This window comes from Chryseobacterium sp. 2P, from assembly GCF_059579425.1.
The window spans coordinates 2,018,043-2,248,728 of sequence record NZ_CM184194.1; the positions used below are offsets into that span (position 1 = coordinate 2,018,043).

The 230,686-nt window shown below is 35.9% G+C and carries 214 protein-coding genes, 1 tRNA gene, 1 other RNA gene and 1 pseudogene (2 of these 217 only partly in view); 131 read left to right on the forward strand and 86 right to left on the reverse strand.

The window, feature by feature from the left end:
- From AC52CF_RS09220 to AC52CF_RS09230, 3 genes are all read left to right on the forward strand, one after another.
- On the forward strand, positions 1-1,390 hold the 3' portion of the coding sequence (locus tag AC52CF_RS09220; protein ID WP_116099189.1) for an APC family permease. It extends 26 nt beyond the left edge of the window; the window shows 1,390 of its 1,416 coding nt (coding positions 27-1,416); its start codon lies beyond the left edge, outside the window; its stop codon occupies positions 1,388-1,390.
- 1,230 nt (positions 1,391-2,620) lie between these two features.
- Positions 2,621-3,061 (forward strand): GPW/gp25 family protein, encoded by a 441-nt coding sequence (locus tag AC52CF_RS09225; RefSeq protein ID WP_496518082.1) that lies wholly within the window; start codon positions 2,621-2,623, stop codon positions 3,059-3,061.
- Between the two features lie 24 nt (positions 3,062-3,085).
- Positions 3,086-4,963, forward strand: a complete 1,878-nt coding sequence (locus tag AC52CF_RS09230; protein ID WP_496518083.1) for a type VI secretion system baseplate subunit TssF — start codon at positions 3,086-3,088, stop codon at positions 4,961-4,963.
- 476 nt (positions 4,964-5,439) lie between these two features.
- On the opposite strand, the gene AC52CF_RS09235 is transcribed toward AC52CF_RS09230, so the two are convergent.
- The 3 genes from AC52CF_RS09235 to AC52CF_RS09245 form a co-directional block, all read right to left on the reverse strand.
- A complete protein-coding gene (locus tag AC52CF_RS09235) occupies positions 5,440-5,739 on the reverse strand; it encodes a putative quinol monooxygenase (protein ID WP_336688877.1) in 300 nt (99 codons plus the stop codon).
- Positions 5,740-6,386: 647 nt separating this feature from the next.
- On the reverse strand, positions 6,387-7,067 hold the full coding sequence (locus AC52CF_RS09240; RefSeq protein WP_496518084.1) for a type 1 glutamine amidotransferase domain-containing protein: 681 nt from the start codon (positions 7,065-7,067) through the stop codon (positions 6,387-6,389).
- 940 nt (positions 7,068-8,007) lie between these two features.
- A complete protein-coding gene (locus AC52CF_RS09245; RefSeq protein WP_496518085.1) occupies positions 8,008-8,640 on the reverse strand; it encodes a Crp/Fnr family transcriptional regulator in 633 nt (210 codons plus the stop codon).
- A gap of 252 nt (positions 8,641-8,892) precedes the next feature.
- Here AC52CF_RS09245 and uvrA point away from each other — a divergent pair, with 252 nt between their 5' ends.
- From uvrA to AC52CF_RS09280, 7 genes are all read left to right on the forward strand, one after another.
- Positions 8,893-11,724: an excinuclease ABC subunit UvrA gene (gene uvrA / locus AC52CF_RS09250; RefSeq protein ID WP_496518086.1), complete on the forward strand. Its 2,832-nt coding sequence runs from the start codon at positions 8,893-8,895 to the stop codon at positions 11,722-11,724.
- A 68-nt stretch (positions 11,725-11,792) separates the two neighbouring features.
- Positions 11,793-12,614, forward strand: a complete 822-nt coding sequence (locus tag AC52CF_RS09255) for a hypothetical protein (RefSeq protein ID WP_496518087.1) — start codon at positions 11,793-11,795, stop codon at positions 12,612-12,614.
- A gap of 201 nt (positions 12,615-12,815) precedes the next feature.
- Positions 12,816-13,220 carry a hypothetical protein gene (locus AC52CF_RS09260; protein ID WP_496518088.1) on the forward strand — a complete coding sequence of 135 codons (405 nt, stop codon included), beginning with the start codon at positions 12,816-12,818 and terminating at the stop codon, positions 13,218-13,220.
- Between the two features lie 144 nt (positions 13,221-13,364).
- On the forward strand, positions 13,365-13,499 hold the full coding sequence (locus AC52CF_RS09265; protein ID WP_214589847.1) for a bacteriocin-like protein: 135 nt from the start codon (positions 13,365-13,367) through the stop codon (positions 13,497-13,499).
- Between the two features lie 238 nt (positions 13,500-13,737).
- Positions 13,738-14,250 (forward strand): DUF421 domain-containing protein, encoded by a 513-nt coding sequence (locus tag AC52CF_RS09270; RefSeq protein ID WP_496518089.1) that lies wholly within the window; start codon positions 13,738-13,740, stop codon positions 14,248-14,250.
- 2 nt (positions 14,251-14,252) lie between these two features.
- Complete coding sequence (locus AC52CF_RS09275) at positions 14,253-14,747, forward strand: GNAT family N-acetyltransferase (protein ID WP_496518090.1); 495 nt, start codon at positions 14,253-14,255, stop codon at positions 14,745-14,747.
- Between the two features lie 107 nt (positions 14,748-14,854).
- The gene (locus tag AC52CF_RS09280; protein WP_214589844.1) at positions 14,855-15,151 is read left to right on the forward strand and encodes a hypothetical protein; all 297 of its coding nucleotides are present in this window, start codon (positions 14,855-14,857) and stop codon (positions 15,149-15,151) included.
- A gap of 183 nt (positions 15,152-15,334) precedes the next feature.
- On the opposite strand, the gene AC52CF_RS09285 is transcribed toward AC52CF_RS09280, so the two are convergent.
- The gene (locus tag AC52CF_RS09285) at positions 15,335-15,649 is read right to left on the reverse strand and encodes a DUF4286 family protein (protein ID WP_214589843.1); all 315 of its coding nucleotides are present in this window, start codon (positions 15,647-15,649) and stop codon (positions 15,335-15,337) included.
- A 147-nt stretch (positions 15,650-15,796) separates the two neighbouring features.
- On the opposite strand from AC52CF_RS09285, the gene gyrA reads away from it, so the two are divergent.
- A complete protein-coding gene (gene gyrA, locus AC52CF_RS09290) occupies positions 15,797-18,388 on the forward strand; it encodes a DNA gyrase subunit A (protein WP_235130705.1) in 2,592 nt (863 codons plus the stop codon).
- A gap of 28 nt (positions 18,389-18,416) precedes the next feature.
- Positions 18,417-19,454, forward strand: a complete 1,038-nt coding sequence (locus AC52CF_RS09295) for a tetratricopeptide repeat protein (protein ID WP_214589841.1) — start codon at positions 18,417-18,419, stop codon at positions 19,452-19,454.
- A gap of 273 nt (positions 19,455-19,727) precedes the next feature.
- On the opposite strand, the gene AC52CF_RS09300 is transcribed toward AC52CF_RS09295, so the two are convergent.
- Positions 19,728-20,690, reverse strand: a complete 963-nt coding sequence (locus tag AC52CF_RS09300) for an IS256 family transposase, variant Zn-binding type (protein WP_250902065.1) — start codon at positions 20,688-20,690, stop codon at positions 19,728-19,730.
- 777 nt (positions 20,691-21,467) lie between these two features.
- Here AC52CF_RS09300 and AC52CF_RS09305 point away from each other — a divergent pair.
- The 4 genes from AC52CF_RS09305 (at position 21,468) to AC52CF_RS09320 (ending at position 24,312) form a co-directional block, all read left to right on the forward strand.
- Positions 21,468-22,304, forward strand: coding sequence for a 1,4-dihydroxy-2-naphthoyl-CoA synthase (locus tag AC52CF_RS09305; RefSeq protein ID WP_076390536.1), 837 nt, complete (start codon positions 21,468-21,470; stop codon positions 22,302-22,304).
- A gap of 74 nt (positions 22,305-22,378) precedes the next feature.
- The gene (gene menA / locus AC52CF_RS09310) at positions 22,379-23,308 is read left to right on the forward strand and encodes a 1,4-dihydroxy-2-naphthoate octaprenyltransferase (RefSeq protein WP_214589840.1); all 930 of its coding nucleotides are present in this window, start codon (positions 22,379-22,381) and stop codon (positions 23,306-23,308) included.
- Between the two features lie 6 nt (positions 23,309-23,314).
- Positions 23,315-23,596 carry a hypothetical protein gene (locus tag AC52CF_RS09315; RefSeq protein WP_336688891.1) on the forward strand — a complete coding sequence of 94 codons (282 nt, stop codon included), beginning with the start codon at positions 23,315-23,317 and terminating at the stop codon, positions 23,594-23,596.
- A gap of 29 nt (positions 23,597-23,625) precedes the next feature.
- Entirely contained in the window at positions 23,626-24,312 is a 687-nt protein-coding gene (locus AC52CF_RS09320; RefSeq protein WP_496518091.1) for a metal-dependent hydrolase, read from the forward strand.
- Positions 24,313-24,417: 105 nt separating this feature from the next.
- Here AC52CF_RS09320 and ffs read toward each other — a convergent pair.
- Positions 24,418-24,515, reverse strand: an RNA gene (gene ffs / locus AC52CF_RS09325) — signal recognition particle sRNA small type.
- Positions 24,516-24,646: 131 nt separating this feature from the next.
- On the opposite strand from ffs, the gene AC52CF_RS09330 reads away from it, so the two are divergent.
- From AC52CF_RS09330 to AC52CF_RS09385, 12 genes are all read left to right on the forward strand, one after another.
- Positions 24,647-25,246 (forward strand): DUF4199 domain-containing protein, encoded by a 600-nt coding sequence (locus AC52CF_RS09330; RefSeq protein ID WP_336688893.1) that lies wholly within the window; start codon positions 24,647-24,649, stop codon positions 25,244-25,246.
- Positions 25,247-25,263: 17 nt separating this feature from the next.
- Complete coding sequence (locus AC52CF_RS09335; RefSeq protein WP_214589837.1) at positions 25,264-26,214, forward strand: glycosyltransferase family 2 protein; 951 nt, start codon at positions 25,264-25,266, stop codon at positions 26,212-26,214.
- 11 nt (positions 26,215-26,225) lie between these two features.
- A complete protein-coding gene (locus tag AC52CF_RS09340; protein WP_214589836.1) occupies positions 26,226-26,984 on the forward strand; it encodes a hypothetical protein in 759 nt (252 codons plus the stop codon).
- Positions 26,985-27,030: 46 nt separating this feature from the next.
- Positions 27,031-27,738, forward strand: a complete 708-nt coding sequence (locus AC52CF_RS09345) for a GIN domain-containing protein (RefSeq protein WP_496518092.1) — start codon at positions 27,031-27,033, stop codon at positions 27,736-27,738.
- A gap of 8 nt (positions 27,739-27,746) precedes the next feature.
- Positions 27,747-28,346 (forward strand): hypothetical protein, encoded by a 600-nt coding sequence (locus tag AC52CF_RS09350; RefSeq protein WP_496518093.1) that lies wholly within the window; start codon positions 27,747-27,749, stop codon positions 28,344-28,346.
- A gap of 133 nt (positions 28,347-28,479) precedes the next feature.
- Positions 28,480-30,195 (forward strand): phospho-sugar mutase, encoded by a 1,716-nt coding sequence (locus AC52CF_RS09355; protein ID WP_496518094.1) that lies wholly within the window; start codon positions 28,480-28,482, stop codon positions 30,193-30,195.
- 15 nt (positions 30,196-30,210) lie between these two features.
- Complete coding sequence (locus AC52CF_RS09360; protein ID WP_496518095.1) at positions 30,211-31,119, forward strand: hypothetical protein; 909 nt, start codon at positions 30,211-30,213, stop codon at positions 31,117-31,119.
- Positions 31,120-31,139: 20 nt separating this feature from the next.
- Positions 31,140-32,393, forward strand: a complete 1,254-nt coding sequence (locus tag AC52CF_RS09365) for a pyridoxal phosphate-dependent aminotransferase (protein ID WP_496518096.1) — start codon at positions 31,140-31,142, stop codon at positions 32,391-32,393.
- 85 nt (positions 32,394-32,478) lie between these two features.
- Complete coding sequence (gene kdsB, locus AC52CF_RS09370) at positions 32,479-33,201, forward strand: 3-deoxy-manno-octulosonate cytidylyltransferase (protein WP_496518097.1); 723 nt, start codon at positions 32,479-32,481, stop codon at positions 33,199-33,201.
- A 90-nt stretch (positions 33,202-33,291) separates the two neighbouring features.
- Entirely contained in the window at positions 33,292-33,954 is a 663-nt protein-coding gene (locus AC52CF_RS09375; protein ID WP_496518098.1) for a histidine kinase, read from the forward strand.
- A gap of 21 nt (positions 33,955-33,975) precedes the next feature.
- Positions 33,976-34,554, forward strand: coding sequence for a glutathione peroxidase (locus tag AC52CF_RS09380; protein WP_496518099.1), 579 nt, complete (start codon positions 33,976-33,978; stop codon positions 34,552-34,554).
- A gap of 61 nt (positions 34,555-34,615) precedes the next feature.
- On the forward strand, positions 34,616-35,410 hold the full coding sequence (locus AC52CF_RS09385; RefSeq protein WP_336688902.1) for a tetratricopeptide repeat protein: 795 nt from the start codon (positions 34,616-34,618) through the stop codon (positions 35,408-35,410).
- A 76-nt stretch (positions 35,411-35,486) separates the two neighbouring features.
- On the opposite strand, the gene AC52CF_RS09390 is transcribed toward AC52CF_RS09385, so the two are convergent.
- Positions 35,487-36,143 (reverse strand): NAD(P)H-binding protein, encoded by a 657-nt coding sequence (locus tag AC52CF_RS09390; protein WP_496518100.1) that lies wholly within the window; start codon positions 36,141-36,143, stop codon positions 35,487-35,489.
- A 93-nt stretch (positions 36,144-36,236) separates the two neighbouring features.
- Between AC52CF_RS09390 and AC52CF_RS09395 the strand changes: the two genes are divergently transcribed.
- Positions 36,237-36,590 (forward strand): MmcQ/YjbR family DNA-binding protein, encoded by a 354-nt coding sequence (locus AC52CF_RS09395; protein ID WP_496518101.1) that lies wholly within the window; start codon positions 36,237-36,239, stop codon positions 36,588-36,590.
- On the opposite strand, the gene AC52CF_RS09400 is transcribed toward AC52CF_RS09395, so the two are convergent.
- Complete coding sequence (locus tag AC52CF_RS09400) at positions 36,587-37,507, reverse strand: bifunctional riboflavin kinase/FAD synthetase (protein ID WP_496518102.1); 921 nt, start codon at positions 37,505-37,507, stop codon at positions 36,587-36,589. The two genes, AC52CF_RS09395 and AC52CF_RS09400, sit on opposite strands and share 4 nt — an antisense overlap.
- Before the next feature lie 205 nt (positions 37,508-37,712).
- On the opposite strand from AC52CF_RS09400, the gene atpD reads away from it, so the two are divergent.
- The 3 genes from atpD to AC52CF_RS09415 all read left to right on the forward strand — a co-directional run bounded on the left by atpD (position 37,713) and on the right by AC52CF_RS09415 (position 40,489).
- Complete coding sequence (gene atpD / locus AC52CF_RS09405) at positions 37,713-39,221, forward strand: F0F1 ATP synthase subunit beta (RefSeq protein WP_116099167.1); 1,509 nt, start codon at positions 37,713-37,715, stop codon at positions 39,219-39,221.
- Between the two features lie 84 nt (positions 39,222-39,305).
- Entirely contained in the window at positions 39,306-39,587 is a 282-nt protein-coding gene (locus tag AC52CF_RS09410) for a FoF1 ATP synthase subunit delta/epsilon (RefSeq protein ID WP_214589827.1), read from the forward strand.
- A gap of 80 nt (positions 39,588-39,667) precedes the next feature.
- Positions 39,668-40,489, forward strand: a complete 822-nt coding sequence (locus AC52CF_RS09415) for a hypothetical protein (RefSeq protein WP_214589826.1) — start codon at positions 39,668-39,670, stop codon at positions 40,487-40,489.
- 155 nt (positions 40,490-40,644) lie between these two features.
- Here the strand turns inward: AC52CF_RS09415 and AC52CF_RS09420 are convergent, their stop codons facing one another.
- The 3 genes from AC52CF_RS09420 to AC52CF_RS09430 form a co-directional block, all read right to left on the reverse strand.
- Positions 40,645-42,837 (reverse strand): B12-binding domain-containing radical SAM protein, encoded by a 2,193-nt coding sequence (locus AC52CF_RS09420; protein WP_496518103.1) that lies wholly within the window; start codon positions 42,835-42,837, stop codon positions 40,645-40,647.
- A gap of 113 nt (positions 42,838-42,950) precedes the next feature.
- Positions 42,951-44,222, reverse strand: coding sequence for an aminotransferase class I/II-fold pyridoxal phosphate-dependent enzyme (locus AC52CF_RS09425; RefSeq protein WP_214591091.1), 1,272 nt, complete (start codon positions 44,220-44,222; stop codon positions 42,951-42,953).
- A 75-nt stretch (positions 44,223-44,297) separates the two neighbouring features.
- The gene (locus AC52CF_RS09430) at positions 44,298-45,335 is read right to left on the reverse strand and encodes a PLP-dependent cysteine synthase family protein (RefSeq protein WP_214589824.1); all 1,038 of its coding nucleotides are present in this window, start codon (positions 45,333-45,335) and stop codon (positions 44,298-44,300) included.
- Between the two features lie 222 nt (positions 45,336-45,557).
- Here AC52CF_RS09430 and AC52CF_RS09435 point away from each other — a divergent pair, with 222 nt between their 5' ends.
- The 19 genes from AC52CF_RS09435 (at position 45,558) to AC52CF_RS09525 (ending at position 63,668) form a co-directional block, all read left to right on the forward strand.
- Positions 45,558-49,043 carry a protein O-mannosyl-transferase family gene (locus AC52CF_RS09435; RefSeq protein ID WP_375191006.1) on the forward strand — a complete coding sequence of 1,162 codons (3,486 nt, stop codon included), beginning with the start codon at positions 45,558-45,560 and terminating at the stop codon, positions 49,041-49,043.
- 93 nt (positions 49,044-49,136) lie between these two features.
- Positions 49,137-50,624 (forward strand): DUF8728 domain-containing protein, encoded by a 1,488-nt coding sequence (locus AC52CF_RS09440; RefSeq protein WP_496518104.1) that lies wholly within the window; start codon positions 49,137-49,139, stop codon positions 50,622-50,624.
- Between the two features lie 57 nt (positions 50,625-50,681).
- Positions 50,682-51,293: a hypothetical protein gene (locus AC52CF_RS09445; RefSeq protein WP_375181840.1), complete on the forward strand. Its 612-nt coding sequence runs from the start codon at positions 50,682-50,684 to the stop codon at positions 51,291-51,293.
- 247 nt (positions 51,294-51,540) lie between these two features.
- Entirely contained in the window at positions 51,541-52,065 is a 525-nt protein-coding gene (locus AC52CF_RS09450) for a DUF1697 domain-containing protein (RefSeq protein WP_375181839.1), read from the forward strand.
- A 486-nt stretch (positions 52,066-52,551) separates the two neighbouring features.
- A complete protein-coding gene (locus tag AC52CF_RS09455) occupies positions 52,552-53,184 on the forward strand; it encodes a hypothetical protein (protein WP_375181838.1) in 633 nt (210 codons plus the stop codon).
- Positions 53,132-53,668 carry a YfiT family bacillithiol transferase gene (locus AC52CF_RS09460; protein WP_214589817.1) on the forward strand — a complete coding sequence of 179 codons (537 nt, stop codon included), beginning with the start codon at positions 53,132-53,134 and terminating at the stop codon, positions 53,666-53,668. The genes AC52CF_RS09455 and AC52CF_RS09460 overlap by 53 nt, the downstream gene beginning before the upstream one ends.
- A complete protein-coding gene (locus tag AC52CF_RS09465) occupies positions 53,662-54,123 on the forward strand; it encodes a DUF1569 domain-containing protein (RefSeq protein ID WP_375181837.1) in 462 nt (153 codons plus the stop codon). Before AC52CF_RS09460 ends, AC52CF_RS09465 begins: the two co-directional genes overlap by 7 nt.
- A complete protein-coding gene (gene ytxJ, locus AC52CF_RS09470; protein WP_214589815.1) occupies positions 54,120-54,497 on the forward strand; it encodes a bacillithiol system redox-active protein YtxJ in 378 nt (125 codons plus the stop codon). Before AC52CF_RS09465 ends, ytxJ begins: the two co-directional genes overlap by 4 nt.
- Positions 54,497-55,093: a Crp/Fnr family transcriptional regulator gene (locus AC52CF_RS09475; protein WP_214589814.1), complete on the forward strand. Its 597-nt coding sequence runs from the start codon at positions 54,497-54,499 to the stop codon at positions 55,091-55,093. Before ytxJ ends, AC52CF_RS09475 begins: the two co-directional genes overlap by 1 nt.
- 242 nt (positions 55,094-55,335) lie before the next feature.
- The gene (locus tag AC52CF_RS09480) at positions 55,336-55,572 is read left to right on the forward strand and encodes a hypothetical protein (RefSeq protein ID WP_214589813.1); all 237 of its coding nucleotides are present in this window, start codon (positions 55,336-55,338) and stop codon (positions 55,570-55,572) included.
- Positions 55,573-55,802: 230 nt separating this feature from the next.
- A complete protein-coding gene (locus tag AC52CF_RS09485; RefSeq protein WP_214589812.1) occupies positions 55,803-56,399 on the forward strand; it encodes a Crp/Fnr family transcriptional regulator in 597 nt (198 codons plus the stop codon).
- A gap of 52 nt (positions 56,400-56,451) precedes the next feature.
- Positions 56,452-57,066, forward strand: a complete 615-nt coding sequence (locus AC52CF_RS09490; RefSeq protein WP_235130737.1) for a Crp/Fnr family transcriptional regulator — start codon at positions 56,452-56,454, stop codon at positions 57,064-57,066.
- Positions 57,067-57,285: 219 nt separating this feature from the next.
- Entirely contained in the window at positions 57,286-58,101 is an 816-nt protein-coding gene (locus AC52CF_RS09495) for a KGG domain-containing protein (protein ID WP_214589811.1), read from the forward strand.
- Between the two features lie 80 nt (positions 58,102-58,181).
- The gene (locus AC52CF_RS09500) at positions 58,182-58,811 is read left to right on the forward strand and encodes a ferritin-like domain-containing protein (RefSeq protein WP_214589810.1); all 630 of its coding nucleotides are present in this window, start codon (positions 58,182-58,184) and stop codon (positions 58,809-58,811) included.
- 57 nt (positions 58,812-58,868) lie between these two features.
- The gene (locus tag AC52CF_RS09505; RefSeq protein ID WP_214589809.1) at positions 58,869-59,189 is read left to right on the forward strand and encodes a hypothetical protein; all 321 of its coding nucleotides are present in this window, start codon (positions 58,869-58,871) and stop codon (positions 59,187-59,189) included.
- 57 nt (positions 59,190-59,246) lie between these two features.
- The gene (locus AC52CF_RS09510; protein ID WP_496518105.1) at positions 59,247-61,382 is read left to right on the forward strand and encodes a catalase; all 2,136 of its coding nucleotides are present in this window, start codon (positions 59,247-59,249) and stop codon (positions 61,380-61,382) included.
- A 64-nt stretch (positions 61,383-61,446) separates the two neighbouring features.
- Complete coding sequence (locus tag AC52CF_RS09515) at positions 61,447-61,947, forward strand: CinA family protein (protein WP_214589807.1); 501 nt, start codon at positions 61,447-61,449, stop codon at positions 61,945-61,947.
- Complete coding sequence (locus AC52CF_RS09520; protein ID WP_250902151.1) at positions 61,947-62,699, forward strand: SDR family oxidoreductase; 753 nt, start codon at positions 61,947-61,949, stop codon at positions 62,697-62,699. Before AC52CF_RS09515 ends, AC52CF_RS09520 begins: the two co-directional genes overlap by 1 nt.
- Before the next feature lie 177 nt (positions 62,700-62,876).
- Positions 62,877-63,668 (forward strand): phosphatase PAP2 family protein, encoded by a 792-nt coding sequence (locus AC52CF_RS09525; RefSeq protein ID WP_214589806.1) that lies wholly within the window; start codon positions 62,877-62,879, stop codon positions 63,666-63,668.
- Between the two features lie 106 nt (positions 63,669-63,774).
- Here AC52CF_RS09525 and AC52CF_RS09530 read toward each other — a convergent pair whose 3' ends face one another.
- Both AC52CF_RS09530 and AC52CF_RS09535 read right to left on the reverse strand, forming a co-directional pair.
- Positions 63,775-64,284 carry a pyridoxamine 5'-phosphate oxidase family protein gene (locus AC52CF_RS09530; RefSeq protein ID WP_375181587.1) on the reverse strand — a complete coding sequence of 170 codons (510 nt, stop codon included), beginning with the start codon at positions 64,282-64,284 and terminating at the stop codon, positions 63,775-63,777.
- Positions 64,285-64,422: 138 nt separating this feature from the next.
- On the reverse strand, positions 64,423-65,265 hold the full coding sequence (locus tag AC52CF_RS09535) for an NAD(P)-dependent oxidoreductase (protein WP_214589804.1): 843 nt from the start codon (positions 65,263-65,265) through the stop codon (positions 64,423-64,425).
- Positions 65,266-65,614: 349 nt separating this feature from the next.
- Here AC52CF_RS09535 and AC52CF_RS09540 point away from each other — a divergent pair, with 349 nt between their 5' ends.
- The gene (locus AC52CF_RS09540) at positions 65,615-66,241 is read left to right on the forward strand and encodes a CatA-like O-acetyltransferase (RefSeq protein ID WP_496518106.1); all 627 of its coding nucleotides are present in this window, start codon (positions 65,615-65,617) and stop codon (positions 66,239-66,241) included.
- A gap of 560 nt (positions 66,242-66,801) precedes the next feature.
- A complete protein-coding gene (locus tag AC52CF_RS09545; RefSeq protein WP_214589802.1) occupies positions 66,802-67,143 on the forward strand; it encodes a helix-turn-helix transcriptional regulator in 342 nt (113 codons plus the stop codon).
- Between the two features lie 14 nt (positions 67,144-67,157).
- Here the strand turns inward: AC52CF_RS09545 and AC52CF_RS09550 are convergent, their stop codons facing one another.
- Entirely contained in the window at positions 67,158-67,889 is a 732-nt protein-coding gene (locus AC52CF_RS09550) for an MBL fold metallo-hydrolase (RefSeq protein WP_336732573.1), read from the reverse strand.
- Between the two features lie 291 nt (positions 67,890-68,180).
- On the opposite strand from AC52CF_RS09550, the gene AC52CF_RS09555 reads away from it, so the two are divergent.
- From AC52CF_RS09555 to AC52CF_RS09565, 3 genes are read left to right on the forward strand one after another with little or no spacing between them, the layout of a single operon-like run.
- Positions 68,181-68,879, forward strand: coding sequence for a DsbA family oxidoreductase (locus AC52CF_RS09555; RefSeq protein WP_336732574.1), 699 nt, complete (start codon positions 68,181-68,183; stop codon positions 68,877-68,879).
- Between the two features lie 10 nt (positions 68,880-68,889).
- Positions 68,890-69,471 (forward strand): 5'-methylthioadenosine/S-adenosylhomocysteine nucleosidase family protein, encoded by a 582-nt coding sequence (locus AC52CF_RS09560; protein WP_336732575.1) that lies wholly within the window; start codon positions 68,890-68,892, stop codon positions 69,469-69,471.
- A 2-nt stretch (positions 69,472-69,473) separates the two neighbouring features.
- A complete protein-coding gene (locus tag AC52CF_RS09565; RefSeq protein WP_496518107.1) occupies positions 69,474-69,995 on the forward strand; it encodes a GNAT family N-acetyltransferase in 522 nt (173 codons plus the stop codon).
- 18 nt (positions 69,996-70,013) lie between these two features.
- Here the strand turns inward: AC52CF_RS09565 and pdeM are convergent, their stop codons facing one another.
- The 5 genes from pdeM to AC52CF_RS09590 form a co-directional block, all read right to left on the reverse strand.
- On the reverse strand, positions 70,014-70,658 hold the full coding sequence (gene pdeM / locus AC52CF_RS09570) for a ligase-associated DNA damage response endonuclease PdeM (protein WP_214589798.1): 645 nt from the start codon (positions 70,656-70,658) through the stop codon (positions 70,014-70,016).
- Positions 70,659-70,793: 135 nt separating this feature from the next.
- Positions 70,794-73,193 carry a ligase-associated DNA damage response DEXH box helicase gene (locus AC52CF_RS09575; protein ID WP_496518213.1) on the reverse strand — a complete coding sequence of 800 codons (2,400 nt, stop codon included), beginning with the start codon at positions 73,191-73,193 and terminating at the stop codon, positions 70,794-70,796.
- Positions 73,194-73,424: 231 nt separating this feature from the next.
- Positions 73,425-75,005, reverse strand: a complete 1,581-nt coding sequence (locus AC52CF_RS09580) for an ATP-dependent DNA ligase (protein ID WP_496518108.1) — start codon at positions 75,003-75,005, stop codon at positions 73,425-73,427.
- 247 nt (positions 75,006-75,252) lie between these two features.
- Positions 75,253-76,269, reverse strand: coding sequence for a ligase-associated DNA damage response exonuclease (locus AC52CF_RS09585; protein ID WP_235130755.1), 1,017 nt, complete (start codon positions 76,267-76,269; stop codon positions 75,253-75,255).
- A gap of 57 nt (positions 76,270-76,326) precedes the next feature.
- Positions 76,327-77,811 carry an aminotransferase-like domain-containing protein gene (locus AC52CF_RS09590; protein WP_235130756.1) on the reverse strand — a complete coding sequence of 495 codons (1,485 nt, stop codon included), beginning with the start codon at positions 77,809-77,811 and terminating at the stop codon, positions 76,327-76,329.
- A gap of 65 nt (positions 77,812-77,876) precedes the next feature.
- Between AC52CF_RS09590 and AC52CF_RS09595 the strand changes: the two genes are divergently transcribed.
- From AC52CF_RS09595 to bioA, 5 genes are all read left to right on the forward strand, one after another.
- Positions 77,877-78,503 carry a hypothetical protein gene (locus AC52CF_RS09595; RefSeq protein WP_431306815.1) on the forward strand — a complete coding sequence of 209 codons (627 nt, stop codon included), beginning with the start codon at positions 77,877-77,879 and terminating at the stop codon, positions 78,501-78,503.
- Positions 78,493-79,602, forward strand: coding sequence for an aminotransferase class I/II-fold pyridoxal phosphate-dependent enzyme (locus tag AC52CF_RS09600; protein ID WP_496518109.1), 1,110 nt, complete (start codon positions 78,493-78,495; stop codon positions 79,600-79,602). The genes AC52CF_RS09595 and AC52CF_RS09600 overlap by 11 nt, the downstream gene beginning before the upstream one ends.
- A 311-nt stretch (positions 79,603-79,913) precedes the next feature.
- Positions 79,914-80,564 carry a dethiobiotin synthase gene (bioD, locus tag AC52CF_RS09605; protein WP_496518110.1) on the forward strand — a complete coding sequence of 217 codons (651 nt, stop codon included), beginning with the start codon at positions 79,914-79,916 and terminating at the stop codon, positions 80,562-80,564.
- Positions 80,561-81,541, forward strand: a complete 981-nt coding sequence (gene bioB / locus AC52CF_RS09610) for a biotin synthase BioB (protein ID WP_235130759.1) — start codon at positions 80,561-80,563, stop codon at positions 81,539-81,541. The genes bioD and bioB overlap by 4 nt, the downstream gene beginning before the upstream one ends.
- A 547-nt stretch (positions 81,542-82,088) precedes the next feature.
- Positions 82,089-83,360: an adenosylmethionine--8-amino-7-oxononanoate transaminase gene (gene bioA, locus AC52CF_RS09615; RefSeq protein ID WP_496518111.1), complete on the forward strand. Its 1,272-nt coding sequence runs from the start codon at positions 82,089-82,091 to the stop codon at positions 83,358-83,360.
- Between the two features lie 6 nt (positions 83,361-83,366).
- On the opposite strand, the gene AC52CF_RS09620 is transcribed toward bioA, so the two are convergent.
- Entirely contained in the window at positions 83,367-83,687 is a 321-nt protein-coding gene (locus AC52CF_RS09620; RefSeq protein WP_496518112.1) for a winged helix-turn-helix transcriptional regulator, read from the reverse strand.
- Between the two features lie 93 nt (positions 83,688-83,780).
- Here AC52CF_RS09620 and AC52CF_RS09625 point away from each other — a divergent pair, with 93 nt between their 5' ends.
- From AC52CF_RS09625 to AC52CF_RS09635, 3 genes are all read left to right on the forward strand, one after another.
- Positions 83,781-84,548, forward strand: coding sequence for an MBL fold metallo-hydrolase (locus tag AC52CF_RS09625; protein WP_496518113.1), 768 nt, complete (start codon positions 83,781-83,783; stop codon positions 84,546-84,548).
- A 58-nt stretch (positions 84,549-84,606) separates the two neighbouring features.
- The gene (locus tag AC52CF_RS09630) at positions 84,607-85,143 is read left to right on the forward strand and encodes a GNAT family N-acetyltransferase (protein ID WP_496518114.1); all 537 of its coding nucleotides are present in this window, start codon (positions 84,607-84,609) and stop codon (positions 85,141-85,143) included.
- Positions 85,144-85,252: 109 nt separating this feature from the next.
- On the forward strand, positions 85,253-85,960 hold the full coding sequence (locus tag AC52CF_RS09635) for a DUF421 domain-containing protein (protein WP_496518115.1): 708 nt from the start codon (positions 85,253-85,255) through the stop codon (positions 85,958-85,960).
- 180 nt (positions 85,961-86,140) lie between these two features.
- On the opposite strand, the gene AC52CF_RS09640 is transcribed toward AC52CF_RS09635, so the two are convergent.
- Entirely contained in the window at positions 86,141-86,992 is an 852-nt protein-coding gene (locus AC52CF_RS09640) for a helix-turn-helix domain-containing protein (protein WP_496518116.1), read from the reverse strand.
- Positions 86,993-87,506: 514 nt separating this feature from the next.
- Here AC52CF_RS09640 and AC52CF_RS09645 point away from each other — a divergent pair.
- On the forward strand, positions 87,507-88,040 hold the full coding sequence (locus AC52CF_RS09645) for a carboxymuconolactone decarboxylase family protein (protein ID WP_375181707.1): 534 nt from the start codon (positions 87,507-87,509) through the stop codon (positions 88,038-88,040).
- Between the two features lie 150 nt (positions 88,041-88,190).
- Positions 88,191-89,111, forward strand: coding sequence for a DUF3078 domain-containing protein (locus AC52CF_RS09650; protein ID WP_336688939.1), 921 nt, complete (start codon positions 88,191-88,193; stop codon positions 89,109-89,111).
- An 87-nt stretch (positions 89,112-89,198) separates the two neighbouring features.
- Here AC52CF_RS09650 and AC52CF_RS09655 read toward each other — a convergent pair whose 3' ends face one another.
- From AC52CF_RS09655 to AC52CF_RS09665, 3 genes are all read right to left on the reverse strand, one after another.
- Positions 89,199-90,014 carry a ferritin-like domain-containing protein gene (locus tag AC52CF_RS09655; protein ID WP_375181708.1) on the reverse strand — a complete coding sequence of 272 codons (816 nt, stop codon included), beginning with the start codon at positions 90,012-90,014 and terminating at the stop codon, positions 89,199-89,201.
- Between the two features lie 24 nt (positions 90,015-90,038).
- Positions 90,039-90,746: a ferritin-like domain-containing protein gene (locus AC52CF_RS09660; protein ID WP_076390204.1), complete on the reverse strand. Its 708-nt coding sequence runs from the start codon at positions 90,744-90,746 to the stop codon at positions 90,039-90,041.
- Positions 90,747-90,851: 105 nt separating this feature from the next.
- Positions 90,852-91,421, reverse strand: coding sequence for a fasciclin domain-containing protein (locus AC52CF_RS09665; RefSeq protein WP_375181709.1), 570 nt, complete (start codon positions 91,419-91,421; stop codon positions 90,852-90,854).
- Positions 91,422-91,783: 362 nt separating this feature from the next.
- On the opposite strand from AC52CF_RS09665, the gene AC52CF_RS09670 reads away from it, so the two are divergent.
- Together AC52CF_RS09670 and AC52CF_RS09675 are read left to right on the forward strand one after the other, a co-directional pair.
- Positions 91,784-92,236 (forward strand): RNA polymerase sigma factor, encoded by a 453-nt coding sequence (locus AC52CF_RS09670; RefSeq protein ID WP_250902148.1) that lies wholly within the window; start codon positions 91,784-91,786, stop codon positions 92,234-92,236.
- Position 92,237: 1 nt separating this feature from the next.
- Entirely contained in the window at positions 92,238-93,050 is an 813-nt protein-coding gene (locus tag AC52CF_RS09675; RefSeq protein ID WP_214589783.1) for an anti-sigma factor, read from the forward strand.
- A gap of 77 nt (positions 93,051-93,127) precedes the next feature.
- On the opposite strand, the gene AC52CF_RS09680 is transcribed toward AC52CF_RS09675, so the two are convergent.
- Entirely contained in the window at positions 93,128-94,972 is a 1,845-nt protein-coding gene (locus AC52CF_RS09680; protein ID WP_496518117.1) for a chloride channel protein, read from the reverse strand.
- Between the two features lie 67 nt (positions 94,973-95,039).
- Positions 95,040-96,317 (reverse strand): NAD(P)/FAD-dependent oxidoreductase, encoded by a 1,278-nt coding sequence (locus tag AC52CF_RS09685; RefSeq protein ID WP_214589781.1) that lies wholly within the window; start codon positions 96,315-96,317, stop codon positions 95,040-95,042.
- 141 nt (positions 96,318-96,458) lie between these two features.
- Between AC52CF_RS09685 and AC52CF_RS09690 the strand changes: the two genes are divergently transcribed.
- The 3 genes from AC52CF_RS09690 (at position 96,459) to AC52CF_RS09700 (ending at position 101,650) form a co-directional block, all read left to right on the forward strand.
- The gene (locus tag AC52CF_RS09690; RefSeq protein ID WP_214589780.1) at positions 96,459-97,448 is read left to right on the forward strand and encodes an aldo/keto reductase; all 990 of its coding nucleotides are present in this window, start codon (positions 96,459-96,461) and stop codon (positions 97,446-97,448) included.
- Between the two features lie 282 nt (positions 97,449-97,730).
- A complete protein-coding gene (locus AC52CF_RS09695) occupies positions 97,731-100,916 on the forward strand; it encodes a TonB-dependent receptor (RefSeq protein WP_375181712.1) in 3,186 nt (1,061 codons plus the stop codon).
- A gap of 161 nt (positions 100,917-101,077) precedes the next feature.
- Complete coding sequence (locus AC52CF_RS09700) at positions 101,078-101,650, forward strand: OmpH/Skp family outer membrane protein (protein WP_235130776.1); 573 nt, start codon at positions 101,078-101,080, stop codon at positions 101,648-101,650.
- A gap of 92 nt (positions 101,651-101,742) precedes the next feature.
- Here AC52CF_RS09700 and AC52CF_RS09705 read toward each other — a convergent pair whose 3' ends face one another.
- Together AC52CF_RS09705 and AC52CF_RS09710 are read right to left on the reverse strand one after the other, a co-directional pair.
- Positions 101,743-101,913, reverse strand: coding sequence for a lmo0937 family membrane protein (locus AC52CF_RS09705; RefSeq protein WP_214589777.1), 171 nt, complete (start codon positions 101,911-101,913; stop codon positions 101,743-101,745).
- A 133-nt stretch (positions 101,914-102,046) separates the two neighbouring features.
- Entirely contained in the window at positions 102,047-102,844 is a 798-nt protein-coding gene (locus AC52CF_RS09710) for a Cof-type HAD-IIB family hydrolase (RefSeq protein WP_375181713.1), read from the reverse strand.
- Between the two features lie 154 nt (positions 102,845-102,998).
- On the opposite strand from AC52CF_RS09710, the gene AC52CF_RS09715 reads away from it, so the two are divergent.
- Positions 102,999-103,454 (forward strand): PA2169 family four-helix-bundle protein, encoded by a 456-nt coding sequence (locus AC52CF_RS09715; protein WP_214589775.1) that lies wholly within the window; start codon positions 102,999-103,001, stop codon positions 103,452-103,454.
- 586 nt (positions 103,455-104,040) lie between these two features.
- Here the strand turns inward: AC52CF_RS09715 and AC52CF_RS09720 are convergent.
- Complete coding sequence (locus AC52CF_RS09720) at positions 104,041-105,672, reverse strand: response regulator transcription factor (protein WP_214589774.1); 1,632 nt, start codon at positions 105,670-105,672, stop codon at positions 104,041-104,043.
- A gap of 379 nt (positions 105,673-106,051) precedes the next feature.
- Here AC52CF_RS09720 and AC52CF_RS09725 point away from each other — a divergent pair, with 379 nt between their 5' ends.
- From AC52CF_RS09725 to AC52CF_RS09745, 5 genes are all read left to right on the forward strand, one after another.
- The gene (locus AC52CF_RS09725; RefSeq protein ID WP_214589773.1) at positions 106,052-106,516 is read left to right on the forward strand and encodes a transposase; all 465 of its coding nucleotides are present in this window, start codon (positions 106,052-106,054) and stop codon (positions 106,514-106,516) included.
- Positions 106,517-106,526: 10 nt separating this feature from the next.
- The gene (locus tag AC52CF_RS09730) at positions 106,527-106,811 is read left to right on the forward strand and encodes a helix-turn-helix domain-containing protein (RefSeq protein ID WP_250902147.1); all 285 of its coding nucleotides are present in this window, start codon (positions 106,527-106,529) and stop codon (positions 106,809-106,811) included.
- A gap of 65 nt (positions 106,812-106,876) precedes the next feature.
- On the forward strand, positions 106,877-108,025 hold the full coding sequence (locus AC52CF_RS09735; protein ID WP_214589771.1) for a phage tail-like protein: 1,149 nt from the start codon (positions 106,877-106,879) through the stop codon (positions 108,023-108,025).
- Positions 108,026-108,183: 158 nt separating this feature from the next.
- Entirely contained in the window at positions 108,184-109,374 is a 1,191-nt protein-coding gene (locus AC52CF_RS09740) for a phage tail-like protein (protein WP_214589770.1), read from the forward strand.
- Between the two features lie 67 nt (positions 109,375-109,441).
- Positions 109,442-110,290, forward strand: a complete 849-nt coding sequence (locus AC52CF_RS09745) for a phage tail-like protein (RefSeq protein ID WP_214589769.1) — start codon at positions 109,442-109,444, stop codon at positions 110,288-110,290.
- A 315-nt stretch (positions 110,291-110,605) separates the two neighbouring features.
- Here the strand turns inward: AC52CF_RS09745 and AC52CF_RS09750 are convergent, their stop codons facing one another.
- Positions 110,606-111,286 carry an XRE family transcriptional regulator gene (locus AC52CF_RS09750; protein ID WP_214589768.1) on the reverse strand — a complete coding sequence of 227 codons (681 nt, stop codon included), beginning with the start codon at positions 111,284-111,286 and terminating at the stop codon, positions 110,606-110,608.
- Between the two features lie 585 nt (positions 111,287-111,871).
- Here AC52CF_RS09750 and AC52CF_RS09755 point away from each other — a divergent pair.
- Complete coding sequence (locus tag AC52CF_RS09755) at positions 111,872-112,450, forward strand: YdeI/OmpD-associated family protein (protein WP_214589767.1); 579 nt, start codon at positions 111,872-111,874, stop codon at positions 112,448-112,450.
- Between the two features lie 151 nt (positions 112,451-112,601).
- Positions 112,602-113,105, forward strand: a complete 504-nt coding sequence (locus tag AC52CF_RS09760; protein WP_214589766.1) for a hypothetical protein — start codon at positions 112,602-112,604, stop codon at positions 113,103-113,105.
- A gap of 46 nt (positions 113,106-113,151) precedes the next feature.
- Here AC52CF_RS09760 and AC52CF_RS09765 read toward each other — a convergent pair whose 3' ends face one another.
- Positions 113,152-114,183, reverse strand: coding sequence for a threonine aldolase family protein (locus AC52CF_RS09765; RefSeq protein ID WP_214589765.1), 1,032 nt, complete (start codon positions 114,181-114,183; stop codon positions 113,152-113,154).
- Positions 114,184-114,267: 84 nt separating this feature from the next.
- Between AC52CF_RS09765 and AC52CF_RS09770 the strand changes: the two genes are divergently transcribed.
- Positions 114,268-114,921 (forward strand): metal-dependent transcriptional regulator, encoded by a 654-nt coding sequence (locus tag AC52CF_RS09770; RefSeq protein WP_214589764.1) that lies wholly within the window; start codon positions 114,268-114,270, stop codon positions 114,919-114,921.
- Between the two features lie 418 nt (positions 114,922-115,339).
- Here AC52CF_RS09770 and AC52CF_RS09775 read toward each other — a convergent pair whose 3' ends face one another.
- The 5 genes from AC52CF_RS09775 to AC52CF_RS09795 all read right to left on the reverse strand — a co-directional run bounded on the left by AC52CF_RS09775 (position 115,340) and on the right by AC52CF_RS09795 (position 121,014).
- On the reverse strand, positions 115,340-116,302 hold the full coding sequence (locus AC52CF_RS09775) for an IS256 family transposase, variant Zn-binding type (RefSeq protein ID WP_496517329.1): 963 nt from the start codon (positions 116,300-116,302) through the stop codon (positions 115,340-115,342).
- 253 nt (positions 116,303-116,555) lie between these two features.
- Entirely contained in the window at positions 116,556-117,734 is a 1,179-nt protein-coding gene (locus AC52CF_RS09780) for an aminotransferase class V-fold PLP-dependent enzyme (protein WP_214589763.1), read from the reverse strand.
- A 142-nt stretch (positions 117,735-117,876) separates the two neighbouring features.
- Positions 117,877-119,016, reverse strand: coding sequence for a hypothetical protein (locus AC52CF_RS09785; RefSeq protein WP_214589762.1), 1,140 nt, complete (start codon positions 119,014-119,016; stop codon positions 117,877-117,879).
- A gap of 10 nt (positions 119,017-119,026) precedes the next feature.
- Positions 119,027-119,941: a TssN family type VI secretion system protein gene (locus AC52CF_RS09790; protein ID WP_214589761.1), complete on the reverse strand. Its 915-nt coding sequence runs from the start codon at positions 119,939-119,941 to the stop codon at positions 119,027-119,029.
- 56 nt (positions 119,942-119,997) lie between these two features.
- Positions 119,998-121,014, reverse strand: coding sequence for a type VI secretion system baseplate subunit TssG (locus AC52CF_RS09795; protein ID WP_250902146.1), 1,017 nt, complete (start codon positions 121,012-121,014; stop codon positions 119,998-120,000).
- Between the two features lie 211 nt (positions 121,015-121,225).
- Here AC52CF_RS09795 and AC52CF_RS09800 point away from each other — a divergent pair, with 211 nt between their 5' ends.
- The 8 genes from AC52CF_RS09800 to AC52CF_RS09835 all read left to right on the forward strand — a co-directional run bounded on the left by AC52CF_RS09800 (position 121,226) and on the right by AC52CF_RS09835 (position 129,477).
- The gene (locus AC52CF_RS09800) at positions 121,226-122,017 is read left to right on the forward strand and encodes a S1/P1 nuclease (RefSeq protein WP_214589760.1); all 792 of its coding nucleotides are present in this window, start codon (positions 121,226-121,228) and stop codon (positions 122,015-122,017) included.
- 391 nt (positions 122,018-122,408) lie between these two features.
- A complete protein-coding gene (locus AC52CF_RS09805) occupies positions 122,409-123,275 on the forward strand; it encodes a sigma-70 family RNA polymerase sigma factor (protein ID WP_027385416.1) in 867 nt (288 codons plus the stop codon).
- 164 nt (positions 123,276-123,439) lie between these two features.
- Positions 123,440-123,787: a hypothetical protein gene (locus tag AC52CF_RS09810; protein ID WP_214589759.1), complete on the forward strand. Its 348-nt coding sequence runs from the start codon at positions 123,440-123,442 to the stop codon at positions 123,785-123,787.
- A 111-nt stretch (positions 123,788-123,898) separates the two neighbouring features.
- Entirely contained in the window at positions 123,899-125,146 is a 1,248-nt protein-coding gene (locus AC52CF_RS09815) for a hypothetical protein (protein ID WP_290263095.1), read from the forward strand.
- A gap of 313 nt (positions 125,147-125,459) precedes the next feature.
- The gene (locus AC52CF_RS09820) at positions 125,460-126,683 is read left to right on the forward strand and encodes a hypothetical protein (RefSeq protein ID WP_214589757.1); all 1,224 of its coding nucleotides are present in this window, start codon (positions 125,460-125,462) and stop codon (positions 126,681-126,683) included.
- Positions 126,683-127,477 (forward strand): alpha-ketoglutarate-dependent dioxygenase AlkB, encoded by a 795-nt coding sequence (locus tag AC52CF_RS09825; RefSeq protein ID WP_375181565.1) that lies wholly within the window; start codon positions 126,683-126,685, stop codon positions 127,475-127,477. Before AC52CF_RS09820 ends, AC52CF_RS09825 begins: the two co-directional genes overlap by 1 nt.
- A 273-nt stretch (positions 127,478-127,750) precedes the next feature.
- The gene (locus AC52CF_RS09830; RefSeq protein ID WP_214589755.1) at positions 127,751-128,359 is read left to right on the forward strand and encodes a hypothetical protein; all 609 of its coding nucleotides are present in this window, start codon (positions 127,751-127,753) and stop codon (positions 128,357-128,359) included.
- Positions 128,359-129,477: an FAD-dependent monooxygenase gene (locus AC52CF_RS09835; RefSeq protein ID WP_375191010.1), complete on the forward strand. Its 1,119-nt coding sequence runs from the start codon at positions 128,359-128,361 to the stop codon at positions 129,475-129,477. The genes AC52CF_RS09830 and AC52CF_RS09835 overlap by 1 nt, the downstream gene beginning before the upstream one ends.
- Before the next feature lie 585 nt (positions 129,478-130,062).
- Here AC52CF_RS09835 and AC52CF_RS09840 read toward each other — a convergent pair.
- The 6 genes from AC52CF_RS09840 to kdsA form a co-directional block, all read right to left on the reverse strand.
- Positions 130,063-132,852, reverse strand: a complete 2,790-nt coding sequence (locus tag AC52CF_RS09840; protein ID WP_496518118.1) for a multicopper oxidase domain-containing protein — start codon at positions 132,850-132,852, stop codon at positions 130,063-130,065.
- Between the two features lie 275 nt (positions 132,853-133,127).
- Positions 133,128-133,601 carry a DUF3347 domain-containing protein gene (locus AC52CF_RS09845; RefSeq protein WP_496518119.1) on the reverse strand — a complete coding sequence of 158 codons (474 nt, stop codon included), beginning with the start codon at positions 133,599-133,601 and terminating at the stop codon, positions 133,128-133,130.
- A gap of 109 nt (positions 133,602-133,710) precedes the next feature.
- On the reverse strand, positions 133,711-134,088 hold the full coding sequence (locus AC52CF_RS09850; protein WP_496518120.1) for an HYC_CC_PP family protein: 378 nt from the start codon (positions 134,086-134,088) through the stop codon (positions 133,711-133,713).
- A gap of 107 nt (positions 134,089-134,195) precedes the next feature.
- Positions 134,196-136,442, reverse strand: a complete 2,247-nt coding sequence (locus AC52CF_RS09855) for a TonB-dependent receptor plug domain-containing protein (protein WP_496518121.1) — start codon at positions 136,440-136,442, stop codon at positions 134,196-134,198.
- Positions 136,443-136,482: 40 nt separating this feature from the next.
- Entirely contained in the window at positions 136,483-136,998 is a 516-nt protein-coding gene (locus AC52CF_RS09860; protein WP_375191012.1) for a hypothetical protein, read from the reverse strand.
- Entirely contained in the window at positions 136,998-137,807 is an 810-nt protein-coding gene (kdsA, locus tag AC52CF_RS09865) for a 3-deoxy-8-phosphooctulonate synthase (RefSeq protein ID WP_496518122.1), read from the reverse strand. Before kdsA ends, AC52CF_RS09860 begins: the two co-directional genes overlap by 1 nt.
- Before the next feature lie 194 nt (positions 137,808-138,001).
- Here kdsA and pncA point away from each other — a divergent pair, with 194 nt between their 5' ends.
- Positions 138,002-138,607 carry a bifunctional nicotinamidase/pyrazinamidase gene (pncA, locus tag AC52CF_RS09870; RefSeq protein ID WP_108410940.1) on the forward strand — a complete coding sequence of 202 codons (606 nt, stop codon included), beginning with the start codon at positions 138,002-138,004 and terminating at the stop codon, positions 138,605-138,607.
- A 597-nt stretch (positions 138,608-139,204) separates the two neighbouring features.
- Here pncA and AC52CF_RS09875 read toward each other — a convergent pair.
- The gene (locus AC52CF_RS09875; protein WP_228457585.1) at positions 139,205-140,350 is read right to left on the reverse strand and encodes a pseudouridine synthase; all 1,146 of its coding nucleotides are present in this window, start codon (positions 140,348-140,350) and stop codon (positions 139,205-139,207) included.
- Between the two features lie 103 nt (positions 140,351-140,453).
- Here AC52CF_RS09875 and aroB point away from each other — a divergent pair, with 103 nt between their 5' ends.
- The 4 genes from aroB to AC52CF_RS09895 all read left to right on the forward strand — a co-directional run bounded on the left by aroB (position 140,454) and on the right by AC52CF_RS09895 (position 144,123).
- Positions 140,454-141,506, forward strand: coding sequence for a 3-dehydroquinate synthase (aroB, locus tag AC52CF_RS09880; RefSeq protein ID WP_496518123.1), 1,053 nt, complete (start codon positions 140,454-140,456; stop codon positions 141,504-141,506).
- A gap of 271 nt (positions 141,507-141,777) precedes the next feature.
- Positions 141,778-142,461 (forward strand): porin family protein, encoded by a 684-nt coding sequence (locus AC52CF_RS09885; protein ID WP_496518124.1) that lies wholly within the window; start codon positions 141,778-141,780, stop codon positions 142,459-142,461.
- Positions 142,462-142,708: 247 nt separating this feature from the next.
- Positions 142,709-143,425, forward strand: coding sequence for a porin family protein (locus AC52CF_RS09890; protein WP_496518125.1), 717 nt, complete (start codon positions 142,709-142,711; stop codon positions 143,423-143,425).
- Between the two features lie 119 nt (positions 143,426-143,544).
- Positions 143,545-144,123: a porin family protein gene (locus AC52CF_RS09895; RefSeq protein ID WP_076390240.1), complete on the forward strand. Its 579-nt coding sequence runs from the start codon at positions 143,545-143,547 to the stop codon at positions 144,121-144,123.
- 75 nt (positions 144,124-144,198) lie between these two features.
- Here the strand turns inward: AC52CF_RS09895 and purF are convergent, their stop codons facing one another.
- From purF to AC52CF_RS09920, 5 genes are all read right to left on the reverse strand, one after another.
- Positions 144,199-145,698: an amidophosphoribosyltransferase gene (gene purF / locus AC52CF_RS09900; RefSeq protein WP_214589745.1), complete on the reverse strand. Its 1,500-nt coding sequence runs from the start codon at positions 145,696-145,698 to the stop codon at positions 144,199-144,201.
- Positions 145,699-145,819: 121 nt separating this feature from the next.
- On the reverse strand, positions 145,820-146,539 hold the full coding sequence (gene purC / locus AC52CF_RS09905; protein WP_214589744.1) for a phosphoribosylaminoimidazolesuccinocarboxamide synthase: 720 nt from the start codon (positions 146,537-146,539) through the stop codon (positions 145,820-145,822).
- A 32-nt stretch (positions 146,540-146,571) separates the two neighbouring features.
- On the reverse strand, positions 146,572-147,267 hold the full coding sequence (locus AC52CF_RS09910) for a DUF3307 domain-containing protein (protein ID WP_214589743.1): 696 nt from the start codon (positions 147,265-147,267) through the stop codon (positions 146,572-146,574).
- 2 nt (positions 147,268-147,269) lie between these two features.
- Positions 147,270-147,875 (reverse strand): SatD family protein, encoded by a 606-nt coding sequence (locus AC52CF_RS09915; RefSeq protein WP_214589742.1) that lies wholly within the window; start codon positions 147,873-147,875, stop codon positions 147,270-147,272.
- Between the two features lie 126 nt (positions 147,876-148,001).
- Entirely contained in the window at positions 148,002-149,867 is a 1,866-nt protein-coding gene (locus AC52CF_RS09920) for an endonuclease (protein WP_214589741.1), read from the reverse strand.
- Positions 149,868-150,058: 191 nt separating this feature from the next.
- On the opposite strand from AC52CF_RS09920, the gene AC52CF_RS09925 reads away from it, so the two are divergent.
- From AC52CF_RS09925 to AC52CF_RS09955, 7 genes are all read left to right on the forward strand, one after another.
- Positions 150,059-151,198, forward strand: a complete 1,140-nt coding sequence (locus AC52CF_RS09925; RefSeq protein WP_076390246.1) for an acyl-CoA dehydrogenase family protein — start codon at positions 150,059-150,061, stop codon at positions 151,196-151,198.
- Between the two features lie 34 nt (positions 151,199-151,232).
- A complete protein-coding gene (locus AC52CF_RS09930) occupies positions 151,233-151,730 on the forward strand; it encodes a DinB family protein (RefSeq protein WP_214589740.1) in 498 nt (165 codons plus the stop codon).
- A 205-nt stretch (positions 151,731-151,935) separates the two neighbouring features.
- Positions 151,936-154,866 (forward strand): reprolysin-like metallopeptidase, encoded by a 2,931-nt coding sequence (locus tag AC52CF_RS09935; protein WP_496518126.1) that lies wholly within the window; start codon positions 151,936-151,938, stop codon positions 154,864-154,866.
- Between the two features lie 370 nt (positions 154,867-155,236).
- Positions 155,237-155,704: a pyrophosphohydrolase domain-containing protein gene (locus AC52CF_RS09940; RefSeq protein ID WP_087710124.1), complete on the forward strand. Its 468-nt coding sequence runs from the start codon at positions 155,237-155,239 to the stop codon at positions 155,702-155,704.
- 1 nt (position 155,705) lies between these two features.
- Positions 155,706-156,272, forward strand: coding sequence for a TlpA family protein disulfide reductase (locus AC52CF_RS09945; RefSeq protein ID WP_336734116.1), 567 nt, complete (start codon positions 155,706-155,708; stop codon positions 156,270-156,272).
- 3 nt (positions 156,273-156,275) lie between these two features.
- On the forward strand, positions 156,276-156,881 hold the full coding sequence (locus tag AC52CF_RS09950; RefSeq protein WP_496518127.1) for a DUF4230 domain-containing protein: 606 nt from the start codon (positions 156,276-156,278) through the stop codon (positions 156,879-156,881).
- A gap of 12 nt (positions 156,882-156,893) precedes the next feature.
- Complete coding sequence (locus AC52CF_RS09955) at positions 156,894-157,082, forward strand: hypothetical protein (RefSeq protein ID WP_496518128.1); 189 nt, start codon at positions 156,894-156,896, stop codon at positions 157,080-157,082.
- Positions 157,083-157,521: 439 nt separating this feature from the next.
- Here the strand turns inward: AC52CF_RS09955 and leuB are convergent, their stop codons facing one another.
- The 4 genes from leuB to AC52CF_RS09975 form a co-directional block, all read right to left on the reverse strand.
- Positions 157,522-158,643 carry a 3-isopropylmalate dehydrogenase gene (leuB, locus tag AC52CF_RS09960; RefSeq protein ID WP_496518129.1) on the reverse strand — a complete coding sequence of 374 codons (1,122 nt, stop codon included), beginning with the start codon at positions 158,641-158,643 and terminating at the stop codon, positions 157,522-157,524.
- Positions 158,633-159,232 carry a 3-isopropylmalate dehydratase small subunit gene (leuD, locus tag AC52CF_RS09965; protein WP_496518130.1) on the reverse strand — a complete coding sequence of 200 codons (600 nt, stop codon included), beginning with the start codon at positions 159,230-159,232 and terminating at the stop codon, positions 158,633-158,635. Before leuD ends, leuB begins: the two co-directional genes overlap by 11 nt.
- A 331-nt stretch (positions 159,233-159,563) precedes the next feature.
- A complete protein-coding gene (leuC, locus tag AC52CF_RS09970) occupies positions 159,564-160,943 on the reverse strand; it encodes a 3-isopropylmalate dehydratase large subunit (RefSeq protein ID WP_496518131.1) in 1,380 nt (459 codons plus the stop codon).
- 30 nt (positions 160,944-160,973) lie between these two features.
- On the reverse strand, positions 160,974-162,137 hold the full coding sequence (locus AC52CF_RS09975; protein WP_496518132.1) for a 2-isopropylmalate synthase: 1,164 nt from the start codon (positions 162,135-162,137) through the stop codon (positions 160,974-160,976).
- A 147-nt stretch (positions 162,138-162,284) separates the two neighbouring features.
- Here AC52CF_RS09975 and AC52CF_RS09980 point away from each other — a divergent pair, with 147 nt between their 5' ends.
- From AC52CF_RS09980 to AC52CF_RS10025, 10 genes are all read left to right on the forward strand, one after another.
- Positions 162,285-163,835 carry a hypothetical protein gene (locus tag AC52CF_RS09980; RefSeq protein WP_496518133.1) on the forward strand — a complete coding sequence of 517 codons (1,551 nt, stop codon included), beginning with the start codon at positions 162,285-162,287 and terminating at the stop codon, positions 163,833-163,835.
- 155 nt (positions 163,836-163,990) lie between these two features.
- Positions 163,991-165,928, forward strand: a complete 1,938-nt coding sequence (gene thrS / locus AC52CF_RS09985) for a threonine--tRNA ligase (protein WP_496518134.1) — start codon at positions 163,991-163,993, stop codon at positions 165,926-165,928.
- A gap of 152 nt (positions 165,929-166,080) precedes the next feature.
- Entirely contained in the window at positions 166,081-166,581 is a 501-nt protein-coding gene (infC, locus tag AC52CF_RS09990) for a translation initiation factor IF-3 (RefSeq protein WP_175608770.1), read from the forward strand.
- Positions 166,582-166,827: 246 nt separating this feature from the next.
- Complete coding sequence (locus tag AC52CF_RS09995; protein ID WP_116099998.1) at positions 166,828-167,649, forward strand: alpha/beta fold hydrolase; 822 nt, start codon at positions 166,828-166,830, stop codon at positions 167,647-167,649.
- A 708-nt stretch (positions 167,650-168,357) separates the two neighbouring features.
- Positions 168,358-168,981, forward strand: a complete 624-nt coding sequence (locus AC52CF_RS10000; RefSeq protein WP_375181491.1) for a hypothetical protein — start codon at positions 168,358-168,360, stop codon at positions 168,979-168,981.
- A 33-nt stretch (positions 168,982-169,014) separates the two neighbouring features.
- Positions 169,015-169,212: a 50S ribosomal protein L35 gene (rpmI, locus tag AC52CF_RS10005; RefSeq protein WP_076390550.1), complete on the forward strand. Its 198-nt coding sequence runs from the start codon at positions 169,015-169,017 to the stop codon at positions 169,210-169,212.
- Positions 169,213-169,332: 120 nt separating this feature from the next.
- Positions 169,333-169,677, forward strand: a complete 345-nt coding sequence (gene rplT / locus AC52CF_RS10010; RefSeq protein ID WP_029293267.1) for a 50S ribosomal protein L20 — start codon at positions 169,333-169,335, stop codon at positions 169,675-169,677.
- 104 nt (positions 169,678-169,781) lie between these two features.
- On the forward strand, positions 169,782-170,954 hold the full coding sequence (locus AC52CF_RS10015; RefSeq protein ID WP_496518135.1) for a M28 family peptidase: 1,173 nt from the start codon (positions 169,782-169,784) through the stop codon (positions 170,952-170,954).
- Positions 170,955-171,053: 99 nt separating this feature from the next.
- A complete protein-coding gene (locus AC52CF_RS10020) occupies positions 171,054-172,229 on the forward strand; it encodes a M28 family peptidase (RefSeq protein WP_496518136.1) in 1,176 nt (391 codons plus the stop codon).
- A gap of 81 nt (positions 172,230-172,310) precedes the next feature.
- On the forward strand, positions 172,311-173,228 hold the full coding sequence (locus AC52CF_RS10025; RefSeq protein WP_496518137.1) for a M28 family metallopeptidase: 918 nt from the start codon (positions 172,311-172,313) through the stop codon (positions 173,226-173,228).
- Between the two features lie 54 nt (positions 173,229-173,282).
- On the opposite strand, the gene AC52CF_RS10030 is transcribed toward AC52CF_RS10025, so the two are convergent.
- From AC52CF_RS10030 to amaB, 26 genes are all read right to left on the reverse strand, one after another.
- Complete coding sequence (locus AC52CF_RS10030; protein ID WP_165762986.1) at positions 173,283-173,423, reverse strand: hypothetical protein; 141 nt, start codon at positions 173,421-173,423, stop codon at positions 173,283-173,285.
- A gap of 193 nt (positions 173,424-173,616) precedes the next feature.
- Entirely contained in the window at positions 173,617-174,204 is a 588-nt protein-coding gene (gene hisIE, locus AC52CF_RS10035; RefSeq protein ID WP_496518138.1) for a bifunctional phosphoribosyl-AMP cyclohydrolase/phosphoribosyl-ATP diphosphatase HisIE, read from the reverse strand.
- Positions 174,201-174,953, reverse strand: a complete 753-nt coding sequence (gene hisF, locus AC52CF_RS10040; RefSeq protein WP_496518139.1) for an imidazole glycerol phosphate synthase subunit HisF — start codon at positions 174,951-174,953, stop codon at positions 174,201-174,203. Before hisF ends, hisIE begins: the two co-directional genes overlap by 4 nt.
- Positions 174,946-175,668, reverse strand: a complete 723-nt coding sequence (gene hisA / locus AC52CF_RS10045; protein WP_496518140.1) for a 1-(5-phosphoribosyl)-5-[(5-phosphoribosylamino)methylideneamino]imidazole-4-carboxamide isomerase — start codon at positions 175,666-175,668, stop codon at positions 174,946-174,948. The genes hisF and hisA overlap by 8 nt, the downstream gene beginning before the upstream one ends.
- A 9-nt stretch (positions 175,669-175,677) precedes the next feature.
- On the reverse strand, positions 175,678-176,256 hold the full coding sequence (hisH, locus tag AC52CF_RS10050) for an imidazole glycerol phosphate synthase subunit HisH (protein WP_496518141.1): 579 nt from the start codon (positions 176,254-176,256) through the stop codon (positions 175,678-175,680).
- Positions 176,256-177,350, reverse strand: coding sequence for a bifunctional histidinol-phosphatase/imidazoleglycerol-phosphate dehydratase HisB (hisB, locus tag AC52CF_RS10055; protein ID WP_496518142.1), 1,095 nt, complete (start codon positions 177,348-177,350; stop codon positions 176,256-176,258). The genes hisH and hisB overlap by 1 nt, the downstream gene beginning before the upstream one ends.
- Before the next feature lie 65 nt (positions 177,351-177,415).
- Complete coding sequence (gene hisC, locus AC52CF_RS10060; RefSeq protein ID WP_496518143.1) at positions 177,416-178,441, reverse strand: histidinol-phosphate transaminase; 1,026 nt, start codon at positions 178,439-178,441, stop codon at positions 177,416-177,418.
- A complete protein-coding gene (hisD, locus tag AC52CF_RS10065) occupies positions 178,428-179,720 on the reverse strand; it encodes a histidinol dehydrogenase (protein ID WP_496518144.1) in 1,293 nt (430 codons plus the stop codon). The genes hisC and hisD overlap by 14 nt, the downstream gene beginning before the upstream one ends.
- 1 nt (position 179,721) lies before the next feature.
- Positions 179,722-180,579: an ATP phosphoribosyltransferase gene (gene hisG, locus AC52CF_RS10070; RefSeq protein ID WP_375181885.1), complete on the reverse strand. Its 858-nt coding sequence runs from the start codon at positions 180,577-180,579 to the stop codon at positions 179,722-179,724.
- 247 nt (positions 180,580-180,826) lie between these two features.
- Complete coding sequence (locus AC52CF_RS10075) at positions 180,827-181,921, reverse strand: glycosyltransferase family 4 protein (protein WP_375181884.1); 1,095 nt, start codon at positions 181,919-181,921, stop codon at positions 180,827-180,829.
- Positions 181,918-182,694 (reverse strand): polysaccharide deacetylase family protein, encoded by a 777-nt coding sequence (locus AC52CF_RS10080; protein ID WP_214589716.1) that lies wholly within the window; start codon positions 182,692-182,694, stop codon positions 181,918-181,920. The genes AC52CF_RS10075 and AC52CF_RS10080 overlap by 4 nt, the downstream gene beginning before the upstream one ends.
- Positions 182,695-183,624, reverse strand: a complete 930-nt coding sequence (locus AC52CF_RS10085; protein ID WP_214589715.1) for a glycosyltransferase family 2 protein — start codon at positions 183,622-183,624, stop codon at positions 182,695-182,697. It lies immediately after the preceding gene.
- 2 nt (positions 183,625-183,626) lie between these two features.
- Positions 183,627-184,796 (reverse strand): glycosyltransferase family 87 protein, encoded by a 1,170-nt coding sequence (locus AC52CF_RS10090; RefSeq protein ID WP_214589714.1) that lies wholly within the window; start codon positions 184,794-184,796, stop codon positions 183,627-183,629.
- 31 nt (positions 184,797-184,827) lie between these two features.
- Positions 184,828-185,640, reverse strand: coding sequence for a 2,3,4,5-tetrahydropyridine-2,6-dicarboxylate N-succinyltransferase (locus AC52CF_RS10095; RefSeq protein ID WP_076390279.1), 813 nt, complete (start codon positions 185,638-185,640; stop codon positions 184,828-184,830).
- Between the two features lie 726 nt (positions 185,641-186,366).
- On the reverse strand, positions 186,367-186,933 hold the full coding sequence (locus AC52CF_RS10100) for a C40 family peptidase (protein WP_214591082.1): 567 nt from the start codon (positions 186,931-186,933) through the stop codon (positions 186,367-186,369).
- Between the two features lie 418 nt (positions 186,934-187,351).
- A complete protein-coding gene (locus AC52CF_RS10105) occupies positions 187,352-187,729 on the reverse strand; it encodes a hypothetical protein (RefSeq protein WP_214589713.1) in 378 nt (125 codons plus the stop codon).
- Positions 187,730-187,756: 27 nt separating this feature from the next.
- Positions 187,757-187,830, reverse strand: a tRNA-Ala gene (locus AC52CF_RS10110).
- Positions 187,831-188,029: 199 nt separating this feature from the next.
- Complete coding sequence (locus AC52CF_RS10115; protein WP_214589712.1) at positions 188,030-189,445, reverse strand: efflux transporter outer membrane subunit; 1,416 nt, start codon at positions 189,443-189,445, stop codon at positions 188,030-188,032.
- Between the two features lie 87 nt (positions 189,446-189,532).
- Entirely contained in the window at positions 189,533-192,679 is a 3,147-nt protein-coding gene (locus AC52CF_RS10120) for an efflux RND transporter permease subunit (protein WP_214589711.1), read from the reverse strand.
- Positions 192,679-193,863, reverse strand: a complete 1,185-nt coding sequence (locus tag AC52CF_RS10125) for an efflux RND transporter periplasmic adaptor subunit (RefSeq protein WP_214589710.1) — start codon at positions 193,861-193,863, stop codon at positions 192,679-192,681. Before AC52CF_RS10125 ends, AC52CF_RS10120 begins: the two co-directional genes overlap by 1 nt.
- Before the next feature lie 2 nt (positions 193,864-193,865).
- The gene (locus tag AC52CF_RS10130) at positions 193,866-194,318 is read right to left on the reverse strand and encodes a transcriptional regulator (RefSeq protein ID WP_214589709.1); all 453 of its coding nucleotides are present in this window, start codon (positions 194,316-194,318) and stop codon (positions 193,866-193,868) included.
- Positions 194,319-194,435: 117 nt separating this feature from the next.
- On the reverse strand, positions 194,436-194,948 hold the full coding sequence (locus AC52CF_RS10135; protein ID WP_214589708.1) for a GNAT family N-acetyltransferase: 513 nt from the start codon (positions 194,946-194,948) through the stop codon (positions 194,436-194,438).
- Between the two features lie 37 nt (positions 194,949-194,985).
- Positions 194,986-195,261 carry a SemiSWEET family sugar transporter gene (locus AC52CF_RS10140; RefSeq protein ID WP_214589707.1) on the reverse strand — a complete coding sequence of 92 codons (276 nt, stop codon included), beginning with the start codon at positions 195,259-195,261 and terminating at the stop codon, positions 194,986-194,988.
- A 210-nt stretch (positions 195,262-195,471) separates the two neighbouring features.
- Positions 195,472-195,699 (reverse strand): DUF2007 domain-containing protein, encoded by a 228-nt coding sequence (locus AC52CF_RS10145; RefSeq protein WP_076390287.1) that lies wholly within the window; start codon positions 195,697-195,699, stop codon positions 195,472-195,474.
- A 62-nt stretch (positions 195,700-195,761) separates the two neighbouring features.
- Positions 195,762-197,087 (reverse strand): L-lysine 6-transaminase, encoded by a 1,326-nt coding sequence (gene lat, locus AC52CF_RS10150; protein ID WP_214589706.1) that lies wholly within the window; start codon positions 197,085-197,087, stop codon positions 195,762-195,764.
- 95 nt (positions 197,088-197,182) lie between these two features.
- Positions 197,183-198,733 (reverse strand): L-piperidine-6-carboxylate dehydrogenase, encoded by a 1,551-nt coding sequence (gene amaB / locus AC52CF_RS10155; protein WP_214589705.1) that lies wholly within the window; start codon positions 198,731-198,733, stop codon positions 197,183-197,185.
- 113 nt (positions 198,734-198,846) lie between these two features.
- On the opposite strand from amaB, the gene AC52CF_RS10160 reads away from it, so the two are divergent.
- Complete coding sequence (locus tag AC52CF_RS10160; protein WP_214589704.1) at positions 198,847-199,068, forward strand: hypothetical protein; 222 nt, start codon at positions 198,847-198,849, stop codon at positions 199,066-199,068.
- An 81-nt stretch (positions 199,069-199,149) separates the two neighbouring features.
- On the opposite strand, the gene AC52CF_RS10165 is transcribed toward AC52CF_RS10160, so the two are convergent.
- The 3 genes and pseudogenes from AC52CF_RS10165 to AC52CF_RS10175 form a co-directional block, all read right to left on the reverse strand.
- Positions 199,150-199,338 (reverse strand): type II toxin-antitoxin system antitoxin, encoded by a 189-nt coding sequence (locus tag AC52CF_RS10165; RefSeq protein WP_076390291.1) that lies wholly within the window; start codon positions 199,336-199,338, stop codon positions 199,150-199,152.
- 259 nt (positions 199,339-199,597) lie between these two features.
- Positions 199,598-200,464: pseudogene (locus AC52CF_RS10170) on the reverse strand (SPFH domain-containing protein).
- Between the two features lie 319 nt (positions 200,465-200,783).
- Complete coding sequence (locus tag AC52CF_RS10175; protein ID WP_214589703.1) at positions 200,784-204,029, reverse strand: cytochrome c biogenesis protein; 3,246 nt, start codon at positions 204,027-204,029, stop codon at positions 200,784-200,786.
- A 416-nt stretch (positions 204,030-204,445) separates the two neighbouring features.
- On the opposite strand from AC52CF_RS10175, the gene AC52CF_RS10180 reads away from it, so the two are divergent.
- From AC52CF_RS10180 to AC52CF_RS10200, 5 genes are all read left to right on the forward strand, one after another.
- Positions 204,446-207,019, forward strand: coding sequence for an FtsK/SpoIIIE family DNA translocase (locus AC52CF_RS10180; RefSeq protein WP_496518145.1), 2,574 nt, complete (start codon positions 204,446-204,448; stop codon positions 207,017-207,019).
- Positions 207,020-207,082: 63 nt separating this feature from the next.
- Positions 207,083-207,730, forward strand: a complete 648-nt coding sequence (gene lolA1, locus AC52CF_RS10185) for an outer membrane lipoprotein periplasmic chaperone LolA1 (protein WP_087710051.1) — start codon at positions 207,083-207,085, stop codon at positions 207,728-207,730.
- Positions 207,731-207,839: 109 nt separating this feature from the next.
- Positions 207,840-209,300 carry an LptF/LptG family permease gene (locus tag AC52CF_RS10190; RefSeq protein ID WP_496518146.1) on the forward strand — a complete coding sequence of 487 codons (1,461 nt, stop codon included), beginning with the start codon at positions 207,840-207,842 and terminating at the stop codon, positions 209,298-209,300.
- Positions 209,301-209,428: 128 nt separating this feature from the next.
- The gene (locus AC52CF_RS10195) at positions 209,429-210,217 is read left to right on the forward strand and encodes a hypothetical protein (protein ID WP_235130847.1); all 789 of its coding nucleotides are present in this window, start codon (positions 209,429-209,431) and stop codon (positions 210,215-210,217) included.
- A 273-nt stretch (positions 210,218-210,490) separates the two neighbouring features.
- Entirely contained in the window at positions 210,491-211,129 is a 639-nt protein-coding gene (locus AC52CF_RS10200; protein WP_375181282.1) for a hypothetical protein, read from the forward strand.
- A gap of 64 nt (positions 211,130-211,193) precedes the next feature.
- Here the strand turns inward: AC52CF_RS10200 and frr are convergent, their stop codons facing one another.
- Together frr and pyrH are read right to left on the reverse strand one after the other, a co-directional pair.
- Positions 211,194-211,748: a ribosome recycling factor gene (frr, locus tag AC52CF_RS10205; RefSeq protein ID WP_214589699.1), complete on the reverse strand. Its 555-nt coding sequence runs from the start codon at positions 211,746-211,748 to the stop codon at positions 211,194-211,196.
- A gap of 111 nt (positions 211,749-211,859) precedes the next feature.
- On the reverse strand, positions 211,860-212,567 hold the full coding sequence (gene pyrH, locus AC52CF_RS10210; RefSeq protein ID WP_040999212.1) for a UMP kinase: 708 nt from the start codon (positions 212,565-212,567) through the stop codon (positions 211,860-211,862).
- Positions 212,568-212,830: 263 nt separating this feature from the next.
- On the opposite strand from pyrH, the gene porQ reads away from it, so the two are divergent.
- The 5 genes from porQ (at position 212,831) to AC52CF_RS10235 (ending at position 215,927) form a co-directional block, all read left to right on the forward strand.
- A complete protein-coding gene (gene porQ, locus AC52CF_RS10215; protein WP_336689006.1) occupies positions 212,831-213,823 on the forward strand; it encodes a type IX secretion system protein PorQ in 993 nt (330 codons plus the stop codon).
- 96 nt (positions 213,824-213,919) lie between these two features.
- On the forward strand, positions 213,920-214,594 hold the full coding sequence (gene cmk, locus AC52CF_RS10220) for a (d)CMP kinase (protein ID WP_375181281.1): 675 nt from the start codon (positions 213,920-213,922) through the stop codon (positions 214,592-214,594).
- Between the two features lie 95 nt (positions 214,595-214,689).
- Positions 214,690-215,034 (forward strand): YtxH domain-containing protein, encoded by a 345-nt coding sequence (locus tag AC52CF_RS10225; protein WP_375181280.1) that lies wholly within the window; start codon positions 214,690-214,692, stop codon positions 215,032-215,034.
- Positions 215,035-215,117: 83 nt separating this feature from the next.
- Positions 215,118-215,426 carry a phage holin family protein gene (locus tag AC52CF_RS10230; protein WP_214589696.1) on the forward strand — a complete coding sequence of 103 codons (309 nt, stop codon included), beginning with the start codon at positions 215,118-215,120 and terminating at the stop codon, positions 215,424-215,426.
- Positions 215,427-215,429: 3 nt separating this feature from the next.
- Positions 215,430-215,927, forward strand: a complete 498-nt coding sequence (locus tag AC52CF_RS10235) for a phosphoribosyl-ATP pyrophosphatase (protein WP_214589695.1) — start codon at positions 215,430-215,432, stop codon at positions 215,925-215,927.
- Between the two features lie 91 nt (positions 215,928-216,018).
- Here AC52CF_RS10235 and AC52CF_RS10240 read toward each other — a convergent pair whose 3' ends face one another.
- Complete coding sequence (locus AC52CF_RS10240; RefSeq protein ID WP_375181279.1) at positions 216,019-216,750, reverse strand: TrmH family RNA methyltransferase; 732 nt, start codon at positions 216,748-216,750, stop codon at positions 216,019-216,021.
- Here AC52CF_RS10240 and tamL point away from each other — a divergent pair.
- The gene (tamL, locus tag AC52CF_RS10245; protein WP_496518147.1) at positions 216,736-219,333 is read left to right on the forward strand and encodes a translocation and assembly module lipoprotein TamL; all 2,598 of its coding nucleotides are present in this window, start codon (positions 216,736-216,738) and stop codon (positions 219,331-219,333) included. The two genes, AC52CF_RS10240 and tamL, sit on opposite strands and share 15 nt — an antisense overlap.
- A gap of 47 nt (positions 219,334-219,380) precedes the next feature.
- Here the strand turns inward: tamL and AC52CF_RS10250 are convergent, their stop codons facing one another.
- Positions 219,381-219,998, reverse strand: a complete 618-nt coding sequence (locus AC52CF_RS10250; protein WP_214589692.1) for a SanA/YdcF family protein — start codon at positions 219,996-219,998, stop codon at positions 219,381-219,383.
- Entirely contained in the window at positions 219,995-221,119 is a 1,125-nt protein-coding gene (locus AC52CF_RS10255; RefSeq protein ID WP_496518148.1) for a 2Fe-2S iron-sulfur cluster-binding protein, read from the reverse strand. Before AC52CF_RS10255 ends, AC52CF_RS10250 begins: the two co-directional genes overlap by 4 nt.
- Positions 221,120-221,152: 33 nt before the next feature.
- On the opposite strand from AC52CF_RS10255, the gene AC52CF_RS10260 reads away from it, so the two are divergent.
- The 9 genes from AC52CF_RS10260 to AC52CF_RS10300 all read left to right on the forward strand — a co-directional run.
- Positions 221,153-221,707 (forward strand): TlpA family protein disulfide reductase, encoded by a 555-nt coding sequence (locus tag AC52CF_RS10260; protein ID WP_214589690.1) that lies wholly within the window; start codon positions 221,153-221,155, stop codon positions 221,705-221,707.
- Between the two features lie 12 nt (positions 221,708-221,719).
- Positions 221,720-222,691 carry an iron chelate uptake ABC transporter family permease subunit gene (locus AC52CF_RS10265; protein WP_290263251.1) on the forward strand — a complete coding sequence of 324 codons (972 nt, stop codon included), beginning with the start codon at positions 221,720-221,722 and terminating at the stop codon, positions 222,689-222,691.
- A gap of 215 nt (positions 222,692-222,906) precedes the next feature.
- Positions 222,907-223,284 (forward strand): GxxExxY protein, encoded by a 378-nt coding sequence (locus AC52CF_RS10270; RefSeq protein ID WP_214589688.1) that lies wholly within the window; start codon positions 222,907-222,909, stop codon positions 223,282-223,284.
- Between the two features lie 96 nt (positions 223,285-223,380).
- The gene (locus tag AC52CF_RS10275; RefSeq protein ID WP_496518149.1) at positions 223,381-224,304 is read left to right on the forward strand and encodes an ABC transporter ATP-binding protein; all 924 of its coding nucleotides are present in this window, start codon (positions 223,381-223,383) and stop codon (positions 224,302-224,304) included.
- Positions 224,305-224,469: 165 nt separating this feature from the next.
- A complete protein-coding gene (locus AC52CF_RS10280) occupies positions 224,470-224,919 on the forward strand; it encodes a MarR family winged helix-turn-helix transcriptional regulator (RefSeq protein ID WP_076390553.1) in 450 nt (149 codons plus the stop codon).
- A 128-nt stretch (positions 224,920-225,047) separates the two neighbouring features.
- Complete coding sequence (locus tag AC52CF_RS10285; RefSeq protein ID WP_375181921.1) at positions 225,048-227,441, forward strand: 3-hydroxyacyl-CoA dehydrogenase/enoyl-CoA hydratase family protein; 2,394 nt, start codon at positions 225,048-225,050, stop codon at positions 227,439-227,441.
- 5 nt (positions 227,442-227,446) lie between these two features.
- Entirely contained in the window at positions 227,447-227,866 is a 420-nt protein-coding gene (locus tag AC52CF_RS10290; RefSeq protein WP_235130858.1) for a hypothetical protein, read from the forward strand.
- Positions 227,867-227,870: 4 nt separating this feature from the next.
- A complete protein-coding gene (locus tag AC52CF_RS10295) occupies positions 227,871-229,052 on the forward strand; it encodes an acetyl-CoA C-acyltransferase (RefSeq protein WP_496518150.1) in 1,182 nt (393 codons plus the stop codon).
- 27 nt (positions 229,053-229,079) lie between these two features.
- Positions 229,080-230,686: the 5' portion of an acyl-CoA dehydrogenase FadE gene (locus tag AC52CF_RS10300; protein ID WP_375181923.1), read on the forward strand. 172 nt of this gene lie beyond the right edge of the window; only the first 1,607 of its 1,779 coding nucleotides appear in the window; it begins with the start codon at positions 229,080-229,082; its stop codon lies beyond the right edge, outside the window.

The window sequence follows — 230,686 nt, forward strand, 5'->3', positions numbered from 1 at the left end:
TGCCATTATGCTGGTAATGGGATCTATGATCGGAAGCGGAATTTTTATTGTTGCCGCAGATATGATGCGGAACCTTGGCTCAGGATTCTGGGTAATCGTGGTTTGGATTATCACGGGAGTCATGACTGTCGCAGCAGCCATCAGTTACGGAGAACTTTCGGCAATGTTTCCAAAAGCGGGAGGACAATATACTTATCTTAAAGAAATTTTCGGAAGAAAAATGGGCTTTTTGTACGGTTGGGGATTGTTTACGGTCATTCAGACAGGAACAATTGCTGCCGTTGCCATGGCTTTCGGGAAATTTACAGCCTATCTCGTTCCCGCTTTAAATGATGCAGCTCCGATTTTCCAGAGTGGCGAATTTAAAATTACATGGATCCAGATTTTAGCAATTGCTACTATCATTTTATTAACCCAGCTCAACACAAGAGGCGTTGAAAGCGGAAAATTATTACAGAATATCTTTACAGGCTCCAAAATCATAGCATTACTGGGACTTATTGCTACAGGATTTATTCTGGTGGATATTTCGCATTTAGCGGATAACTTTAGCTTTGGATATGATGCTTTCAGCAATCTTAAAAAAGACATTTCAGGAAATTTCCTGAAAGAAGGCTGGGAACCCATCGGCGGAATGACTTTACTGGGCGGAATTGCCGCAGCAATGGTAGGTTCCGTTTTCAGTTCGGTAGCGTGGGAAAGTGTAACCTTCGTTTCCGGAGAAATTGAAAATCCAAAGAAGAATGTTGTAAAATCTATGATCTACGGAACAACTGCGGTCATGATTTTATATATCGCCGTCAATTACGTTTACCTGAACGCTTTAGACAGAGATTCCATTGCTTTTGCGGAAAACGACAGGGTAGCGGTGGCTGCTTCACACTTCATTTTCGGAAATGCAGGAACGGCAATTATTGCGGTTTTGGTCATGATCTCAACGTTCGGATGCAATAACGGACTGATCTTAGCCGGTGCAAGAGTGTTTCAGACGATGGCAAAAGACGGAATGTTTTTCAGACAGGCAGAGCAGAACAACAAAAACAATGTGCCCGCAAATGCACTCTGGATGCAGGGAATCTGGGCTTCCATTTTATGTCTGAGCGGACAGTACGGAAATTTACTGGATATGATTTCTTTCGTCATTGTTTTATTTTACATGATTACCGTTTTCGGCGTTATTTACCTGAGAATAAAACAGCCGGATCTGGAAAGACCTTACAAAACATGGCTGTATCCGGTGACTCCGATTATTTATTTATTGATCGGAACAGGCTTCTGCATCTTATTGCTCATCTACAAGCAGCAATATACATGGCCCGGTTTTCTCATGGTTTTACTCGGACTTCCCGTGTATTATCTCATTAATATGAATAAAAAAACTGAAAAATAAATTAAAAAGCTGTCCGTCAATCTGGGCAGCTTTTATTTTTTGTCAACCCCAAATCAAAAATAACCCCTAAAGTCAAAAATTCCCCTCTCTTGGAGGGGTGGCAAAAATTTAATTAAATTTTTGACGGGGTGGTTTTAAAGTTCGAATAATTCAAAAGTATTCAAATCCAAAGAACTCCTCCTTTCTAATATATCCGTCTTGCCAAAAAGAAATAATCATATAAAGCTGTTCGCAAAGTCGGGCAGCTTTTTTTTGGAGCTTTTTCCAGCTTTCCATTACAATCTTTTTTTCAAAAAGGATTTTCATTGCAATCTGGGCTAGGATTTTTCTGTATAATTTCAATTTTTGTCCACTACATCCATCAAAAACAGAAAAGATTAAATCAGAAGTCCCGAAAAATTCCCCTCCTCTGGAGGGGTGGCAAAAATTTTATTAAAATTTTTGACGGGGTGGTTTAGAAAAACCAAATCATTTAAAAACATTCAAAATCACAGAACTTCTCCGTTAATTACAAACAACTCTGTTTTAAATCTCAGGAGTTCTCCGGAAGTCTTCTACAGTTTGCAGGAAACCACAGAACTTCTCCGTTGATTACAAACAACCCTGTTTTAAATCTCCGGAGTTCTCCGCAAGTCTCCCGCAGTTTGCAGGAAATCACAGAACTTCTCCGTTATTTACAAACAACCCTGTTTTAAATCTCCGGAGTTCTCCGGAAGTCTCCCGCAGTTTGCAGGAAACCACAGAACTTCTCCGTTGATTACAAACAACCCTGTTTTAAATCTCCGGAGTTCTCCGGAAGTCTCCCGCAGTTTGCAGGAAACCACAGAACTTCTCCGTTAATTACAAACAAACCTGTTTTAAATCCCAGAAGTTCTCCGGAAGTCCCTCAGTTTATTGGAATCCATCGTACATGAATATTGTAGACAACTGATCCTTAAATTCTAAGGCTCTAAAAATTCCCCTTCTTTGGAGGGGTGGCAAAAATTTCAACAAAATTTTTGACGGGGTGGTTTTAAAATCAAAAATCTGTTTAAACTTTTTAGAGTTTTATGATTATTTACAATAAACTTTTATTAATTCATGTAATTTCAAGCCCAAGCCTATTTAAAAAAGAAAAATTTAAACAATAATCAATCATATTATCTCATTTTTTTCCTTAAAAATGATTAATTTGGTAGTATCTTTCAAAGAATTGAGTTCGATGAAGTAAAAAATTAAGAAGGAGAAATCATGGACACACCAAATTACAGAATGCCTTTTGTTCCGTCGACTTTAATGACGGAAGAGGGAAGCATAGAAACCTGCGATATGGGAGAAAGCATCGCGCACAATATTATGCTGCTCATCACCACCAAAAAAGGCGAAAACAGATACGACGAAAATTACGGAAACGATGTCTGGAACCTTGAATTCGATAACGGAATTACAAGCGCAGTCTGGGAAGCTGTTTTCATTAAAAGCCTCAAAAGGCAGATTCAGGAATACGAACCCAGAATCGTTCAGCCGCAAATCGATGCACACATCCAGATCGTAGAACACAGCTACGACACAAAAGAACATACCGAAATCAAAAAAAAGGTAAAAATCGCCATCAATGCCAAAATGGAGCATTCCGGAGAACGTTTCAGCTTTTCTACAGAACTTTTCCTGAGTCCGATGTCGATTGATTAAATTCTATAACCACCACCAAATCCTATGAATTTAGAACAGAATATTTATTCCAAAGAATCCGTAAAAGCGAGGATGCTTCAGAATGCCACAAAAGTCTGGGGATTGAAAAGCCCGCAATCTCTTGATCCGTTCGTTAAATTATTAATTGATGCATTCAGCACGGAAGTTTTCAAAGCGAATAACGAAATACAGACCGTAAACGCCAGAATTTTAGAAAAACTGGCAAAATTATTAACGCCTTCTATTTATACACATCCTATTCCTTCTCATGCGATTGCGTTTACACAACCTTATGAACCGTCTGAAATTTTATTGGAGCATACCGAGTTTTTCTTTAAAAAACAGATGACTTCCACCATAAAATCAGAATCGGATAAGCAGATCAACATTCCTTTTACGCCAATTGGAAATATCAGAATCAACAAAATACAGACCGCCATCATGTTTGTAGGAAATACCTGCTACGGAATCGATGACCGCCTGAATAAAATTCCCATTGCAAGATTTCAGGGAAGACCGGAAGATTACCGTAAAGTGACCATCGGAATTGATGTTTCAAAATACTCAAACGAAACTTTTCCTAAAAATGTGAGCATTTACTGCTCAAATCCTGCTTTCGAACATCTTGATTTTACCTATAAATTATTGCCTTACATTACGGTTTCGTCCAACGGAAATCCATTATTTGTAAAAGAAGGTTTAACTTATTATAAAAACAATCAGGCAGAAGGATATGAGCAGATGTTCCGCGAACAGTCTATTCAGAATAAAATTATTGAAGACATCAAAAGTGTGTATCATCATAAATTCATTGAGATATCCGGACTTTCAGCCTCATTATTTTCAGAACCGGGACAGCTTCCCGAAAATCTCAGCTATGTAGATTATAAAGAAGAAATTACAAAATACATCGACGGAAAACGGTATTTATGGCTTACTTTCGAGTTTCCGCCGCAATTTTCCGCCGAAATTCTGGATAATTTTTCCTTTGTTTTGAATGCTTTCCCCATCTATAACCGCGGCTGGAAAAAAACGGAATACAGCTTAGACATCATGGGAAACAATATTCCTCTGATAACGGATGAAGGCGAACATTTTCTGTATGTAGATGAGGTTCAGGACGGTGACGGAAGAAAATACACCGAAATTCCTTTTACTCCCAATGATGATCTCCGAAAAGGTTTATACACCGTAAGAAAGGGCGGAATGGAGCGTTTTACCAACAGGAATGCCGTTGATATGATTGCCAATGTTCTGGAACTCACACGGGACGAAATTGCAGCCTTCTCTTTACTGAACCGTGATAACGTGAAAGGCGTTCTCAGTGAAATGTCCGACAAAATGAAATCCATGGTCCAGAAAGTAAACAATGCCAAACGAAGCATTAAACAGGAGCTGAACTATGTGATTATGGAACCGGTTGATAAAACAGATCACACCTATGCTTCATTCTGGATCACGCATTCTACATTAGCCAATCATATGCGCCCCGGAACGGAACTTTCGAATCAGTTGAAATCGCAGACGCTGGTTCTTTTAACGGAAACGATCGGCGGAGCGGAAGAACAGAAGGGAACCGACAGTATTCAGGCTTATAAATATGCTTTAACCACAAGAGACAAGATTATTTCTCTGGAAGACGTGAAAAACTATTGCCGAATGGTTTTGAAAGACGAACTGAAAGAGGTGAAAGTGACGCGAGGAACGATGATCAGCAATAAACCGAAAGAAGGTTTTATCCGAACGGTTGAGGTAGAAATTATTCCGCAGAATTATTCTTTCTACGGAAGAGCTTACTGGGAAAATATGGCGAATGTTTTAAGGAATCAGATTATTTCCAAAGCCATCGACGGAATCGAATATCTGGTAAAAGTAACGAACGAAGATTTGGATTTTTCGTGATTGTTTAGGATATTCTCAATAAAAATGGATGAATTCTCAGACGATCTTAGGATGACTTAGCGAAATCTTCAGAATATTTATTTGAAGGAATATAAAAGCAGTTAGTATTAGAATCCTGTCATCCTGAACTTGTCGAAGGATCTCCAGCTAAATAACCTCAGTTCGGGATAAGAAATAAATTTAAATAATTGATTTATAATGTTGTATTATTTTATCGCAAAGAAAAACAAAAGATTTTTTTTACTTATTGAAAGTTGGTAAGCTAAACAAAGGCACTTCGTTTATTTAAAAAAGACAAAAATGGTATTACTTTGATCAATTTTACGCCTTTGTATATATTAAAAGCTGAACTCTTGATAATTGAATCGCTTTTTTTAACCTTGCGTTTAAAAAGACTTATCCCGAACTCAGGTTAAATAATAAAAATTTCGGGCAAACCAAAGGTTTGCCCGAAATTCATTAAAAAAAACTACTATTTAAAATAACTGATCCATAAGAATCACCTCTCTGTTTTCCAGTAAAGGAACAATCTGTTCGGCTACAACTTTCTGGTAATGTTCAGAATTTTTATGGAATTCCACTGCATCGGCATTTTTATACCCTTCAAACAATACCAAAGTATGATCGTCTGATCTACTTTGATGTACTTTATAGAAAAGATTTCCTTCTTCCTGTGAACTTTTTTCTGCTGCCTGTTGTACCAACTGCAGAACGGCATCCAGTTTTCCTTCTTTTACCTGCCATTTGGCACAGATATATACTGCTTTCTGATCCATTTTCTTATATTTTTTAATTATTTATTTGAATCCCTGTATTTCTAAAATAAGTGCAATGCTGTTGTTGATCTTATTTTCAAATTGTTACAATTATTTGTGTCTCTCCTTGCGATTCATTTATCGCGAAATTACATTAAGAGCCAGCCTGAATATTAAGTCTGTTTAACTTTTATTTAACCGCAAAAGCTACAAAAGATAAACTAAACTATTATTTAAAGTTGATCATTATAAATGAAAAAGCTCACCATAGTTTTAAAAATCTTTGATTTTTATTCTTTGGGCGCTTTGGTTATTATTAGAAATTCGATTTAACATTATCTTTTGTCCCTTTTGCGGTTAATTCTGAAATTAGTTAAACAAGCTTAATAAATATATTCTTGTTGTAAGACGCAAGATTTTTATTAATTTAAATCTTTAAGGCGCAGGAAAATCAAAGATTTTCAATAAGGATTGATGCTTAATTTTATCGCAGATAAAATCTTTGCGCCTTAAGACAAGATTGTATTAATGAATATTTTGCGCCTTTGCGATGCTTATAACGATTAAGTTTTTTAAGCTAATTCTTTATTAAACAGGCTCTAAATCTTACAATAAAAAGATTTCACATAAAGATAAGCAAAAGCATTCCCAAATGCACAACAGACTGCTTAAGCTTTTTTCGCTTCCAAAAGAGCCACTATTTTTTCTCCTACACCTTTTGCAGAAGCAGGATTTTGTCCGGTAACGATATTTCCGTCGGCAATACTGTTTGCAGACCACGGTTCTGCTGCATGGAAAATCGCACCCTGCTCCGTTAAAGCAGTCTGAAGATCAAAAGGAACATCCGCTTTTGCATAGCTGTCTTCTTCCGCAGTGGTAAATGCAGCAATATTCTTACCATTTACCAGATAACTTCCGTCGCTTAATTTTACATTCAGAAGTGAAACGGGACCATGACAAACCGCTGCTACAACACGGTTGCTTTCATAAAAATCGGCAAGTACTTTTTTAAGTTCCGGCGCTTCTGCCATATCCACCATCGGAGCCAGACCTCCCGGAACAAAAACAGCATCGTAATTAGAAGTATTTACCTCAGAAAGTTTTTTTGCATTGTGCATATCTTCCCAGCCTTTTCCGGTTAAAAATTTTAAGTTCTCCGGATCATCTGCTAAATTTAATCCGTCCAGAAACGGAGACTCACCGGTTAAGCTGGCAAAATCGATCTGGTAACCTGCATTTTCAAATTCTGCATAAGGATGCGCTACTTCAGGCAGGAAAGTTCCTGTTCTTTTATTGTTTGGACCGATAGAATTCGCGTTGGATACAACGATTAATACTTTTGGATTCATGATATTCAATTTTGTTTGTTAAAAATATTTTGTTTGATCTTTTTTGAAATTACCTGAATTTCTACAGCAAATGTATGCCTATCCAATGCTTCGTTCGAAGGACTGAAGTCACAAAAAAAGTGTGATCCAAATCACACTTCTGCATTTTATCCTATGGGTTTAGGATTTTATTTGGAGCTTTTTCCCGCTTTCCGTTACAATTCCTCATTGCGCGGCTCCGCTTCGCTCCGCCGCTCCATTGCGGGATTTTCTCTACAATCGGGGCTATGGCGGAAGTTATTCTTTTCAATATCTGAAACAATATGCATAAAGTCTGTCTTTAATCTAGTCTTTAATTTATTTGTGTTCTTTGTGCAAAAAGATTAGTGTCATTGGTGTTTAAAAAGATTCTTCATTTGTCTTTCATTTCGTATTCTCAGTATCACTCTGAGCCTGTCGAAGAGTCTCTTATTCCCAGTATTGTTAAGATCCTTTACAGAATGACAAAAATACTGTCAATGCATTTGAGAAAAGATAAACAATTTTACATTGAAAAAAAATCTGCGTAATCTGCACAACCTGCGGGAGACTATCAAAAAGATTCTTCATTTCATAATGCTTCGCAAAATTTCAATCAGAATGACATGACTCGTTAAAGATTTCGCTAAGTGAAAAGAGCTTTTAACAATCATTAATTGTTTTGTCTTTTGTTTCGTATTCGCGGTGTCACTCTGAGCCTGAGAGCCTTTTATAACCATTATTGTTAAGATCCTTTCAGGATGACAAAAATGCTGCAAATGCATTCGAGAAAGTGTAAACAATTTCACATTGAAAAAAATCCGCGTAATCTGCACAATCTGCGGGAGATTATTCAAAAGATTCTTCCTTCCATAATGCTTCGCAAAATTTCAATCAGAATGACATGACTCGTTAAAGATTTTCTGAATAAAAAATTTAAAAACTATTTATTGGTATTAGAATACAGCCTGCTTAAAGTTTCCCTGCTTACGCCAAGATATTCTGCAACATATTTTTTAGGAACTTCCGAAATCAGATCGGGATATAATCTTACAAATTCTTCGTAACGCTGTTGTGGTGTTCCCGACAAAAGCATCATAATTCTCTGCTGAAGCGCAATATAACCGTTCGTTAATTTAATCCTGAAAAAATGATCCATCTTGTGAAGATCGGCTGCGAGTTTATTTCTTCCTTCGAGAGTAAGACTTACCACTTCGCCTTCTTTCAGGCATTCAATGAACATTTTGGAATTTTGCTGTTTAAAAAATCCGATATAATCGGACATCCACCAGTCTTTTTTGGCAAACTGAAGAATATGTTCTTTGCCGTTTTCATCAATATAATAGACTTTATAAATTCCATCAAGAACAAGGAATTCATATTTCACTTCGTCTCCGTCGTGGATCAGGAACTGATTTTTACGGACTTTTCTTAAAGTGAAAAAAGTTTTGACATATTCAAACTCTTCGTCTGTAAGCGGTGTAATGGCTTCGATATGTTCTCGCAGTCGGTTCATGATAATGCTTTGTCCGGTGTAAAAGTAATTAAATTCTGAAGAATCTGCTTGATTTTCCAATACAGAAACTGCTTTAAAAAGACTGATCTTTTATTTTGAAAAAAAACAATAAGTAATCAAAGATTCATGAAAAGCAAATTTTGTGTGGTACAATTATCATAATAATTTTCCAAAATCATTAAAAAAACAAATAGCTTCCGAATAATTTCGCATCATTTTTGTAAGGATAAACTAACACTTTTTAACACTGAAAATTGCCAAAATTTCCGTAATTTTGCACATCGTGATTTTCAGGTAAAATCACCCCGAATTATGAGTAAATCAACAGAATATATAGAAGTTTACGGCGCACGCGAACATAATCTTAAAAACATCAATGTAAAAATTCCACGCAACGAGCTGGTCGTGATTACGGGACTTTCGGGAAGCGGAAAATCTTCATTGGCTTTTGATACGATTTTTGCGGAAGGACAGCGTCGATATATCGAAACGTTTTCTGCGTACGCAAGACAGTTTCTGGGAGGTCTCGAGCGTCCCGATGTCGATAAAATTGAAGGATTATCTCCTGTAATTGCCATCGAACAGAAAACCACCAACAAAAACCCGCGTTCTACGGTAGGAACCGTAACGGAACTGTACGATTTTCTTCGTCTTTTATTTGCCAGAGTTTCCGATGCCTATTCTCAAACGACAGGAAAAAAACTGGTAAGCTATACGGAAGAACAAATCTTAGAAACCATCAAAGAAAATTACAAAGGCGAAAAAATCATGCTGATGGCGCCTGTGGTAAGATCCAGAAAAGGACATTACCACGAACTTTTTGTGCAGATGGCAAAAAAAGGATACGGACAGGCAAGAATTGACGGTGAACTGCAGGACATTGAATATGATTTAAAACTCGACCGTTATAAAACCCACGATATCGACATCGTCATCGACCGCTGGATTATCGGGGAATCTGCTTCCGAAGCGAGAATGGAAAAATCTCTTCGCACGGCGATGGAAATGGGAGAGGGACTGATCGGAATTCAGAAACTGGGAACGAAGGACATCGAATATTTTTCTAAAAATTTAATGGATGCCGAAACCGGTCATTCACTGGCTTTGCCGGAACCGAATACGTTTTCTTTCAACTCTCCGAAAGGAAGCTGCCCGAGCTGTAAAGGTTTGGGAACCATCAAGAAGATCAATACAGATTATTTTGTTGAAAATCCGAAATTATCTATTAATCAGGGAGGTTTATTGCCATTGGAAGATTTAAAGTCTAATAAATGGGTGCTTTCTCAGATCAAAAATATCTTGGAAATTTTCGGATTGGGAATGGCAACTCCGATTCAGGATATTCCGGAAGAGGCTTTAGACTATATTTATAACGGCTGTCATAAAGAATTTAACAAAGATTTAAAATACGCCGGAATTACCAAGAAAATCAAAATCAGCTTTGATGGTCTGATTCCTTTTATGGAAGAAATTATCGAAGAAAGGGAATCTTATGAAGCGATTCTGCTGGAAAGACATTTTACTACGGAAGAAACCTGTCCGGAATGTAAGGGAACCCGTCTTCAGCCTTCCAGTTTAAGCTTTAAAATCGACGGAAAGAATATTGCTGAGGTAAATGCTTTAAGCTTGATTGATTTAAAAGACTGGCTTGCTGATGTTAAGGATAAATTTTCTGAGAAAAATGCCATCATTGCGCATGAAATCTTAAAGGAAATTGAAACCAGGCTGCAATTCTTATTAGATGTCGGTTTGGATTATTTGAGTCTGAGCAGAAGTTCAAAAACACTTTCGGGTGGAGAATCTCAGAGAATTCGTCTGGCTACACAGATCGGCTCTCAATTGGTGAATGTTCTCTATATTTTAGATGAGCCTTCCATTGGGTTGCACCAGAGAGACAATGAAAGATTGATTAATTCTTTAAAGAATCTTCGGGATATCGGAAATTCTGTTTTGGTGGTAGAGCATGATAAAGACATGATTCTGGAAGCCGATGAGGTTTTGGACATCGGTCCTAGAGCCGGAAAATTCGGCGGAGAAATTTTGTGGCAGGGAAAGCCGAAAGATCTGGTAAAAGCAGATACGATTACGGCACAATATATTAACGGAAAAAGAAAGATCGAAGTTCCTACGGAAAGACGTAAAGGAAACGGAAAAAATATCGTTTTAAAAGGAGCAAGCGGAAATAACCTGAAAAACGTTACACTGGATATTCCTCTGGGAAAACTGGTCGTAGTTTCGGGGATTTCGGGAAGCGGAAAATCGTCGCTTATCAACGGAACATTGTATCCGATTTTAAACAAACATTTTTACAGGGCGGTTCAGGAACCTTTGCCGTACAAAAAAATCGAAGGTCTTGAACACATCGATAAAATTGTAGATGTAGACCAGACTCCGATCGGAAGAACCCCGCGCTCGAATCCTGCAACCTACACCGGAATGTTTACCGACATCCGAAATCTTTTTGCCGAACTGCCGGAAAGTAAGATCCGTGGTTATAAACCGGGAAGATTTTCTTTCAATGTAAAAGGCGGAAGATGCGAAACTTGTCAGGGAGGCGGTTTAAAAGTAATTGAAATGAACTTTTTGCCGGATGTGTATGTTCACTGTGAAACCTGCAACGGAAAACGTTTTAACAGGGAAACTCTTGAAGTGCGCTACAAAGGAAAATCGATTTCCGATGTGTTGGATATGACGATTGATGAAGCGGTGGAATTTTTCCAGCCGATTCCGAAGATCTTTGCGAAGGTGAAAACGTTGCAGGATGTCGGTTTGGGTTATATTACGTTGGGACAGCAGTCGACCACACTTTCTGGAGGAGAAGCACAACGCATTAAATTAGCCACAGAACTGGCAAAAAGACAGACCGGAAACACGTTATATATTCTCGACGAACCCACAACAGGACTGCATTTTGAAGATGTGAAAATCTTAATGGATGCGATTAACCAGTTGGTGGAATTGGGAAATTCTTTCATCATCATCGAACATAATATGGATGTGATCAAGTTAGCCGATCATATCATCGACGTTGGTCCTGAAGGCGGAAAACACGGCGGACAAATCGTTGCGCAGGGAACGCCCGAGGAAATTGTGAAGTCGAAGAAAAGTCTGACGGGGAAGTTTTTGAAGAGGGAACTGGAGTAGTAGAATAGTAACTTAATAATATAAAGGAATTTGTGAATGCGGATTCCTTTTTTATGTTTGATAAAATTATGATGAGAAATTATTTAATTATTTTAGGGATTATCTTCATGTTATTTTCTTGTAAGAAGGAAAAACCTGTCGCAAAATTAACTTTAGACAATTCAAAAGCTGCCTTTAAAAAAACAGAAAATTATACTTTTGATAAGAATTCGGTTTTTGGGGTTTATCAGTTAACAGATAAAGATTTTGCAATCTGTATTCCTGTTCAGATTGATAATGAAGAACTTCCATTATCAAAAGAATACCAGAATTTTATAGTAAAAGACTCTTTTCCCTGGATTTATGGAAAAGATATGAGAGATTATAAATATTATGATACTCTATATATTGATAAACTGATCTACAATAAAAGATTTGAAGAAGTTTTTAAAAAGAAGATGAAAGAAAGTATCTTTGTTTTCGGAACAAAATCATCTCAAAAATGTAAAGTCGAAAAAGTCGTTTTTCATTCTAATGAATGCGGAAGTGATTACATCGCTTATATTCTTAATGTGAACAAAAGTTTGATTGGACATCCATTGATTGCATCCGAAAAAGATATTCCTTTACAATATGGCAATAACTATATTGAAGTTAATAAAAAATTAAAAACCTTTGCATCAAAGGAAAGTGATGAAGTAATATATGGTATGGGAAAATACAATCCTATAGTATTTTCTAATCATAAGAATTTATATTTTACTTATTATGACGACTTTAAATGGTATAATAAAAATTCAGACTCTCATTGCCAGTTTCCTGATCGAGGAATTTTTCAGATAGATTCAAAAGGAAATATTAAATTTTTATGGAGTTCAGAAATGGATCTTTTAGGACTGCCATGTTTATAGTTGAGCTAATTTTTATATATAAACAACGCTCCAATATTAAATTTTTAAAAATTTTAAAATTTTATTCAACTGAAAATCAGCAGTTTAAATTCCAATGTTAACTCAATGTTAACTCAATGTGAAATTATTGTAAATTATTTTATATATCTTTGGTAAAGAAACAGTAGATAAGTTTAATATAATATTTAAAACCAAAGAGTTATGAAAAATAAAATACAGATATTAATCGCTTCATTTTTTGTTTGTGGATTTATCGGACTAATCAATACAGCAAAAGCACAAACATCTGCCAATAATACAATTGAAGAAATTCAGTTAAGCAGAAGTGAAACTTTTAACGATATAAGAACCCGTTTAATGGAAAATTTTGATCTTTCGAATACGGATTACAAACAGGGAACTGTAAACTCTGTTGTAAAATTCGATATTTCCAAGAACGGTAAAATCGTTAATGTTCATTCGAATGGTGACTGTAAAAGTGTAAGCAAAGAAATTGAAACAGTTTTAAGCGAACTGGATTATAAAGTTGACCGTAAAAAGTTAAATGAAAGTATGGTTGCCTACACTTATGTAATGCCAGTAACGGTAGAAATCAACAACAGATAATATTCATAAAATCTTTTATACCAAGCCATGCAAATTCTGTATGGCTTTTTTATTTTAAGTGTAAATAATGAAAATTTTAAACATAAAGTTGTAATAATAATTAAAAATATTCGTTTTATATTTGAATCACAAAATTAAAACAATATGAAAAATTTAAAGAAGCTAAGCAAAACGGATCTGAAATCAGTATATGGCGGACAGCCGAAACAATACTGTGTATACTGTGAAAGACTCAATAAAGTTGTTTGCAGTGAAGTTCCGATTGCTCAATGTCCTTAACAAATTCAGACCGCTTTATTAAGGCGGTTTTTTTATGCTTCAAATATTTTTAATACAAAGTTCGCAACAGTTGTTTTGAAATTTTTGAAAATATTTTTTGTTCACAAAGGTACTTCGAAAAGCTCGGCATAAATAATTCACTCAGCAAATAATAGTTGAGTTTATCTAAACTTTTTATTTCCAACTTCTCCAACAGACCGTAAAAATTTATACATTTGACAGTATAATAGAAACTGTTGTGAATCCCATTTTAGATGTCGTTCTGCGCTCTCTCTGTGTTTATCTTTTCATGGTGATCGGAATCCGTGTTTTCGGGAAAAATCAGCTTTCGCAGCTTAATGCGGGAGATGTGGTCTTACTGCTTTTAATTTCCAATGCTGTGCAGAATGCCATGGTAGGACAGGATACTTCGCTTCAGGGAGGACTGATTGCCGCTCTGGTTCTTTTTGCGGCTAATTTCACCTTAAAAAGAATCATGTTCAGAAATCCTTCTTTTAAAAGTTTTATGGAAGAAGATCCCGTTATACTTATCAAAGATGGTGTTGTTGACGAAAAAGCTTTAAATAAAGTAAAAATAACTTCGGATGAACTGGAAGAAGCCGTAAGAGAACATGGTGTCGGAGGTTTCGATGAGGTAAGACTTGCTGTACTGGAAGTGGATGGAAACATCAGTGTGGTTTCCGAGGATAATAAAAGCAAACAGACGCATTATTCAAGAATTAAAAGAAAAAACAAACGAAAATATCATTAGCCATGAACTACGAGCTTAGAGAAATGCTTCCGAAAGACGAGACCAGAGTGTTAGAAATTTTCAGACAGGGAATTGAAGGCGGAAAATCAACCTTCGAAACAACCGTTCCGACTGCCGAAGCATGGAATATGGATTATTATAATGACTGCCGATGGGTTTTGGAAAATGAAAGAAATGAAGTTGTTGGCTGGTGTGCGCTGAAGCCTGTAAGCAAAAGAGAAAGTTATAAAGGGGTTGCAGAAGTAAGTGTTTATTTTGATAATGAGTATCAGGGAAAAGGTTTAGGATCTGTTTTGCTGAAAAAGATGATTCTGGACAGTGAAGATCATGGGTTCTGGACTCTGCAGGTGAATATATTTCCGGAAAATGAAGGTGCGCTGAAAGCACATCAGAAAAATGGTTTCAGAACCGTAGGAACAAGAAAGAAAATAGGAAAGCTGAATGGCGGGTGGAAAGATGTAATTATGCTTGAAAGAAGAAGCGAGGTAATATTTTAACATAAAAAGTAATAAACTTTCTTAAATATTTACATAAAAATAATAAAAACCGATTATTGGCATCCGGATTGTAATTTTTCATGATGTAATTTGAAAAATATATATTTATGAAGATGCTGACTAAAATTTTGGGAGTATTCCTGATCGTTTTTTCCTTTGTTTTGTACAGCGCCGCACCTTTGCAGAGAGGTCACGGTCACGGAAGAGGACATGGTTATGGACACGGTCCTAAAAAACATTATTACAAAGGTCCACACAGAACCTATTACAGAACCGTAGTGTACCAAAGACCTCCAAAACGTTATTATAAAAAGCATTATTACAGACCTGTAAGAAGGGTATATTATGCTCCAACACCGCAAAGAGTATATCCGGCAAGACCTGTAGTAATTGTTAATTTATAAATAGAATATAAGCATTGAAGAAATTCAGTGCTTTTTTTGTTAGCTATCATGCAGATTTGGTTTCTGAATATCGATTTATAAATAAGGAATTTTAATAATTTATTTACATACAAAAGGCTGTACCGATAGTGATACAGCCTTTTTATTTTATTAAATCTCAATCTCAACCTTAATCTCAATAATTTAAAGCCTCGATTTCTTAGGATTCAGAAAAGTATTGAAAATCATAACTTCCTGTCCGAATTTTGCTTCAATTCTTTCAGCAATATTTTCCATTTCGCTTTTGATGAAATCTTCTCTCAGCTCGTCATTATCAAAAATAAGCAGAAGATTATAGTTTTTGCCTTCTTCAATATAATCACTGTGTACTTCAGAAAGGATATATTGATTAACGTTCATCAGATTTTCCGTCATTAAAACCAAAGTTTCATCCATGTAATTTTCCCAGGCTTCAAGATTATTTTTTGTGCAGTGGAACGTTATGCTTAATATGCTCATATTTTATGAATTTTTAAGATTCTATAGATAAATTTTACCGCAAAAATCGGCAAATTTTTCGTAAATTAGCCCGTTAATAAAAATACAAAAAAAATAATTTTCAGACGTATAGCTAAGGGTCTGACTATCATTATAATAAAATTGTTTATGCAAAAAGAAGGAGAAAGACTGATTCCTATCAACATTGTTGATGAAATGAAGTCATCTTATATCGATTATTCGATGTCGGTTATCGTTTCCAGAGCGTTGCCGGATGTAAGAGATGGCTTGAAACCCGTTCATAGAAGAGTACTTTACGGTATGTATGGATTAGGGGTTTTTTCTAATCGAAAGTATTTAAAATCTGCGAGAATTGTTGGAGACGTTTTAGGTAAATATCACCCGCACGGAGACTCCTCTGTATACGATGCAATGGTAAGAATGGCTCAGGACTGGAGCTTGCGTTATCCGCAGGTAGACGGACAGGGGAACTTCGGTTCCATGGACGGAGATCCGCCTGCAGCAATGCGTTATACCGAGGCAAGACTGAAAAAAATCTCTGATGAGGTTCTTTCGGATCTGGATAAGGAAACGGTAGATTTTCAGAATAACTTCGACGACAGTTTACAGGAACCGACGGTTTTACCTTCAAAAATTCCGAATCTTTTAGTCAACGGAACTTCCGGTATCGCAGTAGGTATGGCTACGAATATGGCTCCGCACAATTTATCGGAAGCTGTAGACGCAATCTGCGCTTATATCGACAACAGAGAAATCTCAATTGACGAATTAATGCAGCACATTATTGCTCCCGATTTTCCTACAGGGGGAATTATCTACGGATACGACGGCGTAAGAGATGCGTTCCATACTGGTCGCGGAAGAGTAGTTCTGAGAGCAAAAGTAGCTTTTGAAGAAATCGGGAACAGAAATGCAATCATCGTAAACGAAGTGCCTTATCAGGTAAACAAAGCGGAAATGATTGCCAGAACTGCGGAACTGGTAAAAGAAGAAAAAATTCCGGGAATTTACGAAATCAGAGACGAATCGGACAGAAGAGGTCTTCGTATCGTTTATGAACTTAAAAATGATGCAATCCCGAATGTTGTTCTGAACTTACTTTATAAATATACAGCGCTTCAAACCTCTTTCAGTGTAAACAATATTGCATTGGTTCACGGAAGACCGGAGCAGCTTAACTTAAAAGACATTATTCATCATTTCGTAGAGCACAGACATGAAGTTATCGTAAGAAGAACTCAGTTCGAGCTTAGAAAAGCCAAAGAAAGAGCGCACATTCTTGAAGGTTTCATGAAAGTGATCGGTTCTCAGGATTCTTTAGATAAAGCGATTTCAATCATCCGTCATTCTGCCAATCCACAGGCTGCGAAAGAAGGATTGATCGAAGCTTTCGAGCTTTCTGAAATTCAGGCTCAGGCAATTCTTGATTTACGTCTTGCCCGTTTAACAGGAATGGAGCTTGACAAGATCCGTGATGAATATGATGCCATCATGAAAGAAATTGCAGATCTGGAAGATATTCTGGCAAACGAACCAAGAAGATTCCAGATCATCAAAGACGAATTAATTGAAGTTAAAGAAAAATACGGAGACGAAAGAAGAACCGAGATCGATTATTCAGGAGGAGAAATGTCTATCGAAGATATTATTCCGAATGAATCTGTGGTTCTTACCATTTCCCACGCAGGATACATTAAGAGAACTTCTTTGTCTGAATACAAAATCCAGAGCAGAGGAGGTGTAGGAAACAAAGCGGCAACAACAAGAGATGCAGATTTCCTTGAATATATTGTTTCGGCAACCAACCACCAATATATGCTCTTCTTTACCGAAAAAGGAAGATGTTACTGGTTAAGAGTATTTGAAATTCCGGAAGGCTCCAAAACGGCAAAAGGAAGGGCAGTACAAAACCTTATTAACATTGAACCGGACGATAAGATCAAAGCTTACATCAGAACCAACAACTTAAAAGATTCTGAATATGTAAACCAGATGAGCGTTGTGATGGTAACGAAAAACGGAACCATTAAGAAAACTTCGCTGGAAGCTTATTCAAGACCGAGAGTAAACGGGGTAAATGCTATTGAGATCAGAGACAATGACCAGTTGTTAGGCGCTTATTTAACGAATGGAACTTCACAGATCATGATCGCTACCAAAAACGGTAAATGTATCCGTTTTCCTGAAGAAAAGGTAAGAGAAGTAGGAAGAGGATCGATCGGAGTTCGTGGTATTGCTATGGATGAAGACGATGAAGCAATCGGTATGATTGTTGTAAATGATGTGGAAAAAGAAACCGTACTTGTGGTGTCTGAAAAAGGATACGGAAAGAGAACTGCGGTAGAAGATTACAGAATTACCAACAGAGGAGGAAAAGGAGTTATCACACTGAATATTACTGAAAAGACAGGAAATCTTATTGCTATTCAGAATGTAACGGATGAAGACGGATTAATGATCATTAACAAATCGGGAGTTGCCATCAGAATGGGAATGGACGAAATGAGAGTGATGGGTAGAAATACACAGGGCGTAAGACTGATTAATCTTAAAAAGAATGACGAAATTGCTGCTATTGCAAAAGTAGAAATGGATAAAGATGTGGAAGACGATTCTGAAGAAAACGAAGAAGGAGCTGTAGGATCGCTATTTGATAACCAGGAAAACAATACAGAAACACCTCAGGCGGAAAACGAAAATCCGGCAGAAGGAAATGAGAATTCTGAATCTGAAGAATAATATTGTACAATTAATATAAATAGTGATTATGAGAAAACTAATTTTAGGTATAGCTATTGTTGCATCTGCTTTCGTTTTCGGACAAAAAGAAGATGTTAATGCAAAACTGCAGGAAGCCAATAAAGTTGCAATGGACGCTTACAATGCGAAAAATTATGCAGCAGCGGCTCCTAAATTCATGGAAGTTTATAACTTACTGAAAACAAACGGGCAGGACAATAAAGTATATATGTATTACTCAGGATTGAATTATGCTTTGGCAAACGATATCCCTCAGGCTACAAAAATATATACAGACCTTATCAATTCCGGTTATACAGGTGTTGAAACCACCTATACTGCAAAAGATAACAAAACAGGTCAGGTTGCCAGTTATGATAAAAATACCTGGGAATTACTGAAGAAAACATCTTCAAAAGATTATTCAGACTTCAAAACAGAACAGTCTCCAAGTGTTGAACAGGATTTATATGAGACTTTGGCAACTTTATTAATCAATGCAAAGAAAAATGATGAAGCTTTAGCATTAATTGAAAAAGGACTGGCTAAATTTCCAAACAGTGCCAAATTGAAAGAATATCAGGGAAGTGCACTGTATGCATCAGGAAATACAGAAAAATTCATGACAAACCTGAAAGAACAGCTGGCTAAAAATCCTACCGATGCTACCAATTGGTATAATTTAGGAGTTCTTCAGGCAAAAAATCCTGCAACAACTGCAGAAGCAATTGCATCTTTCCAGAAGGCAATCGAATTGAAACCTGATTTTGCCAATGCTTATCAGAACTTAGTGTACACTGTAATCGGAGATGATGAAAAAGCTGTAGCTGAAATCAATGCATTAAGAAAAACAAAACCGGACGATGCTACAAAATTAATTGAAGCAAGAAAAGAAAGGTTTACAAAAGCAATTCCTTACGGGGAAAAATGGCTTCAGGCATTACCAAACGATATTACAGCTGTTCAGGTAATGAAGGATGTGTATAATACATCTAAAAATACAGCCAAGTATAATGAAATGAAAGCTAAAGAAGCTGAATTGGCAGCAAAGCAGCCAGCGAAATAATTTCAGATACTTACAGTTAAATATAAACCGGAACGTTTTTGTTTCGGTTTTTTTTATTTAATAGAAACAAATATTTTGGTAATGTACTGAAAAATAGTTGGTGAAATTCAGGATATATTTTAATAAATTATGGATGTTAATCCGAAGAGGACAAAAGCACTGGTGGAGATCAACTTTTCAGCAATAGGATTAATGTTCAAAACGATAGTTTTAAGGTGAGGTTTCCCTCACCTTTTCGTTTATTATCGGATGAACCTTATGGCTAAAAAAACTCTATTTTTCGTTAGAAAAATAAATATACCATTTGATGAAATTGATTCGGTTTTTCAATGTGAGACCTCTGTGCAGGTCGAGATGATTTTTTAAATGGCTGAAATATCCCTCAATACCATTGGTTGTTTTAGGAATATTGGGATTTTCCAGATAATGAAACATATTGGGCAATGCCCGTTTTATAGTAAAATACGATCGTCTGATAAGCTTGTGGGTATACCAGTATCTTTCGGTTTCAAGATTAATTGTTTTTTCATTAATATAATCCTGATGTCTCAAATACCAGTCGTTGAGTTCATTTTTCCACCAGATTTTATCGTTTTGTGTTTTAATTTTCAGTAATAATAAAACGTGTTTTCGAAGTTCCTGACCGGCAATGTGTTTAGGAAACTTTGTGAGCCAGATCAGGCACATTCTCTGAATATGAACCAGACATCTCTGAGTAATGATGTCTCCATCAGATTTATTTATGGCTTTCAAAACGCTTTTATGTCCATCTGTAGTAATGCTTTCCAGCTTTACGCCCAGCCGTAAAAGATTGTTTAAATCTTCCCTGATTTCTTCATAATGTTCTCCATCGGTAAAACGGATAAGCTGTGTATATCCATCAAAATCATCCTGATAAGCAATTAAACAGAACTGAGCAAAATAAGTTGCATCCATTCTTAAATTCACCTTTTCCCGTTTGATGATCTTTAAGGTAGGAGACTGCTCTAAAATGGTATAAAATGTTTTCTGCAAAGTATCTTTCGAATAACCGCTGTCTCTGCAAAGCGTTTTGTAGGTCTGCCTTTCCAATACCCATTTTTTGAACCAGATAAAACGATTTTTAATTCTCTGCTCCGTTCTGTTTTGAGTAAATAAAATCCCGCAATTTTTACATTTAAATCTTTGCTTTCCCCCTTGTTTTCCCCAACGAATTACCTCCAGGCTTGAACAAGACCAACAACGTTTTTTTGCCATTTTTCAGACAAAGAAAAAGTTTTATGAAACACGTTTCATAAAACTTCCTCCAAGCAGCCTAACAATGAGGTTTTGATAGGATTCTACCAACTATTTTTCAGTATTATGCCAATATTTTCATGCTTTAATAATGTAGTATTAGATATCTGTCATTATGAAAGAAGCGAAGCGTATTGAAGAATCTGTTTCTATTGCCCAAATTTAATCTTCAAAAAAAATTCGGGTTTTGTATTGGAATAAAGTTAGTTTTCAAATATTCAGCATTATTCAATTTTTTGAGCCAAAAGTAACTAAAGTATCAAAATATTTTTCATCTTTTGCGGTAAAAAAGTTTAAACAGGATGTAATTTAAAAACAATGAGCCGTTAAACAAGATGCAGCGAAATTTGTATTAAAATAACCTTAGTTCGGGATAAGAAATAAATTTAAATAATTGATTTATAGTATAGTATTTATTTATCGCAAAGAAAAACAAAAGATTTTTTTACTTATTGAAAGTTGGTAAGCTAAACAAAAGCACTTCGTTTATTTAAAAAAGACAAAAATGGTATTACTTTGATAAGTTTTACGCCTTTGTATATCTTAAAAGCTGAATTACTGATAATTGAATCTCTTTGTTTAACGTTGCGTGTAATAAGACTTATCCCGAACTCAGGTTAAAATAATTTCTAGCATCAAAAACAGCTGATATTCGAACCAAAATTCCAACGATTATCATCAAAAATCAATGTTAAAATTCTCTGCAATTCCGTATCTTTGAGAAAAATTTTTACAAAAATGATTGAGTGGAAAACCGCCAAAGAATACGAAGATATTACGTACAAAAAATGTAATGGGGTAGCGAGAATTGCTTTCAACAGACCGGAAGTCCGTAACGCTTTCAGACCAAAAACAACCTCAGAATTATACGATGCTTTTTATGACGCTTATGAAGATCCGAAAATTGGTGTTGTCCTGCTTTCAGGAGAAGGACCAAGTCCGAAAGACGGAGGCTGGGCATTTTGCAGTGGTGGAGATCAGAAAGCAAGAGGACATCAAGGGTATGTAGGAGAAGACGGAAGACACCGTTTAAATATTCTTGAAGTTCAGCGTCTCATCCGTTTTATGCCAAAAGTGGTGATTGCAGTGGTTCCGGGTTGGGCTGTTGGTGGAGGACACTCTCTTCATGTGGTTTGTGATCTTACTTTAGCAAGTGAAGAACATGCAATTTTCAAGCAAACCGATGCCGATGTTACAAGTTTCGATGGAGGTTACGGATCTGCTTATCTTGCAAAAATGGTAGGCCAGAAAAAAGCCCGCGAAATTTTCTTTTTAGGAAGAAATTATTCCGCTCAGGAAGCTTTCGAAATGGGAATGGTAAATAAAGTGGTTCCTCATGCAGAACTGGAAGATACAGCCTATGAATGGGCTCAGGAAATTTTAGCTAAATCTCCTACTTCCATCAGAATGCTGAAATTTGCCATGAACCTTACAGACGACGGAATGGTTGGGCAGCAGGTTTTCGCAGGTGAAGCAACGCGTCTGGCGTACATGACGGAGGAAGCAAAAGAAGGAAGAAATGCATTCCTTGAAAAAAGAAAACCGAATTTCGGAGACGATCAGTGGATATCTTAACATAAAAGTAATTGGCAATGAGTAATGAGCGATAATAACATTACTTATTACCAATTACTCACTACTTATACATTATGAAAGATTGGATAAAAGCCGCAAGGCTTAGAACGTTGCCGCTGTCGCTCAGCGGAATTATTATGGGAGCTTTCATTGCAAAATGGAGGCTTTATGGTGAAGGTAAAATTTGGGACTGGAGAATTTTTGCTTTGGCATTAGTTGTAACTTTATTATACCAGATCCTTTCAAATTACGCCAATGATTACGGAGACGGAGTAAAAGGAACCGATGCCAAAAGAGCGACAGAAGCAGAAGCAAGAGCAGTAGCCTCAGGAAAAATTACGGCAAAACAGATGAGAAATGCAGTTATTCTTTTCTCCGTTTTATCTTTTATAGCAACAGTAGCTCTTTTATATGTGGCGTTTATTCCCAATTATATGAACGAATTTTACATATTCATCGGTTTGGGAATCTTGAGCATTTTAGCGGCAATTGGTTATACGGTGGGTAAGAAACCTTACGGATACATGGGATTGGGAGATATTTTTGTATTTATCTTCTTCGGTCTTGTTTCTGTCTGCGGAAGTTATTTCCTGTTTACCAAATCGTTCAGCTGGGATATGTTACTGCCCGGAACCGCAATCGGAATGATGAGCATGGCTGTTCTGAATCTTAACAATATGAGAGATATTGAAAGCGATAAATTATCAGGGAAAAACAGTTTTGCACTGAGAATCGGCTTTAAAAATGCAATGATTTATGAAATGATTCTTTTACAGCTTCCTCTGATTTTAATTTTGTTGTTCTTAGGAGTCAATGGTTTTTTCCAGACTCAGAATTACAAAGTGTTTATTGTAATGATCTTAATGATTCCTTTAATGAAAATCAGAAGAAAGATTATGACCGTAAAAAATCCGAGAGAACTGGATCCTTTCCTGAAACAGGTAGGAATCATGACGTTTATGATTGCAGCTCTTACTGCTGCAGGACTTAATCTGTTTGGTTAAAATAATATGACCGCTTTAAAAATTACCTCCTGTTTATCCGTAGCAGCAGCATTCATTATAATTTACAGTTTAATTAATGAAATGCAGGATGGCGCGTCACTCTCAGAGATTGCCTTTCTGCCATTTTTAATCCTGATTGCTGTTTTGGCAAACGCGGTTATGGCGGTGCTTTTTTTAGCAGGAAGAATAAAGCTGATAAAGGAATTCCTTATTATCCAGATTTTTAGCTTGATTCTTACCGGCTTCATGATATTTCAGATTTTATTTAATTCAACAATTTCAGACTAAATCAAAATATAATTTTTAAATAAATCAAAATGAAAATACAATACTTAGGACAAAATTGCTTTTTGTTCACGTACAAAGACAAAACAATATTATCAGATCCATTCTACAACTATAAAAAGGCAGAGTCAGGATTCGATATTTCTGCACAGAAAATCGATTATATTTTATTGACTCACGCTCATGGAGATCACATTGCGGATGTAGAGGAAGTTTTACAGCATCATCCTGAAGCAACACTTATTGCAGTTCCCGAAATCTGCGGATACTTTAAAAATGCAAAAAATACAGACGATGTCAACTTAGGAGGATCAGCAAAAATCGATGATCTTAAAATTTCTATGGTTCCGGCTCATCATACAAGTTCGTTTCCGGACGGAAGTTATGGAGGCGTTCCTGTAGGCTATATTTTCAGGCTTCCTGAAGGTAAAAACCTGTATATGGCAGGAGATACCGGAGTAATGGCAGATATGGAGCTGTTTCCAAGGTTATACGGTAATTTAGACCTTTCCATCCTTCCGATCGGAAGTCACTACACAATGTGCCCTAGAAAGGCAGCATTTGCAGCATCAGAATTATTAAAAACTCCAAAAGTAATCGGATGTCATTTTGATACTTTCCCTGCTATTGAAATTAATCATGAAAGTGCATTAAAGCATTTTGAATGTAAAAATGTAGAACTTGTTTTACCAAAACTGGGAGAGACGTTCGAATTTTAAATAAATGTTGAGAGGTAATTTGAAAACAGGAATTAAAATGTTGAAGTATATAAAAACAAAAAAAGATAATTATCCAATTACCTCTCTTCAACTTAAACCAATAAAAAATGGCAAGCTACCTAAATCACACCGCTACGACCGATTACCTTTGCTGCGTTCCCACCCTGGAGGATTCTCAGGAGCTGGTTGTTTAGGACTTGCCGTTGCAAAGGTAGGAATATTTTGCAAAACTCAAAACTTTATTAAAGAAAATTAATGGAAAAAATTGGCTTACAGAGGTAGTTTGCTGAAATTCAGACCAATAATTTTTCAAAAATTTTCAAAAAAATTAGATATGACGAAGAGCCCTTCCACATTAGGAATTTTACTGTTTGGAGCTACGATGATCGTTTTTTTCGTGGTGTATTACTTCTTTTCAGGAGTTAATTATTTTGATATTTCATTGAAAGCCAATGCTTTCGTTTTACCGATTCTGTATGCCGGAGCTGCGTTCTGGTCGGTGAAATCGTACTGGAGCAGCCACAGAACGGTGAGCTTCAAAGAAGCATTTAAAAGAGCTTTTGTTCCCATGTTTATCGGAGGAATTTTATCCATTTTCAGCATTTATGCTTTCTTAAATTTTGCAGATACAGACGCGAAAAAACTGCTGAATTATCAGTATGTGACAAGACAGAAAGCGGAAATGGATAAAGAATATTATTCTGCAAGAAAAGTTTTAAAGCACCAAAAAGATATTGATGAACTGGATAAAAAGTACAAAGAAAGGCTTCCAAGCTTCTCTCCGGAGGCGGTGAAAGGAAAAGATATGCTTACTGCAAGTCATTTTTCAGGATATTTTGCGGCAATTCTTATATTTTACGTAGTTTTGTCAGTGTTTTTCGGAGCGTTTTTCAGAACAAAAACAATCTATCAGGAAGAACAAAACCAAGAATAATTTTTTATTAAAATTAAATGAATTTATCTATAGTTATTCCGTTACTGAATGAGGAAGCCTCTCTGGAAGAGCTTTTTTCAAGGATTGATAACGTTTGTAAATCAAATAGTTTATCTTATGAAATCTGGTTTGTAGATGATGGAAGTACGGATCTTTCGTGGAGCATTATCGAAAATTTGAAAGTACAGCATCCTCAGATCCACGGAATTAAATTTTCTAAAAATTACGGAAAATCTCAGGCGCTTCATGCTGCGTTTGAAAGAACAAACGGAGATGTCATCATCACCATGGATGCTGATTTACAGGATTTTCCGGAAGAAATCCCTGAATTGTACAACATGGTTGTTCAGGATAATTACGACATTGTTTCCGGCTGGAAAAAAAAGCGTTTTGATAACGTAATGACGAAAAACGTACCGTCGAAATTATTCAATGCCGCAGCCAGAAAAGTCTCCGGTGTTTATCTTCACGATTTCAACTGCGGACTGAAAGCTTACAAAAAGCAGGTCGTAAAATCAATTGATGTTTACGGAGATATGCACCGTTACATTCCTGTTTTGGCGGCAAATGCAGGATTCAGAAGAATTACGGAAAAAGAAGTTCAGCACCAAGCGAGACCTTACGGAACTTCAAAATTCGGAACCGAAAGATTTATCAGAGGATTTCTGGATCTGGTAACACTTTGGTTTGTAAGTCGTTTCGGAGGAAGGCCGATGCATTTCTTCGGAGCGGTAGGAACTTTAATGTTTATCTTTGGTTTTCTCTCTGCACTTTGGTTGGGTGTTTCAAAGTTAATTGATGTGGCAAGAGGAATTTATGGTCATTTAATTACCAATAATCCGTGGTTTTTTATTGCTTTAACCATGATGATTATGGGAACCCTGCTTTTCGTAGCCGGATTTTTAGGAGAAATGATTATCAGAACCAACAGAGAGCATAAGAATTATAATATTGATGAAGTTTTGTAAATAAAATCAGAATGAAATCCCGATTAATTCCGGTTTTTTTGGTGTTCCCTTTTCTGGTTTTTTCGCAAACTAAACATAAGAAAATAAAAAGGGTTTTTACGAATCAGAATATTGCGATTATAGAGAAAAATCATTTACAGCAGGAATCTACTTTTCTGTTTGAGTTTGATGAAGGCAATCAGGCTTTTTCTTTACCTGCCACCAGACTGAGATTAGGCATAAATAAAGATGTTGAAATTTTCACGGATATCAATTTTGGATACACAAAACCTTCAGGATTCGGACTCCAGCCTTTGTCTTTCGGTGCAAAAGCCAATGTGTTTAATGAGGGAAAATATTGTCCCGAGATAAGCATTTTAGGCGAAGTGCAGACAAAAAACTGGGGCTCAAAAAACTACAGGAATGAAAGTTTTCTGGTACCGCTCTTATCATTTATGATTCAGAAAGATTTTAATGATAAATTTTCGGGTGAACTGGATTATAGTGTACAATGGTTTGACGGTAATGCGAAACCCAGTTTCATAAAAGATCTATTCTTTAATTATAATTTTAATCAGATCTATTCTGCAAGCATTGGAATTACCGATTTTTCTACGGAATTACAGAATAATAACTTTCTTTTTTATGGAAGTGTGACAGATACTTTTAAAGACAAAAACTTTACCTTGTCTCTGGAATATGGGAAATATATAGAAAACTCTATTCAGAATTCTTATTTTAGTTTAGGGTTTACAAAAAATTTTAATCTGAAAAATAATGATAAAAATTAAAATCATATCTTATTTTTGTACGAGTATGAAAAAAAAATATAACTGTATGGTATGGAGGAATTTGCTATATGTGGCTTTTTTTTCTGTTCTCTTTTCATGTGGTAAAATATCTCCGAAAGGAAATATCGAAAGAAAAGATGTAGAGGTAGCGGAATTTGTAAATCTAGATTTGCAGGGGAAATTCCGTGTTTTCTACGCAAGGGGAAGCAAAAACTTTATAGAAATCGAAACCTATCCGAATGTCGCCGATAATCTTGATGTGGATGTAAAAGATAAAACCCTGACCATCAGAGAAAAACGAGGAACAAAAGGAGTAGATTTTTATAATGTAACGATCTATTCAAAATACAATCTGGAAAAAGTAACCGCTTCAGATTCTGTAGAAATGAATATTTCGAGCGAAATTAAAACCGATAATTTTAAGCTTAATTTAAAAAATTATGCTACATTTATGGGTTCGGTAAATACGAGAAGGGCAGAAGTAGAAATGATGAACCGAAGCAGAGCCAATTTTCTGGGGCAAACCAAAAATGCTGTGATTAAAGTATCTGATACAGCAAGTTTAATCGCTCCTTACTGGAAAATTGAAAACCTGAATATCAACTCTAAAAACGGAAATTACGCCGAAGTCAATGTAAAAGACTCATTGAAAGGACATATTCAGAATACGGCTAAATTTGTGTATTATAATGATCCGATTAGGGCGTTTAAAATTGATAAAAGTACAAGAGTGGAGAATAAGAAATTGGATTGAGAAGTAAGTTGGAAGAAAAAAAATACACAGCGAATAGTATTCAAAGCTTAGAAAGAATGGAGCATGTAAGACTTCGTCCTAGAATGTATTTTGAAGACTGTTTTAAAGAAAATAATTTAAATGCTCTTGTATTTGGATCTTTGTGTCATGCTATTGATGAAAATTGCAGTGAAATTATAATTAATGCTGTAGGAAAATCATTAAAAATTGAATATAATACAGGAATGTCCTTAGAAAAATCTCGCGATTTAACTAGAGCAGAATGTATTATGACCAAAATTGGCGCATGCAGTAATGAAAAGAAGCATTTGGAAGTAGGTGATGAATTTTGTCGGGTTGGAATGGCAATAATTAATGCTGTCTCTGAAAAATGCGAACTCAAGACAATTTTCAGCAGGCAAGAAGGTCATTTTATTTTTGAAAAAGGAAAAACAGTATCGAAGGAAATTATTAAAACGGATAATTCTGAAGATTTTACAACAATAAGCTTTGAGATCAGCAAAGAGATTTTTGGAAATTCTATTTTTGAATTAAATGATTTGCAATTGAAATTAAATGCTTTGAAAGAAAGACTGCCAAATTTAAAAATTGAGACAAATAATTTATAAATAAGTGCTTGTCATTTTGCATGAAATGAAGAATCTTTTATAAACAGATTTCTCCTTCGTCGAAATGACAAATGCTGAAACGATAAAACAAAGAAATTAAACCGGAACTTTACAAAAATTAGAAAATACAAATATGACAACATTAGAAAAAGCAAAACTTTGGTTGGGCGAAACATTTGATGAGGAAACAAGAAAGGCTGTTCAGGAATTAATCGACAGCAATTCGCCTGATCTGGAAGACTCTTTTTACAGAGAACTGGAGTTCGGAACAGGAGGAATGAGGGGAATTATGGGTGTCGGAACCAACCGTTTAAATAAATATACATTAGGTCAGGCAACACAGGGACTTGCAAATTATATGTTAAAGCAGTTTCAGGGAGAAGAAATTAAAGTGGCAATTGCTTATGACGTAAGAAATAACTCGAAAGAATTCGGAAAACTGGTGGCTGATGTTTTAACGGCAAACGGAATTAAAGTATTGCTTTTCAAGGATCACAGACCGACTCCTGAATTGTCATTTACCGTAAGAAATAAAAAATGTCACGGAGGAATTGTTTTAACGGCTTCCCATAATCCGCCGGAATACAACGGTTACAAAGTATACTGGAACGATGGGGCGCAGATTGTTCCGCCACACGATGAAGCAATCATCAATGAAGTTTATTCTGTAAAATTCGAAGAAATTAAATTCAACGGAAATGATGATTTAATCGAATGGATCGGGGAAGAGCAGGATGATGTGTATATTGATGCATGCATCGAAAACTCTACCTATCAGAATGTTGGAAAAGAAAATTTAAACATCGTTTTCACATCCATTCACGGAACAACTTACACAACCGTTCCGAAAGCTTTGGAAAAAGCAGGTTTCAAAAAAATTGATCTGGTAAGAGAACAAATGATCCCAAGTGGAAATTTCCCGACGGTAGATTCTCCGAATCCTGAAGAACCGGCCGCTTTGGAAATGGCAATGGATCTTGCAAAAATTACCAATGCAGATATTGTGATCGGAACAGATCCGGATGGCGACAGACTGGGAATTGCAGTAAGAAATCTTGACGGTGAAATTGAATTGTTAAATGGAAATCAGACCAATACGATCCTTACGTATTATATTTTAAACGAATGGAGAAAGCAGGACAGAATTACCGGAAAAGAATTCATTGGTTCTACGATCGTAACTTCAGATATTTTCTTCGATATTGCACAGAGATTTGGTGTAGACTGTAAAGTTGGATTAACCGGATTCAAATGGATCGGAAAAATGATCCGTGATTTCGAAGGAAAAGAAAAATTCGTTTGCGGGGGTGAAGAAAGTTTCGGTTTCATGACGGGTGACTTCGTTCGTGATAAAGATTCTTGCGGAAGTATTGTTTTAGCCTGCGAAATTGCTGCATGGTGTAAAGCCAACGGAAGAACGATGTACCAATACATGATCGAAATTTATCAGGAATTGGGAATGTATTATGAAGGACTGGTAAATCTGGTAAGAAAAGGAAGAGACGGAGCGGAAGAAATTCAGAATATGATGAAAAATTTCCGTGAAAATCCTCCAAAGGAATTGGCTGGTTCATTGGTTGAAGAAGTAAAAGACTTTAAAGAACAGACTAATTTTATCGTTTCAAAAAGTGAGAAGCAAGTAATGAACGATATTCCAAAATCGAATGTATTGATTTATTACACTCAGGACGGAACCAAAGTCTGCGTAAGACCTTCCGGAACAGAACCGAAGATTAAATTTTATATTTCTGTAAAAGATTCCGTTACTTCTGAAGCAGATTTCAGAGATAAATTGAAGTCTTTAGAGGCTAAAATAGAAGAAGTAAGAAAGGATTTGAGATTAGATTAATTTCATTCGATCTTCATGATAAAAAGAAGTTTAGCGGCTTTTATTCTGTTGGTTTTTATTTTTTCATGTAAAAAAGAAGCACCAAAAACTTCTGCAGGAAAGATAGAAAAAGACACCGTTTCAAAAGCAGAAACAAAAAAGGATTTGTTTAAGCCTATTGATACTGCCTGTTCTTCCAGAAATAAGACGGAAGATTATATTGCAGCGTTTCAGTGGTATCAGCAGAAAGCAGAAAAAGAAATTACTCAGAATTCACCTGAACAGAATAATAAATTATACGAAGATTATATCAGGATTCGTGAAAAATATACAGCTTGTTTAAGCGAAAGTCTGAATAAGATCCTTGAAGAATATGTGAATTATTATGATTCCGAAAGCAACAGTTACAAGTTTCCTGAAAATATAAAGAAACTAATTGCCGAACTGAAGAAAGCTGATCTTGAATTTACAGAAGTAGGAGAAGGATATACCGAAATACATTCGGTTCCGTATCATTATTTTTCTGTATTTAAAGACAAAGTAACCCCGGATTATAATACGTATATCGGGCAGTTAGCGAAAGAAAGCGAAGGTCTTTATTCGGCGGATGCAGGATTGGTAATTTCATGGAAAGAGTTAGGAGAAAGGACTGTTTTTTGGGAAGATTTTATAAAAAAATATCCTAAAAGTTCATTGATTTCCAGAGTAAAAGAAATATACAATAATTATTTGTATGATTATTTATTCGGTATGGAGAATACACCAACTTACGAGTTTTTGGATGGAACGATATATGACGAAAACAGGAAAGAATTCAATAGGATCATAAAGAAATATCCGAATTCTGCTGTAGCTAAAAAGGCAAAAGAATTAATCAGCCTTCTGGATGCAAAAGTTCCTGAAGAAGAAGTTGTAAGAAAAATAAATATTAGAAGAATATATTAAATAAATTTAAATAAAATAAAGTGAAAGTTTCAAAATTAGCGGCGAACCTGATTGGTTCTGAAATTGTAAAAATTGGTAATGAAGTAAACGATTTAAAGGCAAAAGGAGCGGAGATTGCCAATCTTACGATTGGTGATTTAAATTCTAATATTTATCCGATTCCGGCAAAATTGAAGGAAGAAATTCAGAAAGCTTATCAGAATAACCTGACAAATTATCCGCCTGCAAACGGACTTTTATCTTTAAGAAAAGAAGTTTCCAAAGATTTAAAAACCAGATGGAATTTAGACTACTCACCTAACGATATTTTAATCACTGCTGGTTCAAGACCTTTAATTTATGCGGTGTACAAAACAATCGTGGACGAAGGTGATAAAGTAGTGTATCCGATTCCGTCATGGAACAATAATCATTACGCTTATCTTACTTCAGCCAATGCGGTGGAAGTAAAAACCACTCCGGAAAACAATTTTCTTCCGACTGCGGATGATCTGAGACCTCACTTAGAAGGAGCCGTTTTACTGGCACTTTGTTCTCCGTTAAATCCTACCGGAACCATGTTTACAAAAGATCAGCTTTCTGAAATCTGCGAACTGGTTTTAGCGGAAAATAAAAAAAGAGGGGAAGACGAAAAGCCTTTATATTTAATGTACGACCAGATTTATTCTAACCTTACTTTTGGGGCTGAACACGTAGATCCGGTTTCTCTTTTCCCTGAAATGAAAGAGTTTACGGTGTATATCGACGGTATTTCAAAATGTCTTGCCGCAACAGGAGTTCGTGTAGGATGGGGATTCGGTCCGGTTCATATCATGGACAAAATGAAAGCTCTTTTAACGCACGTTGGAGCTTGGGCACCAAAACCAGAACAGGAAGCAACAGCAAAATATTACGAAAATCCTGAGGACGTAAATGAATTTGTTGAAGATTTTAAAGGTAAACTGAAAGCCAGCTTGAAAGTTCTTCACGGCGGAATTCAGGATTTGAAAGGAAAAGGACTTTCTGTTGACAGCATCGAGCCAATGGGAGCACTTTATCTTACGATTAAATTAGATTATATCGGAAAAGCAAAACCGGACGGAACGGTGATTGAAAACTCTTCTGATCTCGTATTCTATTTAATCAATGAAGCAGGTGTTGCTTTGGTTCCGTTCTCTGCTTTCGGGGAAGAAAAATCAGAACCTTGGTTCAGAGCTTCTGTAGGAGGTTTGGCAATCGACGAAATTGAAGTGATGATGCCAAAACTGGAAAATGCTTTGAACGCTTTAAAATAAAATATTGAAAAAATATACCAATCTAACAGTGTAACAGTTTAATAATTGTTACACTGTTAGATTTTTAAATTGTTATATTGGTAGTATGAAAATTATTGCAGTTATTCCCGCACGATACGAAGCAAGCCGTTTTCCGGCGAAACTGATGCAATTATTGGGTGAAAAAACCGTTATCACAACCACTTATCAGAATGTTGTAGAAACAGGTTTATTTGATGAAGTTTTTGTGGCAACAGATTCTGAAATTATTTTTAATGAAATTACCAAAAATGGTGGAAAAGCCGTAATGACCGGTCAACATGAAACCGGAAGCGACCGTATTGCAGAAGCGGTGCAGAATATCGACTGTGATATCGTGATCAATGTTCAGGGAGATGAACCTTTCCTGAAATTAGAACCTTTGCAACAATTAATTGAAGTTTTTCATCAGGATGAAAATCAGGAGATTTCTTTGGCTTCATTGAAAATAAAACTCACTGAAAAAGAAGAGATTGAGAATCCGAATAACGTGAAAGTAATTACCGACAACAATGGTTTCGCATTGTATTTCAGCCGTTCTGTGATTCCATTTCACCGTGAAATTTCATATGATGTAGACTATTTTAAGCACATTGGAGTTTATGCGTTTAGAAAGAATGCTTTAATTCAGTTTTCAAAGCTCGAAATGAAACCGCTGGAAATTTCAGAAAAGATTGAATGCATCCGTTATCTGGAATACGGAATGAAAATCAGGATGATAGAAACCAATTTTGTTGGCGTAGGAATAGATACGCCGGAAGACCTTGAAAAAGCGAGAAAATTAATTTAAAAACGTGATGTAATTCACATTTTCAAATTGTCTCATTTTTAAATTTTCAAATTAAAAAAGCCTTATATTTGAATTGATAAAATAAAATTAATGAAGAAGTTACTTTTAGTATTCGTCCTGATGATTTCACCATCCTTTTTTGCGCAGACCGCCAAAGAAATTATTGATAAAAATATAGAATTGTCCGGAGGATTAACCAATTGGAAACTATTGAATTCAGTATTGCTGCAGGGAAGAGTTATCCTGGGAATTAAGGATGAATATCCGATTAAAATTTATCAGCAGCGTCCCAATCTTACCAAAACCGTTATCACCATTGGCGGAAAAGAGACCGCAATTGAAGGCTACGACGGATCAAAAGGATATGCCATGAATTATGCAACTAATAAAGTTCAGGAATATTCAGGATATGTTGCGGAAAGTTTTGATAATGATTTTATAGACTGGGAAAATAAAGGATTTGAAGCAAAATATTTAGGCAAAGAAGTTATAGGAAATATCTACTGTCATAAAGTGGAATTAACGAAAAATGTTAACAAAAACATCTATTATTTCGACACAAAAAACTATATGTTGCTGAAAGAAGTAAAAAAAGATGAAACTTTATCGTATTCAGATTATAAAAAAGTCGGAAATTTATCCATGCCTTTCAGAATAGAATCTTCCAGTGCAAAAAAAGACGGAGATTATGTAATGCTCATCAACAGGATTGATGTTAATAAGGTATTTCCTGCCAATACATTTAAATTTTAAATCAGATAATAAAATTGAGTTATGAAAAAGTTATTTTTAATGTTCTTGTCAGTTGTTGCATTTTTCAACAGCTGCGCTCAGAAAAAAAGTGAAGAATCTAAAGCCAAAACAAAAGAACTTATGGGAAAATCAATATACGACTTCAAGGTCGATGCCTTGGAAGAAGGAAAGCAGATTAATTTTGCAGATTTTAAAGGAAAGAAAATCTTAATTGTAAATACTGCTTCAGAATGTGGGTTCACTCCTCAATATGCTGATCTTGAAAAAGTTGCTGAAGAATATAAAGACAAATTGGTCGTGGTAGGATTTCCTGCCAACAATTTCGGAGGTCAGGAACCGGGAAGCAATAAAGAAATCGGAGCTTTCTGCCAGAAAAATTACGGAGTAACATTCCCGATGGCTGCCAAAGTTTCAGTAAAAGGAAGCGACACAGCTCCAATCTTCCAATATTTAACGGAAAAAAACCTGAACGGAGTAAAAAATACAACCATCCTTTGGAATTTTACCAAATTTTTGGTAGATGAAAACGGAAAACTGATCGATTCTTTTGTAAGTACAACAAAACCAACGGACGAAGCGATTACAAAGTATTTGAAATAATATCAAAAAAATATATTTTTGTAAAGTGGATTTTGATCCACTTTTTTTATTTTTAAAATTTATGAAAAAACTACTAACCATTTTTATTTTGATTTTTTCAGTTAAAACATTTTCACAGGATTTTTATTTTTCCGGTAAAATGAATTACTGCACTCCGGAACATGCAGATTCTAAAAAAAACTTTGAGACCGCTTTTTTAGGATTAAAATACCCTCAGTATTATGGAGGAGTCACGGCATTACTTCTGAAAATAATAGAAAAAGATCCTAAATACTGTGATGCTTATTTTATGGCTGGATATTTTTTCAGACTGCAGGAAATGCACAAAGAAGCACTTGCTTTATATTATGTTGCAGATAGCCTCGCTCAAAATAAGGCTCCGATTTTCAAACAGAATTTAGCCATAGAATTTATGAAATTCGGAAAGGTTGACAAGGCTAGACAAAAGTATGAGGAAATGATAAAATATTTCCCCGATAATCCTGAAGGATATTATGGAATTGGCAATACTTCTATTGTTATGGGAGATTATGATAATGGGTTAAAAAATCTGAAGCAAGCCGAAAATTTATATAATACTTCAGGAAAAGTTAAGGATGATGTTATTTATATGTACGGAATGTTGTATACCTTAAAAGAAAACTATGATGTAGCTTTACCATATCTTGAAGACGTTTACTCAACATATAAAAAAGATGATGGATATCTTTCTTTATATGCACTTGCACTGATAAAAGTAGGTAAAAGTAAAAATGATGAAAAACTTATCAAAAAAGCTCAAAAAACTTATGATAAGGTAAAAGATAAAGTTATAGTTCCGGAAATCAGAAAAAAGTTAAATTCAGAGTTTGGTTAATTTGTATAACTGATTTACAAAATGTATTCGACTCTATTTGGTTAAAATTATAGTTAAATAGAGTTGAAATCAAAAGTTAATCATTACTCTTTTCCGCAAAACAGAAAATATTCCCCAGTTTTATACTTGAATAGCCATTGCTTTTAATCTTGGAAGAATTAATCATTGCTTTTGCCAGAACATCTGTCGGTAAAGGTTTCTGACTTTCTAGCAGTCCTAGTTTATTGGCAAATTTAATAATACGGCTTCCCAAAACTTCTCCCGTTCTGTCAGAATCTTTTCTTTCCAGCATTCCCGGTTTGAAAATGGTTATTTTATTGAAATGGAGCCGTTTTACAGCATCTTCCAGTTCGCCCTTCATTTTAGAATAGAAAATTTTAGATTGGGGATTCGCTCCGTAAGCAGAAACCAGAATATAATCGTCTACATTATTTTCTTTGGCAGCTTTTGCAAATTCGTACTGATAATCAAAATCTACTTTTCTTTGTGCTTCCTTGCTTCCGGCTACTTTTAAAGTTGTTCCGAGACATGAAAAAGCTACGTCACCTTTCACTTCATCTTTCCATTCTTCAGGTTTTTCAAAATTAACGATATGCACCTTAAGTTTATCATTTTCAATTTCAAGAGGTTTTCTCACAAAAATATTTACTTCTTCAAAATCTTTATCCTGAAGTAACTGATTCACAAGGTCTTTTCCTGTAGCACCTGTTGCGCCGATAACTAAAGCTTTCATAAAGAATTTGATTTTAATTAATAATTAAAGAATTTCCCTACTAAATTTACAAAATTTTAATAATATTGAACTCTCAATTTTTAAACCAATTTAATGGACGCTAACGAAATTCTGGACTATTGTTTATCGAAAAAAGGAGTAACCGAAAGTTTTCCTTTTGATAATGAAACACTTGTACTAAAAGTAGGAACGAAAGTATTTTTATTGATGGGGCTTGAAAGACAGCCTCTCGGAATCAATGTAAAAACCGATCCGGAATGGAGCGCAGAACTTCGTGAGCAGCATCCTCAGATTACGGGCGCTTATCATATGAACAAAACCCATTGGAACTCTGTGGTTATCAACGGTTTAAGAAAAGATTTAATTCTGAAAATGATCGATCAGTCGTATGAATTGGTCTTTAAATCTTTGACGAAAAAAGTGAAAGAAGAAATTTTAAACAGTTAAAAATTAAACTCTACCGTTAATCTTTTATCATCATCAAGTCTTTCAATTAATTTTTCAAGCCCTTCGAATTTAATTTCATCGTGAAGAAAATCTCTGAATTTTACGGTAATTTCTTCATCATAAATATCACCTTCAAAATCAAGAATATAAACTTCCACAGTCAGTTTTTCCCCATTTACGGTTGGGTTGGTTCCAACGCTCAACATTCCTTTATACTTTTGGTTTTTCACAAAAACTTCAACAATATAAGCTCCTTTTTTAGGCAAAAGTTTAATGGATTCCGATTCGATATTGGCGGTAGGATAACCGATTGTTCTTCCGATCTTCTTCCCGTGAACAACAGTGCCGGAAACAGAGTAGGAGTATCCCAACATTTCATTAGCTTCTTTAATATTTCCTGCTGAAAGTGCATTGCGGATTTTCGTAGAGCTGATGTTATTCTCGTGAATATTAATGGCTTCCATCTGTTCAACTTCAAAATTTAACTCCTTGGAAAGTTTCTGAAGCAGTTCAAAATTGCCACTTTTATTTTTCCCGAATGAATGATCGTAACCGATAATCAGGTATTTTACATTCAGTTTTTCAATTAAAATCTGGCGTACAAATTCTTCTCCGGTTAAATTTCTGAATTCCTCATCAAATTCCTTTAGAAATAAATTCTCAATGTTGTATTTTTCCATCAAAAATTTTTTTTCTTCTAAAGTATTTAAAAGCTTAAGATCTTCATTGGGGTTAAAAACAAATCTCGGATGCGGCCAGAAAGTAAGGACAGCGGTTTCCAGATCGTTCTGTGAACCCACTTTAATTAATTCATCAATAATACTTTTATGCCCAAGATGAACCCCGTCGAACATTCCCAAAGACAGTGCTAATGGCTTCTGAGAGGTGTAATCTTTAAAATTTTTGAAAACTTTCAAACCGGAAAAATTTTGACTGCAAATATAGGAAATAATGTAACAATGTATCAATATAACAGTTTACCAATATTTAATCTCCAATTATTGTTATATTGCTAAACAGATAGATTGTTAAACTAATAAAAAAGATATGATAAAAATCTGTTTTTTACCAATTGCAGGTTTATGAAGAATCATTATATTTGCACCAAGAAAAAATTTAGCAATGGCAAACCAAATTAAAGGTAAAATTTCTCAAATTATTGGTCCGGTAATCGACGTTGTCTTCAGTGATGTGGAAGCAGTTCCAGCGATCTATGATGCGTTAGAAATTACAAAAGAAAACGGTGAAAAAGTAGTTTTAGAGGTAGAACAGCATATTGGCGAAGATACAGTAAGATGTATTGCAATGGATGCTACTGACGGTCTTAAAAGAGGGCAGGATGTAATCGGATACGGAAATCCTATTATGATGCCTATCGGTGAGGCTGTAAACGGAAGACTATTCAACGTTGTTGGTGATGCTATCGACGGACTTCAAAATATATCTAACGAAGGTGGTCTGCCAATTCACAGACCAGCTCCGAAATTTGATCAGCTTTCAACTTCTGCAGAAGTTTTATTTACAGGTATCAAAGTAATCGACCTTATCGAGCCTTACGCAAAAGGAGGTAAAATTGGTTTGTTCGGTGGTGCGGGTGTAGGTAAAACCGTATTGATTCAGGAGTTGATTAATAATATTGCAAAAGGACACGGAGGTCTTTCTGTTTTTGCCGGAGTAGGTGAAAGAACGAGAGAAGGAAATGACCTTTTGAGAGAGATGTTGGAATCAGGAATCATCAAGTATGGTGATGATTTCATGCACTCTATGGAAAACGGAGGTTGGGATCTTTCTAAAGTAGATTTAGAAGCAATGAAAGATTCTAAAGCAGCATTCGTTTTCGGACAGATGAACGAGCCACCTGGTGCAAGAGCGAGAGTAGCACTTTCCGGTCTTACATTAGCTGAGTACTACAGAGACGGTGGAGAAAGCGGACAGGGTAGAGACGTACTTTTCTTCGTAGACAATATCTTCCGTTTTACACAGGCTGGTTCTGAGGTATCTGCACTTTTAGGTCGTATGCCATCTGCAGTAGGTTACCAACCGACACTAGCTTCTGAAATGGGGGCGATGCAGGAAAGAATTACTTCTACTAAAAATGGTTCAATTACTTCAGTACAGGCGGTTTACGTACCTGCGGATGACTTAACTGACCCGGCTCCTGCAACTACGTTTGCTCACTTGGATGCTACAACGGTACTAGATAGAAAAATTGCTTCATTGGGTATTTATCCTGCGGTAGATCCATTGGCTTCTACTTCAAGAATCCTTGCTCCTGAAATTATCGGTGAAGAACATTATAACTGTGCACAGAGAGTAAAAGAAATTCTTCAGAGATATAAAGCACTTCAGGATATCATCGCGATTCTTGGTATGGAAGAACTTTCAGAAGAAGATAAATCAGTTGTTTACCGTGCAAGAAAAGTTCAGAGATTCCTTTCTCAGCCTTTCCACGTAGCAGAACAGTTTACAGGTATTCCAGGATCTTTGGTAGACATCAAAGATACCATTAAAGGATTCAACATGATCATCGATGGTGAATTGGATCACTTACCGGAAGCTGCTTTCAACCTGAAAGGAACTATCGAAGAAGCGATCGAAGCAGGACAAAAAATGTTAGCTGATAACGCTTAAGAAATTTTAAATGTTAAATTTTAGATTTTAGATTGAATTTCAATAATTTATAATTTAAAATCTATAATCTATAATTTCATAAAAATGAATATAAAAATTTTAACACCAGAATACGTAGTTTTTGAAGGAGAAGTAGACTCAGTATTATTGCCTGGGAAAAATGGTGAATTCCACATCATGCATAACCACGCAGGAATTGTTTCTTCTTTAATCGGTGGTAAAGTAAAATTATATGCCAAGTCGATAGATGAAGCCTATTCAAAATACTTTACAAAAGGAACGGACAAAGATTCTTTTTTCTCTTATCCTATCAAAAGCGGTGTTGTAGAATTTAATCATAATAAAGGAATTATCCTTTGTGAATAATTAAATGAAAAGCTAAATATATTTTCAAGAAAGTGTAACGAATTGTTACACTTTTTTTATTTTTGTATGAATTTGGTTTTATGAAGGGATTTTTAATTATTTTACTGTCTGTTTTAGGAGCATTTTTTAATGCGCAAACCGTTAAAATTAAAAGAGGAATTGTTGATCTTGAAGGAGTTCATGTCGCAAAACTGTCTAACAAAGGAAGAGTGTATACTTTTATGGATCTTAAAGAAACCCCGATTTATACGATAGAATTTGTAGATAAAACGGTAGTAGATTCTGTACGGGACAGTTATATTAAGCTTAAAAGAGTTTACAATCAGGATAAAACGCTCGATTTGGACTATATTTCGCCATCTGCATTTTCAGGTGAAGAAAAATCCGCAGCTTACACCTGTGTTAAAAGTCTGAAAATTATTGATGAAAGAGGAATCAATATTAAAAACCTAGATGAGCTTTTTAAAAATTCCCCTAAAAGAAAACTGGATACGAAAACGAAAGATGCTTATACCATCCGAACTAAAATTGATAAATTAAATATTACGGTAAATAATGTAGGTGAAATTTTAAGTAACGGAAAACCAGTGGGTTATTTTACTAATTTACCGGCAAGTTTTGGTTCTGATGATACCATTACGGATAAAACTTTTGTTGATATTGAAGTTTATGATGCGAACAGCAAATACATCGGAAAATATATTACGACAACTAAGCAGATTAAAACTGCCGGAGGGAAAATCTTTACTCTGTACCGCGAAATGTCGGGAAGGGCATCGATTTTAAAATTCCCAACCTACAAAGCTATTGCCGAAAGAATGGCAATTATGGATCCGAATTTTATTAAAATTCAGGAAAAAGTAATTGTGGGTGAAGTCACAAAAGACGGTGTTCAAAAGTAAAAATCATCAATAGGAACGGGCTTTAGCCCGTTTAGTTTAATAAAATTCGATTGGCTTCAGCCAAAACATAAAAAAGCTTCAGATATTTTGAAGCTTTTTTATTTAATTTTTCCTGATTAGAATTTCTAAATAATTTAAGCCTGATATTTTTTAATCTACAAACTCAGAATAACGCCATTTTCTTTCAACTGCTGCATCGGTTTAGAAAACCAGAATAATTCAAAGTCTTCAAAATTTTCTTCGAATTGAGTTTTCAATTGTTGCAAAGTTGGCTTTTTTAAATTTTCTATTGGATATTCACTAAACATTTTCATAAGCCATTTTGCGTGTTCCTGCTCCAAATCTACACTTACGACATTGGTTTTTAAGTGCGCTGTAATTTTTGTGTACGCATAAATATATTTCTTTTTATTTTTTACGCGATTCTCAGCGATTACGTTTTTAGCTAAAAATAGAACTTTAGAATTTCCTTTAAAAACAAAATCATCCTCTTCCAGAAGACAGTCATGAATATAATCCGGATGAATCGTTGTTCTCGGAATTTTAAAATCAAACCATTCTTGAAGCGGAAGTTCGAAATTAATTCCGTGCATATAATTGAATAAAGATTTTTTTAAACCAAAGCTGAATTTTCCATGATCGATTCCTGTTTTGTCTGTAAAATCAACGTCGTTGTTCGCAAACAGAATTTCCTGTTTGATGGGAGTTACTCCAAATTCTTCGGGATTTAATCCCACTGGTGAATGAGCAGTCATCGCAAACTGATGCCAGAATCCACTTTGTAAAATTCCCATCTCAAAAAGCTGACGAACCATTTCCAGAGAATCCACTGTTTCCTGAATAGTTTGAGTAGGATAGCCATACATTAGATAAGCATGAATCATGATTCCGGCTTCTGTAAAATTTCTTGTTACTTTGGCAACCTGTTCTACAGAAATTCCTTTATCGATCAATTTCAAAAGTCGGTCACTCGCAACTTCCAGTCCACCTGAAACGGCAACACAACCGGAAAGTTTTAAAAGAAAACACAAATCTTTGGTGAAACTTTTCTCAAAACGAATATTCGTCCACCACGTTACGACCAGATTCCTTCTTAAGATTTCCAATGCAACTTCACGCATCAATGCCGGAGGAGCCGCTTCATCCACAAAATGAAATCCTGTTTCTCCAGTTGTCCGAATCAATTCTTCCATTCTGTCAACCAGAATTTTAGCTGAAATCGGTTCGTAAATTTTAATATAATCTAAAGAAATATCGCAAAAAGTACATTTTCCCCAATAACAGCCATGCGCCATTGTGAGCTTATTCCATCTTCCGTCACTCCACAAACTGTGCATAGGATTGGCAATTTCAATTACAGAGATGTATTTATCTAATTGTAAATCAGAATAATCGGGAGTTCCGATATCGGCTTGTTTGTAATCGTGTCTTGTGGAATTATTTTTATAGGAAACTTCTCCGTTTTCAATTAAAAAAGTTCTTTTGACTTCGACAGGCTCAGTCACCTTCGAAATTATATTTTGATAAAGTAATTCAATCGGAAGTTCTCCGTCATCCAAAGTAATAAAATCAAAAAACTCAAAAACTCTTTGATCTTTTAATTCTCTAAGTTCTGTATTCGGAAATCCGCCGCCCATTGCAGTTTTAATGTGCGGATAATTTTCTTTGATGTATTTCGCACAACGAAAAGCAGAATATAAATTTCCCGGAAAAGGAATAGAAAAACAAATCAGCTTTGGCTGAACAAACTCTAATTTTTCCTGAAGAATTTTTAAAGTAAAATCATCTATAAAAGTAGGTTCACCGCAAATTTTAGAATAGAGTTCATCAAAAGAATTGGCACTTTTTCCTAATCTTTCCGCATAACGGCTAAATCCAAAATCGGGATCAATATTTTCAACAATATAATCCGAAAGATCTTCTAAATACAAAGTTGCCAAATGTTTGGCTTTATCCTGAAGCCCCATATTTCCGAAAGCAAATTCCATATCATCAAGCTGATTGAATCGGGAGGCTTCCGGAAGAAAGTTCATCGAACAGATTTGTCTTGCCAACGTTGGGGTTTTACCCTGCAGAAAAGCAATAACCTGATCGATCGTTTTGAGATACTCTTCTTTTAAAACATAAATTCTCTGAGCGTTTTCTGAAATATTTTGAAGATCAATTTCTTTGGCAAAAATTTTCTGAAGTCCGTCTTTCGAGAATAGTTTCAAAATGACCTCAATTCCCAAATCTGTCTGAAAGCTGGAAATATTTTTGGTATTCAGAAAACCTTTAATATAAGCTGTTGCCGGATAAGGCGTGTTAAGCTGAGTGAAAGGCGGAGTAATGAGAAGTAGATCTTTCAAAAGAAAATTTTTGCAAAGTTATTTTAAATATTCAGATTCTGAAAATTTATGACCGTTTAAAATAAAACCACTGATCGGATATCAGTGGTTTTTTAATTTATTTTATATTCAGATTAAATTTCTTTGAAACTTAAACCTTGTTCTGCCAACAGTTTTTGTTCCTGATCTTTGTAATAACCACTTACTAATTTATCGTGAATGGCTTCAAACGCTGCAAGGGTTTCATTGATTTCAACATCGGTGTGAGAAGCTGTAGGAATTAATCTTAACAAAATCATTCCTTTCGGAATTACAGGGTATACTACTACCGAAGTAAAGATTCCGTAGATTTCTCTTAAATCTTTTACCAGAAGGGTAGCTTCTACCGGGGTTCCCTGCATCATCACCGGAGTTACACAAGTGTTTGTGTCTCCAATGTTAAAGCCTCTTTCTTTAAGACCATTCTGTAATTTGTAAGTATTTTCCCAAAGTTTTGCTTTGATTTCCGGTCTTGTTCTCAGCAGTTCCAGTCTCTTTAAACCTCCGATTACCATTGGCATCGTTAAAGATTTAGCAAAGATCTGAGATCTTAGATTGAATTTCAGGTATCTGATAATTTCTTTATCACCCGCGATGAATGCTCCAAAACCCGCCATAGATTTGGCAAAAGTAGAGAAGTACACATCAATCTGATCCTGACAACCCTGTTCTTCACCGGCTCCGGCTCCTGTTTTTCCAAGAGTTCCGAATCCGTGAGCGTCATCAACTAAAAGTCTGAATTTATATTTTGATTTTAATTCACAGATTTCTTTTAATTTACCTTGTTGTCCTCTCATTCCGAAAACCCCTTCGGTAATCACTAAAATTCCTCCTCCGGTTTCTTCCGCTACTTTGGTTGCTCTTTCAAGGTTTTTTTCAAGACTGGCAATATCGTTATGTCTGTACGTAAATCTTTTTCCTGCGTGAAGTCTTACACCGTCTACGATACAAGCGTGAGAATCAACATCGTAAACGATTACATCGTTTCTTCCCACCAAAGCATCAATGGTAGAAACCATTCCCTGATAACCGAAATTTAATAAATATGCAGATTCTTTCTGAACAAAATCAGCCAGTTCTTTTTCCAATTGCAAATGCTGCTCAGTTTCTCCCGACATTGCTCTTGCGCCCATCGGATAAAACATTCCGAATTCTGCCGCTGCTTTTGCATCAGCTTCCAGAACTTCAGGATGATTACACATTCCCAAATAATCATTCGCGCTCCAGAAAATAACTTCTCTTCCCTGAAACTGCATTCTCGGTCCGATTGGTCCTTCTAATCTCGGGAAAATAAAATAGCCTTCACCATAATCTGCAAATTGTCCAAGAGGTCCTGGATTTTCTTTTATTCTGTCAAAAATATCCAACATTTTTATTAATATTTTAAGTAAAAAAGCCTTTTGCGATTACAAAAAGGCTTGATTTGTATAAATTTTTCGTCCTTATTTAATGAATTCAGTTTTAAAAACTTCGTCGTAGTTGTGCACGCAGTTGTTTATAAATCCTTGTTCTGCCATCCACTTATCACTGTATACTTTAGTGATATATCTTGAACCGTGATCCGGGTAAATCAATACAACTAAATCATTTTCTGAAAATTCGTGAGATTGGGCATATTGCATTAAAGCCTGTGTAACGGCTCCTGTTGTATAACCTCCCATAATTGCTTCTTTCAAAGCGATTTCACGGGTTCTGTAAGCCGACATTTCGTCATTTACTCTTACAAATTCATCTACTTTATCGAAAAGAAGGGCAGAAGGGATTAAATTTTTTCCCATACCTTCAATCTGATAAGGATGAACATCTTCTTTATGAATTTCTCCGGTTTCGTGGTAGCTTTTCAGGATAGATCCGTCTGCATCCACTCCAATGATTTTAATATCCGGATTTTTCTCTTTTAAGAATTTTGCTGAACCTGACAGAGTTCCTCCGGTTCCTGTACACGCAAAAAGGTGAGTTACTTTTCCCTGAGTCTGTTCCCAGATTTCAGGACCTGTGGTCTGGTAATGCGCATCAATATTCAATTCATTGAAATACTGGTTGATATAAACGGAATTAGGCGTTTCTGAAGCGATTCTTTTGGCAACTTCATAATAGGATCTCGGATCATCTGCGGGAACATTGGCAGGGCAGATATAAACGGTAGCTCCTAAAGCTTTCAGATAGGCAATTTTTTCAGGCTTGGTTTTATCACTTACCGCCAGAATACATTTATATCCCTTGATGATACAAACCATTGCAATTGAGAATCCTGTATTTCCTGAAGTAGTTTCCACCACTACGGAATCTTCTTTTAATAAACCTTTTTTCTCAGCGTTTTCTATAATATGAAGTGCGATTCGATCTTTTGTGGAATGTCCAGGATTATATGATTCTAACTTGGCATAAACGGTTGCAGGAATATCTTTCGTCACAGTGTTAAGCTTCACCATAGGAGTATTTCCTATTAGGCCAAGTATATTATCGTAAACATTACTCATTATTTGTTATTTTTCAATAAAAATCTGTCGGCAAAAATACAAAAAAATAAATTTATTTCTAAACTTTTGTTTGATTTCTAACCTCTAAAATAGATAAAAAATTGTTTTCTGTTGCTATCTAAAGATGAAACTTTTCAAAAAGCGAGCCAAAATCTTTAAATTTTGTTAAAAACCGTCTAAAATCATATAAAAGCCTTATTTTCGCGTAATTGATTTATTACTATGAAAAATTGGACTTTTAAGCAATGGAACACCGTTCTCGGATGGGTCGTTTTCGTCATTGCATTTTTCACGTACTTGTCCACCATAGAACCGAATTTCAGTTTTTGGGATTGTGGCGAGTATATTTCCTCGGCGGTAAAACTTGAAGTAACGCACGCTCCGGGAGCGGCTTTGTTTCAGATTGTGGGTGCTGTGGCAGCCATTTTTGCTTTAGGAAAGGGCGAAAATTATTCTATCGTGATCAACGCGATGTCTGCATTGTTTAGTGCGTTTACGATCTTGTTTTTGTTCTGGACCATTACACATCTCGTAAGAAGGCTTTTAAACAAGGATTTTGATGACATTACAAAACATCAGGAGATTTCTATTCTTTTTGCAGGAGTTGTAGGAGCGTTATGCTTCACCTTTTCAGATACCTTCTGGTTCTCTGCGGTAGAAGGGGAAGTTTACTCGATGGCTTCTATGTTTATTGCACTTTTGGTCTGGTTAATTACCAAATGGGAGAATGAATATCAGGCGAAAGACAGCGAGAGATGGATTATTTTAATTTTCTTCATTCTCGGACTTTCAGTAGGGGTTCACATGATGTGTATGCTGGCGATTCCGGCAATTTGTCTTATCTATTATGCAAGAAATTATACTTTCACCTGGAAGAATTTTATCTGGGCAAATGTAATTACACTGGTAATCTTAGCCATTGTTTTCAAAGGGATTTTCCCATTAATCATGACGATGTTCGGGAAACTTGAAATTTTCTTTGTGAACGGTTTAGGTCTTCCTTTCCACTCAGGAACCATTGCTGCTTTTATTTTAATGGTTGCGATCTGCTATTTCCTGATTTCTTACGCAAGAAAGATGAAGAAAAACCTTTATCAGACGGTTGCCTTATCCATTGTTTTCATGATGATCGGTTTTTCATGCTGGATGGTTATTCCTATCCGGGCAAATGCCAATCCGCCAATGAACCTTAATGATCCGGACAACGCCATCGGAATGCTGGATTATTATAACAGAGAACAATACGGAGACTGGCCTACAATTTACGGTCAGAATTATACGGCTTTTCTGGATGCAAACGGAATTGAGAAAAATGAAGACGGAAGTTTCAAAACTCAGAAAACCGGAGAAATTTACGAAAAAGATGAGAAAACAGGAACGTACAGAAAAACGGGAGACCGATTCAATTATGTTTTCAACAAGGCTCATGTAGGTTTTATGCCAAGAATGTTCAATGAGGACAAAGATGTAATGGCAAACTACATTTCAATGTACGGTGCGCCGGATTTCACCTTTAATTACAGTAATGAAGATGTTGCAGACAGCCCTGAAGCGAAGCAGATTTTCGATGAATTAAGAAAGAAATATGAAGACGGATCTATTACCGCTGCAGATTATTTAAAAGTAAAACCATACAACTTAATCAACGTTCAGAAGCCTTCTCTGGCTCAGAATATGGATTATTTCATCACATTCCAGAACGGATATTACTTTGTAAGATATCTGATGTGGAATTACGTAGGTCGCCAGAATGATCTTGAAGGTAATATGGAAAGCACAAGAGGAAACTGGATCTCAGGAATTTCTTTTATTGATAATGCTTTATGGGGAAATCAGGATAAGATGCCTGCAAAATTCAAAAATGAAAGTACTGTAAAATTTTTCTTTTTACCTTTAATTTTAGGATTAATCGGATTCTTTTTCCAGCTTAACAGAGATTTCGGAAGATTCTATGCAATGCTTTCAATCTTTGTATTGATGAGTGTGGGAATCGTTTTCTATACCGGAGTAAAACCTTTCGAACCGAGAGAGAGAGATTATGCAATGGTAGGTTCGTTCTACGTTTTTGCCATCTGGATCGGATTGGGAGCCGGAGCAATTCTTTGGTTCTTGCAGTCTAAAATAAAATCGAATGCAGCAAATATTGTTGCAGGAGTGGTTCTTCTTGGAGTTCCTTTCATGATGGGCTTCCAGAACTATAATGTACACAACAGACACGACAGATATACTTCTTACGATTACGGATATTCTGTATTGAAATCTCTGCCTAAAAACGATATTGTTTTCGTTTACGGAGATAACGATACGTATCCGGTTTGGGCAATTCAGGAGACTGAAAACTTCAGAGATGATGTAAAAGTAGTTAACTTTACCTTAGCTTCCACACCTTGGAATATCGATCAGATTAAGAGAAGAACGTACAATGCGGCTCCTGTTCCGGGAGTTTTAACGCATGACGATTACAGAGACGGTGTAAACGACCAGATCTATATGATGAAGAAGGAAGACTGGCAGGGACTTTTCTCAATGTTAAAAGAACAGGGAGCTCCGCCAACAGAATTTGCGGAATTCAGAAAATATCTTACTCAGGATTCTATGACGATGAAAGAAGCGATCAGCTTCCTGAAATATACTTCTCCAGCGAAAAACGAACTTCTTAAAATGTATTTCGGAGAAGAAAAATTCGAGAAATATAATATCTTACCTGTCAATAAATTTATTTTACCTGTCAATAAAGAAAATGCAGTAAAATCAGGAATCATTAAAGCGGCAGATCTTCCGGAAACAGTAAATCAGATCATGATTAGTTATAAAGGAAATACGCTGTATAAAAACAATTTAATCTTACTTGATGTTTTAGCGAATTTCGACTGGAAAAGACCAATCAACTTCTCTTCGGGAGGAATTTATGACAGCGAAAATATTTTCTTCTTAGATGAATATCTTCAGTTTGACGGTTTCAGTTACAGATTGGTTCCAATTCATACTCCACCATCACAAGGCGGAGATATGGGAAGAGTAGATGCTAATTCTCTTTACAATGTGGTTAAAAATTTCAGATGGGGTAACTTTAAGAATTTGAATGCCCACTTTGACGAAACTGCAACGTCTAACATTATGAGCTACAGAGCTTCTGCAAGCAGAGCAGCAGCAGCTTTAGCAACGATGGGAGAAAAAGGAAAAGCACTGGAACTATTGGATTTAGCTTCTAAAGAAATCCCTGCTGAAAAATACAACGATCCTCGTTCTCTAAGCTCAATGGTTTACGGATATATTGTTGCAGGACAGGAGAAAAAAGGATTACAGCTTGCTGAAGTTCTGAAAAAAGGAATTTTTGAAGAATACGATTATTACATGAGTCTGAGTAAATCTGACCAGAGTTATCTGAAAAGACAGATCAGAACAAAACCAATGGAATATTCTTTAGTAATCTCTGCCGTTACGGATGCTTATTCGAAGATTGGAAAAAAAGATAAAGCATATGATTATCTGATAAAATCCATCGAGCCGATTGATAAGAAATTCAACACTTTTGTGGAAAACCTTAAAGAAATGGGCAAAGAGAAAGCGATGAAGGAATCTGAACAGGTACAGAAGATCACTCCTTTTTACCAGTATCTCTTCGATGTAATGGAACCTTTTGATTCTACTTACTCCAAAGAAAAAGAGGCGCAGATCACCAATTCGATTATTAAAGCAACGCAATAATAACAAAACTTAAAACGGAACTTTGGTTCCGTTTTTTTTATATATTGGGATTCAGAAATTTTAAGATTATATTTGTGGGATCAAAGAAGCACAATGGTAGAGACGAAAAATAACAAAATCCCGGTGTATGCTGTAATTTTTACAGTCGTTTTTAAACTTTTATTTTTACTTACCCACTACATTCAGGAAGATGCATTCATCACCTGGAGAGTCGCACAAAATCTTCTGGATTACAGAGTAATCGGATTTAACGGAGATACGAAAATATCTGCATCCACAACGCATCTTTATGTTTTTGTATCTTATCTCTTTAATTTAATTTTAGGTAAAGACAATTTCATAGAACCTCTTCTTATATTTAATTCCATACTTTTCACGATAGGAACTTTATTTCTTTCGAATCTGGTTCTGAAAAATGTCTGGCACAAAGCTGTTTTTATCTTTTTAATAGGAATCTTACCGCCATCAATTAAAATTTCCATCCTCGGAATGGAGTACGGAATTCTTTTCTTTTTAGAAATGGCTCTGCTGTATTATGGCTTTCATAAAGGTAAAAAGTGGGCTCTCATTGTATTGCCAATCCTCATTTTGTTTACAAGAATTGATACGGTTATCTTTTTGGGAATTGTTTTTTTTATCGATCTTTTGTGGAATAAAAAGATTTGGTGGACTTATATTTTAGGAGGGATTTTAGGGATTTCAGTTGTTTTGGCTTTCAACTGGTTATACTTTGGTGAATGGGTTAACAATACGATTATCGCCAAAAAACTGGCGTATGACAACCATTTTACCCTGCAACAGGATATTGAATGTTTCAGACTGAATTTCGGAAACTTCTGGGGAATGCTGAAACTTCCCGGAGATTTTAATCCGCTCACTGTTCTATTGCTCGTCTTTGAATTGCTGTGCTTTATTTATTTGGTAAGACAGAGAGACAGAAGAAACATTTTCTTATGGATGATCTTCATTTTCGGATGGGTGAAACAGTTCATTTTCCTTTCTCAGAAAAGTCTTTTCGACTGGTATTACTGGGTTCCGCAGATCTTACTCTTCGTGCCGGTCCTGATTTTTGTGTTGGAGCAGAAAGTAAAAAGAAATCTCTGGTTATCATTATTGGTTATCGTCTATATCATTCCCATGTTAGCTTTTCAGACGGTACATTCAATTGCTACCGGAAACGGGGAATGGAATTACAGAAGAACAATCGGAACATTTTTAAACCAATATGAGAAAGACAAAAACCAATGGATTTTCCTTGAACCTGCAGGTTATGTACCATATTTTTCAGGGTTAAAAACCATCGATGAAGTAGGTTTGGTGGATAAAAAAGTACAGGAAGAAATCAGAAAAGACAAGCCGAATTTCTGGATCAATACCGTGAAAAACAGAAAACCTAAATATCTTCTTTCTTACGACGACCTGTTTACATCTAAAAATGCAGAATATTTAAAACTTCATTATAAACTGATTAAAGAATTCCGTGTAAAGGACCATCTGAAAAGTGATAATAAGATTTTAGAAAAGATTTATATTTTAAAACCTTCCGGAACGGATTATAATTTATACGAAAGAATTGATTAATTTGGCTGGAAATGCTGGAAGCTGAAAGTTATCAGCAATTTTTTAAAGACTGTATCCATGAAAAATATTTGCAAGCTAATTTTAGTATTTATTTTACCAATTTTATTTGGATGTAAAGACGAATTACAAAGAAAAGAATTTCTAAAAACTGCAAAAATTTATCTTAGCGAAGAGTTAAAAAATAATGCAGATTATAAATCCTTAGACTCTTTGAGAATATTAAAAATTGACACCTTGTCTGATAAAGATGAATTATATCTATATATATGTCAATTATATAGATATAAAAACCATTTATTATCACAATCAAAATCGCCGAAAGATTTGTACGAATTAAAATATGGAACTGATGATTTTGATTCGCAAATGTATGAAGACTACGTAAAGTTAGAATATAAGTCTGTAAAAGAAAAAGAAGCAAAATTTAATGTTCTGAGGGATTCTATTGACTTTATTAAAAAACAAATAAAACATTATGAACAAATATTAGTCAAAAAAGATAGTTTAAATTTATGTATGTATGAAGTTGAATATAGTTATCAAATAACAAATAAAAATATGATTACTGAAAAAGGTGAGACATATTTATTATTTACAAAGGATATGAAAATGATTGAAGATAAAAATCTGGAAATAAAAAATCTTCACAAATTTCCATTTATTAAATAGAAAAACTGCAGATAACATCGTATTGCCAAAATGCGGGGTTTTAGTGTTAATTGAACTACTTTACTTTTATTTCCGCTAATATTTTCCAATTCCACATTTTGATTAACTTAGTTTCATTGAAAAAACATTGGCTAAGATTGGACTAAACTTAAACTTTCGTTCAGATTAAGCCCGCACTTCGCCAATACTTTTTCCGTTTAATGAATAACCATTAAAACACAATAACCCTAAAAACTCTCAAACTTAAATGAAATACTGTGCATTTCTCCGCGGCGTCAACGTAAAAGGAACCAATATGAAAATGGCAGAAGTCTGTCAGGTTTTCAAAAATGCAGGAATGAGCGACGTAGTTTCAGTTTTGGCATCGGGAAATATTGTTTTTTCATCCGATAAAAAAAGTGATGAATTAAAGCTGATTCTTGAGAAAGCAATGTCTGAACATTTCTCTTACGAAGCGTATCTGTTTATAAAATCTCAGCAAGAAACAGAACAGTTTTGGAGCGGAAATCCTTTTGAAAAGAATGATGATCTTCATGTGTATGCCTTTGCAGGAAATGATGGCGTGGAAAATATTTTAATGACAGAATTTGAAAATTCTGTGAAATCTGAAAATGAAGACGCAGAAATTGTGAATCATATTTTTTACTGGCAGATTTCCAAAGGAAATACATTAGATTCTGCTTTTGGAAAAATTTTAGGTAAAAAAAGCATGAAAGATCAGTTTACAAGCAGAAATATCAATACTTTCGAGAAAATTTTAAAGAAATTTTAAATCGATATCTCTTACACATGCTTCGAAAGTTTCTGAATGGTTATAAAATTTGTTTGAATTTAATAGCTGTAACCATCACGAAGGCGCCATATTCATTAAATAATATATTGTCATCAATCCTTATTGAAAATCTTTGATCTTCTTAGGTCTTAAAGATTTGAGATTAATAAGAAACTTGCGTCTTTGCATTTTCCAACAAGAATATTTTATTTAAATTTTTAAACAAAAAATAATAAGACATAAAGCTTCAATGTTAAATTGGGGCTTTTTTTTGGAAATTCTTTAATTGTCTCACAAAAATTGCATTTAAAATAAGAATAATTTGGAAAGATTCGGAGTAGTTTTTTTATGACAATCCGACGAATAATACTATTTCTCAAATTATTAAACCTGATCTCAGTTCAGATTCACGAATTTTAAATACATTTACAAAAACTAATATTCAAAAAAATGTCTGGACAATAATTTCAGACAAACCGGAATTTTATGAAAGAATTTACTATTGTTCGCGGATTATTTGATACACGGAAAAGATCATTAATCATTGACGACAATTTTATAAAATTTGAAAATAAAGATCAAAAGAATGATCTTTTTACCATCATCAAAAAGGAGGATATTGCCGGAATTCGTTACGGTATTCACTTCATCGACGGATATAAATTTACTATCGGAAGAGAATATCAGATTTTTATCCGAAATAAATCAGACAAAGAACTCAAAATATTTTTCAAACTTTTTTACAGAAGAAAATTAGACGAAAAACATCAGTTGTATTGTGATATTGTTGATGAATTGTGGGAAAAATTCATTAATGAAATTGTACATAATTATCTTTCAAAATATAGGAATAACGAGAAAATCAATATTTCAGGAATAGAAATTGATGAAGACAGAATCAGATTCAATAAGAAAGAAATATTGTTTGAAGATCTGGAATTGAAACAATATCGCCATCACTTTATGATTTTCTCCAGAGAAGATAATTATAACAACAAAATGTTGTACTACTTAAAAGATAAAGATGCAGTAATTCTGTTTAGTGTATTAAAAACTATAATTAAAGATGAACAACTTAGAACAAAAGAAATTTCCGATAGGAAAGTATCAGGAGCCTGAAAATATTTGTGATGTTACACTTGATGAATATATTAAAGTAATTAAAGACTTTCCCGGAAGGCTGAAAAACCTGATCGAAAACTTTAACGACGAGCAGTTAGATACTCCATACAGAGAAGGCGGATGGACAGTGAGGCAGGTTGTGAATCATCTGGCAGACAGCCATATCAATAGTTTTATGCGTCTGAAACTGGCTCTTACCGAAGATAATCCTACGATAAGACCTTACGACGAAGCAAAATGGGCAGAACTTCAGGACAGTCTCAATATGCCTGTAAAACCTGCCATGAGAATGCTGAAAGGAACGCACCAGAGATGGACAGCTTTACTGAAAAGTATGACCAATAAACAGTTTGAAAGAACTTTTCATCATCCGGAACACAATAAAGACTACAATTTAAGGAGCCATCTTGCGCTTTACGTATGGCATTGCAATCATCATTTTGCGCACATCGAAACTTTGAAGAAAGAAAAAGGTTGGTAAAAAAAAGTCTCCATAATCCTGAAGATTTTAATGAAATTGTACAGAGAATTTCAGGGCTAAAGCAAAATTCACCCAGAAAATGGGGGAAAATGGATGTCTGTCAGATGATGAGGCATTGCAGTTATGTCCTGTTAATTCCGCAGAGAAAATTACAGCTTACGCCCATAAACATTTTTTTCCGCTGGATAGGAATTGTTACAAAATTGGAAATGCAAATTTTTAATAACGGAATTCCCCGAAATATGCCGACTTTTCAAAAACTTATTGTTAATTTTGAATGTGATTTTAATTCAGAAAAAGCGAACCTCCTGAAAACGCTTGAAGACTACAAAGTAACTTTTAAGACAGGAAATTTGCCCCTTCAACACGTGCTTTTTGGACAAATGAAAGAAAAAGACTGGGGATTTTTAGAATATAAACATCTGGATCATCACTTAAAACAGTTTAGTACATGAGTTTTTTTGATAAAATATTTGGCGGAAAAGAAGATACACCGGAGCAGAAATCGTTCTGGAAAAAGATAGAATCTGAAGAAGATCTGGAAAAAGCCATCCAGGATTCTTTTCAGCACAGGATAGCAATATTCAAGCATTCAACAAGTTGCTTTATCAGCAAAACCGTGTTGAGAAATTTTGAGAAAGAAATAGAAAATCTGGATCAGAAAATAGATTTATATTACTTAGATTTGCTGGCTCACAGACCGGTTTCCAATAAGATTGCTGAAGATCTCGGAGTAACGCACCAAAGTCCGCAGCTTATTGTAATAGAAAACGGAAAGGCTGTAAACAACGCTTCTCACCAGAATATATCGGTAGACCAAATTGTATAATGACGAATATAAATAATTATCTAGCAAAAGTTTTGAATGTTCCTTTGGAAAAAGTGAATATGTGCAGCCTGCATTATGAGGTAAAAAAAGTGCAGAAAAACCAGTTTCTTTTACAGTACGGTGAAGTCTGCAGATATATTTATTTCGTGGAAAAAGGACTTCTGAAAATGTACTCCATCGATAAAAACGGCAAAGAACATATCATCCAGTTTGCGCCCGAAAGCTGGCTTACTTCAGACCGGAGCAGTCTTTATTTTAACGAAAAGTCCGTGTATTATATTGAAGCGGTAGAAGATTCCGAAGTACTACTGCTGCATCCGGATTTTATCAATAAACTGATCGGGGAATTTCCCGACAGTCTGGAAAAAAGCGATATACTCCTTCAGAAACACATCAAAAGTCTTCAGGACAGAATCAATTCCCTTTTGGCAGAAACTGCAGAAGAAAGATATATGAAATTCATTAAAATGTATCCGGATCTCCTGCTGAGAGTTCCACAATGGATGATTGCCTCTTATCTTGGGATTACTCCCGAAAGTTTAAGCCGTGTAAGAAAAGAACTTGCAAGGAAAAATTTCGTTCCGGACAGCAAATAATTTTTAAATGAGTCTTTTTAAACTTTTACATAACCACAAAAGATAAACTGAACTTTACGGCTGTAAATGAAAAAAGACCACAATAGCTTAATAAAAAAATGTTTTTTAATTATTAAACAGTTGATTTTCAATTTATTATATTGCTTTTATTTCGTGTGATTTTTTCTTATGACCAAGGTCATAAATACTTAACATAATATTATCCTACTTTTGAAGTATCACACCACTTAAAATATAATATTATGAAATGTATCGCATCGATTGCCCTTTTGGGCATTCTCGTATTGAGCTGTCAGAAAAAAGAAAACTCAACAACCTCTAATTCTGATTCGGGGTATGATTCGACTGTTGTAACAGATCCTTCTGTAAATACTACCACGCCGATGTCTAATGATTCTATTCCAAAGAACGACAGTACAAACACCACAACACCCCGCTCCGGAGGAACAGGATCGGACAGCACACGAACTGTAAAATAATCTCCAACAATTATAACCGAACCCGTTTTATAATTTAAAGCGGGTTTAGATTCTATACATTTAAACTATTCATAAAAAGCAATATCTGCTTAAAAGATTTAACCCATACAATATTCAACTTCTTAATTTTTAACAGATTAAGGTTCGATTTTTGTACTGATTAAATTTATATCCAATTTTATTTCTACTAGGAATGCTTCAGTATTAAGAAATATCAAAAAACAGCTAATATGGTTATTAAAGAAGAAATTTTGCATTCAGTAGGAGCGAGTATTAAAAATTACAAACCCTCGGAAAGCATATTTACAGAAGGAAGCTATCCCGGTTATTACTATCAGATCATTAAAGGAGAGGTAAAGCTTAATAACTTTAACGAAGACGGAAAGGAAAGTATACAGACTATTTTGGAAGACGGACATAGCATCGGAGAGTCTCTTTTATTTATAGATAAACCTTATCCTGTAAATGCTGTTGCCCTTACAAACTGCGAAGTTCTGAAACTTCCGAAATATATATTTTTAGATTTACTAAAATTATATCCGGAAATATCTCAGGATATAAATGTTTTTATGTCTGAAAGATTGTATTATGGCCTGATTATGTCTCAGAATTTAGCCAGTCAGAGTCCTGCCGCAAAATTGAAAACCCTCATGGATTATCTAAAAAGTTTTCAGGAAGAACAGGCTCCGTATTCCTTTATGATCCCCCTTACAAGACAGCAAATGGCTGGTCTTACGGGACTTTGCGTGGAAACAGCCATCAGAGCCATTAAGGTGATGGAGAGAGACAAACTTCTGCAAATCCGGAACAGAAAAATATTGTACTGATTATAAGACATATGGTCTTTTTTTTGCTGGAGAATTGTTAAAATTCTAAGATATGAAAACTATAAGCTGCATGAACATTGATCCGGAATTATTATATGAATTCGGAGCAGAAGATAGATTTTATAAGGCGAAAGAAATAATCTATAAAGAAGGAGATACAGCTTTGTATTACTACCAGATTATCAGCGGTAAAGTGAAGCAAAACAGCTATAATGAAGAGGGAAAAGAATTTATTCATAACATTTTAGGAGAAAAAAACAGCTTTGGAGATCCCATGCTCTTCTTAGAAAAATTTTACGCAATGAATGCCATCTGTATTACAGATACAGAAATTATCAGACTTCCGAAAAACAGTTTTTTGGAACTTCTCGAAAAAAATCCGAAAATTTCTTTAGAAATGAACCACTGTCTTTCTCAAAGACTTTATTTTAAAGCCATTATGCTTCAGAATATGTCTTCCTTAAACCCCGTAACAAGATTAAAAGGCTTACTGGATTATCTGAAAAGCTACCATGAAGGAGATTGCGAACAGTGTTTTCATGTAGACCTTACCAGACAGCAGATTGCCAATCTTACAGGCTTAAGAGTAGAAACAGTCATCAGAACCCTGAAAAAAATGGAAAAAGAAGGCAGTTTAAAAATAGAAAGCCGAAAAATTTTATATTAATCCTGCAATTGTGACCTCAGTCATAAAAATAAGGGACATTTCAGTTGTACATTTGAGTATATAATTCATATTCATTCTTTCAGTTCTCGATAAGAGAAACAGTAAAAGCATTTGCTTTTTTTTAAATCTTTTTATTACTAAAACCAAAACCATTGCTGTCTAAATACTAGTCACGGCCGGCAATACACATCACTAAATATTAACATAAAAAAAACAGTTATGAACACTAGAAATTCAGGAAACCGTAGTTCAAGAGGAAATTCAGACTCATCAAGCAATCTTGAGGAAATCTACCAGTTAGGATACGATCACGGGTATAACGATGCCCAAAATGATGAAGATTATGATGATGACTTCTCAGAGTATGAAGATTACTTTGATGATGAAGACGATGATTATGAAAACAGCTACGACGACTATGATGATGAAGATTACGACGACGATGACTATGATGATGAAGATTACGACGACGATGAAGACGATAACGACAACAGAGGTCGTGGAAGAGGACGAAGCGGAAACGGAAATCAGCAGAGAGACAGCCAGGGAAGATTTACTTCAGGAAGCGGAAGAGGAGGTTCGCGCAGCGGATCGGGAAGATCTTCAGGTTCAAATTCCGGCAGATCAGGATCAGGATCGGGTTCAAGATCCGGCGGAAGAGGAAGGTCGTCTTCCGGCAACTCTAACGACGATAATTATGACCACAGACACGATAATCCGGGAAGACCGAGAGGAAGCAGAAACAGTGGCGGAAGATCTGGTTCGGGTTCCGGCTCAAACTCCGGAAGATCATCGAATTCCAATTCAGGAAGCAGCAGAGGAAACTCAGGTTCAGGTTCAAGATCAGGAAACAGCAGCGGTTCAGGTCGAAGCTCCAGTTCAGGATCTGGTAACGGTACTTCAAGAAGAGGTTTCGCATCAATGAGCAAAGCCGAACGTACGAGAATCGCTCGTATGGGAGGGCAGGCTTCTCACGGAGGCGGAAGATCTTCAGGTTCCGGCAGATCGGGATTCGGAGGCAGACGTAATTCATAATTCTTTTTCAGATTACCTCTTTATTTGTGATTATGTAAAGGGGTAATCTTTTCATAAACTTAAACACCAAAAGCAAAATTATGGCAACCAAAACCACAGAAAATAAAGATAACAGCACGGTTAAAGATTCTTCGGCAACTGCAGAAACAGCAGTTTCTGCATCTAAAAAAAACATACAGGCAGATAATGCTTCCGTAAATGAAAGTGAGATGAAAAATTCTCCGCTTCATAAATTTTTTGTTTCTGCACTTAAAGACATCTATTTCGCGGAAAATGCAATTATTGATGCCTTAGACAAAATGCAGGAAGCTGCTACAACGGAAGAATTAAAGGAAGCTTTCGAAGATCATCAGCTTCAGACGAAAAAGCACGTAAGCCGACTTGAAAAAGTTTTTAAACTGATTGATGAAACTCCCGAAAAAAAAGAATGCAAGGCAATTAAAGGAATCATCGAAGAAGGAGAGGAAATTATAAAATCTACCGAAGAAGGTTCTATGACGCGTGATGCAGCACTTATTATCGCAGCCCAGAAAGTTGAACATTACGAAATCGCCACTTACGGCGGACTTGCTCAGCTTGCCATTACCATGGGACACGACAAAGCCGCAGATCTTCTGGAAAAAACGCTTCAGGAGGAAGAAGACACAGACTATGATCTTACGGAGATCGCCGAAACCTACATCAATTTCGACGCAGAGCAGGAAGAATAATATAAATAAGCCATGTAGATTTTTTCTATATGGCTTTTAACTAAGATAATTAAATAGATGAATTGCAGAAATATTGTAAAAAACTTAGAATCAGATCATTTTACAAAAATTAAAAACAGGGGAAAATGGTTTGAAGAAGGCGCTGAAATCTATGCCAAAGAAATCAGGGAAAATATTTTTCTGCTTTTTATTGTTTTAAAAGATTCTGAAAATGAAGATATAAAGGCATTGATTGCAAAATTTTACGGTGCAGATACTATAGGAATAAGAGAACCGGAACAGATTATGTTTTACCTCTCCGTTAAATGCAAAGAAGACCTTCACTATTTCGAAAAATATATAAAAAATACCGAAAGTGAACCGGCAAAACTGAAATAGAACCGCATCCGTTTTTATTTTGCCACTTACAAAAACAAACCACAAAATATAAGAATTATGAAAGACAAAAAACCGACAAACGATAAGCTGAATCAGCTTGAATCACACAAAACATCCAACGAAGAGACGAAACTTACCACTAATCAGGGTTTAAAGATTAACGACAACCAGAACTCCCTGAAAGCCGGAGAAAGAGGCGCCACTTTACTGGAAGACTTTATTCTGAGAGAAAAAATTACCCACTTTGATCACGAAAGAATTCCCGAAAGAATTGTTCATGCACGCGGATCGGGAGCGCACGGCGTTTTTACATTAAATAAAAGCCTTAAACAATATACAAAAGCTAAATTTTTAACTGAAGTAGGAAAAGAAACTCCTGTTTTCGTTCGGTTTTCTACGGTTGCAGGAAGCAGAGGAAGTACAGATCTGGCAAGAGACGTAAGAGGTTTTGCCGTAAAATTCTACACAGAAGAAGGAAATTATGATCTTGTAGGAAACAATATGCCTGTTTTTTTTATTCAGGATGCCATTAAATTTCCGGATCTTGTACATGCCGTAAAACCGGAACCTCATAACGAAATTCCGCAGGCAGCTTCGGCGCACGATACATTCTGGGATTTTATCTCGCTGATGCCCGAAAGTATGCACATGATTATGTGGCTGATGAGTGACAGAGCCATCCCGAGAAGTTTCAGCAGAATGGAAGGGTTCGGCGTTCATACCTTCAGATTTATTAATGATGAAGGAAAAGCCCATTTTGTAAAATTTCATTTCAAGCCGAAATTGGGAGTACATTCCGTAGCATGGGACGAAGCGCAGAAAATTTCCGGAGTAGATCCGGATTTCCATAAAAGAGATCTTTGGGAATCTATTGAAAGCGGAAATTTTCCGGAATGGGATTTCGGAGTACAATTAATTCCCGAAGAAGATGAAGATAAATTCGATTTTGATCTTCTCGATCCCACCAAAATTATTCCTGAAGAAGAAGTACCGGTAGAAATTTTCGGAACATTAACTTTAAACAGAAATCCTGATAATTTCTTTGCTGAAACAGAGCAGGTGGCTTTTCATCCGGGACATCTTGTTCCCGGAATCGATTTTACCAACGATCCGCTTCTGCAAGGAAGATTATTTTCCTATACAGATACACAGCTTTCAAGACTAGGTTCGCCCAATTTTCATGAAATTCCAATCAACAGATCTGTAAATACCGTTCACAACAATCAGCGTGACGGACACATGAGACAGCAGATCGTGAAAGGAAAAGTAAGCTACGAACCCAATTCCATCGGAGGAGGATGCCCTTTTCAGGCAATGATGTCGGAAGGAGGATTTACTTCACATCAGGAAAGAGTTTCAGGAACAAAAATAAGAGCCAGAAGTGAAAGCTTTGTAGATCATTATTCTCAGGCAAAATTATTTTACAACAGCCAGACCGATCATGAGAAAACCCATCTTCAGAATGCCCTGATTTTTGAATTGTCGAAAGTCACCATTCCGGAAATCAGAGAAAGAATGGTGGGACAGCTTAATTTCATTGATAAATCCTTAGCAAAGACGGTTGCCTTAAATGTAGGCGTTGAAGTAAAAGAGCTGGAATTCCCTAATAAAAGCCTTCCGGCAGACAGCAATCCTACAGATCTGCAAAGTGAAGAAAGAGAAGCACATACGAGAGCTTCTGAAGCTTTAAGCATGGCAAATACCGTAAAAAATACCATTCAGGGAAGAAAAATTGGCTTTATTATCGCTGATGGAGCCAATTTTGGCACTATAAATGATCTAAAAAATAAACTGGAAAGTGAGAATGCAGTTGTTGAAATCATTGCACCCAGTTTAGCTCCGGTAAAGACGGACAGCGGATCTGCCTTAACGCCAAAACACTCCCTCACAAGTACAGCAAGCGTATGTTTTGATGCCCTGTTCATCGGTGCAGGAGAAGATTCCGCAAAAGAGCTTATGAAAGCGGACAACAAGCACAAAGTGTTACATTTCATTAATGAAGCGTACAAACACTGCAAAGCAATTTATTTTGATGAAGGTACAGAAGCACTTTACAAAAACAGCAATGTCGGTTTAAGAAAACATGAAGATTCTGCCATTGTAACCTGGGAAGATCCTGAGCCTGACAGTAAATTTATACAGGCAATTGCCAGCCACAGAGTCTGGGAGTTTGAAGCCGAAAGAAACACGTAATAAATTTTGATCTGAAAAGACAAAAATTAGATATACACCACAACCACATAAAATAGTAAAGATTATGGAATTTCAAAAAAACCTCTTAGATTACATCAGTCAGTCGCTGATTACCGCTGATGAAACAATTTCTGTGGTAGAAAGCGTAACCTCCGGATGTTTACAGCTTGCCTTTTCACAAATGCCCAATGCATCATTGTTTTACAAAGGCGGAATGACAGCCTATACTTTACCCGAAAAAGTGAGACTTCTGAATGTAGATCAGACAGAAGGTGAAGAATGTGACTGCGTTTCGGAAAATATCGCAGAAACTATGGCTCTTAATGTCGCAAAGTTTTTCGAATCCGACTGGTCTATTGCCACAACAGGATATTGTACGCCGATCCGTAATTCTTCGTATAAGATTTTTGCTTACTTTTCTTTTGCCTACAAAGGAGAAATTGTTCTCACTAAAAAACTGGAACTTCATCCGAAAACACAGGCTTTGAACGCTCAGTTGTATTACACCGAATTTATTTTAGGCTGTTTTAAAAGTGAGATCAATCAGCTTTTAATTTTGAAATAATGAGGAAATTGAAATTAGACGGTAAAACCGCTCTTATCACAGGAGCCGACAGTGGAATTGGAAAGGCTGTTGCGCTACTTTTTGCTGAAGAAGGAGCAGATATTGCGATTATCTATCATTCCGATGAAAAAGATGCAGAAAAAGCGAAATCAGAAATTGAAGCTGCAGGAATAAAATGTTCTGTTTACAAAGGAGATATTAATGATTATGAATTTTGTGAAGAGGTAACCTCAAAAGTTATTTCAGAATTCGGAAAGGTTGATATTCTTGTTAATAATGCCGGAACACAGTTTCCTTCAAAAAGTATCGAAGAACTCGAAGAAGAAAATATCCGGACAACATTCAATTCAAATATAATCGGTATGATTTTATTAACGAAGGTTGTTTTTCCGTATCTGAAAGAGGGAAGTTCTATCATCAATACCACTTCCGCAGTGGCTTATCAGGGACATCCTGAACTCCTCGATTATTCAGCAACAAAAGGTGCCATTGTTTCTTTTACAAGATCTCTGGCATTGCAGGCAAGACCTAAAGGAATCCGTGTAAATGCCGTTGCTCCGGGACCTGTAGCAACTCCATTAACCAAAGAAACTTTTGATGAAGAGGAAGAAGATCCGGACAAACCTCCTTTTGAAAGAAATGCTACACCAGAAGAAATTGCCTCCAGTTTCCTTTTTTTGGCAGGCGAAGACGCTGCACAGTTTACCGGACAGGTTCTGCATCCGAACGGAGGAATCGTTGTTAACGGATAAAACTCAGCCTTATTTTATAAATTAGCTTTAGCCCACACATTTTTGTGTGGGTTATTTTATGCAATTCCCGATAAGCATGAAAATTATGTAAAACTGTATTTTAAGATTTCGCTTATATTTGAAAAATAATATTATGTATATTCATACTCTGATCTTTTCATCATTAAATTTTATTATATGAAAAAATTCTTTGCAGGACTATTTTTGATTGTCGGAAGTGTTCAACTGATTTCCGCTCAGGAAGCGGACAGCCTGCAGTTTCAGGATAATGCAGATTCTGCAATGGTTCTTAAAAGTCTTCCTGAAGATAAGACGCATCAGTTCAGCTATAAAAAGCTTATCGTTCCTACCGTACTGATTTCTTACGGAATTGCCAGTCTGAGCATTGATGAACTAAAAAACCTGAATTCTTCTACGCAATACGAAATAAGCGAACATAAACCGGATCATATTAAACTGGATAATTATACACAATTTGCTCCCGCAGTTTTAGTCTATGGTCTGAATGCGCTCGGAGTAAAAGGAAAACATAATTTCCGTGACAGAAGCATTATCTACGGAACTTCCATGATGATAACTTCCGCCATTACTATTCCGCTGAAACACGCTGTAAAAGAAGAAAGACCGGATCATTCCAACAGGCTTTCTTTTCCTTCGGGGCATACGGCAATTGCATTTGCATCGGCGCAGTTTATGTTCAGGGAATATAAAGACCACAATCTTTTGCTGGGAATTTCGGGGTATTCTTTAGCCGTTTTTACAGGAGTGTATCGGATGCTGAATGACAAACACTGGTTCGGAGATGTTATTGGCGGAGCAGGATTCGGGATTTTGTCTACGGAACTTGCGTACTGGCTTTATCCGAAAATCAATAAACTCTTAGGCGGAAAGCCGGAAAAATCTCAGGCAATGATGATGCCTTACTATCAGAAAGGAAATGTAGGAATCGGATTTGTGAAAAATTTTTAACCATCAAACAAAACAAAAGCAGTGAATTTCTCCACTGCTTTTTATTTAACCGAAAAACGAACTGTGCTGATACACAAACCATTTTTCAAATTATTTTAAACAAATCTTAAACCGTTGCTTTTCCTTCCACGCCGTCGGAATTATCCGTTGTATTTCCTGTAATGGCCGAAGTTACAAAATTGAAAAGACTTACTAGTTTTCCGGCTTTTGTATTCCAGTAATAGGTTTCTTTCGGTTCTACACGGATAATTGATACATTCGGATCATCTTTTCCTTCCTCAAACCATGCTTTTGCCATTGGCGACCATTTATCTTCAATTGTCGATCGGTCTTTACAGATGGCAGCTTCTCCATACACTGAAAGATATTCATAATCAGAATTGTTCATGAAAAATAACTGTACTCTTTTATCATCCCTTATCTCAAAGTTTTTGTTGCTCGTATCGCTACTGATGAACCAGAGATTTCCTTCGTCATCGGTTTCCTGAAGAGACATCGGGCGGGAATTGATCGGAAGTTGCTCCAGTTCTGTACAAAACATACAGATTCTTGCATTTTCAGATAATTCCTTAATTTTTTTAATCGCTTCCGTGTGGGTAAGATTTTCTGTAGACATAATATTATATTTTTGTGATTGATTTTCTTTTAAAACTGATTTTAATTACGGTTGTTTATTCAAAAACCCGACCACAATTAAAAAAATCCACAGAAAAATCGGAGAAAACGATATATTTTAAGAAGATTTTTTGGAGCGCTATTTTTTCAGATAATTAATGATTCCGATCACATCCTCTTTTCCAAAACCTTCATCATGAGCAGATTGATACGTTCTGATTAACGTTTCAGACAATGGAAAATCTGCCCCTGCATTCTTTGCCAGTACAATATCTTTCAGCATCAAATCCAAAGCAAAAGCGGGATCATAATTTTCTTCCGTTAAAAGTGGTGTTTTTACTTTGGTAGCACCGCTTCCGCTCGCACTTTCATTAATGATTTCCAGCATATCTTTACGGTCGATTCCCAGTTTATCCGAAAACAGAACCGTTTCCGCAAGTCCCTGATAAATCGCTGAAAGAAAATAGTTCACCGAAAGCTTCGCTGCAATTCCTTTTCCGTTTTCACCCAAATGTTTAATAGTTTTTCCCAGTTTCTGTAAATAAGGTTCCGCTCTTTTGAGATCTTTTTCTTCTCCACCCGCCATAATCAGCAGTGTGCCTTCTGCGGCAGGCTTTGTACTTCCGGCAACCGGAGCGTCAATGAAACCCGCTTCTTTTATTTTTACCGCACTCGAAATTTCTCCCGTCATTTCCGGCGAAATCGTACTCATATCAATAAAAAGTTTTTCTGAGATATCCAGCGAAAGTATTTTCTGATAAACGTCTTTTACTGCTTCGTCATTGGTAAGCATCGTAAAAATAATATCGCTGTTTTTTACGACATCTTCCACCGTATCATAAACAACAGAATTTTCTTTAAAATCTTCTGCCTTTGCCGGAGTTCTGTTGTAAACGGATAACGGAACTCCCGCTTTTTCTAAATTTTTCGCCATAGGATATCCCATATTTCCCAATCCGATAAATCCTGCTTTTTCTTTCATTTCCAATAGTTTTGTTGAAAAATTTGTTTAAACTTTTTTACCGCAAAAGATGCAAAAGATTGTAACACTTTAGTTGTTTAAGTTTAATACCTAAATGAAAAAAGAACACATAAGTTAAAAAAAATCAAAGATTTTTTTCTCTTTGCAGACTTTTGAAACACTTAAAATAAATCCAATAAATTCTTTTGTACCTTTTGCGGTTAAATTTAAAATTAGTTTACACAAACTTTAAATAATAATCTGGAGATTTTACTGCAAATCCTGTACAAAAATACGTTGCCGGATGCATTTATTTCCTGATAATTTTTATAATTGATAAATCTTGCAGACATTTGCAAAAAATAGAATAGTGAAGATTATAGATATTGAGAGCTGGGACAGGAAAGAGCATTTCGAATTTTTTTCTAAAATGAAAAGCCCTTATTTCGGATTTACTTCGGAAGTGGACTGTACCAAAGCTTATGATGAGGCGAAAAAGAATAAACAGTCGTTTTTTGCGGCATATCTTTACAAATCCATGATAGCTGTAAACTCTGTAGATGCCCTGAAACTGAGAATTGTAAATGATGAGGTAATTTTATATGATGAGGTTCATGTGGGAAGTACAATTGGCAGGGAAGACGGAACTTTCGGGTTTTCATTCTTTCACTATTCTGAAAATTTTGAAGTTTTTAATGAAAGACTTCAGGAACAGGTAAAAACCGTACAAAATTCTAAAGGGCTGGGAATCAGTAATGATGGTTTACCGATCAATCATATCAGGCATACTTCTATTCCGTGGACTTCTTTCAGCGCGCTGCTGCATCCTACGAATTTTGATCCTAAAGAATGCATTCCTAAAATCGCCTTCGGAAAATTCAGTATCAGAGAAGGAAAGAAGTTTCTTCCGGTTTCTATAGAAGCGCATCACGGTTTGGCAGACGGTCTCCATCTCGCGCAATATTTTGAAGAATTCCAGAAACAACTGAATCTTTAATTTTTTTAGTCATTTATCCCATATTTCGTTATTAGATTTTAAACAGTCCGGACTAATTTATTTTTCCTGATCACTTTTATGTATCAAAGAGGGTAATTTTTTGATTTTCAAAATACTACAAAGAAAAAAAGTTTTTCAGTTCCGGCTTTAGACTATATTTTCATGTACAATTGATTGTAATCATAAAAAAAGATGACAAAAACTTCTAGTTTTGTTCACAGTTAATTGAAAATATCAAAAAAAATATCCCGAAAAATAAGGCTGCCCGAAGAATAACGTGGTATGTATGTGGTATTTTAATTATATAAAATTTTAATCATTTTTTCTTTCTTTGTCTTTGGCTAAAATCTTAATCGTTGTTTTCACGATATTATTTTAAGCATAAATTCAAAAACAAAGAAAAAATAAGCAAATAAATGGTATTGAAATAGTAAAATATTCAAAACTGAAAAATTACTTCAACCGATAAAAAATTAACTGCGGAACCGAAGTAAAAGAGCGTAGAAATTTATGCTGAAGCTTTTTTGGAAAGCGTCAGAAATTAGTAGAGATGAGAAATTATGAAAAACGAAAAGACTGAATTCAATTTAGAAGATTTAAACCAAAAGATTTTTGTACAGGACGAGATTTTAGCATTAGCGAAAGAAAATTCGCCCCGTCTGCTGAATAAATTCAGATTGGTTGAGCCGGATTTCTTCAGTAAATTATCTGCAATCCAGCCCAATCTTAAAAACTCAGAACTTATTTTTTGTATTTATTTAAAACTGAATTTAACGACTAAAGAGATTGCAACGTACACGTTTGTAACTCCCAAAGCAATACAAAACCGTAAGAACAGGCTTCGTAAAAAGCTTAATATTGCTTCTGAGATGGATATTTATAAATGGTTTAATGATCTTTAAACCATTTTTTTTGTTTAAAATTCCAGAACAGCAGTATCCAGATCGTGGTACAATAAAACTTTCCAATGGTTTTCGATAGCTTCTTTTTCCCATTTCATCCTTAAATTCATTGCCTTTTTTCCGTCGAAATCACTTTTGTAAGCCAGATGATATTTTAAATAAGATTGCTGAGGAAGATTATCTGCTCCGTAAAAAACAGTCTCATTTTCTTCTTTCACCCAAAACACCTGCATAAACGGAGTGTGACCTCCGACAACTTCAAACGAAATTTCGTTCGTAATATTTCCCTTGTCTTCATCCATCCAGACAATATTTTCAAGTTCGATCAGCTTTTCAAGCGTATCAAAATCAAAAGAATAATTTCCTCGGTTTTCCATTGCGAAAGCCAGTTCACGCTTCTGGATGTAGATTTCCGCATTCGGAAAGGTAGGTTGAAATCCGTTTTCGGTTCTGGTAATTGTGGTTTCAATATGGTCTTTGTGAAGATGAGAAAGCAAAACTTTGGTAATCTGATCAGAATGAACATTTTCTCTTTCCAGAATTTTTGAAATCACCGTTTTTCCCTCTTCATTTTTCCATCCGATTCCTGCATCCAGAAGAATAGTATCATTTTCTGTAATGATTAAAAAAGGAGTAACAGACATTCTGATTCCTTTAACCGTATCTTTATTTTCTTCAGTTAAAAGCGTAAAATCTTTTGTCTTACTGGTAGAAAAATTTCCTTCTTTCAGTGGTATGATTTTCATGGAGCAAATTTCCTGAATATTTATAAAACAATGAAATATTTCCGTCAATACCTTTCATCAGCAAAACCAATAAATGCAGTAAACTTTTTAGCAGTAAATTGAGTATTTTTGTACTGCTGTTTAAAAAAAACCGGAAAAAAAGAATTTAAAAATAAAAAAACGCTCTGTGTGCTTATTTAAGTGAAATCTAAGATTCGACGTAGTCAAACGACTCTGTGAACTTAAAAACGAATAGCTATTAAAAAAATCTTCGCGCACTTTGCGTTAAAACAGTATAAAAATATATTGAAAATGAAAGTAGAAATCTGGTCGGATGTGATGTGTCCGTTCTGTTATATAGGAAAAAACAATTTTGAAAAAGCACTGGAAAATCTGCCTTTTAAAGATCAGGTAGAAGTGGAGTGGAAAAGTTTTCAGTTAGATCCTACTTTAGACCCGAAAGAAACAAAGACAACTTCCGAATATTTTAAAGAAAAGAAAGGTTTCCCTGAAGCTCAGGCGCAGCAGATGATCGCGCAGGTAAAACAGATGGGAAGCGGAGCCGGAATTGATTTTAATTTCGAAAAAGCATTGATCACCAATACATTTTCCGCTCATAAAATTTTGCATTTAGCTAAAAAATACAATAAGGCAAACGAAATGGAAGAAGCCCTTTTCATTGCTCATTTTGTAGATGGTAAAAATGTAGGAGATGTGGAAACACTGGTTGATCTTGCCGGTTCTTTGGGGATTGATCGGGAAGAAGCTCAGAAAGTTTTAGCTTCCGAAGAGTATAATACTGAAATCAGCAAAGATATTATGGAAGCGAGAAACAATGGCGTTTCCGGCGTTCCGTTTTTCGTACTGAACGGAAAATATGCGGTTTCCGGAGCGCAGCCTGTAGAACTTTTTGCCAGCGCATTGCAGCAGACTTACGATGAAACGGTAACTCCACTGCAAAATCTTTCGGATAACGGAGCTTCTTGTGATGCAGATGGTTGTGAAATTTAAGCTTAATTAAATGATAAAAATAAACGACGAACTTCAGTTTTTGATTGAAGACACTCTTTTTGTTTTTGCTTTGGATTCTGAAGCAGGAAAAGTATTTAACGATAAAAATAAACTGATTACAGGCATCGGAAAAGTAAATGCAGCAATGGAATTAACGAAAGAAATCTATCGTAAACGTCCAAAACTAATCATTAATCTGGGTTCTGCCGGAAGCAAAAGTTTCCATAAAGGAGATGTTGTATGCTGTACAAAATTCATCCAGCGCGATATGGATGTAAGAGGACTTGGTTTCAGCCTGTACGAAACCCCGCTTTCAGGAATTCCGCCCGTTTTGGAATATGGTTTGAAAAGACAGGATCTTCCGGAAGGAATCTGCGGAAGCGGCGACAGTTTTGAGATGAATCATTCGGAAACGGTTTATAATATTGTGGATATGGAAGCTTATCCTCTGGCTTTGATCGCGATGAAGGAAGAAATTCCTTTCCTGTGCCTGAAATATATTTCCGACGATGCAGGAAGTGATGCTGCGGACGATTGGGCTGTTCAGGTTCATCTGGCTTCGGAAGCGTTTAATAAAATTTTATTTTCGTAAAAATGGAGGCAATTATCATTAAAAAAGCTTCTCTTAGTGATCTTGAAATCATTCAGAAAATAGGAAAAGAGACCTTTTATGAAACTTTTGCACCTCATAACTCAGAAGAGCAGATTCAGAAGTATCTTACCGAAAGTTTTGCGGAAGAAAAACTGACAAAAGAATTAACTAACTCTCATTCTGAGTTTTATATCGCTTGTGATGAAGAAAATGCAGTAGGTTATCTGAAAATTAATTTTGGAAATGCACAAACCGAACTTCAGGACGAATCGTCTGTGGAAATTGAAAGAATTTATGTGAAAAGTTCGCATCACGGTAAAAAAGTAGGGCAGCTTTTGTACAGCAAAGCTTTGGATATTGCCGTTTCACATCACAAAAAATACATTTGGCTGGGAGTTTGGGAAGAAAATAAACGAGCCGTCAATTTTTACAAAAAGAATGGTTTTGAAGAATTTGACAAGCATATTTTCCGTTTGGGAAATGACGAACAGACGGATCTGATGATGAAGAAAATTTTAAACTGATTTTATTTAAATTTTCTTCTAAATCTCATAAATTTCAGCATCCGTAAAAACATAGAATCTTCCTTTTTTAGGGAGATTTTTTGTATCTAAACCTGTGAATTCACTAAAAGCCGGAAGCAACAATTGATTTTCCGTAACAACAAAACACGGAAGTTTGATTTTTTTTACCACAGAATTAATGACAAATCCGGGATGAATATGTCCCGTAATCTGAAATTTTTCATTCTTTTTCTGAAAATCGTGGACGAATAAAAAATCATCAATATTTAGGGTTTCGTCCCTGAAATTAAGACAGAGTTTAGCTTCGAGTTTCTTTGAAATTCTGTCGTGATTGCCTTCTATGAGATGAAATTCAAGATTTGGAAATTCATTTTTCCATTCGCAGAATTTATCTACTCCGGAATTGTCTCCTGCGTGAAGCAGATCGCCGACAACGATAAATTTTTCCGGCTGAAAATATTCAATTAAAACAGATAAACGTTGCAGATCATTTTCAAAAATATGATCGGAAAGTGCAATTCCGTTTTTGCGGAAATGGGCGGTTTTTCCAATGTGAAGATCTGACAGGATCAAGGCTTTTTCTTTTTTCCAGAATAATGCTCTCTGATTGGTTAATGTAAAGACTTCGTCCTGAATATGGATATTTTTTGTTACTATTTTCATAATTGTTTTCTGATTTCCGCTAACTTTTGTTCTGATGACTAAATTCGCAGCCCGACCTGAGTGGAGCTCTTTTTGTGCAGCATCGCGGAACAAAAAAGCGGGAACGGAGGGCGGATTAAGCTGCCCAGATAAAAATTATTTCCCTTTTTTAGCCTGCTGAATCAGTTTCTGAATTCTCACATCCAGTCCTTCGCTGGAAAGCGTCTGTCGCAAACTGTCCACTTTTATCGGGAAACTCAGCGGGGTAAAAGTATTGGCAAATTTCAGGATTATTTTTGATTTTTCAATCCGTTTAAAGGCTTCCACCAGTCGCTGTTCCTGCAATTGTGCATTAAAAACTTCTGTATACGCCTGTCTTACAAGAAAATGATTCGAATCGTAATCTTCGAGAACTTTGAAAATTAATCCTGCCGAACTTTGCAGAGATTTGTTGGAACGCTGTTTTCCTGCATAATTCTGGATCACCATTCCGGAAATGACCGCAATGTCACGGAATTTTCTTCTTGCCATTTCTGCTGAATTGATGCTGGAAATTACATCGGTCATTAGATTTTCCCTGCTCAGAATTTTATGGAGATTTTCATCATTCAGCGGAATTTCTTTGTCGCTGAACAGTTCAAAACCATAATCATTCATCGCCATTGAAAAAGAAATCGGAGCCAGTTTGGAGATTCTGTAGGCAATTAAAGCCGACATCACTTCGTGAACAAGCCGACCTTCAAACGGATACATAAACAGATGATATCCTTCGCGGTTTTTAATGAGTTCCACCAAAAACTCGTCCTCTTTCGGGATGTGAGAACGTTCTTCCTGATTCATCAGCAAAGGATGCAGAAACTTCAGTTCCTTTTCCGAAGCTTTCGGATTAAGCGCTCCGGATAATTTTTCTCTTAAAAACTGTCCCAAATTTGAGCTTAAAGGCAGTCTTCCTCCCAGATAACTCGGCGCAAAAGCTTTTCCTTTGGCAGCGCGGACAAAAACCGTCATATCTTTAATCATCGCGACTTCCAAAACTCTTCCTGCCAAAATAAATTTTTCGTCTTTTTTGAGTTTTGAAATAAAATATTCTTCCACCATTCCGATGTAACCGCCTGAAATGAATTTTACTTTCAGCATCGCATCGCTTACGATAACGCCCATATTCATCCGGTGAAGCATCGCAATTTTTCGGGACGTTACTTTATAAAGACCGTCTTCCTGAATCACGATTTTATGGAATTCTTCATAGCTTTTCAGCACACTTCCGCCGATGGTAAGAAAATCTAGGATGCTTTTCCATTCTTCATCCGTCATTTCCTGAAAAGCATATACTTTTTTAATTCTTTCGTACAATTCCTGCGGATAAAATCCGTCACCAACCGCCAAAGTCATTAAAAACTGAACCAAAACATCAAAACACAGAACCTGAGGATCTCTTGGCTCAATTACTTTCTGTTTTACGGCTTCTTTTAAAGCGGCAACTTCAATCAGTTCCAGTGAATGCGTTGGAACACAGTAAATTTTTGAAGTTTCAAAAGGGGAGTGGCCACTTCGTCCTGCACGCTGCAAAAATCTCGCAACGCCTTTTGCAGAACCAATCTGAATAACGGTGTCGACCGGCTTAAAATCAATTCCCAGATCCAGAGAAGAGGTCGAAACGACGGCTTTTAACTTTCCAGAACTTAGATTTTCTTCAATCCAGATTCTCAAATGAGCATCAATCGAACTGTGATGAATGGCAATCTGTCCTGCAAAGTCGGGATAGGCTTCAAGCAATAACTGATACCACATTTCACTCTGGCTTCGGGTATTCGTAAAAACAATGGTAGATTTAGATTCTAAAATGATGGGAACGATTTTATCAGCTAATTTTGCTCCTAAATGTCCCGCCCACGGAAGAATTTCCACTTCATCCGGAAAAACGGGGAGAATATCAATTTTCTTCTGTTCTTTGGCGGTAATTTTTGTTTTTTTAATGTCATATGGAATTAAAACATCTATCGCTTCATCAAGATTTCCGATGGTTGCCGTAATTCCCCAGATTTTCATTTTGGGAGCATATTTTGTGAGTTGAGAAATGCCCAATTCCACCATTACACCGCGTTTTGAACCGAGCAATTCGTGCCATTCGTCCACAACGATGGTTTTCAGTTCCTTAAAAAAGCGTTCGTGATTTTTCTGCCCGAGAAGAAGATGTAAGCTTTCCGGTGTTACCACAAGAATTTCAGGCATATTTTTCACCTGCTGCTGCCGTACTTTCGGATCTGTGTCGCCATTTCTTACGCCAACAGACCAATCCAATCCGATTTCGTCAATGGCTTCCTGCATTGCTTTGGCAATGTCTTTGGACAGAGATCGGAGCGGTGTGATCCAGATCATTTTTAAACCTTTTCCATATTGTTCAGGATGGTTTAAAAAATGGGTTAACAATGCTAAGAAAACAGAAAATGTTTTCCCGAAACCGGTCGGAGCAATCACCATTCCGCTGTAGCCGTTCTCGAATTTCTGCCACGTATCGACCTGAAATTTGAAAGGGGAATTGCCTTTATCCGTCATCCACTGCTGAATGACTTTGAAGCCGTTGGTATTTTCGAAGTTGCTCAAATTATTTCTTTTTATTTATCGCAAAGTCAACAAGGGATTATAAAATCATCTTTTTAAAGATATACAATGGGGTTTCATTTATCAAGGAAATACAAATTGTGTTTCCTTGATAAGCGAAGCGGCTTAGTTTAACATTTAGTAAGCAAAGTATAAAAAAATTTGTTTCTCCTTGCGATTAATTTATTACTGTATTAATTTTTTTATTTCTTCCAAATCATCAATTTCATCTACTGTTTTATCTTTTCTCCATCTTAAAATTCTCGGAAATCTTAGCGCAACACCGCTTTTATGACGGTTGCTGAAACCAATTCCTTCAAAAGCAATCTCAAAAACCAATTCAGCTTTTACTGTTCGAACGGGACCAAATTTTTCAATGGCATTCTTATTCACAAATTTACTGACTTCCATAATTTCTTTATCCGTTAATCCGGAATATGCTTTGGCGATGGTGACCAGTTTATCTTCATTTTTCACGGCAAAAGTATAATCGGTGTAGTATGCGCTTCGTCTTCCGCTTCCTTTTTGGGCGTAAATCAGAACTGCATCAATGGTTAAAGGACTGATTTTCCATTTCCACCAATCGCCTTTTTTTCTTCCGGAATGATAAGGTGAGTTTTTCTGTTTCAGCATCAAACCTTCACTGTTGATGTCTCTGGAATTTTCTCTGATCTGGTTCAATTCTTCCCAGTTTTCAAATTCTATTGATTCGGAAATTTTGATGTTTTCAGGATTTTCATTCAATAATAATTCTTCCAGCATGGCACGTCTCGCGGAGATGGGTTTATCACGCAAATCATTTCCTTCCAGTTCCAAAAGATCATACGCAAAGACTTCAATCGGGATTTCGGAAAGCATTTTCTTGGTCAATGTCTTTCGATTGAGACGTTTTTGTAATTCGTTAAAATTTAAAACTTTATCGTCTTTTACCGCGAGGATTTCGCCGTCAATTACAAAATTTCCGCTCATTTGCTGAACGGTTTCTGCGATTTCGGGAAACTGTTCCGTCACCAGTTCTTCTCCTCTCGACCAGATGAAGACTTCATCATTACGCTTGATAATCTGTCCGCGGATTCCGTCCCATTTGTATTCAATCAACCATTCATCGGGTTTCCCGAGTTCTTCCAAATCTTTCTCCAATGGATAAGCCAGACAAAAAGGATAGGGTTTTGAATTATCCGGATTTACATTTTCAGCCGAAATCAATTCCTGAAATGAAGCTTCTGTCGGCTGCCATTTTCCCATTAAACTGTGCATCAATGCGCTGGATTCCTGTCCGGAAAATTTCGTCAGAGCATTAATCAGTGTTTTATCTGAAACCCCGATTCTAAAACTTCCACCCAATAATTTATTGAAAATCAGCCGTTCCGTATAATCCAAGCCATTCCACGAATTGAGGACAAATTCTTTTTTCTCAGCGTCGGTTTTTGTTTTTAAGTTGATGATATCATTCATCCAGTCCGACAAAGAACGTTCGATTTTTTCCGTTGGCGGTGGAAGAATCAGGGAAATGGTTTCGCCTAAATCTCCGACTGAAGAGTAGCTTTCCTGAAACAGCCAGAACGGTAATTCTGTAATTTCCAAAGCCCATTCTTTCATATAGTTGGTGTTCACATTCCGCTTGGGTCTTTTGCCTGTAAACAAAGCAATAAACCAGACTTTATCTTCATCAGGCGCACGTTCCAGGTAATCGATGATGGCATCGATTTTTGCATTGGTCTTGTTGGTGCTTTCGAGCACATTGATCAGTTCTGCGAAATGTTTCATAAATTTTAATTGGCGTTTTTAAACGTATGTTAACAATTTTTTGGGCAGCTTAATCCGTCTTCCACTCCCGCTTTTTTGTTCCGCTTGGCTCCACAAAAATAGCTCCGTTCAAGCCGGGCTGCGTACAATTCGGCTTAATTATGATGGGCTATTAACAGTTCGCTCCTACGGAGCTCCGTTTTATTGTGCCGTAATTTTTTCTATTAACAGTAAGCTCCTACGGAGCTTTCCGGCATCAATATAATTATTAGTCTTTAATAATTTCTTTCTCTTTTTCTTCCTCATCATCATCGCCGTAAAGCGTTTCTACCACATCAGATTTAATACCAATTTCATTCAAATATTTAGAAAAAACTTCGGTTTGTCCGTGCGTAACGTGAACAATTTCAGCTTCGGTGGCTTTTATGGCTTGTAACAAACCTTTCCAGTCGGCGTGATCGCTCATCGGAAAACCTGCATCGGCACTCCGCCATCGTCTTGCACCGCGAACCTGCATCCATCCGGAACAAATTGCCGTTGCAGCATCCGGAATTTTTTTAATGACATTGGAATCCAGCAAAGCCGGCGGAACAATCACAATATCTCCAGCAACGTGCTTGATGCTTTCCCTGAAATCCGGAATTTCATAGTCAGGAAGTACGATTCCGATTTCTTCAAAGGCTTTATTCAGTTTTCCGATCGAGTAGTGGACGTGGATTTTTCCCATTCCTTCAACGGCTTTCATTACGCGTTGTGCTTTTCCCAAAGAATAACCGATGAAAACAGAAGTTTTTTGATTTTCCTGATTTCTGAGTACCCAGTTCTGGAGTTTTTTATTCAGATCCGGAACTTCCAGCCAGTTGTAAATAGGCAGTCCGAAAGTGCTTTCGGTAACGAATTCATTGCATTTTACCAGTTCGAAAGGGGTACTTAGTCCATCATCCTGAACTTTATAATCTCCTGAAACCACACTTACATAGCCTTTGTATTCTAGCCGGATCTGCGCGGAGCCGATGATATGACCGGCAGGATGAAGTGAAACTTTTACGCCGTTGATATTGATGACTTCGCCATATTCCACGCTCTGAACTTCAAGATGTTCGCTGATCCTTTTATGCAGAATAGGTTTGGTAAAATGATGGCACAAGTATTTCTTCATTCCCCAACGTGCGTGATCGGCGTGTCCGTGCGTAATGACTGCCAAATCAACCGGTCGCCAAGGATCAATATAAAATTTTCCCTGCGGACAATAAATGCCTTTATTTGTGAATGTGATAAGTTTCAATGGTGCAATTTTGTTATTTTTTACATTCAAAAATCTAACCAATATATTTAAAAATCGTTAATGTAGCATCTTTTTCACATGATCCGTTATTATTTCAACCGATTTTTCCATTTCTGTAGTATCGAGGTTTCCAAATCCTAAACGCATGGCGGTTAGATTTTTATTCTGATAAAGTAAGGTTTTAGGAATAAATAAATTGTTTTGCGCACAATTTTTAGAAAGCTGCATTAAATTGATGGGAATTTGCCATTCTGCCCAGACCGCAAGTCCGCCTGACGGTTTTTCGAATTGTATATAATTTCCTAAGTTTTCCTGAATCAGATGGATAAAATAATCTCTTCTTTCCTGATAAATTTTTAATGATTTTTTCAGATATCGGTTAATTTCTCCTTCGGCGATCATTTCTCCTAAAACGTGTTCCATTAAAATATCACCCTGTCTGTCAATAATTCCCAGATGTTTTCTCATTTCAGACATCAGATTTTCGGGAGCAACAATAAATCCTGTCCGAAAACCGGGAGCCAGAGATTTTCCGAAAGAACCGATGTAAATTACCATTCCGTTCGTATCTGCGCTTGCAAGGGGAAGAAGCGGACTTTTGTCGTAATGAAAATCATAATCGTAATCGTCTTCCAGAATGATAAAACCAAATTCATTTGCAAGATTCAGCAGTTCCAGTCTGCGCTGTGCGCTCAACGTAACAGTTGTAGGATAATGATGATGCGGTGTAAGATACAGCATTCTCACTTTCTGCTGTTGGCAAATTTTTCTGACTTCTTCTGTGTTAATTCCGTCATTGTCAATGGAGACTGATTTTATTTTCACCCCTGCTTTTTGAAAAATCATGTTCACCGAGAAATAGCTCAGTTCTGCAACTAAAACAATATCCCCTTCAGATAAAAGAATTTCCGAAGCAATATAAATGCTCATTTCTGTGCTTCTTGTAATAAGAAGATTATTTTTAGAAATGGGCAATCCTCTGGACAAATTTAAATATTTTGAAAGATTTTCTTTAAAAAATTCACTTCCGTCCTGATTGTACTGTCCGATTTTATGCGCCTTTCTTTTTAAAATAGAACTGTAAATTCTGGAATGCTGATCGATCTGAGTTAAGCGGATGTCGGGAATTCCGTCATTAAAAATGTATTCACAATTGGAATATTCAAAAGGATTATCTAAAATATTGGATGTTTTGAAGGTAAATCCAGTTGATTTCGGATAATTTTCGAGCTGAATTTTTTGTAAATTTTTCGATTCCAAAAACTGATACTGGTCTTTTCCGATGATAAAAGTTCCTTTGTTGGGAAGACTTTCCACCCATCCCTGAGAAAACAGTTCTTCGTAAACAGAAACAATGGTATTTCTGTGAACATTCAGCATTTCGCTCAGCATTCTTGTTCCCGGAAGTTTGGTTCCGAATGGCAAAAAACCGCGCTGAATGGCATTAATAAGCTGATTGGAAATCTGCATGTAAATAGAAACTTCGGAATTTCTATTGATTTTTATGAAACTCTGATAAGGAATTTTAACCGGACTATCCATAATCTCAAAACTGGTACCATTTAACCATCCGGCAATATACTACTTTTGAACCAAAACAAAAAAGAATGGAATTGTACAGTCTTTTAGAAAAAATTGTTCAGCAAAATGAAACGCACGCAAAATGGCTGAATACGCTTTCCTTTATGGAAAATGCAGGAGCCAGAAAAATTTCAGCTTGCGAACATCCTACTAACGTGAGTTTAATACAGCTAAAACACGCTGCGGAAGAACATCGCCATGCTTATTATCTTAAAAAGCAGATCCTGAAAATTGATCCTGATATGTGCAAAACGTACAATAGCAATGAACTTTTAGCCGCAACGGCAACGAGACAATATCTTCATTCTCTTGACATTAAAGCGTGTAAATATCTTCAGCAGAATTTCAATCTCAGCAAAGAAGAATTGAAGTATGCGGCTTATCTGTTTGTAACGTATGCTATTGAAGTTCGTGCCGATGAACTGTACCCGGTTTATCAGGAGATTCTGACAAAATATACCTCAAAAATTATGGTGAAATCAATTATTTTGGAGGAAGAAGGACATTTGGAGGAAATGATTAATCAGTTGGACGAATTTTCGGAAGACTGGAAAATTCATGCAGAAATTATTTTAGAGATTGAAAAAGATCTTCATAACCAATGGATTGATGCCATTTCAAAAGAGATTTTACAGGTAAATTATGCTGAATAATTTTCGTCATTTTCAGGAAGCCTTAGAAAAAAGAAAAGAAAGCGGAACCTTACGGGTTTTAAAATCTCAAAAGGAAGGAGTGGATTTTTATTCCAACGATTATTTGGGATTGGCGGGAAATAAAGATTTTCAGCAGATTTTATTAAAAAAAATCAACGAAAAGCCGGAATTACTGAAAGGAAGTACAGGTTCCAGACTGATCAGCGGAAATAGTTTAACTGTTGCTGAAACAGAAGAATGTATAGCCAAAGAACATCAATACGAATCGGCTTTGCTTTTTTCTTCGGGATATAATGCTAATCTGGCTTTGTTTTCAACGCTTCCCAATCGACATGATACCATAATTGTGGATGAAAAAATTCATCGTTCTGTTCATGATGCATGTAGAATGTCGAATGCTAAAAAACTGAAATTCAGGCATAATGATGTTGATGATTTAGAAAGGATTCTGAAAAAGCAAATCGGACTTTCCTATGTTGCAGTTGAAAGCCTGTATTCGATGGATGGAGATATTGCTCCTTTGAAAGAGATTGCAAAAATCACAGCAAAATACAATGCTCAGTTAGTTGTGGATGAAGCTCACGCTTTCGGTGTTTTTGGAAACGGTTTGGTGAGTGAGTTGAATCTACAGGAAAAAGTTTCAGCAACGGTTGTAACCTATGGAAAAGCTTTGGGAACGCATGGTGCGGCGATTTTAACGAATGATTTAATTAAATCTTATCTCATCAATTTTGCATCCCCTTTTATCTATACAACTTCAGCGCACGATTTTCTATGGATGAGTATTTTTAGCGGATATGAATTTTTAAAAGCAAACAGTAGATTATCCATACAACTTCAGGAAAACATTAAAATTTTTCGTGAACAGAATTTAGCCACTCCGTCTTCTGAAAACAGTCCGATTCAGGCCATTATTATTCCGGATAATCATCAGTTGAAAACTTTACAGAACGTTTTATCGGAAAGTGGATTTTTAGCGTATGCGGTTTTCAGTCCAACGGTAAAAGAAGGAACGGAAAGACTGAGGATTTGCATTCACAGTTTTAATACAGAAGAGGAAATTTTGAAGTTAACCGGGATTATTAAAGAATTTGTTTAAAACGTAAATATCATTCAATTGGGGAGTAATGAATCTATTGATTAAGTCTGTTTAAACTTTTATTTAACCGCAAAAGTCACAAAAGATTAACTAAACTTTTATTTAAAGTTGATCATTATAAATCAAAAAGGTAACAATAGTTTTTAAAAATCTTTGATTTTTATTCTTTTGAGCGCTTTAATTATTATAGAAATTCACTTTAATACTGTCTTTTGTGACTTTTGTGGTTAATCCTGAAACAGTTTAAACAATTTTATGATTAAAAAAGGATAGATTTCTCCTTCGTGAAATGACAAGAAACCATTGAAATAATGAACATTGAATTAGAAATACAAAATATGAATCAGAAAAAACTCTTCGTCACAGGAATCGGGACTGAAGTCGGGAAAACGGTTTGTTCGGCGGTTTTAACCAAATATTTTGAGGCAGAGTATTGGAAACCGGTTCAGTCCGGAGATCTGGATTACTCTGATACGATGAAAATTAAAGACTGGGTAGGAAAGCATACGGTTTGCCATCCGGAAAGATATCGTTTTAAACTGGCTGCATCACCGCATCAATCAGCAAAGGAAGAAGGAGTTCTGATTGATCTGAATGAATTTAAACTTCCTGAAACACAGAATCATTTAATCATAGAAGGAGCGGGAGGATTGATGGTTCCGCTGAATGATAATGAATTTATAATTGATTTAATTGAAAAACTGAACGTTCCCGCTGCTTTGGTTGTGAAGAATTATTTAGGCTGCATCAATCATACATTGTTGTCTGTTTTAGTTTTAAACCAAAAGAAAATTAAACTGAAATATTTAATTCTCAACGGAAATTTTCCACCGGACACGGAAAGGGTTATTTGTGAAAATATTCCATCAGAAACTGAAATTCTAAGAATTCCTGACCTTGAAAGTATAACAGAAGAAAGTATAGAAAATATTGCAAAACAATTAGAAAAAATAGAATCATGAATAAGAATCAATTAAGAAACGACTGGACGAAGGAAGAAATAGAAGAAATTTATAATCTTCCGCTTCTGGAACTTGTTTACAAAGCTGCAACAGTTCATCGTGAGTGGCATAATCCTGAAGAAGTTCAGATGTCGACCCTGCTTTCAATTAAAACAGGAGGTTGTCCGGAAGACTGTTCGTATTGCGGACAGGCAGCGCGTTATCATACGAATATTAAAGTTCAGGCTTTACTGCCGACAGAAACGGTCATAGAACACGCCAAAAAAGCAAAAGAAGGCGGCTCATCGCGCTTCTGTATGGCTGCGGCTTGGAGAGAAGTGCGCGACAACCGTGATTTCGACCGTGTGATCGATATGGTAAAAGGCGTAAATGAGCTTGGATTGGAAGTGTGCTGTACGTTGGGAATGTTAACGGAAGATCAGGCAAAACGCCTTCAGGAAGCAGGTTTGTATGCATACAATCACAATCTGGATACTTCTGAGGAATATTATGACGAAATTATTTCCACAAGAACGTTCGACAACAGAATCAATACGATTAATAATGTAAGAAAAGCAGGAATTACGGTTTGTTCGGGAGGAATTATCGGATTAGGAGAAACACCAAAAGACAGGATTTCGATGCTTTTAACATTGGCAACAATGCCGAAACATCCGGAATCTGTCCCGATCAATGCATTGGCAAGAGTAGAAGGAACGCCGCTTCAGGATAACGAAAAAACGAATACCTGGGAAATGGTAAGAATGATCGCCACAGCAAGAATTGTAATGCCTTCATCAATGGTTCGTTTAAGCGCAGGAAGAATAGAAATGACTGAATTTGAACAGGGATGGTGTTTCATGGCGGGAGCCAATTCGATCTTTACCGGAGAACGGGAAACGCTTCTGGTAACGCCAAATCCGGGCGTTTCTGAGGATATGCAGATGCTGCAGACTTTGGGATTAAAGCCGATGATGAAAGAGAAAACGATGTGCTGAAAAGTGAATAGTGAATGGTCAATAGTCAATCGCGAATTTTTGGAGTGTGAAAATAACAATTCAGCATTGAATTCTATTTATACTTTTAGTACTTATCTATTAATGTAAAGAATGATTAAACGCAAAGAAAATGTTTTGTTTTTATCATAAGTAAATCAAAGAAATTTCCGTCAGAGACGGATGATGAAGCGTTCGCTTAATGGCAGATGAAATCTGCTCGACTTTGCTTAGCTTAAATATTAACATGGAAATAAAGTCTTTGCGTTTACAATTTACGATTGACAATTCACAATTCACCATTGAATTTTCAGTACTTATCTATTAATATAAAGAATGATTAAACGCAAAGAAAATGTTTTGTTTTTATCATAAGTAAAGCAAAGAAATTTCCGTCAGAGACGGATGATGAAGCGTTTGCTTAATAGCAGATGAAATCTGCTTTACTTTGCTTAGCTTAAAATATTAATTTAGAAATAAAGTCTTTGCGTTTAAACTTGACGATTGACAATTCAGCATTGATAAAATTAAACATTACGACCAATTATTTATGAATTTACAAGAGCGCGACAGAGCCGTCAACTGGCATCCCTACACGCAGATGAAAACGGCGGAAGATGCAATCCCGATCGTGAAAGGAAGCGGAATTTATCTTTATGATGAAGACGGAAAAAAATACATCGATGCAGTGGCTTCGTGGTGGGTTACGCTTCACGGCCATGCGAATCCGTACATTGCACAAAGAGTTTCTGAGCAGTTGAATACGCTGGAACAGGTTATTTTTGCAGGATTTACGCACGAACCAGCCATTCAGCTTTCGGAAAATTTATTAAAGTTGCTGCCTGAAAATCAGGAGAAGGTTTTTTATTCGGATAACGGTTCTACTGCGGTGGAAGTGGCGCTGAAAATGTGTATTCAGTTCTGGCATAATCAGGGAAAAGAAAAGACGAAAATTCTGGCTTTTAAAGAAGCTTATCATGGTGATACTTTCGGAGCGATGTCGGTGAGCGGAAGAAGTGTCTGGACCAAACCTTTCGGGGAAATGCTTTTTGAAGTGATCTTTATTGATCCGCCGACTTCCGGGAGTATTGAAGATTTAAAAAACATTATAAAAAATCATTCTGAAGAAATTGCGTGTTTCATTTACGAACCTTTGATTCAGGGAGCAGCAGGAATGTTGATGCACAAAGCCGAAGATTTATCAGAATTGATGAAATTTTGCAGAAAAAACGGAATTTTAATGATTCAGGATGAAGTGTTTACAGGTTTCGGAAGAACCGGAAAGCTGTTTGCCGCAAATTATCTTTCGGAAAAACCTGATATCATGTGTTTTTCAAAGGGATTAACAGGCGGAACAATGCCGATGGGAATTACGACTTCTTCACAACAGATTTTCGAAGCATTTTTGTCGGATGATAAATATAAGACGTTGTTTCATGGTCATTCTTTTACTGCAAATCCTTTAGCCTGTACAGCGGCTTTGGCAAGTATGGAATTGCTTTTGAAAGAAGAAACGCTGGAAAAAATCAATGTAATCAGTCAGAAACATTTCAATTTTTCTCAGGTTTTAAAAAATCATCCAAAAGTTGAAAATGTGAGACAGACCGGAACGATTATCGCCTGGGAAATTAAAAATGATGAAAAAACGTCCTATTTTAACGAAATCGGGAAGGTTTTGTATCATGAATTTTTAAAAAGAGGAATCATCATGCGTCCTTTGGGAAATGTGATGTATCTCGTTCCGCCTTACTGCATTACGCCTGAAGAACTAGATTTTGTGTATCGGAATATTCTTGAAGTTTTGGATAGTTTCAGTAATTAATTGATTTTAAATTTTTTGATGTTCGTTTCCCCATTGGTGAAGTTCATCAAGGATAGGTCCGAGCTTTCTGGCTCTTTCCGTTAATTTGTAATATACTTCCGGAGGAAAATTGTAGACTTCAACCCGTTGAATGATATGATCTTCCTCCATTTGTTTGAGTTGTTCTGCCAGAACTTTTTTTGAAACTTTAGGCATTTTTCGCCATAATTCTACAAAACGGACTTCTTTTTCTTCAAAAAGATTCGATAAAATAAGCGGTTTCCACTTTCCGGAGATCATGTCTAATGTTTTTCTCAGTCCGCAGTTTTTAAATTCTTCAAATGTCATACGTTACAAAATTGTATATAGTGCACCTTTTGGTAACCATCGATTATTTAATTTCACTTAAATAATAGCTTTGCAGATACAAAATTAAAGAAAATGGAATTACAATTATGGCGAAATGCAACGCTGCTTTTAAATATTGATGGACTGAACATTTTAATTGATCCGATGTTAGGTGAAAAAGGTTCTTTGGGACAATTCCCGATGGTAGACAATGAATTATTGAATCCGTTAGTGGATTTGCCTTTTGGAGAGGAAGAACTGCAGGAAAAATTAAAAACGATTGATGCGGTAGCCGTTACACATCTTCATCCCGATCATTGGGACCCGAAAGCGATTGAACTTTTAGATAAAAATGTACCCATTATTTGTCCTGAAATCATTTCCGAACAGATTTCCGAGGCTGGATTTAAAAATGTGATTGATTTTAACGATACAATACAGTTTAAAAATATTGAAATTTCTTTAACGGACGGACATCATGGAACAGGGGAAATTGAAGAACAAATGGGCGTAGTTCATGGGTTTGTCTTTAAAAATGCTGAACAGTCGGTTTATATTGTGGGCGACAGTATCTGGTGTGAAGAAGTGGAACAGGCAATTAAAAAACATCAGCCGGAACACATTGTTGTTGCAGGAGGAGCCGCAACTTTTGTCGTGGGAGATCCGATTGTGATGACAAGTCAGGATATTATAAATGTCTGTGAAACCGCGCCGAATTCAAAAATCTGGGTAACACATCTTGAAAGTGTAAGTCATGCAAAAGAAGACAGAAAATTTATTAAAGAAAAAATTAAGGAGAATGGTTTGGAAGAAAAATGTTTTGTGCTGAATGACGGTGAAGAAGCTGAATTAGGTGTTTAAATCTCTTGTTTTAAGATTTGAGATTAAATCTTAATTTAGCCGGATCAAATTATAAAAGATGCATTTAGAAACAGAAAGATTACTGATTCGGGATCTGACTTTGGACGATAAACAGGCAGTTTTTAATTATCGTTCTGATACGGAAGCCAACAAATTTCAGAGCTGGATTCCGGAAACATTGGAAGATGTTGAACAGTTTATTGAAAGAAATAACAAAGAATTCAATCAGCCGGAAAGCTGGTATCAGGTTTTAATTACGGAAAAAGATACAAAAGCTGTGATCGGCGATATCGGAATTCATTTTTTTGGTGCAGAAAATTTGCAGACAGAGTTAGGAATTACTTTAAATAAAGACTTTAAGGGAAGAGGATATGCTTCTGAAGCGTTAAAAGGAGTGATTAATTTTCTTTTCAGTGATCTGAAAAAACACAGGATCATGGCTTCTGTAGATCCGGAAAACATTGATTCTATTAAACTGATGGAACGCGTTGGTTTTAGAAAAGAAGGTCATTTTGTGAAAAGTTTATTCTGGAAAAACAACTGGACAGATGATGTAATCTACGCTTTGCTCAGCGAAGAATGGATTAAAGAATAATAGAAAAAGCCGTTTCAACAGAGGTGGCTTTTATTTTCAGGACAAACGTTCATGCTATATTTTTCTTTTGCTTGGCTTATTTTTTGAACCTTGCAAAAATAAATTTTATATGCTATCCGTATTTCTGTTACAATTAGACTGGAAAGAGCTTTTAATGGGGCACGAAGAATGGTCTTTTATTCTGGAAATTATTCTCCGCACCGCCATTATGTTCATTACCATTATCATAGGATTAAGAGTTTTGGGAAAGAGGGGAGTAAAGCAGCTTTCAATATTCGAACTGGTGGTTATTATCGGACTTGGTTCTGCAGCGGGAGATCCAATGTTTAATAAAGATGTCGGAATTATTTCATCCTTTATCGTATTTGCGGTTATTATTTTTCTGTACACTATTGTAACGTATTTTATCGCAAAAAATAAGAAAATCGAACAGCTTATTGAGGGAAAATCCATCTGCCTGATCGAAAATGGTGAATTTTCCATTGAAAATTTTAAGAAAGAAAATCTGGGGAGTGATGAATTTTTTGCTGAATTAAGATTAAAAGGAATTTCCCAACTTGGGCAGATTGAAAGTGCCATTGAAGAAATTTCCGGAGAAATCAGTGTGTTTTATTTCGAAGATGAAAGAGTAAAGTACGGACTTCCGATTATGCCGGATTCTCTGGATCATCCTGTGAAAACGATTGTTCATCAGGGATTTTATTCCTGCACATTCTGCGGACATACGGAAGAAAAGCCCAAAGGTATGGCTGGAAACTGCAGCAAATGTAAAAAAGATGAATGGGTAGCTTCGAGTAACAAGAAACGCGTTACCTGATAAAAACAAAAAAGACTCCTTAGAAAGGAGCCTAAAAAAACACAAATGATGAAAAAAAATTATTTCGATTCACAAATATAATTAAAAAATGATTTTCAATCCTAATATTTTCAGAAAAAAAATAACATATTTTTTTCATGATGTCAATAGATAAAACTAATTGGTTTAAAATCATCTTTTTTATTTCTTTACAGGCTTTTTCTTCTTAAATGAAACAGGTGTATTTCCTGAAAGTCTCTTGAAAAAATTACTGAAATACGACACGTCATCAAACCCCAGTTCATAGGTAATTTCCTTTACAGATTTATCGGTAAACAGCAAAAGTCTCTTTGCTTCAAGAAAGATTCTCTGCTGAATAACAGACGACGGACTCTGGCTGTTGTACAATCTGAATAGGTTGGATAAAGTCTTTGGCGATTTATGAAGCTGATCTGCATAAAATTTTACAGAATGCTGAGTTTTGTAGTTCTTTTCCACCAAAAGATTAAAACTTCTGATGATATCCAGTTTTACTTCGGGAAGTTCTTCCTTTAAAAACTGCTTTTTTCCAAGTCTTGTAATAATAATGATGAGTCTTTTAATCAGCATTCTGATCATATCCTCCTGAATTCCGTCGATTTCCTGAAACTCCTCAATAAAAATGCTTTGTAAAAATGATAATTTTTCATGATCTTTTTCGTCAACAGCAATAAACATGATGTCGGCTGAACCGTAAAACAGAAATCCGACACAGCTTACTTCTTCATCATGCGTTTCAATACAGTAAAAATCCCTGTTAAACTGCCATGCAACAATTCGGGAGGAATCTTCAAACTGAAAAGACTGATTGACCATGAGACAAAGAACGGTTCCCGATCTAAAAATATATTCAATCCCGTCAATGATTACTTTTTGGTCTTCGCCTTTGTTCCAGGCAATGGTAAGCAGCTTTTTCTCGCGGTCTTTCCCGTAAAAATCCCGGTCGAAAAGTTCGGGATGTACAAAAAGCCGACATTCGGAGCCGGTCTGTTTATTATTTAAAGAATAAATCATTAAGTCTGTTTGAACTTCTTATTTAACCGCAAAAGTAGCAAAAGATAAACTAAACTTTTATTTAAAGTTGGTGATTATAAATGAAAAGCTTACAATAGTTTTTAAAAATCTTTGATTTTTATTCTTTTGAGCACTTGGATTATTCTGGAAATTTCCTTTATCAAGCTTGTTTAAACTTTTTTACCGCAAAAGAAGCAAAAAATTTAAACACTTTAGTTTCTTAAGTTTAGTTTAATAGTTAAATGGAAAAAAAAGTGCACCTAAGTTTTAAAAAATCAAAGATTTTTTCTCTTTGCTGACTTTTGAAATACTTTAAATCCACTAAAGTCTTTTGTCTCTCTTGCGGTTAAATTTAAAATTAGTTTAAACATTAAAATTTCATTTTAATTCAGAAAAACTTTTAAAAAAGTCAGAAAGGGAAAAAATCTAAATCTTTCGGGAAATTCTGCTATGGAATTGCCTTTCCTGAAACCGCAACTTTGCAGTGTAAAATTAATTAAACAAATTAAAAACAATGAAAAATTTTGAAGTTCCTCAAAAAGAACAAGTATCAGCAGCAAATCAGGCAATTTTTGAAAATTTAGAAAAAGGAATTGGCTTTGTACCAAATTTGTATGCAACTTTTGCCTATTCGGAAAATGCCCTTTCAACGTATATTGCATTACAAAGCTCTAAAACTTCCTTAAAAGCGAAGGAGAAAGAAGTGGTAAATCTTGTGGTAAGCCAGTTCAATAACTGTTTATATTGTTTAAGTGCTCATACAGCCATCGCTAAAATGAACGGTTTCACAGATGAACAGATTATTGAGATAAGAAAAGCAGATGTTTCATTTGACTCGAAATTGGATGCATTGGCGAAGGTAGTACAATCTATTGCTCAAAATAAAGGAGCGATTTCTGATGAAATAAAAGAAAACTTTTTTAAAGAAGGGTATACAAAGGGAAGTCTCGTAGATGTAATTGTTTTAACAGGCGATAAAATAATAACCAATTATCTTTTTGCAGCCACTGAAGTTCCCATCGACTGGCCTTTGGCAAAAGCAATTTAATTCACATTATTTTTTTTTAAAACTGTTCCTTATTGCGAACAGTTTTTTTTGTATAATGACGTAAAATAATTTCAGATAAATTCATTTAAGTTCAAAATTTTTAATAAATCATTAAATTTTATTTTTAATTTTAAACTAAAATATAAACCTATGAAAAGAAAATTACTTCCGTTTATCGTTTTACTAGGGATTCATTTATCTGCTCAGGAAAAAAGCGAAGCTGCTGTTTCGGATACTGCAAAAGTATGGAGCATTCAGGGGCAGAATACCTTAATGCTCAATCAGGCGGCTTTTTCAAACTGGGTTGGAGGAGGAGCCAATAATGTGGGGTGGCTTGCCGGACTGAACTATAATCTTACCTACGAAAAAGGAAAAGATCTGTGGGAAAATATTATTATTCTCGGATACGGACAAAATAATACGAAAGGAGTCGGCACAAGAAAAACTCAGGATGTCATTAATCTTTCGACCAATTACGGAAGAGAATTTGCAAAAAACTGGTACATTTCTGCAGGAGCCAGTTTGCAGACGCAGTTTGCTCCGGGATACGCGGACGGAAATAATCCGGATGCAGCTAAAATTTCAAATTTCATGGCTCCCGGTTATTTGAATATGGGAGCAGGGGTAACGTACAGACCTAATGACAATTTTACGGCTACAATACGTCCTGCGAATGCAAGATGGACTTTTGTACTGGATAAAGATCTTCAGTATAAGGGAATTTATGGGCTGAAAAATGACGGCGATTCATCTTTATTTCAATTCGGTTTTTTGGGAACAGCTATGTACAAGCTGAAGATCATGGATAATATCACCCTGATTAATACAGGTTCCGTTTTTTCCAATTATCTGGATCATCCGGAAAGACTCGTGCTTGCCTACAGCGGAATTTTAAATATGAAAATCAATAAGTTCATTTCTACCAACGTTACTCTGGACTTATTGTATGATCATAACCAGATTGCCAAAACACAGCTAAAACAGACTTTAGGAGTTGGTTTTGCCTATAATGTTGATAATGGCAGAAAACGTTCTGACAATAAAGAAAATCAGACATGGATGAAAAAATAATTAACAGTTTTTTTTAATATTTTCAAAATCCCTTTCCGAACATATCGGAAAGGGATTAAACAGCTAAAAATTTAAGGTAAAAACTCCTCAGACAATGAATAATGATGCAATTGCCTGGGCATCACTTCCAATTAAAATTTCGTCATAGGCAGCAGAACCTGCAGCAGCTCCGAAAGCTGTAGCGGTATTAAAGCCTGCCTGATTTGTATTGCCTTCTCCTGCGTAAACAGGGTTGGTTGCAGAAGGCATATTTCCTCCGTCTGCCAATTCTATCCATCCTTTATTCGCTCTCATTCTTCTCACCTGTGAAGCGTGTCTTGCTTCTACCGAGTGAATCTGTAACGCCGCCTGAAGAACAGTCTTGTTAGACATTACGTTTCCTGCCTGTCCTTTATACGCTCTTACTCCTGTATCTTCAAATGCCTGCGCTAAAACCAAGAACTGATTGTAATCTGTAAAAGGTGAAAAACTTCCGTTCGCCGTAAAATCGAAGGTTGGTTTAGCTCCCGGAGTTACTCCCAAAGAAGTTAAAGTATTTTTCAGAAAGGTTACGTGTGCAGATTCATGTTTTGCGATCTGCATAAATACTACACGGTCTGCACTTGGAATTAGGGATGATGCCGCTAATCCTAATGCATAATATTCATTTTCAAGATATTCTAAGACCAAAGCTAATTGCAATGCATCCGTTAAAGCACTTTTAAAGAATGTTGCATTTTTTGTAGTGTCTGTGGTTTCAGCTTTTGCAGGAGTCGTCATTAAGGCTCCTAATCCGAAAGGAACTGCAGCAATAACCGCTTTTTTCCCGAAAGATGAAATATTGGTAAGTGTTTCTAATCTTGATGTTTCTGTAGTGAAGAATTTATCATCAGAAAGCTTATCTAGTAATTTAAGAATATTCATAATGTAATTTTTTGAAGTGAATAATTAACCGATTCCCTGTTCTTTCCAAGTGAAAGGTGTTTTGAAAAATCCTCCCGCTGCAGATACAACTTCTTTTGGTTCTTTGGCAAGATCCAGTCCGTTAGCATCAATCACATCATCACCGGAGAAAGCCGCAGTTCCGGGGTTGATAAGGTTTCTGATCGCTGAAGCGTGTCTTGCTTCTACGGAAACAATTTTACCTGCAATTACAAGATAATCTGCATTGGTAATGTATTTTCCAGCTCCGTTATACGCTGCAACTCCCGTATCTTCCAATGCTTTTGCAGTAGCAAGCACAGAGTTTCTGTCGTTAAAATTTACATTTGGATATTGAAATTCCAGAGTAGGCAAGACGTTAGATGTTGCTCCGCTGATCGCTGCCTTAAAGAAGTCTCTGTGGATTACTTCATGATGATAAAGATCTGTAAAAAGTTGTTTTTCGGCATTTGAGATTCCGGAATAGAAATTATTAACCACTTTGGTATAGAAATCTGCTTCCAACTGTTCAAGTGCATAAGCGTAATTTAATACACCCACATCACCTTTTCCAAGGTCGAAAACGTTATTTTCAACCATATCGAAATTATCGTCATCACAACCGATCATGGTAAGACCTGCAAGAGCAAGACCTACACCGCTCAGTTTCAAAAAATTTCTTCTGCCTGTATCCAGAGTCGCTCCCTGGTTAGAAACATTAATAGTTTTTTTCATAATATTATTTTTTAGTGTAGAGATTTATTTATTGTTAATGTGTTTTTAGATAAGTTTGAAAGAAAACAGCATAAATATTATGCTGTTTCTCACACTTAAAAATTATTATGGCATTAATACCGTATCGATAACATGAATTACACCATTGGATTGGTTAACGTCTGCAATGGTTATTTTTGCATCGTTCCCTTTAGCGTCTCTTACATAAAGATTTTTACCTTTTGCCCAGAAAGTAAGTTCTTCACCTTCTACTGTTTTCATCATTGCTTTACCGTTTCCTGCTTTTACAGCTGCCCAAACCTGTTTAGAGCTGTATTTTCCCGGTAAGACATGATAAGTAAGGATTTTTGTAAGCATTTCTTTATTTTCAGGCTTTACAAGATTTGCTACTGTTCCTTTTGGAAGTTTTGCAAAGGCTGCATCTGTAGGCGCAAATACTGTGAAAGGTCCTGCTCCCTGTAAAGTTTCTACAAGACCTGCAGCTTTTACGGCAGCCACCAATGTTTTGTGGTCTTTAGAATTTACTGCATTCTCGATAATGTTTTTTGAAGGATACATCGGCGCTCCGCCAACCATTACTGTTTTTTCCTTCATTGTCTGTGCTGTTACGTTTCCACTGAAAGCGAATGATAAAGCCACCATTCCTAAAACTGCGATTTTTGATCTTGTATTCATTTCTTTTGATTTTTAATGATAAATTATTTGATTTGTCTGTTCTTAAAATCATTTACGAACTCGGTTTTATTTTGGATTTAAAAAATTGAATAAAAATCACAATCAATTGAAAAACAGTGTATTAAATTTTGTTTTTATTTTAATATAGTGGAATATTATTCATAATCTGTTAACATATACCTACATTTAATAAGGATTTAAAAGAATTTTTAAAATTTGGTTATGATTAATATTATTGTTACTTTTGATGAGTAAAATAATTTACTATTAAAACAAAATATTCTGAAGAGCAGCTAATCGTTTTATTAAAAGAAAAAAACGAAACCGGTTTTCATCATCTGTATGATCACTATTCAGGTGCGTTGTACGGAGTAATTCTTCGAATTGTTCAGTCTAAGGAATATACAGAAGAGATCATTCAGGACGTTTTTGTTAAAATATGGAATTCTATCCACCAATATGATGCTTCGAAGGGCAGGTTTTATACCTGGATGATAAATATAGCAAGAAATACAGCGATCGATTATTTAAAATCCAAAGGTTTTCAGAATGAACTGAAAAACCAATCGCTTCCGGATTTCGTATATAATTCTGCAGAGCTTTCAACAACCAACAACTCTTCCGATTACATCGGTTTTGCCAACGTGCTTGAAAGTCTGGAAACTGACAAAAAGGAACTTATCGATCTCGCGTATTATCAGGGATATACACAAAATGAAATATCCGAAAAACTGAAGATACCGCTGGGAACGGTTAAAACTAAAATGAGGAATGCACTTATGAAATTAAAAGATTTGCTAAAAGATTATCAATAAATTGAACACTAAAGAATACATATCATCCGGAATCATAGAATCTTATATTCTAGGTCTTGCTTCTCCTGAGGAGGCGGGTATTTTGGAGTGTGTGATGAAAAACAATGCAGAAGTAAAAACTGCTTTTGAAGAAGCACAGAAAACACTGGAAGATCTTGCAACGGCACAGGCAGTCGCACCTCCGGCAGATTTAAAATCAAAGATTTGGAACAGAATTCAGCAGGAACAGACTGCTGAAGAAGAAGAAAAGCCTGTATTTTCTGCAGATATTCCTGCAGCAAAACCACAGGAAGAGATAAGAATTCAGGGAAATAATAACTGGAAAGTATATACCGTTGCAGCATCGGTTCTGCTTCTGGTAAGCGTTGGCGGAAATATTTTCTGGATGAACAGCCAGAAAGAAACAAAAGCAGCCATTGCAAAAATGGAAACTGAGAAAAATGCTCAGAATCTTGCAATGCAGAAAATGAATCAGAAAATGGAAATGATTTCCAATCCTGATATGAAAATGGTAAAACTGAAAGGCGTAGAAAAACACACCGATTCCAAAGCAATGGTTTTCTGGGATACCAAAACTAAAGATGTTTATCTTGATGCCGAAAGTTTACCAAAAGCTCCGGAAGGAATGCAGTATCAGCTTTGGGCGATTGCAGACGGAAAACCTGTGGATGCAGGTATGTATACTGAAGAAAAAGACAGCAAGATTGCTCTTGCCAACATCACCAATGCTCAGGCTTTTGCCATTACACTGGAAAAAAAGGGCGGAAGTCCGGTTCCTACAATGGAAAATATGTATGTGATGGGAGGAGTTTAATTCAATAAAATTTAAAATATAAAGACCGACGGAAATGTCGGTCTTTTTTGTTGATGATGAAAATATTTTTAAAAATCCTATTCAGAATATTCTTTTAAAAGCTGTCGGTAGCTCATTAATATTGTTGATTTAGATATAAATCCTATAAATTGATTATTATCATCTACAACTGGCAAATTCCAGACTCCGGTGTCATCAAAAGTCTGAAGGATCTCAAGAGGCTGGTCTTCCGGACGGATAATCGCAGGAGGAGCTTTCATGATATGAATAATTGTTGCGGAAACTTCATCATTGCTAAATAAGTAAGGTCTGATATCATCCAGTGTTAAAATTCCTCTTAAAACCTGGTCTTCATTTATTACCGCAAAAATATTTTTATTTCCGCTTTTTACCAATTCAAATAATTCAGTAACAGGAGCATTCTCGTTAATAGTCTGAGAATATCTGTCAATAAATTCTTCCGTTTTTAAAGAGAAAAGAATGTTTTTATCATGCTTATTGGTGAAAATTTTCCCCTGATCTGCCAAAGATTTCAGTTCCGGAGAAATAGGAGAGAACCATTTAGCAATCAGATAAGAAATAATGGAAACAATCATCAGCGGAATAAAAAGATCATACCCAAAACTGGATTCTGCAATCAGGAAAATAGCTGTTAAAGGAGCATACATTACGCCGCTCATGGCTCCCGCCATTCCTACCAGAACAAGATTCGTAACAGGAACTTCTGTAAAGCCAATCTGCTGACAGACAACTGCAAAAAGATAACCTACTGTTCCTCCCGCAAAAAGAGAAGGTGCAAAATTACCGCCGTTTCCGCCACTGAAAATAGTGAAAGATGTTGCAAAAGCTTTCAGCAATAAAACCAGAATTAAAAAAATGATAATCGTAAAATCTTTGATTTCAAAATATCTGAAAAAACTGTTCTGAATAATATTGTGGGTATTTCCGTTGGTAAAAGCTTTCACCGTATCATAACCTTCTCCGAATAACGGTGGAAAAAGTACACAAAGCAAAGACAAAACAGCTCCGCCAAACATTGCCTTTCGGAGTCTGGACATTTTCAGCCCTTTGATAAAATGTTCAACTTTTTGGGAAATCACCACAAAATATCTTGCGTATAGACCTGTAACAATTCCTAAAATAAGATAATACGGTACATTTTTATAATTAAAAGCTTCTCTTGTATAAAACCTGAAAAGGACATCTTCCTGAAGCAGAATTCTAGACAGCAAACTTCCACAGACTGCGGCAACAACCAAAGGAATAAAGTCTGTAAATACAACTCCCGTTAAAAGAATTTCAAAGGCAAACATAATTCCTGCAATCGGTGCATTAAAAGCGGAAGCGATTCCGGCAGTGGCTCCTGCAGCGAGTAAAAGGGTTCTTTCTTTGTAGCTGAGACGATAGGTCTGCGCAAAATTGGAACCGATGGCTGCTCCGGTTACTGCAATCGGACTTTCAAGACCTGCAGAACCACCAAATCCTACTGTTATAGCACTCTGTACAATCTGCGAGTACATTTTAACGGAAGAAACAATGCTTGAATTCTGTGCAATTTCATATAAAATCGCTCCGATCCCCTTTCTATCCTGTCCTTTAAATATCGTTAAAACGATGCTTATCGTTAAAACAATTCCCAGAAACGGAAAAATAATATAAAACAGAATCTGGTATTCAAAATGAACTTTTGTGGTAATAAAATGATGAATATTGTGAACAAGAGTTTTAAGAATTACTCCTGCCAAACCTGCTGAACATCCGACAATAATTCCGGACAAAACCAAAAACTGATTTCTGCTGAGTCTGTTGTTTAGCCAATGTAAAATGAGTTCGTAGCTGCGCGCTTTTTCAAGTCCATACTTCTGAAAGTCTCTCTTGAACTTCAGAAAGCTCAGAAACTTTTTCCTGTTATGAATATTCACTTTTGGGAATTTTAGACCGTAACCGAATTGTTACAGTTCCGTAAAGTTATGAAATAAATCATGAAATTTAAAATTCTGTGTGAAACGCATTTTCCTTTTTAGGTCTTAAAATAAGACGGATGGAAGGATTGTTGGTAATAAATAATCTTAACCAGTTGAAAGCCAGACGCACCCTGCTTCCAAAACTTATCAATGGAATAATATGAATAAAAAGCCACGTTAACCACGCCATAAATCCTTTGTAGGAAAACTTAGGAAGATCTACCACCGCATTGAATTTCGAAATAATTGCCATACTTCCTTTATCATTATATTTGAAAGGAGTGAGTACCTTTTCCTCTTCAATTCTTTTAAAATTTTTACCTAAATTTCTGGCATGCTGTATCGCAACCTGAGCCAGCTGCGGATGTCCTTTCGGGAAATTTTCATCGGAGAACTGCAATGCAATATCGCCTAATGCGTAGATGTTTTTCATTCCCTGAACTTTATTATAAGCATCTGCTAATATTCTTCTTCCTTTACCTAAACTCTCTGCCGGAATTCCGGGAACTTCACGACCGATAACACCTGAAGTCCAGATTAGTGTTTCTGTTTCAATGGTTTTCCCGTCTCCTAAAATTACTTTTCCATCCACATAATCCTTTACGGCTGTATTTAAAATAATTTTTACCCCTAACTTTTTAAGCTGATCGTGGGCAGCTTCCTGAGCCATCTTGCTCATCGGAGAAAGTAAAGTCGGAAGAGCATCAATTAAATAAATGCTGGAAAGGCTGAGTTTAATTTCAGGATATTCTTTTTCAGCGATATAGCTTCCCATTTCCGCAATCATTCCCGCAAGTTCCACTCCGGTCGGCCCGCCTCCTGCAATCACAATATTCTGAAGTTTCTGTGCTTCTTTGATGTTTTTATTTCTCGCAGCTTCTTCAAGAGTTAAAAGCATATAATTTCTTAAGTAAAGTGCTTCATCAATGGTTTTCATAGGAATAGAACATTTCTTTACATTTTCCATTCCGAAGAAATTAGATTCCGTTCCCAAAGCAAGAACCAGATAATCATAATGCAGATTTCCCGTATCGGTTTCAAGAATATTATTTTCATGATCCACGTTTACAAGACTTCCCATATGGAAATTTACATTTTTATAATTTGAAAGTAATTTCCTGAAAGGATAGCTGATATTCGAAGCCTCAATAAATGATGTAGCAACCTGATAAATCAATGGCGGAAAGAAGTGATAATTGTTTTTATCCACTAAAGTAATTCTGAATCTTTTATCATTAACCAAAGATTTTATAAGATTAATTCCTGCAAAACCTCCTCCTACGATTACGATGTGCTTTTTCATATGTATGTGATTGAAATGGTAACCAATTTTATTCAATAATAAAGCCAAATGTAAGGTTTGTGGTATTTATACATAAAGATTTATTGTTAAATTATCAGCACGATGTTTGTATCGTTTAGAACAACCAAATTTTACAACAATATGAAAACAGATGTTTTAAAGGAAAAACACAGGCTCGGATTAGGCGGAGTAGCCATCGGAACAGCTTTTGACAAATTAACAGACGGTGAATCCTACGAAGTCCTTCAAAAAGCGTGGGATCTCGGTATACGATATTACGATACTTCACCGTGGTACGGATTAACAAAAAGTGAAAGACGATTCGGAAATTTTCTTCACGGGCAGAACAGGGAAGAGTTTGTATTATCCACGAAAGTCGGGCGTTTATTTGTGGAAGTTCCGGAAGATGAAGTTCCGCCAACCATGTGGAAAGCGCCTTTAAATTATGATTTTGAACACAATTACACAGCAGATGCCATAAAAAGGTCTATTGAAGAAAGTCTTGAAAGAACACGATTGAGCCATATTGATATTGTTTATGTACATGATTTGTCGGAAGATCAGGTGGGAGACCGTTATCCCTATTTTTTAAAACAGGCGAGAGAAGGCGCTTTTAAAGTTTTATCGGAATTGAGAGATCAGGGTGTCATTAAAGCATGGGGAATGGGCGTTAATAAAATTGAGCCGATTCTGGATTGTCTGGATTCCGCAGATCCGGATATTTGTCTTTCTGCAACGCAATATTCTATTCTGGAACATGAAGATGCGGTCGACAGACTGCTTCCAGCGGTAAGGAAAAAAGGAGTGAAGCTGGTTTCCGGCTCAGGTTATAATTCAGGTTTTATCAATGGACGAGATCGTTACAACTATAAGGATGTGATCCCGAAAGGAATGAAAGAAAAACGTGAAAAAATTGATGAAATAGCGAAAAGATACAACACAACCATTACACACGCCGCACTGCAGTTTGTTTTGGTCGCCGATGAATTTGCCTCTATTATTCCCGGAGCAAGCAAGCCGGAACAGGTGGAAGACAATGTAAAGGCTTTGAATGAAAAGATTCCGGCAGATTTCTGGAAAGAGTTGAAATCCGAAGGACTGATCTATGAAAAAGCTCAGGTTCCTCATTAAAATAAACTTCTGCTGCCTCTCGACTGAGAGGCTTTTTTTTTAGATAAAAATTTAAAATTAATAAAAACTTAAATAAAGATTAAAGCTTAAAACATCCATAAACAGATGTGTTTTAACTAAAAATTAAGATTTATTAAAATTAAAATGATCTATCCAAATAAATCTTTTTAATTTTTTTTTAAGAAATTATTAAGCATTTTGTCATGTAATGTTATCTGTATGTTAACGCACAGGGAATCTACTTCGGGATAATTTTGCGGTAGAATTTTGAAAGTATAAAAAATGAAAAAACTTATCTGTGCTGTAGCTTTACTCTCTTTTAGTTTAGCCTTTTCGCAGGAAACCAGTTCAAAAATTTTCGGAAGATTAAAAGGAACAACTTCTGAAATGACCATCAAAGTAATCCATGTACCGACTAACAGCAGTTTCGAAACAAAAAGTAACAAAAACGGACAGTTCAGTCTGGACAATCTTCAACCCGGAGGACCTTATACCATCGAAGTAATGGATGGTGCAAATGTGGTTTATTCCAACAGCAATGTACAGCTTTCTTTAGGAAACAATGATCTTCCGGTGGTAGAAGTGGGAAGCAAAGAAAAGATTATCGATGAAGTAAAACTGACTTCCAAAAGAGCAACCGCTGCAAAATTCGGTGTCGGAATCAGTCAGGCACAGATCTCTGGCCTTCCAAATATCAACAGAGGAATTCAGGATGTTACGAAGCTGATTCCCCAAAGTGCCAATAACTCCTTCAACGGAACAAATTTCCGCTACAACAACGTAACAATTGACGGTTCTATTAACAACGATGCGATCGGATTCAGCCCTTCTTTAGGCGGACAGACAGGAACTTCGGGAATGCCGGGAAGCAGCACGCGTTCAAATTCCATCAGTTTGGATGCTATTCAGGATGTGCAGGTTTACATCGCTCCTTACGATGTGAAATTAGGAAATTTTCTAGGCGGAAGTATCAATGCAGTTACCAGAAGCGGAAGCAATAATGTGGAAGGCTCTTTGTACATGTACGGAAGAAATGCAGCTATTACAGGAAATAACAGAGTGGGAGACAATTCTAAAATGCCAGGTTCTTTCGAAGATTTTATTTACGGAGGCAGAGTAGGATTACCGGTTTTGAAAGATAAACTTTTCTTATTCAGTAATATAGAATATACAAAAAGAACAGATCCTGTTTTCTATAACGCAGGAGATCAGGGAGCTCTGGTAAGTAATGATTTGGCTCAGCAAATTGCAGCTTTTGTTAAAAATAAATATGGCTTTGATGCCGGAAGTTTCAATAATTACAATAATTTTGCTGAAAGCGGAAAACTTTTCAATAAACTGGACTGGAAAATTAACGATAAGCATACTTTATCCATTAAAAACAATACGGTATTTTCACAGGCTTCAAACCTTGAAAGAGACGGTGCAAACTTCCGTTTTTCAAGCATGGATTTTATTCAGAAAAACACGTCTTCTACCACAACTTTAGAGCTAAAAAGCCGTTTTAATGATAAATGGAATAACAACTTAGTTGTAGGATATTCTTCAATTCACGATTACAGAGATCCGACTTCTCAAAATGCTATGTTCCCGCAGGTTGAAATTTCTTACAACGGAGGAACTATTTTATTAGGAAATGACAGGGAAGCAACGGTTTTTAATATGAAGCAGAAAACTTTTGAAATTACGGATAACTTAACGTACAAAACAGGTCATCACACGTTCTTATTAGGAACTCACAATGAATTGTACAACATCGATTACGGTTTTGTGAATGCTTTAAACGGAAGAATTTCTTATAAAAGTTTAAATGATTTTTATAACTCAAATCCTGCAAGAATCAGGGGAACGTATTCTTTAACAGGTCAAAACAGAGATGATCTGTTTAACAATCCTTATGCAAGCTATAAAGTCAACCTGTTATCAGCATATCTTCAGGATGAAATTAATTTAGGAAGATTAAGGTTAACTCCGGGAGTAAGAGTTGATTATACAGATTTACCTGATAAACCGATGCTGAGTCCTAAAGTAACCATCTCTCCTGCAGATCCAAACTACGGAAATACATATACTTACACACCGCTAAGCCAGCTAACAAACAATTATCTGAACAAACCGACCATCTCGCCAAGATTAGGATTTAATTTAGATCTAACCCAAAACAGATCTTTAGTAATGAGAGGAGGTTCAGGAATTTTTGTGGGAAGAATTCCGTTTGCATGGCTGGGTTATGCATATTATAATGACGGAGTTGGATTCGGAAGTTATGATTATAATTCGCCAACTGCCGCACAATTGGCAACAAACGGAGATCCTCTGGTAAGCTCAAATTTTCCGAAATGGCAGAATTCATCAAAAGTTCAGGTCGATTTAATTGATAATAACTTCAAAATGCCAAGAGTCTGGAGAAGTTCATTAGCTTTTGATTATACCGTTTCAGGATATAAATTTACATTAGAAGGAATTTACACAAAAGTTTTATATGATCTTAAATTCCAGCAGGTTAATAAAACGGATAACGTAACGTATTTCAGCTATGATACCAATCACGAAATGCCGGTCTACACAACGAACATTAACAGTAACTTCTCTAATGCTTATATGCTTTCCAATACAAAAGAAGGGTACAGATACAATTTAACAGTCCAGCTTCAGAAATCTTATAATTTTGGCTTAAATTTCTTCGTTGCATATACGTATGGTGATGCGAAAGACATTACAAACGGGATCAGAAATTCTATGGAAAGTAACTGGCAAATGAATCAGTCTTTAACACCAAATGATCCCAAATTATCAACTTCTAATTTTGCAATTAAAAACAGAGTTGTTGCAAATGTAGGGTATACTTTACCACTTTCTGAGTCGAACAGGTTATCGGCGAATGTTTATTTCAATGCACAATCCGGAAACCCTTTCTCTTGGGGATTTGTAAACAGTACCATTGCAAATACAGGACAGGCAGCAGGTTTAGCTTATATTTTCAAAGATGCAGCTGAAGCAACGAAATATATAGCTCCGATTAAAGACGGATCCGGAAATATTCTGGTTACTACAGCTCAGCAGGTTGCCGATTACGAGAAATTCATCAGCAGTAATACATATTTAAACAGCAGAAGAGGAAAATTCACAGAAAGAAACGGAGATTTCACTCCTTGGAATATTCAGGCTGACTTCAGAATAATGGATGAAATAAGATTAAGCGAAAAATCTAAAAATACGCTTCAGATCTCATTAAGTATCATCAATTTAACGAATTTGTTAAACAAAGACTGGGGAAAAGTTTATTTCGTACCAAATACATTCAACTCAACTGCAAGTGTAGGTTTAACGAAGGTCGGAAATATTGCCTCCGGACAGCCTTCTGCAGGAGATCCAACGTATAACTTCAGAACACCCGGGCTGCCTTACACCATCGATCAGTTTGCGTCGAGATTTCAGGCACAGCTGGGAATCCGTTATAATTTTTAACAGTATTTTCATTTCTTACATAATATAGACTTATTAGATTCTTTCAAGAAGAAGTCCGAAGTTTCTTTTTCGGGCTTCTTTTACTGTTAATATAACTAAGCATTTAGTTATATTTATTATATTTGCTGACTTTTAGAAACGAAAATAAAAATTAAATAAAGATGAAAAAGTTTATCACAACATTTTCTTTAGCGGCAGGACTTTTCCTTACGTCTAACATGGTAAGTGCACAGCAAAAAATCGGGCACGTAAATTCTGATGACATTTTTGCGAATCTTCCGGAAGCTAAAACAGCAGAAGGATCATTAGATACTTTCACAAAAACAAAACAGGGTGAAATTGAAAAGATGATTACTTCTTACCAGACAAAACTAAAAGCAGCTCAGGATAAGGAAAAGACAATAAGTGAAGCAAATAAGGAAACTGTAATTAAGGAATTAACGGCAGCTCAGACAGAATTGCAGACTTTAGGTAAAGATATTGAAGCTTCCAGAACAAAAGCTGCGCAGGAAATTTCTAAAAAACAGACCGAATTATTCGCTCCTATTCAGAAAAAGGTAAGCTCTATGATTGCTACTGTTGCGAAAGAAAAGGGATTGGCTTATGTTTTTGATATCGCACCTTCCCAGGGAAACAGTCAGGTTGCTTATATGGATGGAGGAGAAGATATTACTCCGACTGTAAAATCTAAACTTGGAGCTACAGCAACTGCTGCGAAACCTGCTTCTAAATAATTTTTCTGGAAAAATATTCATCTGAAAAATAAAAAAAGCTGGAAATTATGAATATTTAATTTCCAGCTTTTATTTCATTGTTCTACATCGATCTAATCGAGCGGCTTTCGGCCTGATATCAGATTATACAGTACCACGATAATGGCAATAACCAGTAAAACGTGAACCAGATATCCTGTACTCATTCCCGGAACGACTCCTAACATTCCTAAAAGCCATACCACAATACAAATGACTGCGACTAACCATAATATACTTCTCATAATTAAAAATTTTAAGTGATTTGATAAAGTAGATACACATATTATGCCCTTTTATTAAAAACAGCTTAAAAATATATACCACATATTATGAAAAGTGGATATTTTCCTTCAAAAATAAGAGTGTAAATGAAATTTAATTCAGAACCCCAAAATGAATTAAAGCTTTTTCAATTCCATGATTGTCAACATCTTCTGTAATGTAGTCTGCAACTTCTTTTAAGCTGTCATTAGCATTTCCCATTGCAATGCCGATTTTTGTAAATTTTAACATAGAAATATCATTTCCGCCGTCTCCGAAAGACATGGTTTCTGAAACATTAATATTAAAATGTCTGCAGAAATTTTCAATTCCGGTCTGTTTACTGATGTTTCCGGGATTTACATCGGCAAAAAGCGGAGTCCATCTGGAAGATATGCTTTTTGGCATTACTTCTTTCATGAATGTGGCTTCAGCCTCCGGTTTCAGAAAAATATTAGCCTGAAGCACATTCTCAACATCAATATTTTCTTTATCATGAATGGGCGGAACAGGAATATTAATATGAGAATACATTCCCACCACTTCCGGCGTTGCATCATTTATTTCAACCTTATCTTCATACATTAAAGAATAGCTCAACGGAATATTTTTAGCATAATTAATCAGACTTTTGATGTCGGAAGGATCTATTGTGTATCTGGAAATCAGCTTGTTGGATGTTGTGATACAGTATGCTCCGTTAAAAGTGATAAAGCCGTCAAACTTCAGATGATCGATATGATGCAGAGAATTGATTGATCTTCCCGTTGCTATAATTACTTTTATTCCTTTTTCTCTGAGTTTCTGAATTGCATTTTGAGTTGAAGAGGGTACTTTTCCTGTTTTAAAGCTTAATAAAGTTCCGTCTATGTCGAAAAATACGGCTTTAATGTTGTGATCTTGGGTGTTCATTGAAGTTTAATGATTTAATCGTTTAAGTTGTATAACAAAAATACAACAATATAATTTTGTTTTATGATGTCGTATTTTAATTAAAACTGAATTATTGCAGAATCTGTAAGGTATAATTCTTGTACAGTTTTTTACCACACCAAAAAAAAATATTATGAAAAATCAGGAAGAAATCGATCTTTTGAATGATCTCGTGCACATTACCAACGACAGAATAAAAGGTTTTGCTAAAGTAGAAGGTAAAATATGGGAAAGTTATCCGGACGTAAAATCTGAATATGCCAGAATGAATTCTCTTTCTAAAGTCATGAAAAATGAACTTATTGATCTCATCACAGAACATGGAGGAGAAGCGAACGATTCTCCCTCTATCGCCGGAACGCTACACAGAACATGGATTGATATTAAAAATTCCTTTACCATTGGAAATACGGAAGAATCCACCATAGAAAATGTAATTTTTGGCGAAAAAGCAGCAATTGACGCTTACCAAAATGCAATCGACACCGGAAAATTGAGTGAAAAGAGCAGAGAAATCGTTTCGGAACAGCTCAAGCATATTAAAGATTCTTATCATGAATTTAAAGGGATGAGCAATTACAAAAATTAATTGAATCTGTTTAAAAGCATAAACTTCCCAAACCGGGAAGTTTTTTTTTAGTATAAAAATGTTGAAAAAAGAATTAGAATTGATAACTGACGGCTTTTTTTGGGGAATTCTGAGGATTAAAAATCACCATATATTGAATAAAATCATCTTTTTTTTGATTGTTTTGGACAAATCTTGCTTCTTTTTTATTGGGTAGAATAGAGGTAATAGAAGAGTTGTTTATTATGGTAAATTAATGATTATCAAAAAGATATAAATTCCATAAAAGTAAAAGACATTCATTATTGATTATAAAATTAAGACATCAAAGAAATTTAAGAAAATTTTCCATTAAATTCTTTTGTATTATTAAAATTATTCATACATTAGTGATGTATAAAATACAGGTTTTATCATTTTATAGAATTTAGGGAATAAAATAATTAACCAAAAGTTTTATTTATTCATCTCTATATTTAATTCTGCTTTAAAATTAGGTACATGCCACTCTTGTAAAAGGGTGGTGTTTTTATGAAATAAACTGAAACAAAAATGCTGTCTTTACTAGACAGCATTATAAATATTTATCTTAAAAACTTTACTAATATTAAATTTCATCAGGTATAAAAGATTCATTTTTCAATTGGTTTATGTAATAAGAAGTTGTAATGCCTGTTTCTTTTTTGAAAACCGTAGTAAATACCTGTCTGGAAGAAAAACCGCATAGCTCTGCCAAATAAGTAATTTTGTATTCTCTGTATTTCGGTTCGTTATAAAGAACCTTCATGATGTAGTTGATTCTTAAACCGTTAATGTACCTGCTGAATGATTTTCCTTTGTAATTTTTAAGAACTTCATTCAGATATTTTGTATTGGTATTGGCATAATTGGCAAGATAGGATAAACTTACATTTGCATTAGTAAATTCATTTGTCTTTTCAAACGCATCAAGACATGTCAAAATAGACTGTATGGAAGCCTCAGGTATTTCTACATTATTGTTTTTATCCGCATCAATTGTTTTTTCCTCTGTTTGTTCTTCTTCATTATCAGCACTTTCTGCTAAAACAGGAATATCTTCATTTTTTTTGAAATTCTCTATAATGGTTTCATATCTTGCCTTTGTCTTTTTAATATGTTTCAACCATATTATCCCGAAAACAATGATAAGGATCATTATGATCACTGCTATCATCAACCAAGTTTTTTTCTGATCTTCTTTAAAATTTTTCTTTTTTTCTTCGATAATCTGACTATTAGAATAATTTATACTGGATTTTTCCAATGATCTTAAACTGTCTGAAAGCTGAGTGTAAAGCTCCAAATATTTAATTTTCATCTCCTTATTTCCGAGCTTGTCATAAGCTTTATAGAGGGTTTCATAAGTAATTTGTTTCTGGCTGGCACTTTGTGCTTTCATAATTTTTGAAAGTGCAATTGTGGCATATTCTACAGCTTTATTATAGTCTTTTTTTTCATTGTAAAAACGAGCAAAGTTATTGTAAAAAATAACACTATTCGCCTTAAAATTATCTGTATCCTTATATTTTAAAACCTCATTAAAGTATCTCTCTGCAAGGTCTAATCTTTGAGGTTTACTTACTCCAGTGTAATAACTTGCAATATTAAGATTTGTAAAAATTATATTATCATATTTTGAAGAACCATATAATTTTGAGCTGTCATTAACCTGCTTAGATTCTTCAATGCTTCTTTTTAGGAAATAAATAATAGAGTCTGGCTTTTGTTTTATTTCGTAATATGAAGCCATATTTTGATAAACATTTGATAACTGGTCATGCTTAATATCATTATTTTTTGACTCATTATTATATTTAATAGAACTTTTAAAATCCTCTAACGCTTCGTTCATAAAACCCAATCCTAAATAAGCAATGCCCCTATTCATATAAACATGAGCAAGTCTTTCTACATCTGGCGTTGAAATTAAGATTTTCTCACTTTCTTTAGCTATTTCTATAACTTTTTTATAGTCATGTGCAAAAACATACATGGTCATTAAACCTTCATTACAATTGAGCAATCCTGATTTGTAATTTATTTTTTTAGAATCACTTTTGGCTTCTATCAGAAGTTTCAGAGCTTTATCTCTATTCTCAGTTTTATTGTATTCAGAAGATTTTTGAATCTTTTTAAAAATCTCTTGTTCTGTGATCTGCGAATATATACAGCTTACAAAGCCTAACAAAAATATTAAAGTAAAGATTTTTTTCACCATTGTCATATTTTTTTTATCTGTCATTAAAAAATTAAAGCAAAGATATACTTTGATTTTGTTTTAAATAATGCTTTTAAATTGTGTTTATTATTTCTAAAATTAAAATTTCCTAGAAAAATCGCTGACTGTAGATGTTTAATTTATATAAATAATTGTTATACAATATATTAATAAGGTTTTAATTTCAGATTTATTTACTTAGGGACACATTACATTTATGTCATTTTTTATAGAAAATGTTGCATACTTTTCTTTTTTAGCCTGAAAACATTTACAAATTTTGCAGACAGAAATATGAATGTAGAATATCTTATAACGAACGATAAACGACAAAGTAGGGATTCGTAATTCAATTTTGCCAGATCAAATTTTAACTAAAATGCAAATAAACTTTAAAACAATCCATATCGGAAATCTTATTAAGTTTCGTGTGAAAGAAAAGAATATTGAGACTGAGCGCATCTGTAATTTTATGAAATGTTCTGAATATGATATTGTAAAAATGTATGATTGCAAAAGTATTGATACAGATCTTTTGATGAAATGGAGTAAACTTCTGGATTATGATTTTTTCAGGATTTATACACAGCATTTAATCCTTTTTTCTCCACCGGAGAAAAGGGATTATAAGAAAAAAAAACAAATACACTCAAAATTGCCTCAATTCCGTAAAAATATATATACAAAGGAGATTATCTATTTTATACTTGAAATTATACAGACGGGGGAAAAAACAAAAAAACAGGTAATTGAAGATTATAATATTCCTAAAACAACATTATACAAATGGATAGAAAAATATACGGAAAAATCTCAAAATCATAATGAGCAGACCAAATTATAAAAGTATTTATATGGATATTCTGACTCTAAGATATCCGGAAAAAATGCATAGCTGTGAAAAAATACTATTGAAAGAGCCTCTTACCTCTATGGATATTATAGAAATTAATAAAAGAATATTTGGGACTGAGGATTATTATCAAACAAATCAAAAACACAAATTCTATGATAAATCTGATATCCTCAAAATACTTGACTATCAAAAAAAAAATAAAATGAACAATACTCAACTTGCGAATCATTTTAAAATGAGCAGAAATACGATTGCAAAATGGAAAAAAAAGTTTCAGATATAATTTGTAAAAATGATAATCTCATTAATACTAAAGATTCTAAAAACATAAATATTAAAAAATTTGTAATGAAAAAAATAATTTTACCAATTACCTTAAGTATATCAGCTCTGACATATTCTCAAATAGGTATCAACAATACGAATCCGCAGGCGATATTTCATGTTGATGGGGGGAAAGATAACCCTAATACAGGTACACCTTCTGCAATACAACAAAGAAATGATTTTGTTGTAACTTCAACCGGAAGAGTAGGGATAGGAATAACCCAACCTTCAACATCTTCTGTTTTAGATATTAACTCTGTGGATAAAGGTGTACTGATGCCGAGAATTGCTCTAACAAGTTCTACAGATATAACAACAATAACATCTCCTGCTAATGGACTCATGGTGTACAATACCGGAACTGCAGGACTTTCCTATGCAGGATATGTATATTGGAATGGTTCCGAATGGAAATCTTTTGATGATAAATCTGTTGTAAATCCTACAATTACTTCTTTAACTTGCTCAGGAGCAAGTGTTTTTCCCTCCGTATTTATTTCCGGAACGGCGTACAGCGGAACGTTAACTGTTCCGTATACAGGAGGAAACGGAGGCAGATATAATTCTACAGTTCCATATACTCAAAACGGATTAACTTTTACTTTAAACCCAGGAAATTTAAACAATGGAAACGGCAGTATTACTTACTCAGTAAGTGGTACACCTAACTTTAGTTCTCCTAATACAGTAAGTATTCCCTTAACTTTTCTAGGGCAGTCATGTAATGCTACAATTGGGCAGAATTCTTCTGTCTCAAACCTTCAATATGTAAGAAATGTTACAACCCCAATTGATTCAAATACACCTACCAATTCTATTACAACCATAGGAAATTTATCTGTGAGATATGATTCGCCAAATGGTAATTTACAATACAGAGTGAATGCGATGAACCAGAGAACATCGATCTGGTATTGGAAAGGCGGAACCGGAGGAGCATTTTTTTCTTATTACGCCCAAAATGATATCACTGCAAATTCTTGGACTAATTTCCCTGCTAATTTTAATGTTTTTAATAGAGATTCTGCACAAACAACGATAAGTTTATTTGAAAGTAAGCAGGTATATAGAATTACTGTTGTAGGAAATGCAGACATGGCAGCAAGCGGTGTATTCCCATTCTTAACATCATCCATTACCATTTTCGTCGAATTACTAAGTCCACAATAAAAATTAAATAGCTGTCAAATATGGTTTATAGATTAGTTTGAACGGTAAATCTGATAAATGACATTAATGTTTCCATCACTTAAACAATTATTATAATCATTCATAGTAGTATGGCAATAATGTAAAATAAAAAATATACATATAATTTTATTAATCAAATGAAAAAAATTTCAATTATAATTGGCTTATTTGCCTTTTTAAAAGCATTTACTCAAGTTGGAGTAAATACTGCAAACCCTCAGGGAGCGTTTCATGTAGACGGAGCTAAGGATAATTCTAATATTGGAATACCTTCTGTTACACAGCAAAAAAATGATTTTATAGTAACTTCTTCCGGAAAAGTTGGGATAGGAACTGTTCAGCCAGCAGCTTCATCTGTTTTGGATATTACTGCAACAGATAAAGGCGTCTTATTACCCAGAGTCGCATTGACAAGTTCCACAGATGTGGTTACGATTGCAGCTCCGGCTAATGGACTTATAGTATACAATACAGGAACGGCAGGGCTTTCTTACATTGGATATGTATTTTGGAACGGCTCAGAATGGAGAAGTATTCCAAGTTCTACTCTTATAGCTCCATCATTATCACAAATTAACTGCGGATCTGCTTTTCTTACTCCTTCTACCTATACTTCAGGTGTGTCTTACGCAGGTACTCTTGCTGTTCCTTATTCTGATGGAAATGGTGGAAACTATACAGGAGGAACCACCACAACAGTGAATGGACTTACTTTTAAATTAAATCCCGGAACCTTAGCTATCGGCAATGGATATCTTTATTTTTCCGTAACCGGAACCCCGACCGTAAGTTCACCTACTGAAAGCAATATTAATATAAATTCCACCTTAATACCTTTTTTTTCAGGTGTTTCTTGTACAACTGCCAATGTAGGAGGCGGAGTAGTTACGATAGCGGGAAGTACAACTTCTGCAGGGTATGATATTGATACAACAACTCCTACAGCGTCTGTTACCTGTTTTGACGGCGGAAATTTCTGTGTAAGATATAATGGAACCACAGCAAACCAAAAGCTTGAGGTTAAACAGACCTATGGAGCTACCCAGGTAATGTTATCTTATTCGTATTGGGGAGTAGGTGATGGCGGACAATTTAACAGTGGTACATCTGCTATAAAAAACACAGCTTTACTGCAAAATACATGGACCCAAATGTATGATTTTGGTGCAATTAATAATACGGAAGGAACGGTAATTACTACTGTTCTTGTAGATAAAACAACAGGAAAACTGAAATCTTTTACTACTGAAGCTGATATTGTTGTAAACTCAGAAATTGGGATTTCTGGAGGTAAGGATAAGTTGTTTCTAAGACTTACAAAAAATTAGTCTTAACATTCTATAAAAAAAAAACAAACATAATGAAAAGGCATTTATATACTGGATAATTAATTCAATGAAAAAAATAATTTTAACAATCGCTATTGCTCTCTCAACAGCAATATACTCTCAAACGGGTATTCATACTGCAAATCCTCAAGGAGTATTTCATATAGACGGAGGAAAAGATAATCCAATAGCAGAAATACCTTCTGCGACACAACAGAAAAATGATTTCGTAGTTACTTCAGCAGGCAACGTCGGAATTGGCACGACAAATCCAAATAGTGATGCTGCCTTAGAGATAAACGCTACGAATAAGGGATTTCTTCCTCCAAGATTAGCTTTGACAGGAAGTAACGATATTACAACCATATCTTCTCCTTCTATTGGTATGATAGTTTATAATACAACTACTAGTGCTACCCTTAATAAAGGGGTTACATACTATGATGGTACATCCTGGAAACAGCTTGTTCCTGCTTCTTCAGCTAATAGTTCAGCGGTAGTAGACTTGCTTTCAGATGCAACAACAGGGAATTCTCTTTCCGGATCTACCTCTGGAGCTACAGTACTTAATTTTGGTACAATAACGGCTCCTTCAGACGGATCATATGCTTTTTCTTTTAGATTATATGGTACTACATCCGGTACAGGGAGAGGTATTTTTTACATATATTTGGTAAGAGTACGTTCTGGATCAGAAACATTACTGGATCTTGCAGAACTTAATCCCTATTGCTTTGGTTCTGATGCTACAACCTATTCAGTAACACTTTCGGGTGGCGGAGTAGTACAGGGAGATACCTTTAAGATTTACATAGGTAGATATAATGGAGGTGGTGCAACATCTCCGACATGGACTTTAAAGGGCAACCCAGGGAATTTTGCCAATAAAACATCTTTCACATGGTGGAAAATATAATTATTGATATTAATAGCTTATACAGAGATATAATAATCATTAATTATTAAGTTTATAACAGCTTTTCTTTTTCATGCAAGTAAAATTAGGCAAATATTATTCATTAATCTGAAGACTGTACCGATTTGTTTTTCAACAAATTAAAAGAGGGCAGGAGAATTTTCCTGCCTTTATTTATTAATAGAATTTGATAATATGACAATTAAAGTTTCAACGGATTTTTGGAGAAACAGCATGAATTGGAATTTAACATAATATTAAGTAATATGATAATCATTTAAATTCTGATAGAGTAGTACATTGATAATTTCCCTATTAAAAATCTTCCGGAAAAATTCCAGTTGCGTATTGCCATACTTCAACAATTTCATTTAGAGGAATTTCGTAAGGTTTGTAAAATGTATTATCTGCAGCAACTGTTAAAGAATTTTCATTTATAGATTTCAGACGTTTGTAAGTAATACCGTCGTTTAAAGTAATGAAAACGTAAGTGTTACCGGATTTCAGATCATTAAGACCTTCCACATATTTTCCGATGATGTATGAACCGTTCTTAAAGGGAGGCATAGAATCTCCATTCGCAGGAAATGCCCGAAATTTTCCGTTTTTAAGAAACGGCAGAGAAATTCTCTGTAAACTTTCAATATAATCTGGGTCGCTGTAACCCGTTAAATAACCCATAGAAGCCTTCTGTGAAACAATTTCAATGCTTTCATCGCCGTTCTGATCTACCATTACAGGCAGAACAATGCGGTTATCAGGAAGTTTCAGCATATCTTCAAGCGCATGTTTTGTTAAATCTACAGACAGCAGCAGATCAATACTAACGTTAAAAATTCTCGAAATTTTTATTAAAACATCAACCGGAGGTTTAGATTTTCCGTTTTCATAAGAACTGTATCTGGAAGCTGTGATCTGTATTTTTTGAGACAATTCGCGCTGGGTTTTTCCTAATTTGGCGCGTAAAAGTCTGATATTTTCTGAAAAAATCGACATATAAAAAATTAAAGCGTAAAAATACACAAGTTTGTCCGAGAATCCTAAGTTTTAGGGCAGTTGTGGATAAGTTCTTTTGAAAAAATATTTTGCTAGAGTCGGCTGTCAAACGTGAGATTAAAACTTTTAAAGAAAGTTTTGGATACAAATAATAAGCGCTGATTTTGGATTAAGCATTATAGTAAGTTCTAATTTTAAAAAATCGGATCATGAAAAAAATATAGCGGATTTATCATTTCAATAAATTCCTAAATACCTTCAATTTAACATAATATAAATTATAGGATTTTTATTTATTCATCAAATAGAGTATTCTGAAATTATTTTCTATTGATAAATTCTTTATTCATCGATATTCAGGCGTTTTAAAGCATTATGAAGCAAAGCTCTACCTATGCTATTTAGATAATTTACAATGGCAATTATGCGCATTAAAAAGGTATGCTTCTGTCTCGCGCATATTTTACATTTTATCTGATTTTGAGGATCTAAATAATCTTATAAACATAAACATCTTTTAGTATCGAAATCTAAAAAATGAATAAATTTGATTTTGTATAAATTTGTATAACTACCAATCATAATATGAATCCAAAAGTTGATTTCTTTTTTAATAAAACCGGACAATGGCAAGCAGAATTTGAAAAATTAAGGACAATTGCCTTGAAGACTGAGCTTACAGAAGATTTAAAATGGGGATGCCCGTGCTATACATACGAAGGAAAAAATATTTTCTTAATTCATGGTTTTAAAGAATATTGTGCACTCCTCTTTTTCAAAGGTGCTTTGATGAAGGATGCTGAAAATATTTTGATTCAACAGACTGAAAATGTACAGGCTGCAAGACAGATTCGCTTTACAAACCTGCAACAGATCATTGATTTAGAGCATGTTTTAAACGATTATATATTCGAAGCGGTGGAAATTGAAGAATCCGGAGTGAAGGTTGAAATGAAAAAAACGAATGAATTCAACATACCTGAAGAATTTGCTCAAAAACTAAATGAGAATCCTGAACTTCAGAAAGCTTTTGAAACATTAACTCAGGGAAGACAACGGGCATATCTACTCTATTTTTCCTCAGCTAAACAACCAAAAACCAGAATATCCAGAATTGAAAAATACATTCCGGAAATTCTTAACGGAAAAGGTTTAAATGATTAATTTTTTAAATAAGGCTTAAGGCTTTTAGGATAAAATTTTATTGTTTAGAAATTAACAATAAATCATTATTTCAATAAAATTTAAAATTAAAGTAGCTCGGAAATTAGTATTTTAGTAAGATCGAAAAAATTTGACTATAAATAATAAGGTTATGAAAAAATTACTTTTATTAAGTTCATTATCCATTGTATTGTTTAACTGCAACAAAAAGCCGGAAGCTCCTGCTGCTGATAAAGTTTCTGCGGATACTGCTGCGACAACAGAAAAAGTGATCGATACACTAGGTGCGAAATCATTCTGTTACATGGGAGTTACCGGAAAAGATACTATATTTGTAAGCATTGACGATAATCTTGGAACCATCACCGGAAAAATGGCGACCAAAAACAGCGAAAAAGACAGCAATAAAGGTACTTTAAGCGGAATTAAATCTGGAGATACGCTTAAACTGACGTATGAATTTGCTTCTGAAGGGGTTTCAGGAAATAAAAACGACATCTATTTTATACAGACCAAAGACGGCTTAATGGAAGGAATCGGCGGACGGGATGCTGAAACCGGAACAAAATACGCCAGTGAAAAAAAGATAAAATATGAAGGTGGCAGAAACCTTAAAACCGCTGATTGCAATACGGTTACAAAGGCTTTAGAATAAGAAGTCTGCAATAATATAAATGCAACCAAAATCGGTCGCATTTTTTTTATAATTCTTTATTAATAATTGCAATAAATCTGTTTACGGCTTCATCATCTGTATTCCAGGAAGTGATGAGTCGGACAGCAGAAAAATGCTCCTCGATTTTCTTCCAGACATAAAATTCAAACTTTTCAGATAGTTTTTCAATTAAATCATGACTCAGAATCGGGAAAATCTGATTGGTGTATGTATCAGATAAAAACTGTACTCCCCTTTCTTTCATAGCATTTTTCATCTTCATCGCCTGCGAATTGGCGTGTTTTGCCAGATCAAAGTACAGATCATTTTTCATCAGTTCCAAAAACTGAATTCCCAGAAGTCTTCCTTTGGCAAGCAACGCTCCTTTCTGTTTGATATTGAATGCAAAATCCTGCTGTAAATCTTTATTGTTGATGACAATTGCTTCTCCGATTAAAGCTCCGTTTTTGGTTCCTCCCAGATAAAAAATATCAGTCAGTTCTGCCACTTTTTCCAGCGTAAGATTACTGATTTCGGAGGTTAAACCATGTCCCATTCTCGCACCGTCCATGAACAGATAAAGACCTTTTTCTTTACAGAATGTAGAAAGTTCTTGCAATTCTTTTAGGGTATAAATCGTTCCCAATTCCGTAGAATTCGATATATATACCAGCTTCGGCATTACCTGATGCGGAACATTTTTATGATTTTCCAGAACCGGAATAATGTCATCAGGAGTTAATTTTCCGTCTGCTTTTTCAATGCTCAGAATTTTATGTCCTGTTGCTTCAATCGCTCCGGTTTCATTGTTGAGAATATGTCCTGTAGATGCAGAAACAGCACATTGATAAGGTCTTAAAACCGAGGAAATAACGATAAGATTTGCCTGCGTTCCGCCCGAAACAAAATAAACATCAGAATCTGAACTGTTCATTTTTTCTTTTATCAGTGCTTTGGCTTCTAAAGAATACCGGTCTTCTCCGTATCCGGCTTGCTGATCGAGATTATGCTCTGCAAGAGCTTTTAAAATATTGGGATGACAACCTTCCGAATAGTCGTTTTTGAATGAAAATTTCATAGAGTAAAATTAAAAAAGTTCGCTGAAAGTGCCTAATTTATTCATATTATTTTGTTAGATTTGTGCAGAATATCATCTAACATTTTGAAAAATACATTAACAGAAGAGAATTATCTCAAAGCGTTGTTTCATTTGGTCGACCATGAAGGAAAAGTAACGATTAACGAACTGAGCAAATTTTTAAACGTAAAAATGCCAAGCGTTAACAATATGATGAAGAAATTTGCAGACAAAAGCTGGGTAATTTACGAAACCTACAAACCGCTGATTGTTACAGATAAAGGCCGTCGGGAAGCTTCTCTGGTTGTAAGAAAACACCGTCTTACAGAAATGTTTCTGGTGAAAAAGATGAATTTTGGCTGGGAAAATGTTCATGAGATCGCGGAACAGCTCGAACACGTCCACTCTGCTGTTTTCTTTGACAAAATGGATGAAATTCTGGATTACCCGAAATTCGATCCTCACGGAGAACCCATTCCCGATAAAGACGGAAATATTATTGCGCAGGATTTGCAAAAGCTAAGCAACTGCGAAGTTGGTGAGACAGTCATTTTTGCTTCGGTTACACTTTCGGATGATGCTTTTTTAAATTATCTCACGGAAAGAAATTTACTCCTGAATAAAAAAATCAAAATTATTAAAATTGAAAGTTTTGATAGATCCGTAACCATCGAAATCGAAGGAAAACAGGAAGTTTTAAGCAAAAAAGCAACTGAAAAAATATTGGTGAAGAAGTAATTTTTTCACCAATAAATAAATGCTTTGAAAAGTTCATTTTGATGATTTTAAGTGTTTCTCTAAGCTTGTCGAAAAAGATAAATATTATTTTACCTGAGTTCAGGATAAGTCTTCTTAAACGCAAGGTTAAACAAAGAGATTCAATTATCAGGAATTCAGCTTTTAAGATATACAAAGGCGTAAAACTTATCAAAGTAATACCATTTCATTTTTGTTTTTTTTGGTAATGTACTGAAAAATAGTTGGTGAAATTCAGGATATATTTTAATAAATTATGGATGTTAATCCGAAGAGGACAAAAGCACTGGTGGAGATCAACTTTTCAGCAATAGGATTAATGTTCAAAACGATAGTTTTAAGGTGAGGTTTCCCTCACCTTTTCGTTTATTATCGGATGAACCTTATGAATAAAAAAACTCTATTTTTCGTTAGAAAAATAAATATACCATTTGATGAAATTGATTCGGTTTTTCAATGTGAGACCTCTGTGCAGGTCGAGATGATTTTTTAAATGGCTGAAATATCCCTCAATACCATTGGTTGTTTTAGGAATATTGGGATTTTCCAGATAATGAAACATATTGGGCAATGCCCGTTTTATAGTAAAATACGATCGTCTGAGAAGCTTGTGGGTATACCAGTATCTTTCGGTTTCAAGATTAATTGTTTTTTCATTAATATAATCCTGATGTCTCAAATACCAGTCGTTGAGTTCATTTTTCCACCAGATTTTATCGTTTTGTGTTTTAATTTTCAGTAATAATAAAACGTGTTTTCGAAGTTCCTGACCGGCAATGTGTTTAGGAAACTTTGTGAGCCAGATCAGGCACATTCTCTGAATATGAACCAGACATCTCTGAGTAATGATGTCTCCATCAGATTTATTTATGGCTTTCAAAACGCTTTTATGTCCATCTGTAGTAATGCTTTCCAGCTTTACGCCCAGCCGTAAAAGATTGTTTAAATCTTCCCTGATTTCTTCATAATGTTCTCCATCGGTAAAACGGATAAGCTGTGTATATCCATCAAAATCATCCTGATAAGCAATTAAACAGAACTGAGCAAAATAAGTTGCATCCATTCTTAAATTCACCTTTTCCCGTTTGATGATCTTTAAGGTAGGAGACTGCTCTAAAATGGTATAAAATGTTTTCTGCAAAGTATCTTTCGAATAACCGCTGTCTCTGCAAAGCGTTTTGTAGGTCTGCCTTTCCAATACCCATTTTTTGAACCAGATAAAACGATTTTTAATTCTCTGCTCCGTTCTGTTTTGAGTAAATAAAATCCCGCAATTTTTACATTTAAATCTTTGCTTTCCCCCTTGTTTTCCCCAACGAATTACCTCCAGGCTTGAACAAGACCAACAACGTTTTTTTGCCATTTTTCAGACAAAGAAAAAGTTTTATGAAACACGTTTCATAAAACTTCCTCCAAGCAGCCTAACAATGAGGTTTTGATAGAATTCTACCAACTATTTTTCAGTATTATGCCTTTTTTTTAAATAAACGAAGTGCCTTTGTTTACCTTACAAACTTTCAATAAGTAAAAAAATCTTTTGTTTTCCTTTGCGATAAATTAATATAATATTATAAATCAATTATTTAAATTTATTTTCTTATTCCGAACTGAGGTTATTATTTTAAACTATTCTTCAGAATTTCAGAAACCTCTTCAATCTCTTCCAAAGTATTGAAATAATGAGGCGATAATCTCACAATTCCGTTGATTTTTTTATTTGTAAAATCAATTAACGCTGAATTCTTATATGTTACAGAAAAGAAGACATTATTTTCTTTCAAAACCTTCTGAATATTTTCCAGATCGCCATCCGGACCGGAAAATGTAACAATGCTGCTCAGATGATTTCCCCAATCCCAAACTTTAAAACCGATGTCTTTGAGTCTGTTCCGTAATTTTTCAGATAAAATCTTATTGTATTGCTCAATGTTATCCAATCCGATATTGTTGGCATATTGTATGGCGTGTTTAACTCCTAATAAGGAAGCATAGGAAATTTCCCAGTGTTCAAATCTTTTGGCTGTTTTAAACAATTCATAATCATTATATTCCGTCCAGTTCGCTCCTCTCATATCCAATAGCAAAGGTGCATAATCCTGTTCCAGAATTTTATCCGAAACATATAAAAACCCGGTTCCTCTCGGTCCGCGCAAAAATTTCCTTCCTGTCGCCGTCAGAAAATCGCAACCTATTTTGTTTACATCAACAATCATTTGACCAACTGATTGACATGCATCAACCAAATACAAAATATTATATCTTTTACAGATTTTGCCGACTCCTTCAACATTCTGAATCAGTCCCGAATTAGTGGGAATATGCGTAACGGCAACTAATTTCGGGCTGTATTTTCTGATCAGATTTTCAAGATCTTCAAGATCAATCTCATTGTCGGAAAGATTTCTTGTTCTGATGATTTTGATATTTAATTTTTTCTGAAGCGAAATAAAGGTGATCTGATTGGAAATATAATCATCAACCGTTGTGATAATGATATCATTTTCTTTAAAAACAATGCTTGATAATGCCTTTGCAAATGCTTCTGTTGCGCTCGTTGCAAACGCAATATTGGAAGGTTTACAGTTAATCAGTTTTGCAGTCTCCTCATAAAATCCTTCTAATAATTCAGCATTTCTGTTCGCAACCTCATATCCTCCGAATTGTTCTTCCTGCTTTAAATAATCAATCATTGAATCCACTACGATTGAAGGCATTAATGAAGATCCTGCGTTATTCATGAAAATTTTTCCGTCCGAAAGACCTCTTATATCTTCTCTTATTTTAGCTGCATTCATTTTTTATTACTTTTTAATTCTGACGAAAGAATAATCATTTTCAATAATCTGATTTCCAAAGAAATTTAACGTCTAACAATTTTACACAAAAAATCCCGAATTTATCGTGTCGGGATTTGTATTTTTTAAATATGTTTTGGCACTAATCCAAAACGCTCCATCCTCTTTTCGGGTTATTATTATTGGACACTTCCTGCTCGTTAACAATAATATTTTCTTTTCTCTGACCAATATAATCCAGTTCACTCAGTTTGGCAAAGATCGTTTCAAGACTTCGCAGCATCTGCTGAATATAAAGGAACGGTTCTCCGCAATTATGATGATCGTAATTGGTTTCGGCAACTATTGATAGCTGATTAAGCAAGATATGAGGAGCAATTTCACTCCATTCCAGACTGTAATTCAGCATTTCTTCCAATTCTGCAGGAACCAGAACCTGAGTCGCATTATACAGTCGGAGTGCAAGTTTTGCAAAAGATTCAATTAAAAATACAGGCGGCTGATAAGGCGTAATATTTCTGAACTGAAAATACATATCTCCGAAAGTATCGATCATGGTATTGCACAGGAATTTTACATTTTGTGCCAATGCCGTATTCTGGTTTTTATGAGAAGCTTTCTGAATAATTTTAAAAGCATACTGCTGTAAATTCCCAATGGATTTTGCAAAATTGTTGTAATAGCCAAGCAACGCAGGATGACTCTGAATCGATGTGCATGGCGGAATAAAATTGGAATCTACCTGCGCAATATTTCCTTTTAAATCTACTTTTCCGATGATCAGATAATTTCCTCCCGAATAACTGCTGTTCAGAGATGTTACGGGAAGCAATTCGATATGGTGATTCGATTGTGTATTCGGATGACGGGGCGGAATTTCCTCCGGATCGATATCTCCGAAAGGAACTTTATCAAAAGGATTTACCGAAATCAGGATATAATATTCTCCGTCTGCCTGTTCCTCATGCATGGATTTTGCCAGAGATTTCACGCTTACTCTCCTGTCGTTCAGTTCAATTCTGTAACCCGCCATCGTAACCGCGCTGCAATGTTTGATAACGAGCTGAACATCATTGGTAGCCGTATTATGAACATCAAAAATAGTTCGGTCGGTAAAATTATTTGAGATCGGTAAAAGTCCGTAATTATAGGTCGTTATTCCCAAAGAATTGGAATCTCGAATGGTATCGATTAAAAAATTATCCTGATCATTAAGATGTCTCTGGGAAACTTTCATCCCGTCAACCCAATTAATGGCAAAATGCTTTATAGGCTGTATCATATTCAATATTTTAGATGGTGTTTTGCTGTGGTTTTCTTACGCCTTCCTCTTCATGCTGGATCACTCTTTTGCAGATCACGACGTCGTTTTCAGAAATTTTGTTTTCTGAAATGTCCTGATCAAAATCGATGTATTTTCTGAAGCTGAAGAACGATTTTTTGGTATAAAAGATCCAGTAATACGATTCTCGGGTTTCATCCGTAAGATGAATAACAGAATTGGGGTTTTTGTGGTTATAATCGTCCACAACTCTGTAAAACCAGTCTCCGAAAGTAATTCCCGTAGGTAAAGTCTTAGCTTTGATTCTGAATCTGTTGGAATCCTCAAGGTTTTTGCTTAATTCTACATTCAAAACCATTAATCTGTCGAAATCCGCTCCTTCAAAATCCGGAAGTTTCTGTTCCGGAGAATACCTCCAGGTTTTATAAATATCCACCGGAATGCTGATTAACAGGACATAACAGTAATGAAAAACGAGAGGAACAATAAATATGAAAATACTCGTTGCTGCCATAATCGGATAACCGGTTCCACGACTCATCCAGCCGAAAATCAGGTAAAAAAGATACCCTCCGAATCCGATGCACGTTAAAGAAAGAATCGATTCAAACAAAATACTTTTTGTGGTAGAACTGAAATGTTTTTTGAAATACCGATCTGATAAATTAACATGAATAATTCCTAAAATAAGGTAAATGATCTGGGCAATTAAATACCAGTAAGGATTGAATAAATTTCCTGCAAACCCGAAAATTCCCGGAATCGCAAGGCATAAACTGCACAGCAGAACATAGATGATAATGGTTTTGATCTTAATTGCGGGTTTGTCTTTTCTGATGATTCCTAAAATGACCATCATGATAACCGCAAATAAAGGCATAAGAATATACCTTAAAAAGATTCCTTTTACTGAAGAAATTTCCATTTGTCTTTTTTCGAATTAATATTTTTCTTGGTGATTGTAAATATAGTTAAAAAAATTCACAGAAAGGTAGAGTAACCGAGCCGGTTTGCATTTCTATCATCATCTTCCAGTGCAAAAGAATAATCCTGTTTTTCTGTGATGAAATTTTCTTCCACATCCACACTTACAGGCAGAAAATAATCGTACATCGCCTGCAAAACTTTCCGGAACGGACTTCCGTCTATATATTTTTTCATTTCGTTGTAAGGAATCGGTCCGATGTTTATTACCCAGTTTCTTTGTCCGTCCATATGTTTTCCGCTCGGAATATAGGTAACTCCCAATCTGGAATTTCCAAGCAGCATAGAATCGTCCTCCTCTTCCACTCCGTCAATAACATTCGGGGCAAAAGTTACTTTTACAGGAATTTGTAAAAATGCGGTCATACATCGCTCAAACCATGATTTATTTCCTCTGATCTGATGAAAAAACGGAAGAATATAAATAAAAATACAGGCGTTTTTTTTATCTAATTTATTAATCAGAGGCCAGAGTTCACTTACAGTTTCCAGTAAAGAATCTGTATCACTTGATATTTCAAAATCAAACTCTTTGAGTAAAGCACTGATCTCGGTAAAAAATATTTCCAGCTCAAAAGGCTTGAAAAATTTTCGGGCATCCTCTTCCACTTTTTTCTGTTTGCGGATTTCGCGGACAACGGTGTCTACATTTTTTCGGGAAGCTCCCAAAGAAGGCGGATGGAAAAGTCCTTCGGGAAGATAATCGTAAATTCCTTCTCTATACGTTTCTATGGTAAAAACTTCTTCGTCAAAACCCAGATAATCGCTCGAAATACTTTTAATATCCTTTAAATAAGCACGGTCATTAATCCCGATCCTGTCGATAAAAATATTGCTTACCGCTCTGTGGTATTTTAAAAGATTAACGGCTACAGCTTCCGCTTTGAAGTCGGTCTGCAGCTTATTGTATTGCATATCTACAATATTATTCTCATACATGGTTTTTCCTGTGATTTGGCTTGTAAAAATAGTATATCTCGAATTATTGAAAAAATATTCTTTCAATAAATTCATATTAAAAATACTAAATTATTAGCATTTAAAAGAATAATATAAACCTGAAATGTAAAATTTATGAAAAATTGCAACAAAAAATTCACTTTAAAAATCCGAAATAATATTGGGTTGTGTTTAAGATTACGTTAATTTTTAAAATCCTTATCCTCAAGCTTAACCTGAACCTTAAATTAACCGTATCTTTGCTCCCTGAAAATGTTATTTTACAATGAAAAGTATTTATTCTAAAATGCTGGTTTTAGCATTCATCGCATCTTCGCTTTATTCTTATGCGTGGGGATTAACGGGACACAGAATTATTGCAGAGATCGCAGAAAATCACCTTTCCGGAAAGGCAAAAAGAGAGATCAGAAAAATGATGGGGAGAGAACGTCTTGCGTACTGGGCAAACTGGCCGGATTTCATTAAGTCTGATACTACAGGAGTCTGGAAAGAAACTTCAGCATGGCATTATGTAAACATCGATCCGCAGACGGATTTTAAAGTATTTGAAGAAAAACTGAAAGCGCAGGCGGGATCAAGTTTATACACACAGATCAAAACATTATCCAGCCAGATCAAAGACGAAAAAACGTCTGAAAAAGACAGAAAAATCGCTTTAATTTTCCTGATCCATATGATGGGAGATCTTTCGCAGCCTTTACACGTAGGAAGAGCGGAAGATTTGGGAGGAAACAAAATTAATGTGACATATTTCGGAGATAAATCCAATTTGCACTCTGTCTGGGACGGAAAACTGGTAGATTCTCAGAAATACAGCTACACAGAATATGCAAAATTATTAGACATCAAATCTGATGATGAAGTAAAGCAGATCCAGACCGGAACTTTAGAAGACTGGCTGTACGATTCCCACAAAATAGCCAACAGAATCTATGCACAGACCCCAAACGATTCTAAACTGTCTTACGATTATCAGTACAAATTTAATGATACAATGGAAAGACAGCTTTTATACGGAGGATTGAGACTGGCGAAACTGCTGAATGACCTTTTTTAAAGTGAAATTGTCAATGGTGAATTTTAAAAGTCAATTTTTTTCACCTTTAAATAATAGAGCGGAACTTCGGTTTCGCTTTTTTTATTTTAAATAACAATATTCACAATATTTGTCATGCTGAAACCATCTAAAAAAGTTTAATGAAAGATTTGTTTTCAGGTAAGACTTGAGCATATATTTCGAACGCGAAAAGCCTTTATGTAAAAAGTTTTAAAAATTTATTGAACATCTAAAAAGCCCTAAAATCGCTGTTCTGTGAAGTGAGAGCTATAATTTACAACTATTTTTTCAAATGAAGTTTAATTAAATGAAAATATTTTGTAACCCGTGTAACCTTTTTGTTCCTTCATACGTATATTATAGTAGAAACTCTTTTTTGAGGATAAAATAGATGAGACAATTAAAAATCACTAAGCAGGTAACCAACAGGGAAACTGCTTCATTAGACAAGTATTTGCAGGAAATTGGTAAAGTAGAACTAATTACTGCGGACGAAGAGGTAGATTTGGCACAGAGAATCCGTGCGGGCGACAGAGCAGCACTGGAAAAATTAATTAAAGCCAACCTTCGTTTCGTGGTATCCGTTTCTAAACAGTACCAAAATCAAGGTCTTTCTTTACCCGATTTGATTAATGAAGGTAACTTAGGACTCATGAAGGCGGCAAAAAGGTATGATGAAACTAGAGGTTTCAAATTCATCTCTTACGCGGTTTGGTGGATTCGTCAGTCGATCTTACAGGCTTTGGCAGAACAGTCGAGAATTGTAAGATTGCCGTTAAATAAGATCGGTTCCATCAATAAAATCAACAAAGCTTACGCTCACCTTGAGCAGGAAAACGAAAGACCACCTTCTCCGGAAGAATTGGCGGAAGTTCTTGACATGAGCGAGGAAGATATCAAAGAATCGATGAAAAACTCCGGAAGACACCTGTCGATGGATGCTCCTTTAGTAGAAGGTGAAGATTCTAATCTCTATGACGTATTGCGTTCAGGAGAATCTCCAAGTCCGGATAAAGACTTAATGCTTGAATCTCTGCAAATCGAGATCGAAAGAGCATTGAATACTTTAACTCCGAGAGAGGCTGATTTGGTAAGATTATACTTCGGACTGAACGGAAAACATCCGATGACTTTAGAAGAAATCGGGGAAACTTTCGACCTTACAAGAGAGAGAGTTCGTCAGATCAAAGAAAAAGCGATCAAGAGATTGAAGCACAACACCAGAAGTAAGATCTTAAAATCTTATTTAGGGAAGTAATTTTTAACGAAACAATATTACGCGGAGCTTGATTTTCAGGTTCCGCTTTTTTATTTTTGCTGAAATGAATGAATCACAACTTTTTATCGGAGGAATTATCCTGATTTTTATTTTCGGGAATATATTCGTTTACTTCTTAAATAAAAATAAACAGAAACGGTTTTATGATTTCATCAGAGACAGAGAATTATACTTTAGTTCGAAATGTGGAAGCCGAGATAGAAGGCTATTCAAAATTAGGTGCAAAAATAAGCTACAGAAAAGCAGATATTGTTTTTCTGGATGACGAAATTTTCATTCTGACAATCAATAAACCCATCATTCAGCTTACTAAAAGTTATGAGGATTTTCCAGAGGTTTTCTATAAATATTCTTACTATGCAAAACAAAAAGTAAAAGAAAGACTAGAAATAAGGAATTCTAATAGAAGCATTAAAGTAAATCTTAACCTCAAAAAAAAAGATTTTGATTTAGAAAAATATATTAAAGGTCAAAATATGCATGATAATTGACCACTCATAAAACATAAATTTAATACATAATTAATCCGCTTGAAATCCAATTAGAAAAAGAATCCGATAGTTTCGCATGCAATTTAAAATCCCAAACAAATTAAATTAATCATGATTCAAAGAAAACTTTTCGGATGGATGCTTTTGCTTACCATAACGAGCATAGGATGTACAGATAATGAAATCGCTTCCACTTTAAAAGAAGAAAATTTATCTTCAAAAGCCGATCTCGGCAAAGCTGCCGCAGACGTAAGCGTAAATGCTTACACCGATACAAGCACATACATCAATTCCGGTTTTAGCTTTTTAAATCCTTCACAGATTGATAAAAACCGTCAGGCAATCGGCGGAAATGCTTATACCGAAGTCTACGGATTCAATATTCCTGAAGAAAACAGAGTGAGAGGAATCCGATGGAACACCGATGATGAAACAACTTCTCTTTGGAGACCGCAGGGAATTTCAGGATTTACCAAAGATGGGGTCCGTTATCTTTTGGTGAGTTGGTATGCGAAAGATGAAGCAGAATTTAAAGGTTCCCGAATTACCCTGATTGACATCAGTCCGAGTTCCAGTACATATCTTACTTACCGTCATATTCTTTTGGTTCAGCCCGATATTCCGGCAGGTACAACAGGCTATTCGCAGTATGGTTCTTATGCTCCGCTGAATGTTCATGCAGGCGGAATTGCCTATTTTAAAGGTAAAATTTATCTCAGCAGTACAAATTTAGGCGTCCGTGTTTTCGATCTGAATAAAATTATTGAAGTAAGTACAGGCGACACAACCAATGATAAATGTGGTAAAGATTCTAACGGAAACCTGTTCGCTTTCAATTACAGGTACATATTGCCGCAGACAGGATATCAGAAGATCAATAACGCAAATCCTTTCTCTACGATTCAGGTAAATGATGAAGGAACGCAGTTCTGGACAGGACAATATTATTCAGGCAGCGCGGATGCTTCCATTGTCCCAAAAGTATTTGGTTTTCCGGTTGATACGAACGGTAGACTTCAGAATACAGGAATTGTAACCGTGACTCCGAAAAACAGTCTTTTCACAGACAATCATGCGCACGGAATTCAGGGTGTTTTCAGAAAGGGCAACAGAACATGGCTTTCCTGTACCGGATCTCCAAGCAATTCTTACGGATCAAACGCGAGATTAGCGCGTTATACGGATGGTGCAGACGATACGGTACGTTTCAGATGGCCTTACGGAGCGGAATCTCTTTACTATGAATCTCAATATAATTATTTGTGGAGTTTAACCGAATACGAACCGAATGCAGGAGCACAAAACGGAAGTCAGGTGAACCGATGCATCTTTGCGGTTGATTTTTCCAAATACGAATAGTACAATTTGAATCTGAAATTCAAAAAACAGATAAAGACCGTCATTGTGATGGTCTTTTTTAATTCTAAAATTTGGATTTTATCTGCGATAAAATTCAGCAACAATCTTTATGAAAATCTTTAATTTTCTTGCGCTTTAAAGATTTGAGATTAATAAAAAACTTACGTCTTTGCGTTTTCCAACAAGAATATTTTATTTTTAAGCCTCCTTAGCTTAAAAAAACTGAGTGAAAATCAATGTATTTATTCCTTAAGGGCTTTAAGATTTTAAAACATTTAAAATTTTAGCTATCTTCACTTTTCAATTGAGAAACATGAATAACCATTCAGAAGAAAACAAAATATCAAAAGAGAAAAATGTTCTTGTTGTTTTAAATAACAGTCAGGAAATCAATACAGAACTTCAGTACATCATCGATCATTTCTGCGGAACCGTAGTTCATGAGCTTAGTCCGGAACTTGATCATCAAAAAATATACATCTGCGGAAATTTGGAAAATATTCAGAAAGACCATCATTTCCTGCATATCATTAAAGAATTTTCGGTGAATTTTGAAAATAGCAGCGAAGAAAAATCAAAGGTTATTCAAATTGGAGAAGTTCCGGTTATTGTAAGCAATGCGGGAGTCTATTTCCGAAGAATTTTTCATGAGAAGAATATTTTTGAAAAAGTAAAATCTGAACATCATTTTCAGGAGCTTACAGAATCCAATAAAGAAGCGAAAGCTCTGAGAAAAGGCGTTTATCTGAGTAAAGTGACTCATGAAGCCAATGAAAACGGAGAACAAACACTGCATTTCAATTTGTTGAGATGTTCGAGTAATCTGACAGGACCTACAGATAATTTCAGAGAAACCGACCGAAAAATTATAGCTCTTCTTAACGAATGTGCAAAAGAAACTTTTGAATATGAAACCGATCTGAATCACGCTTTGGTACAGATTTATGAGAACAAAAAGAAAACTTCCGATGCTGAAAAGGAAGTGAAAGCTAAAATTAAAGCCCATTCCGATAAAACGAAGGATATGCCGAAAGAAGGACTGATCGCATTCTGTACTTTCTACGACGATTCCAATTCCGACCATTTAAAACCATCGGAAACAGATCGATTTGATGTGTGTTATAAGCAAACGAGCGCATTAACAAGACTCCATTTCAGGCTTAAGAAAACGGTTGAGGATGAATCTCTGGAAAAAGAATTTACGGTTACTTTATACCCGGATTCTGCGTTTATTATTCCGCTGTCTACCAACAGATTGTATACACATGAAATCCGCCCTTCTGTTTTGGGAGTCGATCAGATTCCGATAAGAATGGGATATGTGGTTCGTTGTTCGAATCTTGAGGCGATGTACAGAGACAATCAGACCTACATCAGAGAAAGCGGTAGTTATGTTAAATTGGAAAGCATGACTCCTGAAATGCAGGCGGAACTTCGCAATTCTTATTACGAAGAGAACATGACGGAGAATAAGGTAAACTATAAAACAACCCATTTCAGCATGAATCTGGGCGATTATGAAAAACCAATACTGTAATGAGCAGCTTCGGATTTTATAAAATAAGGCTTCCTGAAAAGCAAAATACATTTGAAAATCTCTTGAATTCTGCGGATTTTGAAGCAACAGGAAAAGGCAGGCTCGGAAATCATCTCGTGAAAGAAGAAAACGGAACTTTTGCTGTTGTAAGAACAACAACAAGATATCAGATTCCGGCGAATCTCTTTTCTAGGGTTCATCATTCCGTTGTTGAACAAATTAACCAAACAATTTCAGCCGAAATAACAGATGTGCCTGAACAGCATTTCAACAATGCATTGATTGAAGTGTATGATTCTTCGTACTCGAAAATGGGTTTTCATTCCGATCAGGCTTTGGATCTGGAAGATCATTCATTTATTGCTTTGTTTTCATGCTATGAAAATCCAGATCAGTTAAAAGAAAATCAGCTCAGAAAGCTTGTTATAAAAGACAAAATCACGGAAGAAGAATCTGAAATTATACTGGATCATCATTCTGTTGTACTATTTTCGGTAGAAACGAATAAAAAGTTTCAGCATAAAATTGTTCTGAATTCCAACTCTAATTCTAAAGGCTTTACGGATAACAGATGGTTGGGAATGACGTTCAGAACTTCCAAAACCTTTATCAGATTTAAGGACAACCAACCGTATTTTTCAACCGGAGAATTATTTATTTTAGCCGATGAAGAAAAGGAAAAAGAGTTTTTCCGGCTGAGAGGAGAAGAAAACCGTTCTCTGGATTTTGTTTATCCAGATCTGTTTTTCACAATAAGTCCGGCAGATCTTTTAATTCCTGAAATCAAAAATTAAATAACTTCAGTTCGGATAAAAAATAACTTTAAATAATTGATTTATAACACTATAATGATTTATCGCAAAGAAAAACAAAAGATTTTTTTACTTATTGAAAGTTTGTAGCTAAACAAAGGCACTTCGTTTATTTAAAAAAGACAAAATAGTATTACTTTGATAAGTTTTACGCCATTGTATATCTTAAAAGCTGAATTCTTAATAATTGAATCTCTTTGTTTAGCATTGCGTTTAAGAAGACTTATCCGAACTCATATGAAATATATACACAACATGAAAAAATTATTTTTTACTTCTACCCTGCTTTTAGCCCTGTTTTCCTGCAATGAAAACAGATCCGAAAATAAACCTTTGGTTGAAAATGCAGTAGACAATGCGGAATCTTCCGCTTCAGGCTCCATAACAAAAGGAACAAGATTTTCTTCCCGTGAAGATGATATGGTTCATCAGATTTATGATGAATTGCTTAAAAACGATAAAAATCTTCAGGCTCTTGATGAAAAAGTAAGCATGATCGACAGCAAAACAGATGAGGCTACACTTGAATATGATGATGTCATTAGCAAATCTGAAACCTATTACAGCAATGCGGAATCTTTGGCTAAATCTCTAAGCGATTCAATATCACGAAAAGCAATTGAAGCAGAAATTAAAAAAAGCGCAGAACGCTATAATCTCAAAGTGAAAAAGATAAAAGATCTGATTGAAGAAATTACAAAAAACCGTGAAAGAATTCACGATACGTATACAATTTTCAAAATCAGAAAAACCCTTCCTGAAATTGAAAAATATCAGAATGCACATCCTTTAAAAACAGACAGTCTGGATAATTTTATCAGTAAACAGAATCAACTGCTGAGCGAATTGAAAAATCTAAAATAATGAATGAAATATCGATCATCGGAGGCGGAATCGGCGGTTTAACATTAGGAAATATCCTGAAACAACAAAACATTGATTTTACCCTGTATGAATCGGCAGCGGAAATAAAACCTGTCGGTTCCGGAATTATGATGGCAATCAACGCGATGCAGATCTTCGATAGATTGGGGTTAAAAGAAAAAATTGAACAGGCAGGAAACAAAATTCACGGCATTTCGATTACAGATGAAAAGCTGAAACCTATTTCTAAAACCAATGTTCTGGAATTGGAGAAGAAATACAATTCATGCAATGTAGCCATTCACAGAGCCGATCTGCAAAAGATTTTGGCGGAAAATATCGGCTATGAAACTATTCAACTGAATCATGCGCTGAACAAAATTGAGAAGAAAGAAAATTATATTTTACATTTTGGAAACGGAACTGAAACTGAAAGCAAAATTGTTTTCGGAGCAGATGGAATTCATTCAAAAGTCAGAAACCAGATTTTCGGAACCGGAACCATCAGAAATACACAGCAATTGTGCTGGCGCGGTTTGGCAGAATTTGATCTTCCTGAAAATTTCCACCATGAAGCCATTGAAGCATGGGGAAAAGGAAAACGTTTTGGTTTTGTAAGAATGACCGACCGAAAAATATACTGGTACGCTGTTATTAATAAAAACATTCATCAGAATGAAAATCAATTAGCTGAAAATTTTTACGGGTTTCATCCTCTGGTTCTTGAAATTATTGAGAAAACATTTCAGGAAAATATCATTTTTAACGAAATTATCGACCTCGCTCCTATTCCGAAATGGCACACTCATCATCTTTGTCTGATCGGCGATGCCGCACATGCTACAACGCCGAATCTCGGGCAGGGAGCCTGTCAGTCGATTGAAGACGCTTATATCATCGGAAAACTGTTGGAAAAGCATCAGAATTTTAATGAAGTTTTTGAAAATTTTCAGAAGATCAGGAGAAAAAAAGTAGATTATGTAGTCGATACAAGCTGGAAAATCGGACAGATTTCTCAATGGGAAAAAGGAACTTTTCTAAGGAATTTCATGTTCAGATTGATTCCTGAAAGTTTTAATCAAAAACTGGTTGAAAAAACAATTCGACTGGAAATGTAGTTCCCAGACATTTTGATTATTTGTCTACTTGTTTTTTAACGCGAAGAATGCAAAGATTTTCTTTTAAAAACTTACCGGATATTTTTAAGTTCGCTAAGGCGTTTGACTTTAATAAGCACACAGAGCGTTTTTTATTACATCCTAATTATTTTTAAACGTATCCTTCATTTTGCCTGCAAATTCTTAATCTTTCTTAACTTCTTAACTGCTCTTAATGTTTATCTTTTTACAACACAATAGGCGCAAAAGTTTCTTTGAAATTATTGAGAATATTCTTCGTTCGCAAAGCTACTTCGACAAGCTCAGTAACTATTCACTCAGTGAAGATTGCCAAAGGTAAATCATAAAACGTTCGCTTAATAACAGATGAAATCTGAATAACTTTGCTTTACTTTAAAATATTTACCTTAAAATATCAACTTTGCGTTAAAATTTTCAGTCTGAATGCAATTGAAAAATTTTAATTAAACTGTCTAATAAATTTTCAGCAAACTTTCAGATAAATTTCATGCAGTTTATAGAAAATAAAAATCCTCCAAAATTTAAAAATCTTGAAGGATTGAATTCTATTTTGTTATAAAAACTTTAATAAGTAAGGGTAATTCCGGCTCCCCATCCCATTTCATTATCATAATTTCCGGAAACAGACAGCCATTTCTGTAGAATGTAGCGCAAACCTGTATTGAATTCGCCATCAGAATTAACCGTAAAATTTCCGCGAAGCCTTCTTGAAAGCGGAATATCTTCCCTGCTGAATTCCAGTAAAACCTTTCCTTTCTGGTCTACACTTGCATCCGCTGTAATGAGCATCGGCAAAAGATACTGCATCCCGACCGTAAATGCACCCTGAGTTTTGGAAGCTTTCTGCTGTCCAAACCACGTTTTTTTTCCATGAAAATCCATTCCCATTTCTTCTGCCATTTTTCGTTCCATAATTTCATGATTTTTCTGAATTCTGAAACCCGCATAAGGAATTGCCCACTGGAATTTCCCTAAAAATCTGCCGACTTTAAAATTTCCGTCAAAATGATCAAAATCCCAGTTCGAGTGAAATTCATTTAAATTTGCCCATCTCGGTCCGAACATCGTCATGGATTCAGCATGTATTTTATTGCTGTTAATGTCAAGCATTGCCATTGAGCTTATCATTCTGTTGTCTTTCAGAAAATTTTTCCAAGCCAGTTTTCTGTCAGGCAATTGTGGATTTGGCTTTGAATTTTCATAGCTGAAAATTCTTCCCATTCCCGCCATCATGTGATACAGAATGTGGCAGTGGAAAAACCAGTCGCCATCCTGATTGGCAGCAAATTCAATCGTATTGGTTTCCATCGGCATAATATCCACAACATTTTTCAGCGGAGAATATTCACCTTTTGAGTTGATTAATCTGAAATCATGACCGTGAAGATGCATCGGATGGCGCATCATTGAGTTGTTATACATTGTAATCCTCAGAATTTCCCCTTTTTTCACTAAAATTTTATCGGTTTCCGTCACCGTTTTATTATCTAAAGTCCAGAGATAATGATTCATATTTCCTTCCAGAGTAAATTTCAGTTCGCGGACATTTTCTGTCGGAAGAATGGTTTTCTCAGGAGATTTTAACAGATTATAGGACAATCTTTTAATTGATTTTTCTTCCTTCATTTCCATCGAATGACCGGAATGCTCTTCGTTTTCCTCTTTGGTTTTGATGCCCATCATTTCATTCATGTGCTTCATCGTCATTTTTCTTTGACTTTCAGGAAGTTCGGGATACATCACTTCATTCATGTCCATCATCTGATTGCCCATCGTCATGTTCATCGGCTTCATATTTCCGCTCATTTCCATCATTCCGTTCATCATTTTCATGCCTTCGAAAAGCTTTAACCGTGGTAAATCCGGTGCTTCGATTTTTTCCCCTGAACCCAGCCAAAGCGAAGCGTGACCAATTCTGTCCTCCGAAGTTGCCCTAAATTCGAAACTTTTATTTTCCGGAATGGTGACTTCAATATCGTAAGTTTCCGAAACTCCTACAATCAGTCGGTCGACTTCCACAGGAACCACATCGTTTCCGTCATTTCCTACTACTTTTATCTTTCCGCCTCCGAAATTCAGCCAGAAATAAGTGGATGAACCTCCATTTGCAACTCTTAACCGTATTTTATCTCCAGCTTTTAAATTGGAATAAGCAGAGCTTGGCTGTCCGTTGATGAGAAATTTATCGTAGAAAACATCACTTACGTCCATAGCTTCCATCCTTTTCCATTCATTCAGCACTTTTGTCCCGAAGTTTCCGGATTTTATGGCTTCCCAGTAACTTTGCACTGAATTTTTCTTAATGGCATACCAATCTGTATTCGCCATGTGAAGTCGTCTTGCAATCTGCATCGGATTTTCATCACTCCAGTCACCGAGTAAAACAGGGATTTCCTGAGTGTAATTTACTTTTGGCTCTACTTCTCTTTTTTGAAACACCAAAATTCCGTTCATCCCGATCTGTTCCTGCAAACTTTCATGAGAATGATACCAATATGTTCCGTTTTGGGAAACCTTAAATTTATACAAATGTGTTTCTCCCGGTTTTACAGGTTTTGTTGTTAAGTACGGAACTCCGTCATGTTCATTCGGTAAAATCACGCCATGCCAGTGAAATCCTGTGTTTTCTTTGAGCATATTGTGAAGATAAATTTCGGCAGTATCGCCTTCCGTGAAATATAAAGTCGGAGCCTGTAATTTTCCGTTGACAGCAATCGCTCTGCGGTTTTTTCCAGTAAAATTGACGATCGTATCTTTGACATATAAATCATAACGAACCGTTTTTCCTCCAAAACTTACTCTGCCGTTTTCCGAATTTCTTTTTAAAACAGAATTATCAGGTTTTGGTTCCGGATCAGATTGATGCTGTGAATGATTTTCAATTTCTATTAGATCCATTCCGCATTTCGGACATTTTCCGGGTTTGTCTGAAATGATTTCCGGATGCATCGGACAGGTATATTTTTGAGGCTGAGATTGGGTTTTAGAATGAGACTTTGACTGTGTTAAAACTTTAGTCTCAGATGTACTTAAAACAGGTTTAGAAATATTTGATTTGTAAGATTTGTCTGTCTTTTTAAAATCATTCTTTTTCTCAATCTTAGCCTTACTCTTATTATTAATTTCTTTTGATTTTATTTCTGTTTTCTGTACGGGTTCTGCTTCCGGCTTTGAAATAGTCTTCGGTTTTACAGCAACAACTTTTTTCCTTAAGGTCATTCCGCATTTCGGGCAGTCTCCCGGTTTTGAAGAAACGATTTCAGGATGCATCGGACAACTGAAATAGGTTTTTTTAGTCTGTGAGAAACTGAAAACAGAGAATAAAAACAGCAGAAATATTATTATTTTTTTCATAATATTTCGAAGTTTTTTGAAGTTGTATAACCTGAATTAAATTTTAAAAGCTTTCATTTTGAGCGAAAAGAAGTGGAGTGGAAAAATCTAAATCACTTAATTTTTAACGTAAAGCTCACAAAGATTTTGTTGAAATTATTGAGAATATTTTTAAATTCACAAAGCGTTTCACTTAACTAAGATCTCAAAGTTTTGGAATACCCTCCAAATCAATACATTAAAGTAAATTTTAATTTAAGCTATACAAATTATTATTTTTAAATAAGATATAATTGTTATTTAATTGTTGTTTTTACATTTCCGCAGGAAAGCATTGATTTTCCGTAGTAAGGATTTGCGATTTTTGACTCATCACTCAGCCAGCTTCCGTCTGCCATTGGACAATACTGAACATAAACCGGATTTTCAGAAAATTTGAATTCTTTTGCCAAAGCGATCATATTATCGGAAAGATTCATAAATGTTTCTCTTTGTGTACTGATGTTTCTTGCTTCAGAAATTGCAGTAGCATCTTTTCTTAGAATATTTAAATTTCCTTCCGAAACCTGTTTGTAATCAATTGTAGAAGCTGTTTTAATGAATTCTGTAGCCGCTTTTGAGGTTTTATCGGCATCGTCTGAAGCCAGAGCAGATTTTATAGCAATATAATTTTGATATAGTTTGGTAACCTGTGCATCTTTTTTAGATTGCGCTGAAATTGAAATAATTGAGAATAATGAGAATATTGCTGTAATGATATATTTTTTCATTGTTTTAAATTTTAGAATTAATTTTTAAAGAAAAAGTTGGTAAATTGATCGCGCAAAGCGACAAGCCGTGTCGTTCGTAATGATCAAAAGATCAAACGACTGACAGATTTTAAATTCTAAAATTACAATGACTGATAAAGATCGGAACGGAACGGTTTTCCGGCGGCGCATTGATCTGAATCTGAGTAAATTTTGTTGTCGAAAAAGAATGATCTGTAAAGAAAAATTCATTTTTCCGAATGTCATGGATTTGTTTTAAAAAATCAATTTTAAGAAAATCTGACTTTTGGGAATCATCAACTTTTACAATTTTGATTTCTGTCTTACAACAATCCTTTTTGGTTTTTACGCCACATTTGCTGCAGACATCATCCACTTTCTGACTGATGGAAGCCAGTTCATTCATGCAATAATGAACACTGAAAACCGCTCCGGAAGAAAAACCGAAGTAGAATACAGAGAACAGGATGGCAAGAATCTTTTTCATTGAGACAAAGTTAAAAATATGAAGACAATCTTCGTTATAAAATTCTGTAAAGATGTTATAAAATTCAGGAAATAAAAAAACTCCCGAAAAAATTCAGGAGTCTGTATTTATTTTATTCTAAATTCAAGTTTCACATTGAAGAAACGTCCTGTTAAACGTACAGGAACAGGATACATCAGATTGGTATTCGCATCGGTAATCCACTGATTGGAAACTGTATTTCTGATATTGAAGGCATTAAAAACCTGAACACCCAGCGTCAGTTCATCAAAATTACCCCAGAAACCATATGCCTGATTTTTCTCTTTAGGATCGATGAAGGCATAAGAAAGTCCTAAATCTACCCTTTTATAAGACGTCAAAGTTTTTTGATAGGAATATCCTGCAAGATAATCGATTTTTCTGTTTTCATCCAATACGATCGGCGATCCTGTAGGCAATCCCATTGCGTAAGTTAACGTAAGATTGACACGCATTTTCGGGAATCTCGGCATATAATCCTGATAAAACATCGCAAATCTTAACCTTTGATCGGTTGGTCTCGGAATGTCTCCTCTCCCATCAATATTTTCATACACTCGGGCATAACTTGCCGATAACCAGGAATCCACTCCGGGAACAAATTCTCCGAATAATCTGGTGTCAATTCCGTATGCGTAACCCGAAGCATTATTTTTTCCGGAGTAACGTATTCTCACATTATCCATGAAATACGGAATCAGATCATTCATTTTCTTGTAATACAGTTCCATAGTCAGCTTAAACGGTCTGTCATACATCTGGAATTCGTAATCGTTCGCCAGAATTGCCTGAATAGATCTCTGGGATTTTATATTTGAATTAAAATTTCCGTCTAAGTCTTTGATTTCCTTGTAAAAAGGAGCCTGATAATAGATACCTCCGGAAAGTCTGAACAACATATCGGTATCCCAATCCGGCTTGATTGCAAACTGAGCTCTCGGAGAGAAAATAGTTTCGTTATTGAAACTCCAGTGCGATACTCTTGCTCCCGCGTTTACAAATACTTTATTGCTTCCCCAGAAAAATTTCTGAGAATACTGCGCGTAAGCAGACATTCTTGTCGGCTGAATATCATTTTTCCCTGCAATGCTGTAATATAATTTTAGATCCGGCGGATTTCTGGGATCTAAAAGTGCGGAAATCGGCGTGCTGTAACCTGCAGAATCTACCAGTTTCCATTCGTTGGTAAGATCTTTCAGATTTTCTTTTTCATATTTAAATCCGACTTCAATATCTGTATTTACGTTAGGCGAAAAACGGGTTCGGAACTGTGTTCCGTATGTTTTTACATATAAATCATTTCTTGCATGCTCTATTTGTCCTCCTGTATCATAAGAAGTAACGGGTTCTCCCGTGATCGGATCAAAAGTCTGTAAAACGTAAGCCGAAGCAATGGTATAATATTCTCTTTCACGGTTTTGGTAGGCAAAAGCGTCTAAAGTAAATCTCCATTTATCGGATGGTTTATAGTTCAGGGAGAATGTTCCCATCATATTTTTATACTTATCATCTTCACGGCCACCATAATTTACCGTTAAATTAATCGGCTGCTGCAAAGATCCGAAGTCTACACTTCTCGCTTTCGGAATCATTTCGTAATCATTCTTGGAATAATATCCTATGAATGAAGCCGTAAATTTCGGGCTGAAATGATAATTCAGATACGTCTGAAAATCCATGTATTTCGGATTAAAGTCTGTATCTTCTTTCAGGGTATTAAGAACAAGGTTTGTATTTCTGTATCTTCCTGAAAATAAAGCGGTAAATTTCCTGTTTCCTTCTTTATCTTTTCCGAGAGCAAAACCGGTGGATAATCTTCCTCCGATTAAACTTCCTTCTCCGGAAACTTCAAATTTTTCAGGTTCACGGTAATAGATATTTAAAGCAGATGACATTTTATCGCCGTATCTCGGCTCGAAACCTCCGGCTGAGAAATTAACGGTGGAAACCATATCGGGATTGATGATGCTTAACCCTTCCTGCTGAGAATTTCTGATGAGGAATGGTCTGTAGATCTCAATATCATTAATATAGATCAGGTTTTCGTCATAGTTTCCGCCACGAACCATATATTGTGAAGATAGCTCCGTATTGGAGTTTACGGAAGGCAGAGTTTTAAGAATTCCTTCGATACCCCCGGAAATGCTTGCCACATTCTGAGCATCTTTTGCCGAAATTTTTACGGCGGTGATATCGTTGGTTTTTCCTGTTACTTTTTTCTGGAAAACTACTTCTTCAATAGTTTCGGTCTTCACTGTATCCCTCTTTTTTTTTACCTGAGAGAATACTAATGCAGGAACCATAAGGCTCAATGGTAAAACTAGTTTTTTCAAAAGAAATGCTTTAAAATTTCAAACGGTTAATTTATAACTTTTATTTTATAATTTGACTTTGCAGGAAAACTTTTGACCATTCTTCTACAAAATCCTTTGGTAAATTCTTTTCTTTAATTGCTGCAAGACACATAAATACATCATTGTCGCCTTTTACAAAATATTGTATCTGAGATTCTGTAGTTGTTGAATTGGTATAAGAATCTGCTTCAGCAGTAAAAAGAATGTATTCTCTTTCGCCTTTTTTATTTCGGGACAACTCTTTTATTCGCAAATTTTTGGTTTTAGACTGAAGAAGCTTTTTATTATTGTCAAAAAAAGTCTGCAACGGAATTTTTGCCAGATTTTTGGATACTAATTTTGTAATTATAATATCATAGTTGTCCCAGTTCTGACCTTTTGGAATATATTCCATCATTATCATTTGGTCATTTTCCTGTTTTTCCTCTAAATGAAGATTATATTTTTCAGGCAAAGAAAATTGTAAAGAATCTCTTTTTTGAGAATAAAAAACAGCTGAAAAAGAAAGAACTAAAGGTAAAAAAAGTTTTGTCATTATAAAATCGCTTCTCTTACTCTGGTTAGTTTTTGTAGTAAATCTTCAAGCAGATCCAGTCTCAGCATATTGGCTCCGTCGGACAAAGCGGTTTCGGGAGTGGGATGCGTTTCGATGAAAATTCCGTCTGCACCTACTGCGATTCCGGCTTTTGCTATGGTTTCAATAAGATCCGGTCTTCCTCCTGTAACTCCAGAACTCTGGTTTGGCTGTTGCAGGGAATGCGTAACATCCAGAATGACAGGCGCATAGTTTCGCATGGTTGGAATTCCTCTGTAATCTACCACCAAATCTGTGTAGCCAAAGGTATTTCCTCTTTCTATGATCGCCACTTTCTGATTGTTTGAATCTGTAATTTTTTCAACGGCAAATTTCATGGATTCCGGAGAGAGAAACTGTCCTTTTTTTAAGGTGACACATTTTCCTGTTTGTGCTGCGGCAACCAAAAGGTCTGTCTGGCGAACCAAAAACGCAGGAATCTGCAAAACATCCACATATTGCGCCGCCAAAGCCGCGTGTTCGTTTTCGTGAATATCCGTTGTTGTAGGAATATTGAAAGTTTCCCCTACTTTTTTAAGAATTTCCAGAGATTTTTCTTCTCCGATCGTCGTAAAAGAATCTACTCTGCTTCGGTTGGCTTTTTTAAAGCTTCCTTTAAAAATGTAGGGAATGTTATATTTATTGGTTAATTCCACCACTTTTTCGGCAATTTTCAGCGCCATATCTTCGCCTTCAATGATGCAGGGACCGGCAATTAAAAAAAAGTTTTTGGAATCTTTGTGATGAATATTATCTAAATACTGAATCATTTTATTTTTTGATTAAAAAGTTCAGTAAAAATAGGGAGAAAGTTCGGAAATCCGAAATTATTTAAAGGGTTTTAAAGACTTCGAAACGGATAGCTTCAATAAACTTAATGCCGATTTGTCCGATAATTCTGTTTTGGATAATTTTTTGAAGCTAGGAATTCGTAGATTTATCAAAAATTTCGAGAATTTTAAATATGAAAAAAGCGTTAATAATCGTAGACGTGCAGAATGATTTTTGTGAAGGCGGAGCGTTGGCTGTTCCGGGAGCTAATGAAGTAATTCCTTACATCAATGCTCTGATGGAAGAAAACGAATACGATCAGATTGTACTTACCCAGGACTGGCATCCTGCAGATCATAAAAGTTTTGCCAGCAATAATGGCAGAAAAGTAGGCGAAAGCATTATTTTAAATGGGGTTCCGCAGTTTATGTGGCCCGATCACTGTATTCAGGGAACTTTCGGGGCAGAATTCCATAAGGATCTTAACAGAGACAAAGTAACCCACATCGTACAGAAAGGTAAAAATGTAGAAATCGACAGCTACAGCGGTTTTCAGGACAATAATCATTTCATGAAAACCGGTCTGGACGATTTTTTAAAATATCATGACATCCAGTTGGTGGAAATCGTAGGTCTTGCTATGGATTACTGTGTAAAATATACCTGCACCGATGCTGTAGCCAATGGTTATGTAACCTGTCTTCACTTTAACGGAACACGTGCCGTAAACGTAAAGCCGGATAACGGAAGAGATGCCATTTATGATATGATCCAGAAAGGGGTTACGGTTTTAGGATAGCTTTTAAACACAAATTGCACTGATGTTTTTTCACAGATAGCACAATTTAATATTAAACTTAATAATGAAGTTGTTTAAAGTAAAAGAGTTTGCTCCTTTAGGAGCAGAATCTGTGTAGAAATAAGAATAAATCCGTCAATCAATCCATAGGATTGATATCTTAAATATGATAAATTTCTAAAAATAGCGTTCCTACGGAACGTAGAATGCCATGCGAATATGGTGTCTACACAGATAAAACTCTATAGAGTTTTTTACCATTTTACTTTAAACAACTTTAATATAACTATCGCAAAGACGCAAAATATTCTTTAAATACTGTCTTTTTTTAAGGCTCAAAGATTTTATCTACGATACAATAAGCATTAATCCTTCTTGAAAATCTTTGATTTTCTTGCACCTTAAAGATTGGAGAACTAATAAAAATCTTGGGTCTTTGCGCTTTCCAACAAGAATATTTTATTGATACAAAAGTTTAAATAAACTCATTGTGATATTTGTGAAAAAGCATTCGTGGCATTCGTGTTAAAGCAAAAAAAAAGACGCTGAAAAAAAATTCAACGTCTTTTTATTTTTAGCTTAAAATTTACTTCAAAATTAAAGCATTTTAAGATTATTTACTTCCTGCTCTGTAAGGATTCTCCAGTGTCCTCTTTTGATGTTTTTCTTCGTTAATCCGGCAAACATTACTCGGTCTAAGGCTTCCACTTCATATCCTAATCTCTGGAAAATTCTTCTGATAACACGGTTCCACCCGATGTGGATTTCAATTCCCACTTCATTTTTTGGTTTTCCTTCGATGAACGAAATCTGATCTACCTCAGCAACTCCTTCATCAAGACGGATTCCTTCCGCAATAAGTTTCATATCTTCGTGTGTAAGCTTTTTATCCAGCGTAACGTGATAGATCTTTTTTGCATCAAAAGACGGGTGCGTTAGTTTTTTCGTCATGTGGCCGTCGTTCGTTAAAAGAATAACTCCGGTTGTAGAACGGTCTAATCTTCCTACCGGAAAAACTCTGTATGGTGAAGCGTTCGCTACAAGATCCATTACTGTTTTTCTGGCTTTGTCGTCTTTTGTGGTAGAAATATATCCTTTTGGTTTGTTAAGAAGAACGTAAACCGGTTTTTCAGGGGTAATATTCTGTCCGTCGAAAACCACTTTATCCGTTTTCTGAACCTGATAACCCATTTCCGTCACCACTTTTCCGTTTACTTCCACCAAACCTTGCGTAATCAGCTCATCAGCTTCTCTCCTGCTGCAGATTCCGGAATTGGCGATGTATTTATTCAGACGAATCGTGTCTTTATGTACATCTTTCTCAATTTTATTCAGTCTTCTTTTCTGTACAAAAGATTTATTCTTATCTTCTCTGTTTTCTGTTCCGGGTCTTCTTCCGTATTTCAGGCTGCCTCTTTCGTATTTATCTCTTGTATCAAAAGTATTGGGTCTGCTTCCGCCTCTTTTCGGTGCAGATTTTCCGAAAGATTTTTTTTCTTCCCCTGAACTGGTTATGAATGGCTCTTTTTCAGTCTTTCCGTATTTCTTATCCATTCTGTCCTGATAGCTCGTACCGCTTCTTTTCGAGTCTGAATTTCGCTCACCTGCTTTCGGGAAAGATTTTTTAAAAGGTTTTGATTCTGAAGAATTTCCAGATCTGGAAGCACGAGAATTATCAGAATTTTTCTTGGTTGAAATTCTTGGTCTCTTTGGTCGTTCTGAATTATTATTATCTCTGCTCATTCTAAAAATTTCTGCAAAGATAGTATATTTAATAACGAGTTAAAAATTAAGAATCATAACTTTGCAATATAGTTTTACATTTAACCCTACAGAAAATCTGAAAATGATAACAATATTAAACGATAATTTTTCTCAATTAAACGACTTCTTACACGAAAAATCTTTCAGCAAAATCTTTATTTTAGTTGATGAAAATACACATGAATATTGTCTTCCCATCCTTTTAGGAAACATGGAAACGGATCTCGGATTTGAAATTCTGGAGATTGAAGCCGGTGAAGAAATGAAAAATATACAGACGGCGAACCAGCTTTGGGAAATTCTTACGGAAATGCAGGCAGACCGAAAAGCTCTGGTTATTAATCTCGGCGGTGGCGTTATTACGGACATGGGAGGTTTTGTAGCATCTACTTATAAAAGAGGAATACAGTTCATCAATATTCCAACGACGCTTTTATCGATGTGTGATGCTTCTATCGGAGGAAAAACAGGGATTGATCTTATGCATTATAAAAACATGGTCGGAACTTTTACTTTTCCTGAGAAAATTTTCGTCTATCCTAAATTTCTTGAAACTCTTCCCTTCAAAGAATTAAGAAGCGGATTTGCCGAAATGCTGAAACACGGATTAATTGCCGATAAATCTCACTGGGACAGTCTTACCCAGATCAGTAAACTGGATATTGAAGGCGTAATTCCGCATATTCAGACATCAATGGATATTAAACAAAATGTCGTTCAGGAAGATTTCCACGAAAAAAATATCAGGAAAACACTGAATTTTGGTCATACGATCGGTCATGCCATTGAAAGCTTATGTTTAAGTCAGGGAAACCCTATTCTTCATGGCGAAGCTGTGGCGATGGGAATGATTACGGAAGCGCATCTTGCTTATCTTGAAGGTTTAATTTCTGAAGAAGACACTACGATTATTATAGAAAACATTCAGAAGTATTACCCTTATCTTGATATCAGCGATTTTAAAGACGAAGATATTTTCGGTCTTTTACTTAATGACAAGAAAAATGCTGACAGTAAAATTAATTTCTCGTTGATTACCGGAATCGGAGCATGTAATTTCGATCATCAGTGCAGCCTGAAAAACATCACTTCTTCTTTGGATTTTTACAGAAAAATGAATGATGTTTCTTTATAGTTTCTAAAAATTCACTTAAAAATCGAATATATTTTCAGATCTGTTTTGAATTTAGACTATTTCTAAACAAATGTTTAATTAAAAATTTAAATTTCTGAAAATCAAAATATTAAAATAAAATACATCTGTTTTTACAGATGTATTTTTTTATGACATTTATCATAATTTGTTTTTTGGCAAGCAATTTGGAAGATACTCTGCGTCAAACGAAAAATTTTGACAGTAGTAAAATTTAAAATTAGAAAATAGTAAAAATTAAAAAATTAAAGTTATGAAAAAGTTAATTTTAGGAGTAGCACTTACAGCTGGTTCATTAGCATTCGCTCAGACGACGGGTTCATCTTCAATCCCGGTGAGATTTGGTATCAAAGGTGGGATGAACGTAGCTTCTCTATCTAAAGATGCAAGTCTTGAAGACCAAAAATCTAAAATCGGATTTAACGCAGGTGTATTTGCAAACATTCCTTTAGCAAGTTCATTCAGTGTTCAGCCGGAGGTTTTATACTCACAGTACGGAGCTAAAGTAAAAAGTGTTGATGAAGTTACAGTTCTTAATACAACTACAAGAAATGTTCAATCATATTCAACTCACTTAGATTACATCGCTGTACCGGTAATGTTCCAGTATAACTTCGTTCCCAACTTTTATGTAGAAGCAGGTCCTGAATTCGGATTCTTGGTAAGCGCAAAAAATAAAGGAGACAGAACTACTACTGTAACCAACGGTTCAGGAACAACGACTTCTTCAGCAAGCTATACAGATGATATCAATAAAGACAACCTAAACACATTTAATTTCGGTATCGGTTTAGGAGCAGGATATTATTTCACAGATAACCTTGGTATTACTGCAAGATATGTTGCAGGTGTAACAGACGTTGCTAAAAACAGACCAAATGGTTCTGATGCAACAAGAAACAACACATTCCAGGTTGGTTTAGCTTACAAATTCTAAGAAGCTGATTCAGTAAAAACAATTTTGATTTCAATACATAAAAAGGTCAGGTTTCGTCATGAAGCCTGACCTTTTTGATTTGATCTGAATGACATTATCCAATACATAATAATTCACTCTAAAAATTGTGAATTATTAACATTTGAAAATCCGAAAATCCTTTATTTGGCAAGCATTTTGTAAAATAACTGTTACCTGAATGAAAATTTCAGGCAACAAAAAAGTAGTAAAATTTAAATGTAAAATTATGAAAAAGTTATTTCTAGCAATGGCAGTAACGGCAGGAGCATTTGTGTTTGCACAGGAAGTAAAAACAACAGCTGTCCCACCGATGAAAATGAAGGAGCCTGTAAGATTTGGTATTAAAGGAGCGGCAACCGCTTCCCAATTCAGTGAACAGAAACTTGCTGCCAAAAACCAGAAAATAGGATTTAATGCAGGTGTTTTCGTAAATGTACCATTATCTGAAAAGTTTGCATTACAGCCGGAAGTTTTATACAATCAAATGGGTGCAAAAAGTGTACTTTCCGATACGGAAGTTACCACAGGAGCTACAACCGTAAGAACCAAGCAGGATTACAGCACCACACTGAATTATATTTCGGTACCGGTAATGCTTCAGATGAAACCTACCGACAATTTCTATGTAGAAGCAGGTCCGGAAGTAAGTTATTTCGTAGACGGTAAAAACAAAGGTGAGCAAACTATTTCCACAACAACTTCCGGAACAACCACCACACAGACTTTATCGGCTTCGGAAAGCATTAATAAAGACGATATTAAAAAGTTCAATCTGGGCTTTGGAGTCGGTCTGGGATATTATTTTACCCGTAATCTAGGAATTAATGCTAGATATGTAAACAGTCTTACGCATATTTACAACAATTCTGACGCATTAACCGATGCTCAGAAAAATGTAAATACAAACAGAGTATTTCAGCTAGGTCTGAACTATAAGTTTTAAATAAAAAAACAATTTTTGATTTCATAACAAAGATCAGGTTTCATCATGAGGCCTGATCTTTTTCTTTTTATTAAATTTGCAGCACTTTAATAATAAACATTCATAAAAATTAATAGACTATGAAAAAGATTTTTCTAGGACTTGCGATTACAGCAGGTACATTATCATTCGCACAGGAAAAAGCAGCGGCTTCAGCTTCACCGGTAAAATTCGGAGTAAAAGCGGGACTTAACGTATCTTCTATTAACGACAACGATTCTAAGGCAAAAGCAGGATTCTACGGAGGTTTCTTTGCAAACATTCCTGTAGCAAGTTCTTTCAGCGTACAGCCGGAAGTTTTGTATAACGGAATGGGTGCTAAAGATAAAACCTATTCTTCTGTAAAGCTTAATCTGGATTATATTTCAGTTCCGGTAATGGTACAGTATAATGTTCTTCCTGATTTATATGTAGAAGCTGGTCCACAGTTCAGTTTTGCAATCAGCCAGAAATTAAAAGGAGACGGAGGTTCTGTAGATGTAGATCAGGCTTTCAAAGGTTTTGATCTTGGTTTAGGTCTTGGAGCAGGATATTATTTTGAGCAGAAATTCGGAATTACGGCAAGATATGTTGCAGGACTTACAGATATCGCAGAAAACAATACAGGTGACGCAGTAAGAAACGGCGTTTTCCAGGTTGGTGTAGCGTATAAATTCTAATCCATTTCGCGGATACAATAAAAAATGTCAGACTTAAATTTTTAAGCCTGACATTTTCTTTTTGATGGAAATATTTTAATTGAATAATTCTACTTCCTCTCCTTTTCCTACAGGATATTCTTCGGTGAAACATCCGAAACAGTGATTGGCAGAGCCTAAAATTTCTTTCAGGTTTTCAACGCTTAAGAATTCAAGAGAATCTACTCCCAAGTAATCTCTAAGTTCTTCCGTAGACATATTGGCAGAAATCAGATCGTCTTTCGACGGCGTATCGATTCCCAGATAACAAGGAGCGATAATCGGCGGAGAAACACTTCTGAAGTGAATTTCCTTCACACCTGCATCTTTAAGAATCTTAACGAGTCTTTTTGAAGTGGTTCCACGTACAATGGAATCATCAATAATCACGACTCTTTTATCTTTAATCTCGGAAATAATCGGGTTTAATTTCAGGTTCACTACTCTTTCTCTCATTTCCTGAGTCGGTACAATGAAACTTCTTCCGATGTATCTGTTTTTAATTAAAACCGGACGGAAAGGAATTCCCGAAGCCTTGGAAAAACCAATGGCAGCCGGAACTCCGGAATCCGGAACCCCAATCACAACATCAGCTTCCACAGGAGCCTGATGCCAGATTTTTTCTCCGGATTTTTCCCTGATTTCGTACACATTAATATTTTCTAAAGTAGAATCGGGTCTTGCAAAATAAATATATTCAAAAGAACATATTCTCTGCTTTCCTTTTTCTTCGTCCACCATGTAAGAATGAAGTTTTCCGGGTTCGTTTTCATTGGTATAAATAATTTCTCCCGGTAAAATATCGCGTACATACTGTGCACCAACTGCATCTAAAGCCACAGATTCTGAAGCAACAACATAAGAGTTTTCGTTAATTGCTCCCAAAACCAAAGGACGGATTCCGTTGAAATCTCTGAACGCGAAGAATTTATTTCTAGTCATCCCGACAACAGAATAAGCGCCTTCAATTTTCTCCATGGTTGCCTTAATAGCTCCGCGAAGTCCCAGATCAAGGTTTTTCTGAATTAATCTTAAAATCACCTCAGAATCGGATGTTGCTCTGAATACAACCCCTTCAGCTTCGAGCTGCGTTTTCAGTTCTTTTGCGTTGGTTAAATTACCGTTGTGCGCAATTGAAAGAATAATCTGGTCGTATTCGTTTTTCGCGAAGAACGGCTGAAAATTATATTTCTTTTTGTCTCCTGCAGTCGTGTAACGGGTGTGTCCGATCGCAGAATTTCCCATAAAAGTCTCAGGATCGTTGATCTCTTTATAAACATCCAAAACCAGACCTTCATCTTTCATATTGGTGATTTTCCCGTCTTTAAGAACAGAAATACCACAAGCTTCCTGACCTCTGTGCTGTAAGGCAAAAAGACCGAACTGTGAAAGAGAAAACGTATCCAGATCATTATCAGAATACATTCCGAAGATTCCGCACTCCTCGTTCGGAGCATCTAATCTTTCTTCTTCCTGCGTTCTGAAAAGATTTCTTCCGTAGGTCTGGGTTTCAAATTGTTTTAAATATTCACTTTTATGAATGTCTAAACTTTTCATTTTTATTTTTTCTAAATTTTGATGGTGGAAGCCGGGAGCTCGAAATCTGAAGTTTGTAACAAAACTTTTTTACATATTCAGATAAACTTCCGGCATCCAACTTCTGGTTTCTGCCTGATAATTATTTAGCAAGTACCGTTTTCAGTCTGTTATAGATCTCAACGTAAGCTTCGGTAACTTCACCAAGATCTCTTCTGAATCTGTCCTTATCCAGTTTCTTCATCGTATCTTTGTCCCAAAGTCTGCACGTATCCGGAGAAATTTCGTCTGCAAGGATAATTTCACCGTCTGCCGTTTTTCCTAATTCAATTTTGAAATCCACTAAGATTATGTTCATTTTGTCGAAAAGATCGATTAAGATTTCGTTGATGTCTGACGTTAATTCATACATTTCATCAAGCTCTTCATACGTTGCAGCTCCTAAGAACACTGCATGGTGATCGTTGATTAGCGGATCTCCCAATTCATCTTTTTTGTAGCAGATATCGAAGATGGTAACCGGAGATTTAATTCCTTCTTCCACTCCCAGTCTCTGCGCCATGCTTCCAGCCGAATAGTTTCTTACAACCATTTCCAGAGGAATGATGGATACTTTTTTTACCAACTGCTCTCTTTCGTTCAGTTGTTTAATGAAATGAGTCTTAATCCCTTTTGCATTCAGATATTCAAAAATAAGAGTCGTGATCGCGTTGTTCATTTCTCCTTTAAGATCTACAGATCCTCTTTTCTGAGCGTTAAATGCAGTAGCATCGTCTTTGAAACGTACCACTACTTCATTAGGATTGTCGGTTGCAAAAACCTGTTTTGCCTTCCCTTCGTACAACATTTCTTTCTTTTCCATTTTCTAAAATTACTTTTTATTAGATTGATATATTACTTAATTAAAATTCCTGTTAAAACCGCCATTCCAAAGCTTAAAAGGGTTCCTATCAGAACATATTCGGTTAACTTTCTCTGCTTTGCCTGAGCAAGATCACTGAACCTGAAGACAGATTTTGCAGCGACCATAAAACCTACGCCTTCCCAATGGTTCACCACAATAAAGGTGAAGACCAATAAACGTTCTAAAATCCCGATATATTTTCCGGCACTTGATAAAGATTCGGTTTGTATATTGTTCTGAGTTTCGGGAACCGGAGTCCACGAAGACAATAAAATCTTGATAAAAATGGAAGCGGGTGTTGTTAAAAATAAAGCTGCCATAAGAATTTTTAGAATTTCCTTATCTTTTAAAAATTCAAAATTAAATTCATTGAAGTAAAAGGAAACTCCCGCAATCACGGCAATATGTAAAGCCTGATCGATAAAAAACCATGACTTTTTAGATTTTGCTGTCTGAAAACTAAGCTTCGCAGCGTCAATAATAAAATGTGAAACTCCGATCAGAACGGCGATCCACCACAATTCGGTGTTCCAGAGGAAAATAAAACTCAGAATGGTGTGAATGAGAACGTGAAAGTACAAATATCTGCTTTTCAGCTTTTTGCTTTCCTTCTCTGCAACCCATGAATTTGGCTGAAGAATAAAGTCTCCAAATAAATGCGCCAATATGAGCTGAATAAAAACCATGCTTACAGTTCGGATATTTTTTTTCTGAAATATTGATTGGTTTCTACGATCAGTTCATAGTTTGCGCGCTTCAGTCTCTGGCTTACGGAAGACTGTGAAATGGCAAACTTTTTCGCAAGATCTTCCTGCGTAATGTCTTTATTCATAATCATCTCATGAATAATTTCTGCATTGGCAACCGTCCAGGAATCAAAATCTTTGGAAGACCATTTCAGCAGAATATTCAGATCCCGGTCTACAGAATCGTTGGATGTTTTGATGGAAACGGTATGTCCGTCATTTTTAAGATCATTCAGCAGTCTTCCGGAATGCACATAAGCAGTTCCGTTGGATTCGGTGATTTTTTCAGAAGAAAAATTCTCTTCTCCAATACCGATGGCAATTCTTACGTCTAAATTTTCCTGACTTTTTATAAGAGATTTAATGGCAAGAAAACGCCAGAATACCTCATCTATCTTACATTTGAACTGAAATTCGTCGCCTCTGTAGATTTCCCATGTATGAGGAGTACTTCCCCACTTTTCGAGAAGATTTTTAAGCTTGGTAATCCAAACCTCTGTTTCCGCGTGCTGTGAATTTATAATATCTCCGGTAATGACCGCTATCATTCTGCAAATATAAGCATTATTACTTATAAATAAAAAATATAAGCAGAAACACTTATAGATAATGATTATTAGTGAATCTGCTTATATCGATTATATATTGCTTTCCCCTTTTCGGGAGATCACAGCTTATTTTTTGATAAACGGGTAGATCTTATCATCAATTTTTAATAAATATGAACCTGTAGATAAACTTTGTACAGAAATGCCCTTTTTGTTTTTGAAAGGATTTTGTTCGGAATAAATTATTTTTCCAGAAAGATCTAAAATCTGTGCTGATTTTACATTCTCTGTTTTCCCATCAACGAAAACATTGTCATTAACAGGATTTGGATAAATTTTAAATTCATTATTTCTGGCAAGAATAGCTTCTGCGGTTGCCAGTGTTCCTAAATTCTGACAATAATTGCTGGCGTAAGAATCCCATTCACTAATACTAAAGGAAGTTGTTGGCTGGTTGATATTAGATTTTCTGTACAAAGAAATATTTCCTAAAACCGAAAAATTGTTTGTACCGGAAACACCTATTGCATCCACGGTTGAAGATTTATATCTCAGTTCCAGATACTGACTTCCGGAATACGTCATCTGCGGAGCTGCCGTTACAAACTTTGCCTGATTTATTGTATAGCAGGAGAAATTGGCATCCGGATGCAATACTACAAAAGTCTCGTTATTCTGAACAATTCCTTCCAGCTCATAAGGATCTGCAAAATAATAATTTGTTCCGCTGGAAAACTGGATTGATAATCTGTAGTCACTAAGGTTTACGGGATGTCCCGTCTTATTGGTAATTTCAATACCTTTATTATTCGAAGTTCCTTCAAGATATTTCGTTACCATCAGATCTTTAGCATAAATATCCGATGCTAAAGTTGTAACAGAAACCGTATTACTGTCCGGAGAAAGCAGGTATCCGTTGTCGTAAGCCTTCACTGTAAAAGTATACGCTGTAGAAGGAGTAAGATGATCTACACTGAATGTTGAACCTTTCGTTGTCCCTACCAATGTTCCGTTCTGGTAGATTTTATATCCGATTACGTCCGTACTTGTACTGGGAGTCCAGCTTAAAGTTGTAAAATAAGCACTGTTTTGCGTAACGCTTACGTTTGTAGGAGTTTGTGGTGCTACAGCATCCGGAGTCTGTCCCCATATTGTATTCACCCACGAAGGATTATCAATAAAAGGATTTCTGTTTTTCTGTATTGCATACACCGCATTATTTCTGTCGATTTCCCTTTGCGAAACAGGATCTTGCTGATGCCACTGAAGCAGCATGGCGATATAAGCGGGATCATACGCTCTTTCCTCCGTTCCGTCAAGCGGATTGGTATCCGAAGCAGGATTTGCATTATTGTTGAAATTAAAAGTGCCCAATTTCCCTTCATACCTAACTGCAAAATAAAGCAGACATCTCGCAACGTCTCCTTTAAACTCGTTAATAGGCTCATATACTCTTCCGGTATAAGTAATTCCCGGAATGGCACAATTTCCTATTCTTGAAGTATTGGTAAAAGTATAATAAATAGTAGAACCTACGATTCCATAAGGGTAATTACTTCTCAACTGGTTAATTCTTGCGTCCGTTGGAACCACATAAAACAGATCTGAGTACATCGGGTAATTGCTGTAAAATGTACTTTGTGGCATCATGTGTTCTCTATTCCAGCCCTGTCCTTCTGCGGAAGCACTTCCGATGATATTCGCCGTTGTGTATTCATAAGCATCCGGTCCTGTAGGAATTTCAGAATAAATATCAAGGAGAATGGTCGTATTGCTTGGTCCGTAGTCGTAATATCGATCTAAATCCGTCTGATTATAATAATTGGTGAGATCACCATAATTCCAGTTTATATTTTTCGCCGAAATGATGTCATGAAGCTTTGACTTTAAGGCGTAACCCGTCAAACCTGTCGTTCCATCGTAATACCCTGCAGGAGCTTGAGCTGCAAAATAAGATGAAATCATAATAATAGGCAGTAGAAATTTTTTCATGCTTTAAAAATTGGGTGGCTAAAATAGTAAATTAATCTGCTTAAAGTTCGGAAAATTTTATTAAAATATCATTAATTTTAAGAATATAAAAAATTGAAAACTAGATTTTTGCAGATACCGCCTTATGTCATAAATAATTTTTTTGGGTGTTACAGCAATTTAATTATCTTTGGGAACTAACTATTATCTATATGAATACAGAGACTATTGACAACATCAAAATGATAGCGGAAACGGCAAGAGAGTTTGCTGAAAAGAATATTAGACCTAATATTATGGAGTGGGACGAAAGCCAGACTTTTCCTAAAGATTTGTTTCATGAGTTAGGAGAAATGGGGTTCATGGGGATCGTTATTCCGGAACAGTACGGAGGTTCAGGTCTTGGTTATCATGAATATGTAACAATTCTTGACGAAATTTCTCAGGTAGATCCATCCATCGGTCTTTCTGTGGCAGCACACAATTCACTTTGTACCAACCATATTTACGAATTCGGAAACGAAGAGCAGAGAAACAAATGGCTTCCTCAGTTGGCTTCCGGTAAAGTAATCGGAGCGTGGGGACTTACAGAACACAATACAGGTTCAGATTCCGGAGGAATGTCTACTACTGCGGTAAAAGATGGTGACGAATGGATCATTAACGGGGCAAAAAACTTCATTACCCACGCGATTTCAGGAGACATCGCTGTTGTGATGACGAGAACAGGCGAAAAAGGAGCTAAAAATAATTCCACTGCATTTGTTTTAGAAAAAGGAATGCCTGGTTTTTCTTCAGGTAAAAAAGAAAACAAACTGGGAATGAGAGCTTCCGAAACGGCTGAATTAATCTTTGATAACGTTCGCGTACCGGATTCTCACAGACTGGGAGAAGTAGGTGAAGGTTTCAAACAGGCTATGAAAATTCTTGATGGCGGAAGAATCTCTATCGCCGCTTTAAGTTTAGGAACTGCAAGAGGAGCTTATAAAGCTGCTTTAAAATATGCTAAAGAAAGACAGCAGTTTGGAAAATCTATTTCAGAATTTCAGGCAGTTAATTTCATGTTAGCAGATATGGCGACAGAAATTGACGCAGCGGAACTATTAATCCAAAGAGCATCAACTCTGAAAAACGCGAAGCAGAAAATGACAAAAGAAGGAGCAATGGCAAAATTATATGCTTCTGAAGCCTGCGTAAGAATTTCTAACAACGCGGTGCAGATTTTCGGAGGATACGGATATACAAAAGATTTCCCGGTAGAAAAATTCTACAGAGATTCTAAACTTTGCACCATCGGAGAAGGTACTTCCGAAATTCAGAGACTGGTTATCGGCAGAGATATTACAAAATAAATTTTAACTAAATTATTTCAAAAAACATCAACAAATGATTAAACAGGCATTATTAGGTGAATTTTTGCATGAAGCAGAAAACACCCGAAAACTTTTACAGGCAATTCCGGACAGTGCTTTGGATTACAAGCCGTCTGAAATTAACTGGACAACAGCACAGCTGGCTTCTCACGTAGCCGAAGTTTACAACTGGTACGACGGAACATTTAATCAGGATGTATTCGATATGGGAACATACCAATACGATAAAGGTGATATTTCCAAAGCGGAAAATATTGTTGCCAAATTTGAAGAAAATGTTGCTAAAGCGCAGAAAGCCATTGAAAGTTGGGATGAAAACACCATGATGAACGAGTGGAAAATGGAAATGGGAGGAAATTCGATATTTCCGCCAATGCCTAAAATTCAGGTTATCCGTTCGTTTCTGTATAATCATTTGTACCATCATCGCGGTGAGTTGGTAGTGTATTTAAGATCCACAGGAAATAAAGTTCCGGGACTTTACGGACCAACTGCCGATGATAAGTTTTAAAAATTAGAATTAAACTATTAATAATTCAATAGCATCCGTATTTTGCGGGTGCTATTTTCTTTTTTTGAGAAATTCACTATATGATGACATTTAATGTATTGCATAATTGTTTGATTGTATTGTCTAAATTTTTCTTAAAAAATTTTGTTTTTCGTAACGTTTTTTTCATTAGCTTTGGAATTCCACAATCAAATAGAAAACTTGTATGAGAAAACAGCTATTGGTGATTGGAATGCTTGCATCAGGTATTTCATTCGCTCAGACCGATCGACTTTGGTCTGAATCGTCAAGAAAATCAGCTACTGAAATTTTTGAAAACAAATTAACCATTAACAATCCAAAAATCTATAGTCTGGATATTAATGGTTTAAAAAATGCTCTTGCTAAAGCTCCAAAAAGACTTGCAGCAGGAGAAAAGTCTGAAATTATTATCTCGTTCCCGAATTCTGAGGGAAAAATGGAAAATTTTAAAGTAAGAGAAAACTCTAACTTTGATCCTCAACTGGCAGCAAAATATCCAGACATCAAATCGTACGTTGGTGAAGGATTGGGAGACTCCGGTTCTACAGTTTATTTCAGTGTTTCTCCATTAGGACTGTCTTCTATGGAAATCTACGGAGATAAATCAGCGGTTTTCATCGAGCCTTATTCAAAAGATCTTTCAACGTATGTGGTTTACAAAAAATCCGACAAGAAAGATGATTTAAACAAATTTGAATGTACTGTTATTGATGTTGCACAGAAAGGCGTTGCAAACACTGCAAATTTAGTTGCAAGACCAAATGCAGATGATGCAAAACTCAGAACATTCAGACTGGCATTGTCCTGTACAGGAGAATATACAGCGTATTTCGGAGGAACTAAAGCGAATGCGTTAGCTGCAATGAACAATACCATGACCCGTGTAAACGGAGTTTTTGAAAAAGATTTTGCAGCAAGAATGGTTTTAATCGCAAACAACGACTCGGTAATTTACACCAATGCTTCTACGGATCCTTACTCTGCAGCAGCAAGCATGAGTAACTGGAATTCGGAGCTTCAGTCTACCCTGACTTCGGTGATTGGCGAGGCAAATTATGACATCGGTCACTTATTCGGAGCTTCAGGAGGCGGCGGAAATGCAGGATGTATCGGCTGCGTTTGTACCAATGGCTCTAAAGGAAGCGGTTACACTTCTCCGGCAGATGCAATTCCTTCAGGAGACAATTTCGATATTGATTATGTAGCGCACGAAATGGGACATCAGTTTGGAGGAAACCACACTTTCTCCATGAACAACGAAGGAACAGGAGCTAATATGGAACCGGGATCAGGATCAACCATCATGGGATATGCAGGAATTACTTCTCAGGATATTCAGCCGCATTCTGATGCTTTCTTCCACGCGATCAGCATTCAGCAGATTACCAACAACATCAAAGCAAAAACCTGCCCTACAAGCACAAGTACAGGAAATTCAATTCCTACAGCCAACGCAGGTCTGGATTATACTATTCCGAAAGGAACACCATTTATATTAACAGGAGCCGGAACAGATGCAAACGGAGATTCGTTAACGTATATCTGGGAACAAATGGACAATGCGTCGTCTTCACAAACCGGAGCAAGTTCTGCGGCGAGTGCCACAAAAGCGACAGGACCTACTTTCAGATCATGGACACCACAAACTACACCTGTAAGATATTTCCCTAGAATGGCTTCAGTTCTGGCAGGAGCTACCACAACAGCAGGATCTGAAATTACTGTTGAAGCATTATCAAACGTTGCCAGAACATACAATTTCAGATTTACCGTTCGCGATAACAGAGCCGGAGGTTCCGGAAACAACTCTGATGATGCAGTAATCACAGTAAACGGAACAGCAGGACCATTCAGCGTAAGCTCTCAAAATACCGCTACAACAGTTACAGGAGGAACTTCCCAAACCGTAACATGGAATGTGGCAGGAACAACAGCGAATGGTGTAAATGCAGCCAACGTAGATATTCTTTGGTCTACAGACGGAGGAAATACATGGACTACTCTGTTGGCAGGAACTCCAAACGACGGAACACAGGCGGTAACTATCCCGAATACTTCTACAACAACAGGAAGAATTATGGTAAAAGGTTCCAATCATATTTTCTTTGATGTGAACAATGCAAACATTACCGTAAATGCAGGTTCAGGAACTCCAGATACTACTGCTCCTACCGCTCCTACTCTTGCGGCTTCAGGAACAACTTCTACAAGTACGAATCTTTCATGGTCCGGCGCAACAGACAACGTAGGTGTTACAGGTTATGATGTTTATCAGGGAACTTCATTAGTAGGTTCTACTGCATCAACTTCCTATACTGTATCAAGTTTATCACCTTCAACAACATACAGCTTTACAGTAAAAGCTAAAGATGCAGCAGGAAATGTTTCAGTTGCCAGCAACACAGTTTCCGTAACCACTTTAGCAGGAACTGCAGTTACTTACTGTTCTGCTTCAGCTAACAATACTGCTGATGAAAGAATCGGAAATGTGAAGTTCGGAAGCATTAACAATACTTCAACAGGAACAGCAGGTTATGAAAACTTCACTTCAATTTCTACAAATGTAACAAGAGGTTCTGCTTATTCACTTTCTATTACTCCGGTTTGGACTTCAACGGTTTACAGCGAAGCATATGCGGTGTATATCGACTATAACGGAGACGGAGACTTTGCAGACAGTGGAGAATTGGCATGGTCTAAGACAGGATCTACCACAACTCCTGTTACGGGATCTATTACCATTCCTTCAACTGCAACTGTAGGAACAACAAGAATGAGAGTTATGATGCAGTACAGTTCTGTACCTACATCTTCATGCGGAACGTATACTTACGGACAGGTGGAAGATTATACATTAAATATTGTATCAGCAGGAAGAGGAAACGTTTTAGATACGAAAGACATGATTACAGATATCAGATTATATCCGAATCCTGTAAAAGATGTTTTAAATGTTTCAAATACGACGAACGAAGACTATAAAATCTTCGATATGGGTGGAAAACTAATCAATTCAGGAAAACTTGAAAGAGGCGCAGTAAATGTAAGCGGTCTTATTAAAGGAGCTTACATGATCCAGATTGGAGAAGTCTCTAAGAGATTCATTAAAAACTAATCACTTCACTCAATTAAGCTTTGAGGTAAAAGGCTGTCCGGAAACGGACAGTCTTTTTTTTATGAGTCGCAAAATTAACAGACTTCTACTCTCTGCATAAATTCTAAACGGGATTAAACTCTTAAAAATCATTTAAACACAAATCCCAAAAACATTTTCACCAAAGCTCATCATCATTTAAAATCTGAAAGATTTATGAAAGAAAAAGCATGATCTATTCCTTGACTTTTGAGATTCTTCACTCCACTTTTTAACGATGTTCGTAGACTTTCAGTCTATGTTCAGAATGATATCATTGTGTAAAAAACCTAAGCCCCAATTCTTAAAATCTAAAACCCAATTGTTATCTTTGCCTAAATAAAAAATATTCATGGATAAAATTGATAGTCTGAACCAGGTAGCAGAATTCCACACCACCTTTAAAGCCCCTATTTTAGATACCCCTCAAATTCCTTCACCGGAAAGATGCAATCTGAGAGTTGAACTTCTTCAGGAAGAACTGAACGAACTGAAACAGGCAATTGCAGATAATAATATCGTAGAAATTGCAGATGCTTTATGCGATTTGCAGTATGTTTTAAGCGGAGCGGTTCTGGAATTCGGACTTGGCAGCAAATTTGTAGAGTTGTTCAACGAAGTTCAGCGTTCCAACATGTCGAAAGCCTGCGATAATGAAGAACAGGCACAGGAAACGGTAGAATTTTACAAAGCAAAAGACGTAGAATCATTTTATGAAAAATCCGGCGAGAAATTCAATGTATACAGACAGGCAGATCATAAAGTCCTGAAAAACAAATACTACTCTCCTGCCGATTTAAAGACAATTATTGAAAAATAGTATGAAAAAATTTATTACGAATTGTATAGCTGTTTCAGCTCTATTCATGGCAACTCAACAGCTTACTGCACAAAAAGTGGTTGTAGGACGTGAAGTTGAAACCACTGCCGACGGAAAAATGCTTTTGGGAAATCAGCTCAAAAGTAAATTTCTTGAAGCTCCTTATTCTGACTGGTATGTGAAAGAGCATGATGAATATGCTTTGGATCAGAAAGCGATCGGAGAACTTAAAAAAGCCAAGATCAATACTTACAACATTACGGTTTTCATGGGAACATGGTGTGAAGATTCTCACAGAGATTTTCCGAGACTGATGAGGATTCTTGAGGAAGTAAAATATCCGGAAGGCAAACTTACCATTATTGCCGTAAACCGTAAAAAGGAATCTCCTAATGGCGAAGAAAGCCTTTTTAACATCCAGAAAGTTCCTACGATTATTGTTCAGAAATACGGAAAAGAATTAGGAAGAATTATCGAAATGCCTACATCCGGATATATCGAAAGAGATTTGGTAGAGATCCTGAAAAAAGATGACAGTTCTGTAATTAAAGAAATTTTTGGTAAATAAGGTTTGAGAAATAGTAAAGTTTTAATATCGTTTTTGGCGGGGGCTGCACTGGTAACGGTTTTGTTTTTCAGTTTAAAGTCATGCTTTAATCTTAGTGAAAAAACTGAGAAATCAGATTATTATATTCTGACCAATCAGATTTCGAAAATGAACAAAATGGTCGTGCTTGAGCAGAATACTTCTTCCATTCAGAAAACCAAAATGGGCTATGAATTTTTAGGCAAAGAAGTTTCCAGCAACAGCATCATTACCTATACCAAAACGAACGCACAGGTTTCTTATGATCTTAACAAGATGAAAATGGAGGTAGATTCGATCAATAAAAAGTTAGTGATTACCGAACTGCCCGATGCGGAAATCAGAATTTCGCCAAATGTGGAAATTCAGTCGATGGACGATTCTTTTTTCAACAGAATTTCCGAAAAAGACATTAAAAACGTAACGCAGAAAGCAAAAGATACCGCTGTAAAATCCATCGATCAGAACAAGCTGAGAACGGAAGGAAGACAACAGCTAATGGAAAATCTTAATAATATTTTTGTTTTGGCAAAGGCTTTGAATTACACCATAGAGGACCAGACCGGAAAGCTGGGCATTTTAGGACTATAAAATTTAAAAGCTATGCATTCAGAAGAAAAAGAAAAACAGGAATCTGCAAATTCTGCGGAAACCAAAAAGCAAAATCAGGATTTTCCAGACATTCCTGCTTCATCAGAAAAAACAAATCCGTCGGACGTGGATAAAGAAGACATTCAGAAATCTTCTCAAAACAACAAATCCGGAAAAACGGATAATACAGACGAAAAATAAAAAGGTTCTGCTCAATGAGCGGAACCTTTTTTAGAAAAAAACACAAATAAAAGTCAAATATGTAATATGAACTACAACGGTCAATCTGCTCCGCTTGTCAACTACCGTAACTATTTGGCTGTTGACTTACGGAAGCAAAACTGACATATTTTTCAATGATTATCTATTATTAATCATAATTTTAACACAAAGTCCGCAAGGTTATTTTAAATACTAAGTGCTTTTAAGATATACAAAGGCGTAAAACTTATTGAAGTAATACCATTTTTGTCTTTTTTAAATAAACGAAGTGCCTTTGTTTAGCTTGCAAACTTTCAATAAATAAAAAAAATCTTTTGTTTTTCTTTGCGATAAATTGATATAATACTATAAATCAATTTTTAAATTTATTTCCTATCCCGAACTGAGGTTATGATTAATTGCAGACAATTAATATTTTTTAAACAATAGTTGATTTTCCGAGCTTCACATTTTCAAAATTGTAATACGATTTCTCGGAATATTTAATATAATCTGCGATAAAACTTCCCACTTCGCTGGTGGAATAAGGCTGCTCAGAATTCAGATCCACCGTAACATATTTATTTTCAATAGCATATTCTACAGATTGTCTCAATTTTTCTGCTGCCTGCTCAAGCTTTAAATAATCGAGCATCATTGCGGTACTTAAAATGGAAGCAACAGGATTCGCAATTCCTTTTCCTTTTGCCTGCGGATAAGAACCGTGAATAGGCTCAAACAAAGCATTTTCATTTCCAATGGAAGCCGAAGGAAGCAAACCGATAGAACCGCCGATTACACTCGCTTCATCCGAAATAATATCTCCGAACATATTTTCAGTAACAATCACATCAAAATGTTTAGGGTTTAAAATTAACTGCATTGCCGCGTTGTCCACAAACATAAAATCAAGTTCTACATCGGGATAGTTTGCCGCAATTTCTTTGCAGACCTTTCTCCATAATCTCGAAGTATCCAAAACGTTCGCTTTATCAATTAAAGTTAACTTTTTTCTTCTTTTCTGAGCCTCCTGAAAAGCCATGTGAACAATAGGTGCGATTTCATCACGGTTGTATTTACAGATATCATACGCATAACCCGCCTCTTCATCCGTAAATTTTTCGCCAAAATAAATTCCGCTCACCAGTTCCCTGAAAATCTGGATATCCGTTCCTTCAATAATTTCCCTTTTCAAAGGACTTTTTTCAATTAAAGAAGCATACGTCTTCAAAGGTCGGATATTTGCAAAAAGCCCCAATTCTTTACGAAGTTTTAGCAACCCCTGTTCCGGACGTACTTTGGCATCCGGATTATTATCGAAAGAAGGATCTCCGATCGCCCCGAAAAGCACCGCATCAGACGCTTTGCAGATCTCCAGTGTTTCATCCGGCAAAGGATTTCCAGTCTTATAAATCGCTTCCGCTCCCATCAATCCGTATTTAAAATCAAACTGATACTGGAATGCTTCCGCAATGGAATCTAAAATTTTAATACTTTCTGCAACCACTTCCGGCCCGATTCCGTCTCCCGGAAGCACTGCAATTTTAAAATTAGTTTTCATACACTTTTTGTGTTTTTAGTTCGAATTGTTCAATCGCCTGTTTTCTGCTGATTAAAAAATCAATATCATCATACCCATTCAGCAGACATATTTTTTTATAAGAATCTATTTCAAAACCTTCCGTTTTATCATTAAAGGTAATGGTTTGTTTTTCAACATCTACCAAAATTTCTTTTTCAGGATTTTCAGTAATTTCCTTTAAAATTTCTTTCAAAAATTCCTCAGAAACTTTTACAGGCAATAATCCGTTGTTTAAAGCATTGCCCTTAAAAATATCCGCAAAAAAACTTGAAACAACCACCTTAAAGCCATAATCCGTTAAAGACCATGCGGCGTGTTCCCGACTGCTTCCACAACCGAAATTGTTTCCGGCAACCAGAATTTCACCGCTGTATTTTGCGTTATTCAGGACAAAATCAGGATTAGGTTCATTCGTATGAACATCGTATCTCCAGTCTCTGAAAAGATTTTTGCCAAAACCTTTTTTATCAATACTCTTTAAAAATCTCGCCGGAATAATCTGGTCCGTATCTATATTTTCTACAGGCAAAGGAATTGCTCTGGATTGTATAATGACTAATTTTTGCATTTTTTTTGAGCCAAAATAGTTTTAATTATTGTTTTTTTCTTTTTCAGGAGCTATTTCCCGCTATCCACTCATACTCCTCGCTCCCTTACTTTTGCCTTCGCTTGCTGCGGGGTAACCGTTTCTATCGGGGCTAAAAAAGTGAATGGTTAATTTCACTTTGTGAGTCAACAGTCAATTTCTAAAATTCACTATTCACTATTGACAATTCACTTTTAAACTTATGTGCTCTTTTTTCCATTTAAGTATTAAGCTTAAAAAAACTAAAGTGTTTAAATCTTTTGCGTCTTTTGTGGTAAAAAATTTAGACAAGTTTTAAGTAGATTCATCTTCATCAGTTTTCAAAGACGGAAATTCTTCCTTCCACAGCAACTTTTGCGGCCGTCAATGGACTTGCCAGAATCGTTCTCGCACCTTGTCCCTGTCTTCCCTCAAAATTTCTGTTCGAAGTAGAAACACAATATTCCCCTTCCGGAATTTTATCATCATTCATCGCTAAACACGCCGAACATCCCGGCTGTCTGATCTGGAAACCCGCTTCATTAAAAACCGCATCTAAACCTTCTTCAAAAATCTGTTTCGCAACCTGTTGAGAACCCGGAACAAGCCACGCATGAACGTGATCCGACTTCCTTTTTCCTTTAACATAATTTGCCGCAGATCGGAAATCTTCAATTCTCGCATTCGTACAGCTTCCGATGAAGACATAATTCACTTTAATATCAGAAAGAGCCTGTCCCGCTTTCAAACCCATATATTTTAAAGCCTTCTCTTCAGATTCGTTCTGAGGATTCGGGATATTCTGACTGATGGAAATTCCCATTCCCGGATTAGTTCCATACGTTACCATCGGATAAATTTCCGAAGCATCGAAAGAAAATTCAGCATCAAAAACTGCTCCTTCATCGGTTTTCAAAGTTTTCCAGTATTCCAGTTTTTCTTCCCATTCCTCGCCTTTTGGTGCGAAAGTTCTTCCTCTTACGTACTCAAAAGTTGTTTCATCGGGAGCAATCATTCCTCCGCGGGCGCCCATTTCGATGCTCATATTACAAACCGTCATTCTGCCTTCCATCGACATTTCTTCGAAGACATTTCCGGCATATTCGCAGAAATAACCTGTTCCGCCGTCAGTTCCCACTTTTGAAATAATGTACAAAATCACATCTTTGGGCTGAACATTTTTATTTAACTCACCATTTACGATAATTCTCATCGATTTGGGCTTGTTCAGCAGTAAACACTGGCTCGCAAAAACCTGTGCCACCTGACTTGTTCCTATTCCGAAAGCAATAGAGCCGAATGCGCCGTGCGTAGAAGTATGGCTGTCTCCGCAAACGATGCTCATTCCGGGCTGTGTAACACCTAATTCCGGAGCAATGATGTGAACAATTCCCTGATACTGATGTCCTAAACCATACAATTCGATGTTGTTTTTCTTACAGTTTTCCGTTAACTGCTCCACCTGATTTCTGGAGGATGCATCGCGAATCGGCTGATCCTGATCCAGAGTCGGAACATTATGATCCGCAGTCGCTACAATCTGTTTCGGTCTGAAAACTTCCAGATTTCTCGCTTCCAGTTCCGCAAAAGCCTGTGGACTGGTTACTTCGTGGATGAGATGTTTATCAATATAAATAATCTGAGGTCCGTCCGGAATCGTCTCTACAACGTGTGCGTCCCAGACTTTATCAAACAATGTCTTTTTTGTGTTCATTTTAATTTATGTAATGAAGAATCAATTCTGTTACCCTATTTTTCTTGTCACTTTTTCGATCATTGAACTTAAATCGTCATTATTGACTTCTTTTTTACCGTCAGCAATTTTCAAAAACTCCTGATACAGAAAATCCAATTCATTTTTAGTAACTTCAAAACCAATATGTTTAAATCTGTATGCCAATGCAGAACGTCCGCTTCTTGCGGTTAAAACAATGGTAGAAGCATTCACACCCACTTCTGCAGGATCAATGATCTCGTAAGTTTCCCTGTTTTTAATAACTCCGTCCTGATGAATTCCGGAACTGTGCGCAAAAGCATTCGCTCCCACAATCGCTTTATTCGGCTGTACCGGCATTCCCATCAATTCAGAAACCAAAACACTCATAGGATTGAGCATTTTGGACTGAACGTCAGTATATAATTCTAAATATGGATGCTGTTTTAAAATCATCACCACTTCTTCCAGTGCCGTATTTCCGGCTCTTTCCCCCAATCCGTTGATGGTGCATTCTATCTGTCTTGCTCCGTTGATGACTCCTGCAATAGAATTAGCGGTTGCCATTCCCAGATCGTTGTGGCAGTGACAGGATAAGATCACGCGATCAATACCTTTTACATTTTCTTTCAGGTATTTTATTTTTGCACCGTACTCTTCAGGAAGACAATATCCCGTTGTATCCGGAATATTAAGCACGGTTGCCCCTGCCTTTATCACTTCTTCGCAAACTTTTGACAGATAATCATTGTCAGTTCTTCCTGCGTCTTCCGCATAAAATTCTACATCTTCCACATACGATTTGGCATATTTTACCGCCTGAACCGCTCTTTCAACAATATCTTCCCTGTTTGAATTGAATTTAAATCTGATATGAGAATCCGAAGTTCCGATTCCGGTATGAATTCTCGGTCTTTTGGCGTATTTTAATGCTTCGGCTGCGGTATCAATATCTTTTTGATTGGCTCTCGTTAATCCGCAGACTTTCGCATTTTTCACTAATTTTGAAATCTCCGAAACCGAATGAAAATCTCCGGGACTGGAAATCGGGAAACCGGCTTCAATAACATCCACTCCCAGTTCATCCAGTTTTTCGGCTATAATTAATTTTTGCTCGGTATTTAATTTACAGCCGGGAACCTGCTCTCCATCACGCAGCGTTGTATCAAAAATTTCGACTTTTTCGGATTTCATAATGAAGTTTTTACTTAATTTTGATTCAAAACTAGAAAGATGAAACGTTTATTCAGTTTCATTTTTTATAAAAAATACAATACTCAAAATATTGTATTTTAATTTCAATTATTTGATTATCATTATTTTAAATTTTAAAAATTTACAATGGCAGAATTGCATAAAGATTTTTTATTCGTACTCATCAAATCACTGACAACTTCAGAAAAAAGGCAATTCACCTTGTATGTAAATCGTCTCGGAATTAACGCGGATGCCAAATTTCTTCTTCTTTTTTCAGAACTGGATAAGATGAAGGAATACGATGAACATATCATCATCAACAAAAAAATTTCGACAAAACAACAGTTATCGAACCTGAAAGCGCATCTTTACAAGCAGATTCTGGTGAGTTTACGAATGAACCCGAGTCATCAGAATTACAGAATTCAACTGCGTGAACAATTGGATTTTGCGAATATTCTTTATCAGAAAGGCTTGTATAAACAGGCTTTAAAAATTTTAGATAAAGCAAAACAGACTGCGTTGGAATTGGATGAAAAAAGTATTGCTTCGGAAATTATCGATCTGGAAAAAGTAATTGAATCCCAGTTCATAACCCGGAGTATTGAAGGTAGAGCCGATGAACTGATCAGGCAGTCTACAGAAATCAGCAAACAGAATCATTATGCGACGGAATTATCCAATCTTTCGCTGAAACTGTACAGTGAAATGCTGACAAAAGGTTATGTAAAAAACGATGAAGACCGTGCCGAAATCATGCAGATATTCAATGCGCAGATTCAGAAAATTAACTTTAAAAAGCTGAATTTTACGGAGAAATTGTGGTATTTTAAAGCGCACGTCTGGAAAAATCAATTGCTTCAGGAATATAAATATACGTTGAAATATGCTTTTCAATGGGTGGATTTATTTCACAAAAATCCTGAAATGATCGTGAGTCATCCCGTTTGGTACATTAAAGGAAATACCTACCTGCTGAAAATCTTATTCCTTTACGGAAATATTGATATTCTTGAGGAAAGTTTTAAAGATTTCAATGAAATTGTTCATTCTTCAAGTTTTGCTCAAAATGAAAATCTGCAATCGCTTATTTTTCTGACGCATTACAATACTTTAATGAACATTCACTTTGTGAAAGGTGAATTCTTTTCCGGCTCGAAATTGATTCCTGAAATCGAGCTGAAAATGGAAAAGCTCCGTGATAAAATTGATGAGCATCATTTCATGATTCTTTATTTAAAAATGGCAGCGATGTTTTTTGGAAGCAAAAAATTTGAGGAATCCATCCATTATTCATTAAAAGTGATCGAATCCAAAGGAAATGTTCAGGAAGATTTACTGTTCCACACCCGAATTTTGATCCTGATGGCGAAACACGAATCCGGAAACGATGAAGATTATGACGAATTTATAAAAGCAACTTTAAAATTCACCAAAAAGATGAAAAAACCGGATGAATTTCATTTTGAAAGCATTCATTTTTTCAAAAACCTGAATAATATAACACCAGACAAACAATTGGAATCTTTCAAAAAATTTGATGAAAAATTAACTCTTTTTTCTGAAAATGAATACTACAGAAGGTCTTTGCTGTACATAGATATTCACGGCTGGGTACAGTCTAAAGTGAGAAATGTGGATGTAATTGAGATTATTAAAGAAAAAGTACGGTACAAAAGAAAACATCAGTCTTAATTTAACCTATTCATAATTAGACCGTTGGTTAAACGTTAATTATTTATGACGGTATTCTGAGATTTTTCGTATTAAATCTCGTCTCAAAAATGCGTGAAAGTAGTATTTTAAATAAAAAATCCGTATTTTTGCATCTTAAAATTTCTTAGTAAACAATGATAAAAATTACACTTCCAGACAATAGTGTCAGAGAATTCGAGGCGGGAGTTACTCCGCTAGATGTGGCAAAATCTATAAGCGAGGGATTGGCTAGAAATACCATTTCCGCAGTTGTAAACGACAAACAAGTAGAGACGACTACACCTATAACCACGGATGCTACGGTACAATTGCTAACCTGGAATGATGATCTTGGAAAGAAGGCTTTCTGGCATTCTTCTGCCCACCTTTTGGCGCAGGCAATCCTTGAATTTTATCCTAATGCTAAGTTAACGATCGGTCCTGCCATCGAAAAAGGATTCTACTATGATGTAGATTTCGGAGACGAAAGTTTATCTGATAAAGATTTCGAAAAGATCGAAAAGAAGGTTTTAGAAAATGCTAAAAAAGGATCTACATTCTCTTTATATCCGGTTTCTAAAGAAGAAGCTTTAAAAGTGTATGCAGACAATCCTTATAAAGTGGAACTTATTTCTAATCTTAATGATGGAGAAATCACTTTCGTGACGCATGATAACTTTACAGATCTTTGTCGTGGAGGGCACATTCCGAACACAAGTATTGTAAAGGCAATGAAGATTTTAAATGCTGCCGGAGCATACTGGAGAGGAAACGAAAAAAATCCTCAGTTAACGAGAGTTTACGGTATTTCTTTCCCGAAACAGAAAGATTTAACAGAATATCTTGAGCTTTTAGAAGAGGCTAAAAAAAGAGACCACAGAAAACTGGGTAAAGAACTTGGAATTTTCGCTTTCTCTGAAAAAGTAGGTCAGGGATTGCCTTTGTGGCTGCCAAAAGGAGCTGCTTTAAGAAAAAAATTAGAGAATTTCCTTTCTGAAGCTCAGAAAAAAGCAGGTTACGAATTTGTAATTTCTCCGCATATCGGTGCGAAGGAATTGTATGTAACTTCCGGTCACTGGGATAAATACGGAGCAGACAGCTTTCAGCCGATTAAAACTCCGAATGAGGGAGAAGAATTCATGCTGAAACCGATGAACTGTCCGCATCACTGTGAAATTTACAAAACTTCACAATGGAGCTACAGAGATTTGCCTAAAAGATATGCAGAATTTGGTACCGTTTACAGATATGAGCAAAGTGGTGAGCTTCACGGTTTAACGAGAGTTCGCGGATTTACTCAGGATGATGCGCATTTGTTCTGTACTCCGGATCAGTTGATGGAAGAATTTAAGAAAACGATTGATTTGGTTCTTTATGTTTTCGGTTCATTAGGCTTTGCTGATTTTACCGCTCAGATTTCTTTGAGAGATCCTGAAAATAAAGAAAAATACATCGGAACCGATGAAAACTGGGAGAAAGCAGAAAATGCAATCGTAACAGCGGCAACGGAAAAAGGACTGAATACAGTAACTGAATATGGTGAAGCTGCATTCTACGGTCCTAAACTGGATTTCATGGTGAAAGATGCTTTAGGCAGAAAATGGCAGCTTGGAACGATTCAGGTGGATTATAACTTACCGGAAAGATTTGATCTTTGGTATACAGGAAGCGATGGCGAAAAGCACAGACCGGTAATGATTCACAGAGCGCCGTTTGGTTCTATGGAAAGATTCATTGCGATTCTTATCGAGAATACAGCGGGAGATTTCCCATTGTGGCTGGCTCCTGATCAGTTCATCATTCTTCCGATCAGTGAAAAATACGTAGATTATGCTAAAAAAGTTTCTCAATTACTGGAAAATCACGATATTAGCGGATTAATTGACGACAGAAACGAAAAGACGGGTAAAAAGATCCGCGATGCCGAATTAAAGAAGATTCCATTCATGATTGTACTGGGAGAAAATGAGGAAAAGGATGGCACAATTTCTGTAAGAAGACGTAGTGAAGGCGATCTAGGAGTAATGAAGATTGAAGATTTCGTTTCTTATTTTAAAGAACAGTCAAAAACAGGATTTGAGTTTAACGCTTAAATCTTAAAGAATATCATTCTGAATAACTGAAAATTATTTTTGTTCAGAATGATGTGTAAAAAATAGAAGTTAACCAATAAAATTATAATACAATAGCACAAAGATTTAACAACAGGGGCCCACAGAGACGTCCGGTACAGGAGGACGCACACTTGATCAACGATAAAATTCGTGTGAGAGAGCTTCGTTTGGTGGGCGATAACGTAGAGCCGGGAGTTTATCCTACTGATAAGGCAAGACAGATTGCGCAGGAGCAGGAATTGGATCTTGTAGTAATCTCCGATAAGGCTGAACCGTTTATTGCAAGGATTCTGGACTATAAAAAGTTCTTATACGAGCAAAAGAAAAAGCAGAAGGAATTAAAAGCTAAGCAGGTAAAAGTAGTTGTGAAAGAAATCCGTTTTGGACCTCAGACAGATGAGCACGATTACGAATTCAAAAAGAAGCATGCTGAGAAATTCCTTGAAGAAGGTTCAAAATTAAAGACCTACGTATTTTTTAAAGGACGTTCGATTATCTTTAAAGACCAGGGAGAAATCTTACTTTTAAAGCTTGCTCAGGAATTGGAGCACGTTGGAAAAGTAGACCAGCTTCCTAAGCTTGAAGGAAAAAGAATGATTATGATGATGAGTCCTAAAAAACCAGCTAAATAATCTACAGCCGGATCTACGGATCTGAAACTAAAATATACAGCCTCAAATTATTTTTGGGGCTTTTATTTTTTATGATTTCTAAATTCATCATTAATTAAAATTCAATATTTTATATTAATTATTAAATATTTTTTAATTTTTACCATAGATCAAGATTATCCATTTAATTTACGACTACATTTGCTTTAGAAAAATAAGATAATAATAAGCTTATTTAAAATTTAATAACAATTAAACAATAAAGCAATGAGTACATTAAAATTAAAAGACGGAACAGAAATTTTTTACAAAGATCAGGGAGAAGGACCAGTATTGATGTTTCACCATGGATGGCCTTTATCATCTGATGATTGGGATGCGCAGGTTATTTTCTTTTTACAGAGAGGTTACAGAGTAATTGCTCACGACAGAAGAGGTCACGGACGTTCCAGCCAGAATATTTATAATCATACGATTGAGCAGTATGCTTCTGATGCGGCAGAATTGGTAGAATTTCTTGATCTGAAAGATGTTGTGCATATCGGACATTCTACCGGTGGCGGTGAAGTGATCCGTTATGTAAACAAATATGCCAACGGAAGAGCAAAAAAAGCAGTATTGATAAGCGCAGTTCCTCCGGTAATGGTAAAAAGCGAAAACAATCCGGATGGCGTTCCGATGGAGGTTTTTGACAACATCAGAGATCAGACTTTAAATAACAGAAATCAGTTTTTTATGGATTTAACGGTTCCTTTCTACGGTTACAACAGAGAAGGTGCCGTAGTGAAGCAAGGTGTACAGACCAACTGGTGGAGACAGGGAATGATGGGAGGAATTGTAGCTCATTATGACGGAATCAAAGCTTTTTCTGAGACAGATTTTACAGAAGACCTGAAAGCTGTAGATATTCCGGTATTGTTGCTGCACGGTGAAGACGACCAGATTGTGCCCATTGAAAATTCCGCTATAAAATCTGCTAAATTATTGAAAAACGGTAAGCTGATTACTTATCCGGGATTCCCTCACGGAATGCCGACTACTGAACATCAGACGATTAATAAGGATCTTCTGGAATTTATTGAGGCTTAATTTTTTCTACATATAAGTAAAGCAGCAATCAGAGTATTTTGGTTGCTGTTTTTTATTAAAAATGATTTCGCCGGAACTTTTCAGTAATTTATTCAAAAATATTTACAAAGTTTGTCATCGTGAAAAGGATTTCAACGAAGCATTGAATACGTTATTTAGATGCTTTCAGCATGACAAATAGTATGAACATTCGTTTACTATTTAACCTCATTTCAGGATAAGAAATAAATTTAATTAATTGATTTATCGCATTATATTAATTTATCGCAAAGAAAAACAAGAGATTTTTTTACTTATTGAAAGTTTGTAAGCTAAACAAAGGCACTTCGTTTATGTAAAAAAGACAAAAATGGTATTACTTTGATCAATTTTACGCCTTTGTATATCTTAAAAGCTGAATTCTTAATAATTAAATCTCCTTGTTTAACGTTGCGTTTAACAAGACTTATTTATTCCCGAATCCGGTTATTTATATTGGGAACTGCCACTCTAGCCCTGATTGTAACGACATCCTTTTTGGTTGCGGGCGGAGCTAAGCGGAGTCCGCAACCAAAAAGATACAGTGGAAAGCAGGAAACAGCTTCAAATAAAATTTATCTCACAAAAACGGTAATATATAAAGCTTCATACACTTCCCTATTCTATTCAAAAAATCTTTTTTAAATATCGAAATTTTTCCGTAATTTTGCGGATTAATAAATAACACAAATGAAAAAAAGTATTATCGTACTGACAGGACTTGTTTTGTCCAGCTTTTTTTATGGTCAAAAGTTTCAAGCTACTCTTACTTTTAAAAATGGAAAAGTAGTAAATGGATTTGCAGATGAATTAGCCAAAGTAAATAAAAAAAATTTACTTGACTATAAAGAATCGAAAGATGGACAAAAACAGCAGGTTTCGTTGGAAGATTTAAGTAAGATCGAATATAGAGAAGGTGATAAAATCGCTTTAGCAGAACCAATATCTATTGTAGAATTTAAAAATGCTAAAAAATGGCTTTATAAAATTTATAGTGGAAAAGTAAATGTTTATACGTTTTCAAATACAAGTATAGAAAGTTCTTTTAGAAATGGAAATTTTTATTCAAATGAAACGCTACAAACAGTTTATGTTTTTCAATATAAAAATGATCCGGGAAATATTGTAACTTCAATAATGGATGCCGGACCTTTAACTGTAAATACTTTTCAAAAGAAAGCTAATGTAAAAATGCTTTTGAATTATTTTAAAGATAAATGCCCAAAAGTAAATGAAGCATATGAAAAAGGTGAAATAGAATTTAAGAAAAATCCTTTTACGTTTGTAGAATACTTTGAAAAAAAATGTAATTAAGATATTGATAACAAAACAATAAAAAGCAAAACAATGCCAAAATTAAAAACGAAATCAGGTGCTAAGAAACGTTTTGCTCTTACCGGATCTGGTAAGATCAAAAGAAAGAACGCTTACAAAAGCCACATCTTAACGAAGAAAGAAACGAAGCAGAAGAGAAATCTTACTACGACTTCTTACGTTGCTGCTGTGGACGAGAAAAGCGTATTGCGTCAATTAGCAATTAAGTAGTTTTTATAAATCTATAGTCGGTTTATAAGAATTCAAACAAATTCAACATTTTAACCCTGAAATGGAGCCACTAAGAGTAATGAAATAATTACCGCACATTTCAAAAAAACAATTTAAATTATGCCAAGATCAGTAAATTCGGTAGCTTCAAGAGCTAGAAGAAAGAAAATTTTTAAGCACGCTAAAGGTTATTTCGGAAGAAGAAAGAACGTTTGGACAGTAGCTAAAAACGCGGTAGAAAAAGCAATGCAATATGCTTACCGTGGTAGAAAAGAGAAGAAAAGAAATTTCAGAGCACTTTGGATCACTCGTATCAACGCGGGAACCAGAGAGCACGGAATGTCTTACTCTCAATTTATGGGAGCTCTTAAAAAGAACAACATTGAGCTTAACAGAAAAGTTTTAGCAGATTTAGCAATGAATCACCCTGAAGCTTTCAAAGCAGTTGTAGATCAAGTAAAATAATGTAAAATTTTTGTTATCAATATAAGTCCCAGGTTTTTTGCTTGGGATTTTTTTATTATTTACATTTGCGTAATATTATTAAATTTATAAAATTTTCCTTTAAAGTGAAAAAAATAACTACTCTACTGCTGTTTTCATTAGGAACATATGCATTTCAGGCTCAAAGTTTTATTCAGGCTTATCAGAACAGAGCCAATTTGGTTACCCAGACCAATATAACAACCTTACTTCAGGAATTTGGGAATCTTGGCGTAAAAACAACGGGTTCTGCAGCCAACACCAATGCATTAAACTGGCTTAAAGCAAAATATCAGTCTTACGGTTATACATCAAGTCAGATGGTAGAAGATCCTTTCACATTTGGCTCTACAAGTTCTAAAAATTTAATCATTACCAAGACAGGAACCGTTTATCCGAATACGTACGTTATTATCTGCGGACATTACGACACCATTACAGGTCCCGGAGTAAGTGATAACGGAAGCGGAACTTCTATTATTCTGGAAGCGGCAAGAATTTTAAAAGATGTTCCGACTGAATATTCCATTAAATTTATCCACTTTTCCGGTGAAGAACAGGGATTACAAGGAAGCGCACATTATGTAAACAGTGTGGTTTTCCAGAACAGTGTCCGTCAGTTGGATATCAAACTGGTTTTTAATTTGGATCAGGTAGGTGGAAAAATAAGCAATTCGAATGTTGCCATCAACTGCGAAAGTGACCAAAGCGGGCAAACCGCAAACAATGCAGCCTCTCTTTCCGTTACACAGCAGCTTGCAGCATGTACAACGCTGTATTCACCATTACAGACAGTTATGTCGAACGCCTACTCTTCCGATTATATGCCTTTTGAAGCCAAGGGAGACATTATTACAGGCTTTTACGAGACAGCAAGAAGTTATAATGAACACACCGTAAATGATACTTTTGCGAATGTAGATCCTACTTATGTTTTCAACGTAGGAAAGGCGGCTGTAGGAGCTTTACAGCATTTTTCAACAGCCTCTACAAGTTTATTGGCGACGGATGAAAAGACAGTTAATAATCTGGAAACCGTAAAGATTTATCCCAATCCGGCGAAAGATCTTTTAAATGTTGATCTTCCGAAAGACGTTAAAAACTTCAGTCTTGAGATTTCGGATATGAACGGCAGACTTGTTTTAAACAAACAGAATGAAGCTAAAGTTAATATTTCAGGATTAGCAAACGGTGTTTATATGGCAACTGTTAAAACAAAAGACCAAAAAGCGGTAAGAAAAATAATTATCGGTAAATAATTTTTTAATTCTCTATAAAATTAAAATCCTGAACTTTTGTTTAGGATTTTTTTATTATTACATTTGTATACCAATCAAATTACAAAAATTAATATCAAAATGAAAAAGACTTCTACAATTCTGCTCTTTTCTTTATCGGCTTTAAGCTTCAATGCACAATCTTTTATTCAGGCTTATCAGGACAGAGCTAATATGGTAACACAGACCAATATTACAACAAACTTACAGAATTTTGCCAATTTAGGGATTAAAACCACCGGCTCAACTGCGAATAATAATACTTTCAACTGGCTTAAAAATAAATATCTGGGTTTCGGATATTCTTCAAACCAGATTTCGGAAGATGCCTTCACTTACAACGGCAAAAGTTCAAAAAATTTAATCATCACAAAAACAGGAACCGTTTATCCTAATAAATACGTTATCATTTGCGGACATTTCGACACTATAAACGGTCCCGGAGTAAACGATAACGGCAGCGGAACATCCATCATTCTGGAAGCGGCAAGAATTTTAAAAGACGTTCCTACAGAATATTCGATTAAATTCATCCATTTTTCTGGTGAAGAACAGGGACTTATTGGAAGTTCACATTACGTAAATAACGTTGTTTATCAAAATAATATTAAGAAATTAGACATTAAATTAGTCTTCAATCTGGATCAGGTTGGCGGAAAAATGGGCAATAATAACAATACGATCTATTGTGACGAAGATCAGGGAGGTCTTTCCAGTAATAATGCAGCTTCAGCAGACGTTACACAGCAATTGCGCAACTGTACCGCTTTGTATTCTCCTCTTTTAACGGCGGTAGATCCGGCTGAAGCTACAGATTATATTCCTTTTGAAAGAAAAGGCGAAATTATTACAGGTTTTTTTGAAAAAATCAGAAGTAATTATCCTCATTCTTCAAATGATACATTTGCTAATACAGATCCTGTTTATATTTACAATGTAGCAAAAGCTTCTTTGGGAGCTTTACAGCACTTTGCAGTAGCAGCAAATTCTTTACAGAAAAAAGAAGCATTACTTTCCGGAAATTCTATAGAATCTATAAAGATCTATCCCAATCCTGCGAAAGATTATTTAAATGTCGAACTTCCGGAAGATATTAAAGATTTCAGTCTTGAAATTTCAGATATAAACGGCAGGCTTATTTTAAATAAGGAAAATGAAACGAAAGTAAATGTTTCAGAATTACCAAACGGAACGTATATCGCAACGATTAAAACAAAAGACCAAAAAGCGGTAAGAAAAATAATTATCAGAAAATAATCAACGGTCAAGCAAAATCCTGAGTTTCTTTCTCAGGATTTTTTATTTCTATATTTGTAAAATAGTAAACTAATTACCAATATGAATTTCAAAAAATTAACAGCCATTTTTCTTTTTTCTGTAACAGCCGTTGGATTTCAGGCACAAACATTTATTCAGGCTTATCAGGACAAAGTTAACTTATTAAAAAAAGAGGACATCATATCCAATTTAAAGGAATTTGAAAAACTGGGTGTTAAAACTACAGGTTCTGTAGAAAATGACAACGCCCTGAACTGGATCAAAAATAAATACTTATCTTACGGATATTCCGAGAACCAGATGGAAGAAGATCCTTTTTCCATAGGAAAATTAAAATCTAAAAACCTTATCATTACTAAGAAAGGAACTTTATATCCTGATAAATACATCATTATTTGCGGACATTTCGACAGTATTAACGGTCCCGGAGTAAACGATAACGGAAGCGGAACATCCATTATTCTGGAAGCCGCAAAAATCCTGAAAGATATCCCAACTGAATATTCCATAAAATTCATTCATTTTTCGGGTGAAGAACAAGGATTATACGGAAGCAGACATTATGTAAATGAAGTCGTTTATCAGAATAAAACAAGGCAGGTTGATATAAAAATGGTCTTCAATCTGGATCAGGTCGGGGGGAAAAAAGGAATGTTCAATGATACTGTTTTTTGTGACGAAGATCAGGGAGGAAATTCCAAAAATAATGGAGCTTCTAAACAGGTAACAAAAGAATTAATGACCTGCACAACACTGTATTCTCCATTACAGGCTAAAATTGATCCCGCAGAAGATACGGATTACATTTCTTTTGAAAAAAAGGGTAAAGTAATCACCGGATTTTTCGAATATCTAAGAAGTGATCTTCCTCATACCGGAGATGATACTTTTGCGAATACTGATGTGCAGTATGTTTTTAATATCGGTAAAGCGGCAATCGGCGCATTGCAGCATTTCGCTGTCGCATCGAAAAAATAGAGATAATCAAATTGTTCTAAAAAAGCCAGCCGAAAAATCCGACTGGCTTTTAATTTATCCGGCTCTTGTACCGCCTTTTGCAGCATCAGAATTGGGAGGTTTTACTTCTTTTACTTTTCCCTTTTCAGGGTTAATTTTTCCTTTACTTTCCGGTTCGGTTTTGGATTGCTGATTTTCTTTGTTGTCTTCTTTCATGGGATAATTTTTTAATGAATTGTATTTAAAACACATAAGTGACAAAAATAAGCTGAAATTTCATTTAAAACAGTTCAAAAAATCTTCGATTTTATTCTTTTGATAGCTTTGAATATTCTAATTCTTACAACATAATGGTCTTTTGCCTCTTTTGCGGTTGATTCTTAATGAGTTTAGAGATAAAAATACAACTTTATCGGTTTCTGGAAAGCAAAATTTCTTCAATATCTTTCAGTGTAAAATTCTTGGTTTTCAGTAAAATCAAAAGGTGATACAGCAGATCTGCCGCTTCATTTTTAAACAGATCGTCATTGTTGTCTTTGGCTTCGATCACCACTTCTACGGCTTCCTCTCCTACTTTCTGAGCCATTTTATTGATGCCTTTCTGGAATAATGAATACGTGTAGGATCCTTCGGTTTTTTCATCAATTCTTTGGCTTATTTTTTCTTCCAGTTCATACAAAAAACCTTTAGAATCTTTATCGCCGAAACAACTGAAACTTCCGGTGTGGCAAACAACGTTTGTAGGAATTGCTTTAATTAAAATCGTATCCTGATCGCAGTCTATCGCAATATTTTTAACGGTTAAAAAATTTCCGGACTCCTCACCTTTTGTCCAAAGTCGATTTTTGGAACGGCTGAAAAACGTTACAATTCCTTCTTTTTTGGTTTTTTCAAAAGCTTCTTCATTCATGTAGCCCAACATTAAAACCTGCAACGTTCTGTCGTCCTGAATAATAACCGGAACCAAGCCTTCACTTTTATTAAAATCGATATTCATCGTACTGCAATTTTTTTAATTTTCAAATTATTTTTGAGATCCTGAATCTTCACTTCTCCAAAATGGAAAATACTTGCCGCCAAAGCTCCTGTTGCTTTTGTCTGATTAAAAACGGCTTCAAAATCTTCCATTTTTCCTGCACCTCCGGAAGCAATGACGGGAATATTTACACTTTCGGAAATCAACTTAGTTATTCTGAGATCAAAACCGTTTTTGGTTCCGTCGCCATCCATCGAGGTGAGAAGAATTTCTCCCGCTCCCAGTTCTTCTGCTTTCTTTGCCCAGTCTAATGTCTTCAGATCCGTTATTTCCCTTCCTCCTTTTACGTGAACCCAGTCTGATCCGTTCACTAATTTCGTATCAATTGCAACCACAACACACTGACTTCCGAATTCTTTTGACAACTCTGAAATTAAAACCGGATTTTTAACCGCCGAAGAATTGATACTGATCTTGTCTGCTCCTGCTTCTAAGAGTCTTCTTACATCTTCCACCGTAGAAATTCCGCCGCCGACTGTAAAAGGAATACTTAATTCTGCTGCGATTTTCTGTACCAGTCCGGCAAAAGTTTTCCGTTCTTCTATCGTTGCGGTTATATCCAGAAAAACCAATTCGTCTGCGCCTTCTTTTTCATATCTTTTGGCAAGTTCTACAGGATCTCCCGCATTTCTTAATCCTTCAAAATTAATTCCTTTTACCGTAGTTCCGTCTTTGATATCCAGACACGGAATGATTCTTTTTTTAAGCATTTTCAATAAAATTTTGGAGTTGCTGCAAACTTACTCTGCCTTCATAAATTGCCTTTCCGATAATTGTTCCGGAACAGCCGATGTTTTTCATCTGTTCAACATCTTCAATACACGAAATGCCGCCGCTTGCAATTAACTGAACCGCTGTTTTTTCTACAATTTCTCTATACAATTCATCCGACGCACCCTGAAGCATTCCGTCTTTGGAAATATCCGTACAGATCACGTTTTTAATTCCTTTATTTTTATATTTGAGAATAAAATCAATCACATCCAGTTGGCTTTCTTCCAGCCAGCCCGAAGTTTTTATCTTGCGTTTTTCGCAATCGGCTCCGAGAATGATTTTATCGGAACCATATTTTTCAATTAAATCAAAACAGAAATCAGGATCCTGAACTGCAATACTTCCGATGGTAATCTGTTTTGCTCCCGAATTAAAGGCAATTTCAATGTCTTCCAGAGTTTTCAGTCCGCCCCCGAAATCAATTTCCAGAGAAGTCTCTTTTGCAATGGTTTCTAAAACTTTTTGGTTAACAATATGCTTCGATTTTGCACCGTCAAGATCCACCAGATGAAGATATTGTATGCCAAAACTTTCAAATTCTTTGGCAACTTCAAGCGGATTTTCATTGTAGATTTTTTTAGTATCATAATCTCCTTTCGACAAACGGACGCATTTTCCGTCGATGATGTCTATAGCGGGAATAATTTTCATATTCAGGTTTTATTGTTTTAAAAAGTTTTCCAGTAAACGGCTTCCTATATCTCCTGATTTTTCAGGGTGAAACTGCATCGCATAAAAATTATCCTTTTGCAGAGATGCGCTGAACGGCAGAATATAATCGCAAACTGACGTTGTATTTTCCGATAATTCGCAGTAGAAACTGTGAACAAAATACACATCACAGTTTTCTTCAATGCCTGAAAATATTCCGGATTTAAAATCTGAAATTGTATTCCATCCCATGTGCGGAACGATATTCTTTGCAGGAAACTTTTTTACATCGATATCAAAAATTCCCATCCCGACTGTATTTCCTTCTTCATTATTTTTACACATGAGCTGCATGCCCAGACAAACGCCTAAAACCGGCTGTTTTAAAGTCGGAATTAACTGATCCAGACCTTTTTCCTTTAGTAATTTCATGGTAGAAGATGCTTCACCCACTCCCGGAAAAATCACTTTGTCGGCTTTTCTTATCAGATCAAAATCATCGGTTACCACAGATTCTACACTTAATCTGTTCAATGAATTCTGTACGGAACTGACGTTTCCGCCGTTGTATTTGATGATGGCAATCATTATAAACTTCCTTTGGTTGATGGTAAATTAAAATTCTTATCGGTCTGTTTTACTGCCATTTTTACCGCTTTGGCAAATGCTTTAAACACAGATTCGATCTTGTGGTGTTCGTTATCTCCTTCCACTTTAATGTTGAGATTACACTTTGAAGAATCGGTGAAGGATTTAAAGAAGTGATAAAACATTTCAGTCGGAACATCGCCAATTTTCTCACGTTTGAAATCTGCTTCCCACATTAACCACGGTCTTCCTCCGAAATCAATTGCAACCTGCGCCAAACAATCATCCATCGGAAGCAGGAAGCCGTAACGTTCAATTCCTTTTTTCTTTCCCAAAGCTTTCAAAACAGCTTCACCAAGAACAATTCCCGTGTCTTCAATGGTGTGATGTTCATCAACCTGTAAATCTCCTTTGACATTAATTTTTAAATCTAAATTGCCGTGTTTGGAAATCTGTTCGAGCATGTGATCAAAAAAGTGTAATCCTGTTGAAATTTCAGAGGCTCCGCTTCCATCAAGATTAACTTCAACTTCAATTTCTGTCTCATTGGTTTTTCTTGAAACTTTGGCTTTTCGCGGAATATTCGTCAAAAACTGTGTAATTTCACTCCAGTTTTCTGTTGTTAAATCGGCTTCATCATTCTGAACTTTACTGATCAGTATGGATTTTGAGCCTAAGTTTTTCGCCAACTGAATATCTGTAAGCCGGTCTCCAATCACAAATGAATTTTTAAGATCGTAATCTCCGTAAATATATTTCCCCAACATTCCGGTTCCCGGTTTTCTTGTGGGCAGGTTTTCGCTTACAAAACTTCTGTCAATCAGAATATCACTGAAAACAATTCCTTCATTTTCAAAAGCTTTTAACATTTTTTCCTGTGGTTTGATGAAATCCTCATAAGGAAAACTTTCGGTTCCCAAACCATCCTGATTGGTTACCATCACGAGTTCAAAATCAAGTTCTCTGGCAATTCGGGCAAGATTCTGGAAAACTCCGGGATAAAATTCGAGCTTTTCAAGAGAATCAACCTGAAAATCAATGGGCGGTTCTAGGATTAAAGTTCCGTCACGGTCTATAAATAATACTTTTTTCATTTTACTTTTCTTTTACTTTTTCTACATCTCACAGGTTTTAAAAATCTGTGAGCTTTCAGATTTAATTAAATACTTTTTAAAACGTTAATCAGCTTATTGTTTTCTTCTCTTTTACCCACATTAATTCTAATGCAATCCGGAATCTGCGGACTTCTTTTGCTCGTCAGAATTTCATTTTCCAGCAATTTCCGGTACACCTTATCCACGTTTTCAAACTGAATAAGGAAGAAATTAGCATCGCTTGGAAATACTTTTTTGATACAGTTTATTGTCTCTAATTCATTTCTTAACCAGAAAATTTCATTTAAAGTATTTTCTATATTAGATTTTATAAATTCTTTATTAGTAATAAGTTCCGATATTTTATTTAAACTTAAATAATTAACATTGTACGGAGATTTAACTGTATTGATCAGTTGAATAATCTCTTCTGAAGCATATGCAATTCCGACTCTTGCTCCCGCCATTCCCCAAGCTTTGGAAAACGTCTGAAGAACGATAAGATTAGGAAATTTTTCCAACAGTTCAATACACGATTTCTTTCCTGAAAATTCAATATAAGCTTCATCAACCACAACAATTCCGTCAAAATTCTGAATGTAAAATTCAATGTCTTCAATAGAATTTCCGGTAGGATTATTGGGCGAGCATAAAAAGAAAACTTTTGGTTTTTCCTCTTTTGAGATTTTTAAAAACTCTTCTTTATCGATTCCAAAATTTTCATCCAGATTCAGTTTGATCACTTTATTTTCATTGACTGAAGCATAGAATCCGTACATCGCAAAAGAAGGATTCATCATCAGAACAGCATCTTTTTTCGGTTCACAAAAAACTTTCACGATAAGATCAATCAGTTCATCGCTTCCGTTTCCCACTGCAATCTGTTTAGCCGAAACATTTTTCAGTGCAGCCAATTTTTCTTTCAATTCTTTTTGAGTAGAATCCGGATAGCGGTTCAGTTCTCCGAAAGCACTTTCATTCGCATCCAGAAAAACAGGATTTTCAAATGTATTGTTGTCCCTGAAACTCACATAAGGTTGCAGTTCAAGAATATTTTTTCGTACTAAATCTTTGATATTAAATTCTTTCATTCTGTTCTTTTAATCTGATACTTACGGCATTTTTGTGAGCGAATAATCCTTCTGCTTCCGCCATTATTTCAATCGTTTTTCCTAAATTTCTCAATCCCTGTTCCGACAGATTCTGGAAAGTGATTTTCTTCACGAAACTGTCAAGAGAAACCCCACTGTAATTTTTCGCAAAACCGTTCGTCGGAAGGGTGTGATTGGTTCCGCTTGCGTAATCTCCCGCACTCTCGCATGAATAATTTCCTAAGAACACAGAACCGGCATTCTGAATTTTAGGAATAGAGTTTTCAAAATCATTAACAGCTAAAATCAAGTGTTCCGGAGCGTACAAATTGCTGAATTCCAAAGCTTCATCAATTGAATTCAGTAAAATAAAATGACTATTTTTTAAAGATTCTGCTGCCATTTCATTTCTCGGAAGTACTTCAAGCTGTTTTTGGGTTTCCAGAATGGTCTCATTAAGAATTTTCTCATCTGTGGAAAGGAAAATCACCTGACTGTCGCTTCCGTGTTCTGCCTGAGAAAGCAAATCTGCTGCACAGAATTCAGGAACCGCATTTTCATCAGCAATCACAAGAACTTCACTTGGTCCGGCAGGCATATCAATGGCAATATTGTAGTTTTGCGCATATTCTTTAGCGGCTACAACATACTGATTTCCCGGCCCGAAAATTTTATAAACATTCGGAATGCTTTCGGTTCCAAAAGTCATTGCTGCAATTGCCTGAGCGCCTCCTGTCTTGAAAATCTGCGTTACTCCGCACAATTTTGCCGTATATAAAATGGCAGGATTTACATTGCCGTTTTTATCGGGTGGCGTACAGAGAATAATTTCTTTACAACCCGCTAACTGAGCCGGAATGGCAAGCATTAAAACCGTAGAAAATAACGGGGCTGTTCCTCCCGGAATATAAATTCCTACTTTTTCAATAGCTCGGTTTTCTCTCCAGCAAACTATTCCTTTTGTCGTTTCTATTTTTTCGATTGTAGGAATTTGTGAAGCGTGAAACTTGGTAATATTTGATTTTGCTTCCTTAATGGCTGTTTTCAGTTCTTCACTGATCAGATTTTCAGCGGTTTCAATTTCTTCTTCAGAAATTTTAATGTTGTTTATTTCAGCGGAATCAAATTTTTTAGCAAAATCAATCAGCGCCTGATCTCCGTTGTTCTTCACTTCATCGAAAATTCCGGCAACGATTTCTGTTAATTGTTCTCTTTTTATAACGGGTCTTTTTGTTAATTCAGACCATTTTTCCCTTTCAGGATATCTTTCTACTTGCATATTAAATCACCATTTTATCGATTGGAATTATTAAAATATCCTGCGCTCCTTTGTCTTTCAGTTCATCAATCACTTCCCAGAAACGCGCTTCGTCTATCACGGAATGAATGCTGCTCCATCCTTCTTCCGCCAAAGGAATTACCGTAGGACTTTTCAGCACAGGAAGCGCTTTTGAAACTTTTCCGATCTTGTCGTTCGGAACATTCATGAGAATATATTTTGAATTTTTTGCTTTAAGAACGGCTTTAATTCTGAAGAGAAATTTTTCAAGAATTCTGGTTTTTTCTTCATCCAGTCTGAATGTTTTTGCCAGAACAGCTTCAGAAGTAAGAATGGTAACGGTTTCTCTTAATCCGTTTTTGAAAAGGGTGCTTCCTGAGCTTACAATATCGCAGATTCCGTCGGCAAGACCGATATTGGGAGCGATTTCTACAGAGCCTGAAATAATGTGAATGTCTGCGGAAATATTGTTTTTATCCAAAAAGTTTTTCAGGGTATTCGGATAAGAAGTGGCTATTTTTTTTCCCTGAAAATAAGTGATCTCATCGGTTTCAATTTCTTTCGGAACTGCCAGAGAAACCCTGCATTTTGAAAATCCTAAAGGCTGAACGATTTCAATTTTTTTCTGTTTTTCTACCAGAAGATTTTCTCCTACAATGGCAATATCTACCACTCCATCTTCCAGATACTGAGGAATATCTGAATTTCTGAGATACATGATTTCCATCGGGAAATTTTCTACGGAAACTTTTAACTGGTCTTTTCCGTTATTAACGAAAATACCGCAGTCTTTTAAGAGCTGAAGAGATTCTTCGTAAAGGCGACCGCTTTTCTGTATGGCTATTTTTAATTTACTCATTTCACTTTTTTGTTGTGTCTGAGTAAAAAGATGGTTTGGAAATAAATTGCCCGGGATGAATTTAGAAACAAAAAACCGCCTGTTTACTCAGACGGTTTTAATTATTTTGATTTTTAACATAAGTACATATCAATCAATTCCGTCTTAGCAGAGATGATGATGATAATGATGTACTGTTAAAAAATTCGGTTTCATTGTTGAAAATTGAGCTACAAATGTAGGGCTTATTTTTAAACTGCCAAATAATTTACGAAATAATTTTTCGGTAAAGGTTCATCAGATTATTGGCAATCGGTTCGTCATTGAACTGCTGAACAAAGTTAAAACCTTTATCAGCACGGCGTTTACGTTCGGATTCATTGTCCCATAAAAATTTAATTTTAGACTGAATATCGAGATGATTTTCCGGATCTACGTATACAGAATCTGGTCCGCCCGCTTCGGGAAGACAGCTTGTGTTGCTTGTAATAACTACTGTTTTTGAAAATAATGCTTCGATGACAGGAATTCCGAAACCTTCGAAAAAGCTTGGATAAACGAAAATGTCGGCAAGTTTGTAGATTGCAGCGAGTTCATCCATGGAAACTCCTTCGAGAAACTGCACGCTGATTTTATGCTGCTGAACAAACTGTTCTACTTTCCTGAAATATTTTGTTTTTTTGCCGACAACCACGAGTGGAATATTCGTGTCTTTCAACGCTTTTACCACATTGAGAAGATTTTTACGTTCTTCGATGGTTCCGACATTGAGAATGAATTTTTCAGGAAGACTGTATTTTTCTTTGGTTTTCTGAATGAATTCTTCGGACTGCTGTTCTTTAAACGCTTTATGGCATCCCTGATAAATGACTTCGATCTTCGATTCGGGAACTTTTAAAAACTGGATAATATCGCGCTTGGTCTGTTCTGAAATGGCAATGATTTTATCGGCAGAATTGGCGGCTTTCCTGAATTTCCAGAAGTGAATTTTACGGTCGAAAAAGGAATAATATTGTGGATATCTCTCAAAAATAAGGTCGTGAATGGTGACAATTTTTTTGATGGGTTTTTTATCCCATTTCAAAGGCAATTCGCCGGATAATCCATGAAAAATATCGGCGTTCTGTTTCTGCGCATCCTTCCCCATTTTAAACTGTCGGGACATTTTTCCTTTGGAAGTTTCCACAAAATGAACGTTGGAATTTTCTAAAATATCCGAACCTCTTTCCGATTTGTTTTTGTTGAGCAGAATGTATTCGTTTTTAGGGAAATACTGTGCTAAAATTCTAACGAGATCACGGGAATAATTTCCTAAACCGGAGGTATTATGAAAAAATCTTTTGGCATCAAATGCTATCTTCATGGCTGTATTTGTTTTTGAAATTCCTGAAATGTTCCGAATGAATGATTTTTACTTTTTAACCACGAAACAAATTCATCAAATCTTTCTATCATATCATTTCCGGAATTTTTTACGGTAAAACCGGGTAATTTAAAGGCTTCATCTTTTATTTCGGCAAATTCCCACGGATGAAAGTAGATGTTGAGATATTTGTCTTTTTTCAAAACGTCTGAAGCCAGTTTTTTGTAGAAAAATAATGGAAAATTGTGAAAACTCAGCCAAAATAACGGGATTCTGAAATTGGGCGAAACGGAAGCCGGAATCTGCACTACTTTTCCTTCGTTAAAGTAGGTTCTCGATACTTTTAAATTGTTATATCTTCCGGGAAGATAGGTCGGATTGATGGACGAATTGTAAGAATATCCTGCTTTTTCCACAGCATTTTTGCTGACAGGCATCATTCTGGGCATTCGAAGTCCTGTAACCTGTGTTGAAAACAGTTCTTCGAGCCGTTCTTTGGATTCTTTAAGGTGTTTTTCTTCAAAATCTGAATGAAACCATGTGTGAGAAGCCAATTCGTGGCCTTCATTTAAAAGTCTTCTGATGAGTTCTTTGCTGTTTTCTGCAAAAACGACTGTTGAAAAGAACGTTGCTTTTGCATGGTGTTTGTTGAGAATATCTAAAATTCTTTCAACGCCTTTCTGTGAAATTGAGATTTGCTGTTCAAAGGAAATTTCTCCTTTGTATTCGAATGGCATATCAAATTCCTCGATGTCAAAACTTAATAAAACCATTTAAAAATTTTTATTTTTGATGATATAATTTGGTCTTTCTTTTACCTGCTTGAAAATTTTGCCTAAATAAATTCCCATAATTCCTAAAATAATCAGTTGCAGACCGCCAAAAAATACGATGGTCATAATTAATGAAGCCCAACCTGAAATTTCTGTTTCTGCCACAAAGGAATAAATGACGTACAAACCATATCCGACAATTGAAAATGCTGAAAAAAGAAATCCTAAATAGGCTGCAATATACAATGGTTTTACACTGAATGCCGTAATTCCCGTAAATGCAAAAGTGATCATTTTCTTGAGGTTATAGCTGCTTTCGCCTGAAAGTCTTTCATTGGCTGTAAATTCAATTCCGGTCTGTTTAAAGCCCATCCAACTGGTTAAACCCCGTAAAAAGAGGTCATCCTCGTTGAAAGTTCTCATGACTTCCACGGCATTTGCATCCATCAGTCTGAAATCTGATCCGCCTCCTTTTGTTAAATTAACATCGGACAAACTCGACAGGATTTTATAAAAAAAGTCGGACGTTTTTCTTTTAAAATAAGAAATCTGCTTCGGATAGGTTCGAATCGTAAAAACAATGTCGTAGCCTTCTTCCCATTTCCGGATCATTTCAGGAATCATTTCGGGAGGATGCTGCAGATCGCCGTCCATGGAAATGACCGCATTTCCGAAAGCGTTGTCCATTCCTGCTTTTACCGCAGGCTGATGTCCGAAATTACGTGAAAACTCAATGAATTTTACTTCGTCATATTTTGCGGAAAGTTCTTCGAGCTTCTGCTGGGTTTTGTCGCGGCTTCCGTCGTTCACGAAAATAATTTCAAAGCCGTAATCATCCAGTCCATCAAAAACTTCTTTAATTTTCTGATGAACCAAAGCCACATTTCCTTCTTCGTTATGCGCAGGAATTACAATTGAAATTTTTTTCATAATCAGTTCAGGCTGTAGTCTTTTTCGAAGTCTTTTGTTACCAGTTCATAAATGATCCTGAACCAGACAACGATGCAAGGTAAAGCTTTTAGAGAATATTTAACGATATAATTCTGTTTTATAAATTTTGGAAATAAGTCTGATGGCGAAAAACAGGTAAGAATAATTACGAAAATCAACATAGCATAGACAATCGGTGTTCTTTTTTTCTGAAGGAAAAACCAGATCATCACTCCTGCCACAGCAATAATGTACGTTGGAGATTCTGATCCTGAACTGAACAATACTAAAAAAAGAAGTGTTGAGGCTAGAATCATCAATTGATATGCATAATTCTTATATTGATTAATCCTCACATACGGTAAAAAGAACAAAGGCGCTCCGAAAGCCATAAAAGTAAGATTGGAGATTGAAGCATCCTGTAAAATTCTTCTTACAAATCCCATTAAAGAAATGTCCTGATAAGAATCCAGACTTTGATTGAGTCCGTTTTTTTCCGCCAGAGAATGGAACCAGTCTGTATAGCTCTGTACAACGAACTGTGGGCTGGAAATTGCCATCGGTAATACAAAAAATAAAACCGCAACTGCAATTCCGGACAGAATAAATTTGAGCTTGTTTTTGATAAAGAAAAACTGCGAAAGTCCCAAAATTCCGTACAGTTTTACAAATACTCCGACTAAAATGGCTGTAGCAGACTGTACTTCTTTTTTTTCATAAATAAAAATGGCAGACAACATAAGCAATCCCACCAAAGCAATATTGAACTGAAGACTTACCGCCGCTGTAATATATTCCTGAAGACAAAGCAGTGCAAAAAGTGCTTTTTTAGCGTCTGAAAACGGAAGTTTGTAAATGGCAAACAGGAAAATGGCTGCGTTGGCAACGTTCCATAAAGAAATTCCAAGCCAATCGGGAATCAAAGCAAAAGGAGCAATCAGAATACTGAAAAATATTCCATAATGATTGGCATCTAAGTATCTTTCGGGATACTGCAAGTAGAGATTTTTCTGCTCGAAGGTATTTACAAAAACATTTTTGAAAATCAGATAATTGTTAATCGCCTGTGGTCCTCTGAAATATTTAGATAACGCCGTTGCAACAGCTATAATAAGATAAACCCCAAATATGTATTTAGGGTTTAGCAATATTTTAAGAATTTTTTCTTTCAAGATGTGAGGTTTTTAGTTTAAAATATTCATCTTAAACAGCAACATTATTCTCTCTCAACGCATCATTTAAAGACGTTTTTTTGTCTGTAGATTCCTTTCTTTTTCCGATAATTAATGCACACGGAACCTGATATTCTCCTGCAGGAAAGGTTTTGGTATAACTTCCCGGAATAACTACTGATCTCGCAGGAACTCTTCCTTTGATCTCAACCGGAGTTTCACCTGTAACATCAATAATTTTTGTAGATGCCGTTAAAACCACATTAGCTCCCAAAACAGCTTCTTTTTCAACATGAACTCCTTCTACAACGATGCATCTTGATCCTACGAAACAATCGTCCTCAATAATTACCGGAGCTGCCTGAAGCGGTTCTAAAACACCACCGATACCAACACCACCACTCAGGTGAACATTTTTACCGATCTGCGCACAGCTTCCAACCGTTGCCCATGTATCCACCATGGTTCCTGAGTCTACATAAGCACCAATGTTTACGTAAGACGGCATCATAATAACTCCCGGCGCAATATAAGCTCCTTCTCTTGCGATTGCATGCGGAACAACTCTTACTCCTTTTTCAGCGTAGTTTCTCTTCAAAGGCATTTTATCATGAAATTCGAACGGACCGACTTCAATCGTTTCCATTTTCTGAATCGGGAAGTACATTACTACTGCTTTCTTCACCCACTCGTTTACCTGCCATCCGTTTTCTGTAGGTTCTGCGGTACGAAGTTCTCCTTTATCAACCAAAGAAATCACCTCTCTAATCGCCTTCTGGCTGTCTTCATTCTGCAATAGTTCTCTGTTTTCCCAGATATTTTCAATAGTTTGTTGTAACGACATGTTTATTATTTAATATTAAATTGAAAAATTATACGCTGCCAAAGATACAAAAAAGATCAGCAAAACCTTTTGAAAGTATTTTGTTTAGAATGAAACTTGTTTAAACTTTTTTACCGCAAAAGAAGCAAAAAATTTAAACACTTTAGTTTCTTAAGTTTAGTTTAATAGTTAAATAGAAAAAAAGTGCACTTAAGTTTAAAAAAATCAAAGATTTTTTTCTATTTGGAGATTTTTGAAGTACTTTAAATAAATCCAATAAACTCTTTTGTTTTAAGATTAAACTTAAATTAGTTTAAAACTATTCCGGATGCTTTAAACAATGTTTTAATTTAATTGCATAAGCCACATGCGATTTAAGCAAATCAAAATCGGCTAAAGCGGAAATTCATGATCTGTTTTAGCTAAAGCCAAGTGTATTCTTAATTATTTAAAATGGGTTAAAGCCCATTTCTATTGATGTATTAGATAGCATGAAACGCTATCTTTAGAACATTACCGCATTACAGATATCAATCCTACGAGTTTTTTATTACTATTTCTACACAGATTCTGCTCCTAAAGGAGCAAAACTCTTTTACTTTAAAAAATCTTATGTTTTTAAGTTATACAATGCCTTTTCTGTTTATTAAGGTAATATAAAAACAGTTGTAATGTTTTGATTATCAGAATTTAATTAAATTTTCTTTGTTTAAAAGATTGAAAAACAAAACAGCTAAACAATTTAAACTACAGCACTCTCTGCGCGTGAAGATAGGCTTTGTTCCAGTAGGTTTCATTTAAGGAAGAAATGATAACGCCTTTTGATGTGGAAGCGTGGATAAATTTGACTTCTCCGTCACTTCCGATGTCATGAACAATTCCGACGTGTGAAACTCTACTTCCTCCTGCTGTTGCGAAAAACAGAAGATCTCCCGGTTTTACATCTTTGATGTCAATCTGAGATCCTGCTTCTGCCTGATCTGCTGATCTTCTCGGAAGTTTGAAGTCATTTTCCTCAAAAACTTTTACGGTAAATCCGGAACAGTCGAAACCTGAAGAAGTGTTTCCGCCGAATTTATAAGGCGCACCCAAATATTTTTCTGCGTCTTTCAGGAGTTCATTGATGGATTTTGAAATTTTCCCGTCAAATCTGGAATCAAGTTTTCTGAGATTTTCAGATTTTGCAACGGTTTTTGTAACCGGAGGTCTTTTTACAACGTTTTTTGAACTTCCGCAGGAAATGATAAATACGGAAAAAAGCGATACAATAAATATGTCTTTAACAAACTTTTTTTTGCCTAAAAATCTATTCATCATATTTCCCTGAATTTTACAATCTATACAAATATAATAAAATTATGCTTTCGCAGAGCTGAAGTAAGAAATACCACAAAAATTTTAAGACTGTTGATTTGAATGATATTAAAGAATGCGAAGTTTTCTTTTTAAAATTGTCTGTTGATTTTTAGCCTAACAAAGACATTAGATGTTTAAACTTTTTACCACAAAAGATGGAAAATATTTAAACACTTTAGTTTTTTAAGTTTAATACTTAATTGAAAAAAAAAGAGCACATGAGTTAAAAAAATCAAAGATTTTTTCTCTTTGCAGACTTTTGAAATACTTTAAATAAATCCAATAAAGTCTTTTTTCATATAACCGCTGCTTAAAAACTTAATAAAAAAAGCCATCCCAGAAGGATAGCTTTATTATATTGTATGTAAAAATCTTTTTATTTTGAAGTTTTAGCACCTTTCCAGGTTCCGGATCTTGTAGGCGTAGGAACGGCATTAGACCATGTTCCTGTAGCTTTTTTGTCTTCTCTTGTGAAAGTTCCTCTGAATTCGCCATCTTCAGGAAAACCGATCGTTGCAACAAGATCTCCGGATTCGCTAAGATGTCCTGAAATATAATAGTTTTCTGTTGTCTGATCAGAATGTAATGTTCCGGTTACTTTTCCGTCGGTAGCTACCACCACATTCCAGTCGCCTTTTTCGGTTCCTTCGTACGTTCCCGCCCAGGTTCCGATGAAATCATAAATCGTATCTTCATCTTTGCTGCAACCCACGAATAAGAAAGCTGTTAATAAAAGTAAAAATATTTTCTTCATAGTTTACAAGTAGTTAAACAATATTTGTGGAGAATACGGGGATCGAACCCGTCACCTTTAGACTGCCAGTCTAACGCTCTAGCCAGATGAGCTAATTCCCCCTGATTTTTCTTCAAAATTCCGAAGCCGTACAAAAGTAAGTATTTAAACCACATATACAAACATTTTATTACATTTTCTTTAAAAACTGATGGAAATATCTGTAAATATTTTATCAGAAATGAATTTTTTAAGACCAAATAAAAAACGCATACTGAAATAAATCCGTATGCGCTTTCTTTTTACTTTTATAGTCAGAGTTTATTTCCAACCGCCGCCGAGAGCCTGATAAAGTTCTACTCCGGCTTTCATTTTACTGTACTGTGCATTGGCAATATTCAATTCTGCATTTAAAGAATTGACACTTGCATTGAGTACTTCAAGATAATTCGCCATTCCGTAGTTTACTAATTCCTGAGAATAGTTTACAGAATTTTTATAATTCACCAGTTCTTTCTGCTTTAAATCGATGTACTGATCCTGAACGGAATAGACTCTTATGGCATCAGAAACTTCTTTTCCTGCAGTAAGAATGGCTTTTCGGAAATTCAGATAAGCGGTTTCCTGATTGGCAAGACTTACTTCGTAATTGGTTCTGATGGTTCTTTTATTCAGAACCGGCTGTGCCAAACCGCCTACAACACTTGCGAAAAGTGAATTTACACTGAATAAATGGTCGATATCCAAAGACTGAATTCCTCCGTTTCCTGTAATTTTTAATGTAGGATAAAACTGGGCTTTTGCAGAATTTGTAAGTTCAAAAGCATTCATTAAATTATATTCTGCTCTCATAACATCGGGTCTGTTTGCTAGTAATTGAGCGGGATATCCCAGTTTTACATCAATCGGAACAGTCTGGGCTGTTAGTGTAGATCTTTCTATTGCATGGGAAGGTTCTCCCAGTAAGAGACTCATGGTATTTTCCAGCAACTGAATCTGTGTATCAATATCAATTAACATGGATTTTGCATTATACACCAATGCCTCACTCTGCTGAACTGCCACTTCTGTTAAAGTTCCCGCCGTTTTCAGGGCTTTTGTAGTTTCCAAATTCTGCTCACGGACTTTGATGGTTTCTGTAATGATTCTTTTTTGCTCATCAAAAGTCAATAACTGATAATATGCAGAAGCAACTGAAGCCACAAGGTCACTTTTTACCGCTTTATGTGCAGCAACCGTTCCTAAATATGACGCCAGCTGAGCTTTTTCCTGCGCCTTTAATTTTCCCCAAAGATCAGCTTCAAAACCGATGCTTGCGGTAATATCGAGCTGATTGATGTATCTTCTGTCACCAAACAAACGTCCTGTCTGTGTATTCAGCGACTGGGTCTGGAAAGTGTAACCGGGACCTACAGTTACCGTTGGCTCATACGCTGCCTTGCTTTGTTTTAAATAAGCTTCTGCTGAATTTATACTCTGCAAAGCAATTCTTATATCCAGATTATTTTCCAGAGCTTTTGTAATATGTCCCTGAAGTACAGGATCTGTGAAAATCTCTTTCCAGGAAACATTCGCGATATTGGTGCTGTCTGCAGGAAGCATATCTGTACGGTAGAGTTTTTCGTCCACCACATTATCCGGTCTGTGGTATTCTTTTCTCGCCATACACGATGATACAGCGGCAAGAACAGCGACTGAAAATGTTATTCCTTTTATGATGTTTAAAATACTCTTCATTATTTGAAGTTTAAGGTTTAAAGATCAGGGTTTCCGGTTTTAGTTATTATTTAAACTTTACATCAAAAACCCTGAACTCACTTAATTTTATTCTGCTAAATTGATTTCTTTCGGTTTGATCGGTTTTACTTTCTCCTGTAAATATTCAAAAATGACATATAAAACAGGGATCACGAAAAGTCCTAAAATAGTTCCTATCAACAAACCGATTGCCGCTCCTGTTGCGATGGATCTGTTTCCTACCGCTCCGATTCCGCTTGCCAGAACCAATGGCAGTAAACCGAAGATAAAGGCAAATGAGGTCATCAGAATCGGTCTTAATCTCGCTTTAGCGGCGTTAATTGCCGACATAACGATGGTTTCACCGTGATGTCTTCTCTGAACGGCAAATTCCACAATCAGAATCGCATTCTTTGCTAATAATCCCACCAACATAATCAGGGCAATCTGGAAATAAATGTTATTTTCCAAGCCCATGATTTTCTGTCCGAAATATGCTCCCATTACTCCGAGAGGGAGAGAAATCACAACGATTAAAGGAAGTATATAGCTTTCGTACTGTGCAGAAAGGATAAAGTATACGAAGATTAAACTCAATCCAAAAATTAATATCGTCTGAGATCCTGAACTTAATTCTTCTCTTGACAGTCCTGTAAATTCTACATCATAATTCTGGTTCAGGGTTTCTTTTGCCACCTGCTGTACCGCTGAAATAGCATCTCCGGAACTGAATCCTGCGGAGTTGGCTCCTGTAATTTTCACCGAAGTGAAGAGGTTATAACGGCTTACTGACTGCGGTCCATACGCTTTAGTGAGCGTTACAAACTGTGAAATCGGAGACATTGCTCCGGAACCTGTTTTTACATACAGTTCATTCAGATTTTCAATATTCTGTCTGTTTTCAGGAAGAGCCTGAACCATTACCCTGAACTGCTTTCCGTATTTGGTAAAGTCTGCAGTATAAATTCCTCCGATATATCCCTGCATCGTTGCCAGAATGTCACTTACGGAAACGCCCAGCTTTTTAGCTAATGGAACATTGATCTTCATTTCATACTGAGGATATTTTGTATTGAACGAAGTCTGGGCAAAGTCAATTTCCGGTCTTTCAATCAGTTTTCCGATAAATTCATTGGTTTTTGCATCTAAATCTGAATATTCTCCTCCGGATTTATCCAAAAGAACCATCTCGAAACCGGCACTGTTACCAAAACCGGGTACACTTGGCGGCTGGAAGAATACAACTTTTGCATCCGGAACTTTTCCTGAGATTCCAAATAATTTTTTCGTAATATCTTCAGAAGTCTGCCCGTCTTTTTTACGGTCTTCAAACGGTTTTAATTTAATAAAAGCCAAACCGTTGTTGCTTCCGTTTCCGGATAAGAATCCTCTACCGGTGGAAATTGTAACGTTTTGTACTCCCGGAACTTTTAAAGCATTTGCCTGAAGCGTCTTCAATGCATTATAGGTTCTTTCCATAGACGCTCCCGGAGGAAGCTGAACATCGGTAAAGATAATTCCGCGGTCTTCCGTAGGTACGAAACCTTTTTTCATGGTAGAACTCGCCCAGTATAAAATTCCGCCCGTTACAGCAAAAATAATCAGCGTAACCCATTTATGTCTCAGCAGGAATACAAATCCTCTTCCGTAACGTTCTGTTGTTGTTTTAAAAGCGATATTGAATTTATAGAAAAACTTCTGAATGAAATTTAAATTCTTATATTCTTTATGGTGTGCATCGTGAGGTTTTAAGAATAATGAACATAAAACCGGACTTAACGTTAATGCATTGATCGCAGAAATAATGATCGCTACAATAAGAGTGATTCCGAACTGCTGATAAAAAACTCCGGTAGGACCTGTAATAAACGTTACCGGAATAAATACAGATGCCATTACCAAAGTAATTGAAATAATTGCTCCTGTAATTTCGTCCATTGCCTCCACGGTTGCTTTTTTCGCATCCGAGATACCGTGTTCCATCTTCGCGTGAACGGCTTCGACGACGACAATCGCATCATCCACAACAATACCAATGGCAAGAACCAAAGCGAACAACGTTAACAGGTTTAATGAATATCCGAATAAATTCAGGAAGAAAAAGGCTCCCACAATAGAAACCGGAACCGCAATTGCCGGAATTAAAGTGGATCTGAAATCCTGTAAGAAAATATATACCACGATGAAAACCAAGATGAAGGCTTCAATTAAGGTGTGCACTACTTTTTCGATAGAAGCATCAAGGAATTCGTTTGTATCAAAGTTGAAAGTATATTTAATTCCCTGCGGAAAACTTCCTTCTGCTGATTTCAGATAAGACTTGATGTTTTTAATAATTTCCTGCGCATTGGAACCTGGTGTCTGGAAAATCCCCATACTGATAGAAGGATTATTTCCGTTTTCCCCGATTCCCGTGTAAGACTGTCCTGCCAGTTCTACTTTAGCAACATCTTTTAGCATTAAATTCTGTCCGTCCGGTAAAGACTTAATGATGATATTATCGTACTGTTCCTTATCGTTGAATTTCCCTACATATTTAATGATATATTCGAAAGAGCTTCCGCTGTTTTGTCCGATAGAACCTGCGGCAGCTTCTCTACTCTGCTCATTAATCGCATTGGTAACATCGGTAGGTGTTAATCCGTAAGCTGCCATTTTAGAAGGATCCAGCCAGATTCTCATAGAGTAGTTTTTACCTCCGAAAACATTGGCATCTCCTACTCCGTTAATCCTTTTTAAGTTCGGAATAACATTGATATTCAAAAAGTTCTGAAGATATACGTCATCCAGATCTTTATTCTCAGAATAGAAAGACATATACATCAGGGCACTGGTCTGCTGTTTTTGGGTAACAACCCCGGAACGCGTCACTTCACTCGGCAGTAAAGGGGTTGCTCTTGTTACACGGTTTTGTACGTTTACCGCAGCAATATCCGGATTAATTCCCTGTTTAAAAAACACCTGAATCTGTGCAGAACCGTCATTTCCGGCAGATGAAGTAATATAATCCATTCCTTCTACCCCGTTGATCTGTTCTTCCAGAGGAACAACCACACTTTTCATTACGGTTTCTGCGTTCGCTCCGGTGTAGTTTGCCGAGACACTTACCGTTGGCGGCGCAATATCAGGATACTGCGTTACGGGTAACGAGATCAATCCTAAAACACCGAGAATCACAATTAAAATTGAGATTACGGTGGATAAAACCGGTCTGTTGATAAAATTTTTAATCATTAGAATTTCGGTTTTATAGATTGAACAAGACTATCCATTTTTACAGGTTTCTTTATCACTGCAGTTCCCGGTTTCAGACCTCCGATTCCTGCAGCAACTACGGTTTCCCCTTTGTTGACTCCTGATTTTATCAACGCCATGTTGTCGATTCTGTCAATAACATTAACTACTACATTTTTTGCAGTGTCTTTATCTACTTTATATACGTAAACAATTCCCTGTTGTTCGTAAGTTGCACTTTCCGGAACTACCAGAACATTGTCGTAACGTTGAGGGAATCTGATGGTTCCGCTGTTTCCGTTGCTTAAAAGTTTCTGCGCATTGGTAAATCCTACTCTGAACTGGATGGTTCCGGTTGTAGGATCGATCTGTCCTGTAATGGCTTCAATTCTGCCCTTTTCAGGATAAAGACTTCCGTTCGCAAGCTGTAATTCCACCATCGGAAGGTTTTTTATTTTTTCGGGCATGGATGCACCCGGAGATTTTTCAAGGAAATCAAAGTATTCTTTTTCATTCATTGAAAAGTAGGCGTAAATCTGAGAAGTATCTGAAATGGTGGTTAAAGGAGTCTGATCTGAAGGGCCTACCAAACTTCCCACTTTTAAAGGTAGCTTTCCGATTACTCCGGAAATAGGCGCACGAATAACAGAATATTCGATATTGGCTTCTACACCTTTATAATTGGCAACTGCCTGACTTTTTGCAGCCTGTGCCTGTTTTAGCTGTGCCTGAGCCTGCGCTAAATTTGCCTGTGCGGTCTGTAACTGCACATTGCTGATGATATTTTTCTGAACCAGCGGTTTAAGTTTATTTACTTCAACATTTGCTGCCGCTACAGAAGCCTGCGCCGCAGCGATATTGGATTCCGCAGCACTGATTCCTGCTTTTGAAGCCGCTGCATTTTCGTTCAGAATATTGGTTTCCAGACGGAAAAGCGGCTGTCCTTTGGTTACGTATTGTCCTTCATCTACCAAAACCTGAGTAATATACCCCTGAATTTTAGCGCGGACATCGTTATTAACTTTCCCCTGAATGGTAGCCGGAAAGGTTTGATAGCCTACTATATTTTTTGCCTCCACATTAACCACAGGATACGGTTTCGGACCATCCTGCTTCGGGGCTTCTTTTTTGCAGGCTGTTAAAGAAAGAGCCGCAACAGAAAGTATAACTAGCTTATTATTCATTTCTATAGTTTATTAAGTGATTCCTGAATATTTTTAATGTTCCTGTTTAAAAGAGCTTTATAAGCTTCCATCTTTTCATTGTAATCGTCATGATTTTTTTTAAAATTGTCTAAATCATCCAGTAGTTGTAATTCGTCTTGCATTTTTTGAACTATTTTTTCAAATCTTATCTTCTTATAACCATCATTGATGAAAAAATACCGTTTCCTCTCGTCCATCTTGTTGTGATCTACGATGAGTTCTGCGTTCAGCAGTAAAGAAATACTTGTAGAAACCGAACTTTTGCTCGCGGAAAGCACTTCCACAAACTCATCAAAAGTAATGCCCACTTTATCATAATCGAATAAAAGATAGGCGTAAATCTTTGAAGCTAATGGCGGAAGGCTGAAAACGGTACCGTAGAACTTTACGGCATTCTGAAAAATTTTTTCATCAATTTCTATACTCTTATGCATTGTATATAAATTTGAAGCAAATGTAAAAATTAGTTCAGAACTAAACGAACAAACCTGATAGAGTTTATAAATATCAGGCTTTTTAAAATTTCAATGAAAACGGATTTAACTTTCAGACTAAAAAATAATCTTTTCAAAGGCTTTTCTTACACCTCCTGCAAGAAATACTTCCCCACAATAGCTGTAACCTTTGCTTTCTAAGATCTTCAGCATAGGAATATTATCATAGTTGGTATCAACTTTTATGCTTTGAATTCCATGAGATTTTGTGAATTCTTCAATATGGTCGAAAAGGATTTTTACCATTCCCTGTCCTGCAAATTTTTCATCAACAGCCACTCTGTGAACGACAACGAATTCTCCGTTACTTAGCCAGGCTCCTTCAATGGTACTGTAAGCGGGTTCATCATTCAGAATTAATGCTACATAAACCGCCACTTCTCCATCTGCCGTCATTACATATCCGAAACCTTTTGCAATATCGCTTTCCACGGTTCCCAAATTCGGGTAACCTTCCTGCCATTGCGTACTTCCGTCTTTTCTCCTTCTTTCGATTGCCTGCTGCAAAATGTTCCAGATTATATCTCTGTCTTCAATTTCTGCTTTTCTCAGCTTAATTTCCTGTGCCACGTTGTTATATTGATTTTAAGTTTGTTTGTCCTTTGATTTAATTATGAAGGACTTCTTCAGTTTTTTTGTATTTTATTTTAAGGAATATCATGACAATCAGCATGATTAACATTAAAACATTGGTAATCCAGAGAGGTTTTGCATCTTTCATTACTCCGTAAACTGCCCAAAGCAAAGCATTCAGGGTAAGAAATGATAAAGTAACCATGGAAAGGTCTTTTCCGGATTTTGTCTTCCATAATTTTATGACCTGCGGTAAAAAAGATATGGATGAAATTAATGCGCCTGAATAACCGATTATCTGCTCTATCATACTGCTTTTTTTTGAATTATAATCTAATATACTAAAAACAAAATAATGCTTAAACGTTAAATCTTACGTCTTATTTATAAAAATTAGACTATTATTTTCAAAAAAAATACATTTTTTTCTGATAGATCTTCAAAGAAAAAAACCGAAAACTAATTTAAATTAATTTTCGGTTCGAAGTAGTAAAATTTAAAATTATGAAATTGTTTTTTATTAATTTTCACTTTGCTGAAGATAAGCATCGATAATTTCAAATGCTTTTTTTTCATCTTCAAGTTTAACCATTACTTTCAGCGATGTCGCCGTGGGCGTGGTTGTAAAAGTAAGGTAATTGTTTTCTACTGAATTTTTAATCTGCGCATCGTCCAGTTTAGACTTTATCAATTGGATTTCTGCAGGTTTGTCACTTTCAAAAACTGATACTCTTGTACTTCTTTCCATATTCTGTCTCGTTTGAGTATCTAAATATATAACGTTTTTTTGAAAATTACAAATTTCAGCTTTTAAATTTTATTAATATTATTTTCAATTTTATCTAAAGCGATCTGAATTTCTTCTTTAGTAACGTTCAGATGCGGTCTGAAGCGAAGTGACTGATCTCCACATGAAAGGATTATCATTCCGTCGTTCCAAAGCTCGTCTCTTAATGCATTTCTCTGTTCAGAAGTCGGAAGATCAATCGCGCACATTAATCCTCTTCCTCTCGCATTGGAAAGTTTTTCAGGATATTTTTCTGCAAGACCAATCAGTCCGTTCAGCAAATATTCTCCTACAACTCTCGCATTTTCTACAAGGTTTTCTTTTTCAATAACTTCCATTACCAACTGGAAACGAAGCATATCAATAAAATTGCCTCCGAAAGTGGAATTGATTCTTGAGCTTTCTCTGAAAACATTGTTCGGAACTTCATCAAATTTTTCTTTGTTGGCTAAAACTCCGCAAACCTGCGCTTTTTTACCGAAAGAAATAATATCCGGTTTTGCTGTAAAATGTTCAAATGCCCACATTTTACCTGTAATTCCGATACCGGTCTGAACTTCATCAAAAATTAAAAGAATGTCATGCTGATCGCAGATTTTTCTCAGTCCCAATAAAAATTCGTCTCTGAAATGGTTGTCTCCGCCTTCAGCCTGAATCGGCTCGATGATGATACACGCTACTTTATCCGGATTCATTAAAATCGCTTCTTCGATATTTAATAAAGCCAGTCTTTCGTTTTTAATGGTTTCTTCCAAATTCTCTTCCGTGATCGGGAAAGTAAGTTTAGGATTTAGGATTCTTGGCCAGTCGAACATCGGGAAATACTGATATTTTCTCGGATCGGAAGTGTTGGTTAAGCTTAAAGTATACCCGCTTCTTCCGTGGAACGCCTGTCTGAAATGGATGCAGATTCCTGCTTCTACATCAAGACCTTTATCAAAATTTTTACGCGTTTTCCAGTCGAAACATGCTTTCATCGCATTTTCTACCCCTAAAGTTCCGCCTTCAATAAAGAAAGCATACTGCAATTCTTCAGGAATTACCACTCTTTCGAAAACTTCTAAGAAATGCGCATATTCTTCAGAATATACATCTGCCAAAGTGGGTTTGTTGACTGCCATTTTTCCCAGCCATGCCGATTTTTCTACAATATAGGGATGATTGTAACCGATAGATGCCGAAGCAAACATGGAAAACATATCTAAATATTCTCTGTCTGTAAGTTTATCGTACAGCCATGAACCGTGGGATTTTTCAATATCCATCACGAAATCGAAACCATCTGCCAAAACGTGTCTGCCAACGGTTTCTTTTACTTTATTTGCTTTTATTTCAATTGTCTGTTCCATTTTTTAAATAAAAATCTTAGGGGTGATTTAAAATTTAATAATAATTTGAGACTTAAAAATCTGCTTCCAAATTTTCAAACTCATGATGTTAGTTTTTAAAGGTCAAACTTAATTCCCTGTGCTAAAGGTAAGTTTGTGGTATAATTGATGGTGTTGGTCTGTCTTCTCATGTAATACTTCCAAACATCTGATCCGGATTCTCTTCCGCCTCCGGTTTCTTTTTCTCCACCGAAAGCTCCGCCGATTTCCGCACCTGAAGTTCCGATGTTTACATTGGCAATTCCACAGTCTGAACCTGCATGAGAAAGGAATAATTCTGCTTCTCTTAAGTTCTGCGTCATGATTGCAGACGACAATCCCTGAGGAACATCATTCTGAATAGCAATTGCTTCTTCTAAAGTTTTGTATTTGATTAAATATAAGATGGGTGCGAAAGTTTCGTGCTGAACGATTTCGTAAGAATTCTTTACTTCAGCGATACATGGTTTTACGTAGCAACCGGATTCGTATCCTTTTCCTTTAAGAACTTCACCTTCCACGATGAATTTTGCGCCTTCTTTTTTACCTTTTTTGATGGCTTCCTGATACATATTTACCGCATCGGTATCGATAAGCGGTCCCACATGATTCGTTTCATCCAGAGGATTTCCGATTTTCAGTTGTCCGTACGCTTTTACCAGTCTGTTTTTCACTTCATCATAAACACTTTCGTGGATAATCAGTCTTCTTGTGGAAGTACATCTCTGTCCTGCTGTTCCTACAGCTCCGAAAACTGCTCCGATGATCGACATATCAATATCTGCATCTTTAGAAATAATGATGGCATTGTTTCCACCTAATTCAAGGATCGATTTTCCGAATCTTTGTGCAACATTCGCTGAAACCATTCTTCCCACTCTTGTAGAACCGGTGAAAGAAACTAAAGCGACTCTCTTATCATCCACTAATTTCTGTCCGATTTCGTGATCTGCAACCAATACGCTGGAAATACCTTCGGAAAGATTATTTTCCTTTAACACTTCGTTCATGATGTTTTGGCAGGCAATGGCACAAAGCGGTGTTTTTTCTGACGGTTTCCAGATCGTAACGTTACCGCAGATCCATGCTAAAGCTGTATTCCAAGCCCAAACTGCTACCGGAAAGTTGAACGCGGTGATGATTCCTACGATTCCCAATGGATGATACTGCTCATACATTCTGTGTCCCGGTCTTTCCGAGTGCATTGTGTACCCGTGAAGCTGTCTTGAAACCCCTACTGCAAAATCGCAGATATCAATCATTTCCTGAACTTCTCCAAGACCTTCCTGCAGGGATTTTCCCATTTCATAGGAAACCAGTTTCCCCAAATCGTCTTTGTACTGTCTTAATTTCTGACCTAACTGTCTTACAATTTCCCCTCTTTTAGGAGCCGGAATCAGTCTGAATTCTTTAAAAGCTTTTTCAGCCGTCTCAATTACCTTGTCATAATCAGATTCTCCGGAAGTCTTCACTTTAGCAATCAGATTTCCGTCTACAGGAGAGTAACTTTCGATGGTTTTCCCTGATGCAAAGTATTTTCCGCCTACTGAAGTTCCCTTATTTTCATCCTTAATTCCTAGATTTTTGAGTGTTTTTTCGATCCCAAAATCCTTTACTTTTTTAGACATAAAAATTTTACTTTTCGTTTCCTCTAAAGATAGAAATATTATGCGAATCCCAAAATTTTAATTTTTTAACAATTTTTTATTTGGACTAATTATAAACATAGTTATCTTTGTATATGAATCATTTTATTTCAGGAATGGAAAATAATAAGATTAATAACGAACCTGCCACAGAGGAAAAAAAATCCTCCAGATGGAAAAGCCTGGTGAAAAAATTCGGGATCGGCGGAATTATATTTTTTACCGTAAAAGGAATTATTACCTCTACGCTGATTTATTTTCTGGGGAAAAATTTCTGGACGGTGATCTCCGATTATATTACCGGAATTTTTGATTAATTAATTGATATATAGATACAAAAAGCTGAGAAATTTCTCAGCTTTTGTTTTGGATTCAATGTCATTCGGAATGACGATATTTTATTCTTTCTTTTTCCTTCCTGAATTAATCAGGCTCTGATGCAGCAAATACTCAATCTGTCCGTTTACACTCCGGAATTCGTCATTTGCCCATTTTTCCAGAAGCTTAAATGTAGACTCATCAATCCTTAAGACAAAAGATTTTTTGCCTTTATTTTCGGAAGGATTCTGAGCTTTTTCTGATTTCATTTTTGTTAATTCTTTTTGTTTTCAACGTAAATCGCGCAAAGATTTTTCTGAACTACTTTATGTTTTTATGTTCGCCAAGGCGTTTCACTCAGCAAAGATGTAAGGTCATATAGCCATTCAGAACGGAGCACATTCGAGTGAAAATCTTTTAAATATAAATCTTCTTCCATTTTGCTCAAATTGACGTTTCTAATGCTATTCTTCTAAATACACAACTTAGATTCCTACGGAATGACAAATATTGCGAAAATTTTAATTATCAATTATATAAAGTTCCGGCATTTAAAATGGGTTGTGCAGCTTTTTCCCCGCAAAGAACCACCATTAAATTGCTTACCATTGCGGCTTTTCTTTCGTCATCCAGTTCTACGATATTTTCTTCCGAAAGCTTTTTCAGGGCTAAATCTACCATTCCTACAGCTCCTTCTACGATCTTTGTTCTTGCCGCTACAATTGCCGTTGCCTGCTGTCTCTGCAGCATTGCTCCTGCGATTTCCGATGCGTAAGCCAAATGTGAAATTCTTGCTTCCTGAATGGTAATTCCTGCCTTTGAAAGTCTTTCGGTAAGTTCCTGCTCCAGAATAGCGTTGATCTTTTCACCGCCTTCTCTTAAAGTAATCGGTGCATGATCATCTTCTAAATTATCGTAAGGAAAACTCATCGCCAAATGACGCACCGCAGCTTCACTCTGCATTTTCACAAAATCAGAATACCGTTCAACGTCAAAAGCCGCTTTTTACGTATCTCCCACTTTCCAGACAATCACAACTGCAATTTCAATCGGGTTACCCATCTTGTCATTCACTTTAAGAGTCTGTCCCTGTAAATTTTCAGAACGGAGACTGATTTTCTGTGAGGAATATAAAGGGTTGATAAAAAACAAACCGTTGTCTTTTACGGTTCCCACATATTTTCCGAAAAAGTTCAGCACTCTTGAATGATTCGGCTGAATAATCATTAACCCTTTCATGAAAAAGCAAAACAGAATAAATGACAATAATGATAAAACGACAAGCGTAACACTGTTATCGACACCGATTGCAAATAAATAAACGGAAACGGCAAACAATCCAAGACAAATGACCAAAGTAAGGTATCCCGACATTGGTTTTAAGATTTTTTCCATGATATTAAATTTTAATTTGATATTATTTTGATATCATAAAGGTATAACTTTTTTCACATGAAAAATCATTTATTTTAAAATTTCTTTTGACTTGTCGGTTCAATTCTAAGCAAAAAAATCCCTGAAAAATTAATTCAGGGATTGTATGTATGATATTTTATTGATTATCCGTTATTAGTAATACTGCTTTTTAACGCAAAGGATCGCCAAGATTCTCTTTATATACTAACTGTTTTTAAGTTCACAAAGGCGTTTCACTTAGCAAAGAACTCAAAGGTTTTTTAGTTATGCCAAATTATGGATAATCATTATCTTAAATTTATTTTTTATTTAAAATTCTGAACTTGTAATAAGATGCGGCTGATAAAAGTGCCATTGTTGCAAGTCCGATGTAAACCCAGGCCGGAACCGGAACCGGATCTCCCGCTGCGTAAGAGTGAAGTCCGCTCAGGTAGTAATTTACTCCGAAATACGTCATGACCATTGAACAGAATGCAAACATCGTCGCTACGTGGAATGCCCATCTGCTTCTTAATCCCGGAACCAGTCTCATGTGAAGAACAAATGCATATACCATAATGGAAATGAATGCCCATGTTTCTTTCGGGTCCCAGCTCCAGTATCTTCCCCAGGATTCGTTTGCCCAGATTCCTCCTAAGAAGTTTCCTACGGTTAATGCAAACAGACCTATGGTTAAAGACATTTCCGAAACGATTACCAGTTCTTTCAACGTTGTATCGTGATGTAATTTATAGGTTTCTTTATTTGAAATGATATAAAATACCAAACTGATTACTGCAATGATCATCGACAGTGCAAAGAACCCGTAACTTGACGTAATAATCGCAACGTGAACAATCAGCCAATAGGATTTCAATACAGGAACCAACGGTGTAATCTGCGGATCAAGAGCTGAACCTCCGTGAGCAAATCCCATCATAATAACAGCTACCATAAATCCGGCTGCCGGAATTAATGCGTTGGAATTTCTGTAGAGTAATAAACCTGCTGTAATTCCTACCCAAGAAATGAAAATAATGGCTTCATACCCGTTACTCCACGGAGCGTGACCGGAAATATACCATCTTGCCACCAAACCAAGGAAATGGAACAGATATCCTACAATTCCTAAAACAATGATGATTTTAATTGCTTTGTTTAAAACTTTTTTAGACTTAAATAATTCAACAAAACCTAATATCAATAGCAATCCTCCGATTAATGTATAGAATATCAACAATTTGAAGTTGATATTCACTTTATTCATGAACACCTCAAGATCAACTTTAGATTTCGCAGGAACAACAGCTTTCCCCCATTTTTGCTGATAGTCTGAAAGCTTCGCCAGTTGCGCATCTGCTTTTGCCCAGTTTCCTGATTGCTGAGCCTGCAAAACTTCCGCAAAATAAGGTCCCATAACCTGTTGAGATTCCATATCCGGTTCCATTTTCTGATCCAGCCATGAATGCCATGTATGATTAGCGTCATTCTTTACCGGAACAATTCTCATAAACTGACCGCTGAAAAATTCGTTGAAGATCTGAACTCTTTCGTTTACCGCAATCACTTCTTTATCATAATTAGTCTGTTCAGCCGGTTTTTTACGGAACGCAGTGTTGTAATCGCTTTCAAGGATATATCTTAAATTTCCATTGGCATCCGCAGGAAAAAGATTCATTAAAGAAGTATATCCGTCTTCGTCTGCTTTGGTTTTATTTTTCAGTTCGTCTCCGCCTTTTGTTCCCACTTTAATCATCGGAACCATCGTCCAGCTTGGCGTATCGATATTCACTGATAAAAACCATTGGTTTGCTGTTAAAGCTTTTCCGTCTGTTCCTTTAAACTCGTCTTTCTTGTAAAGCTTTCTTAAAACGTCTAAAGCTTCCGTATTGATCGGAACGATTCTCCCTTCAAAATTCTGCACCAAAAGATATCCGAATTTATCAGCATGTTCTTCACTGATTTTATTTCTTGCAATAATTTCATCGGCAGAAACCACTTTCATTTTTGTAAACGGCTGCGCTCCCTGTGGTTTTAGAGTTTCTGAACCCTGAGCGTGACTGTGATTATCACCTTCTACATGGATGTGTTCCCTGCTTCCGTCGGTTGTGCCGTGTGTCTCAATTTTCTGGGCATTTAAGCCGAAACTCAACAATAATAAAATTACTGCTGCTGCTTTCTTTTTGTTAACGTCTTTCAGCATTTTGTTTAATTTCCAGAAGTGGGTTCCTTTCCAGAAGAACATAAAGAACATTCCCCCGAATAAGAATGTATACCCGATGTAGGAAATCAAAGTTCCCCAATAATCGTGGTTTACGGAAAGAACGGTTCCCATTCTGTCCGGATCGAAACTCGACTGGAAGAAACGGTAGCCTTTATGATTCAGAACGTGGTTCATATAGATTTTAAACGGAGTCTGTTTTCCTTCATCAACAATTTTAATGTGACTTTCGTACGCACTCGGAGAAGAACTTCCCGGATATGTTTCCATTACGAAATCATCCAGTTTCAGTGAGAAAGGCGTATTGTAAATTTTAGGACCAAAACCGATCATGATGTTCAGTCCGTCCATTGTTACCTGTTTGTAAGCATTCGGATTTCCTTTTTCAACAGAAAGATCTACCATTTGCTTTGTTTTAGGTCCCTGAAGTTCTACCGTTAACATATCCGGAACATTCTGATCTTTCTTTCTGTCGCCTTCAATCGCAATCAGTTTTCCTTTTTTAAGACCTTCCGGAACTACTAATTTTAATTCGTTGATGGAATATAAACTTCTTAAAGCCAAAGGCTGGAATTCATCTTTCACCGTTGTTCCTGTTGCCTGAGTTGCCATCGTCATATAACTTGCATCCACAGGAGTTTTGATGAACAGTTTTCCGCCTTCGTTTTTAAATTCAACCGCTCCTTCAATAGCTCTGTTGAACGTTACCAACGTTCCGTTGATTGATTTTGTTTCGCCCGGCTTGATGAAAATATTCTGTCTTCCGGTTTGTCCTGTGGAAACCAAATGAAGATATTCTGCCCCATTCGGATCAGCCAGAAGACTGTCTTTTTTTCTCTGAACATATTCTTTGGCAACTACTTTTACCTGCTTTCCGTGGAAATCGTAGGTTGCTTCCAGATCCTTGTGCAAAGGAGACATTAAGTAAGGAATGTCTTTATAGTTAAGAACATCTCCTTTTTCTTCAATCTGTACTTTCAGGAAGTTTTTATCCGTTACGATTTCGTTAGACGTTTCTCCTTCGCGGATGTGCATTGTTCCTTCAAAACTGATGTATCTTGTGATTGCACCACCGATGAAGATCAGTACAAAAGCAAGGTGAAACACCAGAACCGGCCATTTTTCTCTCTTCCAAAGTCTGTATCTTCCGATGTTTCCGATGAAGTTGAGAATGAGCAGGAACATGATAAGTTCGAACCATTTCGCTTCGTAAATTAACGCTTTTGCTGTAGGAGTACCGTAGTCGTTTTCCAAGAACGTTGCATAAGCCATCGCAAATGCATACACCAGTAACAATACAGCCATTGTCCTGGTCGAGATAAGAATATCTTGCAGCTTCTTCATGATTTATATACTTGACATGCAAAAATAAGGATGATAAACCACAAAGACTCCAAAAAAAACTGTCATTTATCAGTTGAGACCGCTTTTAATCTTATTTTTATTGATTCTTAATAAGTAAATTTCCTTTGAGGAAAATTCAAAATGGTAAAAACGTTAGAATTGAATTTATAAAAGCTATACTATTGATTGACAAGCTCTATTTATTCAGCATCTTTAATTTTTATTTGATTCAAATTTTCAAAACAATAAAAAATGATGAATTATTTTTTTCCAGTTCATTTTATTTTAAATATTTTTAATCATTAAAACCAAATCAATTCAAAATTCCTTTTAAATAAGGAAAAAATTAGTTACTTTTTTAAGCTTGTGCGCATCCATTTAATGTAGGAAAAACATTAAATTTGCCAATTGACATTATGAATAAAAACACACAAAACAAACCGACTGAATCGCCTGATAAGGGCAAATTTTTATCTAAGCCAAGAGTATTTTTCGGGCTTACCTTCATCCTTTTTTCTGTAGTGCTTACTTTTTCGTTCGTTTCTTACCTGATGAACTGGAAGGCAGATCAGAGCCAGGCCGGAACGATGCTCGATAAAACAATAAAATCTTCCAATCTTTTCGGAAAGCTGGGCGACTGGCTCGGAAATATTTTTATTTTCGAAAGTATTGGGGTAGCTTCATTCATCATTGCCTTTTTATTTATGGTTTTCGGAACCGTTATTCTGAAAAAGAAAATGTTCAAACCTTGGAAAACGGTTGGTCACTCCCTGTTTTTCATTTGCTGGCTTCCAATTCTGTTTGGAGCAATTACTAAAGGACAGGGTGTTTTAAGCGGAGTTTACGGATATCAGATCATGGAATCTCTGAATACAATTATTGGTTCTTATGGTCTTTGGCTGGTTTTAATTGCAAGTATTGCTTTGTATTTTATTTTAGAATTCAATCTTCGTCCAAGTTCTATCAAGTCTAAATTAAATGACATCAATGAAAATACCATAGGAAAAGTAAGATCGATGATGCCGAGTTCTGATGAAAATTTTGAAGCCGATGAAGAACTGATTGAGGAAATTGAAACGGCAGAACAGGAAGAAGAACAACCTAAAATAAAAGTAACGGAAGTTGCAGAAAAACCGGCTCCCAAAATGACGGAGCCTGAACCTGTAAAAGTTCCGAAAGGTTTTCCGGAAGTTGCGGTATCCAGCAATTTGGATCCGATTGTAACGCCGAATAAAACGTCTTTTGATGAGGAACCTAAAAATGATTTTTCAAACTCCATCAATTTAAATCTTGACTCCAGACCTAAAGTTCCGACTTCAAGTCCGGAACAGGCATTTGATATGACTCCTTCTATTCCGGTAAGTACAGTTACTGCGGCTGCACCTCAGGAAAACATTAAATTTAATGTAGAAGTAGCTCCGGTTATCGATATTCTTGATGATTCCGAAAGACAGTCTCAGGAATTGGTAGATAAACACGGATTGTACGATCATAAACTGGATCTTGCCAAATTCCAGATGCCGCCTGTTGAATTGCTGAAAGATTACGGAAACGAAGAAATTTCGATCAACAAAGACGAACTGGAAGAAAACAAAAATAAAATTGTCGGATTACTGAAAAACTTTAACGTAGGAATTGCCGAAATTAAAGCGACGATAGGGCCGACTGTAACTTTATATGAGATTGTACCGGAAGCAGGAATCCGTGTTGCAGCAATCAAAAAACTGCAGGATGATATTGCCCTGAATCTTTCTGCTTTGGGAATCCGTATTATTGCACCAATGCCCGGAAAAGGAACCATCGGGATTGAAGTTCCGAGAAAAAATCCGACGATGGTTTCTATGCGTTCGGTGATTGCTTCGCAAAAATTCCAGAATACAGATATGGATCTTCCGGTTGTTTTCGGTAAAACCATTTCCAATGAAATTTTCATGGCAGATTTATCCAAAATGCCTCACTTATTGATGGCGGGAGCAACAGGACAGGGTAAATCGGTCGGGATTAATGCAATTCTTACTTCACTATTATACAAAAAGCATCCGAGCGAACTGAAATTTGTAATGGTAGATCCTAAAAAAGTAGAACTTTCATTATATTCAAAAATCGAAAGACATTATCTTGCCAAACTTCCGGATGCAGAAGAAGCGATCATTACAGACACGAATAAAGTAATCAACACGCTGAATTCTCTCTGTATCGAAATGGATACGAGATATGATCTGCTTAAAAATGCATTCTGTAAAAATTTAAAGGAATACAATAAAAAATTTGCGGAAAGAAAATTAAATCCTGAAAACGGTCACCGTTATTTACCGTACATTGTTTTGGTAGTAGACGAATTTGCCGATTTAATTATGACTGCCGGAAAAGAAGTTGAATTACCGATTGCCAGATTGGCTCAGTTGGCAAGAGCGGTGGGAATTCACTTAATTGTTGCCACGCAAAGACCTTCCGTAAATGTAATTACAGGTATGATTAAAGCGAATTTCCCTGCAAGAGCAGCATTCAGAGTAATTTCAAGTGTGGATTCCAGAACGATTCTGGATTCTCCGGGAGCAGATCAATTAATTGGTAAAGGAGATATGCTTTATTTTAACGGAAATGAAATTTTAAGACTTCAGTGTGCTTTTGTAGATACTCCGGAAGTGGAAAGACTAGCAGAATTTATCGGGGAACAAAAAGGGTATGCTTCCGCATTTATCCTTCCGGAATATGTTTCTGAAGATTCCACGAGTACAGTGGGAGCTTTCGATCCAAATGAAAAAGATGCTTTGTTCGAAGATGCAGCGAGAATTATTGTTTCTACCCAGCAAGGTTCTACTTCCATGCTTCAGAGACAACTGAAATTGGGCTACAACAGAGCGGGAAGAATTATGGATCAACTGGAAGCCAGCGGAATTGTTGGCGGATTTAATGGGGCAAAAGCTAGAGAGGTTCTCATCAGTGACCTTCATTCTTTGGAACAGTTTTTGGAAGATCTGCGCAGTTAAAGCGAAATTTCAGTTTAACTTTTAACATTAAAGAAAGTCTAAAGATTAAAGAATTTAATAAAAATGAAAAATATTATTTCAAAAGTTATAGTAAGCAGTTTGGTAGTTGGAGCGGTCGGATTTACAAATGCACAGAAGATTGACGCAAAGGCAAAAAAAATTCTTGATGATATTACGGCTAATTATAACTCTAAAAAAAATTCGTATTTCAAGTTTTCTTTCGGAAGCGGAACCAACGGAAAAGTTGATAAAACGGAACCCGGAATTTATTACGCTGCAGGAGATAAATACAAACTGAAGATCATGGAAACGGAGCAGATCTTCGACGGAAGTAAAATCTACAACATCAACACAGAAGATATGGAAGTTACGGTAGCGAAACCTAACGGAAGCAGCTCCATGTTCTCTCCTATCAATTACCTTTCTACCTACAGAAAAGATTATAATGTAACATACGGAGGAAAGAAAAATGTAGATGGTGTAAATGCAGACTTCATTAAATTAACTCCGGTAAAATCCAACGGAATTAAATATGTGTATCTTTTTGTAGATTCTGCAAAAAAACAGATGGTAAAACTGGAACAGCACGGAAACAATAAAGACCTTGCCGTAATTGCGATTAAAGAGTACAAGGAAAACCAGACACTGGATCCGGGAATGTTTACATTTGATAAAAACAAATACAAAAATTACCTGATCACAGAACTTTAAAAATAATCAGCAGATAAGCGAATACGCGGATTTGCTTTTAATTATAAAAATTTCATAAAATATAAGAGCTGCAAAGAAAACTTTGTGGCTTTTTGTTTAATTTTGGCGAATGTTAAAAATACTAGACCGATATATTATAAAAACCTTCTTCGGACCGTTTTTCTTTATATTCAGCGTATTGTTTTTCATCTTTATTGTGAACATTATCTGGATTCAGTTAGGTCAGTTTATGGGAAAAGGACTGAGCTACTGGCAAATCATGAAACTTCTTTTTTACCTCGGGGTAAGTGTGATCAGTATGGTTTTACCGCTCACGATTCTTCTGGCGAGCATTATGTCTTTCGGGGAATTCGGGGAACGGTATGAACTCGCCGCCATGAAAGCCGCGGGAATTTCGCTGACCAGAGTGATGATGCCGCTTTTGGGAGTAACCGTTGTACTTTCCATTATGCTGTATTTTTTCTCCAACAATATCATTCCGGATTTTCAGAGGAAGGCGAAAAATATGCTTTTTAATATTGCACAGACCAAACCTGCCCTGAATTTTACACCGGGACAGTTTATCGATCAGATTCCCGGAAACATGGTGAAGTTCGATAAAATTTATGGTAAAAATGATGAAAATATAGAAGGTGTTTTTGTTCATAAGAAAGCAAGCTCCTATGAAAATCAGCAGACAGTAATTGCCCAGAAAGGCGTTTTTGCTCCGGCAGAAAATACGAATTATCTGAAACTTAAATTGTTTAACGGATTTGTTTATGAAGATAATTTTGCCGGAAAAGGAGAAAATGTCCGTTTAAAACAGCCCGATCAGGTAATTAAATTTGATACGTTAACGCTCCACTTCGACGTAAGTGAGATCATTAACAAAGCCATTGAAGAGGAAAAAATCACAGATGATTACCGTTTTCAGACCTTCAATGAACTGAATACAACGATTGATAAAACAAAGAAAGACAATCAGAGATTCTTCACCAACGTAAGCAACGATGTTTTGGGACAGACCAATTCTGTGATAAGTTATATGGACACCAAACAGAACAGTGCAAAGGCAAAACCGAAACAGAGCATTAAGCTTGATACGGTGAAAGGAAATAAAAAACTGGAGATCATCGATAATGCTTATAACCGTCTCGATAATCTTAAAAGTACGCTTGAAGGAAAAAATAATGAAATTGATCCCGGCGTAAAATACTACAGCAAAGTCGTGATTTATCAGCAGAGAATTGTAACCTATTCTTTCACCTGCATCATTTTCTTTCTGATCGGTGCGAGTTTAGGTTCCATTATCCGAAAAGGAGGAATGGGACTTCCTGTAGTAATTGCGATTGTAATTTTCATTATTTTCTACGTTATTAATGTAGGTTTTGAAAACATGGCGTGGTCCGGAAAGATCAACCCTTATCTTGCAGCATGGGTTCCGAATCTGGTTCTGTTTCCTTTCGGAGTATGGATGACGTACAAAGCTCTTACGGATTCTCAACTGTTTGATGCCGAGAAATACAAAGCGGCTTTCAAACCTGTTATTAAACTTTTTGTAAAGAATACAGAACATAAAAGGTATCAATAATAGATTAAACCTGTAAATATAAAAGATCCGGAATTTCTCCGGATTTTTTTGTGGTATGTTAAAAAACGAATTTCAATTTCATTTTAGCTGTAAAAAATTATCTTTGTCAAAAATTATAACAGTTTTATATGAGAAAATTATTATTGATTGGCTTATTCAGTATTGTTTCTTTCAATGCTTATGCGCAGGAAGACAATACGGAATATGAAATGAGAATCGGGGAAAAGCCGGGTTACATTATTGATAAAAGCGGAAAAAAGATCGAAGGTATTGTAAGACTTGCCGGAGATGAAATGAATCCGTGGACGAATCAGAAAAAAGTGAAATTCATTGCGACTTCGGACGTTGACAATTCAAAGAAAAAGCAAAAATTCAAAACGTATGATGTAGATGATCTTAAAGGTTATATGGCGATCGATAACAATACGGAAAGAGTTTTCGAGACCATAAAATACACCAATACCAAAGAAGCGTACAATACGCAGAATGGAGGTTTAAGCGGCGGTCTGAAAGCTTTTAACAACCTGACAAAAAGCAATCAGTTTGCAGAAGTTGTGGCAGACGGAAAAATAAAAGTATACAAAGTGTACGGTTTCCCGACTACTTTCTCAGCGGGCGGACAAATTGCAGTTGCGGACGAAGAAAATAAAAGGATGAGAGAAAATCCGGCTTATGTTTATTCTAAAAAAGGAGGAAAACCGGAAGAGCTGAATGTTGCAAAAGCAAAGATCATTACCGCAGACTGTCCTGTTGTAAAAGCTAAAATAACAAAAGGAGAATACGGTTCTTTGAAAAATGATACCAAAAAGAGATCAGGTTTAGGAAAATTCATCCGAAATGAAATCGACAATGCGATGGCAGATAATCTTTCGATCGTAAATGAAGTGATCTACGATTATAACGAAAATTGTAAATAATCAATTAAAATATTTTTTAACAGCAGTTTCATTTTGGAACTGCTGTTTTTATTTGTGAGTTTTTTAATAAAAATATTCCTGTCGGAAAACGAAGACGTAAATCTTTATTAGTTTCAAATCCATAAGCCGCAAGAAAATCAAAAATTTTCAATAAATATTGAAGCTTAATTTTCTCGCAGATAAAATCTTTGTGCTTTTGCAATTGTTATAGCTATTAAGTTTAAATAAGTTTTGCGCATATTTTTTGCAGTACGTTTAAACAAAATCATTTTTATGAAAATACTACTTTTTACTTTAAGTTTTCTTGCTATTGTTTCCTGTAAAAAAGAAAATGCAGAAACTATTCAAAATAATTCGGGCAATGATAATGTAACGATAAATAAATCTTCGGAAACACTAAATGATTCCATTACTTCCATTGAAGATATAAAGAAAGAATATGCAGCCGTAAATAATCTTTTGTCTGCGAAACAGTTGGATTCAACGAAATTCACATACAACTGCGACGAAAAGGAAGGTGAAGTAATTTTATATTATGAGAATAAAGATCTCAGAATGGTTAAAGATTTTTATGCAGAACACAGTCACTTCTCTTCATCCACAAAATATTATGTAAAAAACAACAAAGTATTTTTCATCTTTAAAGAAGAAACAGAATGGAATTTTGATGAAGGAGGAACGCCGGAAAAACCAGAAACAAAAGATGATATCAATGAAAAAAGAATCTATGTTTTAAACGATAAAGCCATTCAGTGCCTCGAAAAAAATTACACGATTCGCTCAAAAGGAAATAATAAAAATCCAGATTCGGTTCCGAATAAAGAAACAAAATACAATATTTCCGATCTAATGAAAAACTATAATTTAATCCTTAAAAATAAAGACAGAAAAGGAAAAATCAATTGTCTTTAAACTGTACCCAAAACAAAAGCGGCTTCAAAATGAAACCGCTTTTTATATTTTCAGGAGCCGAAAATTATACTTTCATAATTTCAGCTTCTTTTACTTTAAGATGCTCGTCACAAGCTTTTACATATTTGTCGGTAAGCGTCTGAATATCTGCTTCAATACCTTTAATGATGTCTTCAGAAACTCCTTCCAGTCTTTTAAGCTCTTTCAGACCGTTTTGTCTTGCATTTCTTACAACTACTTTCGTGTCTTCTGTTTCAGACTTAGCCTGTTTTGCCAGTTCACGTCTTCTTTCTTCCGTTAAAGGCGGTACATTAAGGATAATGTTGATCCCGTTATTAGAAGGGGCAAAACCTAAATTGGAATTGATGATTGCTTTTTCAATATCATTAATTGCTTTTGCGTCCCAAGGTTGAATAGAAATCGTCATTGCATCGGGAATAGAAACATTGGCAACCTGATTAATTGGAGTTAATGCTCCGTAATATTCCACCATTACATCCTGAACCATTGTTGTAGACGCACGTCCCGCTCTGATTCTCTGAAATGCATGATCCAGGTGCTTGATAGCTGCTTCCATGTCCTGCTGTACAGACTCTACTATAAGATCTAATTCTTCCATTATATAATAAAAATTTGATAGTTACACATATGTTAATGATAAGTAATAAGTAATAAGTAATTGGTAATGAGTAATCTTTAAAACTTTAAACTCAAAACCCTGAACTTACTATTACAAATCAACTAAAGTACCCACATTTTCGCCGTCAACAATTTTCTCCAGATTTCCGTCTTTGTTCATATCAAAAACAATAATCGGCAGTTTGTTTTCGTGGCTTAAAGTAAATGCTGTCATATCCATTACCTTTAGATTCTTCGCATAAACTTCGTCGAAAGATAGTGAATTATATTTTACCGCATCTGCATTTTTTTCAGGATCACTGTCGTAGATTCCGTCTACTCTTGTTCCTTTCAGAATAACATCTGCCCCGATTTCGATGGCTCTTAACGTTGCAGCAGTATCTGTTGTGAAATACGGGTTTCCGGTTCCGGCTCCGAAGATCACTACTCTGCCCTTTTCAAGATGTCTTACTGCTCTTCTTTTGATGAATGGTTCTGCCACTTTATCCATTTCGATGGCAGACTGCAGTCTTGTTTTAATTCCCGCATCTTCCAGAGCACCCTGCAAAGCCATCCCGTTGATTACCGTAGCAAGCATTCCCATATAATCTCCCTGCACTCTGTCCATTCCTTTTGCAGCTCCTGCTACTCCGCGGAAAATATTTCCTCCTCCGATTACGATGGCAACTTCACAGCCTTTTTCTACCACTTTCTTAATTTCTGCAGCATATTCCTGTAGCCTTTCATTATCAATACCATATTGTCTGTTTCCCATTAAGGCTTCACCACTCAGTTTCAGAAGGATTCTTTTATATTTCATTGTATGTAAATAACTTTTTTTCGTTAGATTTATTGGTCTAAAAATTTGACTTTGCAAATATAATCATTAATGGGGTTGATTTTTACATCTGCATTAAATTTTTAAATCTTATCCCGGAAGCGGTTTGTAATACCTTGGAACTTACCTGATCCCTTCAATAAGTCTTCGATTTTTACAAAACTTAAATATTTAAATATAAATAATGTGAGAAATATTTTGAAAAGTACGAAAAAGGATTATTTTTGCATTACTAATAAACTGAGTTGAAGAAAATTGTTATTTTTTCATTATTTCTGTCAGGAATTGTTTCTTATGCACAAACAGGAACAAACGTTTATCCATTCTTAAATATTCCTGTTTCAGCGAGACAGGCTGCTTTGGGAGGAGATGCAATTTCTGTGAGAGATCGTGATGTTTCCTTTGCTATTGCAAACCCCTCATTACTGAATAAAGATTCCGACAACCAACTGTCTGTAAACGCAACTGCTTATCTTGCAGATTCCAAATACGGAACAATTGCCTATGCAAAAGACTTTGATAACGGTCACATGGCGACCATCAATGCGAGATATATGAGCTATGGGGATATTCCGCGAACAGACGACAGCGGTTTCGAGAACGGAACTTTCAATGCTTCGGACGTTGCCATCGGAGCAGGATATGCCTATCAGTTTGAAGAAGACTGGACGATTGGAGGTGGATTGAATTTCATTACTTCTAAAATTGATACCTATACTTCTTCTGCCATTTCAGGAAATGCAGGAATTACCTACCACAACAAAAAAAATAAAGAAACAGCTTCTGTTGTTTTCAGAAATTTCGGTTATCAGTTCAATTCCTTCAACGGAACAAGGGAAAACCTTCCATTCCGTGTAGATTTGGGATATACAAGAATTTTAAAAGTAATTCCTTTGGCTGTTACCATTACGGCGCATGATTTACAGGAATTCAATATTTCTTCCCAGTACAATGTAAACGGACAGGAAGTAAATACAGGCAGAAAAATCGCCGATCACTTCTCTATCGGAGCGGAATTGTTTCCGGAAAAAGGATTCAACATCAGACTAGGATATAATGTGAAGAGAGGGAATGAATTAGCCGTTGCAGATCAGAGAAATTTCTCAGGACTTTCGGCAGGATTCGGGATTAAAATTGCCAGATTCCGTGTAGATTACGCACATGTAAGGTATCATAATTCTGCGAATGTCAACCAGATAGGAGTTTCTATCGATCTTACAAGTCACGCAGGATACTAATTGTTAATCATTTTCAAAACAAAATAAATATCAGAAACCTCAAGAAAAACTCCTGAGGTTTCTTGATTTTTAAGAAAAAATCTTGAAATTTGCAGAATGAAAAAACCTGTAATAGCTATCGACGGCTACTCATCTACCGGAAAAAGTTCAATTTCTAAAGTCATTGCTGCAAAGCTGGGACTTATTCATCTCGATACAGGTGCGCTTTACAGAGGAATCACATGGTTTGCTCTTCAGAATTGTTTAAATGACAGCGGAACCATTGATCTTGAGAAATTATTTTCTTCGTTTGATCAGATCGGGCTCGAATTTAAAAATATTGACGGAGAACTGGTTCTTTTCCTTAATCATATTGATATTTCAAAAGCGATACGGACTACCGAAGTTTCGGAGAATGTAAGTTTCGTTGCCAAACAGAAAGAAGTGAGAGATTTTCTCCTGCAGTCTCAGCGCAATCTGGCAGAAAAAGGAGGCATTATTATGGACGGACGTGACATCGGGACAGTAGTGCTGCCAAATGCAGACTATAAATTTTTTCTTACCGCAAGTATTGATGAAAGAACAAGAAGGCGTTACCTGGAACTGCTTTCTTTAGGAATCGAAGCGAATGAAAAGCAGGTGAAAGAAAATCTTATAGAACGCGACAGAATAGACAGCGAGCGGGAAATTGCCCCACTAAAGCAGGCAGAAGATGCTATTATTATTGACAATACAACGATTTCTAAGAAAGAAACCATTGATGAGATTTTATCTCACATCAGAAAGATTTAACATTTTTTAATAGAAGTCTTTCTCCTTTGGTATGTTAATTGTACATTTCAATACAAGTAAAAAGCTAATATTATTAACTATTAAAAAAAACGAAAATGTCTAAAAAAAACAATACAGCGGGTATTTTGGCAGGACTTCTTGCAGGTGCTGCGGCGGGTGTTATCTTAGGAATGCTTTATGCTCCGGAAGAAGGTAAAGAAACCAGAAAGAAAATTAAAACTAAAGCAGAAGATCTTAAAGATCAGGCTAAAAATAAATACGGTGAAGTTTCCGAAAAAGTAAAAGATCAGTACAGCAATATTTCTTCTACTTTTAAAGAAACAGCAAACAGCGTTGCCAATACTGTGAAAGACGGATATGATAAATATAAAGATCAGATCGTTTCTAAAACTGCAGACGTAGTAAAAAATGTAGAATCTGAACTGAATGATCTAAAATAATAATATAGTTTATTTTTTAGGTAAATTATGAGAAGGAACTTTATAAACGAAAGTTCCTTTTTTTGTAACTTTAAAGAAAAACAATGATTGAAACTATTAAAGAATACGCTTCCAAAAGGATCGATCTCCTGAAAATTGAAGCCACCGAAAAATCCTCTCTTTCGGCAGGAATGATCACTTATTTTGTGGTTTTACTGGTCGCTTTTGGTTTTTTCATCATTCTGTTCAACTTCGGAATTGCCTTTCTTATCGGTAAAGCATTGGGCGATCAGTCTTACGGATTCCTTATTGTTGCCGCTTTTTATCTTTTAACCATGATTCTTATTGTGATGTTTAAAAAGAAAATCGTAAATTATGTGGCAGATCAGGTAATTAAATTTTTAAATCATTAAACTATGAGCAGAAAGTATGAAAGCTTAGAGGAACTGAGAAGAAAGAAAAAGCTGCTGAAGCAGGAAATAGACGGTCTGGAAGATCTCTTAACCTTCAAAAATACAAAGGAAAGTCTGAGTGCTTTTACCAATGGTTTAACAGATCAGTACCTGCAGGAAAAAATAGATGAAGACGGCGACGAAAAGGTAGTTCTTAGAAAAGATGTTATCGCCAAACAGATTACTTCGGAAATTAAAGGAGCCTTAATCAATAAAAATACAGCAATGGGAATTGCAAATTCCGCATTTAAAGGAGATGCTGCTGATATTATGATTAATCTTGCGGTAACCACACTTGTCGGAAATTATGCCAGAAAAAACTTTAAAAGTTCAAACTGGAAAAAGAAATTAATCGGCGCAGCCATGATTTATCTTGCTCCCGCCGCTTTAAGATTTGTACGAAAGAAACTTGAAACCTATCAGAAAAATAAAAGTGTTTCCAGCATGGAACAGCTTATCTAAAGTTTGCGGGTTTTAGAGTTTTAGAGTCAGAGATTTTTAAAGGGTTATAAAAAACTCAAACACTCCCACTCTAAAACTCTATTACTCAAACTTATTCTCCCATTCTAAAAAGCTGCCCCAGAATAATACCTGCAGCCATTGAAACATTAAGACTTTCTGTAGACTGCGATTTTCCGAATCTCGGGATCATGACACTTTTATGAAGCAGTTTTTCCGTTTCCGGACGCATTCCGTTGCCTTCATTTCCTAAAATTAAATTCATTTTTTCAGGTCTTTCGAAAGCATAGATATTTTCACCGTCCATATCGGTTCCAATGTTGATATTTTCTGTTTCGGATAAATATTCTGTCAGGTTTGTATAGATTATATTTACCCTCGTAAAAGAACCCATACTTGCCATTATAACTTTTGGATTGTAAAAATCTACAGTGTCTTCACTGCAGATAATCTGTTCTATTCCAAACCAGTCTGCAAGACGGATCATCGTTCCCAGATTTCCGGGATCCTGAATTCCATCCAAAACCAACTGGAGATTTTTATCCTCCGTTTTTTGTTCCGGATTAAGATAACAGACCGCCACAGAATCTTTTGGATTCTGCAGAAAACTGATTTTTTTCAACTCATTTTCAGAGATATGAGTTACCGGAGCTTCCATACGGTCTAATTTTTGCGGATCCGTAGAAAATATTTCTTTAATTTTAAATCTGGAATCAGGAAGTTCACGAATGATTTTGTTACCTTCAACCAAAAACAAATTGTATTTTTGCCTGAACTTCTTTTTATCTAAAGACTGTAAAATTTTTATTGTATGAGCTGTAAGCATTATAAGAATTCTCCTCAAAAGTATTATAAAATTATATCATTTGCAACATTTGTAGGTCTCCTTTATGCTTGTAGTACCACCAAAAAAGTTCCGAATGGTGAATATCTGCTGGTAAAAAACAATTTTCAGTTTGAGGATAAAAAAGAAACTTTCGATGGTGAGCTTAAAGATTATGTTCAGCAGAAGCCCAATAAAAGGCAGCTTCTTTTCATGCCATTAAGCCTGTGGCTTTACAATGCCGCCAATCCCAAATACGACACGCTTCTTAACGAGTACATGACGTATCCTAATGAATTGAGAAATCAAAAACTCAGAGATTCTCTTTTCATCAAATACAATATGAAAAGCAGTGTCGGCAAAAGTCTTTTCTTCGACAGACTTTATCACAACTGGGGTTCTGCTCCTGTAATTCTCGACCAGACAAAAACTTCAAAGAGTGCCGAATCTATTAAAAAAAGAATGACGTACCGGGGTTATTGGGATGCAGATGTAAAATTTAAACATGAGCTTGATTCTTCAGCCAAAAAAGCTGCGGTTAATTATTTTATCACGCATAATCAGCCGACTTATATTAAGGATTATTATTACAATATATCCGATCCTAATATTAAAAGTATCTATCAGCAGAAAATCCGTGAAACTCTTGTAAAAAAAGGTCAGATTCTGGATCAGACGATTTTAGAGAAGGAAGTAAGCAGGATTAATGATGTGATGCGGGAATACGGATATTACCATTTTAACAGTCTTGGCGATGAGGTAGGTTTTGTGGCAGATTCTCTTAAAAGTACAAAGCAGGTTCCGCTGGTTCTGGAAATCCGAAAAGATTCTCTGGACAGTCCATACAAACAGGCAACCATCGGAAATATTGATGTTGCTATTGTAGATGAAGCAAAAGATTTCCCGAATAATACAAGAAAAGACAGCTTAAGAGGAATCCGTTTTCATAAAACAGATAACAGCTACGATTCCCGTTCTATCTGGAGAGCTATTATCATAGGAAATAAGCAGGTTTACGACCAGAAAAAATTGGATCTTACCAAAAGAAATATTCTGGCGATGAATAATTTCAGTATTCTGAAAGCCAGAGATTCATTAAGAAGAGGTGGTACTTCCAGCCCGAATGACAGTATTGTAGATGTAACGTACATTTTGAAACCACTTCCGAAATATGATCTGAAAGTGGGAACAGATTTAAATTATTCTGAAGTATTGAATTTTGGAATTTCTCCTTCTGTTGATCTTACGACAAGAAATGTTTTTGGCGGAGCGGAAAACCTTACCACAAGTCTTTCCGGAACTTTCGGACGTATTGTAAACCCGAAAAATATAGACAACAGAATCTGGGCATATGAAATCTCAGCACAGGCTTCGTTAAATTTCCCGAGATTATTGCTGCCTTTCAATTATTATAAACTGATACCCAAAAGATACAGCCCTACTTCTTCCATTACTCTGGGAGTTTCAGATCAGAGCAATATTGGTTTGGGAAGACTTAACTTTAATACCGGTCTTAATTATCTGGCAACGGTAAATGATAAAGTAACACACAGACTTACGCTGTTTAATACACAGCTGAGTTTAACGAAAAATAAAGACGCTTATTATGATTATTTTGTAAATGACAATGCCATCCGCGAAGAGTTCTTTGCCGATTATTTTGCTTACAAACCTTCTGTAGCAAACGATTTTAAAGCAGGGCTGCTTACCATTGATCAGGTTTCCCAGAAAATCATAGCAGATACAGATTACCTTAATGGACTGGATCAGCAGGGAATTGACCGATTCGTAGCATTTGTGGGAACTTTGGTAAATAAAGACCGACAGACTCAGGATGTATTAATTTCTTCTTTCATCTATAATTTTATTTATAACGAGATAGGAAAAAAAGATTATCCAAATGCTTTTTATTTTAACGGAAAAATAGAATTAGCGGGTAATATCTTCAGTATCTTCAATCAGAAAAGAAGTGACGGAGGTGTTGTTACCAGTCCGGAAAGAACCATTTTCAATATTCCGTATGCTCAGTTTGTGAAATTTGATTTTGATTTCAGAAAATATTTTAAATTCGGAAACAATACTTTAGCACTTCGTCAGTTTATCGGAGTCGGAATTCCGTACGGAAACTCTTCGAATATGCCGGTAATCCGTTCTTATTTCAACGGTGGACCGAATGACATCAGAGCTTGGGTTCCTTTCGGAGGATTAGGACCTGCAGACTCTCAGGTGGATGAAAGAGTGCGTACTTATATGACTGATAATTTAAAACTGACCACAAATATCGAATTCAGGATGCCTTTTAATGATATGTATGAAGGTGCTATTTTCACAGATATCGGTAACATTTGGAGTCTTAAAAATTATAACAACGGATACGGAGACGAGTTTAAATTCAATAAATTCATCAGACAGGTAGGTGTAGGAAGCGGTTTTGGTTTAAGAGTAAATATTGCTTACATAAAACTCAGACTGGATCTCGCTTATAAAATATATGAACCGAACAAGCCTGAAGGCGACCGATGGAGACTAAAACATCTGCAGCCGTTTAAACCAACTTTAAATATCGCTTTCGGATATCCATTCTAAAACGTATAACAGGTAGTATCTCTAATAAATCGATACTGCCTGTTTTTTTAATCCGGCGAAATTCCTAAAGCAAAGTACACCACTGCAACTGTTCTCGCAAGAATTTCTCTGAACTGATTTCTGTAATAACTTTCAGGTTTGGTAACGTCCTGTGCATCAAAACCTAGTGCGTTCATATTGTTATTTCTGGCAAATAACAGAGCCCGGAGATTATGAAATCCCTGAGAAACAATAATTACATTGTCTTTTTTGTAAACATCTTTACAGCGGAGAATACTTTGATAGGTGTTGAAACCTTTCGGATCTTCCATAATAATTTCCTCCGGAACACCTTCCTGATAAATAAGATATTTTTTCATTGCTGCAGGTTCGTCATATCCTTTACTCTTCTCACCACTTACAAGAATTCTGCGGATTTTACCGTGATGATAAAGCAGTGCAGCCGCATCCATTCTCTTTGTAAAATAAGGATTGGATAAACCCGATCTCATTTTAGGAGAAGTTCCCAGTACTAAAGCAACTTCCCTCGGAGGAATTTTTGAAATTTTAGTGTAGGTTCTTCCGTCCGTAAGGGCAAAAACCCATGCATTGGCAAGACATATCAACAGAATTCCTATTTCTATTGATATGAATATCAGGTTAAATATGTTTTTTATTATTCTCAAGTAAGATCAAAGTTAAGCTTTATTTTCTTGCTTTTTGCAATCGACATACAAGCTAAGATATGTCCTCTCTCCTCTTCATTTTCCGTTAAATATTCATTTTCAAGCAATTCCACCTCTCCTTCTTCTAAAATACACTCACAACTTCCGCAAATACCCGATTTACAGGAATACGGAACCTGAAATTGCTGTATAAGAAGCTGCTGCAGCATTCTTTCTTCATTAGTGGGAAGTATGGCAGAATATTCTTTTCCAAGCATTTTAAATTCCAGTTCCACATTTTCTATTAACGGAAATTCTTTTTCTACAGGATAAATATCGTCATTAAATTCTTCAAAAAGCTCAAAATGAATATTTTTTTTCGGAATTCCGTGATGATAGCATGCGTTGGCAAGTGTTTTAATCATCTCTCCCTTTCCGCAGATCAGCACTTCATCTACAGCATCCCAAATGGTAGATTCTTCATCCGTATCATCCAGATGAAGGATCTGGTTGATGATGAGACTTAATTTTTTATCATCCAGCCTTCCATGAAAAAAACTGTTGGCGGTTTTCTCTCTGGAGAAAAAATAAAAAATCTGCAACCGTTCTCCGTGCATTTTAGCGAGGCGATCCAGTTCATTTCTGTAAATGAGATCTTCAGAGCTTTTATTTCCAAAAAATAAAAACAGCCTGGTTCTCGGTTCGTTATGCAGGATATTTTTAAAATGACTTAAAATAGGGGTAATTCCTATTCCTGCAGCAAATCCTACAATCGTTCTGAATTCGCTGGGTTTTGAAATAAGTGTAAATCTTCCACCCGGTTCACTTACCAATAATTCATCACCTTCTTGATAATTTTGAAACAGTTGTGAAGCAGCTCCTTCCGGAGAATTCATCTTTATGCCCAAAGCAATCTTATGTTCATACGGAGCGGAAGTCATCGAAAAGTCATTAATAATTTCTTTACCGTGAGCCTGAAATCTGATACTGACAAACTGACCGGCATCAAACCTGAAATTTTCTTTCAGATTCTCCGGAATCCCGAATTCCAGAGAAAAAGTATTTTTGGTCAGTTCTTCCTTTTTCGCTATTTTTAACCGATGAAACTGTGTAAGTTTCCCTTTATAGATTTGTTGTTCCATAACTTCAACTCAAAAATAGATAAAAAATAATTTATGAAGAAGATAATTTTATCCACGCTTGTAGTTTTTTCACTGGCGAGCTGTAAAAAGGAAAACCAGAAAAATGAAGAAAATGTAGCAACAACAGATTCTACAGCAGTTTTACAGAAAGAAGAAACGCCAACAGCTCAATTCAAAGAAATTTCTCAACAAAATCTGGTTGAGAATTTATCTAAAAAGAATGACACTTTATATGTTACCAATTTCTTTGCAACCTGGTGCGGACCCTGCATGATGGAAATTCCTCATTTTAAGAAAAAAATAGAAGAATTAAAGGGTAAACCTGTAAAATTTACATTTGTAGATATTCTTGATAAACCGGCATGGAAAGATAAAGTACCTGCTTTTGCCAAAGAAAATAATCTGGAAAATTATATTGTTTTAGTAGACGAATCTAAATTTGATGATACCTTTTTCGGTAATTTCAAGACGTGGAAAGGAAACGGAATTCCATTTACTCATTTCAGAAAAGGCGATAAAACAGAAGAAGTTGAAGGATCAATGTCTGAGGAAATGCTCAGCGAAAAAATCAATTCTTTATTAAAATAAACTTCAGACTTTATGTCAGACAAGTTTAAAATCCTGTGTTTGGTGCTATTGATTGCCATTATTTTGGCAACGGTTATTAATCTGAATACAGGATTTTTAAGTTTACATTTTCAGGACTTTTGGGGAGAATCTTCCAACAGCCAGATTGCGGAAATTCGTGTCAATCGGGTTTTGGTAATGCTTTTGGCAGGAATTTCTGTCCCGACTTCAGGTTTTCTGATGCAGGAATATTTTCAGAATCCTCTTGCGGGACCCGATATTTTAGGAATTACTTCCATTGCAAGTTTGTCGGTGGCATTTTACATTTTTTTTTCGCACGATTTAATTATCCCTGAATTTCTTCAGAACAGTTTTTTAAGCTTTGCTGCCATCGGTGGAAGTCTTTTACTGATGCTTATTCTTCTTTCCATTTCCAAAAGATTTCAGGATAAATCTTATCTTATTATATTTGGATTTCTGGTTTCGGCTTTTGCAGGAGCTATTGTTTCTCTTTTGCAGTTCTATGGAGAAGATCAGAGTCTGAAAAACTATATTTTATGGTCTTTCGGAGCCAACAATATGGTTTCAAGAAATCAGATTTATGTTTTATCGGTTTTAGTAATTATCGGTTTGCTTGTCTGTTTTAAAACAATAAAACCATTGATAGGAAATTCGTTGGGAACTTCATACGCACAAAGTCTGGGCGTTAATCTGAATCAGCTTAAATTGTTTATTATCGCTGCTTCTTCCCTTCTTTCGGCTTCAGTAACTGCCTTTTTAGGTCCCATTTTATTTATCGGAATTATTGTCCCGCATTTCAGCAGACTGATCTATAATCCGGCAAAACTTTGGCAGCAGTGGATTTTAAATATGATGCTGGGAATGCTGATGATGCTTTTTTTCTCCATCATCGCAGAAAAAACTCAGATTCCTTTAAATGTCATAAGCTCTGTTTTCGGAATTCCTGTAATTTTGATGATGCTTTTGAAGCAGAATAAAGTGTAATATTGTTGGTTTTTCGCAAAGGCGCAAAGTTATTTTTATAAGTACGTTTTAAGGCGCAATGATTTTATCTTTGATAAAATTTAGGATCGCAAAATTAACGCAGTACACTTGCTGAAAATCTTTGATTTTCTTGCGCCTTAAAAACAGTATAAAATTTGAAATCTTTGCGCCTTTGCGAAAAACCAACACAGGATAAAATAAAAAACATAACACAAATGACAGAAAACGAATTATCAAAAATTGTCTTTGAGACGGGATTAAAAATCCATAAAAAACTAGGAGCCGGATTATTTGAACACGTTTATGAAGAGTGCCTGTTTTATGAACTGACAAGAGCAGGACTTTTCGTAGAAAAACAAAAATTACTTCCAATTATATATGAAGAATTAAAAATTGAAAATGCGTTCAGATTAGATATGATTGTCGAAAACAAATTAATTTTAGAGATAAAAACTGTTGATTATATTAACTCAACGCATAAAGCACAACTTCTAACTTATCTCAAAATGACAAGTTGTAAATTAGGACTTCTTTTAAACTTTCAATCTGATATTTTTAAAAACGGGGTGACAAGAATTGTAAATTTTTTATAATTGAACGCAATAAAAATTTGACAAAGTCAAATTCCCTGCGTCTTAAAACAGTATTTTTGCAAAAAATTTTTGCGCCTTAGCGAAAATCCAACCATAATGCACCTACAAATTAAACAAGCAAACATTGGCTATCACAAAACCTTAATTTCAAATGCAACAGCTCATCTGAAATTAGGAGAAGTATGCCTTTTGATTGGTAACAACGGTGTAGGAAAGACAACATTAATCAAATCTATTTTACATCAGATTCCTCTTTTAAGCGGAGAAATATCAATCCATAATAAAAATGTAAAAAATCTTTCTGTTAAAGAGATTGCAGAACAGATTGCGGCTGTCTTTTCAAGTTCGGTAATTCCGCCGAATTATACAGTGGAAGATCTAATTTCTCTCGGAAAATATATTTACTATCCTTTTTATTTTGAACTGAAAAAAGAAGACAGAGAAGAAGTTTCGCATATTATTGAGGAACTCGATCTTGTACAGTACAAAAATACTTTGCTTAAAAATCTGTCGGACGGAAATCTTCAGAAAGCATTTATCGGAAGAGCCATCACACAAAACGCTCCCATCATTATACTGGATGAACCGACTACACATCTGGATGAAAAAAACAAAATTATCATTCTCAAAACCCTTAGGAAATTAGCCAAGGAGCACAATAAACTAATTCTCTTTTCGTCTCACGACTGGCGGCTTGCCAAGGAATTTGCGGACAAAATATGGTATGTAAAAGAAGGCAGTCTGTTTTCCGGAATTGTAGAAGATGTTTTACTTCAGCACGATGAATTAATCAATCCTTCGCTGTTTCAGATTAATGAAAATTTTGTTGCTCCGAAAATTATTGCCTCGGATGCGTATAAAGAAATGCTGTATTCTTTGCTGCAAAAAAACTTTCAAAAAGATCTTTCTTCTTTAAAATTTGAGTTTCAGGATAACTTTTGGAACATTACTTATCATTCAGAATCTTTTCAATGCGAATCCTTTGAAGAAATCATTAAATTATTGAAAACCATTCATTAATACCCGTTTTTTTTTGAATATGTTATATACTATGCATGCATAGTATTATGCTTGTCATATAATTTAATTATCTGATTATCATTTATTTAACAAAATTTAACGTAAATAAATATTATGCATGCATAATATTTACTAAATTTGGATTATAACCATTCGGCAAAAATGATGGATAACAATAAAGAAAAAATAGAAAACGTAGATCTTATTTTAAAACAGACATGGTTAGCTGTTTCTAAAATGTATACCGAATTAGCTCAGGAGCACGATTCGACGGCGGTTCAGGCGCTTACTCTTTTAAAAATTGATCCTAAAGAAGGTACAAGGAGTACAAATCTGGGTCCGAAAATGGCAATTGAACCTACTTCCCTTACAAGAATTATTAAACTACTGGAAGACAACGGATATATCTATAAGGAAAAAACAACAACTGATAAAAGAGAAGTCATTATAAAGCTTACAGATAAAGGTCTGAACTCCAGAAATCTTTCTAAGGAAGTTGTGGTAAATTTCAACAAAAGGGTAATGGAAAAAATCTCTCCTGAAAAACTGGACACTTTCAAAGAAGTGATGAGTGAAATCATGAAAATAGCAACCGACTTAAACAATAAAAAATAAATTCTGATGAAGAATAATTTGTTTGAAAGTTGAAATCTTCATGAAGAATAAAAAATTAAATAGTACAAATAATAAATTAAACAAACCGTCAGGTTACAACTGACCAATAATAAAATAAATATAATCAAATGAAAAGAAGAATCAAACACGTTACAGTTCTTGGTTCAGGAATTATGGGAAGCGGTATTGCAGCACACTTTGCCAATATTGGTGTAGAAGTTTCGTTGCTGGATATTGTTCCTTTTGAACTTTCTGAAGCAGAACAGAAAAAAGGTTTGACCAAAGATGACAAAGCGGTAAGAAACAGAATCGCTTCGGAAAACTTTGAAAAACTCAAAAAAGCAAGTCCGGCTCTACTCTACTCTCCAAAATTCGCAGACAGGATAAAGGTTGGAAACTTTGATGATGATTTACCAAAAATAAAAAATACAGACTGGATTATTGAAGTTGTGGTTGAAAGACTTGACATCAAAAAATCCGTTTACGAAAAAATTGAGCAGTTCAGGAAACCGGGAACATTGATTTCTTCCAATACTTCCGGAATCCCTATTCACCTTTTAACAGAAGGAAGAAGCGAGGATTTCAAACATTATTTTGCAGGAACACACTTCTTTAATCCTGTAAGATATCTTCCTCTTTTAGAGATCATTCCTACAAACGATACCGCTCCTGAAGTTATTGACTTCTACATGAATTACGGAGCAAAATTCTTAGGAAAAACAACCGTTTTAGCAAAAGATACTCCTGCATTTATCGCCAACAGAATCGGCGTTTTCTCTATGATGGATCTGCTTCACAATGTCCAGAAATTAGGGTTGACTGTTTCTGAAGTTGATAAATTAACAGGTCCGGTAATTGGGCGTCCAAAATCTGCGACCTTCAGAACAGCGGATGTTGTAGGTCTTGATACATTGGTAATGGTGGCAAACGGTGTTCGCCAAAGCGGAGCTGAAGCCAATGACTTCAATAATGTTTTTGCCCTTCCGGATTACATCCAGAAAATGGTTGATAATAAATGGTTAGGATCCAAAACAGATGGAGGTTTCTATAAAAAAGTGAAAAATGCAGAAGGAAAATCTGAAATTCACGGATTAAACCTTGATACTTTAGAATACGAACTTCAGGGCAAATCTTCTTTTGCGACTTTAGAATTAACTAAAAATATCGACAAGCCGATTGACAGATTCAAAGTTTTAATCGGCGGAAAGGATAAAGCGGGAGAATTGTACAGAAAATCTTTGGGTGCATTATTCGCCTACGTTTCTCATAAAGTTCCTGAGATTTCCGATGAGGTTTACAAAATCGACGATGCAATGAGAGCCGGTTTTGGCTGGGAAAACGGTCCTTTTGAAATCTGGGATGCTGTAGGCGTTCAAAAAGGTATTGAACTGGCTAAAGAAGCAGGTTACGAAGTTTCAGACTGGGTGAAAAACGTTGAGTTTTTCTATAAAGTGAATGATGAAGGACAAAGTATTTACGTTGATAAAAATTCAGGAGTTTACAATACAATTCCGGGACAGGATTCTTTCATTATTTTAGATAATATCAGAAAAAATAAAACGCTTTGGAGCAACTCCGGTTCTGCAATACAGGATTTAGGGGATGGCATTATCAACTTTGAAATCCGTTCCAAAATGAATTCTTTGGGAGGTGAAGTTCTGGATGGCTTAAACAGAGCAATTGATTTAGCTGAAAAAGAATATGACGGATTGGTTGTAGGAAATCAGGGCACAAATTTCTCTGTCGGAGCGAATTTAGCGATGATTTTAATGATGGCTATCGAGCAGGACTGGGATGATCTGAATATGGCAATTGCCTACTTCCAGAAATCAATGATGAGAGTTCGTTACTCCTCTATTCCTGTAGTGGTTGCTCCTCACGGAATGACACTTGGTGGAGGTTGCGAAATGACGATGCACGCCGACAGAGTGGTTGCTGCAGCAGAAACGTATATCGGATTGGTAGAAACCGGAGTGGGTGTAATTCCTGGCGGTGGAGGAACCAAGGAACTAACCTTAAGAACTTCAAGAGAATTCCACAGCGATGATGTTAAAAACAACAGACTTCGTGAGGCTTTCATGAATATTGCGATGGGTAAAGTGGCAACTTCTGCTTATGAAGCTTACGATATGGGAATTTTGGAACATGGAAAAGATATTGTTTCCGTAGATAAGAGAACCCAAATTAAAACTGCGAAAATGTTGGCTAAAAGTTTAGCAGAACACGGTTATACGCAACCTATCGAGCAAAAAGTAAAAGTTTTAGGTAAAGACGCTTTAGGAATGTTCTACGTAGGAACAGACCAGATGTTAACCGGAAATTATATTTCTGAGCATGATAAGAAAATTGCAGATAAGTTAGCCAACGTAATGGTAGGTGGAAATCTTTCTGAACCAACGGTTGTAACAGAGCAGTATCTATTGAATCTCGAAAGAGAAACATTTTTACAGCTTTGTGGGGAAAGAAAAACACTGGAAAGAATTCAGTATATGTTACAGAATGGTAAACCGTTGAGAAATTAAAAATTATGGGGAATGTTTGGGTTGATCTCAAAGATAAAAATAATTTATATAGAAATTTAATTCTTTTAAAAAGTTATTTCTTGAGTAATGGACATATGGATGTAAGTCAAGGAACTGATTGTATGAAAATTAAAGAATCAATCAAAGAATTGCTCGAAGATGATTTTGAAGTAAACTATTTCAATAAAAATTTAGATTTTTTATTAAGTGAAGGAATTTTCAAATCATATAGTTATTTAGGTTTAACTAAGATTGGAATTAATCATGTTGAGAGGTTAATCGATGAATTAAATGAGCTTTCTGAAGAAGAAAAAGAAATAATTAAAAAAAGTAATACTGAGAAATTAGCAAAATTTTTAGATATATCTTCAAAATTTGCATCTACGGTAAATCCCATAATAAGCATATTTAACTTAATAAAATAAACAAATGTCAAAGACAGCATATATAGTAAAAGGGTTCAGAACTGCCGTTGGAAAAGCTCCAAAAGGAAGTTTAAGATTTACAAGACCCGATGTAATGGCGGCAACCGTAATTGAAAAATTAATGGCTGAACTTCCGCAATTAGACAAAAACAGAATCGATGACCTTATCGTAGGAAATGCGATGCCGGAAGCTGAACAGGGCTTGAATGTGGCACGTCTGATTTCTTTAATGGGTCTTAACACTGACAAAGTTCCCGGAGTTACCGTAAACAGATATTGCGCTTCCGGAAGTGAGGCGATTGCGATTGCTTCTGCAAAAATTCAGGCAGGAATGGCAGACTGCATTATTGCAGGAGGTACAGAATCGATGTCTTACATTCCGATGGGTGGTTACAAACCGGTTCCTGAAACTCAGATTGCCAAAACAAATCCTGATTATTACTGGGGAATGGGTTACACTGCAGAAGAAGTTGCCAAGCAATATAAAATTACGAGAGAAGAACAGGATCAGTTTGCGTTTGAATCTCACATGAAAGCTTTAAAAGCAAATCAGGAAGGAAAATTTAAAAATCAGATCGTTCCCATTCCTGTTGAATATAATTTCTTAGATGAAAACCAGAAAATGCAGACTAAAAAGTTTGATTTCTCTGTTGATGAAGGTCCGAGAGCAGATACGTCACTTGAAGGTCTTGCGAAATTGAGACCAGTTTTTGCCAACGGTGGAAGCGTAACCGCCGGAAACTCATCCCAGATGAGCGACGGAGCCGCCTTCGTAATGGTCATGAGCGAAGAAATGGTAAAAGAATTAGGACTTGAACCTGAAGCAAGACTTGTTGCTTATGCAGCAACAGGATTGGAACCAAGAATTATGGGAATGGGACCAATTTATGCAATCCCAAAAGCGTTAAAACAGGCAGGTCTGGAATTAAAAGATATTGAGCTTATCGAACTGAACGAAGCATTTGCCTCACAATCGGTTGCAATCAAAAAAGAACTGGATTTAAATCCGGATATTTTAAATGTAAACGGTGGTGCAATTGCTTTAGGTCACCCTCTTGGATGTACCGGAACAAAATTAACGGTTCAACTTCTTGACGAAATGAGAAAACGCGGAAATAAATATGGTTTGGTTTCCATGTGCGTTGGAACAGGACAGGGAGCAGCTTCAATCTTTGAATTATTATAACTAAAAAAGAAAAAAATCAAATATTAAATGGGAAATATAGTAAAAGGTGGAGAATTCTTAATTAAAGAAATTCCTGCAAACGAAATTTTCAGTCTTGAAGAACTGAATGAAGAACAAAAAATGCTTCGCGATTCTGCGAAAGAATTTATAGACAGAGAGGTAGTTCCGCAAAAAGAACGTTTCGAGAAAAAAGATTATGCATTTACGGAAGAAGTGATGCGTAAGCTTGGAGAAATGGGATTATTGGGAATTGCTGTTCCTGAAAATTACGGAGGTCTGGGAATGGGATTCGTAACAACCATGCTTGCCTGCGATTACATTTCCGGAGTTACAGGTTCATTGGCAACAGCTTATGGGGCGCATACAGGAATCGGTACCCTTCCGATCGTTCTTTACGGAACAGAAGCTCAGAAACAAAAATATCTTCCGGACTTAGCTGCGGGAACAAAATTCGGAGCTTATTGCCTTACTGAACCGGATGCCGGTTCTGATGCCAATTCAGGAAAAACAAGAGCAAAATTGTCTGAAGACGGAAAACATTACATCATCAACGGACAGAAAATGTGGATTTCCAATGCAGGATTTGCAGATACTTTTACTTTGTTTGCCAAAATTGATGATGATAAAAACATTACAGGTTTCGTAATCAACCGTTCAGAACTGGAAAATCCTGAAAGCCTTACTTTTGGTGAAGAAGAACATAAATTAGGTATTCGTGCCTCTTCTACCCGTCAGGTTTTCTTTAATGATATGAAAATTCCTGTTGAAAACCTTTTAGGAGAAAGAAACAACGGATTTAAAATCGCTTTAAATGCATTGAATGTTGGCCGTATCAAATTAGCAGCGGCTTGTCTTGATGCACAAAGAAGAATTTTAAATCACTCTATCCAGTATTCCAATGAAAGAAAACAGTTCGGCGTTTCTATTTCAACTTTCGGGGCGATCAGAAAGAAACTGGCTGAAATGGCAACCGGAGTTTTCGTAAGTGAAGCAGGATCTTACAGAGCAGCAAAAAATATTGAAGACAAAATCGAAGAACTTGTTGCAGGAGGAATGGATCATCAGGCAGCAGAACTCAAAGGAGTTGAGGAATTCGCGGTTGAATGTTCAATTCTTAAAGTTTTCGTTTCAGATCTTGCGCAGCATACTGCCGATGAAGGAATTCAGGTATACGGAGGAATGGGATTCTCTGAAGATACTCCGATGGAAGCAGCATGGAGAGATTCAAGAATTTCAAGAATTTATGAAGGTACCAACGAAATCAACAGATTATTAGCGGTTGGAATGCTCATCAAGAAAGCGATGAAAGGAGAATTAGACTTATTATCTCCGGCAATGGCGATCAGCAAAGAATTGATGGGAATTCCTTCATTCGAAGTTCCGGATTATTCAGCTTTCATGAGCAAAGAAAAAGCAATTATTGCGAATCTTAAAAAAGTATTCTTAATGGTTTCCGGAGCAGCGCTTCAGAAATACATGATGGATATAGAGAAACAGCAGCATTTATTGTTAAACGCTTCCGAAATTCTTAATCAGATCTATATGGCAGAATCTGCAGTTTTAAGAGCAGAAAAACACTTCTCTCCTGATTCTGTGGAAGCAGCAATGGCTCAGCTAAATCTTTACAAAGCGGT

Excerpts from the sequence above, each read along its gene's own strand:
- AC52CF_RS10200 (WP_375181282.1), top strand. The coding sequence starts at position 210,491 with ATGAAAATACTACTTTTTACTTTAAGTTTTCTTGCTATTGTTTCCTGT.
- pdeM (WP_214589798.1), bottom strand. The coding sequence starts at position 70,658 with ATGAAAATAGTAACAAAAAATATCCATATTCAGGACGAAGTCTTTACA.
- AC52CF_RS09790 (WP_214589761.1), bottom strand. The coding sequence starts at position 119,941 with ATGGAAATTTCTTCAGTAAAAGGAATCTTTTTAAGGTATATTCTTATG.
- hisG (WP_375181885.1), bottom strand. The coding sequence starts at position 180,579 with ATGAGTAAATTAAAAATAGCCATACAGAAAAGCGGTCGCCTTTACGAA.
- pncA (WP_108410940.1), top strand. The coding sequence starts at position 138,002 with ATGAAAAAAGCGTTAATAATCGTAGACGTGCAGAATGATTTTTGTGAA.
- AC52CF_RS09345 (WP_496518092.1), top strand. The coding sequence starts at position 27,031 with ATGGTATGGAGGAATTTGCTATATGTGGCTTTTTTTTCTGTTCTCTTT.
- AC52CF_RS10260 (WP_214589690.1), top strand. The coding sequence starts at position 221,153 with ATGAAGAAGATAATTTTATCCACGCTTGTAGTTTTTTCACTGGCGAGC.
- AC52CF_RS09275 (WP_496518090.1), top strand. The coding sequence starts at position 14,253 with ATGAACTACGAGCTTAGAGAAATGCTTCCGAAAGACGAGACCAGAGTG.
- AC52CF_RS09920 (WP_214589741.1), bottom strand. The coding sequence starts at position 149,867 with ATGAAAAAATTTCTACTGCCTATTATTATGATTTCATCTTATTTTGCA.
- AC52CF_RS09555 (WP_336732574.1), top strand. The coding sequence starts at position 68,181 with ATGAAAGTAGAAATCTGGTCGGATGTGATGTGTCCGTTCTGTTATATA.
- AC52CF_RS09705 (WP_214589777.1), bottom strand. The coding sequence starts at position 101,913 with ATGAGAAGTATATTATGGTTAGTCGCAGTCATTTGTATTGTGGTATGG.
- AC52CF_RS09225 (WP_496518082.1), top strand. The coding sequence starts at position 2,621 with ATGGACACACCAAATTACAGAATGCCTTTTGTTCCGTCGACTTTAATG.
- AC52CF_RS09410 (WP_214589827.1), top strand. The coding sequence starts at position 39,306 with ATGAATATAAAAATTTTAACACCAGAATACGTAGTTTTTGAAGGAGAA.
- AC52CF_RS09455 (WP_375181838.1), top strand. The coding sequence starts at position 52,552 with ATGAAAGAATTTACTATTGTTCGCGGATTATTTGATACACGGAAAAGA.
- AC52CF_RS09730 (WP_250902147.1), top strand. The coding sequence starts at position 106,527 with ATGGATATTCTGACTCTAAGATATCCGGAAAAAATGCATAGCTGTGAA.
- AC52CF_RS09695 (WP_375181712.1), top strand. The coding sequence starts at position 97,731 with ATGAAAAAACTTATCTGTGCTGTAGCTTTACTCTCTTTTAGTTTAGCC.
- purF (WP_214589745.1), bottom strand. The coding sequence starts at position 145,698 with ATGAAAAGTTTAGACATTCATAAAAGTGAATATTTAAAACAATTTGAA.
- AC52CF_RS09625 (WP_496518113.1), top strand. The coding sequence starts at position 83,781 with ATGGAATTACAATTATGGCGAAATGCAACGCTGCTTTTAAATATTGAT.
- AC52CF_RS09735 (WP_214589771.1), top strand. The coding sequence starts at position 106,877 with ATGAAAAAAATAATTTTACCAATTACCTTAAGTATATCAGCTCTGACA.
- leuB (WP_496518129.1), bottom strand. The coding sequence starts at position 158,643 with ATGAAAACTAATTTTAAAATTGCAGTGCTTCCGGGAGACGGAATCGGG.
- AC52CF_RS09480 (WP_214589813.1), top strand. The coding sequence starts at position 55,336 with ATGAAATGTATCGCATCGATTGCCCTTTTGGGCATTCTCGTATTGAGC.
- AC52CF_RS10255 (WP_496518148.1), bottom strand. The coding sequence starts at position 221,119 with ATGGAACAACAAATCTATAAAGGGAAACTTACACAGTTTCATCGGTTA.
- AC52CF_RS10190 (WP_496518146.1), top strand. The coding sequence starts at position 207,840 with ATGTTAAAAATACTAGACCGATATATTATAAAAACCTTCTTCGGACCG.
- AC52CF_RS09330 (WP_336688893.1), top strand. The coding sequence starts at position 24,647 with ATGACGAAGAGCCCTTCCACATTAGGAATTTTACTGTTTGGAGCTACG.
- AC52CF_RS09640 (WP_496518116.1), bottom strand. The coding sequence starts at position 86,992 with ATGATTTATTCTTTAAATAATAAACAGACCGGCTCCGAATGTCGGCTT.
- AC52CF_RS09910 (WP_214589743.1), bottom strand. The coding sequence starts at position 147,267 with ATGGTTTTTATTCAGCTCATATTGGCGCATTTATTTGGAGACTTTATT.
- AC52CF_RS09835 (WP_375191010.1), top strand. The coding sequence starts at position 128,359 with ATGAATGAAATATCGATCATCGGAGGCGGAATCGGCGGTTTAACATTA.
- AC52CF_RS09665 (WP_375181709.1), bottom strand. The coding sequence starts at position 91,421 with ATGAATACAAGATCAAAAATCGCAGTTTTAGGAATGGTGGCTTTATCA.
- AC52CF_RS09560 (WP_336732575.1), top strand. The coding sequence starts at position 68,890 with ATGATAAAAATAAACGACGAACTTCAGTTTTTGATTGAAGACACTCTT.
- AC52CF_RS09710 (WP_375181713.1), bottom strand. The coding sequence starts at position 102,844 with ATGAACACCCAAGATCACAACATTAAAGCCGTATTTTTCGACATAGAC.
- AC52CF_RS09800 (WP_214589760.1), top strand. The coding sequence starts at position 121,226 with ATGAAAAGTATTTATTCTAAAATGCTGGTTTTAGCATTCATCGCATCT.
- AC52CF_RS10165 (WP_076390291.1), bottom strand. The coding sequence starts at position 199,338 with ATGAAATCAGAAAAAGCTCAGAATCCTTCCGAAAATAAAGGCAAAAAA.
- AC52CF_RS09235 (WP_336688877.1), bottom strand. The coding sequence starts at position 5,739 with ATGGATCAGAAAGCAGTATATATCTGTGCCAAATGGCAGGTAAAAGAA.
- AC52CF_RS09765 (WP_214589765.1), bottom strand. The coding sequence starts at position 114,183 with ATGAAATTTTCATTCAAAAACGACTATTCGGAAGGTTGTCATCCCAAT.
- AC52CF_RS10195 (WP_235130847.1), top strand. The coding sequence starts at position 209,429 with ATGAGAAAATTATTATTGATTGGCTTATTCAGTATTGTTTCTTTCAAT.
- AC52CF_RS09300 (WP_250902065.1), bottom strand. The coding sequence starts at position 20,690 with ATGGCAAAAAAACGTTGTTGGTCTTGTTCAAGCCTGGAGGTAATTCGT.
- hisB (WP_496518142.1), bottom strand. The coding sequence starts at position 177,350 with ATGAAAAAAGTATTATTTATAGACCGTGACGGAACTTTAATCCTAGAA.
- AC52CF_RS10265 (WP_290263251.1), top strand. The coding sequence starts at position 221,720 with ATGTCAGACAAGTTTAAAATCCTGTGTTTGGTGCTATTGATTGCCATT.
- AC52CF_RS09795 (WP_250902146.1), bottom strand. The coding sequence starts at position 121,014 with ATGAATTTATTGAAAGAATATTTTTTCAATAATTCGAGATATACTATT.
- AC52CF_RS09820 (WP_214589757.1), top strand. The coding sequence starts at position 125,460 with ATGAATAACCATTCAGAAGAAAACAAAATATCAAAAGAGAAAAATGTT.
- AC52CF_RS09685 (WP_214589781.1), bottom strand. The coding sequence starts at position 96,317 with ATGAAAAAGCACATCGTAATCGTAGGAGGAGGTTTTGCAGGAATTAAT.
- AC52CF_RS09360 (WP_496518095.1), top strand. The coding sequence starts at position 30,211 with ATGATAAAAAGAAGTTTAGCGGCTTTTATTCTGTTGGTTTTTATTTTT.
- tamL (WP_496518147.1), top strand. The coding sequence starts at position 216,736 with ATGAGCTGTAAGCATTATAAGAATTCTCCTCAAAAGTATTATAAAATT.
- AC52CF_RS09600 (WP_496518109.1), top strand. The coding sequence starts at position 78,493 with ATGCTGAATAATTTTCGTCATTTTCAGGAAGCCTTAGAAAAAAGAAAA.
- thrS (WP_496518134.1), top strand. The coding sequence starts at position 163,991 with ATGATAAAAATTACACTTCCAGACAATAGTGTCAGAGAATTCGAGGCG.
- menA (WP_214589840.1), top strand. The coding sequence starts at position 22,379 with ATGAAAGATTGGATAAAAGCCGCAAGGCTTAGAACGTTGCCGCTGTCG.
- AC52CF_RS09945 (WP_336734116.1), top strand. The coding sequence starts at position 155,706 with ATGAAAAAATTTATTACGAATTGTATAGCTGTTTCAGCTCTATTCATG.
- AC52CF_RS10240 (WP_375181279.1), bottom strand. The coding sequence starts at position 216,750 with ATGCTTACAGCTCATACAATAAAAATTTTACAGTCTTTAGATAAAAAG.
- AC52CF_RS09785 (WP_214589762.1), bottom strand. The coding sequence starts at position 119,016 with ATGATACAGCCTATAAAGCATTTTGCCATTAATTGGGTTGACGGGATG.
- AC52CF_RS10275 (WP_496518149.1), top strand. The coding sequence starts at position 223,381 with ATGCACCTACAAATTAAACAAGCAAACATTGGCTATCACAAAACCTTA.
- AC52CF_RS09930 (WP_214589740.1), top strand. The coding sequence starts at position 151,233 with ATGATTAAACAGGCATTATTAGGTGAATTTTTGCATGAAGCAGAAAAC.
- AC52CF_RS09580 (WP_496518108.1), bottom strand. The coding sequence starts at position 75,005 with ATGAAACATTTCGCAGAACTGATCAATGTGCTCGAAAGCACCAACAAG.
- hisH (WP_496518141.1), bottom strand. The coding sequence starts at position 176,256 with ATGATTGCCATCATCAAATACAACGGCGGAAACGTCAGTTCCGTACAG.
- AC52CF_RS09780 (WP_214589763.1), bottom strand. The coding sequence starts at position 117,734 with ATGAATGCAGCTAAAATAAGAGAAGATATAAGAGGTCTTTCGGACGGA.
- AC52CF_RS09815 (WP_290263095.1), top strand. The coding sequence starts at position 123,899 with ATGATTCAAAGAAAACTTTTCGGATGGATGCTTTTGCTTACCATAACG.
- ytxJ (WP_214589815.1), top strand. The coding sequence starts at position 54,120 with ATGAGTTTTTTTGATAAAATATTTGGCGGAAAAGAAGATACACCGGAG.
- AC52CF_RS09395 (WP_496518101.1), top strand. The coding sequence starts at position 36,237 with ATGGACGCTAACGAAATTCTGGACTATTGTTTATCGAAAAAAGGAGTA.
- AC52CF_RS09340 (WP_214589836.1), top strand. The coding sequence starts at position 26,226 with ATGAAATCCCGATTAATTCCGGTTTTTTTGGTGTTCCCTTTTCTGGTT.
- AC52CF_RS09955 (WP_496518128.1), top strand. The coding sequence starts at position 156,894 with ATGCATTCAGAAGAAAAAGAAAAACAGGAATCTGCAAATTCTGCGGAA.
- AC52CF_RS09355 (WP_496518094.1), top strand. The coding sequence starts at position 28,480 with ATGACAACATTAGAAAAAGCAAAACTTTGGTTGGGCGAAACATTTGAT.
- atpD (WP_116099167.1), top strand. The coding sequence starts at position 37,713 with ATGGCAAACCAAATTAAAGGTAAAATTTCTCAAATTATTGGTCCGGTA.
- purC (WP_214589744.1), bottom strand. The coding sequence starts at position 146,539 with ATGGAAAAGAAAGAAATGTTGTACGAAGGGAAGGCAAAACAGGTTTTT.
- kdsB (WP_496518097.1), top strand. The coding sequence starts at position 32,479 with ATGAAAATTATTGCAGTTATTCCCGCACGATACGAAGCAAGCCGTTTT.
- AC52CF_RS09840 (WP_496518118.1), bottom strand. The coding sequence starts at position 132,852 with ATGAAAAAAATAATAATATTTCTGCTGTTTTTATTCTCTGTTTTCAGT.
- AC52CF_RS10225 (WP_375181280.1), top strand. The coding sequence starts at position 214,690 with ATGTCTAAAAAAAACAATACAGCGGGTATTTTGGCAGGACTTCTTGCA.
- AC52CF_RS09595 (WP_431306815.1), top strand. The coding sequence starts at position 77,877 with ATGGAATTGTACAGTCTTTTAGAAAAAATTGTTCAGCAAAATGAAACG.
- AC52CF_RS09475 (WP_214589814.1), top strand. The coding sequence starts at position 54,497 with ATGACGAATATAAATAATTATCTAGCAAAAGTTTTGAATGTTCCTTTG.
- kdsA (WP_496518122.1), bottom strand. The coding sequence starts at position 137,807 with ATGATTCAGTATTTAGATAATATTCATCACAAAGATTCCAAAAACTTT.
- AC52CF_RS09875 (WP_228457585.1), bottom strand. The coding sequence starts at position 140,350 with ATGAGCAGAGATAATAATAATTCAGAACGACCAAAGAGACCAAGAATT.
- AC52CF_RS09285 (WP_214589843.1), bottom strand. The coding sequence starts at position 15,649 with ATGAGCATATTAAGCATAACGTTCCACTGCACAAAAAATAATCTTGAA.
- AC52CF_RS09975 (WP_496518132.1), bottom strand. The coding sequence starts at position 162,137 with ATGAAATCCGAAAAAGTCGAAATTTTTGATACAACGCTGCGTGATGGA.
- AC52CF_RS10180 (WP_496518145.1), top strand. The coding sequence starts at position 204,446 with ATGAATAAAAACACACAAAACAAACCGACTGAATCGCCTGATAAGGGC.
- AC52CF_RS09450 (WP_375181839.1), top strand. The coding sequence starts at position 51,541 with ATGAAATACTGTGCATTTCTCCGCGGCGTCAACGTAAAAGGAACCAAT.
- AC52CF_RS10295 (WP_496518150.1), top strand. The coding sequence starts at position 227,871 with ATGTCAAAGACAGCATATATAGTAAAAGGGTTCAGAACTGCCGTTGGA.
- lolA1 (WP_087710051.1), top strand. The coding sequence starts at position 207,083 with ATGAAAAATATTATTTCAAAAGTTATAGTAAGCAGTTTGGTAGTTGGA.
- hisIE (WP_496518138.1), bottom strand. The coding sequence starts at position 174,204 with ATGAATATCGATTTTAATAAAAGTGAAGGCTTGGTTCCGGTTATTATT.
- AC52CF_RS09925 (WP_076390246.1), top strand. The coding sequence starts at position 150,059 with ATGAATACAGAGACTATTGACAACATCAAAATGATAGCGGAAACGGCA.
- AC52CF_RS09240 (WP_496518084.1), bottom strand. The coding sequence starts at position 7,067 with ATGAATCCAAAAGTATTAATCGTTGTATCCAACGCGAATTCTATCGGT.
- AC52CF_RS10080 (WP_214589716.1), bottom strand. The coding sequence starts at position 182,694 with ATGGTTTTATTAAGTTTTGACATCGAGGAATTTGATATGCCATTCGAA.
- AC52CF_RS09755 (WP_214589767.1), top strand. The coding sequence starts at position 111,872 with ATGAATCCAAAAGTTGATTTCTTTTTTAATAAAACCGGACAATGGCAA.
- AC52CF_RS09635 (WP_496518115.1), top strand. The coding sequence starts at position 85,253 with ATGCTATCCGTATTTCTGTTACAATTAGACTGGAAAGAGCTTTTAATG.
- AC52CF_RS09380 (WP_496518099.1), top strand. The coding sequence starts at position 33,976 with ATGAAAAAGTTATTTTTAATGTTCTTGTCAGTTGTTGCATTTTTCAAC.
- AC52CF_RS09500 (WP_214589810.1), top strand. The coding sequence starts at position 58,182 with ATGGCAACCAAAACCACAGAAAATAAAGATAACAGCACGGTTAAAGAT.
- AC52CF_RS09720 (WP_214589774.1), bottom strand. The coding sequence starts at position 105,672 with ATGGTGAAAAAAATCTTTACTTTAATATTTTTGTTAGGCTTTGTAAGC.
- AC52CF_RS10025 (WP_496518137.1), top strand. The coding sequence starts at position 172,311 with ATGAATTTCAAAAAATTAACAGCCATTTTTCTTTTTTCTGTAACAGCC.
- AC52CF_RS10140 (WP_214589707.1), bottom strand. The coding sequence starts at position 195,261 with ATGATAGAGCAGATAATCGGTTATTCAGGCGCATTAATTTCATCCATA.
- AC52CF_RS09650 (WP_336688939.1), top strand. The coding sequence starts at position 88,191 with ATGAAAAGAAAATTACTTCCGTTTATCGTTTTACTAGGGATTCATTTA.
- AC52CF_RS09375 (WP_496518098.1), top strand. The coding sequence starts at position 33,292 with ATGAAGAAGTTACTTTTAGTATTCGTCCTGATGATTTCACCATCCTTT.
- bioD (WP_496518110.1), top strand. The coding sequence starts at position 79,914 with ATGAACATTGAATTAGAAATACAAAATATGAATCAGAAAAAACTCTTC.
- AC52CF_RS09505 (WP_214589809.1), top strand. The coding sequence starts at position 58,869 with ATGAATTGCAGAAATATTGTAAAAAACTTAGAATCAGATCATTTTACA.
- AC52CF_RS10280 (WP_076390553.1), top strand. The coding sequence starts at position 224,470 with ATGGATAACAATAAAGAAAAAATAGAAAACGTAGATCTTATTTTAAAA.
- AC52CF_RS10145 (WP_076390287.1), bottom strand. The coding sequence starts at position 195,699 with ATGGAAAGAAGTACAAGAGTATCAGTTTTTGAAAGTGACAAACCTGCA.
- AC52CF_RS09230 (WP_496518083.1), top strand. The coding sequence starts at position 3,086 with ATGAATTTAGAACAGAATATTTATTCCAAAGAATCCGTAAAAGCGAGG.
- hisA (WP_496518140.1), bottom strand. The coding sequence starts at position 175,668 with ATGAAAATTATTCCCGCTATAGACATCATCGACGGAAAATGCGTCCGT.
- frr (WP_214589699.1), bottom strand. The coding sequence starts at position 211,748 with ATGGAAGAATTAGATCTTATAGTAGAGTCTGTACAGCAGGACATGGAA.
- AC52CF_RS10075 (WP_375181884.1), bottom strand. The coding sequence starts at position 181,921 with ATGAAGATAGCATTTGATGCCAAAAGATTTTTTCATAATACCTCCGGT.
- AC52CF_RS10030 (WP_165762986.1), bottom strand. The coding sequence starts at position 173,423 with ATGAAAGAAGACAACAAAGAAAATCAGCAATCCAAAACCGAACCGGAA.
- AC52CF_RS10115 (WP_214589712.1), bottom strand. The coding sequence starts at position 189,445 with ATGAAGAGTATTTTAAACATCATAAAAGGAATAACATTTTCAGTCGCT.
- AC52CF_RS09435 (WP_375191006.1), top strand. The coding sequence starts at position 45,558 with ATGAAAAATTGGACTTTTAAGCAATGGAACACCGTTCTCGGATGGGTC.
- AC52CF_RS09590 (WP_235130756.1), bottom strand. The coding sequence starts at position 77,811 with ATGGATAGTCCGGTTAAAATTCCTTATCAGAGTTTCATAAAAATCAAT.
- AC52CF_RS09545 (WP_214589802.1), top strand. The coding sequence starts at position 66,802 with ATGAAAAACGAAAAGACTGAATTCAATTTAGAAGATTTAAACCAAAAG.
- AC52CF_RS09305 (WP_076390536.1), top strand. The coding sequence starts at position 21,468 with ATGATTGAGTGGAAAACCGCCAAAGAATACGAAGATATTACGTACAAA.
- gyrA (WP_235130705.1), top strand. The coding sequence starts at position 15,797 with ATGCAAAAAGAAGGAGAAAGACTGATTCCTATCAACATTGTTGATGAA.
- AC52CF_RS09700 (WP_235130776.1), top strand. The coding sequence starts at position 101,078 with ATGAAAAAGTTTATCACAACATTTTCTTTAGCGGCAGGACTTTTCCTT.
- rplT (WP_029293267.1), top strand. The coding sequence starts at position 169,333 with ATGCCAAGATCAGTAAATTCGGTAGCTTCAAGAGCTAGAAGAAAGAAA.
- AC52CF_RS09860 (WP_375191012.1), bottom strand. The coding sequence starts at position 136,998 with ATGACAAAACTTTTTTTACCTTTAGTTCTTTCTTTTTCAGCTGTTTTT.
- AC52CF_RS09760 (WP_214589766.1), top strand. The coding sequence starts at position 112,602 with ATGAAAAAATTACTTTTATTAAGTTCATTATCCATTGTATTGTTTAAC.
- AC52CF_RS10130 (WP_214589709.1), bottom strand. The coding sequence starts at position 194,318 with ATGCATAAGAGTATAGAAATTGATGAAAAAATTTTTCAGAATGCCGTA.
- hisC (WP_496518143.1), bottom strand. The coding sequence starts at position 178,441 with ATGAAAGAATTTAATATCAAAGATTTAGTACGAAAAAATATTCTTGAA.
- AC52CF_RS09575 (WP_496518213.1), bottom strand. The coding sequence starts at position 73,193 with ATGACGGATAAAGGCAATTCCCCTTTCAAATTTCAGGTCGATACGTGG.
- AC52CF_RS09460 (WP_214589817.1), top strand. The coding sequence starts at position 53,132 with ATGAACAACTTAGAACAAAAGAAATTTCCGATAGGAAAGTATCAGGAG.
- AC52CF_RS09645 (WP_375181707.1), top strand. The coding sequence starts at position 87,507 with ATGAAAAATTTTGAAGTTCCTCAAAAAGAACAAGTATCAGCAGCAAAT.
- AC52CF_RS09725 (WP_214589773.1), top strand. The coding sequence starts at position 106,052 with ATGCAAATAAACTTTAAAACAATCCATATCGGAAATCTTATTAAGTTT.
- aroB (WP_496518123.1), top strand. The coding sequence starts at position 140,454 with ATGATAACAATATTAAACGATAATTTTTCTCAATTAAACGACTTCTTA.
- AC52CF_RS09255 (WP_496518087.1), top strand. The coding sequence starts at position 11,793 with ATGATGAGAAATTATTTAATTATTTTAGGGATTATCTTCATGTTATTT.
- bioA (WP_496518111.1), top strand. The coding sequence starts at position 82,089 with ATGAATTTACAAGAGCGCGACAGAGCCGTCAACTGGCATCCCTACACG.
- AC52CF_RS10290 (WP_235130858.1), top strand. The coding sequence starts at position 227,447 with ATGGGGAATGTTTGGGTTGATCTCAAAGATAAAAATAATTTATATAGA.
- AC52CF_RS09550 (WP_336732573.1), bottom strand. The coding sequence starts at position 67,889 with ATGAAAATCATACCACTGAAAGAAGGAAATTTTTCTACCAGTAAGACA.
- AC52CF_RS10105 (WP_214589713.1), bottom strand. The coding sequence starts at position 187,729 with ATGAAGAAAATATTTTTACTTTTATTAACAGCTTTCTTATTCGTGGGT.
- AC52CF_RS09430 (WP_214589824.1), bottom strand. The coding sequence starts at position 45,335 with ATGAGTAATGTTTACGATAATATACTTGGCCTAATAGGAAATACTCCT.
- AC52CF_RS09775 (WP_496517329.1), bottom strand. The coding sequence starts at position 116,302 with ATGGCAAAAAAACGTTGTTGGTCTTGTTCAAGCCTGGAGGTAATTCGT.
- AC52CF_RS09660 (WP_076390204.1), bottom strand. The coding sequence starts at position 90,746 with ATGAAAAAAACTATTAATGTTTCTAACCAGGGAGCGACTCTGGATACA.
- amaB (WP_214589705.1), bottom strand. The coding sequence starts at position 198,733 with ATGTCTAAAAAAGTAAAGGATTTTGGGATCGAAAAAACACTCAAAAAT.
- pyrH (WP_040999212.1), bottom strand. The coding sequence starts at position 212,567 with ATGAAATATAAAAGAATCCTTCTGAAACTGAGTGGTGAAGCCTTAATG.
- AC52CF_RS09535 (WP_214589804.1), bottom strand. The coding sequence starts at position 65,265 with ATGAAAGAAAAAGCAGGATTTATCGGATTGGGAAATATGGGATATCCT.
- AC52CF_RS10235 (WP_214589695.1), top strand. The coding sequence starts at position 215,430 with ATGAGCAGAAAGTATGAAAGCTTAGAGGAACTGAGAAGAAAGAAAAAG.
- AC52CF_RS09890 (WP_496518125.1), top strand. The coding sequence starts at position 142,709 with ATGAAAAAGTTATTTCTAGCAATGGCAGTAACGGCAGGAGCATTTGTG.
- AC52CF_RS09445 (WP_375181840.1), top strand. The coding sequence starts at position 50,682 with ATGAAAAATATTTGCAAGCTAATTTTAGTATTTATTTTACCAATTTTA.
- AC52CF_RS10270 (WP_214589688.1), top strand. The coding sequence starts at position 222,907 with ATGACAGAAAACGAATTATCAAAAATTGTCTTTGAGACGGGATTAAAA.
- AC52CF_RS09520 (WP_250902151.1), top strand. The coding sequence starts at position 61,947 with ATGAGGAAATTGAAATTAGACGGTAAAACCGCTCTTATCACAGGAGCC.
- AC52CF_RS09845 (WP_496518119.1), bottom strand. The coding sequence starts at position 133,601 with ATGAAAAAATATATCATTACAGCAATATTCTCATTATTCTCAATTATT.
- AC52CF_RS09510 (WP_496518105.1), top strand. The coding sequence starts at position 59,247 with ATGAAAGACAAAAAACCGACAAACGATAAGCTGAATCAGCTTGAATCA.
- leuD (WP_496518130.1), bottom strand. The coding sequence starts at position 159,232 with ATGCAAAAATTAGTCATTATACAATCCAGAGCAATTCCTTTGCCTGTA.
- AC52CF_RS09830 (WP_214589755.1), top strand. The coding sequence starts at position 127,751 with ATGAAAAAATTATTTTTTACTTCTACCCTGCTTTTAGCCCTGTTTTCC.
- AC52CF_RS09265 (WP_214589847.1), top strand. The coding sequence starts at position 13,365 with ATGAAAAATTTAAAGAAGCTAAGCAAAACGGATCTGAAATCAGTATAT.
- AC52CF_RS09980 (WP_496518133.1), top strand. The coding sequence starts at position 162,285 with ATGGCAGAATTGCATAAAGATTTTTTATTCGTACTCATCAAATCACTG.
- AC52CF_RS09295 (WP_214589841.1), top strand. The coding sequence starts at position 18,417 with ATGAGAAAACTAATTTTAGGTATAGCTATTGTTGCATCTGCTTTCGTT.
- AC52CF_RS09320 (WP_496518091.1), top strand. The coding sequence starts at position 23,626 with ATGAAAATACAATACTTAGGACAAAATTGCTTTTTGTTCACGTACAAA.
- AC52CF_RS09260 (WP_496518088.1), top strand. The coding sequence starts at position 12,816 with ATGAAAAATAAAATACAGATATTAATCGCTTCATTTTTTGTTTGTGGA.
- AC52CF_RS09515 (WP_214589807.1), top strand. The coding sequence starts at position 61,447 with ATGGAATTTCAAAAAAACCTCTTAGATTACATCAGTCAGTCGCTGATT.
- AC52CF_RS10085 (WP_214589715.1), bottom strand. The coding sequence starts at position 183,624 with ATGAAAAAAATTTCAATTGTAATTCCTGCGCATAACGAAGAAGGAAAT.
- AC52CF_RS09530 (WP_375181587.1), bottom strand. The coding sequence starts at position 64,284 with ATGTCTACAGAAAATCTTACCCACACGGAAGCGATTAAAAAAATTAAG.
- hisD (WP_496518144.1), bottom strand. The coding sequence starts at position 179,720 with ATGCAAGTAGAAAGATATCCTGAAAGGGAAAAATGGTCTGAATTAACA.
- lat (WP_214589706.1), bottom strand. The coding sequence starts at position 197,087 with ATGGAACAGACAATTGAAATAAAAGCAAATAAAGTAAAAGAAACCGTT.
- AC52CF_RS09935 (WP_496518126.1), top strand. The coding sequence starts at position 151,936 with ATGAGAAAACAGCTATTGGTGATTGGAATGCTTGCATCAGGTATTTCA.
- AC52CF_RS10285 (WP_375181921.1), top strand. The coding sequence starts at position 225,048 with ATGAAAAGAAGAATCAAACACGTTACAGTTCTTGGTTCAGGAATTATG.
- AC52CF_RS09745 (WP_214589769.1), top strand. The coding sequence starts at position 109,442 with ATGAAAAAAATAATTTTAACAATCGCTATTGCTCTCTCAACAGCAATA.
- leuC (WP_496518131.1), bottom strand. The coding sequence starts at position 160,943 with ATGAACACAAAAAAGACATTGTTTGATAAAGTCTGGGACGCACACGTT.
- AC52CF_RS09390 (WP_496518100.1), bottom strand. The coding sequence starts at position 36,143 with ATGAAAGCTTTAGTTATCGGCGCAACAGGTGCTACAGGAAAAGACCTT.
- AC52CF_RS09485 (WP_214589812.1), top strand. The coding sequence starts at position 55,803 with ATGGTTATTAAAGAAGAAATTTTGCATTCAGTAGGAGCGAGTATTAAA.
- AC52CF_RS09740 (WP_214589770.1), top strand. The coding sequence starts at position 108,184 with ATGAAAAAAATTTCAATTATAATTGGCTTATTTGCCTTTTTAAAAGCA.
- AC52CF_RS09655 (WP_375181708.1), bottom strand. The coding sequence starts at position 90,014 with ATGAATATTCTTAAATTACTAGATAAGCTTTCTGATGATAAATTCTTC.
- AC52CF_RS09335 (WP_214589837.1), top strand. The coding sequence starts at position 25,264 with ATGAATTTATCTATAGTTATTCCGTTACTGAATGAGGAAGCCTCTCTG.
- AC52CF_RS09490 (WP_235130737.1), top strand. The coding sequence starts at position 56,452 with ATGAAAACTATAAGCTGCATGAACATTGATCCGGAATTATTATATGAA.
- AC52CF_RS09850 (WP_496518120.1), bottom strand. The coding sequence starts at position 134,088 with ATGAAAAAGATTCTTGCCATCCTGTTCTCTGTATTCTACTTCGGTTTT.
- AC52CF_RS09565 (WP_496518107.1), top strand. The coding sequence starts at position 69,474 with ATGGAGGCAATTATCATTAAAAAAGCTTCTCTTAGTGATCTTGAAATC.
- AC52CF_RS09525 (WP_214589806.1), top strand. The coding sequence starts at position 62,877 with ATGAAAAAATTCTTTGCAGGACTATTTTTGATTGTCGGAAGTGTTCAA.
- AC52CF_RS09620 (WP_496518112.1), bottom strand. The coding sequence starts at position 83,687 with ATGACATTTGAAGAATTTAAAAACTGCGGACTGAGAAAAACATTAGAC.
- AC52CF_RS10000 (WP_375181491.1), top strand. The coding sequence starts at position 168,358 with ATGAAAAAAAGTATTATCGTACTGACAGGACTTGTTTTGTCCAGCTTT.
- AC52CF_RS09495 (WP_214589811.1), top strand. The coding sequence starts at position 57,286 with ATGAACACTAGAAATTCAGGAAACCGTAGTTCAAGAGGAAATTCAGAC.
- hisF (WP_496518139.1), bottom strand. The coding sequence starts at position 174,953 with ATGCTTAAAAAAAGAATCATTCCGTGTCTGGATATCAAAGACGGAACT.
- AC52CF_RS09810 (WP_214589759.1), top strand. The coding sequence starts at position 123,440 with ATGATTTCATCAGAGACAGAGAATTATACTTTAGTTCGAAATGTGGAA.
- AC52CF_RS09940 (WP_087710124.1), top strand. The coding sequence starts at position 155,237 with ATGGATAAAATTGATAGTCTGAACCAGGTAGCAGAATTCCACACCACC.
- AC52CF_RS10230 (WP_214589696.1), top strand. The coding sequence starts at position 215,118 with ATGATTGAAACTATTAAAGAATACGCTTCCAAAAGGATCGATCTCCTG.
- AC52CF_RS09915 (WP_214589742.1), bottom strand. The coding sequence starts at position 147,875 with ATGATAGCGGTCATTACCGGAGATATTATAAATTCACAGCACGCGGAA.
- AC52CF_RS09415 (WP_214589826.1), top strand. The coding sequence starts at position 39,668 with ATGAAGGGATTTTTAATTATTTTACTGTCTGTTTTAGGAGCATTTTTT.
- AC52CF_RS09440 (WP_496518104.1), top strand. The coding sequence starts at position 49,137 with ATGGTAGAGACGAAAAATAACAAAATCCCGGTGTATGCTGTAATTTTT.
- AC52CF_RS09825 (WP_375181565.1), top strand. The coding sequence starts at position 126,683 with ATGAGCAGCTTCGGATTTTATAAAATAAGGCTTCCTGAAAAGCAAAAT.
- AC52CF_RS10125 (WP_214589710.1), bottom strand. The coding sequence starts at position 193,863 with ATGAATAATAAGCTAGTTATACTTTCTGTTGCGGCTCTTTCTTTAACA.
- AC52CF_RS09750 (WP_214589768.1), bottom strand. The coding sequence starts at position 111,286 with ATGTCGATTTTTTCAGAAAATATCAGACTTTTACGCGCCAAATTAGGA.
- AC52CF_RS09385 (WP_336688902.1), top strand. The coding sequence starts at position 34,616 with ATGAAAAAACTACTAACCATTTTTATTTTGATTTTTTCAGTTAAAACA.
- AC52CF_RS10095 (WP_076390279.1), bottom strand. The coding sequence starts at position 185,640 with ATGTCGTTACAACAAACTATTGAAAATATCTGGGAAAACAGAGAACTA.
- AC52CF_RS09315 (WP_336688891.1), top strand. The coding sequence starts at position 23,315 with ATGACCGCTTTAAAAATTACCTCCTGTTTATCCGTAGCAGCAGCATTC.
- AC52CF_RS10175 (WP_214589703.1), bottom strand. The coding sequence starts at position 204,029 with ATGAAGAAGCTGCAAGATATTCTTATCTCGACCAGGACAATGGCTGTA.
- bioB (WP_235130759.1), top strand. The coding sequence starts at position 80,561 with ATGAATAAGAATCAATTAAGAAACGACTGGACGAAGGAAGAAATAGAA.
- AC52CF_RS10120 (WP_214589711.1), bottom strand. The coding sequence starts at position 192,679 with ATGATTAAAAATTTTATCAACAGACCGGTTTTATCCACCGTAATCTCA.
- rpmI (WP_076390550.1), top strand. The coding sequence starts at position 169,015 with ATGCCAAAATTAAAAACGAAATCAGGTGCTAAGAAACGTTTTGCTCTT.
- AC52CF_RS09280 (WP_214589844.1), top strand. The coding sequence starts at position 14,855 with ATGAAGATGCTGACTAAAATTTTGGGAGTATTCCTGATCGTTTTTTCC.
- AC52CF_RS10100 (WP_214591082.1), bottom strand. The coding sequence starts at position 186,933 with ATGAATAGATTTTTAGGCAAAAAAAAGTTTGTTAAAGACATATTTATT.
- AC52CF_RS09895 (WP_076390240.1), top strand. The coding sequence starts at position 143,545 with ATGAAAAAGATTTTTCTAGGACTTGCGATTACAGCAGGTACATTATCA.
- AC52CF_RS09885 (WP_496518124.1), top strand. The coding sequence starts at position 141,778 with ATGAAAAAGTTAATTTTAGGAGTAGCACTTACAGCTGGTTCATTAGCA.
- AC52CF_RS09630 (WP_496518114.1), top strand. The coding sequence starts at position 84,607 with ATGCATTTAGAAACAGAAAGATTACTGATTCGGGATCTGACTTTGGAC.
- AC52CF_RS09995 (WP_116099998.1), top strand. The coding sequence starts at position 166,828 with ATGAGTACATTAAAATTAAAAGACGGAACAGAAATTTTTTACAAAGAT.
- uvrA (WP_496518086.1), top strand. The coding sequence starts at position 8,893 with ATGAGTAAATCAACAGAATATATAGAAGTTTACGGCGCACGCGAACAT.
- AC52CF_RS09715 (WP_214589775.1), top strand. The coding sequence starts at position 102,999 with ATGAAAAATCAGGAAGAAATCGATCTTTTGAATGATCTCGTGCACATT.
- AC52CF_RS10160 (WP_214589704.1), top strand. The coding sequence starts at position 198,847 with ATGAATCATTTTATTTCAGGAATGGAAAATAATAAGATTAATAACGAA.
- cmk (WP_375181281.1), top strand. The coding sequence starts at position 213,920 with ATGAAAAAACCTGTAATAGCTATCGACGGCTACTCATCTACCGGAAAA.
- AC52CF_RS10020 (WP_496518136.1), top strand. The coding sequence starts at position 171,054 with ATGAAAAAGACTTCTACAATTCTGCTCTTTTCTTTATCGGCTTTAAGC.
- AC52CF_RS09805 (WP_027385416.1), top strand. The coding sequence starts at position 122,409 with ATGAGACAATTAAAAATCACTAAGCAGGTAACCAACAGGGAAACTGCT.
- AC52CF_RS09690 (WP_214589780.1), top strand. The coding sequence starts at position 96,459 with ATGAAAACAGATGTTTTAAAGGAAAAACACAGGCTCGGATTAGGCGGA.